General features: G+C 70.2%; 213 protein-coding genes, 4 tRNA genes and 2 pseudogenes (2 of these 219 running past the window's edge). 115 read left to right on the forward strand and 104 right to left on the reverse strand.

Annotation, left to right across the window (positions count from 1 at the left end; genetic code table 11):
* Positions 1–1,442, forward strand: partial view of an HtaA domain-containing protein gene (locus tag QE374_RS10145; RefSeq protein WP_309734532.1) — the 3' portion only. 1,120 nt of this gene lie to the left of the window's left edge; only the last 1,442 of its 2,562 coding nucleotides appear in the window; its start codon lies beyond the left edge, outside the window; the stop codon is at positions 1,440–1,442.
* Between the two features lie 255 nt (positions 1,443–1,697).
* On the forward strand, positions 1,698–2,048 hold the full coding sequence (locus QE374_RS10150) for a potassium transporter Trk (RefSeq protein ID WP_309734534.1): 351 nt from the start codon (positions 1,698–1,700) through the stop codon (positions 2,046–2,048).
* Between the two features lie 2 nt (positions 2,049–2,050).
* Here QE374_RS10150 and QE374_RS10155 read toward each other — a convergent pair whose 3' ends face one another.
* Positions 2,051–2,641 carry a zinc-binding alcohol dehydrogenase gene (locus QE374_RS10155; RefSeq protein ID WP_309734536.1) on the reverse strand — a complete coding sequence of 197 codons (591 nt, stop codon included), beginning with the start codon at positions 2,639–2,641 and terminating at the stop codon, positions 2,051–2,053.
* Positions 2,642–2,921: 280 nt separating this feature from the next.
* On the opposite strand from QE374_RS10155, the gene purM reads away from it, so the two are divergent.
* Positions 2,922–3,974 (forward strand): phosphoribosylformylglycinamidine cyclo-ligase, encoded by a 1,053-nt coding sequence (purM, locus tag QE374_RS10160; RefSeq protein ID WP_396653349.1) that lies wholly within the window; start codon positions 2,922–2,924, stop codon positions 3,972–3,974.
* A gap of 6 nt (positions 3,975–3,980) precedes the next feature.
* Positions 3,981–5,441 (forward strand): amidophosphoribosyltransferase, encoded by a 1,461-nt coding sequence (purF, locus tag QE374_RS10165; protein ID WP_309734540.1) that lies wholly within the window; start codon positions 3,981–3,983, stop codon positions 5,439–5,441.
* Between the two features lie 96 nt (positions 5,442–5,537).
* On the opposite strand, the gene QE374_RS10170 is transcribed toward purF, so the two are convergent.
* Complete coding sequence (locus QE374_RS10170; RefSeq protein ID WP_137418327.1) at positions 5,538–5,732, reverse strand: DUF3073 domain-containing protein; 195 nt, start codon at positions 5,730–5,732, stop codon at positions 5,538–5,540.
* A 145-nt stretch (positions 5,733–5,877) separates the two neighbouring features.
* Here QE374_RS10170 and QE374_RS10175 point away from each other — a divergent pair, with 145 nt between their 5' ends.
* The gene (locus tag QE374_RS10175) at positions 5,878–6,372 is read left to right on the forward strand and encodes a universal stress protein (RefSeq protein WP_309734545.1); all 495 of its coding nucleotides are present in this window, start codon (positions 5,878–5,880) and stop codon (positions 6,370–6,372) included.
* A 3-nt stretch (positions 6,373–6,375) separates the two neighbouring features.
* On the opposite strand, the gene QE374_RS10180 is transcribed toward QE374_RS10175, so the two are convergent.
* The 4 genes from QE374_RS10180 to QE374_RS10195 form a co-directional block, all read right to left on the reverse strand.
* Entirely contained in the window at positions 6,376–6,981 is a 606-nt protein-coding gene (locus QE374_RS10180) for a PadR family transcriptional regulator (RefSeq protein WP_309734547.1), read from the reverse strand.
* Positions 6,981–7,814, reverse strand: coding sequence for a DUF4097 family beta strand repeat-containing protein (locus tag QE374_RS10185; protein WP_309734549.1), 834 nt, complete (start codon positions 7,812–7,814; stop codon positions 6,981–6,983). Before QE374_RS10185 ends, QE374_RS10180 begins: the two co-directional genes overlap by 1 nt.
* A gap of 186 nt (positions 7,815–8,000) precedes the next feature.
* Positions 8,001–8,864 (reverse strand): class I SAM-dependent methyltransferase, encoded by an 864-nt coding sequence (locus QE374_RS10190; RefSeq protein WP_309734551.1) that lies wholly within the window; start codon positions 8,862–8,864, stop codon positions 8,001–8,003.
* 76 nt (positions 8,865–8,940) lie between these two features.
* The gene (locus tag QE374_RS10195; protein ID WP_309734553.1) at positions 8,941–9,105 is read right to left on the reverse strand and encodes a hypothetical protein; all 165 of its coding nucleotides are present in this window, start codon (positions 9,103–9,105) and stop codon (positions 8,941–8,943) included.
* Between the two features lie 229 nt (positions 9,106–9,334).
* Between QE374_RS10195 and QE374_RS10200 the strand changes: the two genes are divergently transcribed.
* From QE374_RS10200 to QE374_RS10220, 5 genes are all read left to right on the forward strand, one after another.
* Entirely contained in the window at positions 9,335–9,604 is a 270-nt protein-coding gene (locus QE374_RS10200) for a Rho termination factor N-terminal domain-containing protein (protein ID WP_309734555.1), read from the forward strand.
* Between the two features lies 1 nt (position 9,605).
* Positions 9,606–10,568 carry a DNA topoisomerase IB gene (locus tag QE374_RS10205; protein ID WP_309734557.1) on the forward strand — a complete coding sequence of 321 codons (963 nt, stop codon included), beginning with the start codon at positions 9,606–9,608 and terminating at the stop codon, positions 10,566–10,568.
* Between the two features lie 76 nt (positions 10,569–10,644).
* Positions 10,645–11,019, forward strand: coding sequence for a CrcB family protein (locus QE374_RS10210; protein ID WP_309734559.1), 375 nt, complete (start codon positions 10,645–10,647; stop codon positions 11,017–11,019).
* Positions 11,016–11,387: a CrcB family protein gene (locus QE374_RS10215; protein ID WP_309734561.1), complete on the forward strand. Its 372-nt coding sequence runs from the start codon at positions 11,016–11,018 to the stop codon at positions 11,385–11,387. Before QE374_RS10210 ends, QE374_RS10215 begins: the two co-directional genes overlap by 4 nt.
* 116 nt (positions 11,388–11,503) lie before the next feature.
* On the forward strand, positions 11,504–14,668 hold the full coding sequence (locus QE374_RS10220; RefSeq protein WP_309734563.1) for an efflux RND transporter permease subunit: 3,165 nt from the start codon (positions 11,504–11,506) through the stop codon (positions 14,666–14,668).
* Positions 14,669–14,876: 208 nt separating this feature from the next.
* On the opposite strand, the pseudogene QE374_RS10225 reads toward QE374_RS10220, so the two are convergent.
* Both QE374_RS10225 and QE374_RS10230 read right to left on the reverse strand, forming a co-directional pair.
* Positions 14,877–15,476: pseudogene (locus QE374_RS10225) on the reverse strand (DUF998 domain-containing protein); the annotation flags it as partial.
* Between the two features lie 287 nt (positions 15,477–15,763).
* A complete protein-coding gene (locus QE374_RS10230) occupies positions 15,764–16,672 on the reverse strand; it encodes an aldose 1-epimerase family protein (protein ID WP_309734565.1) in 909 nt (302 codons plus the stop codon).
* A gap of 234 nt (positions 16,673–16,906) precedes the next feature.
* Between QE374_RS10230 and QE374_RS10235 the strand changes: the two genes are divergently transcribed.
* Positions 16,907–19,075 (forward strand): DEAD/DEAH box helicase, encoded by a 2,169-nt coding sequence (locus tag QE374_RS10235; protein ID WP_309734566.1) that lies wholly within the window; start codon positions 16,907–16,909, stop codon positions 19,073–19,075.
* Positions 19,076–19,132: 57 nt separating this feature from the next.
* On the opposite strand, the gene QE374_RS10240 is transcribed toward QE374_RS10235, so the two are convergent.
* On the reverse strand, positions 19,133–20,200 hold the full coding sequence (locus tag QE374_RS10240) for an Rv2578c family radical SAM protein (protein WP_309734568.1): 1,068 nt from the start codon (positions 20,198–20,200) through the stop codon (positions 19,133–19,135).
* A 108-nt stretch (positions 20,201–20,308) separates the two neighbouring features.
* Between QE374_RS10240 and QE374_RS10245 the strand changes: the two genes are divergently transcribed.
* The 3 genes from QE374_RS10245 to QE374_RS10255 all read left to right on the forward strand — a co-directional run bounded on the left by QE374_RS10245 (position 20,309) and on the right by QE374_RS10255 (position 23,821).
* A complete protein-coding gene (locus QE374_RS10245; protein ID WP_309734570.1) occupies positions 20,309–21,274 on the forward strand; it encodes a M15 family metallopeptidase in 966 nt (321 codons plus the stop codon).
* Positions 21,275–21,323: 49 nt separating this feature from the next.
* Positions 21,324–22,496, forward strand: a complete 1,173-nt coding sequence (locus tag QE374_RS10250; protein ID WP_309734572.1) for a hypothetical protein — start codon at positions 21,324–21,326, stop codon at positions 22,494–22,496.
* 161 nt (positions 22,497–22,657) lie between these two features.
* The gene (locus QE374_RS10255; RefSeq protein ID WP_309734573.1) at positions 22,658–23,821 is read left to right on the forward strand and encodes an acyl-CoA dehydrogenase family protein; all 1,164 of its coding nucleotides are present in this window, start codon (positions 22,658–22,660) and stop codon (positions 23,819–23,821) included.
* A 168-nt stretch (positions 23,822–23,989) separates the two neighbouring features.
* On the opposite strand, the gene QE374_RS10260 is transcribed toward QE374_RS10255, so the two are convergent.
* The 8 genes from QE374_RS10260 to QE374_RS10295 form a co-directional block, all read right to left on the reverse strand.
* Positions 23,990–24,553 carry an ECF transporter S component gene (locus tag QE374_RS10260; RefSeq protein ID WP_309734575.1) on the reverse strand — a complete coding sequence of 188 codons (564 nt, stop codon included), beginning with the start codon at positions 24,551–24,553 and terminating at the stop codon, positions 23,990–23,992.
* Entirely contained in the window at positions 24,550–25,404 is an 855-nt protein-coding gene (locus QE374_RS10265; RefSeq protein ID WP_309734578.1) for a siderophore-interacting protein, read from the reverse strand. Before QE374_RS10265 ends, QE374_RS10260 begins: the two co-directional genes overlap by 4 nt.
* A gap of 23 nt (positions 25,405–25,427) precedes the next feature.
* Entirely contained in the window at positions 25,428–26,243 is an 816-nt protein-coding gene (locus QE374_RS10270) for an energy-coupling factor transporter transmembrane component T (protein ID WP_309734579.1), read from the reverse strand.
* Entirely contained in the window at positions 26,240–27,988 is a 1,749-nt protein-coding gene (locus QE374_RS10275; RefSeq protein ID WP_309734580.1) for an energy-coupling factor transporter ATPase, read from the reverse strand. Before QE374_RS10275 ends, QE374_RS10270 begins: the two co-directional genes overlap by 4 nt.
* 47 nt (positions 27,989–28,035) lie before the next feature.
* Positions 28,036–28,617, reverse strand: coding sequence for a TetR/AcrR family transcriptional regulator (locus QE374_RS10280; protein WP_309734581.1), 582 nt, complete (start codon positions 28,615–28,617; stop codon positions 28,036–28,038).
* 4 nt (positions 28,618–28,621) lie between these two features.
* Positions 28,622–29,170 carry an ECF transporter S component gene (locus QE374_RS10285; protein ID WP_309734582.1) on the reverse strand — a complete coding sequence of 183 codons (549 nt, stop codon included), beginning with the start codon at positions 29,168–29,170 and terminating at the stop codon, positions 28,622–28,624.
* Between the two features lie 62 nt (positions 29,171–29,232).
* The gene (locus QE374_RS10290) at positions 29,233–30,207 is read right to left on the reverse strand and encodes a pirin family protein (protein ID WP_309734583.1); all 975 of its coding nucleotides are present in this window, start codon (positions 30,205–30,207) and stop codon (positions 29,233–29,235) included.
* On the reverse strand, positions 30,204–30,497 hold the full coding sequence (locus QE374_RS10295; RefSeq protein ID WP_309734584.1) for a GNAT family N-acetyltransferase: 294 nt from the start codon (positions 30,495–30,497) through the stop codon (positions 30,204–30,206). The genes QE374_RS10290 and QE374_RS10295 overlap by 4 nt, the downstream gene beginning before the upstream one ends.
* 129 nt (positions 30,498–30,626) lie before the next feature.
* Between QE374_RS10295 and QE374_RS10300 the strand changes: the two genes are divergently transcribed.
* Genes QE374_RS10300 through recQ form a run of 4 tightly spaced genes read left to right on the forward strand, consistent with a single transcriptional unit; the run spans position 30,627 to position 37,068 of the window.
* Positions 30,627–33,242, forward strand: coding sequence for a DUF3516 domain-containing protein (locus QE374_RS10300; protein ID WP_309734585.1), 2,616 nt, complete (start codon positions 30,627–30,629; stop codon positions 33,240–33,242).
* Between the two features lie 48 nt (positions 33,243–33,290).
* Positions 33,291–34,454, forward strand: a complete 1,164-nt coding sequence (locus QE374_RS10305) for a glycoside hydrolase family 3 N-terminal domain-containing protein (protein WP_309734586.1) — start codon at positions 33,291–33,293, stop codon at positions 34,452–34,454.
* Between the two features lie 32 nt (positions 34,455–34,486).
* Positions 34,487–35,032 carry a DUF1697 domain-containing protein gene (locus QE374_RS10310; protein ID WP_309734588.1) on the forward strand — a complete coding sequence of 182 codons (546 nt, stop codon included), beginning with the start codon at positions 34,487–34,489 and terminating at the stop codon, positions 35,030–35,032.
* A gap of 14 nt (positions 35,033–35,046) precedes the next feature.
* Positions 35,047–37,068 carry a DNA helicase RecQ gene (recQ, locus tag QE374_RS10315; protein WP_309734590.1) on the forward strand — a complete coding sequence of 674 codons (2,022 nt, stop codon included), beginning with the start codon at positions 35,047–35,049 and terminating at the stop codon, positions 37,066–37,068.
* A gap of 142 nt (positions 37,069–37,210) precedes the next feature.
* On the opposite strand, the gene QE374_RS10320 is transcribed toward recQ, so the two are convergent.
* Both QE374_RS10320 and QE374_RS10325 read right to left on the reverse strand, forming a co-directional pair.
* Positions 37,211–38,467, reverse strand: a complete 1,257-nt coding sequence (locus tag QE374_RS10320; RefSeq protein WP_309734592.1) for a GNAT family N-acetyltransferase — start codon at positions 38,465–38,467, stop codon at positions 37,211–37,213.
* Positions 38,468–38,515: 48 nt separating this feature from the next.
* Complete coding sequence (locus tag QE374_RS10325) at positions 38,516–38,986, reverse strand: DUF664 domain-containing protein (RefSeq protein ID WP_309734593.1); 471 nt, start codon at positions 38,984–38,986, stop codon at positions 38,516–38,518.
* Between the two features lie 262 nt (positions 38,987–39,248).
* Here QE374_RS10325 and QE374_RS10330 point away from each other — a divergent pair, with 262 nt between their 5' ends.
* Positions 39,249–41,357, forward strand: a complete 2,109-nt coding sequence (locus QE374_RS10330; RefSeq protein WP_309734595.1) for an acyl-CoA dehydrogenase — start codon at positions 39,249–39,251, stop codon at positions 41,355–41,357.
* A 32-nt stretch (positions 41,358–41,389) separates the two neighbouring features.
* Complete coding sequence (locus QE374_RS10335) at positions 41,390–41,959, forward strand: DNA-3-methyladenine glycosylase I (RefSeq protein WP_309734597.1); 570 nt, start codon at positions 41,390–41,392, stop codon at positions 41,957–41,959.
* Between the two features lie 7 nt (positions 41,960–41,966).
* Here the strand turns inward: QE374_RS10335 and QE374_RS10340 are convergent, their stop codons facing one another.
* From QE374_RS10340 to QE374_RS10350, 3 genes are read right to left on the reverse strand one after another with little or no spacing between them, the layout of a single operon-like run.
* Positions 41,967–42,434 carry a recombinase family protein gene (locus tag QE374_RS10340; protein WP_309734599.1) on the reverse strand — a complete coding sequence of 156 codons (468 nt, stop codon included), beginning with the start codon at positions 42,432–42,434 and terminating at the stop codon, positions 41,967–41,969.
* 32 nt (positions 42,435–42,466) lie between these two features.
* Entirely contained in the window at positions 42,467–44,191 is a 1,725-nt protein-coding gene (locus QE374_RS10345) for a sodium:proton antiporter (protein WP_309734601.1), read from the reverse strand.
* 1 nt (position 44,192) lies between these two features.
* A complete protein-coding gene (locus tag QE374_RS10350) occupies positions 44,193–45,206 on the reverse strand; it encodes a malate dehydrogenase (RefSeq protein ID WP_309734603.1) in 1,014 nt (337 codons plus the stop codon).
* A gap of 95 nt (positions 45,207–45,301) precedes the next feature.
* Here QE374_RS10350 and pip point away from each other — a divergent pair, with 95 nt between their 5' ends.
* On the forward strand, positions 45,302–46,273 hold the full coding sequence (gene pip / locus QE374_RS10355) for a prolyl aminopeptidase (protein WP_309734605.1): 972 nt from the start codon (positions 45,302–45,304) through the stop codon (positions 46,271–46,273).
* A gap of 3 nt (positions 46,274–46,276) precedes the next feature.
* On the opposite strand, the gene QE374_RS10360 is transcribed toward pip, so the two are convergent.
* Positions 46,277–48,028, reverse strand: a complete 1,752-nt coding sequence (locus tag QE374_RS10360; RefSeq protein WP_309734607.1) for an aldehyde dehydrogenase family protein — start codon at positions 48,026–48,028, stop codon at positions 46,277–46,279.
* Between the two features lie 248 nt (positions 48,029–48,276).
* On the opposite strand from QE374_RS10360, the gene QE374_RS10365 reads away from it, so the two are divergent.
* Together QE374_RS10365 and QE374_RS10370 are read left to right on the forward strand one after the other, a co-directional pair.
* A complete protein-coding gene (locus QE374_RS10365; RefSeq protein WP_309734609.1) occupies positions 48,277–49,920 on the forward strand; it encodes a GAF domain-containing sensor histidine kinase in 1,644 nt (547 codons plus the stop codon).
* The gene (locus QE374_RS10370; RefSeq protein ID WP_137418290.1) at positions 49,917–50,540 is read left to right on the forward strand and encodes a response regulator transcription factor; all 624 of its coding nucleotides are present in this window, start codon (positions 49,917–49,919) and stop codon (positions 50,538–50,540) included. The genes QE374_RS10365 and QE374_RS10370 overlap by 4 nt, the downstream gene beginning before the upstream one ends.
* A 327-nt stretch (positions 50,541–50,867) precedes the next feature.
* Here the strand turns inward: QE374_RS10370 and QE374_RS10375 are convergent, their stop codons facing one another.
* The 3 genes from QE374_RS10375 to QE374_RS10385 form a co-directional block, all read right to left on the reverse strand.
* The gene (locus tag QE374_RS10375) at positions 50,868–51,443 is read right to left on the reverse strand and encodes a DoxX family protein (RefSeq protein WP_309734612.1); all 576 of its coding nucleotides are present in this window, start codon (positions 51,441–51,443) and stop codon (positions 50,868–50,870) included.
* Between the two features lie 138 nt (positions 51,444–51,581).
* Positions 51,582–53,966: an acyltransferase family protein gene (locus QE374_RS10380; RefSeq protein WP_309734614.1), complete on the reverse strand. Its 2,385-nt coding sequence runs from the start codon at positions 53,964–53,966 to the stop codon at positions 51,582–51,584.
* An 81-nt stretch (positions 53,967–54,047) separates the two neighbouring features.
* Positions 54,048–54,308: a glutaredoxin domain-containing protein gene (locus QE374_RS10385; RefSeq protein ID WP_137418288.1), complete on the reverse strand. Its 261-nt coding sequence runs from the start codon at positions 54,306–54,308 to the stop codon at positions 54,048–54,050.
* Positions 54,309–54,470: 162 nt separating this feature from the next.
* On the opposite strand from QE374_RS10385, the gene QE374_RS10390 reads away from it, so the two are divergent.
* A complete protein-coding gene (locus QE374_RS10390; RefSeq protein ID WP_309736671.1) occupies positions 54,471–55,625 on the forward strand; it encodes a glycosyltransferase family 2 protein in 1,155 nt (384 codons plus the stop codon).
* 9 nt (positions 55,626–55,634) lie between these two features.
* Here the strand turns inward: QE374_RS10390 and QE374_RS10395 are convergent, their stop codons facing one another.
* The gene (locus tag QE374_RS10395) at positions 55,635–56,786 is read right to left on the reverse strand and encodes a polysaccharide deacetylase family protein (protein WP_309734618.1); all 1,152 of its coding nucleotides are present in this window, start codon (positions 56,784–56,786) and stop codon (positions 55,635–55,637) included.
* Between the two features lie 177 nt (positions 56,787–56,963).
* Here QE374_RS10395 and QE374_RS10400 point away from each other — a divergent pair, with 177 nt between their 5' ends.
* The 4 genes from QE374_RS10400 to QE374_RS10415 all read left to right on the forward strand — a co-directional run bounded on the left by QE374_RS10400 (position 56,964) and on the right by QE374_RS10415 (position 62,225).
* Positions 56,964–58,664 (forward strand): AMP-binding protein, encoded by a 1,701-nt coding sequence (locus QE374_RS10400; RefSeq protein ID WP_309734619.1) that lies wholly within the window; start codon positions 56,964–56,966, stop codon positions 58,662–58,664.
* Positions 58,665–58,733: 69 nt separating this feature from the next.
* Complete coding sequence (locus tag QE374_RS10405; protein WP_309734621.1) at positions 58,734–59,564, forward strand: PhzF family phenazine biosynthesis protein; 831 nt, start codon at positions 58,734–58,736, stop codon at positions 59,562–59,564.
* A gap of 135 nt (positions 59,565–59,699) precedes the next feature.
* Complete coding sequence (locus tag QE374_RS10410; protein WP_309734625.1) at positions 59,700–60,356, forward strand: fasciclin domain-containing protein; 657 nt, start codon at positions 59,700–59,702, stop codon at positions 60,354–60,356.
* Positions 60,357–60,416: 60 nt separating this feature from the next.
* Positions 60,417–62,225 (forward strand): molybdopterin-dependent oxidoreductase, encoded by a 1,809-nt coding sequence (locus QE374_RS10415; protein ID WP_309734627.1) that lies wholly within the window; start codon positions 60,417–60,419, stop codon positions 62,223–62,225.
* On the opposite strand, the gene QE374_RS10420 is transcribed toward QE374_RS10415, so the two are convergent.
* Entirely contained in the window at positions 62,111–62,650 is a 540-nt protein-coding gene (locus tag QE374_RS10420; RefSeq protein ID WP_309734628.1) for a heavy-metal-associated domain-containing protein, read from the reverse strand. The two genes, QE374_RS10415 and QE374_RS10420, sit on opposite strands and share 115 nt — an antisense overlap.
* A gap of 120 nt (positions 62,651–62,770) precedes the next feature.
* Between QE374_RS10420 and QE374_RS10425 the strand changes: the two genes are divergently transcribed.
* Complete coding sequence (locus QE374_RS10425; protein ID WP_309734630.1) at positions 62,771–63,391, forward strand: hypothetical protein; 621 nt, start codon at positions 62,771–62,773, stop codon at positions 63,389–63,391.
* A gap of 45 nt (positions 63,392–63,436) precedes the next feature.
* The gene (locus QE374_RS10430) at positions 63,437–63,574 is read left to right on the forward strand and encodes a hypothetical protein (protein WP_192900640.1); all 138 of its coding nucleotides are present in this window, start codon (positions 63,437–63,439) and stop codon (positions 63,572–63,574) included.
* 131 nt (positions 63,575–63,705) lie between these two features.
* Here the strand turns inward: QE374_RS10430 and QE374_RS10435 are convergent, their stop codons facing one another.
* Positions 63,706–64,728 (reverse strand): aldo/keto reductase, encoded by a 1,023-nt coding sequence (locus QE374_RS10435; protein ID WP_309734634.1) that lies wholly within the window; start codon positions 64,726–64,728, stop codon positions 63,706–63,708.
* 94 nt (positions 64,729–64,822) lie between these two features.
* On the opposite strand from QE374_RS10435, the gene QE374_RS10440 reads away from it, so the two are divergent.
* From QE374_RS10440 to QE374_RS10450, 3 genes are all read left to right on the forward strand, one after another.
* Positions 64,823–65,395 carry a helix-turn-helix domain-containing protein gene (locus tag QE374_RS10440; protein ID WP_309734636.1) on the forward strand — a complete coding sequence of 191 codons (573 nt, stop codon included), beginning with the start codon at positions 64,823–64,825 and terminating at the stop codon, positions 65,393–65,395.
* 486 nt (positions 65,396–65,881) lie between these two features.
* Positions 65,882–66,553 carry a hypothetical protein gene (locus QE374_RS10445; protein WP_309734638.1) on the forward strand — a complete coding sequence of 224 codons (672 nt, stop codon included), beginning with the start codon at positions 65,882–65,884 and terminating at the stop codon, positions 66,551–66,553.
* Positions 66,554–66,564: 11 nt separating this feature from the next.
* Positions 66,565–66,939 (forward strand): hypothetical protein, encoded by a 375-nt coding sequence (locus QE374_RS10450; protein WP_309734640.1) that lies wholly within the window; start codon positions 66,565–66,567, stop codon positions 66,937–66,939.
* Between the two features lie 380 nt (positions 66,940–67,319).
* Here the strand turns inward: QE374_RS10450 and QE374_RS10455 are convergent, their stop codons facing one another.
* Together QE374_RS10455 and QE374_RS10460 are read right to left on the reverse strand one after the other, a co-directional pair.
* Positions 67,320–69,083: a hypothetical protein gene (locus QE374_RS10455; RefSeq protein ID WP_309734644.1), complete on the reverse strand. Its 1,764-nt coding sequence runs from the start codon at positions 69,081–69,083 to the stop codon at positions 67,320–67,322.
* Positions 69,080–70,513 carry a hypothetical protein gene (locus QE374_RS10460; RefSeq protein ID WP_309734646.1) on the reverse strand — a complete coding sequence of 478 codons (1,434 nt, stop codon included), beginning with the start codon at positions 70,511–70,513 and terminating at the stop codon, positions 69,080–69,082. The genes QE374_RS10455 and QE374_RS10460 overlap by 4 nt, the downstream gene beginning before the upstream one ends.
* A gap of 1,054 nt (positions 70,514–71,567) precedes the next feature.
* On the opposite strand from QE374_RS10460, the gene QE374_RS10465 reads away from it, so the two are divergent.
* On the forward strand, positions 71,568–71,981 hold the full coding sequence (locus QE374_RS10465; protein ID WP_309734647.1) for a hypothetical protein: 414 nt from the start codon (positions 71,568–71,570) through the stop codon (positions 71,979–71,981).
* 12 nt (positions 71,982–71,993) lie between these two features.
* Here the strand turns inward: QE374_RS10465 and QE374_RS10470 are convergent.
* The 3 genes from QE374_RS10470 to QE374_RS10480 form a co-directional block, all read right to left on the reverse strand.
* Positions 71,994–72,066: transfer RNA gene (locus QE374_RS10470), tRNA-Phe, on the reverse strand.
* A gap of 81 nt (positions 72,067–72,147) precedes the next feature.
* Positions 72,148–72,221: transfer RNA gene (locus QE374_RS10475), tRNA-Asp, on the reverse strand.
* A gap of 27 nt (positions 72,222–72,248) precedes the next feature.
* Positions 72,249–72,321, reverse strand: a tRNA-Glu gene (locus tag QE374_RS10480).
* Between the two features lie 224 nt (positions 72,322–72,545).
* Here QE374_RS10480 and QE374_RS10485 point away from each other — a divergent pair.
* Positions 72,546–73,919: a peptidoglycan DD-metalloendopeptidase family protein gene (locus QE374_RS10485; RefSeq protein ID WP_309734650.1), complete on the forward strand. Its 1,374-nt coding sequence runs from the start codon at positions 72,546–72,548 to the stop codon at positions 73,917–73,919.
* Positions 73,920–73,987: 68 nt separating this feature from the next.
* Here the strand turns inward: QE374_RS10485 and QE374_RS10490 are convergent, their stop codons facing one another.
* Entirely contained in the window at positions 73,988–74,521 is a 534-nt protein-coding gene (locus QE374_RS10490; RefSeq protein ID WP_137418254.1) for an inorganic diphosphatase, read from the reverse strand.
* Between the two features lie 180 nt (positions 74,522–74,701).
* Between QE374_RS10490 and tilS the strand changes: the two genes are divergently transcribed.
* The 13 genes from tilS (at position 74,702) to lysS (ending at position 86,634) form a co-directional block, all read left to right on the forward strand.
* Positions 74,702–75,694 carry a tRNA lysidine(34) synthetase TilS gene (tilS, locus tag QE374_RS10495; protein ID WP_309734654.1) on the forward strand — a complete coding sequence of 331 codons (993 nt, stop codon included), beginning with the start codon at positions 74,702–74,704 and terminating at the stop codon, positions 75,692–75,694.
* Positions 75,695–75,743: 49 nt separating this feature from the next.
* Entirely contained in the window at positions 75,744–76,295 is a 552-nt protein-coding gene (gene hpt, locus QE374_RS10500) for a hypoxanthine phosphoribosyltransferase (RefSeq protein ID WP_243230918.1), read from the forward strand.
* A 245-nt stretch (positions 76,296–76,540) separates the two neighbouring features.
* On the forward strand, positions 76,541–78,547 hold the full coding sequence (ftsH, locus tag QE374_RS10505) for an ATP-dependent zinc metalloprotease FtsH (RefSeq protein ID WP_309734658.1): 2,007 nt from the start codon (positions 76,541–76,543) through the stop codon (positions 78,545–78,547).
* A 7-nt stretch (positions 78,548–78,554) separates the two neighbouring features.
* The gene (gene folE, locus QE374_RS10510; protein WP_309734660.1) at positions 78,555–79,145 is read left to right on the forward strand and encodes a GTP cyclohydrolase I; all 591 of its coding nucleotides are present in this window, start codon (positions 78,555–78,557) and stop codon (positions 79,143–79,145) included.
* 11 nt (positions 79,146–79,156) lie between these two features.
* On the forward strand, positions 79,157–79,945 hold the full coding sequence (folP, locus tag QE374_RS10515) for a dihydropteroate synthase (RefSeq protein WP_309736673.1): 789 nt from the start codon (positions 79,157–79,159) through the stop codon (positions 79,943–79,945).
* Positions 79,942–80,313, forward strand: a complete 372-nt coding sequence (gene folB / locus QE374_RS10520) for a dihydroneopterin aldolase (protein ID WP_309734662.1) — start codon at positions 79,942–79,944, stop codon at positions 80,311–80,313. Before folP ends, folB begins: the two co-directional genes overlap by 4 nt.
* Positions 80,310–80,834, forward strand: coding sequence for a 2-amino-4-hydroxy-6-hydroxymethyldihydropteridine diphosphokinase (gene folK / locus QE374_RS10525; RefSeq protein WP_309734664.1), 525 nt, complete (start codon positions 80,310–80,312; stop codon positions 80,832–80,834). The genes folB and folK overlap by 4 nt, the downstream gene beginning before the upstream one ends.
* Complete coding sequence (locus tag QE374_RS10530) at positions 80,831–81,322, forward strand: DUF3180 domain-containing protein (protein WP_309734665.1); 492 nt, start codon at positions 80,831–80,833, stop codon at positions 81,320–81,322. Before folK ends, QE374_RS10530 begins: the two co-directional genes overlap by 4 nt.
* Positions 81,270–81,854, forward strand: coding sequence for a PH domain-containing protein (locus QE374_RS10535; RefSeq protein ID WP_309734668.1), 585 nt, complete (start codon positions 81,270–81,272; stop codon positions 81,852–81,854). The genes QE374_RS10530 and QE374_RS10535 overlap by 53 nt, the downstream gene beginning before the upstream one ends.
* Complete coding sequence (locus QE374_RS10540) at positions 81,851–83,449, forward strand: PH domain-containing protein (protein WP_309734670.1); 1,599 nt, start codon at positions 81,851–81,853, stop codon at positions 83,447–83,449. Before QE374_RS10535 ends, QE374_RS10540 begins: the two co-directional genes overlap by 4 nt.
* Positions 83,446–84,153, forward strand: a complete 708-nt coding sequence (locus tag QE374_RS10545) for a DUF2520 domain-containing protein (protein WP_309734672.1) — start codon at positions 83,446–83,448, stop codon at positions 84,151–84,153. The genes QE374_RS10540 and QE374_RS10545 overlap by 4 nt, the downstream gene beginning before the upstream one ends.
* Positions 84,150–84,998: a pantoate--beta-alanine ligase gene (panC, locus tag QE374_RS10550; protein ID WP_309734674.1), complete on the forward strand. Its 849-nt coding sequence runs from the start codon at positions 84,150–84,152 to the stop codon at positions 84,996–84,998. The genes QE374_RS10545 and panC overlap by 4 nt, the downstream gene beginning before the upstream one ends.
* Positions 84,999–85,071: 73 nt before the next feature.
* Positions 85,072–86,634, forward strand: a complete 1,563-nt coding sequence (lysS, locus tag QE374_RS10555; RefSeq protein WP_309734676.1) for a lysine--tRNA ligase — start codon at positions 85,072–85,074, stop codon at positions 86,632–86,634.
* A gap of 1 nt (position 86,635) precedes the next feature.
* Here the strand turns inward: lysS and QE374_RS10560 are convergent, their stop codons facing one another.
* Positions 86,636–87,751 (reverse strand): DUF4192 family protein, encoded by a 1,116-nt coding sequence (locus tag QE374_RS10560; RefSeq protein ID WP_309734678.1) that lies wholly within the window; start codon positions 87,749–87,751, stop codon positions 86,636–86,638.
* A 98-nt stretch (positions 87,752–87,849) separates the two neighbouring features.
* Here QE374_RS10560 and QE374_RS10565 point away from each other — a divergent pair, with 98 nt between their 5' ends.
* From QE374_RS10565 to QE374_RS10580, 4 genes are all read left to right on the forward strand, one after another.
* A complete protein-coding gene (locus tag QE374_RS10565) occupies positions 87,850–88,032 on the forward strand; it encodes a hypothetical protein (RefSeq protein ID WP_137418240.1) in 183 nt (60 codons plus the stop codon).
* Between the two features lie 67 nt (positions 88,033–88,099).
* On the forward strand, positions 88,100–89,569 hold the full coding sequence (gene cls / locus QE374_RS10570) for a cardiolipin synthase (RefSeq protein WP_309734682.1): 1,470 nt from the start codon (positions 88,100–88,102) through the stop codon (positions 89,567–89,569).
* Positions 89,570–89,685: 116 nt separating this feature from the next.
* Positions 89,686–90,384, forward strand: coding sequence for a hypothetical protein (locus tag QE374_RS10575; protein ID WP_309734684.1), 699 nt, complete (start codon positions 89,686–89,688; stop codon positions 90,382–90,384).
* 656 nt (positions 90,385–91,040) lie between these two features.
* Positions 91,041–91,631, forward strand: a complete 591-nt coding sequence (locus tag QE374_RS10580; protein ID WP_309734686.1) for a hypothetical protein — start codon at positions 91,041–91,043, stop codon at positions 91,629–91,631.
* A gap of 197 nt (positions 91,632–91,828) precedes the next feature.
* On the opposite strand, the gene QE374_RS10585 is transcribed toward QE374_RS10580, so the two are convergent.
* A complete protein-coding gene (locus QE374_RS10585; protein ID WP_309734688.1) occupies positions 91,829–92,059 on the reverse strand; it encodes a helix-turn-helix transcriptional regulator in 231 nt (76 codons plus the stop codon).
* Positions 92,056–92,676, reverse strand: coding sequence for a hypothetical protein (locus QE374_RS10590; RefSeq protein ID WP_309734689.1), 621 nt, complete (start codon positions 92,674–92,676; stop codon positions 92,056–92,058). The genes QE374_RS10585 and QE374_RS10590 overlap by 4 nt, the downstream gene beginning before the upstream one ends.
* A gap of 198 nt (positions 92,677–92,874) precedes the next feature.
* Between QE374_RS10590 and QE374_RS10595 the strand changes: the two genes are divergently transcribed.
* From QE374_RS10595 to QE374_RS10605, 3 genes are all read left to right on the forward strand, one after another.
* Positions 92,875–95,400 carry an ATP-dependent Clp protease ATP-binding subunit gene (locus QE374_RS10595; RefSeq protein ID WP_243230960.1) on the forward strand — a complete coding sequence of 842 codons (2,526 nt, stop codon included), beginning with the start codon at positions 92,875–92,877 and terminating at the stop codon, positions 95,398–95,400.
* 80 nt (positions 95,401–95,480) lie between these two features.
* A complete protein-coding gene (locus tag QE374_RS10600) occupies positions 95,481–95,984 on the forward strand; it encodes an amino-acid N-acetyltransferase (RefSeq protein WP_309734693.1) in 504 nt (167 codons plus the stop codon).
* A gap of 57 nt (positions 95,985–96,041) precedes the next feature.
* Positions 96,042–96,716, forward strand: a complete 675-nt coding sequence (locus QE374_RS10605; RefSeq protein WP_309734694.1) for a hypothetical protein — start codon at positions 96,042–96,044, stop codon at positions 96,714–96,716.
* Here the strand turns inward: QE374_RS10605 and QE374_RS10610 are convergent.
* The gene (locus tag QE374_RS10610; RefSeq protein WP_309734696.1) at positions 96,713–97,567 is read right to left on the reverse strand and encodes a hypothetical protein; all 855 of its coding nucleotides are present in this window, start codon (positions 97,565–97,567) and stop codon (positions 96,713–96,715) included. The genes QE374_RS10605 and QE374_RS10610 overlap by 4 nt on opposite strands.
* 87 nt (positions 97,568–97,654) lie before the next feature.
* Between QE374_RS10610 and QE374_RS10615 the strand changes: the two genes are divergently transcribed.
* Positions 97,655–98,002, forward strand: a complete 348-nt coding sequence (locus QE374_RS10615; RefSeq protein WP_309734698.1) for a MerR family transcriptional regulator — start codon at positions 97,655–97,657, stop codon at positions 98,000–98,002.
* A gap of 3 nt (positions 98,003–98,005) precedes the next feature.
* Here the strand turns inward: QE374_RS10615 and QE374_RS10620 are convergent, their stop codons facing one another.
* Positions 98,006–98,194 (reverse strand): hypothetical protein, encoded by a 189-nt coding sequence (locus QE374_RS10620; protein ID WP_309734699.1) that lies wholly within the window; start codon positions 98,192–98,194, stop codon positions 98,006–98,008.
* Positions 98,195–98,198: 4 nt separating this feature from the next.
* A complete protein-coding gene (locus QE374_RS10625) occupies positions 98,199–98,645 on the reverse strand; it encodes a GNAT family N-acetyltransferase (RefSeq protein ID WP_309734701.1) in 447 nt (148 codons plus the stop codon).
* A 39-nt stretch (positions 98,646–98,684) separates the two neighbouring features.
* Here QE374_RS10625 and QE374_RS10630 point away from each other — a divergent pair, with 39 nt between their 5' ends.
* Both QE374_RS10630 and QE374_RS10635 read left to right on the forward strand, forming a co-directional pair.
* Entirely contained in the window at positions 98,685–99,164 is a 480-nt protein-coding gene (locus tag QE374_RS10630; RefSeq protein ID WP_309734703.1) for a GNAT family N-acetyltransferase, read from the forward strand.
* Positions 99,165–99,188: 24 nt separating this feature from the next.
* Entirely contained in the window at positions 99,189–99,602 is a 414-nt protein-coding gene (locus QE374_RS10635; RefSeq protein WP_137418227.1) for a dehydrogenase, read from the forward strand.
* Positions 99,603–99,869: 267 nt separating this feature from the next.
* On the opposite strand, the pseudogene radA reads toward QE374_RS10635, so the two are convergent.
* The 9 genes and pseudogenes from radA to add all read right to left on the reverse strand — a co-directional run.
* Positions 99,870–101,186 (reverse strand): annotated as a pseudogene (gene radA / locus QE374_RS10640) (DNA repair protein RadA); the annotation flags it as partial.
* A gap of 46 nt (positions 101,187–101,232) precedes the next feature.
* Positions 101,233–102,105: a hypothetical protein gene (locus tag QE374_RS10645; protein ID WP_309734705.1), complete on the reverse strand. Its 873-nt coding sequence runs from the start codon at positions 102,103–102,105 to the stop codon at positions 101,233–101,235.
* Positions 102,106–102,289: 184 nt separating this feature from the next.
* On the reverse strand, positions 102,290–103,402 hold the full coding sequence (locus tag QE374_RS10650; RefSeq protein WP_309734707.1) for an acyl-CoA dehydrogenase: 1,113 nt from the start codon (positions 103,400–103,402) through the stop codon (positions 102,290–102,292).
* Between the two features lie 17 nt (positions 103,403–103,419).
* On the reverse strand, positions 103,420–105,504 hold the full coding sequence (locus QE374_RS10655; protein ID WP_309734709.1) for an ABC transporter permease subunit: 2,085 nt from the start codon (positions 105,502–105,504) through the stop codon (positions 103,420–103,422).
* Positions 105,501–107,309, reverse strand: coding sequence for an adenine deaminase C-terminal domain-containing protein (locus QE374_RS10660; RefSeq protein ID WP_309734711.1), 1,809 nt, complete (start codon positions 107,307–107,309; stop codon positions 105,501–105,503). Before QE374_RS10660 ends, QE374_RS10655 begins: the two co-directional genes overlap by 4 nt.
* The gene (locus QE374_RS10665; protein ID WP_309734712.1) at positions 107,306–108,835 is read right to left on the reverse strand and encodes an ATP-binding cassette domain-containing protein; all 1,530 of its coding nucleotides are present in this window, start codon (positions 108,833–108,835) and stop codon (positions 107,306–107,308) included. The genes QE374_RS10660 and QE374_RS10665 overlap by 4 nt, the downstream gene beginning before the upstream one ends.
* Positions 108,835–109,845: a BMP family ABC transporter substrate-binding protein gene (locus tag QE374_RS10670; protein ID WP_309734715.1), complete on the reverse strand. Its 1,011-nt coding sequence runs from the start codon at positions 109,843–109,845 to the stop codon at positions 108,835–108,837. Before QE374_RS10670 ends, QE374_RS10665 begins: the two co-directional genes overlap by 1 nt.
* Positions 109,846–109,890: 45 nt before the next feature.
* Positions 109,891–110,520: a hypothetical protein gene (locus QE374_RS10675; protein ID WP_309734717.1), complete on the reverse strand. Its 630-nt coding sequence runs from the start codon at positions 110,518–110,520 to the stop codon at positions 109,891–109,893.
* Positions 110,517–111,614, reverse strand: a complete 1,098-nt coding sequence (gene add, locus QE374_RS10680; RefSeq protein ID WP_309734718.1) for an adenosine deaminase — start codon at positions 111,612–111,614, stop codon at positions 110,517–110,519. The genes QE374_RS10675 and add overlap by 4 nt, the downstream gene beginning before the upstream one ends.
* A gap of 184 nt (positions 111,615–111,798) precedes the next feature.
* Here add and QE374_RS10685 point away from each other — a divergent pair, with 184 nt between their 5' ends.
* Positions 111,799–112,287: a nucleoside deaminase gene (locus QE374_RS10685; protein ID WP_309734720.1), complete on the forward strand. Its 489-nt coding sequence runs from the start codon at positions 111,799–111,801 to the stop codon at positions 112,285–112,287.
* A gap of 259 nt (positions 112,288–112,546) precedes the next feature.
* Here QE374_RS10685 and QE374_RS10690 read toward each other — a convergent pair whose 3' ends face one another.
* Together QE374_RS10690 and QE374_RS10695 are read right to left on the reverse strand one after the other, a co-directional pair.
* On the reverse strand, positions 112,547–113,299 hold the full coding sequence (locus tag QE374_RS10690; RefSeq protein ID WP_309734722.1) for a GntR family transcriptional regulator: 753 nt from the start codon (positions 113,297–113,299) through the stop codon (positions 112,547–112,549).
* Between the two features lie 37 nt (positions 113,300–113,336).
* Positions 113,337–113,807: a DNA-binding protein gene (locus QE374_RS10695; RefSeq protein WP_309734723.1), complete on the reverse strand. Its 471-nt coding sequence runs from the start codon at positions 113,805–113,807 to the stop codon at positions 113,337–113,339.
* Between the two features lie 233 nt (positions 113,808–114,040).
* Between QE374_RS10695 and QE374_RS10700 the strand changes: the two genes are divergently transcribed.
* From QE374_RS10700 to QE374_RS10720, 5 genes are read left to right on the forward strand one after another with little or no spacing between them, the layout of a single operon-like run.
* Positions 114,041–115,234: an amidohydrolase family protein gene (locus tag QE374_RS10700; protein WP_309734725.1), complete on the forward strand. Its 1,194-nt coding sequence runs from the start codon at positions 114,041–114,043 to the stop codon at positions 115,232–115,234.
* A 48-nt stretch (positions 115,235–115,282) separates the two neighbouring features.
* The gene (locus QE374_RS10705; protein WP_309734727.1) at positions 115,283–116,896 is read left to right on the forward strand and encodes an ABC transporter substrate-binding protein; all 1,614 of its coding nucleotides are present in this window, start codon (positions 115,283–115,285) and stop codon (positions 116,894–116,896) included.
* The gene (locus QE374_RS10710) at positions 116,896–117,912 is read left to right on the forward strand and encodes an ABC transporter permease (protein ID WP_309734731.1); all 1,017 of its coding nucleotides are present in this window, start codon (positions 116,896–116,898) and stop codon (positions 117,910–117,912) included. The genes QE374_RS10705 and QE374_RS10710 overlap by 1 nt, the downstream gene beginning before the upstream one ends.
* Positions 117,909–118,706, forward strand: coding sequence for an ABC transporter permease (locus QE374_RS10715; RefSeq protein WP_137418210.1), 798 nt, complete (start codon positions 117,909–117,911; stop codon positions 118,704–118,706). Before QE374_RS10710 ends, QE374_RS10715 begins: the two co-directional genes overlap by 4 nt.
* Entirely contained in the window at positions 118,703–120,313 is a 1,611-nt protein-coding gene (locus tag QE374_RS10720) for an ABC transporter ATP-binding protein (RefSeq protein WP_309734732.1), read from the forward strand. The genes QE374_RS10715 and QE374_RS10720 overlap by 4 nt, the downstream gene beginning before the upstream one ends.
* Positions 120,314–120,586: 273 nt before the next feature.
* Here QE374_RS10720 and QE374_RS10725 read toward each other — a convergent pair whose 3' ends face one another.
* Together QE374_RS10725 and QE374_RS10730 are read right to left on the reverse strand one after the other, a co-directional pair.
* Positions 120,587–121,330 (reverse strand): creatininase family protein, encoded by a 744-nt coding sequence (locus tag QE374_RS10725; protein ID WP_309734735.1) that lies wholly within the window; start codon positions 121,328–121,330, stop codon positions 120,587–120,589.
* A 4-nt stretch (positions 121,331–121,334) separates the two neighbouring features.
* On the reverse strand, positions 121,335–122,285 hold the full coding sequence (locus QE374_RS10730; RefSeq protein WP_137418207.1) for an L-lactate dehydrogenase: 951 nt from the start codon (positions 122,283–122,285) through the stop codon (positions 121,335–121,337).
* Between the two features lie 199 nt (positions 122,286–122,484).
* Between QE374_RS10730 and QE374_RS10735 the strand changes: the two genes are divergently transcribed.
* From QE374_RS10735 to QE374_RS10745, 3 genes are all read left to right on the forward strand, one after another.
* On the forward strand, positions 122,485–123,339 hold the full coding sequence (locus QE374_RS10735; protein WP_234074379.1) for an LLM class F420-dependent oxidoreductase: 855 nt from the start codon (positions 122,485–122,487) through the stop codon (positions 123,337–123,339).
* A gap of 46 nt (positions 123,340–123,385) precedes the next feature.
* Positions 123,386–123,476 (forward strand) — tRNA-Ser (locus tag QE374_RS10740).
* An 82-nt stretch (positions 123,477–123,558) separates the two neighbouring features.
* Positions 123,559–124,290, forward strand: a complete 732-nt coding sequence (locus QE374_RS10745) for a DUF1361 domain-containing protein (protein WP_309734738.1) — start codon at positions 123,559–123,561, stop codon at positions 124,288–124,290.
* 44 nt (positions 124,291–124,334) lie between these two features.
* Here QE374_RS10745 and QE374_RS10750 read toward each other — a convergent pair whose 3' ends face one another.
* Entirely contained in the window at positions 124,335–124,949 is a 615-nt protein-coding gene (locus QE374_RS10750; RefSeq protein WP_309734740.1) for a hypothetical protein, read from the reverse strand.
* Between the two features lie 152 nt (positions 124,950–125,101).
* Here QE374_RS10750 and QE374_RS10755 point away from each other — a divergent pair, with 152 nt between their 5' ends.
* From QE374_RS10755 to QE374_RS10775, 5 genes are all read left to right on the forward strand, one after another.
* On the forward strand, positions 125,102–126,049 hold the full coding sequence (locus QE374_RS10755) for an aldo/keto reductase (protein WP_309734741.1): 948 nt from the start codon (positions 125,102–125,104) through the stop codon (positions 126,047–126,049).
* Positions 126,046–126,423 carry a MerR family transcriptional regulator gene (locus QE374_RS10760; protein WP_309734743.1) on the forward strand — a complete coding sequence of 126 codons (378 nt, stop codon included), beginning with the start codon at positions 126,046–126,048 and terminating at the stop codon, positions 126,421–126,423. The genes QE374_RS10755 and QE374_RS10760 overlap by 4 nt, the downstream gene beginning before the upstream one ends.
* Positions 126,424–126,593: 170 nt before the next feature.
* A complete protein-coding gene (locus QE374_RS10765) occupies positions 126,594–127,106 on the forward strand; it encodes a hypothetical protein (protein ID WP_309734744.1) in 513 nt (170 codons plus the stop codon).
* A gap of 4 nt (positions 127,107–127,110) precedes the next feature.
* Positions 127,111–127,845, forward strand: a complete 735-nt coding sequence (locus QE374_RS10770) for a hypothetical protein (protein ID WP_309734746.1) — start codon at positions 127,111–127,113, stop codon at positions 127,843–127,845.
* Positions 127,846–127,878: 33 nt separating this feature from the next.
* On the forward strand, positions 127,879–128,277 hold the full coding sequence (locus QE374_RS10775) for a VOC family protein (protein ID WP_309734748.1): 399 nt from the start codon (positions 127,879–127,881) through the stop codon (positions 128,275–128,277).
* Between the two features lie 151 nt (positions 128,278–128,428).
* Here QE374_RS10775 and nhaA read toward each other — a convergent pair whose 3' ends face one another.
* Positions 128,429–129,772 carry a Na+/H+ antiporter NhaA gene (gene nhaA, locus QE374_RS10780; RefSeq protein ID WP_309734749.1) on the reverse strand — a complete coding sequence of 448 codons (1,344 nt, stop codon included), beginning with the start codon at positions 129,770–129,772 and terminating at the stop codon, positions 128,429–128,431.
* Between the two features lie 175 nt (positions 129,773–129,947).
* On the opposite strand from nhaA, the gene QE374_RS10785 reads away from it, so the two are divergent.
* The 3 genes from QE374_RS10785 to QE374_RS10795 all read left to right on the forward strand — a co-directional run bounded on the left by QE374_RS10785 (position 129,948) and on the right by QE374_RS10795 (position 131,597).
* Complete coding sequence (locus tag QE374_RS10785; RefSeq protein WP_309734751.1) at positions 129,948–130,841, forward strand: CPBP family intramembrane glutamic endopeptidase; 894 nt, start codon at positions 129,948–129,950, stop codon at positions 130,839–130,841.
* A 78-nt stretch (positions 130,842–130,919) separates the two neighbouring features.
* Positions 130,920–131,078: a hypothetical protein gene (locus QE374_RS10790; RefSeq protein ID WP_309734753.1), complete on the forward strand. Its 159-nt coding sequence runs from the start codon at positions 130,920–130,922 to the stop codon at positions 131,076–131,078.
* Positions 131,079–131,234: 156 nt separating this feature from the next.
* Positions 131,235–131,597 (forward strand): ATP-dependent DNA ligase, encoded by a 363-nt coding sequence (locus QE374_RS10795; RefSeq protein ID WP_309734755.1) that lies wholly within the window; start codon positions 131,235–131,237, stop codon positions 131,595–131,597.
* A gap of 57 nt (positions 131,598–131,654) precedes the next feature.
* Here the strand turns inward: QE374_RS10795 and QE374_RS10800 are convergent, their stop codons facing one another.
* Positions 131,655–132,140, reverse strand: coding sequence for a MaoC family dehydratase (locus tag QE374_RS10800; RefSeq protein ID WP_309734757.1), 486 nt, complete (start codon positions 132,138–132,140; stop codon positions 131,655–131,657).
* Between the two features lie 529 nt (positions 132,141–132,669).
* Between QE374_RS10800 and QE374_RS10805 the strand changes: the two genes are divergently transcribed.
* A complete protein-coding gene (locus tag QE374_RS10805) occupies positions 132,670–134,202 on the forward strand; it encodes an ATP-binding protein (protein WP_309734759.1) in 1,533 nt (510 codons plus the stop codon).
* Between the two features lie 78 nt (positions 134,203–134,280).
* Here QE374_RS10805 and QE374_RS10810 read toward each other — a convergent pair whose 3' ends face one another.
* Positions 134,281–134,766, reverse strand: coding sequence for a hypothetical protein (locus QE374_RS10810; RefSeq protein ID WP_309734761.1), 486 nt, complete (start codon positions 134,764–134,766; stop codon positions 134,281–134,283).
* A gap of 133 nt (positions 134,767–134,899) precedes the next feature.
* Here QE374_RS10810 and treS point away from each other — a divergent pair, with 133 nt between their 5' ends.
* Positions 134,900–137,200 (forward strand): maltose alpha-D-glucosyltransferase, encoded by a 2,301-nt coding sequence (treS, locus tag QE374_RS10815; RefSeq protein WP_309734764.1) that lies wholly within the window; start codon positions 134,900–134,902, stop codon positions 137,198–137,200.
* Position 137,201: 1 nt separating this feature from the next.
* Here treS and QE374_RS10820 read toward each other — a convergent pair whose 3' ends face one another.
* A complete protein-coding gene (locus QE374_RS10820) occupies positions 137,202–138,446 on the reverse strand; it encodes a maltokinase N-terminal cap-like domain-containing protein (protein WP_309734765.1) in 1,245 nt (414 codons plus the stop codon).
* A gap of 77 nt (positions 138,447–138,523) precedes the next feature.
* A complete protein-coding gene (locus QE374_RS10825; RefSeq protein WP_309734767.1) occupies positions 138,524–139,720 on the reverse strand; it encodes an ROK family protein in 1,197 nt (398 codons plus the stop codon).
* Positions 139,721–139,830: 110 nt separating this feature from the next.
* On the opposite strand from QE374_RS10825, the gene QE374_RS10830 reads away from it, so the two are divergent.
* The 5 genes from QE374_RS10830 to QE374_RS10850 all read left to right on the forward strand — a co-directional run bounded on the left by QE374_RS10830 (position 139,831) and on the right by QE374_RS10850 (position 146,353).
* Positions 139,831–140,838 (forward strand): sugar phosphate isomerase/epimerase family protein, encoded by a 1,008-nt coding sequence (locus QE374_RS10830; RefSeq protein ID WP_309734769.1) that lies wholly within the window; start codon positions 139,831–139,833, stop codon positions 140,836–140,838.
* Positions 140,839–141,141: 303 nt separating this feature from the next.
* Complete coding sequence (chvE, locus tag QE374_RS10835; RefSeq protein ID WP_309734771.1) at positions 141,142–142,257, forward strand: multiple monosaccharide ABC transporter substrate-binding protein; 1,116 nt, start codon at positions 141,142–141,144, stop codon at positions 142,255–142,257.
* A 75-nt stretch (positions 142,258–142,332) separates the two neighbouring features.
* Entirely contained in the window at positions 142,333–143,862 is a 1,530-nt protein-coding gene (gene mmsA, locus QE374_RS10840) for a multiple monosaccharide ABC transporter ATP-binding protein (protein WP_137418165.1), read from the forward strand.
* A 1-nt stretch (position 143,863) separates the two neighbouring features.
* A complete protein-coding gene (mmsB, locus tag QE374_RS10845; RefSeq protein WP_137418164.1) occupies positions 143,864–145,075 on the forward strand; it encodes a multiple monosaccharide ABC transporter permease in 1,212 nt (403 codons plus the stop codon).
* Between the two features lie 51 nt (positions 145,076–145,126).
* Positions 145,127–146,353 (forward strand): ROK family protein, encoded by a 1,227-nt coding sequence (locus QE374_RS10850; RefSeq protein ID WP_309734775.1) that lies wholly within the window; start codon positions 145,127–145,129, stop codon positions 146,351–146,353.
* On the opposite strand, the gene QE374_RS10855 is transcribed toward QE374_RS10850, so the two are convergent.
* Positions 146,286–149,087, reverse strand: coding sequence for a hypothetical protein (locus QE374_RS10855; protein ID WP_309734777.1), 2,802 nt, complete (start codon positions 149,085–149,087; stop codon positions 146,286–146,288). The two genes, QE374_RS10850 and QE374_RS10855, sit on opposite strands and share 68 nt — an antisense overlap.
* Positions 149,084–149,740 carry an ATP-binding cassette domain-containing protein gene (locus QE374_RS10860; RefSeq protein ID WP_309734779.1) on the reverse strand — a complete coding sequence of 219 codons (657 nt, stop codon included), beginning with the start codon at positions 149,738–149,740 and terminating at the stop codon, positions 149,084–149,086. The genes QE374_RS10855 and QE374_RS10860 overlap by 4 nt, the downstream gene beginning before the upstream one ends.
* Before the next feature lie 486 nt (positions 149,741–150,226).
* Between QE374_RS10860 and QE374_RS10865 the strand changes: the two genes are divergently transcribed.
* Together QE374_RS10865 and QE374_RS10870 are read left to right on the forward strand one after the other, a co-directional pair.
* Entirely contained in the window at positions 150,227–153,364 is a 3,138-nt protein-coding gene (locus QE374_RS10865) for a carbohydrate binding domain-containing protein (RefSeq protein ID WP_309734781.1), read from the forward strand.
* 78 nt (positions 153,365–153,442) lie between these two features.
* Positions 153,443–153,958, forward strand: a complete 516-nt coding sequence (locus QE374_RS10870; RefSeq protein ID WP_309734783.1) for an ASCH domain-containing protein — start codon at positions 153,443–153,445, stop codon at positions 153,956–153,958.
* A 16-nt stretch (positions 153,959–153,974) separates the two neighbouring features.
* Here QE374_RS10870 and QE374_RS10875 read toward each other — a convergent pair whose 3' ends face one another.
* The 11 genes from QE374_RS10875 to QE374_RS10925 all read right to left on the reverse strand — a co-directional run bounded on the left by QE374_RS10875 (position 153,975) and on the right by QE374_RS10925 (position 162,544).
* Positions 153,975–154,145: a hypothetical protein gene (locus QE374_RS10875; RefSeq protein WP_309734785.1), complete on the reverse strand. Its 171-nt coding sequence runs from the start codon at positions 154,143–154,145 to the stop codon at positions 153,975–153,977.
* An 87-nt stretch (positions 154,146–154,232) separates the two neighbouring features.
* Positions 154,233–155,819, reverse strand: coding sequence for a chitinase (locus QE374_RS10880; protein ID WP_309734787.1), 1,587 nt, complete (start codon positions 155,817–155,819; stop codon positions 154,233–154,235).
* Positions 155,816–158,155 carry a glycosyltransferase family 2 protein gene (locus QE374_RS10885; RefSeq protein WP_309734788.1) on the reverse strand — a complete coding sequence of 780 codons (2,340 nt, stop codon included), beginning with the start codon at positions 158,153–158,155 and terminating at the stop codon, positions 155,816–155,818. Before QE374_RS10885 ends, QE374_RS10880 begins: the two co-directional genes overlap by 4 nt.
* Positions 158,156–158,368: 213 nt before the next feature.
* On the reverse strand, positions 158,369–158,827 hold the full coding sequence (locus QE374_RS10890; RefSeq protein WP_309734790.1) for a hypothetical protein: 459 nt from the start codon (positions 158,825–158,827) through the stop codon (positions 158,369–158,371).
* Positions 158,828–158,857: 30 nt separating this feature from the next.
* The gene (locus QE374_RS10895) at positions 158,858–159,994 is read right to left on the reverse strand and encodes a glycerate kinase (RefSeq protein WP_309734792.1); all 1,137 of its coding nucleotides are present in this window, start codon (positions 159,992–159,994) and stop codon (positions 158,858–158,860) included.
* Positions 159,995–160,083: 89 nt separating this feature from the next.
* Complete coding sequence (locus QE374_RS10900) at positions 160,084–160,254, reverse strand: CsbD family protein (RefSeq protein WP_309734794.1); 171 nt, start codon at positions 160,252–160,254, stop codon at positions 160,084–160,086.
* A 47-nt stretch (positions 160,255–160,301) separates the two neighbouring features.
* On the reverse strand, positions 160,302–160,916 hold the full coding sequence (locus QE374_RS10905; protein WP_309734796.1) for a hypothetical protein: 615 nt from the start codon (positions 160,914–160,916) through the stop codon (positions 160,302–160,304).
* A complete protein-coding gene (locus tag QE374_RS10910) occupies positions 160,913–161,506 on the reverse strand; it encodes a DUF6286 domain-containing protein (protein ID WP_309734797.1) in 594 nt (197 codons plus the stop codon). The genes QE374_RS10905 and QE374_RS10910 overlap by 4 nt, the downstream gene beginning before the upstream one ends.
* Complete coding sequence (locus QE374_RS10915; protein WP_309734798.1) at positions 161,503–161,892, reverse strand: hypothetical protein; 390 nt, start codon at positions 161,890–161,892, stop codon at positions 161,503–161,505. Before QE374_RS10915 ends, QE374_RS10910 begins: the two co-directional genes overlap by 4 nt.
* A complete protein-coding gene (locus QE374_RS10920; protein WP_137418153.1) occupies positions 161,889–162,077 on the reverse strand; it encodes a DUF2273 domain-containing protein in 189 nt (62 codons plus the stop codon). The genes QE374_RS10915 and QE374_RS10920 overlap by 4 nt, the downstream gene beginning before the upstream one ends.
* Positions 162,074–162,544 (reverse strand): Asp23/Gls24 family envelope stress response protein, encoded by a 471-nt coding sequence (locus QE374_RS10925; protein WP_309734801.1) that lies wholly within the window; start codon positions 162,542–162,544, stop codon positions 162,074–162,076. Before QE374_RS10925 ends, QE374_RS10920 begins: the two co-directional genes overlap by 4 nt.
* Positions 162,545–162,687: 143 nt before the next feature.
* Here QE374_RS10925 and QE374_RS10930 point away from each other — a divergent pair, with 143 nt between their 5' ends.
* The 4 genes from QE374_RS10930 to QE374_RS10945 are packed head-to-tail and all read left to right on the forward strand — an operon-like array spanning position 162,688 to position 164,345.
* Complete coding sequence (locus QE374_RS10930) at positions 162,688–163,257, forward strand: sigma-70 family RNA polymerase sigma factor (protein WP_309734803.1); 570 nt, start codon at positions 162,688–162,690, stop codon at positions 163,255–163,257.
* Positions 163,254–163,850: an Asp23/Gls24 family envelope stress response protein gene (locus QE374_RS10935; RefSeq protein ID WP_309734804.1), complete on the forward strand. Its 597-nt coding sequence runs from the start codon at positions 163,254–163,256 to the stop codon at positions 163,848–163,850. The genes QE374_RS10930 and QE374_RS10935 overlap by 4 nt, the downstream gene beginning before the upstream one ends.
* Positions 163,847–164,131, forward strand: coding sequence for a hypothetical protein (locus QE374_RS10940; protein WP_309734807.1), 285 nt, complete (start codon positions 163,847–163,849; stop codon positions 164,129–164,131). The genes QE374_RS10935 and QE374_RS10940 overlap by 4 nt, the downstream gene beginning before the upstream one ends.
* A gap of 16 nt (positions 164,132–164,147) precedes the next feature.
* Positions 164,148–164,345 (forward strand): hypothetical protein, encoded by a 198-nt coding sequence (locus QE374_RS10945; RefSeq protein WP_309734809.1) that lies wholly within the window; start codon positions 164,148–164,150, stop codon positions 164,343–164,345.
* A 9-nt stretch (positions 164,346–164,354) separates the two neighbouring features.
* Here QE374_RS10945 and QE374_RS10950 read toward each other — a convergent pair whose 3' ends face one another.
* From QE374_RS10950 to QE374_RS10960, 3 genes are read right to left on the reverse strand one after another with little or no spacing between them, the layout of a single operon-like run.
* Positions 164,355–164,846, reverse strand: coding sequence for a YfcE family phosphodiesterase (locus QE374_RS10950; protein ID WP_309734812.1), 492 nt, complete (start codon positions 164,844–164,846; stop codon positions 164,355–164,357).
* Positions 164,843–165,514, reverse strand: a complete 672-nt coding sequence (locus tag QE374_RS10955) for an NUDIX domain-containing protein (protein WP_309734814.1) — start codon at positions 165,512–165,514, stop codon at positions 164,843–164,845. The genes QE374_RS10950 and QE374_RS10955 overlap by 4 nt, the downstream gene beginning before the upstream one ends.
* On the reverse strand, positions 165,511–165,912 hold the full coding sequence (locus QE374_RS10960; RefSeq protein ID WP_309734816.1) for a nitroreductase/quinone reductase family protein: 402 nt from the start codon (positions 165,910–165,912) through the stop codon (positions 165,511–165,513). Before QE374_RS10960 ends, QE374_RS10955 begins: the two co-directional genes overlap by 4 nt.
* Before the next feature lie 105 nt (positions 165,913–166,017).
* Here QE374_RS10960 and QE374_RS10965 point away from each other — a divergent pair, with 105 nt between their 5' ends.
* From QE374_RS10965 to QE374_RS10975, 3 genes are read left to right on the forward strand one after another with little or no spacing between them, the layout of a single operon-like run.
* Positions 166,018–166,521 carry a MarR family transcriptional regulator gene (locus tag QE374_RS10965; protein ID WP_309734818.1) on the forward strand — a complete coding sequence of 168 codons (504 nt, stop codon included), beginning with the start codon at positions 166,018–166,020 and terminating at the stop codon, positions 166,519–166,521.
* Positions 166,522–166,570: 49 nt separating this feature from the next.
* On the forward strand, positions 166,571–168,208 hold the full coding sequence (locus QE374_RS10970) for an FAD-dependent oxidoreductase (protein WP_309734820.1): 1,638 nt from the start codon (positions 166,571–166,573) through the stop codon (positions 168,206–168,208).
* Positions 168,209–168,245: 37 nt separating this feature from the next.
* A complete protein-coding gene (locus tag QE374_RS10975) occupies positions 168,246–169,208 on the forward strand; it encodes a Gfo/Idh/MocA family oxidoreductase (RefSeq protein ID WP_309734822.1) in 963 nt (320 codons plus the stop codon).
* Positions 169,209–169,250: 42 nt separating this feature from the next.
* Here the strand turns inward: QE374_RS10975 and QE374_RS10980 are convergent, their stop codons facing one another.
* From QE374_RS10980 to ald, 6 genes are all read right to left on the reverse strand, one after another.
* Entirely contained in the window at positions 169,251–170,402 is a 1,152-nt protein-coding gene (locus tag QE374_RS10980; RefSeq protein ID WP_309734824.1) for an MFS transporter, read from the reverse strand.
* Complete coding sequence (locus tag QE374_RS10985) at positions 170,399–171,655, reverse strand: aminotransferase class III-fold pyridoxal phosphate-dependent enzyme (protein ID WP_309734825.1); 1,257 nt, start codon at positions 171,653–171,655, stop codon at positions 170,399–170,401. The genes QE374_RS10980 and QE374_RS10985 overlap by 4 nt, the downstream gene beginning before the upstream one ends.
* 2 nt (positions 171,656–171,657) lie before the next feature.
* Entirely contained in the window at positions 171,658–172,425 is a 768-nt protein-coding gene (locus QE374_RS10990; protein ID WP_309734827.1) for a hypothetical protein, read from the reverse strand.
* The gene (locus QE374_RS10995; RefSeq protein WP_309734829.1) at positions 172,415–173,026 is read right to left on the reverse strand and encodes a TetR family transcriptional regulator; all 612 of its coding nucleotides are present in this window, start codon (positions 173,024–173,026) and stop codon (positions 172,415–172,417) included. Before QE374_RS10995 ends, QE374_RS10990 begins: the two co-directional genes overlap by 11 nt.
* Positions 173,026–173,823 carry an SDR family NAD(P)-dependent oxidoreductase gene (locus QE374_RS11000; RefSeq protein ID WP_309734831.1) on the reverse strand — a complete coding sequence of 266 codons (798 nt, stop codon included), beginning with the start codon at positions 173,821–173,823 and terminating at the stop codon, positions 173,026–173,028. The genes QE374_RS10995 and QE374_RS11000 overlap by 1 nt, the downstream gene beginning before the upstream one ends.
* A 240-nt stretch (positions 173,824–174,063) precedes the next feature.
* Complete coding sequence (gene ald, locus QE374_RS11005) at positions 174,064–175,155, reverse strand: alanine dehydrogenase (RefSeq protein WP_309734834.1); 1,092 nt, start codon at positions 175,153–175,155, stop codon at positions 174,064–174,066.
* A 149-nt stretch (positions 175,156–175,304) separates the two neighbouring features.
* On the opposite strand from ald, the gene QE374_RS11010 reads away from it, so the two are divergent.
* Positions 175,305–175,808 (forward strand): Lrp/AsnC family transcriptional regulator, encoded by a 504-nt coding sequence (locus QE374_RS11010; RefSeq protein WP_309734836.1) that lies wholly within the window; start codon positions 175,305–175,307, stop codon positions 175,806–175,808.
* Positions 175,809–175,975: 167 nt separating this feature from the next.
* On the opposite strand, the gene QE374_RS11015 is transcribed toward QE374_RS11010, so the two are convergent.
* Positions 175,976–176,608, reverse strand: a complete 633-nt coding sequence (locus QE374_RS11015) for a TetR/AcrR family transcriptional regulator (protein ID WP_309734838.1) — start codon at positions 176,606–176,608, stop codon at positions 175,976–175,978.
* 65 nt (positions 176,609–176,673) lie between these two features.
* Between QE374_RS11015 and QE374_RS11020 the strand changes: the two genes are divergently transcribed.
* Genes QE374_RS11020 through QE374_RS11030 form a run of 3 tightly spaced genes read left to right on the forward strand, consistent with a single transcriptional unit; the run spans position 176,674 to position 179,767 of the window.
* The gene (locus tag QE374_RS11020) at positions 176,674–177,348 is read left to right on the forward strand and encodes a class II aldolase/adducin family protein (RefSeq protein WP_309734840.1); all 675 of its coding nucleotides are present in this window, start codon (positions 176,674–176,676) and stop codon (positions 177,346–177,348) included.
* A gap of 5 nt (positions 177,349–177,353) precedes the next feature.
* Positions 177,354–178,163: an aminoglycoside phosphotransferase family protein gene (locus QE374_RS11025; protein WP_309734842.1), complete on the forward strand. Its 810-nt coding sequence runs from the start codon at positions 177,354–177,356 to the stop codon at positions 178,161–178,163.
* On the forward strand, positions 178,160–179,767 hold the full coding sequence (locus QE374_RS11030) for a glycerol-3-phosphate dehydrogenase/oxidase (protein ID WP_309734844.1): 1,608 nt from the start codon (positions 178,160–178,162) through the stop codon (positions 179,765–179,767). Before QE374_RS11025 ends, QE374_RS11030 begins: the two co-directional genes overlap by 4 nt.
* A gap of 155 nt (positions 179,768–179,922) precedes the next feature.
* Here QE374_RS11030 and QE374_RS11035 read toward each other — a convergent pair whose 3' ends face one another.
* Positions 179,923–180,906 (reverse strand): TIGR03557 family F420-dependent LLM class oxidoreductase, encoded by a 984-nt coding sequence (locus QE374_RS11035; protein ID WP_309734846.1) that lies wholly within the window; start codon positions 180,904–180,906, stop codon positions 179,923–179,925.
* Between the two features lie 117 nt (positions 180,907–181,023).
* The gene (gene coaBC, locus QE374_RS11040; RefSeq protein ID WP_309734847.1) at positions 181,024–182,220 is read right to left on the reverse strand and encodes a bifunctional phosphopantothenoylcysteine decarboxylase/phosphopantothenate--cysteine ligase CoaBC; all 1,197 of its coding nucleotides are present in this window, start codon (positions 182,218–182,220) and stop codon (positions 181,024–181,026) included.
* A 50-nt stretch (positions 182,221–182,270) separates the two neighbouring features.
* Here coaBC and QE374_RS11045 point away from each other — a divergent pair, with 50 nt between their 5' ends.
* Positions 182,271–182,996, forward strand: a complete 726-nt coding sequence (locus QE374_RS11045) for an NRDE family protein (RefSeq protein WP_309734850.1) — start codon at positions 182,271–182,273, stop codon at positions 182,994–182,996.
* A gap of 1 nt (position 182,997) precedes the next feature.
* Here the strand turns inward: QE374_RS11045 and QE374_RS11050 are convergent, their stop codons facing one another.
* Positions 182,998–183,324, reverse strand: a complete 327-nt coding sequence (locus QE374_RS11050; RefSeq protein ID WP_309734852.1) for a hypothetical protein — start codon at positions 183,322–183,324, stop codon at positions 182,998–183,000.
* A 73-nt stretch (positions 183,325–183,397) separates the two neighbouring features.
* Here QE374_RS11050 and QE374_RS11055 point away from each other — a divergent pair, with 73 nt between their 5' ends.
* Together QE374_RS11055 and QE374_RS11060 are read left to right on the forward strand one after the other, a co-directional pair.
* On the forward strand, positions 183,398–183,712 hold the full coding sequence (locus tag QE374_RS11055) for an ATP-dependent DNA ligase (RefSeq protein ID WP_309734854.1): 315 nt from the start codon (positions 183,398–183,400) through the stop codon (positions 183,710–183,712).
* Positions 183,713–183,803: 91 nt separating this feature from the next.
* Positions 183,804–183,944: a hypothetical protein gene (locus tag QE374_RS11060; protein WP_309734856.1), complete on the forward strand. Its 141-nt coding sequence runs from the start codon at positions 183,804–183,806 to the stop codon at positions 183,942–183,944.
* Here the strand turns inward: QE374_RS11060 and QE374_RS11065 are convergent.
* From QE374_RS11065 to QE374_RS11090, 6 genes are all read right to left on the reverse strand, one after another.
* The gene (locus tag QE374_RS11065; protein WP_309734858.1) at positions 183,922–185,139 is read right to left on the reverse strand and encodes a prolyl oligopeptidase family serine peptidase; all 1,218 of its coding nucleotides are present in this window, start codon (positions 185,137–185,139) and stop codon (positions 183,922–183,924) included. The genes QE374_RS11060 and QE374_RS11065 overlap by 23 nt on opposite strands.
* A gap of 35 nt (positions 185,140–185,174) precedes the next feature.
* Positions 185,175–186,575: an aspartate aminotransferase family protein gene (locus QE374_RS11070; protein ID WP_309734860.1), complete on the reverse strand. Its 1,401-nt coding sequence runs from the start codon at positions 186,573–186,575 to the stop codon at positions 185,175–185,177.
* Between the two features lie 393 nt (positions 186,576–186,968).
* On the reverse strand, positions 186,969–189,269 hold the full coding sequence (locus tag QE374_RS11075) for a glycoside hydrolase family 3 N-terminal domain-containing protein (RefSeq protein WP_309734862.1): 2,301 nt from the start codon (positions 189,267–189,269) through the stop codon (positions 186,969–186,971).
* Positions 189,269–190,162 (reverse strand): carbohydrate ABC transporter permease, encoded by an 894-nt coding sequence (locus QE374_RS11080; protein WP_309734864.1) that lies wholly within the window; start codon positions 190,160–190,162, stop codon positions 189,269–189,271. The genes QE374_RS11075 and QE374_RS11080 overlap by 1 nt, the downstream gene beginning before the upstream one ends.
* On the reverse strand, positions 190,159–191,172 hold the full coding sequence (locus tag QE374_RS11085; RefSeq protein WP_309734865.1) for a sugar ABC transporter permease: 1,014 nt from the start codon (positions 191,170–191,172) through the stop codon (positions 190,159–190,161). Before QE374_RS11085 ends, QE374_RS11080 begins: the two co-directional genes overlap by 4 nt.
* Positions 191,173–191,185: 13 nt before the next feature.
* Complete coding sequence (locus QE374_RS11090) at positions 191,186–192,472, reverse strand: extracellular solute-binding protein (protein ID WP_309734867.1); 1,287 nt, start codon at positions 192,470–192,472, stop codon at positions 191,186–191,188.
* A 192-nt stretch (positions 192,473–192,664) separates the two neighbouring features.
* Between QE374_RS11090 and QE374_RS11095 the strand changes: the two genes are divergently transcribed.
* Positions 192,665–193,669, forward strand: coding sequence for a LacI family DNA-binding transcriptional regulator (locus QE374_RS11095; protein WP_309734869.1), 1,005 nt, complete (start codon positions 192,665–192,667; stop codon positions 193,667–193,669).
* A 48-nt stretch (positions 193,670–193,717) separates the two neighbouring features.
* On the forward strand, positions 193,718–195,238 hold the full coding sequence (locus tag QE374_RS11100; protein ID WP_309734871.1) for a family 43 glycosylhydrolase: 1,521 nt from the start codon (positions 193,718–193,720) through the stop codon (positions 195,236–195,238).
* Here QE374_RS11100 and QE374_RS11105 read toward each other — a convergent pair.
* On the reverse strand, positions 195,225–196,382 hold the full coding sequence (locus QE374_RS11105) for an ROK family protein (RefSeq protein WP_309734874.1): 1,158 nt from the start codon (positions 196,380–196,382) through the stop codon (positions 195,225–195,227). The genes QE374_RS11100 and QE374_RS11105 overlap by 14 nt on opposite strands.
* A gap of 60 nt (positions 196,383–196,442) precedes the next feature.
* Between QE374_RS11105 and xylA the strand changes: the two genes are divergently transcribed.
* The 5 genes from xylA (at position 196,443) to QE374_RS11130 (ending at position 201,498) form a co-directional block, all read left to right on the forward strand.
* Positions 196,443–197,633, forward strand: coding sequence for a xylose isomerase (xylA, locus tag QE374_RS11110; protein WP_309734876.1), 1,191 nt, complete (start codon positions 196,443–196,445; stop codon positions 197,631–197,633).
* Positions 197,634–197,812: 179 nt separating this feature from the next.
* The gene (gene xylB / locus QE374_RS11115; RefSeq protein WP_309734878.1) at positions 197,813–199,114 is read left to right on the forward strand and encodes a xylulokinase; all 1,302 of its coding nucleotides are present in this window, start codon (positions 197,813–197,815) and stop codon (positions 199,112–199,114) included.
* Between the two features lie 80 nt (positions 199,115–199,194).
* A complete protein-coding gene (locus QE374_RS11120) occupies positions 199,195–199,890 on the forward strand; it encodes a GTP pyrophosphokinase family protein (RefSeq protein ID WP_309734879.1) in 696 nt (231 codons plus the stop codon).
* 26 nt (positions 199,891–199,916) lie between these two features.
* Complete coding sequence (locus QE374_RS11125) at positions 199,917–200,396, forward strand: glutaminase (RefSeq protein ID WP_309734881.1); 480 nt, start codon at positions 199,917–199,919, stop codon at positions 200,394–200,396.
* Positions 200,397–200,463: 67 nt separating this feature from the next.
* Positions 200,464–201,498: a DUF1266 domain-containing protein gene (locus QE374_RS11130; protein WP_309734883.1), complete on the forward strand. Its 1,035-nt coding sequence runs from the start codon at positions 200,464–200,466 to the stop codon at positions 201,496–201,498.
* Positions 201,499–201,505: 7 nt separating this feature from the next.
* On the opposite strand, the gene QE374_RS11135 is transcribed toward QE374_RS11130, so the two are convergent.
* Complete coding sequence (locus QE374_RS11135) at positions 201,506–201,817, reverse strand: NAD(P)H-dependent oxidoreductase (RefSeq protein ID WP_309734885.1); 312 nt, start codon at positions 201,815–201,817, stop codon at positions 201,506–201,508.
* Positions 201,818–202,016: 199 nt separating this feature from the next.
* On the opposite strand from QE374_RS11135, the gene glgX reads away from it, so the two are divergent.
* From glgX to treZ, 3 genes are read left to right on the forward strand one after another with little or no spacing between them, the layout of a single operon-like run.
* Positions 202,017–204,230 (forward strand): glycogen debranching protein GlgX, encoded by a 2,214-nt coding sequence (gene glgX / locus QE374_RS11140; RefSeq protein ID WP_309734886.1) that lies wholly within the window; start codon positions 202,017–202,019, stop codon positions 204,228–204,230.
* Positions 204,231–204,242: 12 nt separating this feature from the next.
* Positions 204,243–206,591 (forward strand): malto-oligosyltrehalose synthase, encoded by a 2,349-nt coding sequence (gene treY / locus QE374_RS11145; RefSeq protein WP_309734887.1) that lies wholly within the window; start codon positions 204,243–204,245, stop codon positions 206,589–206,591.
* 29 nt (positions 206,592–206,620) lie between these two features.
* Complete coding sequence (treZ, locus tag QE374_RS11150; protein WP_309734889.1) at positions 206,621–208,363, forward strand: malto-oligosyltrehalose trehalohydrolase; 1,743 nt, start codon at positions 206,621–206,623, stop codon at positions 208,361–208,363.
* 13 nt (positions 208,364–208,376) lie between these two features.
* Here the strand turns inward: treZ and QE374_RS11155 are convergent, their stop codons facing one another.
* Entirely contained in the window at positions 208,377–208,976 is a 600-nt protein-coding gene (locus tag QE374_RS11155) for a DUF1349 domain-containing protein (RefSeq protein WP_309734891.1), read from the reverse strand.
* A gap of 235 nt (positions 208,977–209,211) precedes the next feature.
* Here QE374_RS11155 and QE374_RS11160 point away from each other — a divergent pair, with 235 nt between their 5' ends.
* Positions 209,212–210,255, forward strand: a complete 1,044-nt coding sequence (locus QE374_RS11160) for a 2-oxoglutarate and iron-dependent oxygenase domain-containing protein (protein WP_309734892.1) — start codon at positions 209,212–209,214, stop codon at positions 210,253–210,255.
* Positions 210,256–210,314: 59 nt separating this feature from the next.
* Positions 210,315–211,106 carry a tryptophan-rich sensory protein gene (locus QE374_RS11165; protein WP_309734894.1) on the forward strand — a complete coding sequence of 264 codons (792 nt, stop codon included), beginning with the start codon at positions 210,315–210,317 and terminating at the stop codon, positions 211,104–211,106.
* A 12-nt stretch (positions 211,107–211,118) separates the two neighbouring features.
* Here the strand turns inward: QE374_RS11165 and QE374_RS11170 are convergent, their stop codons facing one another.
* From QE374_RS11170 to QE374_RS11180, 3 genes are all read right to left on the reverse strand, one after another.
* The gene (locus tag QE374_RS11170) at positions 211,119–211,841 is read right to left on the reverse strand and encodes a glutamine amidotransferase-related protein (protein ID WP_309734896.1); all 723 of its coding nucleotides are present in this window, start codon (positions 211,839–211,841) and stop codon (positions 211,119–211,121) included.
* 45 nt (positions 211,842–211,886) lie between these two features.
* On the reverse strand, positions 211,887–212,486 hold the full coding sequence (locus QE374_RS11175; RefSeq protein ID WP_309734898.1) for a LysR family substrate-binding domain-containing protein: 600 nt from the start codon (positions 212,484–212,486) through the stop codon (positions 211,887–211,889).
* Between the two features lie 462 nt (positions 212,487–212,948).
* Complete coding sequence (locus QE374_RS11180; protein WP_137418107.1) at positions 212,949–213,356, reverse strand: transferase; 408 nt, start codon at positions 213,354–213,356, stop codon at positions 212,949–212,951.
* Between the two features lie 240 nt (positions 213,357–213,596).
* On the opposite strand from QE374_RS11180, the gene QE374_RS11185 reads away from it, so the two are divergent.
* Positions 213,597–214,259 carry a YitT family protein gene (locus QE374_RS11185; protein WP_137419207.1) on the forward strand — a complete coding sequence of 221 codons (663 nt, stop codon included), beginning with the start codon at positions 213,597–213,599 and terminating at the stop codon, positions 214,257–214,259.
* 251 nt (positions 214,260–214,510) lie between these two features.
* Here QE374_RS11185 and QE374_RS11190 read toward each other — a convergent pair whose 3' ends face one another.
* A complete protein-coding gene (locus QE374_RS11190) occupies positions 214,511–215,293 on the reverse strand; it encodes a DNA-formamidopyrimidine glycosylase family protein (protein ID WP_309734902.1) in 783 nt (260 codons plus the stop codon).
* Positions 215,286–219,905: an ATP-dependent helicase gene (locus tag QE374_RS11195; protein WP_309734903.1), complete on the reverse strand. Its 4,620-nt coding sequence runs from the start codon at positions 219,903–219,905 to the stop codon at positions 215,286–215,288. Before QE374_RS11195 ends, QE374_RS11190 begins: the two co-directional genes overlap by 8 nt.
* Before the next feature lie 126 nt (positions 219,906–220,031).
* Here QE374_RS11195 and QE374_RS11200 point away from each other — a divergent pair, with 126 nt between their 5' ends.
* Together QE374_RS11200 and QE374_RS11205 are read left to right on the forward strand one after the other, a co-directional pair.
* Positions 220,032–220,358 carry a hypothetical protein gene (locus tag QE374_RS11200; RefSeq protein ID WP_309734905.1) on the forward strand — a complete coding sequence of 109 codons (327 nt, stop codon included), beginning with the start codon at positions 220,032–220,034 and terminating at the stop codon, positions 220,356–220,358.
* The gene (locus QE374_RS11205; RefSeq protein WP_309734907.1) at positions 220,355–220,681 is read left to right on the forward strand and encodes a hypothetical protein; all 327 of its coding nucleotides are present in this window, start codon (positions 220,355–220,357) and stop codon (positions 220,679–220,681) included. The genes QE374_RS11200 and QE374_RS11205 overlap by 4 nt, the downstream gene beginning before the upstream one ends.
* Here the strand turns inward: QE374_RS11205 and QE374_RS11210 are convergent, their stop codons facing one another.
* From QE374_RS11210 to QE374_RS11220, 3 genes are all read right to left on the reverse strand, one after another.
* Complete coding sequence (locus tag QE374_RS11210; protein WP_309734909.1) at positions 220,682–221,626, reverse strand: intradiol ring-cleavage dioxygenase; 945 nt, start codon at positions 221,624–221,626, stop codon at positions 220,682–220,684.
* Between the two features lie 76 nt (positions 221,627–221,702).
* Positions 221,703–223,370, reverse strand: coding sequence for an ATP-binding cassette domain-containing protein (locus QE374_RS11215; RefSeq protein WP_309734911.1), 1,668 nt, complete (start codon positions 223,368–223,370; stop codon positions 221,703–221,705).
* Positions 223,371–223,548: 178 nt separating this feature from the next.
* Positions 223,549–224,190: an alpha/beta hydrolase-fold protein gene (locus QE374_RS11220; protein WP_309734913.1), complete on the reverse strand. Its 642-nt coding sequence runs from the start codon at positions 224,188–224,190 to the stop codon at positions 223,549–223,551.
* A 67-nt stretch (positions 224,191–224,257) separates the two neighbouring features.
* Here QE374_RS11220 and QE374_RS11225 point away from each other — a divergent pair, with 67 nt between their 5' ends.
* Positions 224,258–224,869 carry an NUDIX hydrolase family protein gene (locus tag QE374_RS11225; protein ID WP_243231285.1) on the forward strand — a complete coding sequence of 204 codons (612 nt, stop codon included), beginning with the start codon at positions 224,258–224,260 and terminating at the stop codon, positions 224,867–224,869.
* A 1-nt stretch (position 224,870) separates the two neighbouring features.
* Positions 224,871–225,731 (forward strand): ATP-binding protein, encoded by an 861-nt coding sequence (locus tag QE374_RS11230; RefSeq protein ID WP_309734917.1) that lies wholly within the window; start codon positions 224,871–224,873, stop codon positions 225,729–225,731.
* A gap of 7 nt (positions 225,732–225,738) precedes the next feature.
* Here the strand turns inward: QE374_RS11230 and QE374_RS11235 are convergent, their stop codons facing one another.
* A protein-coding gene (locus QE374_RS11235) for a low specificity L-threonine aldolase (RefSeq protein ID WP_309734920.1) crosses the window boundary here: on the reverse strand, positions 225,739–226,472 show its 3' portion. The gene runs 394 nt beyond the window's last position; 734 of the gene's 1,128 nt are visible here — the last part of the coding sequence; the start codon falls outside the window, past its right edge; the stop codon is at positions 225,739–225,741.

Consider the following 226,472-nt stretch of genomic DNA (forward strand, 5'->3'; position numbering starts at 1 on the left):
TCGTCGCGAAGGACGCGGGTAGCGCGCTGTCGGGTGGACGCTGGGGTGTGTACACGTACGGCGCCGGTGGCGTGGTGAACGCGGCCCAGGAACTCGTCGTCCCGATCGATTACGTCGGTGACCGGGTGGCCCCCGAACCGCAGCCGGCAGGAGAGCCGGCCGTCACTGTGACCCCGAGCGCGCCGCTGGATGCATCGGTCGAGAACGTGCTGACGGTCGCGGGGACCGGCTTCACCGGTGCCGGCGCGGCGAACGGCGCCTATGTCCTGTTCGGTGAGAGCAGCGTCTGGAGCGGCGATGGGCCCCTTCCGTCCGCGGGGTGGATCGCCCAGGCGTGGGTGCCGTCGTCGGCCATCGTCGACGGCGCCTTCTCGGTGACGCTGACCGTGCCCGCCGGCGTCCTCGACGCGTCGAAGAGCTACCAGGTCGCCACATCCGCCGCGCACGGACTCTCGGTCACCGACCGATCGCTCGACACCTTCACACCGGTCGCGGTCGCCGTGCCCCTCGCACCCTTCGTCGGCTTCCCGGTCGGAGCGAGCGCGCAGCAGGGCGGCGTCCTCACGATCACCGGCGGCGGCTTCCAGCCCGGCGACGCCGTGACCGCCGTCGCCCACTCGGAGCCGGTGACGATCGGCACGGTGCCGGCGAGCGGCAGCGGTACCGTCACCTTCAGCTGGAACGTCCCCGCGGACTTCCCGACGGGCGCCCACAAGGTCGAGCTCAGCGTGAACGGCGAGGTGGTCGCATCCGCCCCCTTCTCCGTCACCGCCGCGGCCGTCGTCCCCGCCGTCGAGCAGGTCGCGGCGCCGGTCTGCGTCGCGCGCGCCGTGTCGGGCGCGAGCATCGACTGGGGGGTCAAGTCGTCGTTCCGCTCCTACGTGACCGGCTCGGTCGCGAACGGGTCGATCGACGGCGGCTGGGGATCAGGGTCGGGAGCGTTCAACACCGAGGCCGACCGCGGGCGGGTGAGCTTCGGCGGATCCGTCCACTACACCGGCCACGGCGGCGCGCTCGACATGACGCTGTCCAACCCCCGCATCCAGATCAACGGCGCGGGCTCCGCCTCGCTGATCCTGAACGTGCAGTCGAAGGGCTTCAACGGCTCGCCCGACACGAACGCATCGGGCATCGTCTTCGCGACGCTGTCCCTGCCTCAGGCTCAGGAGTCGGCGAACCGTGTCACCTTCTCCGGGGCGTCGGCCACGCTCACCTCGGCGGGTGCGCAGGCCTTCGCCGGCTTCTATGAGGCGGGCACCTCGCTGGACGCCGTCACCTTCTCGCTGCCGCTCGGCGCCGAGGTGCCGTGCGACAGCGCGACCGACGGCGCGCTCGCGTCGACGGGTAACGCGCCGCCGATGGATGCCCTGTGGCTGGGGATCGGCGTCATCGCCTTCGGCGGGATGCTGCTGATCGCCGTGCGCCGCCGCCAGCGAGCCTGACAGACCCGGCGCCCCGCGAACGGCTTCCGCGGGGCGTCGAAACCCGAAGCGCCGGTCCTGGGGGCCGGCGCTTCGGCGTGCTGCGGGGCACTGTCACTCGTGGAGGACGACCCGGTACAGGTTGTGGTCCTGCCGGCGGCCCGCGACCGGTGAGCCCTCCGTCAGATCGACAGCTACTCTCACCCGATCCGCTGGAGGAGCGATGCGCCCGAGGAGCGGCCCGGCCGTATGCGCCGCGGATGCGACAATGGACCCATGGCCCCCGAGCCGCAGGACCCCCAGGCCCCCCGCACGGTCACCGATCAACACGTCGAGACCCTGCGGGTGCGTCGCGCACCCAAGTACGGTGTCTTCCTCGTTCTGGGTGCGGCCGTGGGCGTGCTCGTCGCGATGATCCTGACGTTCGTGTTCCACGGCACGGATGAGCCGAGCGCTGCGGGCGTGCAGTACACGCAGATGCAGGTGTTCGGATTCCTCGCCCTCGTCTGCGCCGTCGTCGGCCTCGCGATCGGCGGCATCATCGCCCTCCTCTTCGACCGGGCGATGGCGCGGCGCGCCCGCGACGTCTCGGTCGAGGTGGCCCACGTGCGACGCGACGAGGACTGAGCTCAGGCCAGTTCCGCGATGATCGGGTGGATCGCCGCGTCGAAGGCCACCACATCGCCGCGCAGCCCGTCGGTCACGGCGATCGTGAGAGAGCCGATCCACCAGAGCCCGCGCTGGGCCAGCGGCAGCACCTGCACGTTCAGCTCGAACGAGTGCGCGCGCCGACCCACCTCGCGCTCGTGCACCGCGATCGCGCTCGCGTAGGCGCGGTAGGACGAGCCGCGTACGCGATCGGTGTGGACCGCGCTGGCGGATCGGGCGAACGCGAGCGCAGCACCCGCATGCGGGACGATCGCCGCACGCAGCTCGTCGGCACCGTCGGCGGGTAGCGCGAGCAGCGTGTCCATGCCCGCGATGAGCTCCAGCGGAACCTCGGACGGGTGCGCCAGCGGCTCGACGGTCATCGCCCACAGCGCCCGCCACTGCCTTTCCAGCACCGCATCCGCTTCGGGCGCGTTCGTCGGCACCCCGCGGAGCCCTGGCAGTTCCTCGGGGCTGCGGATGCCGAGGACCTGCCGCAGATAGAGCGCGGCGAGCACGCTCGGACCCGCGTCTTCGCGGACCACCCACTGCGGCCTCTCGGCGCTCGGCATGCCGACATTGTAGGGGTCGCCCGTCCCTCATCGGGGGCCCTGTGCGCCCGGACGCGCATCTCATCCGCATCCGTACGGCGACGTGTGCACGACCGGCCGCGTCCCGGCCGGCTCATGCGCCTCGTACGCACGCATGTGCCCCACCGATCGTGCAGATGTCGCACGGCCCTCGCGCGGCGGAGCGACGGTGCGCTCGGCCGGGTAGGCTGAGGGGGTGGCTCCCGATCCCTATGCCGCCGCGGGTGTAGACACCGCCGCGGGTGATCTGGCCGTCGAACTCATGAAGTCGGCCGTGCGTCGCACTCAGGGCCCCGAGGTCCTGGGCGGCGTCGGCGGATTCGCAGGGCTGTTCGACGCCTCCGCTCTTCTCGGCTACCGCCGGCCGCTGCTGGCCTCCAGCACCGACGGCGTGGGCACCAAGGTCGCCATCGCACAGGCGATCGACAAGCACGACACGATCGGTCAGGATCTGGTCGGCATGGTCGTCGACGACATCGTCGTGGTCGGTGCCAAGCCGCTGTTCATGACGGACTACATCGCGTGCGGCAAGGTCGTCCCCGAGCGCATCGCCGCCATCGTGCGCGGCATCGCCGAGGGCTGCGAAGCCACCGGGACGGCGCTCGTGGGCGGCGAGACGGCCGAGCACCCGGGACTCCTCGGTGCCGCGGACTATGACGTCGCGGGCGCCGCGACCGGCGTGGTCGAGGCCGACCGTGTGCTGGGCGCCGACCGCGTCCGCCCCGGCGACGCGGTGATCGCCCTGGCCTCGAGCGGACTCCATGCCAACGGCTACTCGCTCGTGCGTCACATCGTCGCGCGCGAGGGCGTGCAGTACGGCGACCACGCCGCAGACTTCGGCCGCACCTGGGGCGAGGCCCTCCTCGAGCCCACCCGTCTCTACACGACGCCGATCCTCGCGCTCATCGACGAGCTCGGCGGCGATGTTCACAGCCTCAGCCACGTGACCGGAGGTGGCATCGGAGCGAACCTCGCCCGCGTGCTCGCCCCCGGGAGCTGGGTCGAGGTCGACCGCTCCACGTGGTCGCCCGCGCCGGTGTTCCGGGTCCTCGCCGACCTCGGCGGCTTGGAGCTCGAAGCCACCGAGGGCACGTGGAACCTGGGTGTCGGATTCTTCGCGGTCATCTCCGCCGAGCGCGTGGATGCGGCCGCATCCGTCCTCGCCCGGTACGGCATCGCCGCGTGGCAGGTCGGCGTCGTGGGCGAGGGAGCCCGCGCCGACGGCGAATGGATCGAGGGCGCCAAGGGCGTCGACGGCGGTGCCGTGCGCCTGGTGGGCGCCTACGGCGACAGCACGCGAGACGGAGCGAAGTAACACCTCATGTGCGGCATCGTCGGAATGGTCGGTCAGGGTCCGATCAATCAGGACATCTACGACTCCCTGCTGCTGCTGCAGCACCGCGGACAGGACTCCACCGGGATCGCGACGGCCGAGGGTACGGGTGTCTTCCACATCGCCAAGGCGAAGGGACAGGTGCGCGAGGCGTTCCGCACCCGTGACATGCGTGCCCTCCTCGGTGAGATCGGGCTCGGTCACGTCCGCTATGCCACGAAGGGCACGGCGTCCAACGAGGAAGAGGCGCAGCCCTTCTACGTCAACGCGCCCTACGGCATCGTCCTGGTGCACAACGGCAACCTGACCAACACGCGAGAGCTGACCGAGGAGCTGTTCCGCAAGGACCGTCGCCACCTCAACACGAGCTCCGACACCGAACTGCTCGTGAACGTGCTCGCCGGCGAGCTGCAGGCCGAGATCCCGGGTCTCGAGCTGGACGCCGAGCAGGTCTTCCGCGCCGTCGCGCGGGTGCACGAGCGCGTCGAAGGCTCGTACGCCGCGATCGCCCTGATCGCCGGTCACGGTCTGCTGGCGTTCCGGGATCCGTTCGGCATCCGCCCGCTGATCCTCGGTCGCCGCTCGAACCCTGACGGTCACGACGAGTGGGTCGTGGCATCCGAGTCGCTCGTGCTCGACAACGCCGGCTTCGAGGTCGTCCGCGACGTCGCCCCCGGCGAGGCCGTGTTCGTCGCGCTCGACGGCACCCTCCACGCGCGTCAGTGCGCGAGCGACACGACGCTCGCGCCGTGCTCGTTCGAATACGTGTACCTCGCGCGTCCCGACTCGGTCATGAACGGCATCTCCGTGTACGAGACGCGGCTGCGCATGGGGGACCGCCTCGCCGACACGATCGCGAAGTACACACCGCGGGGCAAGATCGACGTGGTCATGCCGATCCCGGACTCGTCGCGTCCCGCGGCGATGCAGGTCGCCCGCAAGCTCGGCATCGAGTACCGCGAGGGCTTCTACAAGAACCGCTACGTGGGCCGGACGTTCATCATGCCCGGTCAGGCGGTGCGCAAGAAGAGCGTCCGCCAGAAGCTCAACGCCATGCCGAGCGAGTTCAAGGGCAAGAACGTGCTGCTGGTCGACGACTCGATCGTGCGCGGCACGACGAGCAAGGAGATCATCCAGATGGCGCGGGACGCCGGCGCCCTGTCGGTGACGTTCGCGTCGGCCGCGCCCCCCGTGCGGTTCCCGCACGTGTACGGCATCAACATGCCCTCACGGCACGAGCTGGTCGCGCACGGCCGGACGATCCCGGAGATCGCCGAGGAGCTCGGTGCGGACTACATGGTGTACCAGGAGATCGACGACCTCAAGGCGGCGATCCTCGAGGGCTCGGACATCACCGACCTCGACATGAGCTGCTTCGACGGCCGGTATGTGACCGGAACGGTCAGCGACGAGTATCTCGCCTGGGTCGAGGGCACGCAGACGTCCTGATCTCACAGAGCAGCCGCACGGGCACCGGAGCGGTGCGCCGTGCGGCCTGGCTGTGACGATGAGCGGGCGAGGTGCCGCTGCGGGGGCGCCGGTGTATTACCGGGCACCCTCGAGCGAGTCCTCGTCTTCGTCTTCGTCCTCGTACTGGTCGGCCCACTTGTCGACGTACTCGTTCTCGTCACTCGGGTGACCGAGTTCGCGCTCGAGCGCCGCGTAGTTCACCGACGGGCTGAATGACTTCAGCTCACGGGCGATCTTCGTGTGCTTCGCCTTCTGACGGCCACGCCCCATGCGAGACCCCCTCATATTCTGACGGCGAGGGCTGCAGCTGGCGCCCATCGCATCCGCGTAGTCCGGTTTCTGAACCGGGAAGAGTAGCATTAACAATAACACGGTGGTTCGCGGGGTCTCTCCCGCCGCCGCCCGCGGAGGAGTCATGGGCGAAGAAGCTGTCGGGCCGGTCGTGCTGGGAGCGACCGCGGACCTTCCCGATCGAGTGTGGAACGAGGCAGCCCGCTATGCGCGGCTCTTCGGGCGAGATCTCATCGTCGCGTATGTGGACGTGACCCGGTTCGTCACCTACGCCGATCCCGACGGAGTCGAGCACAGCGCGCCCATCGATATGAACCTCGCGGCGGGGCAGGCGCAGGCGGACGCCGTGCGTGATCGAGCCGAGAAGCTCCTCGCGCCGGATTCGTGGACGCTGCGCTCACTCGTCGGCGATCCCGCGATGGCGCTGAAGGATCTGGCCGATCAGGTGGACGCCGTCGTGATCGTGGTCGGCACGCGCCGGCGCGGATTCGGCGAGACGCTGCGCGAGTTCTTCACCGGCTCCGTCGCCGCACGCCTCGCGCACCGTCAGCACCGGCCGGTGCTCGTCGTTCCTCTCGAGGAGCCCCTGGCCGATGCGGACGATCCCTGGGTCGAGTAGCCCCTAGCCGCGCAATCCGCGGGTGAGCTCACGCGTCGCCGCATCCAATGCCTCGATGAAGGCGTCGACCGCGGATGCGGAGAGCTGGCCGCCGCGCGCGACGTGCGTGCGCATGTCGGCGCGCACCTGCGTGCGGAAGTCGGCGACCGCCGCCTCGGCGCGGCGCAGCTGCTCGCGTGCCGCGCTGCGCTCGTCGTCCTCGCGGGGGCGGGCGGGAGCATCCCGGTCGGCCTTGGACGCCGCGGCGAGATCGGCGCGCAGGCTCCGCATCGCCTCGCGCACACTGCCGCGCACCTCCTGGGCGATGAGGCGCACGGAGTCGGCGAGATCGGACTGGATGCCCTCGAGCTCGCCCCGACGGGATGCGACCTCGGCGCGCCCCGCATCCGTGAGCGCGTAGACCGTCTTGCGACCGTCGACGGTCTTGGTGACCAGGCCTTCCTCCTCCAGCTTCGCGAGGCGGGGATAGATCGTGCCGGCGCTCGGCGTGTAGGTGCCGCCCGTGCGGTCGGCGAGGGCCTGCATGAGGTCGTAGCCGTGGCGAGGCGACTCGTCGAGAAGGCTCAGCAGGTACAGGCGCAGGTCGCCGTGCGAGAAGACCGGGGCCATCACAGTTCGTCCTCCGCGGCGGGGCGGCGCAGCACCGTGATGTCGCCCGAGACCGAGTTCGCCCGCACGTCGACGAAGCTGCCGCTGAGCTCGCCGACCGAGCCCGAGTAGTTCGTGGTCGGTCCGCTGCCGCGGCCGGAGTGCGGCACCCCGTCGATCTGCACGCGTCCGCTGACGCTGCGCACCACGTAGTTGGCGGGCAGTCCCGCATCCAGCCGGATGGTGGTGCCGCCGGCGACGGTGTTCAGACCGATCTGGTGCACCGGGCCGATCGCGTCGATCATCATGTTGCCGGACACCGTGTCGACCGTCGCCTTCGTGATGCGGCCCGTCGCCGTCACGTCGCCCGAGACGCTGTTCGCGTTGAGCGCGCCGTCGAGCCCGCGGCTCTGGACGTCGCCCGAGACCGCGTTCACGGTGAGGTCGCCGCTCAGTCCGTCCACGATCACATCGCCCGAGACCGTGTTGACGCGCGCGTCCGCGGCGAGGCCGGAGACGAGAGCGCTGGCATTCACGACGCCGAGGGTGAGCGCGATGTCCGCGGGAACTGCGACGCTGATCTCGGCTTTGGGGCCTCCGGAGCCGAAGTTGCGGAACACCTCGAGGAAGTTGTCCCAGCGCAGCTGCGGGTGGTCGATCTCGATGCGGCCGTCCTCGGCCGAGATGCGCAGATCCTTGGTCGTGACGGCGTGCACCTCGATGCGCACGCCGGGTTCGTCGTGGGCGACGATGTCGATCTCACCGCCGACCAGGCCCACCTTCAGGTGCGTGATGTCGTCCAGGTCGATCACGCGCGTCTCGCCGGGGTGGATGAGCCACTTTTCCGGTGCCATGTCGGTTCTCCTCGTCTATCGAGATATATCGCGTTGCGAAGATAACACGATATATCTCGATTCGGAAGACCCGGACTCCTGCAGCGCGGCCGATCCGGCCTCTCGGCCGCGCTGCCGAGGGGAGTTTGCAGGAGTTCGGACCCGCGGTCGGAAGGGAGGGGGCCGCGGGGAGGGCGCCGCAGGGGATCAGGCGGGCTTGGTGGCGCGGATCGTGTAGGTGAGCGGCATGACGCCGGCGAAACGGCCGGCGAGCACCCATTCGCCGTCGGTGGCGCGGTGCGTCATGCGGCCGGGCAGAGCCTCCCACGGCACGCTGTCGTGCTCGACGAGCGCGTCGATGCGCAGGCCCGCGTCCAGCAGCGCGGTCACGATCTCGCCCAGGGCGTGGTTCCACTCATACGTCTTGGTCGCCGTCAGCGGACGCGTCGTCGGCACGTAGGTGGAGTCGTCGTCCCACTCGAGCGGCTCGGCGGGCTCGAAGTAGGAGAAGCGGAGGTGGATGTCGTCCTCGAGCGTCTCGTTGACCGACCACAGGATGGGGTGTCCCTCGCGGATGAACAACGATCCGCCGGGGGCGAGCAGCGCCGCCACGACGCGCGCCCACTCGTCGACCCGCGGCAGCCAGCACAGCGCTCCGATGCCGGTGTAGACGAGGTCGAAGGATGCGGGCTGCAGCACCGATGCCGCATCCCTCACATCGGAGCGGACGAAGTCGACGTCGTCGCCGGACTCGGCGACGAGCCGCCGGGCCTCGGCGATCGCGGTCTCGGAGAAGTCCAGCCCGGTGACGCGTGCGCCGAGGCGTGCGAGGGAGAGCGTGTCGGTGCCGATATGGCACTGCAGATGCACGGCGCGCCGGCCGCGGATGTCGCCGAGCAGAGGCAGATCGAAGCGGACGACGTCGGAGAGCGCCTCATGGTCGTCGACGAAGCGTTCGATCCCGTATCCCGACCCGTCGCGAGCGGCATGCAGTTCTGCGCGCTCGTCCCAGTTGGCGCGGTTCGCCTCGACGAACGGGGTGGGATCGATGTGCTCGCGCGCGGAGACCATGCGCTCACGCTACCCGCGCACGGCCGGACACGAAAAAGGGGCACCCGTCGGCGACGGATGCCCCTTTCTCGAGGTGTCAGACCTTGCTGCCGCCTCGAATGACTCGGAGCAGGAATGCGATCAGCGCGATGACGCCGACAATGATGGCCACCCACAGCAGCCAGTTCAGCGCTGTGTTGAGGCCTCCGACGATCGCCAGCACGATGGCGACGACGATGATGATGAGCAGTGCGATGTTCATCTGGATTCTCCTCGTTCTCGCCGGGACGCCGCGCGACCCGGATGCCTCGTGGGCACATGCCAACATTCCCACTGCGCACTCACAGCGTCAGAGGGGTTGACGCTCGAAAGCGCCCGGTGCTAGTCGCGTAGGCGCGCGTCCTCTCACATGTCAAGCCCGCTGATGGACGGATGCGGCGCGCTCTAGCGTCGGGGGAACGCTTCGCGGACGCGGGGCGGGAGAGGCCGACATGCCGGGTGGACGCGGGGCGAACAGCCTGAAGGATCCGAAGCTGTACGAGGAGTTGCGGGACGAGGGCGCCTCGAAGGAGAAGGCCGCGCGCATCTCCAACGCGGCGGCGCGCGACGGGCGCTCCGCCGTCGGCCGGCGCGGCGGACGCTCCGGCGACTACGAGGACTGGACGGTTGCCGAACTGCGGAAGCGGGCGAAGGAGCTCGGTCTCACCGGATACTCCGGCAAGCGCAAGGCGGAGCTGATCTCGGCTCTGCGCAACCACTGACGTGGCACGACTGGCCCGGGTCGATCCCGGATCGGATGCGGGGATCTCCCGCACACGCAGCGGCACGGGGTTCAGCTACACGCGACCCGACGGCACGAAGGTCACAGCGGCGGAGCGTGCCCGCATCGAGGCGCTCGTCATCCCGCCGGCGTGGCGGGAGGTCTGGATCTGCGCGAAGGACAACGGTCACATCCAAGCGGTCGGCACCGACGACGCCGGACGCCGGCAGTACCTCTACCACCCCGACTGGTCGGCGAAACGGGACAAGGGCAAGTACGCCCGCGCGCTCGCCTTGGCGGAGTCGCTGCCGCGCGCCCGGGGGCGGGTGACGGCGGCACTGCGGCGAGCCGACGACTCGCGCGAGGCCGTGCTCGCCGCCGCGTTCCGCATGCTGGATGCGGGCGCCATCCGGATCGGTTCCACGAAGTACCTGCGTCGCGGCGGAGGGCGGGGTCTGACGACCCTGCAGCGCCGCGATGTCCGCGTCGAGGCCGGGGTGATCGAACTCGACTTCCCCGCGAAGAGCGGGGTGCGCGCCCGCATCCGCATCGAGGACGAGGACCTGGCGGTGGTTCTCGAGCAGCTGACGGCGGGCCGTCCGCGCTCGCCGCTGCTGGCCTACCGGCGCGGCAGGCGGCGCGTGGCTCTGACGCCGGGCGAGGTGAACGCCTACATCCGTGTGCTCACCGGCGGCGACTTCACCGCGAAGGACTTCCGGACACTGCGGGGCACAGTCACCGCCGCGGAGAGCCTCGCGCTGCTCGGGCACGTGGAGACGAAGAAGGCACGCAAGCTGGCGGAGCGCGACGCCGTCAAGGCGACGTCCGCGGTGCTGTGCAACACGCCCTCCGTCGCGCGCAGCAGCTACATCGATCCGCGCGTCTGGCGGGCCTACGCCAAGGGGCGGCTGCTGGAGACGGGCGTCTCGCCGGAGACCGCGATCCGCCGCCTCGTCGAAGGCTGAGTGCCGACGGCGAGTGACGAACCACGCGCGGACGGATGTCGGAAGGAGACGTCCGCGGCGGGAGTAGCGTTGCCCCGTGGCAGCAGGCTTCTCGTGGCGGCATCTCGGGCTGATCGTCCTCGGCGGCGCGATCGGCACCGGCGCGCGGGCCGGGCTTCTGCTCATCGACGCCCCCGCGTGGCATCCGATCGCGGTCCCCGTCATCAACGTCACGGGGGCGTTCGCGCTGGGGCTGTTGACGGCGGTGCTCACCCGCCGCGCAGAGACCGCGCGCTCCCGAGACCTGCGTCAGCTGCTCGGAACCGGTGTGCTCGGCGGGTACACGACCTACAGCACGTTCGCGGTGCAGGCGGTCGACGGGACGGCCGTGGCGCTGACCCTCGCCACCGTGGCCGTGGGACTCGCCGCCGCCTTGGCGGGCCTCGCCCTCGGCCGGAGGGGGGCCGCGTGACGCCGCTCGTCTTCCTCGTCGTCGCCGTCGCCGGCGGCGTCGGCGCGGGTGCGCGCTACGTCGTCGACCTCGCCGTCAGCACACTCGTGGGCGCCCGCTTCCCCTGGGGGACGCTCGTCATCAACGTGACCGGATCGTTCGCGCTCGGTCTGCTGACCGGTGCGGTCTCGGATGCGGCGCTGCTCGCCGTGATCGGCACGGGGCTCTTGGGAGGCTTCACGACCTTCAGCTCGGTGGCTGCGGTCAGCGCCGTCATGGCGACCGACCGGCGCGGCTGGGCGGCCGCCACCAACACGGTCGGAACGCTCGTTCTGGCGATCGCCGCCGCGGCTGTCGGTCTCGCGGTCGGCGGTCTCGTCGCCGGGTAGCGGCACGGGCCCGGCGAAAGCCCGAGAACGCGTGAGATACTGAGCCCGATACAGCCCTGTATCGTGCCTCCTCGCCGCTGCACCCCTCTCGAGTCGGCCGTCCTGAAAGCGCTCCCGTGTCACATCTGGCAGTCCTCAGCCTGAAGAACCGCGCCCTCATCGCGCTCATCACGATCGTCGCGGCGATCTTCGGCTCGCTCGCGCTGACGAGCCTCAAGCAGGAGCTCATCCCCTCGGTGGAGTTCCCACAGCTGTCGATTCTGTCGACCTACCCCGGCGCCTCGCCCGAGGTCGTCTCCAACGATGTCTCGACGCCCATCGAGACCGCGATCCAGGGCGTGCCGGGCCTCGAATCCACGACGGCGACGAGCACGACCAATGCCTCGATCGTGCGGGCGTCGTTCACCTACGGCACCAACCTCGCCACCGCCGAGCAGAAGATCAGTCTCGCGATCGGGCGCATCAAGGACCAGCTGCCCACCGGTGTCGAGCCCAACGTCATCTCCGTGTCGATCGACGACCTGCCCGTCATCCAGCTGGCCGTCACCGGCTACGCCGACGCGCAGGCGATCCAGGACAAGCTCGAGTCCGCGGTCATCCCCGAGATCCAGGATCTCGTCGGCGTCAACGCGGCGCAGATCGTCGGCGGCATCGGCAAGCGCGTGGTCATCACCCCGGATGCGGCGCAGCTCGCCGCATCCGGCTTCACGCAGCAGGCGATCACCGATGCGCTCGACAAGAACGGCGTGCTCTTCCCGGGCGGTGCCATCACCGAGGGCGACCAGACCCTGACCGTGCAGACCGGCGCCAAGATCACCTCGGTCGACGAACTCGCGGCGCTCCCGCTCGTGCCCACGGATGCGGCGCAGTTCGGCGCGGGTACCGTGACGATAGGCCAGGTCGCGACGGTCGCCGAAGCGGCCGATCCCGTCACCTCGCTCTCCCGGGTCAACGGTGAGCCGGCTCTGACGATCGCCGTCACCAAGCTCCCGGCGGCGAACACGGTGGACGTCTCCCGCGCCGTCACCGACGCGCTGCCGCAGCTGAGCGATGCGCTCGGCGGCGATGCCCAGTTCTCCGTGGTCTTCGACCAGGCGCCCTACATCGAGCAGTCGATCGAGGCGTTGGCGCAGGAGGGGCTGCTCGGGCTCGTCTTCGCGGTTCTCGTCATCCTGGTCTTCCTGCTGTCGGTGCGCGCGACGATCGTCACGGCGATCTCGATCCCGACGAGCGTGCTGATCACCTTCATCGGCATCCAGGCGTTCGGCTACTCGCTCAACATCCTGACCCTCGGCGCGCTGACCATCGCGATCGGCCGCGTCGTGGACGACTCGATCGTCGTCATCGAGAACATCCGTCGGCACTACGTCGGCGACGCCGACAAACGCGCCTCCATCCTGCTCGCCGTGCGTGAAGTGGCGGCAGCGGTGACCGCATCCACGATCACGACCGTGGCGGTCTTCCTGCCGATCGCCTTCGTGGGAGACCTCACGGGCGAACTGTTCCGTCCCTTCGCGTTGACGGTCACCCTCGCGATGACCGCCTCGCTGTTCGTGTCGCTCACGATCGTGCCTGTTCTCGCGTACTGGTTCCTCAAGCCGGGCAAGCCGGTGGAGGGACCCGACGGCGAGAGCATCGACCCGGAGGACCCGTCCGCGCCGCCCTCGCGCCTGCAGAAGGCGTACCTGCCGGTGCTCTCGTGGACGCTCAAGCACTCGTGGGTCACGCTCGGCCTCGCGCTGCTCGTCCTGGTCGGAACCGGCGCGCTCGCGCCGCTGATGAAGACGAACTTCCTCGGCGACTCCGGTCAGAACACGCTGACCATCACGCAGACCCTGGGTCCGGCCGCCAGCCTCGACGCGGAGGACGCCGCGGCGTCCCGCGTGGAGGAGACCCTCAAGGGCGTGGACGGCATCGAGACCGTGCAGGTCTCGATCGGATCGAGCGGCTCCGCCGTGCGCGACGCGTTCTCCGGTGGCAGCGGCGGCATCACCTACTCGATCACGACGGATGCGGGAGCCGATCAGCTCGCCCTCCGCGACCGCGTGCAGTCCGCCCTCGCCGATCTCGATGACGTGGGCACCATCGCGATCGCCTCCTCCGGCGGCGGCTTCGGCTCGAGTGACATCGAGATCGATGTGACCGCGCCGGACCAGCAGACCCTGCAGCAGGCGACGGATGCGGTGCAGTCGGGCCTCGAGGGCAAGGACGGCATCTCGCAGGTCACGAGCAACCTCTCCGCGTCGCTGCCCTACATCGCCGTGACGGTGGATCGGGATGCGGCCGCGGCGCGCGGGTTGTCCGAGGTCGCCGTCGGCGGGCTCGTCTCCGGCACCATGCAGCCGCGTCAGGTCGGCTCCGTGGAGATCGACGGCACCTCGCTGACGGTCTACCTCGCCGCATCCCAGGTCCCGGTGACCATCGACGATCTGCGGGCGCTCACCATCCCGAGCGTGGGCGGTGTCGTGCGACTCGACCAGATCGCGACGGTCGAGCAGAGCCAGGGGCCCACTTCGATCACGACCGAGCGCGGCCAGCGCACCGCCACGGTCACCGTCACCCCGTCGGGCGACGACCTGACTTCGGCCAACGCGACCGTCAACAAGGCGCTCGCCGACGTATCGCTGCCCACGGGGGCCGACGCCTCGCTCGGCGGCGTCGTCACCCAGCAGACCGACGCGTTCACCCAGCTGGGTCTCGCGATGCTCGCGGCCATCCTGATCGTGTACATCGTCATGGTCGCGACCTTCAAGTCGCTGCGTCAGCCGCTGCTGCTGCTGGTGTCCGTGCCGTTCGCGGCGACCGGCGCCATCCTGTTGCAGATCGCGACGGGTGTGCCGCTGGGCGTGGCCTCGCTCATCGGTGTGCTGATGCTCATCGGCATCGTGGTGACGAACGCGATCGTGCTCGTCGATCTGGTCAATCAGTACCGCGAGAAGGGGCTGAACGCCCACGACGCCACGGTCGCGGGCGGCTCACGCAGACTCCGTCCCATCCTGATGACGGCGGCGGCGACGATCTTCGCGCTCACCCCGATGGCGTTGGGGATCACGGGCCACGGCGGCTTCATCTCTCAGCCGTTGGCCATCGTGGTCATCGGCGGACTGGTCTCGTCGACGGTGCTGACGCTGCTCGTGCTGCCGACGCTCTACAACCTCGTCGAGGGTGCGAGAGAGCGCCGGCGTGCGCGACGCGCCGGCGACGAACCGGCATCCGGCTCGCCCGAGACCGCCGGGGAACCCGATGCGCCGACGACGCGGCGGGCGCTGCGGGGGTCCTGACCTCGACGGCGCCCGTGCCGGTCGCGCCCTGCGGTTCGGCATCGGAAACCGGGGTGCGGGCGGCGACCACCGGCTCCGTCGACGCGGATGCGGACGCCACCGGTTCGGTCTGGGCGGCGGGCGCTGCGCACGCGGCCAGAGCGCTGAGGAAGACGCCCGACCACCCGAACATCGCGCTGAAGGCGATGACCTCGAACAGAGCGAGGTTGATCGTGCCCGTGACGAAGACCCAGGCCCCTGCGAACAGGCCGACGAACACGAATCCCGTGGTCAGCACCAGCCGCTTCGGGAAGCGGTGCATCATGAACGGGCTCGTCAGCAGGAGTCCGGCGAAGCCGAGGACCATGGCGGCGGCGACCCGATCGTGGACGAATCCGTTGGTCGTCAGCGGCACGCATCCCACCAGAGCCAGGTTCGCGCCGACGACCGAGAAGAGGATGCGGGCGGTCGTCGCCGTGCCGCGGCGCACGCGCGTGCCCTCCAGCGGGCGGAGCTGACGCGCGGCGGCGCGTGCGAACAGCAGCACGGTGGAGCCGCCGAGGATGAGCGTGCCGTTGAAGAACATCGCCGACGCGTCACCGTACGTGCCCAGCTCGCTGAAGTGCAGTCGCCACCACTGCGGATTCGTCGTCGTCGCGATCGAGATCCCGAGCCCGGTGAGCAGGATCGTCAGCGCCAGCACGGCGAGACGCAGGGCATCCGCCTGCAGGAGCCCTGTCACCGCGCGCTGCAGGCGCACGCGCGGCGGCGTGGGGTCTGCCCCGCTGAGGCTCGAAGCAGGAAACGACGCGAACACGGTACGCAACATGCGGGTACCCTCCACCCAGACGGACACCGATCCGGCCGGTGGAAACGTGGAGCCCCTTGCACGCACCGGCTGGCGAGCAGCTCAGCCGGTCGGCGTCGCCGCAGCGGCCGAAACCGCATGGGTCAACGATATCCGTCGGAGGTTACCGCCAACCCCGATGCGTGTTACCGACGGACGCGGAACAGCGGGACCGTCGGCACCGAGCGAGCATCCGATCACCGAGTGAGCATCACAGCGGATGCGTGCTCGCCGGACGAGTGCTCACTCGCGGGTCCGGGTCAGACGTCTCAGGCGCGTGTGAGCGAGAGGCCCCACGCGAGCTCCCATGTCTCGCCGGGCTCGAGCCAGCGCAGGTCGCGGCCCGAGTTCAGAGCGTCGGCGGGGGCGGTCATCGGCTCGATCGCGACCGCGACCTCCTGCCCCGGGTAGCGGTCGGTCGTGAAGACCTGCAGGTACTCGAACCCGGCACCGGCCCACAGCTCGAGGCGCCGGCCATCCGGTGCGTGGAGCACGCCGCGGACGCGACCGTCCGCTCCGCGGCGGAGCGTCGAGTAGGCGGTGTCGAGCGTGAGGTCTCCGACCCGGCGCGGTGTGCGCAGGTCGTGCGCCGCATCCACGGGCTCCTCCGAGATGGGCAGGTTGCGCTCGTCGAGGCGGAACCACGTCGCTGCATCCACTTCGAGCTGGAGCTCGGCGGTGGGTACGTCCGAGATGCAGAGGTACGGATGCGTGCCGAGCGCGACGGGCGCCGTATCCGAGCCGAGGTTCGTGATCTGGTGCAGGACCTCCAGACCGTCCTCGGTCAGGGCGTAGGTGACGCGGGTCGCGAGGTGGAAGGGGTAGCCGGTCTGGGGGAAGACCGCGGCCTCGAGCGTCACGGCGTCCGCCTCGGAACCCACCACCCGATAGGGGGTGAAGCGCAGCAGCCCGTGCGAGGCGTTGCCGAGCTTGGGCTCGGTGAGCGCGAGCTGGTAGTCGGTGCCGTGCTGCGACCAGCGTCCGTCGCGCACTCTGTTGGGCCAGGGCACCAGAACGACCCCGGAGGCGGCGGGCGTCGGCGCGGTGTCGGGATAGTGCGGGACGAGGTCGATGCCGTCGATCCGCAACGCGCGCAGGGAGGCGCCCACCTCGGTGATCTCGGCCGATCCGTTCGATGACGACAGGCGGTGACGGACTCCGGTCGGATCGGCGCTCATCCTCTCAGCGTACTCACGTGAGGCACTTTCCCAGCCGCGTGGGGTACTCTGGAATGTCGGCTCTGGACACCGCGTGGTGCGCGGATGGGTTTGTGAGTCCATGGGGCCGATGGTGAGCGCCGCTCGGCGCACATGACCATCATCGAAAATGGCCCCGGCCGACGGTAGTCCGGGTATGCCCGCGTTCTGAGCGGGTGCTGTTCTCGTGCGAAGAGAACCCAGGAAGAATCACCCATGCCCAAGAACAAGAAGCCCGCCGGCGGACGTCCGGCCAAGAACTTCGAGCCCCGCTACGGCACGAAGACCTCCTTCCAGGACCGCAAGCGTCGTCCGGGCGAGTCCTCGGCCGGCTCGACCGGATCCAAGAGCCCGGGCCACCGCGGATACCGCGAGGAAGCTGCGGAGTCGGCCCCCAAGCGCCGGTGGACCGCCGCCGAGCGCGCCGGCCGCGACGAGGCCCGCGGCATCCGCGAGGGCCGTCCCGCCCGATCGTTCGACGACCGTCCCGCCCGTCGTGACGGCGACCGCCCCGCGCGTTCGTTCGACGACCGTCCCCGTCGCTCGTACGACGACCGTCCGGCTCGCCGTGACGGTGACCGTCCGGCGCGTTCGTTCGATGACCGTCCGCGTCGTTCGTTCGATGACCGTCCGGCTCGCTCCTTCGACGACCGTCCGGCTCGTCGTGACGGTGACCGTCCGGCGCGTTCGTTCGATGACCGTCCGCGTCGTTCGTTCGATGACCGTCCGGCTCGCTCCTTCGACGACCGTCCGCGTCGTTCGTTCGACGACCGTCCCGCCCGTCGTGACGGCGACCGCCCCGCGCGTTCGTTCGACGACCGTCCCCGTCGGTCCTTCGACGACCGTCCGGCTCGCTCCTTCGATGACCGTCCGGCTCGTCGTGATGGTGACCGTCCGGCCCGTCGTGACGGAGATCGCCCCGCGCGTTCGTTCGACGACCGCCCCCGTCGCTCCTTCGAGGACCGCCCGGCGCGTTCGTTCGACGACCGTCCGCGCCGCTCCTTCGACGAGCGTCCCGCGCGTCGCGAGGGCGGAAACCGCTCGGATTGGGCCCACACGGCTGGAGGCTCCGCGCAGCGCGGGAGCGATGCGTGGAGGGGCCGTGGGGAGAACGCGACGACCAAGGCGCACGAGCAGCACGTCGACGTCGTGCACGAGCGTCTCGAGGCCGAGGCCGTCCAGGCCGAGACCATCGAGGGTCAGGGCTTCGGTGAGCTCGGTCTCGGTCAGAACATCGTGAAGGTGCTCGCCGAGCTCGGCGCCCCCAGCCCGTTCCCGATCCAGTCCGCCACGATCCCCCCGATCCTCGAGGGACGCGACGTGCTCGCCCGTGGCCGCACCGGCTCCGGCAAGACGATCGCCTTCGGCGCGCCGCTGGTCGAGCGCATCCTGCGCTCGCAGGCGGGCACCCGTCGCGAGTTCGGACGCCGCCCCAAGGCGCTCATCCTCGCCCCGACGCGTGAGCTCGCGCTCCAGATCGACCGCACCGTGCAGCCGATCGCGCGCAGCGTCGGCCTGTTCACCACGCAGATCTACGGCGGCGTGCCCCAGGCGCGTCAGGTCGGTGCGCTGAAGAAGGGCATCGACATCATCATCGGTACCCCGGGCCGCATCGAGGACCTCATCAACCAGGGCAAGCTCGATCTGTCCGAGGTGCAGGTCTCGGTGCTCGACGAGGCCGACCACATGGCCGAGCTCGGATTCGCCGAGCCCGTGCAGCGCATCCTGCGCCTGACGGGCGAGGGCAGCCAGAAGCTGCTGTTCTCCGCCACGCTCGACCGCGAGGTCGCAGCCCTCGTCGACGAGTTCCTCGTCGACCCGGCCGTCTACGAGGTCGCGGGCGAGACGCAGGAGACCGGAACCATCGATCACCGTGTCTTCGTCGTCGACCACCGCGACAAGGCCGAGCTGCTCGCGTCCCTCGTGGACCGCGACGGCAAGACGCTCGTCTTCTCGCGCACCCGCGCGTTCGCCGAGATGCTCGTCGAGAACTTCGAGGATGCCGGCATCTCCGCCGTCGCCCTGCACGGAGACCTCAACCAGGCCAAGCGCACGCGCAACCTGCAGCGCCTGACCGACGGCAAGGTCAACGTGCTGGTCGCCACCGACGTCGCGGCGCGCGGCATCCACGTCGATGACATCGACCTGGTCATCCAGGCCGATGCTCCCGACGAGTACAAGACGTACCTGCACCGCTCGGGCCGTACTGGTCGTGCCGGTCGCAGCGGTACCGTCGTCACCCTGGTGCCGCGTCAGCGCCGCCGTCGCATGACGGAGCTGCTCTCGCGCGCCGAGATCGACGCGCCGTTCGAAGAGGTCCGCCCCGGCGACGACGTCGTCGAGGAGGTCGCCGGGCGCCAGCTCGCCGACGTCGCCTCCGCCTGACGCCGAGTCACGCAACGCCCCCTCGCCCCGTGCGAGGGGGCGTTGCCGCATCTCGGGTCAGAACAGGCGCGCGGGCTGCGGTGCCGATCCGGTGACACGCACGGATGCGGCGGCCGCCGCCGCACGTGCTCCGGGTGCGACCGGCCGCGCACGCACCGGCTCCTCCTCGTCGCGGCCATCGAGTCCGTGCACCCGCAGCAGCGGTCGCACGCGCCGACCGAGCCACTGCCGGTACGCCTTCGGAGCGCTCACCGACGCTCCCGGATACAGCCCCAGGTAGCTCGAGACGAGCTCGGGATGCTCGCGGCGCAGCCACGCCATGAACCAGGGCTTCACGCCCGGGCGCAGATGCAGTGCGCCGTAGACGACGCGGACCGCCCCCGCCGCCTTGATCCGCCGCAACGCATCGTCGAGCGCCGCGATCGAGTCGGTCAAGTGGGGCATCACGGGCATGAGGAAGACCGTGACGCGGAAGCCCGCATCCGTCGCCGCCCGCACCGTGTCGAGGCGGGCTTGGGCCGTCGGCGTGCCCGGCTCGACAGAGCGTTGCAGGTCGTCGTCGAACAGGGCGATCGACATCGCTATCGACACGGGGACCCGCTCGTGCGCGCGCTGCAGCACCGGCAGATCGCGGCGTAGCAGTGTTCCCTTCGTGAGGAGGGAGAACGGGGTTCCGGACGCGGCCAGGGCGTCGATGATGCCGGGCATGAGTCGGTAGCGTCCCTCCGCGCGCTGGTACGGGTCGGTGTTGGTGCCGAGCGCGACGTGCTCACGACCCCACGAGCTGCGGGCGAGCTCGCGCTCGAGGACCTCAGCAATGTTCACCTTCACCACGACCTGGGTGTCGAAGTCGCGACCCGCGTCGAGGTCGAGGTACGTGTGCGTTCCGCGTGCGAAGCAGTACGTGCAGGCGTGGCTGCACCCCCGGTACGGGTTGATCGTCCAGTCGAAGGGCATCGCGGAAGAGCCGGGCACGTGATTCAACGCGGAGCGCGCCGCCACCTCGTGGAAGGTCATGCCCGCGAACTCCGGCGTCGTCACCGAGCGCACGAGCCCCTCGAGTCGCTCCATCCCGGGCAACGCCGACGCATCCTCCTCGCCCACCTTCTGACCGTTCCATCGCATGACGAAAGTGGAACAAAGATTCGATCCGATGTCAACCGAGAACGATCGCACATCGCACAGAGATCTGATACGACTCGTCGGGCGTGCGCACGGGAGGCACAATAGAGCGTGATCTCCACCGCGTCACCCGAGACGCTTCCCTCGCGCCGCGCTGCGCGCGTCGCGTCCGGGCGCCTCCGTCGCCGCCGCGTCGCGGTCGCGTGCGCCGCGATGGCCGCCATCGTGGTGGGGGTCCTGTGGGTGAGCGCTCTTCTGGGGGGAGTGCCGGTAGCCGCTCCCGGTGCACCGGCGGCTCCGCCTGCCGTACAGAGCATCCCCGCGCCGGTCTTCACCCGGGCGCCTGCGGCCGCATCCATCTGCGACGACCCGGCCGTCGCCGCGGCGGTCGCAGCCGGCGACGACGAGGCCGTGATCGTGGCCGCCGGCGGGGGGATGTCCTTCCGCGAGGCGGTCGTCTCCGGAACCGCCCCGTGCATCTCGCTGTCGGATCCGGCCCGCCGCTGGGTCGTCGTGAACAAGCAGCGGCCCTTGAACCCGATCGACTACGAACCACAGGGCATCGTGCAGGTGCAGGGCCTGCAGACCTTCAACGCCGGGGTGCTCCGCCAGGACGCCGCCGCTGCGCTGCAGCAGATGGCGGAGGCCGTCGAGACGGCCGGTGTCGGCACGCTCGGACAGCTCAGCGGCTACCGCTCCTACGACACCCAGGTCGCGACCTACCAGGAGAACGTGGCGCGCGGCGGGCAGGCCGAGGCGGAAGTCTCGAGCGCCCGGCCCGGCTTCAGCGAGCACCAGCTCGGGCTCGCGATGGACCTCATGCCCTGCGGGAGCGGATGCGGCACCCTCGACGACTTCGGGTCCTCGCCCGAGGGGCAGTGGGTGGCAGCGAACGCCTGGCAGTTCGGGTTCGTCGTCCGTTACGAGCAGGGGGCAACGCCCGTGACGGGGTACGAGGCGGAGCCCTGGCACCTCCGCTACATCGGGCCGGAGCTGGCGCGGGCGTATCACGAGGGCGGCTGGCACACGCTCGAGGAGTTCTTCGGACTCCCCGCGGCCCCCTCCTACGCAGGCTGACCCGGCCAGGGCGGCACCGGTGGCCGGGACGGCTCGTTAGCATGGAGACGTGATCCGCCTTCTGTTCTTCGTGGGGGCGGGGATGGCCATCGGCGCTCTCGTGGTCTCGGAGATCGGCCCGCCGGGCGCCGGCGAGATCACCTTCCCGGCTGGGATGGTCCTGGCGATCTTCAGCGGCATCCTGATACTGATCGCGAGGGCCACGCGAGGACTGCCCGCCGCATCGGCCTCGGACCTCGACGCGGCGCGGTCCGAGGGCAGGATGGCCCTCGCCCGCATCGACGCCGTGACCCAGACCGGCACGCTCATCAACGATCAGCCGGTGTGCGATCTCGATCTCAGCATCCAGCCGCTCGAGGGCCCCGCGTATCGCGCGCGCGTCCGCCAGCTCGTGCGGCTCGTCGACATCCCCGCGGTCCAGCCGGGGAGCCTGCGCGCGGTCGCGCTGCTGAGCGCGGACGGTGCCGACGTGGCGTTCGCCGACGATGACGTCACCCAGGCGCCGTACGCGGGAATCCGCATGCCTGCCCCGGCCGAACTCGGCGAGCCGCGCCTGCCCGAGCCGGGGGCGGTGACGATCAAGGGGCGCCGACGCGGGCCCCTGATCGGCATCGGCCCGAAGGGGAGGGGGCTGCGGTTCGTGCTGTTCGCCCTCGCGTTCCTCGTCGCCGGCACATCGGTGGCCCTGCCCTATCCGACCGCGGTCGCTCAGACCATCACCGCTCTCGGACAGGGGCGGCTCACAGCGGATCTGCGCCAGCCGGAGACGACCGCCGACGCGGTCGCTGCCCTCACCGCGACGATCGGGCACGATCGGGTGGTCACCATCTCGGTGAGCGAGGATGTCATCCTCGTCGATGCTCCCGTGACACCCGGCTCCACCGATACCGACCGCTGGGAGTACCGCCGCGGTGAGGTGATCCGCGACGGTCCGGCGCCGTCGCAGCCGGATTCGGCCGCAGAGCAGTTCTCGCTCGATGAGGTGTCCTGGCCCGGGCTGTGGACCGCCGTGCGGACGGCCGCCGACACGGAGGGCATCGGCAGCCTGAGCGGCGTCGCACTGCGGCTGGAGCGGGCGGTCGACAGCGACATCGACTCGCCGACGTTCGGGCAGTACGCGGGTCCGGTGCGCGCGCGTTTCTGGTTCGACGGCGACTACCGCTCGGTCTTCTACGGCGTCGCCCCGGACGGTACGGACCCGGTGCGTACCGAGGGGAAGTGATCCGCTGGAGGGCCTCCACAATCGCGACACTCGGTTTCGGTGTGCGTGGAATGCGATTCCACAGCGTGGTGTGCTCCGCGCCCGCCCGCCGGTCTAGGATCGCGTCAGGCGATGGCGCCGCAGCGTGTCGACGCAGGCGCCCCGAGATGGAGGAGACGTCCGTGGAACGCGACATCTACGACGAGGATCACGAGGCTTTCCGGGAGGTCGTGGTCGAGTTCATCAAGCGCTACGGCACGAACGCCCGGCGCGAAGCGTGGGATGCGGCCGGTCAGATCGACCGCGAGACCATGAGGGCGGCCGGCGACGCCGGGATCATCGGACTGTCGGTTCCCGAGGAGTTCGGCGGCGCGGGGATGCTGCAGGACTACCGCTTCCGCGCTGTGGTCAACGAGGAGGTCATCAAGGCCGGTCTCGGGTCGCTGGCGGGTGCCTTCGGCATCCAGGACGACCTCGCCGTGCCGTACCTCGCGCACTTCGGCACGCCGGAGCAGAAGCAGAAGTGGCTGCCGGGCATGGCCACGGGCGAGGTCATCGGCGCACTGGCCATGACCGAGCCCGGTGCGGGCAGCGACCTGCGCGGAATCTCGACCGTGGCGAAGAAGGTGGACGGAGGCTGGATCCTCAACGGTGCCAAGACCTTCATCTCGTCCGGTGCGACGGCGGACCTCGTCGTGACCTTCGTCAAGACGGGCGAGGGCAATCGTCCCGATGCCTTCAGCCTCGTGCTCGTCGAGAACGGCATGGAAGGCTTCGACCACGGCAAGAAGCTGCACAAGATGGGCTTCGCCGGGCACGACACGGCGGAGCTGTCGTTCACCGACGTGTTCATCCCCGACGAGAACCTCATCGGCGGCGAGCCCGGTCACGGCTTCGTCCAGCTCATGCGCAACCTGCCGCTCGAGCGACTGTCGATCGGCGTGGCCGCGGCCGCCGCGGCCGAGGCCGGTCTGCGCTGGACGCTCGATTACACGAGCAGCCGCGAGGCGTTCGGCCACGCGATCGCCGACTTCCAGAACACGCGCTTCCGCCTCGCCGACATGGCGACCACCGTCGACGTGCTGTGGGCCTACGTCGACCGTGCCATCGCGCTGTACGGCGAGGGCAAGCTCACGCCGGAAGAGGCCGCCAAGGTCAAGTTCTGGACGACGGAGCGCGAGTGGGAGGTGCTCGACGCCGCCGTCCAGCTGCACGGCGGGTACGGCTACATCCTCGAGTACCCGGTCGCCCGCGCGTTCGTCGACGCCCGCGTGCATCGCATCTACGGCGGGACGAACGAGATCATGCGCGAGATCGTCGCGCGTCAGGTGACCGGCCGGAAGTAGCCGCCGCGCCGTCCCGTTCGAGGGACCCGTGATGTCGCCGCGCGAGGGCACCGGCCGCATCGCGGGTCCCTCGAACATGTGTGGCGCCGCATCGACCGTGTTCAAGGGACCCGAAACGTCGCGGTTCGGGTCCGCGGGGCGCGTTTCGGGTCCCTCCAACCGGGTGGGTCAGCGGGGCTGGCGGCGGGCGAGGCGGGCGACGCCCGCGCGCCGGAGGGCGTCGGCGATCACGACGCCGATCGCGGTGCCCGCGAGGCAGCTCCCGATCGTCAGCGCGAAGAAGCCGATCATCGCGGGCAGCGGCATGGTCCACAGGTTGAAGTACTCGGCCGCGAACAACGGATAGACCACGCCGATGATGAGCGCGCCGGCGAAGTGCAGCCAGGTTCCCCAGTAGCGGTACAGCACGAGCAGGAACGGCAGCTCGGCGAAGAACGCCCACCACAGGTTGGTGCCGATGTAGGGCAGCACGACGATGCCGGAGATGAGGCCCACGAGAAGGCCCACGCCCGGGCGCTGCAGCAGTCGCAGCGCGATGGTCGCCGGCAGCAGCCACATCCCCGCCAGCGCCACCGACGCGAAGGGTGCGACCGCGAACAGCAGGGTGGACAGGGCGGTCACGCCCCACAGCACCACGCCCCCGGCGACGCCGATCGCCGCGCAGGTCAGCAGCACCAGGGTCGGGATGCGCCCGCGTGCCGTTCGCGGCTTCTGGACGGCGGGGGCGCTCACGCGTCGACCTCCGCGGTGGTGGGAGCGGGTCGCGCCGCGCCCATCCGCCAGTAGCCGATGAAGCTGATCGAGGCCTTGTCGAGGCCGCGGGCGACGAGAGCACGGCGAGCGGATGTGGGCAGCGACTGCTCGCCGACGATGAACGCGTGCACCCCTTGCGCGGGCAGTGGGACGTCCTCGAGGGCGGCCAGGGCGAGGCTGCCGGGGCGGGTCTGCGCATCGCGCACGAGCCACCGCACCTCGACGCCGGCGGGAGCGTCGAACGGCAGCGCGTCGGCCGCGGACGGCACCTCGATGAGCGCGACGCCCGTCGCGCTCGCCGGCAGCGAGGCGCACACCCCGGACACCGCGGGCAGGCCGGTCTCGTCCGCGGCCAGGATCACCCGATCGACGCCGCGGGCCGGATCGAACCCGAGCCCTTCGTCGATGATCACGACGCTGTCGCCGGGGCGTGCGGATGCCGCCCACCGGGACGCGGGGCCGGCATCGGGTCCTGTGCCGTGCAGCACGAAGTCGACGTCGATCTCTGCGCCGGCGTCCGCGGTGGCTGCCCGGAACGCGCGCACGGTGTAGTTGCGCATGACGGGGCGCACGCCGTCCGGGATGCGCAGGTACTTCAGGTACCCGATCAGCTTGTTCGCCTTCGCGGGGATCCGCTCCAAGCCCTCGTCGCCGCCGACGGGGAGGAAGAGGCGGAACCACTGGTCGAAGCCGAGCGGCACGAACCTGTCGATCTCTCCCTCGCCCAGGGTCACTCGCATCCAGTGCTCGCTGAGGCGTTCGGTGCCGAGCACCCGCAGATGCAGGAGGTCGGGTGAAGCGGGTTTCACGAGCCGGGAGAACCGAGCCATGCGAAGCCTTTCTGTCGGGTGGGTCAGGCGCCGGCCCACGGGTGCGCGACGAGCAGGACGGCCGCGGAGACGGCCCAGAACGCGAGGACGAAGACGACGTCGCGGATGCGGAAGGGCACCAGATGGCGCTCGGTGCGGTCGGGGTAGGCGCCGAACGCGCGTGCGTCCATGGCGAGGGCGACGCGCTCCGCGTGACGGATCGCGCCCGCGAGGAGGGGGACGATGTACCCGCCCCAGCGGGCGATCGCCGCGAAAGGCCCTCGTCCGCCGTGCGATCCGCGCACCCGGTGCGCCTGCCGGATCACCTCCAGCTCGTGCGCGAACCGCGGGACGAATCGGAAGGCGGCGAGAGCCGTGTAGCCGATGCGGTACGGCACGCGCAGCTGTTGCACGAGCGATCGGGCGAGGTCGGCGCCCGAGGTCGTGAACCCGGCCGCCAGGGCGAGTGCCAGGATCGCGATCAGGCGCAGTGCCGTGGCGAAGCCGATCGCGAGAGCGCCGGAGAACAGCCGCCAGTCGCCGATCTGCAGCACGAGCGGTGTGGTGTCGACCTGGCCCGCATCCGTCCACACGGCGAAGCCGCATCCGAGGACGAGGGTGGCGGCGGGCAGCGCGAGCAGCAGCGTGATCAGCACCTGCCGCGTTGCACGCGCGCCGACGAGCAGCAGCGCGTAGGCGAGGGCGAGGAACACGAGCGGGGTCGTCGCATCGCGGACGAAGACCAGCGCGAGACTCGGCGGGATGATGGCCGCGAACTTGGCGAGCGGATTGAGTGCGTAGAGGAAGCGTGCCCCGGATGCGGTCGCGGGAGCAGCGAACGGGTCGATCGTCGTCGTCACGGCAGATCCGCCAACCGCACGGCGCCGGAAAGGGTGGGATGCCCGCCCAGCTGCGCGAGCGCGCGCCGCAGCGGCGGAGGACGCAACCCGGCCCGCTCGATGAGTGCCGTGTCGGCGAACACGTCGGACGTGCGGCCGGATGCGGCGACGCGCCCCTCGTGCACGACGACCACGTGATCGGCGTACTCCGTCACGAGCTGCATGTCGTGCGTGACCACGAGCACCGTGGTGCCGGCGGCGTTGAGCTGGGCGAGCAGGGCGAGCAGCTCGTCCGCACGTGCGCGGTCCTGCCCGAAGGTCGGCTCGTCGAGTGCGAGCACCGGCGCGCCGGCCACGAGCGCCGTGCCCACGGAGAGGCGCCGCTTCTGGCCCCCCGAGAGCAGGAAGGGATGCGCCTGGGCGCGCTCTGCCAGACCGAACCGGACGAGCAGCTCGTCGGTGCGGCGGCGGACCTCGTCGTCGGCGAGCCGCTGTCGGCGCAGTCCGTGCGAGATCTCGTCGGCGACGGTATGCGCGATGAACTGGTGCTCCGGGTTCTGGAACACGAAGCCGATGCGGGCCGGAAGCGTCCGGGCGTCGGCGCGGCCGACGTCGGTGCCGGCGACCGTCACGGTGCCGCGCGGGGGGACGACGACCCCCGCGATCGCCTGCAGCAGGCTCGTCTTGCCGGCGCCGTTGGCTCCGACGATCGCGACGAAGGAGCCGGCGGCGACGCTGAGCGACACGTCGTGCAGCACCTGGGTGCGCCCCCGCCGCAGGGTCAGCGATCGCACCTGCACGATCGGCTCGCTGAGTCCGGGCGGCCGGGCGTCCGCCCGGACGGCGGGCGCGGCGGATGCGGGTGCCGGCTGCGCTTCGAGCGCTGCGTGCAGCTCGTCCGGGCTCAGGGGCAACGGTTCCATGCGGTATCCCGCTGCCCGCAGACGCAGCGCCGCGAGGGCGCAGGTCGGCAGCCACACGCCGAGCTCGTGCAACTCCTCCGCGCGCGTGCGCAGTACGTCGTCGGCAGGCCCGTCCGCGACGACCGCGCCGGCGGCATCCAGCACGACGACGCGATCGATCAGCGGCACGGCCGCATCCAGGTTGTGCTCGATCAGCAGGATGGCGCGATCGCCCGCCGCGACGAGTTCGGCGAGCGTCGCGTACACCTCTTCGATGCCCCGCGGATCGAGGTTCGCGGTGGGCTCGTCGAGCACCAGGAGCGGAGAGCCCATCGCGAGAGCGGCGGCGATCGCGAGACGCTGGCGTCCGCCGCCGGACAGGCGGTCCGGGTTCTCGTGCCGGCGGTCCCAGAGCCCGACCCGGCGCAGCGCGTCTTCGGCGCGGCGGAGCACCTCGTCGACGGGAAGGCGCAGGTTCTCGGGGCCGAAGGCGACCTCGTCGAGGAGCGTGCCGGTCACGAGCTGGGCATCGGGATCCTGGAACACCATCGCCACCCGCGAGCTCAGCCGAGCGACCGAGGCGTCACGGGTATCCAGGTCGCCAGCCCTCACGCGCCCGGTGACCTCGGCGGGGATGTCGTGCGGGATGAGCCCGTTCAGCGCCAGGGCCAGCGTCGACTTGCCGGAGCCGCTCGGGCCCAGCAGCAGCACGACCTCGCCGGGGTCGATCCGGAACGAGACGGAGGCGGGGGAGGGGCGCGTCGCGCCCTCGTGGGTGATCGAGAGATCCTCGACGTGTAGAAGAGGCGCGTCGACGCCGGATGCGGCGGGCGGGGCGTCGCGATCGGCGGAGGCAGCGGGCACGGGTGTTCCAGGGTTCGGACGGGCGGGTCCTCCCAACTTAGCCTAACCTAACTCGCCTTCTCCAGGAGTTCGTCGATACTGCGTTCGTAGGCCGCCGTCAGCTGCTCCGGTCCCATTCCGCACAGGAGCGCGAACTGCAGACCGCGCCACTCGGCGACGACGCGCGTCGCGGCGAGCTCGGCCGCATCCGGCATCCACCCGTCGGCCAGGAACACCGCGTGCACGCGGCCCACCCATCCCGTGCCGAGGTGCGAGAGGAACTCGTCCCAGCGTTCGGGATCGCCGAGGGCGACCGCGAAACGGTGGAAGAACATCACGAGGTACGGCCGGTTCTCGGGGGCGCCGATGTCCCGCCAGGCCCGCAGCAGGCGCTCCCGCAACGGCGCGTCGTCGGCGGCGAGGCGCTCGAACACGGCGGCGAGGTGTGGGAAGCGCTCGATCGCGATCTCGGATGCGGCCTCCAGCAGCCGCTCCTTAGAACCGAAGTAGTACAGCAGCATCCGGTTGTTGGAGCCCACCGCGCGTGCGATGCCCGACAGGCTCAGGTCGATGAGGCCGTTCTCGAGGATGAGATCGGCCGCGAGTTGCGCGAGCCGGCGGCGCTCGGGGCTGTCGGCACCGTCGTTCATCGACTCAGCGCCCGCCGCGCACGACGCCCGCGCGCCGCAATCCGATGCCGACCCACAGGCCCACGGCCGTCCACGCGACGGGGGCGAGTACCGAGATGGCGAGGTAGGCGATCTGCGCCCAGATCGGCAGCGTCTTCAGGTGCGCGGCGAAGAAGACCGCGGCGGCGATGATCACGCCGATCACGAGGGCCGACACGAAGAAGCGCCATGCGCGCCAGGAGCGGTACCGGGTCGCGGCGGCGACGACCTCCTGGATGCCGCCGAAGAGTACGGCGGTGCCCAGGAACTGCAGTGCGTACTGCGGTGCGGTGGCGCTGGAGACGAGTGCGGCCAGCAGGTGCGCCAGAAGGGCGACGCCGGGCCGGCGCAGCACCTCCTGCGCGATGATGCCGGGCAGCACGTGCACGCCCAGCAGAAGGCCGTACAGGGGCGGGACGAACCCGAGAAGCGGCACCGTGGCCCAGCCGGCGATGCCGCCGAGGATGCCCGTGGCCACACCGATCGCGGCGCAGACGAGCAGCACGCGCGTCGACAGAACGGAGGTGCGGGCCACCTCCCCAGACTATCGGCGCCAGGGCGCCCCGCGGCCCGGCAAGACCGGGAGAACTCCGTCGCTCAGAGCCGGCGCCGGCGACGCGTCAGACGTACGGCCGGGAGGGGAGGTGCGGGGACGCGTTCGTCGCCGTGGCCGACGACGTGCGCGAAGCGTGCCGAGCCCGCTTCCCACTCCTCGCGCGCCGCCACGATCTCGTCGTGATCGCGTCCGACGAAGTTCCACCACATCACGATCTCGTCCTCGAAGGGCTCACCGCCGAGGAGGAAGAGGGTGGCGTCCTCGGCGCTCGAGATCTCCGCCTCGCGGCGTCCGCGACCGAGGTACAGCAGCTGCAGTCCGACCAGCTCGGTGTGCTCGGCATCCGCCGTGTGCACACGCGGGGTCCCGGCGACGCCGACCAGCGCGTACTCCCAGTCCTCGCGCAGCGGCAGAGCGACGCGCGCTCCGGCGGGCACGCGGATCTCGGCGCCCACGATCGGCGTATAGGCGGATGCGGGCGAGCGCACCTCCGCCAGCTCGCCGATCACGACGGTGGCGCTGCCGCCGCCGGCCAGCGCCAGTTCGGGCAGGTCGGTGTGCTGCTCGAAGGCCGGCTCGCCGTGGCGGCGGGAGTCGGGCAGCGCGATCCACAGCTGCAGGGCATCGAGGGGGATCGCCTCGTCGGTGACCGAGTACTCGGAGTGCGCGATGCCGCGTCCGCTTGTCATCAGGTTCAGCTGGCCGCGGGAGATCAGCACGTCGCTGCCGATGCCGTCGCGGTGGCGCACCTCGCCCACCAGCGGCCAGGTGACCGTCTGCAGTCCGATGTGCGGGTGCGGCTCCACCCGCATCCGCACCTGCTGGGGACCGAAGCGATCGAGGAAGCACCATGCGCCGACCATGGGCAGCTCGCGCTGCGGGAGCGCGCGGTGCACCTGCATCGCGCGCACGCCGCCCAGCGGCACCTCGCGCGCCTCCAGCACGACGGCGCGGGGGCCGTCGCAGTCGACCGACTGCTCGAGGCTCTCCTCGGCGTGAGCGTCGAGTCGGGTCACGGCCAGGCGACCTCGAGGCCGGGAACCTCGTGCTCGTGCAGGTACTTCGCCACGAACGGGCAGAGCGGAACGACCGTCTCGCCGCGTCTCGCCTCGTCCTCGAGAGCACGTTCGACCAGGATGCTGGCCACGCCGTGGCCCTTGAACGCGGGGTCCACCTGGGTGTGGGGGAACACCGTGCGACCCTCCTCGTCCGTGTAGAAGGCGGTGAAGCCCGCCGGCACATCGTCGAGGAAGACCTCGTACCTGTCCTCGCCGCGTTCGACGCGCACGTTCAGCTCATCCGACATGGCTCTCCTCTGCTCGCGTGCTCCCACGCTAGCCGCGGGTAGGCAGTCTGGGGCTGCGTCATCCGCAGAGAAGGCGTGCATCGGTTGACGAGCACGACCGACGCCGCCGGCTTCGGGCAGACTCGGGGGATGACCGCCTCCCTCACCGAGCTCGCCCGCGCCGCCGGGGACGATGCGGATGCGCTGTACGACGCATTCGGAGACTGGGCGACCGCGCGGGGCATCGAGCTGTATCCCGCGCAGGACGAAGCGGTCATCGAGCTCGTCTCCGGCCAGAACGTGATCCTGTCCACGCCGACCGGCACGGGCAAGTCGCTCGTCGCCGTCGCCGCGCACGCCGTGAGCATCGCGCGGGGCGGGCGCAGCTACTACACCGCTCCCATCAAGGCCCTCGTGAGCGAGAAGTTCTTCGCGCTCGTCGACATCTTCGGCGCGGAGAACGTCGGGATGGTCACGGGCGACTCCTCGGTCAACCCGGACGCGCCGATCGTGTGCTGCACGGCCGAGATCCTGGCGAACCTGGCTCTGCGACACGGAGCGGATGCGGCGGTCGACCAGGTTGTGATGGACGAGTTCCACTTCTACGGCGAGCCCGACCGGGGGTGGGCATGGCAGGTTCCGCTCCTGCTCCTGCCACGGGCGCAGTTCCTGCTCATGTCGGCGACCCTCGGCGACGTGACCGGGATCGCCGCCGACCTCACCCGTCGCACCGAGCGCCCCACGGTCGAGGTGACGGGCGTGGAACGCCCCGTGCCGCTGCACTTCTCCTACGCCCGCATCCCGATCCAGGAGCAGGTCGAGAAGCTGCTGGAGGAGAACGAGGCGCCGGTGTACATCGTGCACTTCTCGCAGGCGCAGGCGATGGAGCGCGCGCAGGCGCTCGCGAGTGTCAAGGTGGCGACGCGTGCGCAGCGAGACGAGATCGCGGAGGCCATCGGCGGCTTCCGCTTCACGACGGCGTTCGGCAAGACCCTCTCGCGTCTGGTGCGGGCGGGCATCGGCGTGCACCATGCCGGCATGCTGCCGCGCTACCGCCGCCTCGTCGAGACGCTCGCGCAGCGGGGCCTCCTGCGCGTGATCTGCGGCACCGACACCCTCGGCGTGGGTATCAACGTGCCGATCCGCACCGTACTGCTGACGGCGCTCACCAAGTTCGACGGCACCCGCATGCGGCAGATCACCGCGCGCGAGTTCCATCAGATCGCGGGGCGGGCCGGTCGCGCGGGCTATGACACCGCCGGAACGGTCGTCGTCATGGCCCCCGAATGGGAGATCGAGAACGAGCAGGCGCTGCGCAAGGCCGCGGGCGATGCCGCCAAGCGCAAGAAGATCGTGCGCAAGAAGGCGCCGGCCGGGGCCGTGAACTGGGGCGAAGGGTCGTTCGAGCGGCTCGTGCAGGCGGTGCCAGAGCCCCTCGTGCCGCAGATGCAGCTGACGGCCGCCATGCTCATCAACGTCATCGCCCGCGGCGGCGACGTCTTCGCGCACGTGCGCTCCCTCGTCTTCGACAACCACGAGCCCCGCGCCCGCCGCTACGAGCTCGCGCGCCGTGCGCTCGCGATCTTCCGCACGCTCGTCGCCGCCGACGTCGTCGAGGTGGCGGACGGCCGCATCCGGCTGACGGTCGATCTGCAGCCGAACTTCGCGCTCAACCAGCCGCTCTCGCCCTTCGCGCTCGCAGCCATCGAGCTGCTCGATCCGGCACCGCCCGCATCCGCCCTGCCCGCCTCCGCCGCCGAGGCCGCTCCGGTCGGAGAAAGTGACGAGGGTCGGAGGATGGAGGGCGAAACCTCCGACATCGCGCCGGATCTCCGACCGGCGCGCACCGCAGGGTCCGGCCACTACGCGCTGGATGTGGTCAGCGTGATCGAGGCGACCCTCGATGACCCGCGTCCCGTGCTCGCGCAGCAGGAGTTCAAGGCGCGTGGCGAGGCGGTCGCGGCGATGAAGCGCGACGGGCTCGACTACGACGAGCGGATGGCGGCGCTCGAGGAGATCACCTATCCCAAGCCCCTCGCCACGCTGCTCGGCGAGGCGTTCGAGGTGTTCGCCTCCAGCCAGCCCTGGGTGCGCGATTTCGAGCTGCGCCCCAAGTCCGTCGTCCGCGACATGTTCGAGCAGGCGTTCTCCTTCGCGGAGTTCGTCTCCTGGTACCAGCTCGGTCGCAGCGAAGGACTCGTGCTGCGCTACCTGAGCGATGCGTACCGAGCGATCCGTCAGACCGTGCCGGCCGAAGCGCGTACCGAGGAGCTGCTGGACGTGATCGCCTGGCTCGGCGAACTCGTGCGGCAGGTGGACTCGAGCCTCGTCGACGAGTGGGAGCGGCTCGTGTACCCCGCGGATGAGGCGGGCGAGCCCGTCGTTCCTCCCGCACCTCCCTCGGTCGTGGCGAACCGCCGCGCCTTCATCGTGCTCGTGCGCAACGAGATGTTCCGTCGCGTGCAGCTCGCCGCACTCCAGCGCGACGACGACCTCGTCGCGCTGGACCCGGATGCGGGCTGGCCCGACGCCCTGGACACCTACTACGACGAGCACGACGTCGTCCTCACCGACGCCGGCGCGCGCTCGCCCGCGCTGTGCACGATCGACGAGTCGGATGCGGCAGGCGGGCTCTGGCGCGTCGAGCAGGTCATCCATGACCCGGAGGGCGACCACGACTGGCGCATCCGCGCGGTCGTCGACCTCGCCGCATCCGCGGAGGAGGGTGCGGCGCACGTCAGCGTCACTGAGGTCGTGCGCCTGTAGCCGGCACCACCCCGTGCTTGTCCAGCACCGGTGCGCCACACTGGGGTGATGCGCAAGACGATCACGGTTCGCGCGCTCGCCGTTCTCGCCGCGGTGGCGGTGCTCGCGGGATGCTCCGCCACGCAGGCGGCTCCGACGGCCGCCCCGTCGACGCCGAGTCCGACGCCCACACCGACTCCGACGCCCGACCCGATCGACGCGCTCACGCTGGAGCAGCGCGTCGGGCAGCTGTTCATGCTCGGCACGCCCGCCGACGTCCCCGACCCCACCGCTCTCGCCGCGATGGCCGACCCAGGTGTGGGCGGCCTCTTCCTGCGCGGGCGTTCGTCCGCGGGGGCGGCGGCCACAGCATCGCTGGTCGCGCAGTTCACGGCGGTCGAGCGGGTGACCGGCCCGCGCACCTGGGTCGCGACGGACCAGGAGGGCGGCGACGTGCAGGTGCTCTCGGGCGAAGGGTTCGAGCCCATGCCGACGGCGCTCACGAGTGCGCAACGCGACGACGCGACGCTCGGCGCGGATGCCGAGCGATGGGGTGCTCAGCTGCGCGCGGCGGGCATCGACATGAACCTCGCGCCGGTGGCCGACATCCTCACGAGCGCCGACACCGCACGGCTGAACCAGCCCATCGGCGTCTACAACCGCCACTACGGCTACGACGAGGCGACCGTCGCCGACAAGGCGGGCGTGTTCGCCCAGGGGATGCGGGAGGCGGGCGTCCTTCCGACGATCAAGCACTTCCCCGGGCTCGGCCGGGTGACCGGCAACACCGACTACGCGGCCGACGTCGTCGACACGGTCGTGGGTGCCGATTCCCCGGACGTGGACGTCTACCGCACCCTTCTCGCTGAGGGTCCGGCCGCGGTCATGATGGCCACCGCCGTGTATCAGCGCATCGATCCCTCGATGCCCGCGGCGTTCTCGGAACCCGTCGTGACGGGCCTGTTGCGCGACGAGCTCGGATTCGACGGCGTGGTGATGACCGACGACATCTCGGCCACGGCGCAGGTGGAGCGCTGGGCGCCCGCGGATCGGGCGGTGCTCGCCGTCGACGCCGGCGTCGATCTGCTGCTGCTCTCCGCCGATACATCGGTGTTCCCCCAGATGTACCAGGCCGTGCTGCAGCGGGCCAAGACCGACCCCGCGTTCGCCGAGAAGGTGGATGCGGCGGCCGCCCGCATCCTGGAACTCAAGGAGACGTTCCCCGGCGAGTGACGGGGGTGCGGGATCGGGCGCGGCGGGCCACAATGGGCCGGGTGCCGACGTATCTCGGGTTTCTCCGCGCCATCAACCTCGGAGCGAAGCGGGTCTTTCCCAAGGATGACATCTGCCGGGTCGTGTCCGAGCTCGGCTTCGAGGACGTGACCACGCACCTCAACACCGGCAACCTGCGATTCTCGACGCGGATGCGGTCGCGTGCCCGGATCGAGGAGGCGCTGGAGCGCGCCTTCCACGCCGACCGTGGCTTCGACGTGCCCACGATCGTCTTCACGACCGACGAGTTCGCGCGGATCGCCGACGACGCACGGGCCCTGAACGGAGCCCGGCCCCACCTCGCGCGGCACTACGTGTACCTGCTCAAAGAAGAACTCGCCCCCGAGCAGGCGGCCCTCGTCGAGGCGACCAGCGGCGCCAAGGGCGAGATGGTCGTGTCCGGCCGGGCCGCACACGCGTTGCTGGGTCCCGGCTACAGCGACGGCACGGTCGACCCGCTCTCGGCCGCGAAGCTGCTCGGCATCGCGACGAACCGCAACCTCAACGTCGTCGGAGCGCTCGCCGATCGCTGGTGCTGAGCGCGGCTCCTCGGATGCGGCGCGGCGAGTCTGTCGGCGGGGCTGGTTACCCTGGAAGAGTGAGCTCGCCGCATCCGTCCTCGTGGGACGTCCCACCGGATGACTGGGCGCCTCCGGAGGACGAACCGCCCTACGACCCGTACGGCGAGAGCGGGTGGGTGCCGCCCGACGACGGCTGGGTACCCCCGGAAGACGCTCCCGCGGCCGCGCCGCGCCGCGACTTCACCGGACAGGACCCGCGTGCCGTGCTGCACGAGGTCTACGGCTACGACGCCTTCCGCGGCGACCAGGCCGACATCGTCGATCACGTCGTCGGCGGGGGCGACGCGATCGTGCTCATGCCGACCGGCGGCGGGAAGAGCGTCACTTACCAGGTGCCGGCGCTCGTGCGGCCGGGAACGGGTCTCGTCGTCAGCCCTCTCATCGCCCTCATGCACGACCAGGTCGAGGCGCTGCTCGCCAATGGCGTACGCGCCGCCTACCTCAACTCCACGCAGCTGCCCGGTGAGCGGCAGAGCGTGGAACGCGCGTACGTGGCGGGCGAGATCGACCTGCTCTACGTGGCCCCCGAACGGCTGAACCTCGCCGCCACCACAGCGCTGCTGAAGCGTGGCCGGCTGAGCGTGATCGCGATCGACGAGGCCCACTGCGTGTCGCAGTGGGGCCACGACTTCCGCCCCGACTACCTCGCCCTCGGTGAGCTGGGCGCCCTCTTCCCCGGCGTTCCGCGCATGGCGCTGACCGCCACGGCGACGCGTGCCACCCATCGCGAGATCACGGAGCGGCTGGCGCTCGGTGACGCCCGCCACTTCGTCGCGAGCTTCGACCGACCCAACATCCAGTACCGCATCGAGCCGAAGGTCGATCCGCGCCGCCAGCTCGTCGCCTTCATCCGGTCGCAGCCCGAGGGTTCCGCCGGCATCGTGTACGCCCTGAGCCGCAAGAGCGTCGAGCAGACGGCCGAGTATCTGCGTGCGCAGGGGATCGATGCGCTGCCGTATCACGCGGGCCTCCCGGCCGAGACGCGCGCGGCCAACCAGTCGCGGTTCCTGCGCGACGACGGCGTCGTGATGGTGGCGACGATCGCCTTCGGCATGGGCATCGACAAGCCGGATGTGCGCTTCGTCGGGCACATCGATCTGCCGAAGTCTGTCGAGGGCTACTACCAGGAGACGGGGCGCGCGGGCCGCGACGGCGATCCCTCGATCGTCTGGATGGCGTACGGGCTCGGCGATGTCGTGCAGCAGCGGAGGCTCATCGACCAGAGTCCCGGCGACCGCGCGTTCAAGATCCGGATGGGTCAGCACCTCGACGCGATGCTCGCGCTCTGCGAGACCGTCGAGTGCCGTCGGCAGAACCTGCTCAACTACTTCGGCGAGCAGGCCGAGCCCTGCGGCAATTGCGACACCTGTCTGACTCCGCCTGAGATCTTCGACGGCCTCGTTCCGGCGCAGAAGCTCCTGTCGACGGTCGTGCGCCTGCAGCGCGAGCGCAACCAGTCCTTCGGGGCCGGCCAGATCATCGACATCCTGCGCGGCGCCGACACCGACCGCATCCGTCAGCAACGGCACAACGAGCTCGCGACGTACGGCATCGGCGCCGATCTCAGCGACCAGGACTGGCGCAGCATCATCCGGCAGCTCCTCGCGCGCGGCGTGCTCGTCGCGCGGGGAGAGTACGGCACCCTCGCGCTGGGCGAGGAGGCCGGCGGAGTGCTGCGCGGCGAGACCCCCGTACGCCTGCGGCGCGACGTGATCGGTCGCCCCGCCGCCGCACCCCGAGCGCGACGGGCCGCCGCATCCGATGCCGTGGCCGAGGGGGATCGCGCACTGTTCGAATCCCTGCGCGAATGGCGCGCGCAGACCGCACGCGAACAGGGCGTCCCCGCCTACATCGTCTTCGGAGACGCGACCTTGCGAGCGCTTGCCGAGCATCGTCCGGGCTCTCTCGCCGACCTCGACGGCATCACCGGCATCGGCGCCAAGAAGCGCGATGCGTATGGCGAGGCCGTGCTCGAGGTCATCGCCGCCGCCTGACCCGCCCCGTCGCCGGCGGGGCGCATCCCTTCCGCAGGAGAAATCCCCCCATCAGGACGTTTCACCGGGAATCTTCCTGCACCGCGGATATCTCCGGCACAACGCGCGCGTCGAGCGGGTGCCGTGCGCAGTCGGGTAGACCTCAGGTCGGCGGGAAGCTGCGCACCCGCTCCACCCGCATCCGGAAGGGGTAGGTCGACTCCTCGCGCGGCGCGAGCGGGAGGTCGTACAGGTCGAGCATGAGCTGTACGGGGTAGTCGATGGACTGGTTGACGGTCTTGACCCAGCGGCCGTCGATGAAGAATCGGATGCGGTGGGGCGACCACTCCACCGCGTAGTCGTGCGGCTGGGTGAGATCGCCCTCGACGCGGATCTTCTCGAAATCGTCGCGGAGCTCCGGGTCGTGCTGCGCCTTGATGCCGACTCCGACCCATCCGCCCTCGTCATCGAGCTCGCCTCCGAAGATCTCGCACACGCAGATCTCTCCCGAGTGCTCGGGGCTGTCTTCGACGCCGATCGGCCAGAACGCCACCATCGCCCGCGCGTCGCGCACCGCCGTCAGTCGCGCCTCGATCACGCCGTAGCGCACGAGCCACAGCGCAGCGTCGGGCTGCTCCTCGCGCACGACGAGCCCCTCGCGGAATCGATGCTGTCCGACCGGTGACCCTTCGGGCCCCGAGCGCTGCCCCGTCTGCAGGTGGGAGATGCGGACGTCGCCGTCGATCTCGGGGGCCCACGGCTCGGTGTCGTCGTCGATGCGCAGCTCCAGCCCGCCGGCACCGGTACGCCACCTGGCGCTCGTCGTCGCCCGCGACGCCCAGTGCGGCAGGTAGTACGGCCACCACCGCTCTCGGTCGAGGGCGCCGGAGAACCGTTCGTCGACATCCGGCAGCCGACCACCGGTCTCGAGCGGCGACATGTCGAGCGTCCACGTCGTCACCGTCAGCGATCCGCCCCGCCAGGGCTCGGTGACGGTGCTTCCGCGGGTGAAGCCGACCGCACGGCACACGCCCTGTGATGCCGCGTTGTCGGCACCCGGATAGGCGACGAGCACCGTGCGGTCGCCGCGCTGTCGCACGCGTGCGATGAGATGCCGCAAGGCCGTGGAGGCGATGCCCCGCCCCTGCCACGCGGGCTCGACGCTCCATCCGGTCTCGTATGCCGCGACGCCGTCGTGATCGACCTGCCAGAATCCGATCGCGCCGACCGGCTCGTCGTCGACGTCGATGCGGTACATCTCGGCCTCGCCGCTCTCGTTCAGGCGCAGGTACCGCTCGTGGCGCTCGACGACCTGCGCCTCGGTCTCGGGTCCGCCGATGAACCGCGTCATCTCCGGCGTGTTCGCGCGCTGGAGCACGGGAAGGTCCGCGATGGACCAGGGCGTCAGGGCGAGCGTCATGGGCGAACCTCCCGCATCCAGTGTGTCGGAGGCCTGCGACACCCTGGCTCAGGAGGTGTGGACCGCCCGGAGGATGTCGAGCTGCCCGGTGTTCCACGCGAGCTCGCTCAGCACGTGTGTGAACAGGCTCATGACGGTGCGGCGACCGCGCCCCGTGACGACGTCGTCGAGACCGAGTCCGGTCAGGTTGTCGCGGGAGTGCTGATGAATCCGGCGGCAGTCGGCCGAGACGGACTCGATCGTGTCGACCTTCCGGGTCTTCCACGAGTTCGCCGTGGAGACGGGAAGGCCGAGCTCCGATCGAGGGCGGCCCGTGACCGCTTCGCCGAACCACACGCCCTCGACGAAGGCGGTGTGGCGCACGACGCCGAGCAGGGTCGGCCTGCCGACGACGGTGCTCGCGCGGGCCTGTTCGTCGGTCAGTCCGAGGCTCTGCAGGATGAGCCGGCGATACTGCTCGATTCGCGCGTCGAGGTCGCCCCGCGTCGTCCACCCGGAATCCACGTCGTGGTGCGGCATGCGATCTCCCATACTCCGCCTTCTCGGTTCGGGCCCGGTCATCGATCGACGACCTCCTCCCGATCGTCGCGGGGAGGGTCGTCATCACGCGAACTTCCTGCCGAATCAGCAAGTGCCTCGCGCTCCCGATGTCGCCAGCACACAACCGGATGCGGCGAGGTGGCCGCCTCGGGTTGTAGAGGATCTGCAACCGAGTTGGGCTGCGGTTGTCGTGCTCCTACCGTCGAGATCGTCTTCCTCTGTCCCACCGAAGGGTGATGCCATGACCGACGCCGTCGTCCGTTCCGCCAAGCCTGCGACCAACCGTCGCACTCCTGCCGGAGGTGCGCCCACTGCGGCGCACTCCGCGGCCGAGGCGGCCGAACCCCGCATCGACCTGCCCGCCGTGACCGAGATGCTGCTCGGCACGTGGGGCAAGACGCGCCGGGAGGCGCGCGAGATGATCAAGGATCCGGCCTTCTGGCGCATCGACGGTCAGACGGTCGCCGAGCATCGTGACCGTGTCTTCGGCCAGCTGGGGCTCATCGTCGAACAGGGCGTGTCGGCGCGCGCCTACCCGGTCGAGTACGGCGGCCTCGGGGACAACGGGGCGAACATCGCGGGGTTCGAGGAGCTCGTGCTCGCCGACCCCAGCCTGCAGATCAAGGCCGGCGTGCAGTGGGGGCTCTTCGGCGCCGCCATCCAGCAGCTGGGCACGAAGAAGCACCATGACAAGTGGCTCGCGGACGTCGTCACGCTGAAGCTGCCCGGGGCCTTCGCGATGACCGAGACCGGCCACGGATCGGATGTGGCCGCGATCGGCACGACCGCGACGTACGACGTCGAGACGGAGGAGTTCGTCATCCACACGCCGTTCCGCGGCGCATGGAAGGACTATCTCGGCAACGCCGCGGTGCACGGACGCGCGGCGACGGTCTTCGCGCAGCTGATCACGGGCGGCGTCAACTACGGCGTCCACTGCTTCTTCGTTCCCATCCGCGACGAGGCGGGGGACTTCCTGCCGGGCGTCGGCGGCGAGGACGACGGCGTCAAGGGCGGTCTCAACGGCATCGACAACGGCCGCCTGCACTTCGACCAGGTCCGTGTCCCGCGCGAGAACCTCCTCAACCGCTACGGCGACGTCGCCGCCGACGGCACGTATTCGAGCGAGATCGCGAGCCCCGGCCGTCGCTTCTTCACGATGCTCGGCGCCCTCGTGCAGGGGCGCGTCTCGCTCGACGGCGCCGCCACCACGGCTGCCGCCCTGGGACTGAAGATCGCGGTCACCTACGCCAACCAGCGTCGTCAGTTCGACTCCGGGTCGGGGACGCCCGAGGTGACCCTGCTCGACTACGGCAAGCACCAGCGGCGCCTCCTGCCGCGCCTGGCCACGGTCTACGCGCAGGCGTTCGCGCACGACGAGTTCCTCAAGAAGTTCGACGGTGTGTTCTCCGGCCGCACCGACACCTCCGAGGAGCGCGAGGACCTCGAGACGCTGGCCGCGGCGCTGAAGCCGCTGTCGACGTGGAACGCACTCGACATCCTGCAGGAGTGCCGCGAGGCGAGCGGCGGCGCGGGCTTCCTCGCCGAGAATCGGCTCGTCGGGCTGCGCAGCGACCTCGACGTGTACGTCACGTTCGAGGGCGACAACAACGTGCTGCTCCAGCTCGTCGGCAAGCGTCTGCTGTCGGACTACGCCTCGCAGTTCAAGGGCAAGGATGCGGCCGCCCTCGCCCGCTTCGCCGTCGGGAGCACGGCGGGCAAGGTGTTCCACGGCGCGGGGCTTCGTCAGCTCGGACAGTCGCTCGCCGACCTCGGCTCGACCGCCCGCTCGGTGGAGCTCGGCCTGCGCGAGGACCAGCAGTTCGAGCTGCTGGCGGGACGCGTGCAGCAGATGGTCGCCGACGTCGCCGCGCGCCTGCGTCCGGCGGCGAAGCTGCCCGCCGCCGAGGCCGCCGCGCTGTTCAACGAGTGCCAGTACGACCTCATCGAGGCCGCCCGTGCGCACGGCGAGCTGCTGCAGTGGGAGGCCTTCACCGACGCCGTGCACCGCGTCGGCGACGACGGCACGCTGCGGGTGTTGACCTGGCTGCGCGATCTCTTCGGGATGAGCCTCATCGAGAAGCACCTGTCGTGGTACCTCATCAACGGGCGCCTCTCCGCCCAGCGCGCCGGTTCCGTGTCGCGCTACATCGGGCGCCTCTCGGCCCGGCTCCGCCCGCACGCGCAGGACCTCGTGGATGCGTGGGGCTTCGAGCCCGAGCACATCCGCGCGCACATCGCGTCGGGCGCGGAGCAGCAGCGACAGGATGAGGCGCACGCATACTACGCCCAGCTCGCCGCATCCGGTGAGGCGCCGGTGTCGGAGAAGTCGCTGCAGAAGAAGCGCTGAGCGGTGTCGGCGACCGCGGATAACGTGGGCGGATGACCGACATCCTCGTGGGAGAAGACGGCCGTGCGCGCTGCGCGTGGGCCGGCGCCGATCCCGAGTACCTGCGCTACCACGACGAGGAGTGGGGCAGCCCGCTTCACGGCGACCGGCCGCTGTTCGAGAAGATGAGCCTCGAGGGGTTCCAGGCCGGCCTCAGCTGGATCACCATCCTGCGCAAGCGCCCGCGCTTCCGTGAGGTGTTCGCCGGCTTCGAGCCGGATGCGGTCGCCGCTTTCGACGAGGCCGACATCGAGCGGTTGATGGGCGACACGGGCATCGTGCGCAACCGGGCGAAGATCGAGGCCGTCATCGGCAACGCGCGGCTGGTGCAGACCATGTCGACGGGCGAGCTCGATGCGCTGATCTGGTCGTTCGCGCCCGAGGGGCACGTGCCGCCGGTGTCCTTCGCCCAGGTGCCGGCCACGACGGCCGAGTCGACCGCGCTCAGCAAGGAGCTGCGCCGGCGGGGGTTCCGTTTCGTCGGGCCCACGACCATGTACGCCCTGATGCAGTCCGCAGGCCTCGTCGACGACCACGTCGCCGGCTGCTGGCGCGCGGCCTGAGCCGGCGTCAGCGGCCGGTGTCGAACAGGTGCCGGCCGGAGTGGCCCAGCACCTTCACCATCACGCCGCGTCGGCGAAGCTCGGCGACCGTGCGGGTCTCCTCGTCGATGTTGCGGCCCAGCGCATGCACGCTCGCCACCACGAGGACGTCTCCGCGGGTGAGGCGCCCGAACAGGCGACCCAGACGCTCCTCCCACGACTCCAGGATGTCGGGGGCAGGGTGCCGGAAGCCGTCGATGGGCACGCCGAAACGCGTCAGCTCGGCGCGCTGCTCGACGACCGACGGCATGTCGTCGCGATTCACGACGAGACCCACGAGGCGGGCGCCGGTCGGCCGGGCACGCCACCAGTTGCGGTCGGACTGCAGCTCGGTGAAGCACTTGGGGCAGTCGGCCGCCGTGTGGGGCAGATGCAGCGGCGCGGTCGCGGGGTCCGTTGCCGATCCGGCATCGGCGCCCGTCCCCTCGCTGATCATGCCTCCATTGTCCCCCGGATCGGGTGACGGCGTCACTCGGCGCCCGTTTCGTCCGACAGGCGCAGCTCGAGGCTGATCTGATCGGCATCGAGCTCCGCCAGAGCGTGGCGCAGCGCCGCGGTGCTGAACGACCCCGACGAGCCCGCCTCGAGGAGGCGCTCGCGCATGGCGTCGATCATCTCGAGACGCAGTTCCAGCACCTCGCGCGCAGCTGCCGTCATCTCGTCGTCGGGCGGGTCCACGAGCCGCGCGCCCACCCTGGTGAGGATGCGTTCGCTGAACTCCGTCCCGTCGCGCCGGCGCAGATCGTCGTCCTGCAGTCGTTCGGATGCGGCCTCGCGCAGCACGTCGTCCAGGCGCCGCTGTTCCTCCCGCGTCGGTCCCGCGGACTCCGGGGCGATCCGGAGCAGGCGCACCAGAGCCGGCAGGGTGAAGCCCTGCAGGAGCAGGCTGATGATCGCCACCATGAAGGCGACGAAGATGAGCAGCGGGCGGTGGTCGGTTCCGCGCGGGAGGGTCTGCGCCGCGGCGAGGGTCACGACGCCCCGCATCCCGGCCCAGACGATGATCGTGCCGTGCTTCCACCCGAGGGGGGAGGAGCGGTAGTAGTCCAGGTCGGCGCCGAGGCGCGCGACTCGCTTCCGGATCGACGGGATGCGGCGCATCGCCCGCTCCGGGTTCGACCGCTCGATCGGTACCGTGCCGTCTGCCATCCCCTGAAGTCTGTTGTCGACGCGCTCGATATCGAAGCCGGCGAACCGCCGCGCTCTGCGCCCCTGCTGCCAGATGAGGAAGGTGACGTATACGCCGCGAACGGCGACGATGATGCCCAGAGCAGACAGGGCGAGCCAGGTGCCGTGCCACAGACCGTCGTGCTCGGTCAGGTTCTTGTTGACGACATCGGTGAGCTCCAGCCCCATGACGAGGAAGACGCCGCCCTCGAGGACGAGCTCGATCGTGCGCCAGTTGGCCTCCTCCGATAGCCGTTGCTCGGGCGCGAAGCGTCTGGCCGCGCCCTGCCCTGTGACGATGCCCGCGACCACGGCGGCGACGAGCCCCGAGCCGTTGAGCTCCTCGGTGGGCAGGTAGGCGATGAAGGGGATCGCGAAGCTGATGGCGGTGTTGGCCGCCGAGTGGCCGACCCACGTGCGCACGCGGAGGTTGACCCAGCCGACGAGTCCGCCGATCACGAGGGCGATGAGCACCGCCCACAGGAACGACAGGATGGTCTCGCCGAACGAGAAGCCGGCGGCGATCGCGGCGGTCGAGGTGCGCAGCAGCACCAGGGCGGTCGCGTCGTTGAGCAGGCTCTCGCCCTCGAGCATCGTCGTGACGCGTGTGGAGATGCCCATCCGTTTCACGATCGAGGTGGCGACCGCATCCGTCGGCGAGAGGATCGCACCCAGGGCGATGCCGAGGGCGAGGTCGAGGCCCGGGATCACCCAGGTGAAGAAGAAACCGAGCAGCACGGCGCTTCCCACCACGAGCACGACCGAGAGCCCCGCGATCGGCGTGAAGTCGCGACGGAACTCGATCGCGGGAAGCTGCACCGCCGACGAGTACAGCAGGGGCGGGAGCACGCCCACGAGGATCCACTCGGGATCGACCTCGGGGATGTCGGGCACGAACGGGAGGGCGGCCAGCACGAGGCCGATGGCGACGAGGACGAGGGGACCGGCGATGTTGAGCCGCCGGCCCAGGGCCGTCACGATGGCGACGACGATGATGCCGCCGACGATGACGGCCAGATGCTCCACGTCAGATCACCCCCAGCGCTCGCACGGCCTCGCGCTCATCGGCGAGCTCGGCGACCGAGGCGTCCAGGCGGCGGCGGATGCGGGCGGAAACCTCCAGACCCTCGACGATGCGGTAGCCGCTGCCGTCCGAGCGCACCGGGAAGGAGCTGAAGAGCCCCTCCGGCACGCCGTACTCGCCGTGCGAGACGACCGCGGCGGAGGTCCACCCCTGCTGCGTCCCCGCGACATCGTCGCGGATGTGGGAGATCGTCGCGTTCGCCGCGGAGGCGACGGAGGAGGAGCCGCGCACCTCGATGATCTCCGCTCCGCGCTTCGCCACCCGTGGGATGAACTCGTCGTCGAGCCAGCGGGTCGCCGCATCCTCGTCACCGAAGCGCGCGGCGAGCACGTCGTGGGCGGGGGCGCCCCCGATCGTCGCATGGGTCACGTCGGGAACCTGGGTGGCGGAGTGGTTGCCCCAGATGGTCACGTCGCGCACGGCGGACACGCCGACCCCGACCGCCTCGGCGAGCTGGCCCACCGCGCGGTTGTGGTCGAGGCGGGTGAGCGCGGCGAAGCGTTCGGCCGGCACATCGGGGGCTGCGGCCGAAGCGATCAGCGCGTTCGTGTTCGCGGGGTTGCCGACCACGACGGCGCGGACATCGGATGCGGCGTGCGCCGCGATCGCGGTGCCCTGGGGGCCGAAGATTCCCGCGTTCGCGGCGAGCAGGTCGGCGCGCTCCATGCCGGGACCGCGCGGGCGCGCGCCGACGAGCAGGGCGATGTTGCAGCCGTCGAAGGCCACAGCCGGATCCTCCGTCACCTCGACGTCGCGCAGCAGCTCGAATGCACCGTCCTGCAGTTCGAGGGCGGCACCCTCTGCGGCGCGCAACCCCTGGCGGATCTCCAGCAGTCGCAGCCTGACCGGCCGGTCGGGGCCCAGCATGTCGCCTGCCGCGATCCGGAACAGCAGCGCGTAGCCGATCTGCCCCCCGGCGCCGGTGATGGTGATCGTGGTGGGCGCAGCTGTGCTCATGCGATGAGCATACGAGCAGGCCCGCGACGGGCACATCCCGGTGAGCCCCATAGCGCATCCGTGGACAGGATGGGGTGGCAAGGTACCGTGAGGATATGACGGTCTCCGAGCTCGACGACATCCTGTACCCGCCGATCGAGCCCTATGAGAGCGGAGAGCTGCTGGTCGGTGACGGGCAGCGGATCTACTGGGAGCAGTCCGGCAACCCGGAGGGCAAGCCGGTCGTCTTCCTGCACGGCGGGCCCGGCGGCGGCACCTCGCCCTGGCATCGACGCTTCTTCGATCCGGAGCGCTACCGGATCGTCCTGCTGGATCAGCGCGGATGCGGCAGGTCGACCCCGCACGCGAGCGACCCCGCAGCCGACCTGCGGTTCAACACGACCTGGCACCTGGTCGCCGACCTTGAGCTCCTGCGCCGCAACCTCGGGATCGAGCGCTGGCAGGTGTTCGGCGGTTCCTGGGGATCGACCCTCGCGCTCTCCTACGCCCAGGCGCACCCCGAGGTCGTCACCGAGCTGGTGCTGCGCGGCATCTTCACGCTCCGCCGGCACGAGCTGGAGTGGTTCTATGAAGGCGGTGCCTCGGCGATCTTCCCCGACCTGTGGGAGGGCTACGTCGCTGAGATCCCGGTGCTGGAGCGCAGCCGCATGATCGAGGCCTACCACCGGCGCCTGTTCGACGAGGACCCGGCCGTGCACCGACCCGCCGCGCTCGCGTGGACCCGGTGGGAGGCATCGACGCTCACGCTGCGTCCCGACCCGGAGCTCGTGGCGTCGATGACGGATCCCGATGCCGCCACGGCGTTCGCGCGCATCGAGAACCACTACTTCGTGAACCACGGATGGCTGCGCGAGGGGCAGCTGATCGACGAGGTGGACCGCATCCGCCACATCCCCGCGGTCATCGTGCAGGGCCGTTACGACGTCTGCACCCCGATCATGACGGCGTGGGACCTGCACCGTGCCTGGCCCGAGTCGGAGCTGGTCGTCGTGGACGACGCCTCGCACTCCGCATCCGAGCCCGGTATCGCGGCGGCCCTGCGGGCGGCCACCGATCGGTTCGCGTGAGACTCAGGCGCCCATCGCTCTGAGTAACGTCAGAGCGAGCCCGAGCGGATTGCGGTCGACCCGATAGCGGGTCAGCCCCTCGCTCACCGCCGCCGCCGTGCGTGCGGAGACGAACCACGGCGGGGTGGGCAGCACGGAGAAACGTCCGGGGCCCAGCGAACGCGGGAACGGGCGGAAGGGCCCTCGCAGCACGGAGCGCTCGACGTCGGCCAGCAGCGACGTGTTGTGCACCACGCCGATGCCCGATCCGACCTCTCGTACATCGGAGCCGGGGAAGGCGCCCCAGCTGAGCACGGGTGTCGCGAACAGGACGCCGGTCCACGCGTTGATCGCGATCCCGCCGTAGCGGAGGTCGGCGATCGCCCGCTCGAAGCCCGCCCCCATCGCATCCTCCGCGTCGGGATCGACGATGACGTTGGCGCCCAGCGTGCCCGCGAGCGATCCGTTCGCGTGCGCGACGGCGGCGTCGAGGAAGTCCTGACCCGTTCCGGGCAGCTCCACCACGCCCAGCACGGGCGCGAAGTACTCGGTCGTCTCCAGCTCGGCGGCATCCTCGCCCGGTGCCACCTGCACGAGCGCGCGGCTGTGCCCCGCCGACCACTCGGCGGCCGGATACGTCGCCGCGAGCGCGTGCAGCCGCTCGTCGGCGCGGGGGTACCAGACCGGCCGTGCCGGGGCGGCGCGGTAGGCCTCGTGCAGCGCCCGCAGGAACTGCTCCCGCTGCGGCCAGTCCGCGCTCAACAGCACGACCTGGCCCGCGATGCAGTTGTGACCGCTGTTGTGCAGACGCATCGTCGCGATGTGGGCCGCCTGGAAACGGAGGTCGGCGTCGGTCCACTCGCCCGGCACCACGATGATCGGAGACACGCCGCCGAGCTCAGCGGTGATGGGGGTGCCGAGACGCGGCTCGTCCCTCGCGCGGTCACGATCGCCCCAGACGATCGCATCGAAGGTCGCGGCGGAACCCGTGATGTGCACGTGCTCGATGCCCTCGTGCGCGGTGAGGTAGGCGCCGCCGCCGCGCACGATCCGCACGAGTCCCCGACCGATGAGCGGCGCGAGCGCGCGCTCGAAGACCGGCACGAGTTCGTCCTGGGTGGGATTCACCTTCAGCAGGCTCACGCGGTCGAACGCAAGCAGCTCGTAGAGCACGTCCAGGACGGGGATCGCGGAGATGTTGCCCGCGCCGAGCACGAGTCCCACACCCGCGGTACCGGGGGAGACCTGCGCGAGCCCCGCACGGCGGATCGCCGTGGATGCGTCGGTGCCGGGTCGCAGCCAGATCTCGCCCGTGAATCCGGACAGCAGCAGGTTGTCGATGGGCTCGCGGGGGAAGACGTGCGCGCGGATGCGGTCGCCCGGTGCCCGATCGAGGCGTACCCCGTCGAGCGGACTGCCGCCCGCGGCGATCCGGCGGAGCGTCGCGAGGTAGCCGTCGAGCGCGCCGAGCACGGCGTAGGGGCCTGAGAGCCACTCCTCGCCGCGCAGCGGGTGGTCGGGGGCGAGTCCCTTCGCGCGCGCGGCCACGCCGGCCCAGTCCGCGGCGGCGGTGCCGACCGCATCCCTCGTGGCCGAGAGTGCGCGGATGCGCTCCATGATGCTCGAGCGCGACCAGAGCGCGGCGCCCTGGCGCAGTGCCACGAGGTCATCGTCGATCGCGGCGCGGAGCCGTGAGTCGAGCTCGGGCGCGGATGCAGGTGCGGGCGTTGCAGACGACTCGGACGCGGGCACGGCGCTCTCCTTCGGGTGGGCCACCAGGTTAGTGTGCCGCGCCCGGCGTTTTGGATGCTATGAACCGGGCCTCGAGCACAACGCACCGGTCGTCGGAGTCGCCCGCTTTGTTCGCCTGTCACAGATCGAGCCGACCGGCTCGATCTGTGACAGGCGAACCGGTGGGCGGGTGGGTGGGACGGCCGGGTGGGCGGGCCAGTAGTCACGGCGGCGGGCAGAGGGCGCCGGGAGGGGCGCACCTAGACTTGGGCGCGACACCAGGGGAGGGGACCGTGGCCGACATCGAGGCGCGACTGCGCAGCCTGCTCTCGCTGAATGCGGCGATCGTCGGCCACATCCATCTGCACTCCGTGCTGCGCGAGATCGTCGAGTCGGCCGTCGACCTCGTCGGTGCGCGATACGGTGCGATCGGTGTGCTGGGCGCGGACGGCGCGATCGTCGACTTCGTGCACGTCGGCATCGATGAGAAGACGGCGGCACGGATGGGACATCCGCCGCGCGGGCGCGGCCTGCTGGGCGCGATCGTGTCCGAGAGCGTGCGGGTCGATCACGTCGCCGCCGATCCTCGATTCACCGGATTCCCCGCGCACCACCCCCACATGGAGAGTTTCGTCGGCGTCCCGATCCGCGTCCGTGAGGAGATGTTCGGCAACCTCTACCTGGCCGAGCACCCGGAGGGCCACTTCACCGAGCAGGACACCGAGCTCCTGCGCTCGCTCGCCGTGACGGCGGGCATCGCGATCGAGAAGGCGCGCCTGTACGAGGCGGCCAGGATGCGGGAGCGCTGGGCCGCGGCGACCGCCGAGGTGCGCGCGGTCTTCCTCGAGGTCGACGACGAGCGGCCCTACCGGCTGCTCGCCGAGCACCTGCCCGCGCTGACCGGCGCGGCGCTCGTGGCGATCATCACCTCCACCGAACGCGGCACCGTGCGGCTGCAGATCGTGCGCGGCGACGCGATGGCGCGCCAGCTGGAGAGCGTCGAGCTGCCCGGTCACGACCGGGTCGCCCGCGCCCTGCTGTCGACGGGCGCCACCGTCCTGCCGGAGGTGGCCCTTCCCACGTTCGAGGGGGAGACCGTGCGGTTCGGCGACGCCTTCGTGGTGAGCCTCGGTGGGCAGGACGGCGCGGATGTAGGGGTGCTGCTGGCCCGGCACCTGCGCGAACGGCCGTTCAGCGACGACGACATCCGGCGCACGACCGCCCTGGCCTCCGTCGCGGATCTTGCCGGGGAGCTCAGCCGGGCGCGTGCCGACCGTCACCGGCTCGCCCTGCTGGAGGATCGCGGGCGCATCGCCCGCGATCTGCACGACAACGTCATCCAGCGCCTGTTCGCCGCGGGGATGCAGCTGCAGGTCGTGTCCGCCGGCGTCGACGACCCGCGCCTGGGGGAGCGTCTCTCGGCGCAGATCGATGCCCTGGACGAAGCGATCGCCGAGATCCGCACCGCGATCTTCGCGCTGCAGCACGACGACGTGGGCGGCGTCACGCTGCGTGACCGCATCGTCGACGTCGTCGGAGAGTATCGAGCCCTCCTCGCGGATCCGCCGCGGCTCGTGTTCCGTGGTCCGGTCGATCACGATGTCCCCGCCGACCTCGCCCCGGAGGCCGCGGCCGTCGTGCGAGAGGCGCTCTCGAACGTCGTCCGCCACGCTCGCGCCTCGCACGCCGAGGTGAGGGTGGAGGTGCGCGGCGGTCGCATCGTCATCGAGGTCGGCGACGATGGGCGCGGGCTCGACCCTGCCCGCGAACGGCGCAGCGGCCTGAGCAACCTCCAGGCGCGCGCCGAGGCCCGCGGCGGCACCTTCACACTCACGCCCCGTCCCGGCGGCGGCACCCTCGCCGCGTGGAGCGTGCCGCTGGCTGCTCCGGCAGCCGCATCCGATGACGAGACCTCACGGCAGGAGGCCGACACATGATCCGCGTCTTCGTTCTCGATGACCACGAACTCGTGCGCCGCGGGGTCGTCGACCTCATCGACGCCGCCCCCGACATGGAGGTCGTCGGCGAGGCGTCGACCGCGGCGCAGACGTTGCCGCGCGTGGATGCGGTGCGCCCGGACGTCGCGGTGCTCGACATGCGCCTGCCCGACGGCGACGGCATCGATGTCTGCCGCGACGTGCGCTCCGCGCATCCGGAGATCGCGTGCCTCATCCTCACCGCGTTCGACGACGACCGTGCGAGCGAGGCGGCGGTGCTCGCGGGTGCTGCGGGCTACGTGCTCAAGGACATCCGCGCGAACGGGCTGCTCGACAGCATCCGCCAGGTCGCCGCGGGCAAGACCCTCACCGGCACCCGCGCCGCCGAGCTCGTCCGCTCGCGTGCGGATGCGCAGGCAGCCCCCCAGGTCGACCTCACGCTGCGCGAGCGGCAGATCCTCGACCTGATCGCCGATGGGCTGACCAATCGTCAGATCGGCGAGAAGCTCAACCTGGTCGAGAAGACCGTGAAGAACTACGTGTCGGGGCTGCTGCGCAAGCTCGGCATGGAGCGGCGCACCCAGGCCGCGGTCTATCGCGCCGAGCAGCGCCGCTCCTGACCCTTCGCTCTCGCCCTCGCCCTCGCGCCCGCTTCGCTCTCCGCGCGTGACGTTCCGGGTCCTTCCAACGTGACGTGTTCTTGCTCGAGGGACGCGTGTTGCGGTCCCGGGGCCGTGGGAGTGACCTTCCGGGTCCCTCCAACGTGGTGTGTTTCCGTTGGAGGGACGCGCGTTGTGGCCCGGGGCCCTCGAACATGCGAAGGCCCCGGGTCCGGGAGCGGACCGCGGGGCGGGAGGTAGACCGAGCGGGGCGGGCATGCGCGGACATGACGATGCGGCGCTCCCCGGGCGAGGAAGCGCCGCACCGTCACGCGGCCAGCAGGTCGGCTAGATGAGCCAGTGGTTCTTCTGCACGATGGGCAGCTTGCGCCACTGGGCGCCGAGGCCCCACGTTTCGCCGGCCGCAAGTGCGACGAAAACGATGAGCATGAGGGCGTAGATGATGTGGTAGTCGACGACAGGGTTGGTGGAACCGGCACCCCAGATCATCGGGAACTCTGCCATCCACATGAAGAGCATGATCGCGCTGCCGGCGACGGCGGCGACCCGCATCCCGATGCCGAGCATGACGGCCAGTCCCACGCCGAGCATGCCGGCCATGAACAGGACGTCGGTCAGCGGCGTCGCGATCGCCTGGAAGATCCCCTTGAACGGGCCGCTCACGGCCTCGCTGTTGAGGAAGCCCTGGGCGGGTGTGCCGCCGTTGATCCAGGCCCGCTCGACCGGAGTGGAGAAGCCCAGGCCGAAGGTCTTGTCGAGGAAGGCCCACAGGAAGATGAAGCCGGTCGCGAAACGTGCGATGGCGATGGTGCGTCGAGCCGCGAGGCTGGTGACGACGCTCGCCTCTGCCGTGATCGGCTTGGCAGCGACCTGCGTCCGGACATTTGCCGTGATGGTGGCCATGAGAGGTGTGCTCCTTTCGATCCCTCGGAGCGGCGGTGTGGGGCCGGAACCTGGGGGCTGTGTGTGTTTGTTGGTTCCACCCTCCTCCGCTTGCACGGGGGCGGATAGGGACCTAGGTCCCACCATCACGGCCGCCGCTCAGAGAAGGCCGGCGGCCGCCAGCTCTGCCCGCAGGATGGGGGCGATGTGCTCGGCGAACGGCACGCTGAGGTGCGTCTGGTCGTACTTGACCGGCAGTGACCCCGCGAACGCGGGGCACACGCCCTCCCAACAGCTGAACGGCAGGGAACTGATCGCGTGGTCACCGGATGCGGCGGCCGCCCGCTCGGCCAGCGCCTCCATCTGCTGCCAGGTGGGCGACACCGCGCTCGCGCAGTCGTAGGGCGAGGTGAGCGGCGAGTAGCAGCGAGCGAGGTCGGCGCCCTCCGGGGGAGGCGCGAGGTGGACGATCCGTCCCGGCGCACCGTAGCCGGCCGCCTCCGCCTGCTGCGAGGCGATGAGGGTCTCGGCGCTCAGGTCCTGCCCGTCCGGCGTGTGGCCGAGCGTGTAGGCGTCGCTCATCACGACGATGTTCGGGGCGTCGGCGAGCACCATGGCGCGCACGTCGGCTTTGCGCTGCTCGCAGGCCGCCATGACGCCGGCGCCGTCGTTCTGCACCGCCACCTCGGTGAACCGGCAGCCGTAGAGCCCGACCGTCGTGACGCGGATGGCGCCGCCGCTGTCCTCCGCCATCTTCTTGAAGGCGGGGGCGTAGGCCATGGCGGTCGAGTCGCCGACGAGATAGATGCGGGTGCCGGCCTGCTCCGAGCCCCAACTGCACCGACCGGCATCCGGGGCCACGTCGGGAGCGAAGCAGTCCCGTGCCGGGTTGTCGGCCGAGCCACGGGCGATCACCGTGTCCAGCGACGGTGAGAGGGACGGCCACTGCATGGCGGATGCGGCGGCCGCGAGCTCGCTCTGCACGGCGGCGACGGGATCGTCGCCGCCGCCCCCCTGGGCTTCGGAGGGCGGGGTGAGCGGCCCGATCACCGGCGCGCCGAAGATGCTCTGCGCCACCAGCACGGCTGTCAGGGCCGCGATGCCGAGCCCGGACGATGCAAGGGCGATCTGCGTGCCGAACCGGGCCCGCCACGCCTTCCATGCGGACCGGCCCACGTCCTCCTGCGTGCCGGGAGTCTCTTCCGGAGCGACGATCGGAACCACCACCGGTTCCGGATCCGGATCGGCGAGCACCGGCTCGATGACGCGGTCCGCCGCGGGTCGCGGCCGGGGTGAGCCCGGGTAGTACCTTGTGCCCGGCGTCCACCCCGCGGGACGCGTCGCCACGACACGCGGCTGAGCCATGACGCGGGGCTCAGGAGAGGTGGGGGCTGCCGCAACGGCGGCGGGGGGCCGGGGTGCGATCGGCTCCGACGGGTCGGTCTCGGCCGCATCCGCGGCGCGCGGCGGCAGCGGTGCGTACCGCAACGGCTGCTCGACGATGAGATAGGTCGCCAGCGACAGGACGGCGATCGCTCCCAGTGTGAGCCACAGCGCTCCCTCGCGTCCGGCGAGGACGACCGAGCCGAGCACGATGACGGGGAAGTGCCACAGATACAGCGAGTACGACATGTCGCCGACGAACACGCTCACGGGGTTCGTCAGGGGGAACAGGTGACGGTGGCGCGGATCGCCGCCGACCCCTCCCGCCAGAACGAGGGCGGTGGCAGCGACGGGGAGAGCGGCCCAGGGCGCGGGGAAGCCGCCTGCTGCCGGATCGATCACCGCGAACGCGGCGACGATGCCCGCGAGACCGAGCCACCCCATGACCCCGCCGACCAGCCGCGGGATGCGCGCGAGCAACGGTGCCGCGGCGGCCAGCAACGCCCCGGCGCCCAGCTCCCACGCGCGGGTGAGTGTGGAGAAGTAGGCGACGGTCGCCTCGGACGTCGTTTGGGAGGCGGCCCACAGGAGCGAAGCGAGCACGATCACGGCCGCGATCCCGGCCACGGTGAGACGTCCGCGGCGCCCGCGCCGCGCGGCGACGGGAAGCAGCAGCAGGCTCAGCATGACGACGCCCGGCCAGACGAGGTAGAACTGCTCCTCGACGGAGAGCGACCAGAAGTGCTGCAGCGCGGATGCCGCATCCGTCGCGTGGAAGTAGTCGGTGCCGGCCGCGGCGAAGTGCCAGTTCGCCGCGAAGAGGGCGGACCAGACCGCATCGTGAAGCGTGCGCTCTGCGACGACGGCGTTGAAGACGAGGAAGCCGGCGCCGACGGTGAGGGCGAGGACGACGACGGCCGCCGGCAGCAGGCGTCGCGCTCGTCGTCCGTAGAAGCGGGCGAGGCTCACCCGTCCCGTCGTCTCGACCTCGCGCAGGAGCAGCCCGGTGATCAGGAAGCCCGAGATGACGAAGAACACATCGACGCCCACGAACCCGCCGCGGGGCCATCCGGCGGCGTGGGCGCCGACGACGGCGAGCACAGCGAGGGCGCGCAGGCCCTGGATGTCTCGGCGGGACGCGGGGGAAGGAGTGCGGTTCACGTGCTGATTCCGGCAGAAGCCGGAATCAGTGTACGGGGAGCGGTCCCACGCATCGTCGCGCCCCCGGACCCGGGGCGCCGCTCAGATGATCGACAGCTCGCGCAGCTTCGCGTCGACGTCCGCGTTGGACGGCTCGACGTGATGGGTCGCGTCGGGGTACACCACGACGGGGATGTTGGTACGGCCCGAGATCTCGCGGGCGACCTCCGCCGCGGCGGGGTCGGCCTCGAGATCGACGTAGGTGTACTCCACGCCCAGCTCATCGAGCTGAGCCTTCGTGCGGCGGCAGTCGCGGCACCACTCGGCGCCGAACATCGTGATGCCGGATCCCGTTTCGCTCATGGATTCCAGGGTACGGGTAAACGGCCCGTGATCGGGTGGTTACGAGTTGGCTAGCGGATTCCTATGCGCACGCTCAACCCCAGGGAATTGACATGCGCAGCGTGCCAGGATGAGGAACGTCGCCCGCACTCGGGCGTTCACAGCTTCCATCAGGCGGTGCACATGCAGGTCACGGTCATCGTCCCCACGTTCAACGAGGCGCCCAATGTGGCAGAGCTCGTGCGTCGGGTCGCCGCAACCGCGAAAGGCTTCAGTGTCGACATCCTCTTCGTCGACGACAGTACGGACGAGACGCCCGACGTCATCCGGCGCGTGGCGGCCACCGCCGACGTCCCCGTTCGCCTCATCCACCGCGACGACCCCGCGGGCGGACTGAGCGGAGCCGTCGTGGCGGGTCTGGATGCCGCGCCCAGCGACGTCTGCATCGTCATGGACGGCGACCTGCAGCATCCGCCGGAGGACATCGCCCGTATGGTCGCGCGCTACCTGCACGGCGACGTCGATGTGGTCGTGGCCTCGCGCTACACCGCCGACGGCACCGCGGGCGGTCTCGCCGACCGTTCGCGAGTGATCGTCTCGCGCGGCTCGACCGCCGTCACGAAGGCGATGTTCCCGATCCGCCTGCGCGAGGTCACCGACCCGATGACCGGGTTCTTCCTGGTGGACCGTCGCGCCATCGATCTCGATCAGCTGCGCCCGCGCGGCTTCAAGATCCTGCTCGAGATCCTCGCCCGCCGTTCGCTGCGCGTCGCCGAGATCCCGTTCGCGTTCGCGGACAGGTTCGCGGGCGCCTCGAAGGCGTCGTTCTCGCAGGGCATCTCGTTCCTCGCGCAGCTCGCCATGCTCCGCTTCGGCAAGATGTCGGCGTTCGCGCTCATCGGCGCGCTGGGTGCGGTGGCCAACATCGCGATCGTGTGGCTGCTCTCGCACGCCGGCGTCACGGACCTCGCCGCCATGATCATCGCCGCCGAGACGACGATCATCGCGAACTTCCTGCTGCAGGAGCGGTTCGTCTTCCAGGACATGCGGGAGCAGGCATCCGGGATCGGCAGCAGGTTCGCGAAGTCGTTCTCGTTCAACAACGTCGAGTTGCTGATCCGCATCCCGATCACGACGCTGATGATCTCGACGTGGCACATCTCGGTGGTCATCGCCACCGCTGTCACTCTCGTGGCCGCGTTCGTCGTGCGCTTCCTGTTCCACTCGCTCGTGGTCTACGCACCCCGCCGTACCGCGTCGCCCCGCCCGGCGCCCTCGCGCGCCCGCTACTTCGTCGAGGAGATCGACCGTCAGGCGATCTCGCCCGGGGAGATCTGAGCCGGCCGATCAGCCGACTTCGGCGATGAACTCGCTCAGACTCATGCCGTAGTTGATACGGATGGTCGGCAGCGCGAGCTTGTCGGTGCCGGCGCGCACGTAACCGTGATCGATCGTGCGCGCCATCTCGAAGCCGGCGTCGCGCAGCCCCTGCTTGGCGGTGTCGTTGTAGTGCCCGAACGGGTAGGCCATGACCTGCTTCGCACCGAGGATCTGCGCTGACGTCTCCATGTCGGCGGCGATCTGCGCCGCGGACCAGTTGACCATCCGGCCCTTACCGTTCGCGCCCGCCTCGTGCATGTCGTGGGTGTGCGACCGCTGCAGCACGAACGGGGACGGCGAGGGCTCGCTGCGCCACTTCGTGATGACGAAGGAGGTCGTCAGCAGCCGATGTGCGTCCACGACGGGAACGGCCAGCTCCAGCCAGGTCGAGTCGGCGTCGTCGTCCGTGATGATCACCGATCGGGGCGGGAGCGCGAGGCGGCCGTCGATGAAGGCGCTGAGCTCGTCCCACGTCGGGAGGTAGAACCGCTGATCGGCGAGATAGCCGAGCTGCGCGTCGAAGTCGCCGATGTAGGTGTAGTTCAGTCTGAGCGAGTTGCTCTCGCCCTCCGGTCTGGTCGTGAACTGGTGGTACATGAGGATCGGGACCGCGACGTCTGCTGCGGCGACCGCCTCCGGTGTCGTCCACGCGCCGTAGAGCGTGATCTCGCGGTCTGTGCATGCGACGAGGTCGGCGCCGTTGACGCGGGCGTCGACGTTCGCGCTCTGCGCATCCGCCTCGCTCGCGTACCACCCGGCGAACACCGCGCCGTCTCGTCGCGGGATGGGCAGGGCGTCGTAGAGCGCCCCCTGATGTTGGAGCTGCGGCTGCTCCGAGACGTCGTCACCCGCGAAGGAGACCGCGCACGCGGCAGGATCGCTGCTCCCGGCGAGCAGCTGCTGTGCGGCCGTGAGCGGCGTGGAGGTGGGAGTCGGCGTCGCCGCGGTCGGCACCGGGCCGGCGGCGTCGGGAGCGGCTTCGACGGAGAGCGCACGGACGATCGCCACGACACCCACGATCACGGCGACCAGCGCGAGGGCGGCGAGGGATGCCGCCAGCGCTCGGCGCCGGCGCAGAACCGAGCGGCGTCCGCGTTGCTCTCGTCTGCTCGTCTCCATGGGTCTCCCGGTGCCGTGCGGTCGGCTTCCCCTGGCGGCGGCGACCGCACCGATGCTATCGGGCGTCGCCCGGGAACGGATGCCGCGGCCCGCACACACGCCGTCCTAGACTGACCGGACGGTGCCAGAGCCCGCTCGTGTGCGCCGCATCCTCTCCCCGTCGAGAACGAAGACACGATGCTCCACTCCGCCGCCGGCCGCGCGTTCCGCGAGGCCAGGGACTTCCTGCTCGCCCACTCCCACGACATGGAGGCGGCCCGCGCGGGGTTCGTCTGGCCCGACGTGGGGGACCACTTCAACTGGGCCGTCGACTGGTTCGACGAGATCGCCCTCGGCAACGACCGCCTCGCCCTGCGGGTGCTCGAAGAGGACGGCACCGAGGCGTCGCGCACGTACGAAGAGATGCGGGTGCGCTCCGACCGTGTCGCGAACTGGCTGCGCGATCAGGGCGTTCGCCGCGGTGACGCCGTGATGCTGATGCTCGACAACCGGGTCGAGCTCTGGGAGGCGATGCTCGCGATCATGAAGCTGGGCGCCGTCATCCTGCCGACCTCGGTCGTGCTCGGACCCGATGACCTGGCCGAGCGCATCGATCGCGCCGGTGTCCGAGTCGTGATCGCGGATGCGGCGGATGCGGAGAAGTTCGACGCCCTGGCGCCCGAGCTCGTGCGGGTCGTCGTGGGCGGAGACCGAGAGGGCTGGGCCTCGTTCACGGATGCGGATGCCGCATCCGACGAGCGCCCCGGGGTCGTCGTGGACTCCACCGACACGGCGATCGTCTACTTCACCTCCGGCACGACCTCGCGTCCGAAGATGGTCGAGCACACGCACGTCTCGTACCCGGTGGGCCACCTCAGCACCATGTACTGGATCGGGGTGCGTCCAGGAGACGTGCACATGACCATCAGTGCGCCCGGCTGGGGCAAGCACGCCTGGAGTCTGTTCTTCTCGCCCTGGATCGCCGAGGCGACCGTCTTCGTCTACAACTACCGCCGCTTCGACGCGGTGGCGCTCGTCGGCGAGCTCGACCGCGCGGGCGTCAACACGTTCTGCGCTCCGCCGACCGTGTGGCGCATGCTCATCCAGGCCGACCTCGAGCACAAGCCCCGGGCGCTTCGCGAGCTGCTGTCCGCCGGCGAGCCGCTCAACCCCGAGGTGATCGCCACGATCGAGCGCTGGTGGGGCATCCAGATCCGTGACGGCTACGGCCAGACCGAGCTGACGGCCGTCATCGGCAATACGCCGGGCGTCGCGCTCAAGCCCGGATCCATGGGGCGCGCGCTCCCCGGTGTCGAGATCGTGCTGCTGGATCCGGTCACTGGCGAGGTGGCCGACGAGGGGGAGATCTGCCTGCCCACGGTGCCCGTGAGGCCGCTGAACCTCACGCCCGGCTACATCGGCGAGCCCGAGCGAACGGCCAAGGTCGAGCACGACGGGTACTACCACACGAGCGATGTCGCGGTCCGCGACGCCGACGGGTTCCTGACGTTCGTGGGGCGCACGGACGACGTGTTCAAGGCCAGCGACTTCAAGGTGTCGCCGTTCGAGGTGGAGTCGATCCTGCTCGAACATGCGGCCGTCGCCGAGGCCGGCGTCGTCGGCGCTCCGGATGCGGTGCGGCTGAATGTCGTGAAGGCCTACGTCGCGCTCGCCGCGGGTGTTGAGCCGGATGCCGCGACCGCGCGCAGCATCCTCGCGCACGCGCGCGAGCACATGCCGCCGTACATGCGCGTGCGTCGCATCGAGTTCTTCGAGCTGCCCAAGACGATCTCCGGCAAGATCCGTCGCGTCGAGCTGCGCGAACGCGAGGAGGCGGCCGGCTCCGATCGCATCGACTCCGAGTTCCGCGAGAGCGACTTCCCCGACCTCAAGGGCTGACGTCCGACCGGTCCACGCAGGGCCGGGTGGACCGGAGCCGGTGCGCCCGGGCATGGGTAGCGTGGCACCGTGAGCGAGATCGAGCACTGGGCCGCCTTCTCCGACGACCCCGCAGGCGGTAACCCGGCCGGGGTCGTGCGCGCCGCCGAGGGGTGGAGCGACGAGCGGATGCAGCGCACCGCTGCCGACCTCGGGTACGCCGAGTCCGCGTTCGTGACCACGGGCGAGGACGGCACCCGCCGCATCCGCTATTTCTCTCCGATCGCCGAGGTGCCGTTCTGCGGTCATGCGACGGTTGCGACGGCCGCGGCGCTCGCCGAGCGCGAGGGCGACGGCCGATTCGTGTTCGAGACCGCGGTGGGCGGGATCGAGATCGTGACGCGTTCGGACGACGACGGTCGCCTCGTGTCGTTCACGAGCGTCGAGCCGGATGCGGCGGAGCTGACGTCGCAGACGCTGGACGAACTCCTCGCGCTGCTGGGGATCGATCGCGATGCCCTGCATCCCTCGTACCCGCCCGCTCTCGCGTACGGCGGGAACTGGCATCCCCTGCTCGTGCTCGCCGAGCGCCCGGTGTTCGACGCGTTCGTCTTCGACCCCGCCGCGGCGCGTCGCCTGCTCGATGCGAACGGATGGCCGGCCACGATCATCGTCCTCTGGCCCGAGAGCGATGCGCTCTGGCACGCGCGCAACATCTTCCCCGTCGGGTCCGTCACCGAAGACCCCGCCACGGGCGCCGCAGCCGCGGCGACGGGCGGCTACCTGCGCAGCCGCGGCCTCGCGCCGCGGCGCATCCGGATCGGCCAGGGAACGCACGTCGGGCGGCCGAGCGTGCTCGATGTGGACGTGACCTCCGCCGGCGGAATCGTGGTCTCCGGGAGGGCCGCGCGCATCCGCTAGAAATTCTTCCCATCCGTTTCACGGAGCACGCCGAACAGAGGATGTACGCCGCAAGAGTGCGGCTGCCTCGCTCCCGGCACCGGGGCGTGTTCTGAACGAGTCGGCACACAGCGACTCTCTGATTCGGAGGACATCATGCGCACCAACAAGAAGCACCTGTTCGGCGGCCTCACCCTTCTCGCCGTCGCCGGGTTCGCACTCGCCGGCTGTGCGGGCGGATCTGCCGGCACGTCCGAGAGCACCATGGCGCCCGAGACCTCGACGGCAGCTCCGATGCCCAGCAAGACGATGGACGCGGCATCCGACCTCGTCGGCGCCGGCTGCGCCGACTACGCCGCGATGGTCCCGAGCGGTGCGGGCTCGGTCGAGGGCATGTCGCTCGACCCGGTCGCCACGGCCGCATCCAACAACCCGCTGCTGACCACGCTCGTGTCGGCCGTCAGCGGCCAGCTGAACCCCGATGTGAACCTCGTCGACACCCTCAACGGCAGCGAGTTCACGGTCTTCGCTCCCGTCGATGAGGCCTTCGGCAAGATCGACGCCGCGACCATCGACTCGCTGAAGACCGACAGCGCGGCGCTGACCAAGATCCTCACCTACCACGTGGTCCCCGGCCAGATCGCGCCGAGCGCCATCGACGGCACGCACGCCACGGTCGAGGGCCAGGACGTGACGGTGACCGGTAGCGGTGACAACATCATGGTCAACGGCGCCAAGGTCATCTGCGGTGGCGTGAAGACCAAGAACGCGACCGTGTACCTCATCGACTCGGTGCTGATGCCCCCCATGTGATCCCCTGAACACTGACGACACTCCGGCGTGACCCGCCGGACCGGCGAGCGGAGACCGACCATGACACGACTGCGGATGCGCACGACGTGGGGTTGGGCTTCGCTCGCCGGTGTCGTTGCGGCGGCGGCTTTCCTCGCGGTCAGCGAGGCGGTCGCCGCCCTCGTCTCCCGAGGCACGAGCCCCCTGATCGCGGTCGGGTCGTTCGTCATCGACATCGTGCCGCGGCCGCTCAAGGAGTTCGCGATCTCGACGTTCGGCGCCGCCGACAAGCCGGTGCTGCTCGCCTCGCTCGCCGTGGCCGTCGTGATCGCCGCCGCCGTCATCGGCGTCGTCGAAACGGTCCGGCCGCTCTGGGGCGTCGTGCTCTTCGCGATCGCCGCCGCTCTCGCGACCGCCGCCGTCGTCACACGTGCGGATGCGGGGGCTCTCGCCGGAGTCGCCTGCATCGCGGGTACCGCCGTCGGCATCTGGATGCTCCTGCTGCTGACGCGCCGCCTGCGCCGGTGGAAGCTCGCCGTTGCCGCCTCGCCCGCCGCGCCCGCCTCGTCCCCCGCCGCCTCGTCCCCCGCCGCCTCGTCCCCCGCGGCCTCGTCCGCCGCCGCCTCGTCCCCCGCCGCTGTCCCTGTTGAAGGGACCCGTGATGCTGCCTCCGGGGCGATTTCGCCGCATCCCGTGTCCCTCGAAGCGGATGGTGCCGCCACAAGCTCTGTCGAAGGGACCCGTGGTGCTGCCTCCGGCGGCTCGGCGCCGCGTCTCGCGTCCCCCGAACGGCGCCCGAAGTCCGCGCCGTCCGAGGCGCAGATGGATCGCCGCGGGTTCTTCATCCTCACCGGCATCGTCGCGGCGTCCGCCGTCGTGGTCGGTCTCGGCGCCCGGGCGCTCAACGCGACGACCGCATCCATTCGGCAGATCCGCGACGCGCTCCGCCTCCCCTCCCCCCGGACGACGGTTCCCGTCCCGCAGGGCGCGGAGCTCGACATCGACGGGATCTCCCCCCTCTTCACCCCCAACGCGGACTTCTACCGCGTCGACACCGCGCTGAGCGTTCCCACGGTCGATCCGAACACGTGGCGCCTCGTCGTCGACGGCATGGTCGACAAGCGCGTCGAGCTGAGCTTCGACGATCTCATCGCCCTCGGGCTCGACGAGTACGTGATCACGCTCACGTGCGTCTCGAACGAGGTCGGCGGCGACCTCGTCGGCAACGCGCGGTGGCTGGGCGTTCCGGTGCGCACCGTGCTGGCCGCGGCCGGCGTGCAGTCCGGCGCCGACATGGTGCTCTCGCGCAGCGTCGACGGCTTCACCGCATCCACTCCGCTCGAATCGCTCACGGACCCGGGCGTCGACGCGATCTTCGCGGTCGCGATGAACGGTGAGCCGCTGCCGCTCGAGCACGGCTTCCCCGTGCGGATGGTGGTTCCCGGTCTCTACGGCTACGTGTCGGCGACGAAGTGGGTCGAGGAGCTGAAGGTCACGACCTTCGCCGCCGACACCGCGTACTGGACGCCCCGCGGCTACAGCGAACGCGCACCCATCAAGTTCTCGTCGCGCGTCGACACCCCGAAGATCGGCAAGCCGGTCGCGGCGGGGAAGGTCCCGATCGCCGGCATGGCGTGGGCGCAGGGAGTCGGCATCTCGGCCGTCGAAGTGAGCATCGACAACGGCGAGTGGCAGCGCGCCACCCTCTCCTCGCCCATCAACAAGGACACCTGGGTGCAGTGGATGCTCGAGTGGGACGCCACGCCCGGCTCGCACTACATCGCGGTACGCGCGATCAACGCCGCCGGCGAGCTGCAGATCGAGGAGTCCGCACCGATCGCCCCCGACGGTTCGTCCGGCTGGCAGCGCACGCTCGTGACGGTGAGCTGAGGCGCCTTCCCGCTTCGCGCGAGACTGCATTTCGAGCACGAGATCACGGGCATTACCCGTGATCTCGTGCGAAAGAAGCAGTCTCGCGGTGAGTGAGTGGGTGGTGCGGCGAGCGGCTCAGGCCAGCGAGTAGCGCCGGCCTCGTCGATCGCGGCGGCGATCACCTGCGCGTCGACGGGGGATGCGGAGCGGAAGGTGACGCGGGAGGCGCCGCCGGCCTGCAGGTTGACGGACACATCGCTCACGCCGTCGATCGCCGTCAGTTCCTGGGTGACGGCCTTCACGCAGTGCGCGCACGTCATGCCGGCGACGAGGATCTCCTGGGCGTCGGCGGCTGCCGGCTCGGATGCGTGGTGGTCGCCATGACCGCCGCAGGCGCACGCCGCCTTGGGCTCCGTCCGGCCGAACTCGATGCGCTGGATCATGTGTGCTCCGTTCCGAGACCAGCATACCCCCAGGGGGTATGACGTGGCGAGCGTCTTCGGACACCTTACGGCGATGTGGATAACCCTCGGGTCGCCCGGAGCCGTCTGTAAGCTCCCTCCGTGCCGACCTCCCGCCCGCTCACCCGACTCCTGGCCGCCCTCGCACTCGGATGCGGCGCCGCGCTGCTCGCATCGTGCGCCGCCGCCGCTCCGGCCCCCGCCGAGGGCGACCCCGATTCCAGTGCGGCGCCGGTGAGCGAAGAGCCCTCCTCGCCGCAGAGCACCGGGGGCGGAGGGTCGTTCACGGTCGACGGTGTGCTGTCGCGCTTCCCCTCGTGCGAGGCGATCGGCGCTGTCGTGTCGGCCCAGATCGCGGGCCTCGAGCTATCCGACGAGACCATCGAGGACGGCGCGATCGCCTGCAGCTGGATATCTCCCATCGGGGCGGAAGCGGTGACCTTCGGGGTCAACGTCGATCCGAACAACGGTGCCGACGATGTGCCGACGACCGACACGATCGAGCTGGCGGGACTGGAGTACGTGCCGGATGCGGGACTCGAAGCCGCGGGTGGGAGGGCGGATCTGGGACGCACTGTCGGTGACCTTCGTGGTTTGACGACCGCGACGACCGTGCCCGGTGTATACGTGACGTTCACGCAGATGAAGCTCGGCGTCGAACCCGACTTCGGCGGGCCCGCGGCCGTCGCCGCCGCGAAGCAGCTGCTCGGCATCGACGGCTGACGTCGCGACGACCCTGGCCGCCGGAGGCGGTTCTACGCTCGAGAGGTGACTTCTCGACAGCCCCCGTGGGTCTGCCCCACCTGTGGTGATGCGCTGCGTTTCGAGATCCTGGACGACGAGGCGTTCCTTGTCGCGTGGTCGTGCCTGAACTGCGGCCTCGTCCGCGTCACCGAGCCCGCCTGACCCGTCCCGCCCGGCCGCCGATCACGCGCTCCTCGCCCCCGGCCGTTGAGCGAGCGTCCCTCCCGTCCGGCCGTTGAGCGAGCGCAGCGAGACGAAGCGCGCCCCCGCGCATCAGAGACGCCGGGATCCGGTCAGCGCGCCATCCGCTCCGATACGGGTCGGCGGCGAAGCGCAACGTCGCCCACCTCCGGTCCGCGGTAGACCATGTCCATCGCGCCGATGCTCTCACCCGGAGGGACGATCGCGTCGATGCGGTCGAGCACCTCGTCGGACAGCGCGATCTCTGCTCCGGCGAGCGTGGATTCCAGCTGCTCCATCGTCCGCGGTCCGATGATCGCCGAGGTCACTCCGGGGTGGGCGAGCGTGAACGCCATCGCCAGGTGGGAGAGAGGGATGCCGACCTCATCCGCCAGCGCGACGAGTTCTTCGATCGTGGCGAGCCGGCGCTCGTCGCGGAAGTGCTGCATGCCGGTGCCGGCGCGGAAGTTGTCGTTGGTCTGGCCCGCCCGGTACTTGCCGGAGAGCGCGCCACCGGCGAGGGGGCTGTAGACGAGTGTGCCCATCCCGTAGCGCTGCGCGACGGGCAGGATCTCTCGCTCGATCTCCCTGTCGAGGATCGAGTAGTTCGGCTGCTCGGTGCGGAAGCGCTCGAAACCGCGCCGCTCGGAGACCCACTGCGCCTCGACGATCTCGGAGCCGCGCATCGACGAGGACCCGATGGTACGCACCTTGCCCTGGCGAACCAGGTCGGTCAGGGCGGAGAGCGTCTCCTCGATATCCGTGTCGGGGTCGGGGCGGTGGAGCTGATAGAGGTCGATGTAGTCGGTACCGAGGTTACGGAGCGAGCGCTCGACCGCATCCATGATCCAGCGGCGGGACGCGCCGCGGTGGTTGATGTCGTCGTCGACGGGCCCGTAGAACTTCGTGGCGAGGACGACCTGGTCGCGGCGACCGCGGAGGGCTTCGCCGACGACTTCCTCGGAGTCGCCGTAGCGATCCGCGGTGTCCACGAAGTTGATGCCGGCGTCCAAGGCGCGGTGGATGATCCGGACGCCCTCCTGCCGGTCCGGGTTGCCGTAGGAGCCGAGCATCATGGCGCCGAGGGCGTAGGGGGTCACCTTGATGCCGGTGCGGCCGAGGGTGCGGTACTGCATGGGATCCTCCGCTAGTCTGTGGGATGCGGAACAGTGTTCCGCTATCGCTCACAATACGGAACACTGTTCCGGTTCGCAAGGAGGCCTCGCCGACGTGTCCGTGGAACCCGCCGCCGAGCCCCGTCGTCCTCGCGCGGATGCGGCGCACAACGCCGCCGCGCTCCTCGCCGCAGCACGGGTCGTGTTCGCCCGCTCTGGGGTTGACGCCCCTGCCCGCGAGATCGCCGCGGAGGCCGGCGTGGGGGTCGGAACTCTCTACCGTCACTTTCCGAACCGCGCCGAGCTCGTCGCGGCCGTGTTCACGACCGAGATCGACGCGACGGCCGCGGCAGCCACGGAACTGCTCGACGAGCTCCCGCCGGGGGAAGCGCTTGATCGGTGGGTCGATCGGTTCACCCGGTTCGTGGCCACGAAGCAGGGGCTCTCAGCGGCGCTGCTCTCCGGGGATCCCGCGTTCGAGTCTCTGCCGGCCCACTTCATCGCGAAGCTGGGCCCGGCCATCCGGATGCTCCTGGATGCAGCGGTGGATGCGGGCGACGTGCGCTCCGGCGTCGACCCGATCCAGCTGTTGCAGGCCATCGGCGACCTCAGTCACCGCGCGCCGTCAACCGACGGTTCGCCGAACGCGATGGTCCGGCTCCTGCTCGACGGGCTGCGGCTGAGCTAGGCCGAGGAAGCTCGTCTCGTCTCGCTGCGTGAATGAGCAGTAGCCCGCGGGCGCGAAGCGAACACCTGCACATGGTCGCAGAGACCCCTGCAGACGCGCGAACCGCTCGTGGGCGCGATGACACGAGACTCCGGCGATCGGGGGCCAACGCCAATCGGGAGCCCGCGCAGCGGGAACTCGACGGCACCGTGGGCATATTGACGCTCACAGAGGGCCGGCGGGAGTAGGCGGCATGGCGGAGTGTCGACCTCGACCGGACGGGCTGCCGAACAAGCCTCGGAAGCGGCAACCAGCGGCTACAAGTCGACCGCTCCGCGAGGGCTCGATGCTGTGCGCAGCCCGGATGCCGCTGCGCCGGTCGCGAAAGACTCCGAAGCCACACGCATTCCCTCAGATACGGTCGCACAGCGACAGCGAACCGTGGCTCGCGGTCAGGGCCGTTGACGCCGCAGGGCGTGGGGACATCCGATCCTGCATAGTGAATAGGTGTGGATCGACCTGATCAACGTCCTTGTTGCTGTTGTGACCTTAGCCGTTACCGTGGTGATTTACCGGCTGGGTCGCCGCGTCGGGCTGCGGGGCACGATGCAGCAGCGAGCAGAGACGGCTCGGGAGCTGTCCAAGTTCAGCCGGCAGATCTACATGGAAGGTATGAACAGCAGTCTGCTGTTGATGAACGCCGAGCGGTACACACGCGGCGACTATACCGACTACCAAACTAACCAAGTCACGGGCCTGTCCTGGCGAGGCGACCTGTTCATCGGTGCTGAGTTCGTTGGTCTTCGTCACGACGGGTTCGAGGTGATCACCGGGGCGGGCGTTGCCGGGGAGCCGGAGGCGCTGCTCGTGCTCTTTGTTCCGTTTGACAGAGTGCAGTGGGTGAACCTGGATGGCGACGAGAACTTCAATCGGGTAATCGTGTACACCTCGTTTGTCGGACCCTACCCGTCGCCCCACTCGTACAGTTACGCGGCCGATCGTCAATCGTTCAAGATGAGTGAAGCGGGGCGGGACTACTACCGCCAACTCCCCGGATCGGAAGTGCAGCGGACCACGGGCCTACGCGCGTTGTGGGCCGCGGGACCCCAGTGGATCAAGGCTGTACGCGTCGGCCTCGCGGACCGGCGAACGATGCGGAGAATACGTCAACGACCGTAAACCGAGCACACATGGTGCCGAAGGGCTATTTCCGAGCTTTGGCTGAAAACAAGGATCGCGTCGATGTTCTCGATCGCCAGAAGGGTATCGGCATCGGGGCCAAGATCGCTCACGCGACGATCGTGGGCTATGCCTACAAGAACGGTCTGCTCGCGCGCGACCTGGAGCACGACTACTACGACATCGAGGACGCCGGTACTCGGGCTTTCCGCCATCTCTTACAGGAGGACGGCCCCGGCACCGTGTCAGATCAGAACGCGGTGATCGCGTTCCTAGACATGCATCTGCGCCGCGGTCGATGCGCGGATCAGGCGGAAATCTACGTCCCTGCGGTAGTCGTAAAGGCGGATGGCTTGTCCGAGTGCGTGAAGCTCAATTCCGAATAGGCGACACTGAGCCTGGCTGATCGCCTGGTCATATCGTCGGCCTTCTCCGGCGTCCTACGCCTTGCATCGCTCGGAATCGAGGGCTGGCGCTGGTATGTGCTTGAAGCTCGCAACCTCGCGACGGGTGACGGCGGGGCGCGCTCCTTTGGGAGACAAGAGACCGCGCCGGGGTGTCCACGGTCACGCTCCCACTATCGCCCTCACAGCTGGCCGTCATCGGTGAGGAACTACCGCTAGGTGTACCGCTCAACTTCAACATGTTCCTGGTCAGGAACTGCCGGCGGTGGATCGTGGGTGCCTCGCGGAGACTGAACTCGGAGCAGGCGGCCGTGTGCAACCGTAGGCGCGATAGCGCGATCGCCACTGCTGCCTCGAACGGCTCAGGCCTGGAGCGCATCAAGTGAGGGCTCAGTGGCTGCGGGGGACTTTACCTTGCTAGGTTGCGGTCGATTCCCGCGTACGACAAATATCACGATCGTGCGCGCGCTCCCCCCTACCTGACGGGTCTCGACATGTATTGAGTCCGCGACGGACGGGACGCCGCGCGAGTGGTCCGTCAGGTCGAGGACCAGCAATTGCCCAAGTGATAGTCCGTTGGATAGATACTCCGCTGCTTGCCCGAAGTATGAGTCGGCCAGGGCGTTGATCGAGGCGTCGGTGAGTTCTCGCTTCACCTCCGTCACAAACCGAGCTCCGCCTTCACCCACCGTAAGCACATCAACTCGTCCCGTGGCCAGGTTGGGTACTTCGGTGAAGGTACTGTCTCCTAATCCCGTAGATCCGAGATACCAGTAGAAGTGCTCTTGGAGCGCGGCCTCACGAGGAGCCTCGCCGTCTTTGAATGGCCGCGTGTACGCGGACTTGACTTCGGCTGCTTGACGTACGAACCGAACGGTGGTGCGCACGAGATCCAAGAACGCGGCGCCGGCAGGGGTATGGAAGGCGGGATTCTCTCGCAACCCCACCAGTATTGACTTTACGATTTCGGTTTCGGTGGCGGAGGCCGCGGCGTTGGGTGACACACCGAGGTGACCCGAGTGCGAGAGTTTCTGTGCGAACTGCGCGCCCCACTTCCTGACCTGAGCCTTGTCCTGGACTGTGACGTGGCCAAAGAACCTCAAGCGATCCTCAATACCTGAAAGCTCACGGTCGACAGCCCTCCACATCCCGTCGGTCATCCCGAGGCCTCCCAGCTCACAGCGTTTACGCACCGCTAGCAGCTCCCTCAAGCTCATCCACCCGAGAACATCACGAATATCCGTAGGTGATTCAGCCATGGGCACGATCTCCTTCGATGCGCGCCGTACGACTTCGCCGAGAAGCAGTTCGGGCAGCAGCTCTTCTGCCCACAGAGCCCCCCATCGAGCGCGGGCGGCGGCGCGTATCGTTCGACGGAGAACTGACGTGAGCGCGGCGAAGTCAGCCACCATCTCACCCAAATGGTCCACTCTATGGTGGCCGGCGTCGAGAACGTCAGTCAACTCACGCCGGAAGAATGAGGCGAGGTCCGTGACCCGCCATCCGCCTGTCCCATCCAGGAGGCCTGCGCCTTTGAGCGCCTCGAGTTCTGTGGCGTCCATGCCTTCGGTCCCAACTTGCGGGTCGCCCGACTCGAAGATGATCCGGTCCAAGCGAGCACAGATAGAAGGCCCCAGCTCCCAGAGGGTCTCGCGTAGCACGGAACGAGCGGGCCGTGCTGTGTCTAGTTCGGCTTCGAAGACACGTGCGTCGTCAGGATCGGTTGTCCAGGACTCGCGAGACGGGCCCGTTGCGAACACGGCATCGTTGATCAGCGCGCTGCCGAGTGATGCGTAGATGAGACGTGGGGCTCGAGAATGCAGCACGAACTGGCGACCCGTCGCAGCGTCATTGTGTACCTTGGCGCGCAGCCTGCCCAGGCGTGCGGCGCCACTGACCGTCGCCAGGACGTCCATGTTCGTCAGCACTAACCGATGAGCGTCTACTTCATCGCCGTCGAGGTAGGCGTCAACATCGACCAAGGTGAAACCTTCGCGCTCGAGCGTTTCGGCGTTCGCGAGGTAAGCGGATCCAAGTTGCAGGAAGACGATTCCGCTTACAGCCGCCTTCTTAGCGATACTCTCAGCCCACGTATCCCAGTGACAGGGATCGCCTGTGGTAGTCACAGCATTTCCAAGAGGACTGCCTGTCGGTAACCGCCGACGGCAGTGCCTTCCAGCAGGCCGAGGTCGACGAGGTGCCGCGTCGCTTGCACATCAGAGGCGGCGAACTCGGGGAAAAGCTCCGGATCTGAGCGGAGGGAGTCGAGCAGCACGGACTCTGCAGGATAGAACTTCTCAACATGGCGAATCATCTCAACGATGTGCGAGTGCACTTCCTCCCGCCAGCCAGTGAGGGCTAGCAGGACATCCCGCCTGCCCATGGTTCTGTTCGTCTGCTTTACCGGGAGAGTCTTCACGACCGTCGACGCGAGGTGGCGGTAGAGATAGGCGTGACCCCCAGAAGCTTCATATAGGGCTTCTAGAGCCCCTTCTGTGATGAAGATGCCCATCCGTCGGCCGAGGGACAGGGCGAGCTCCGCGGCCTCACCCTGTTCGAGGGGGCCGATGTAAACCTTGCGAGCCCAGGAGAAGAACGGGTTTGGGCGTCCGTGCAGTGTCCCGCTCTCGACGATGGAGCTCGTCAACCCGGCAAGGAGCAGAGACAAGTTGGTCGACTCTTGCGTAACACTCCGCAGAGCAGCGAGGAGCTGCGCCAGCCTGGGCAACTCGACAGGGGCGGAGGTTGCCTGGCCATTTGGTGTGACGTATTCGACTTCGTCCAGCATCAAGAGCATCCGGACGCCGTCGGAATCGAGATGGCGAAGCAACCTCTGCATCGCAATCTTGAATTGCATCGTGCTAGGAAAATCAGGTAACTCGGCGAGCTCCTTGACTCGCAGATTCTGGGCCTTAAGCGATTCAACTATTCGAAGTCGCAACAGCGCCAACAGATCGTCCGTCGGGTCGACCGGCGGTGATGGCAACGCCTCCAGATCCACCAGGACAGGTAGAACACGATCAGCTAGCAACTCTTCTGAGAGTTCGAGCAAGATGCTCGTTTTGCCAGCCTTCCGAAGACCGAAGATCCCTGTTGCCCGCTGGGCCATGACATCGTTGCGCAGGCCTTGCAGGACTGTCCGCCGGCCGAAGAACGAAGCCCCCGACACCGGCGTCGTCACTTCGAACAGATTGCGGATGTGGATGTGATCCTGGAGCAGGTCTATGAGACCGAACGAGTTGGCAGAGTCCAGCTGGAACGGAATCGAAACGGTGCGGAGGTTGCCCCACTCCGCGAGCTTGGGGCCTAGACGTTCATCTGGAGCCCAGATCAGGATGACGTCCGGGGTGACGCTCCCGCGGCTGATGTTGAGTTCCGCTACGGAAGCTTCATAGGACCGCATCTGGAAATCCTCGTAGGGCAGGTAGATCGCAAGTACCTCCCGTGTGAGGCCAAAGGCTGACTCGATGGCTTCACTGAATCGGATCCGAAGCTTTGCGCCCCCCGCGAGAGGCCCCTTTTTGACGAGCTCGGCACGGATGACCTGCGACCCCATCGTGGCTAGCTGGCGTCTGTGCTCGACGATCGCGGGGAACTTCCCCTGAACTGCGGCCAGACCTCGCTCCAGTGCATCACTTTTGGGTACTTTGACTGCGCCAGAGTGCCAGCCGTACTCGTTCGAGAAGCCAGCTCCCCTCGATTCGTTATCGCCCGCCGGACCGCGTTGTCGGGGAGGCGACTCCAGGCGCGACAGGGCGATGCCAAAGTGATCGGCGAGGCGTCGAACGACTGGTGGCTGGATGACGCTCGACGCAGACCGCGCGAACTCGTTCAGCTGCCGAAGGTGGACTCAACACTTCAGACGATGGCACTCCACTCATCGTCGCGAACTCGTGGACGCGCAAACGCGGGACGGTTTCGTCAGCCACGGTCCCTCCTGCCATTCTCGGGGAGGCCAGTGTCAGCATCCATCAGTGGATAACCTACCGACGACTGCTCGTCAACTGATCCAACACGCGACAGGTAAAGATCGGGGAGTGCAAAGCGGTTTTTCCGCAGGTCGTACTTGATGAGCTCCTCCGCCAGCAGCGTGGCGAGGTAGAGGAAAATCGCGGTGCGGTGACCAAGGTGATTGAGAGGATGCGCGGCAACCCGGTCGACGTCAGCGACATAGCACAGCAGCTGGACAGGGACTGCAACGGTCTGTCTAGCAGATCGGCAAGAGCTCGAAGCTCTGAAGGCCCACCCTGGGGTCGAGGTGGCGCCTATCTCGGTGGTACTTGACCTCGCGGCGCGTCTCGTCGCGCGAGACCTTGCCCGGAAGCGACCCTATTTGGAGGTCGGCTGCTAGTGAGGGTCGACGGGCTACCGTGACGCCGTCATTTGGGAGACAGTGCTCGACTGTCTGGGCTGGCTCGAGGACGACGAGAAGCTCATTTTGTGACGGCAGACGAGGCTTTCTCGCCGACGACAAAAGCCGTTGCGTCCGGATCTCTTCGACGGCCTCGATAGCCGCGCGGTTGCTCATGATGGTCGTTTCAGCACAAACAACTGCTCGAGTTCTGGCTGAGGTCCGCGCCATCGTCGAGCACGCTGCGAAGACGGGGGAGATGATCGAGGTCGCCACCAACGAGTTGTTCAGCCTCGACGGCAAGGAGGTCTCGATGCAGATGGTCTACGGAGGCGACTACGACTACCCGGGTTTCGTGGAGTTCGAGACGCCGTCGATCGAGTCCGCGATGATCGCGGCAATCGATCAGAACACAGCCTGGGTGCTCGACGAGCGGGTTGGCGCTCGGCACGTCCGAGGTCCTGGCAATGCAAGGCGCTGTCGAAAAGAGTCCGTTCAAGGTCCTTATCGAAAACGTGTTGTCTCGCCGCGCTCAACCAATGGGCGCGAGACGCGCTCGCTCAACGACGGGGCAGCTACAGGCCCGAGGGCGATGCGGAAACCACCCCCCACCAGCCCAAAGCAAAACCCCCGCCATGTAGAAGCTAGGCGAGGGTTTCTGGGACCGTTGTAACGACGGTCCGTGTGGCTCCGACGGGCGTCGATCCCGTGACCTCACGATTTTCAGTCGTGCGCTCTACCAACTGAGCTACAGAGCCCCGCGGCATCCGTATCGCGCGAGGCGACGCGATGCCGCGTCCTAAACGAAAGGCCCTTCGAGAAGGGCCCGTCGCTCAGAGCGACCCTGACGGGACTTGAACCCGCGACCTCCGCCGTGACAGGGCGGCACGCTAACCAACTGCGCTACAGGGCCATGCTTGTTTAATTGTATTCGGTTGTGTGACCCCAACGGGATTCGAACCCGTGCTACCGCCGTGAAAGGGCGGCGTCCTAGGCCGCTAAACGATGGGGCCGGATGAACCCTTCGGGCTCACGCTTACCGAAGAGCAAGCATAGGCGAGGTTCCAGCAAATGCGAAATCGGGTCCGAACGCCCGCGCGCGTCGCTGCCCGGCGGGTCGTCGATGAGGGGAGAGGATGGCGCGGGACCGCCCGCATCCTGCGCTCGAAGAACCCGTTGCGGATGTGACTGATGTTGTTAGTGTTGTCGGTGTTGCGCCGGTGAATGAGGGGCTGTTGTGTCTGCCGAAGATCTGTCGGGAACGGAAGAGGACTGCGGTTGCGGCCCCACCGCCCAGGAGAAGCGCGCCCTCTGGCCCACGGTGACCCGCCGCGTCGCGCTGGGGGCCGGCGCCCTCGGTGTCGTCGGACTCGCTGCGCTGGCCGGCCCGCTCCAGCCCCGTGCGCTCGCGATCGAGGGTTATCCCTCGTGGGATGACGTTCAGAACGCCAAGAACAACGAAGCGGCCAAGAACGCCGAGATCCAGCGCATCGAGACGCTCATCGCGCAGCTGCAGGCCGACGTCGCCGCGAAGCAGGCGATCGCCGACCAGAAGTCGCAGGAGTACTTCACCGCGCAGCAGGCGTACTTCGACGCCGCCGCGCGCGCCGACAACCTGCAGTCGCAGGCCGACACGCAGGCCGCCGCCGCGACGGAAGCGGCGAACAAGGCGGGGCGCGTCGCGAGCCAGCTGTACAAGGCAGGCGGCGACGACACGTCGCTCCAGCTCTTCTTCGCGGGATCCGCGGCGGGCGCCGACGACCTGCTGGCCCGTCTCGGCACGATGGACAAGCTCCTCGAGCGCAATCAGGACGTCTACGCGGCCGCCGTCTCGGCCAGAAACGCCGCCCAGTCGCTCACCGCGCAGGCCACGTCAGCCCGCGACGAGCGCGACAAGCTGCAGAAGGCCGCCGAGCAGGCCATGCAGGAGGCGCAGGCCGCAGCGGATGCCGCGCAGGCCGCCCTCGACGCGCAGAACCAGAATCTCGGCACGCTGCAGGCGCAGCTCGCCGCTCTGCGGGACACGACCGCGAAGACCGTCGCCGACTACCAGGCCGGTGTCGCCGAGCAGAAGCGCCGTGATGAGGCGGCCCGGCAGGCTGCCGCGGAGGCAGCGCGCCGTGCGGCGGAGGAGGCGGCCAAGAACAACCCCGGCGGTGGCGGCGGTGGGGGCGGCGGTGGCGGTGGCGGCGGTTCAGGCTGGGTGCGACCCGCCGGCGGCAGCATCACGTCCGAGTACGGCCAGCGCTACGCCCAGTGCGGTCCGAGCTACTGCGCGAGCAGCTTCCACTACGGCACCGACTTCGGCGCCGGATGCTGGGGCAACATCTACGCGGCGTCCTCCGGCACGGTGACCTTCGCGGGCGGCAACGGCGGGTACGGCAACTACATCCGCATCGATCACGGCGGCGGCTACGGCACCGGCTACGCCCACATCTCGAACGGCGGCATCTACGTCTCGCGCGGCCAGTGGGTCAACGCCGGCGACGTCATCGCCGGCGTCGGCAACACCGGCAACTCCTTCGGCTGCCACCTGCACTTCGAGGTGTACACCCCCAGCGGAACCGTCAACCCCCGGCCGTTCATGGCTGCGCGCGGCGTCGGCTTCTGATCACGCACACAGACAGAAAGAGAGCGGATGCGGCCGGAGCCGCATCCGCTCTCTTCGTCTGAGAGCTCTCAGAGGGAGTTCGGGGCCTGGCCCTCACCCTGCGTCTTGGTCTGACCCTCGTGCTCCTCGAAGCGTGCGAAGGCCTCCGACACGAGACGCTCGGCCTCGGCGGCGTTCGCCCACTCGTCGACCTTGACCCACTTGTTGGGCTCGAGGTCCTTGTAGTGCTCGAAGAAGTGACCGATCTCGCCCTTGGTCCACTCGTCGATGTCGTCGACGTCCTGGATGTGCGCCCAGCGCGGGTCCTTCGCCAGCACGGCGACGACCTTGTCGTCACCGCCGGCCTCGTCGCTCATCTTCAGCACGGCGACCGGACGCACTTTCGCGAGCACACCGGGGTAGATGTCGCGGTCGAGCAGCACGAGCACGTCGAGCGGGTCGCCGTCCTCGCCGAGGGTGTTCTCGAAGAAGCCGTAGTTGCTGGGGTAGCCCATGGGCGTGAACAGAACGCGGTCCAGGAAGACCCGGCCCGTGCCGTGGTCGACCTCGTACTTCACGCGGCTGCCGCGCGGGATCTCGATGACGGCGTCGTATGCGCCCATGCCTGTGCTCCTTCGGAAGTTCAGCGGATTCGCCAGACAGCCTAGTCGGCCCGCTCCCGGGGTTCCGCGGGCAGGACTCAGTCGGAACCGGACGGAAGGAGCGGCGGCGCGGCCGGCACGCGACTCGTGGCTGAGTCGTGCCGGCCGAGCGATCGCGGCCCGCGCCAGTAGCGTGGTGGCATGCGACCCGGCCTCGACCCCGCCACCGCCGAGGTGCGCCGCGCCGTCCGTGCGGTGCTCGAACCCCGACGCGGAGAGGCCGTCGTCGTCGGGCTCTCGGGCGGCGCCGACTCCCTCGCCCTCACGGCGGCCGTCGCCTTCGAAGCCGTCGCCCTCGACGTGCGGGCGATCGCGGTGACGGTCGATCACGGACTCCAGGACGGATCGGATGCGGTCGCGGCCCGCGCCGCCGACCTCGCCCGCGCGCTCGGGCTCGCCGCCGAGGTCGTGCGGGTCGAGGTGACGGCCGCGGGCGAGGGGCCGGAGGCCGCCGCCCGCAACGCCCGTCGCGCGGCGCTCACGGAGGCCGCGTCGCGACGGGGCGCCTCCGCCGTGCTGCTCGCCCACACGCTCGACGACCAGGCCGAGACCGTGCTGCTCGGGCTCGCCCGGGGCTCGGGTGCCACCAGCCTCGGCGGGATGGCGCCGGAGCGTCGGGACGACGCCGGCCTCACGTGGCTCCGGCCGTTGCTGGGCGTCTCGCGCGCCACGACCATCGCCGCCTGCGCCGCCGCCGGGCTGGAACCGTGGCACGATCCGCACAACGACGACGCCGCCTTCACCCGCGTACGGGTGCGTCAGCGGGTGCTGCCCGTGCTCGAGCGCGAGCTGGGTCCCGGCATCGCCGAAGCCCTCGCGCGCACCGCAGAGCAGCTGCGAGAGGATGCGGCTGCCTTCGCCGAGATGATCGACGAGACCATCGAGGACATCGTCGAACCCGCCGAGGCCGGGATCGCCGTGTCGGTCGCGGCCCTCGCCGCCAACCCGTCGGCGTTGCGCACCCGCATCCTGCGCCACGTCGTCGCCAGCGAGTTCCATGTCTCGCTCACGCACCGTCAGACGCAGGAGGTCGAGCGCCTGGTCACCGACTGGCGCGGCCAGGGCCCCATCGATCTCCCCGCCTGCCGCGCCGCCCGCCTGGGCGGGCGGATCGTGTTCAGCGCCTCGACCTGACCCGGCCGACGCACAGGGCGCCGCCGAGACCGGCACCTAGAATCGATCCATGCGCGCAGCGGACATCGCAGACGACCTCACGACCGTTCTCGCCACCGAGGAGCAGATCCTCGCCAAGCTCGAGGAGATCGCGGCCCAGGTGGCCGCGGACTACGAGGGCAAGGACCTCGTGCTCGTGGGCGTTCTCAAGGGCGCGATCATGGTCATGGCCGACTTCTCCCGCGCGCTGCCCAGTCTCGTCCCGATGGACTGGATGGCCGTCTCCTCCTACGGCACCGGCACCCGCTCGAGCGGTGTCGTGCAGATCCGCAAAGACCTCGACACCGACATCCACGACAAGCACGTGCTCATCGTCGAGGACATCATCGACTCGGGCCTCACGCTCAGCTGGCTGCTGGAGAACTTCGCGGCCCGCGGCGCCGCATCCGTCGAGGTCTTCGCGCTGTTCCGCAAGCCCGAGGCCGCCAAGGTGCAGGTCGACTGCCGCTACGTCGGCTTCGAGATCCCCAACGAGTTCGTCGTCGGCTACGGCCTCGACTACGCCGAGCGCTACCGCAACCTGCGCGATGTCGCGGTGCTCGCCCCGCACGTCTACAGCTGACGCGTGATGGATCACCGCGGCGCAGCCGCGCTGATGCGTCGCGGGTCAGGGCTGAGCGAGGAGCGCAGCGACGAGTCGAAGCCCGCCGGGGCTGCGTTTCGTCTCGCTGCGCTCGCTCAACGACCGGGGCGCTCGCCCTGTACGCCGTGGGCGAATGCACAGACCCGGCATAGAGAGCCCGCGCTACCCTGAAACGACCGTCGGGAGGCGGTACGTCGACGAAAGGGCCGGGGTCTCCCCGCGAAATGGACTTCAAGAAGATCACGCGCAACCCGCTCCTGTATGTCCTGGTGATCGGGCTGTTCCTCATCGTTGGTTTCTCGCTCATCTCGAGCCTGGGCGCGGCGAAGCAGATCACGACCCAGCAGGGTCTCGAACTGCTCAGCGGCTCCACGGTCACCGAGGTGACCAACACCGACGGTGACCAGCGCGTCGACCTGAAGCTCTCGCAGCCCTACGAGGGGGCGAACGACGTGCAGTTCTACTACGTCGGTGCGCGCGCCGACGAGGTGGTCCAGGCCATCGACGCCGCCAAGCCGTCCGACGGCTACAACGACGTCGTCCCCCGTGCGACCTGGTTCGACGGGCTCATCTCGCTCCTGCTGCCGATCCTGCTTCTCGGCATCATCTTCTGGTTCCTCATCTCCTCCGCGCAGGGCGGCGGCAGCAAGGTCATGCAGTTCGGCAAGTCCCGCGCCAAGCTCGTGACCAAGGAGTCCCCGACCGTCACGTTCCAGGATGTGGCCGGCTCCGACGAGGCCATCGAAGAGATGCAGGAGATCAAGGACTTCCTGAAGGACCCCACCAAGTTCCAGGCGCTGGGTGCCCGCATCCCCAAGGGCGTGCTGCTGTACGGCCCTCCCGGAACCGGCAAGACCCTGCTCGCACGCGCCGTCGCCGGCGAGGCGGGGGTACCGTTCTACTCGATCTCCGGCTCCGACTTCGTCGAGATGTTCGTGGGTGTCGGCGCCAGCCGCGTGCGCGACTTGTTCAACCAGGCCAAGGAGAGCGCTCCGGCGATCATCTTCATCGACGAGATCGACGCCGTCGGTCGTCACCGCGGTGCCGGTCTGGGCGGCGGTCACGACGAGCGCGAGCAGACCCTGAACCAGATGCTCGTCGAGATGGACGGCTTCGACCCGAAGGCGAACGTCATCGTCATCGCCGCGACGAACCGTCCCGACATCCTCGACCCGGCGCTGCTGCGCCCGGGCCGCTTCGACCGTCAGATCGGCGTCGACGCCCCCGACCTGAAGGGCCGCAAGCAGATCCTCGAGGTGCACGGCCGCGGCAAGCCGCTTGCGGACTCGGTCGACCTCGAGGTCGTCGCCCGCAAGACCCCCGGTTTCACCGGTGCCGACCTCGCCAACGTGCTCAACGAGGCCGCCCTGCTCACGGCGCGCTCCGACGCCCAGCTCATCGACAACCGCGCCCTCGACGAGGCGATCGACCGCGTCATCGCCGGCCCGCAGCGTCGCACGCGCGTGATGAAGGACAAGGAGAAGCTCATCACGGCGTACCACGAGGGCGGTCATGCGCTCGCGGCGGCGGCGATGAACCACACCGACCCGGTCACGAAGGTCACGATCCTGCCCCGTGGCAAGGCGCTCGGCTACACGATGGTGCTGCCGCTCGACGACAAGTACTCCGTCACCCGCAACGAGCTGCAGGACCAGCTGACCTACGCGATGGGCGGTCGCGTGGCCGAGGAGATCGTCTTCCACGACCCCACCACCGGCGCCTCGAACGACATCGAGAAAGCCACCAGCATCGCGCGCAAGATGGTCACCGAGTACGGCATGACCACGGATGTGGGTCCGGTCAAGCTCGGCGGGTCCTCGGGCGAGGTCTTCATGGGCCGCGACATGGGCCACGGCCGCGACTTCAGCGAGCGGGTGGCCGAGCGCGTCGACGTGCAGGTGCGGGCTCTCATCGAGCAGGCCCACAACGAGGCGTACCAGGTCATCAACGACAACCGCGACATCCTCGACAAGCTCGCCCTGGAGCTCCTCGAGAAGGAGACGCTGGATCACATCGAGCTCGCCGAGATCTTCTCGGACGTGAAGCGACTCCCTCCGCGTCCGCAGTGGCTGTCCAGCTCCGAGCGCCCCGTCTCGCCGCTGCCCCCCGTCGACGTGCCGGCGCGTGCGCCGCAGGTCGGTGTGGCCGCAGCGCAGGAGGCGGATGCGGCGGCCGCCCCCGCGACGCCGCGCCAGCGTCCGTCGGGTCAGGCTCGTCCCGCGACCGCGTAAGGCCGTCGTGGCCGTCGACCGTCCTCGTGTCGCGGACCTCGTCCGCCAGCTGCTCGAGGCGATCGGGGAGGATCCCGACCGCCCCGGGTTGAAGCAGACCCCGCATCGCGTCGCGGAGCTGTACGCCGACTTCTTCGCCGGCGTGGGCGAGGATGCCTCCGAGCCGCTCGCGCACACCATCTCGGTGGCGCGGGGGCCGGCGCCGGACACACTGCCCTCGGGGCCCGTCGTGCTGCGCGATGTGCGCTTCCGCTCCGTGTGCGAGCACCACCTCCTGCCGTTCGCGGGCAAGGCGCATCTCGCCTACCTGCCCGCGGAGCGCGTGGTCGGACTCGGGGCGCTGCCGCGCGTCGTCGACATCCTCGCCTCCCGTCCGCAGGTGCAGGAACGTCTCGGGGAGCAGATCGCGGACGCGATCGTCCAGGGCGTGGATGCGCGGGGGGTGCTGGTCGTGCTCGACGCCTCGCACGAGTGCGTCACGATGCGCGGCGGACGCCAGGTCGATGCGACCACGGTGACCATCGCCGCCCGCGGCGAGCTCGCCGAGCCCGCCGCACGCGCCGAGCTCATCGCGCTGATCGCAGGAGGAGCCTCGTGAGCTGTCTCATCATGGGCATCGTCAACGTGACGCCGGACTCGTTCAGCGACGGTGGCCGTTTCCTCGCGCACGAGGACGCGGTGCGACACGCGCTGCGCCTGGTCGGCGAGGGAGCCCAGATCGTAGACGTGGGCGGAGAGTCCACGAGGCCCGGCGCGGAGCGCGTGGGCGTCGAGGTGGAGCAGGAGCGCATCCTCCCTGTCGTGCACGCGCTCAGCGAGTCCGGCGTGACCGTGAGCGTCGACACCATGAACGCCGCGACCGCGGCCGCGGCGGTGGCCGCGGGTGCCCGGATCATCAACGACGTCTCGGGCGGCCTGTCGGACCCCTCGATCCTGGATGTGGCCGCCGACGCGAACGTCGACATCGTGCTCGGGCACTGGCGGGGCCACTCCGACGACATGTACGCCCCGGCGCAGTATCGCGACCTCGCCCGCGAGGTGACGGGAGAGCTCATCGCCCGGATGGAGGCCGCCGCATCCGCCGGCATCCCGCCCTCTCGTGTGGTGCTCGACCCCGGAGTCGGCTTCGCCAAGCGCGGCGCGCAGAACTGGGAGATGCTGCGGGCTCTGCCGCAGGTGGTCGGGATCGGTCCGCGCGTGCTCGTCGGCACCAGCCGCAAGCGGTTCCTCGGCGAGACGCTCGGCACCGACGACCTCGTGCGTCGTGACCGGGCCACGGCCGTCACCAGCGCTCTGGCCGCTCACGCCGGCGCGTGGGGAGTGCGCGTCCACGATGTGCAGGCCACCGCCGACGCCCTCGCGATCGCGGAGGCGTGGCGTTCGGGAGGAGCAGGATGAACCACGACACGATCACCCTCATGGGCCTGCGCGCCCTCGGCTTCCACGGTGTCTACGCCGATGAGAAGCGCGACGGGCAGGAGTTCGTCGTCGATGTCACGATGCGCCTCGATCTCGCCCCGGCAGCGGTGAGCGACGACGTCGCCGACACAGTGCACTACGGCGAGGTCGCCGAGGAGGTCGTGGCCGTCGTCACGGGCGAGCCGGTGGATCTCATCGAGACGCTCGCCGCCCGCATCGCCGCGGTCGTGCTCGCGCGCCCGCTCGTCGACGAGGTCACGGTCACCGTGCACAAGCCGCAGGCGCCCATCACGGTCCCGTTCACCGACGCGGCCGTGACGATCGTGCGCGCCCGGGGCGAGCGATGAACCGCCGGCTCGCGCAGGGGTTCCCCGGGTCTGCGGAGCCTGCGGAGGCCGCATCCGTCACGGCGGTGATCGCGCTCGGCTCCAACCTCGGCGATCGTGGCGCGCTGCTGGACGAGGCGGCGGCCGATCTGTCGCGCCTGCCCCTGACGACGAACGTGCGCGTCGCCCCCGTCATGGAGACCGTGGCGGTGCGTCCCGACGGGCCCGACCCCGACGCGCCCCGCTACCTGAACACCGTCGCACTGGTGGACACCCGCCTCGCGCCGTCCGTGCTGCTGGAGTTCCTCCACCGCATCGAGGCCGACCACGGCAGGCGCCGCCGTGAGCGGTGGGGTGATCGCACGCTCGATCTCGATCTCGTCGCCTACGGCGATGTGCGCTCAGCGACGGCGACGCTGGCACTGCCGCATCCGCGCGCCGCCGAGCGCGATTTCGTCCTGCGACCGTGGCTCGCCCTCGACGCCGATGCGGTGCTGCCCGGCGTCGGCCGTGTCGCCGACCTCGCTGAGGCCCTGTCGTGAAGCGCACCTCGCCCGCATCCCTCGCGATCGCCGTCGTGCTCGGCGCCGGTGTCGGCTTCCTCATCGACCAGGTGCTGACGGCGTCCGGTCAGGCGACGTTCACCCCTGTCCTGACGCTGCCGATCCTCCTGGCGCTGCTCGGCGCACTCGTCCTAGTGCTCGGTATCGGGGTGCGGCGCGCGACGCGCGGGCGCTCGGCGGGCCCGCTCGATCCGTTCCGCGCGGTGCGCATCGCGATGCTCGCCAAGGCCGCGAGCATCGTCGGCGCGGCGATGGGCGGCGTCGCGATCGGGCTGTCCGTCTTCCTGCTGACGCGACCCGTCATCCCCTCGGTAGGCTCGTTCAGCACCCTGATCGCGACGATCGTGGCCTGCGTCTTCCTCGTCGCGGCCGCTTTGGTGGCCGAGAGTCTGTGCACGATCCGGAAGGACGACGATGACGAACCCGACGCCGGGAGCCCCGGAGGCGACACCCTCTCCCACCTCTGACGAGGCGGTGCTGGATGCGGGCACCTTCGACGGGCTGCTCGAGTCCCGCCGAGAGGGACTCTTCGTGCGCGACGGCTCGTGGCACCAGCTCGCCCGCGCCTACCGGACCGTGCAGCTGATCTCGCTCACGGCGACGCTCGTGCTCGTGGCGGTGGCGGCGCCCGTCATCGCGGCGGTCACCGGCACCGGCTGGGTGTGGATCCCCGCCGGCGTGCTGCTGGTCGTGCTGGGCATCACCCTCATCCTGACCCCGCGTCAGATCCGCTCGTTCGGCTACCGGCTGCGCGAGAACGATCTCGTGCTGCGGCGCGGCATCCTCTTCCAGCGCGTCGTCGCCGTTCCCTACGGGCGGATGCAGCTCGTCGACATCACGCACGGCCCGCTCGATCGTGCCTTCGGCATCGCACAGCTCAAGCTCGTGACCGCGGCCGCCGCATCCGCCGTCGTGATCCCCGGGCTCACCCAGGACGCCGCCGAGAAGCTGCGCGACGTACTGATCGCGGTCGCGGAATCCCGGCGGACGGGACTGTGACCGAACCGGATGCGGGCCGCTCCGCGCTGAGCGACGGCGAGTGGCATCGGCTGCACCCGCTGACGCCCCTGCTTCGCGGCGGACTGTTCCTGGTGGTCGTCCTCGGCTTCGTCGTCGCCAACCTGCGTGACCGGTTGATCGAGATCTTCGCCCCCTGGCTGGCACCCGGGTTCGCGGGTCCGGTTCCGGGCGACCCGGTGGACTACGTGCTCGGCCACGACCTGGTGCTGCTCGCCCTGGGCATCGTGCTGCTGGTGGTCGTGGCCCTCATCCTCGTCTTCTGGATGTCGTGGCGGTTCCACACCTTCCGCATCACGGGCGACGACGTCGAGGTCCGCTCCGGTGTCGTCTTCCGCACGAACCGCCGGGCGCCGCTCGACCGCGTGCAGGGCGTCAACCTCACACGCCCTCTCGTGGCGCGCCTGCTCGGTCTCGCCAAGCTCGAGGTCGTCGGTGCCGGCCTCGACGCCAACGTGCGCCTCGAGTACCTCTCGACCTCCAACGCGGAACAGGTGCGCGCCGACATCCTGCGCCTCGCGTCGGGCCGCACGCTCGGTGAGAGCCGTCCGAGTGGCGGCGGTGACGCGACGTCGTGGCGCTCGGCGGCCGTGCGGACCGCCTCACAGGCGATGGACTCGCTCGTGGCGGGAACCGACGAGCCCGAGGTGGAACCCGCATCCGTCGTCCGCATCCCGCCCGGGCGGGTCATCGGCTCGATGCTCCTGCGCGACTCGACCGTGCTGGTGCTGGCGATCATGATCGCGCTCGTCGTCTGGGCGGCGACAGGCCCCGGATGGCTCGTCTTCGCCATCCTCCCCACGATGATCGGCTTCGCGACCTACGTGGGCCGAGGGACGGTGCGCGCCCTGCGCTACGCGATCTCGCCGACCGACCACGGCGTGCGCATCGTGTTCGGCATCCTCACGACCGTGACCGAGATCCTTCCGCCGGGGCGGGTGCACGCGGTGCGTGTGCACCAGCCGATCCTCTGGCGTCCCGCGGGATGGTGGACGATCACCGTCAACCGGCTGTCCGGTTCGCGCGCGGGCCAGGAGGCGGCGGAGGCGTTCACCCGTGTGCTGCCGGTCGGCACCCGCGAGGACGCCGAGCGGGTCGTCGCGTTGCTGCTGCCCTGGCTCGACGTCGCCGAACGCGCGCTCCTGTTCGACCGCGGTCTGCTCGGCGCCGACGACGACACCGCCTTCACGTCGACGCCGCGTCGCGCCCGCATCCTGCGCCCCGTGTCGTGGCGGCGCAACGGCTTCGCCGTGACGGATGCGGCGTTGTTCCTGCGGCGCGGGAGATTCTGGCGGTCGCTCGTCGTCGTGCCGCTCGCCCGCCTGCAGTCCATCGCGCTGCAGCAGGGGCCGGTAGACCGCGCGCTGCGCGTGGCTTCGGCTCGCGCGCACACCGTCGCCGGGGCGGTCGACACGAGCCTCGGCGCGATCGACGTCGAGGTGGCGCGGGGGATGTTCGAGGACGTGGCGCGCCGCGCGGTGACGGCGGCACGCAGTGACAGGTCGCACCGGTGGTTCGTCGAGGACGCGGCGGCCGTGCGGCCGAGCGATCGAAGGGATGAGGAGGAGAACGGATGAGGCGTGACGGCCGTCTGGGCGTCGGAGTGATCGGTGCGGGCCGGGTGGGACCCATCATGGCGGCCGCTCTCGGCGGTGCGGGGCACGCGCTCACCGGCATCACCGCCGGCAGCGACCAGGACCGCGTCGAGGCGATCCTGCCCGGAGTGCCGGTGCTGGATGCGGCAGAGGTGCTCCGGCGCAGCGAACTCGTCGTGCTCGCCGTTCCCCACGACGAACTGCCGTCGCTCGTGGAGGGCCTGTCCGAGCTCGGCGCCTGGCAGCCCGGCCAGCTCGTGCTGCACACGGACCCGGGCTACGGCACCGAGGTGCTCGCTCCCGCGCAGCGGCTCGGTGCGATCGGACTCGCCGTGCATCCCGCGATCACCTTCACCGGGACCACGATCGACCTCCGCCAGCTCGCCGCGTCCTACGCGGCCGTCACGGCGCCCGCCGCCGTCCTGCCGATCGCGCAGGCCCTCGCGGTGGAGATCGGCTGCGAGCCGGTCGTGATCGCCGAGGCCGACCGGCCCGCGTACGCGGAGGCGATCGCGACCGCCGCCGAGTTCTCCCGGGCGATCGTGCAGCAGGCGACGGGCCTGCTCGCCGGCATCGGCGTCGAGAATCCCGGGGGGTACCTCTCGGCGCTCGTGCGCTCGACGGTCGACGATGCCCTGACACGTGCGGATCCGCGCGGACCCGTGGGCGATACGATCGACGGATGATCCGCACCATCGCGGAGCTGCGCACCCGACTGGCAGGCGCCAGAGCCGCGGCTCCTGAGGGCACGCGTGTCGCACTCGTCTCGACGATCGGTGCGCTGCACGACGGCCACATCGACCTCATCCGCACCGCGCGCGAGAGCGCCGGGATCGTGGTGGTCTCCTCCTTCGTGAACCCGCTGCGCTTCGCCACGCACGCCGAGTACGAGGCATATCCGCGCACGCCCGACGCGGATGCCGCGCTGCTCGAGCGCCTCGGCGTGGACCTCGTGTTCGCTCCGGATGCGGCCGAGCTGCTGCCCGCGGGCAAGGCCACGACCAAGGTGAGCGCGGGCGATCTCGGCCTGCGCTACGAGGGGCGGGTGCGTCCCTTCTACTTCGACGGGCTGCTGACGGTCGAGGCGCAGCTGATGAACCTGGTGCGGCCCGACGTCGCCGTCTACGGCGAGCGCGACCGCCAGCGCGTATTCCTCGTGCGCCGGATGGTGCGCGAGCTCTTCTTCGACGTCGAGATCGTCGAAGCCGAGACGGTGCGCAGTGACGACGGCGTTCCGATCTCCACGCGGCTGGGCACGCTCGACGCCGCCGATCGCGCCGCGGCGGCGCTCCTGCCGCGGGCGCTCGAGGCCGCCGCATCCAACGCCGACCGCGACGTCGACGCGTGCATCGCGGCGGCGCAGAGCGCGCTCATGGGCGAGTCCCGCATCCGGCTCGAGTACCTGAACGTCGTCGATCCGGCGACGTTCCTGCCCGTCGACGAGGGTCATCAGGGCCCGGCGCTCGCCCTGATCGCCGCATCCGTCGGCGGGCACCGCTTCGTCGACAACGCCGAGATCTTCGTGCGCTGAGCCCCTCCGGCGGCAACCGGGCACCGCGGACACCCCGGATAGACTTGACGGCGACTTCCGAGGAGCCCCCACGATGACCTCTCAGCCCGAGAACACCGCGCCCGCCGAGACCCCCGAAGAGGACGTCTTCGAGCAGAAGGCGGTGCGCCTGGCCAAGCGCGAGCGACTCATCGCGGAGCGGACGGATGCGGCGGGCGGGGCCTACCCCGTCTCCGTCGCGGTGACCGACACCATCCCCGCGCTGCGGGAGCGCTTCGCGAGCCTGGAGGCGGGTGAGGAGACGGGCGTCATCGCCGGCGTCGCCGGCCGTGTCGTCTTCAGTCGCAACACCGGCAAGCTCTGCTTCGCGTCGTTGCAGTCGGGCGACGGCAGCCGCATCCAGGCCATGGTCTCGCTCGCTGCCGTCGGCGAGGAATCGCTGCAGCGCTGGAAGGAGCTCGTCGACCTCGGCGACCACGTGTTCGTGCGCGGCCAGGTCATCTCCAGCCGCCGCGGTGAGCTCTCGATCATGGTCGAGGACTGGCAGATCGCGTCGAAGGCCCTGCTGCCGTTGCCGAACCTGCACTCCGAGCTGAACGAGGAGACGCGCGTGCGCTCGCGCTTCCTCGATCTCATCGTGCGCGATCAGGCGCGGGCGACCGTGCGCACGCGCGCCGCCGTCAACGCGAGCCTGCGCGAGACCTTTGCAGGACACGACTTCATCGAGGTCGAGACGCCGATGCTGCAGGTGCAGCACGGTGGCGCATCGGCGCGTCCGTTCGTGACGCACTCGAACGCCTTCGACACGGAGCTCTACCTGCGCATCGCCCCGGAGCTGTTCCTCAAGCGCGCCGTCGTCGGCGGGCTCGACCGGGTGTTCGAGATCAACCGCAACTTCCGCAACGAGGGCGCCGACTCGACCCACAGCCCCGAGTTCGCGATGCTCGAGGCCTACGAGTCGTACAGCGACTACAACGGCATCGCCGATCTCACGCAGGAGCTCATCCAGAACGCGGCGGCGGCCACGAACCGTCTCGCGGGGCGACCGGAAGCCGGCCACGTCGTGACGTGGGCGGACGGCACCGAGTACGACCTCGGCGGCAACTGGGACCGCATCTCGATGTACGTCTCGCTCAACGAGGCGCTGGCCGCGTCCGAGATCGACGCCGAGTCCATCACGCCGCAGACGCCCGTCGCGGAGCTCGCCCGCATCGCCGAGGCCGCCGGAGTCGACGAGCCGCCGCACGCGACCCACGGCAAGTACGTCGAAGAGCTGTGGGAGCACTTCGTCAAGACGCACCTGGTGCGCCCGACGTTCGTCATGGATTTCCCGCTCGACACCAGCCCTCTCGTGCGTGAGCACCGCTCGATCCCGGGCGTCGTGGAGAAGTGGGACCTATACGTGCGCGGGTTCGAGCTCGCCACCGGGTACTCCGAGCTCATCGACCCCGTCATCCAGCGCGAGCGCTTCGTCGAGCAGGCGAAGCTGGCCGCGCGCGGCGACGACGAGGCCATGCGCATCGATGAGGAGTTCCTGCGGGCGATGGAGCACGGCATGCCTCCCATGGGCGGCATGGGCATGGGCATCGACCGACTACTCATGGCCGTGACCGGCCTCGGCATCCGCGAGACGATCCTCTTCCCGCTCGTCAAGTGAGTCAGCCGGGCTGAGCCCGGAACGCCCAGTCGGGCAGATGGCCCGCGTCGACCATCGACAGCACGATGAGAGACAGGCCATGCTCCGCGTCGATCGCGAGCGCTTGCTCGCAGTAGCGCGCGGCGTGGGTGGAGCGCCCGAGCGCCCACGAGAGCCAGGCACCCGCCGCGAGCGCGCCGGGCCGGTACGCGGCGGGAGCGGATGAGGCCGCGAGTCGGCATACCTCCAACGCGCCGGTCAGGCGATCGACGTCGGGGCGCGCCCCCTCGCCCATCATCCAGGCGCCCAGCTCGTCCGGATACGCGACCCCGGCCTCCCATTCCTGCTGCGCGACGAGGGCGGCATCCCCGCCGTCGACGCCGCGCACCCAGGTGGCCAGTGCGATGTCCCGGAGGGCCGGGCGCGCCAGACACCAGATCAGCAGGGCGAGCTCCTGCACATCGGCGCGTTCCGCGTCGGCCGCGTCGCGCGGCGGCGGCACCGCACCGTGGGGTGCGATCCAGGTCTCGAAGAACGCGGGCAGATCCTCCAGGACGAGCGACGCGACGAGGGCGCCGGGATGGATGCGGGCGTCCGCCGGGCGCGACCCGTTCAGCACCCACTCCAGCGCACGGGCGCACTCGGTCAACGCCCGCCCGACACGCTCGCTCCGCGCGAGGTCGACGTGCGGCAGGGACGCGCCTGCGCCCTGGTCGACGGCGGTGCGGTGCCTGTCCGCATCCGGATCGGCCGCGATCGTTCCGCCGAGGTCGGGATCGAGGTAGGAGCGCCACCGTCCGGAGGAGATGTGGAGCGCGTCGATGCGGCGCAGTCCGCACGCCTGCGCCCTGACCTCCAGTGCCGCCACCAGCTCCGCGTGGGTCAGGGCGTCGGCGTCGTCGTACACGAGCACGGCATAGGCGTCGGTGTGCTCGACACGGCAGGCGAACCCGATGAGGGTCGATGCCACCGCATCCGTGTCGGCGGCGGCCGGCGGCAGATCGACACGCAGTCCGCCGCCCGTGCGCCCCGCGCTGAAGGGGATCAGCACGACGCTGTGTCGCGGCTCGTAGCCGAGCAGTCGGGGAACCAGTGAGAGGAAGGCGGCCGCATCCCGGGCCTTGATGATCGTGGTCATGCGTCGAGGCTGCGCCGTCGCAGCCGGCCGGATCGGATCGCACAGGCCGCCGCGCCGGACTCGGCCGGTGTGGAGGAGCCGTCGCGTACGATGGAGCGGTGGAGAACATCTGGGTCGCGGCGCTGTGGTCGATTCTGCCGACCATCGTCGTGACGGCGACGTTCTTCTTCATCGTGCGTTCGATCCTGCGCATGGACCGCACCGAGCGTCGCGTCTATTCGGAGATCGAGGCCGAGGAACGCGCCAAGCGCGGCCTGCCTCCGATCGCCTCCGACCACTGAGTGCCCACCACGCGGCCGTGGTGCACCCGGCCGCTACGCTGAGCAGGATGCGGGCGGGGGAGACGACATGATCAACATCGACATCGATCTCGGATCGTGGTGGCTGGTCGCCGTCTTCGTCTTCGATATCGTGATCCGTATCGCGGCGATCATCATCGTCCCCCGCAACCGGCGCCCCACGGCGGCCATGGCCTGGCTGCTGGCGATCTACTTCATCCCCGTGATCGGTGTCGTGCTGTTCCTGGTGATCGGCACGCCGCGGCTGCCTCGCAAGCGCCGTCGCAAGCAGCGCGCGATCAACGAGTACATCCAGCAGGCGACGACCGGGCTCGATCACGGCACGCTGCGTCCCGGTGCGCCGGGCTGGTTCACCTCGCTCGTGCGGCTGAACACCAACCTCGGGGCCATGCCGCTCTCCGGCGACAACGAGGCGCACCTCATCGCCGACTACCAGGAGAGCCTGGATGCGATGGCCGACGCCATCCGCGGCGCCCGGCGCTACGTGCACGTCGAGTTCTACATCCTCCAGGCCGACGCCTCGACCGACAACTTCTTCCGCGCGCTCGAAGAGGTCAGCGAGCGGGGCGTCACCGTACGGGTGCTGCTGGATCACTGGGCCAACAGGGGGAAGCCGTTCTACCGGCGCACGCTGAAGCGCCTGGACGCGATGGGGGCGCAGTGGCACCTGATGCTCCCCGTGCAGCCGCTGCGCGGCAAGTATCAGCGCCCCGACCTGCGCAACCACCGCAAGCTCCTCGTCATCGACGGCGACATCGCCTTCATGGGCTCGCAGAACGTCACCGATTCGACGTACAACCTGCGCAAGAACATCCGTCGCGGGCTGCACTGGGTCGATCTCATGGTGCGTCTCGAGGGGCCCGTCGTCGGCAGCGTCAATGCCGTCTTCCTCTCCGACTGGTACAGCGAGACCGACGAGCTGCTGACGGAGGAGGTCGACGAGTTCGACCTGCGCCAGGCCACCGGTGATCTCGACTGCCAGATCGTGCCGAGCGGGCCCGGGTTCGAGTTCGAGAACAACCTGCGCCTGTTCCTCGGACTCATGTACGCGGCGAAGGAACGGATCATCCTGGTCAGCCCGTACTTCGTTCCGGACGAGTCGATCCTCAACGCCATCACGACCGCCTGTCACCGCGGTGTCGAAGTCGAGCTCTTCGTCTCCGAAGAGGGCGACCAGGCGATGGTCTACCACGCTCAGCGCAGCTACTACGAGGTGCTGCTGCGTGCGGGCGTGCGCATCTGGATGTACCGGAAGCCCTACATCCTGCACACCAAGGCCATGACCATCGACGACGAGGTCGCCGTCATCGGATCGAGCAACATGGACATGCGCTCGTTCGGTCTGAACATGGAGATCTCGATGCTCGTGCGCGGCGAGGAGTTCGTCGAGGAGATGCGGCAGGTCGAGGACCACTACCGCAATCTCAGCACCGAGCTGACCCTCGAGGAGTGGCTGCGCCAGCCCCTGCGCTCCACCGTGCTCGACAATCTCGCCCGTTTGACGTCGGCTCTGCAGTAGCGGCGATCGTGATCCGCCCGTTATCGGGCTTTCCGGTGATGCGCAGGCCGCTGCGACAGGATGAGAGACCGGAGGCCGCATCGCGGCCGCATCCGCACATCTCTGAGGGAGCCGTCATGCGCCGCACCACGACCCTGCTCACCATCACCGGCTCGTTGCTCATCGCCGCCGGGATGCTCACCGGATGCGCCGGCGAGTCCGCGCCCGGCGAGTCCGCCGTCGCCGACCTGCAGCTGGATGCGGGCTGGGTCGACAGTGGTCGGATGATCGCCGTCGTGACCGAGGGCAGCTCCACCTGCGTGCCGGTCGCCGAGACGCCCGCGTTCGCGGACGGAGTGATCACGGTGAGCTTGGACGATACGGCGGGCGACGCCGCGCGGCCGTGCACGAAGGACCTCGTGCCGCGCGTGACGCTCGTGGGCGTGCCGGAGGGCGTCGACCCCGCGCAGGCGACCCGCGTGGACGTGCGCTACGGCAACGCATCCGGCAGCGTCGAGCTGCCTGGGGTAGCGGGGCTCGCCGGTCCCGGCACGCAGACCGACTTCACGCCGAGCGCGGGCTGGCTGACCTCGGGCGACATCGCGCTCGTGACGTGGGGCTCCTCCTCCTGCGCCCCGGTCGCAGACGCGATCGAGAAGACGGCGGACGCCGAGATCACGGTCACCTTCCAGACTCCGCCCGCGGACCGCGCCTGCACGATGGACATGGCCCCGCGCGCGCTGCTCGGCTCTGCCGAGGGTGTGGCGCAGGGGCCCGGCGTCGAGCTCGTGCTCGTCGGCGACACGTTCGACAACACCCGCGTCCCCGTTCTCTGACCTCGCCGCCGCTCCGGGGCTCCGGGCGGCGGCTTCCGCTGCCGCCCTCCTCGGTGGTGCAGTCGGACGTCAGCTGCTTCGCCTGTCACAGATCGACGAGGTTGGCTCGATTTGTGACAGGTGAGTGGCTGGTCCGGATGCTCCCCTGTCACAGATAGATCACTTCGGTCCGATCTGGGACAGGCGAGTCTTGGGGGCTCGCGCATCGTGCGGCGCGGGGACGTTCCTCCACACGTGCTCGCTGCGGCGTGTCCGCGTGGGGATGGTCTGTCGTCGGCCCGGCGCGTATCCAGAGTGGAGCCGTGTCAGGAGGCCTCCCCCACGATCTCGGACCCGCATTTCGTGTGGGTGTCGCACGGAGACTCGGTGTTTCCGAGGCGACGCTACGTGCGCCCGATCTGCTGCGACCGTTCCACGGTGTTCGCGGGAAGGAGCGTGAGCTCCCCGCTCAGTGGCGCGGTGGCCTTCTCGGCGTCCGTGAGGCTCGTCACATCGGACGAGCCATGGACTTCGCGACTCAGATGGGCGCACACGAGTTCTTCACCCACGCGACGGCGGCGGTTCTCCTTGGGCTGCCGTTGCCGCCTCGCCTGGTTTGCGACGACGCGGTGCATGTGGGGGTGCTGGCTCCGCGGCGTCCTCCGCGGGGACGTGGTGTGGCCGGTCACCAGGCGGTCCCTGACCTCACCTCAGTAGTCCAGCATCGCGAGACCGGTCTGCATCTCACCGCACCGGCGACGACCTGGGCGATGCTGGCCGCATCCCTCCGCCATCCCTACGACGTGGTGGCCATCGGTGATGCCGTCTTGCGCGACTGGCGCCTCCAGCCCCTGGCGTCGTTTGCGGAGATGAGCCGAGCAGTGGATGCGGGACGGAGGGTCGGGGTGGCTCGTCTCCGGGAGGCGCTCCCACGTCTGCGTGCCAGATCGGGCTCGCGACCGGAGACGTGGCTCCGGCTCACGATCGTCGATGCGGGACTGCCCGAGCCTGATCTGAACTTCGACGTGTTCGTGGCAGGCGAGTACGTCGCGTGCGTCGACCTCGCGTATCCGCAGCGTCGCATCGCGTTCGAGTACGAGGGTGAGCACCACCTGCGTGACCCGCGTCAGTGGGCGTTGGACATCGAGCGTTATGAGCGTCTCGCCGCGGCCGGGTGGCTCGTTATCCGGGCAACGAAGCAGGACGTCTTCGAGCAGTCCGGTCGCTTTATCGCGCGCGCCCGTCGCGCGCTCGCGTCCCGATGGTGATGCCGCGCCGGGGAGGTCGTGCGCACCTGTCACAGATCGACGCCGAAGGTGCGATCTGTGACAGGTGAGCGGGTCAAAGCCTCGCTCCCCTGTCACAGATCTAGGCGTTCGCGTCGATCTGTGACAGGGGAAGGGGAGGGGTGACGGACCCCGGAGACGCCGGGCGGCGCGGGGGCGCGCGGGCGCCGGGGGCGGGATCAGTCCTGGCGGACGAGGAGGTCGCCGATCTCGCAGTCGAGGGCGCGGCAGATCGCCGACAGCGTCGAGTACCGGATGGCGCGGGCCCGGTCGTTCTTCAGCACCGAGAGGTTCACCACCGACACCCCCACCGTGCGCGACAGTTCCGCCAGGGTCATCCCACGCTCGATCAGCAGCTCATCGAGCCGGCAGTGGACGCCGCTCGGGCCGTCGTCCTCCGCGGGGCTCATACGAGGCCCTCGGTGTCGCGCTGCAGTCGGTCGCCGACCGTGAACACCGTGCTGGTCATCGCCACGATGAAGGCGGCGAGGATGACCGGCGGCAGATCGACGCTCATGACAGGGTTGTCGAAGGTGCCCTGTGAGATGTCGCGGAACGCGTCGTTCGCGACGATGTTGCCGAAGAACGGCACGCCGAACAGGCCCGCGAGACCGGACGCGCCCGCGGCGACGACGAGCACGGTGTTGCGCCCGTTGAACACGCGCCCCCGCATGACCGACAGCGTCACCAGCAGCAGGCACACGACGACCGCGGTGACGGATGCGGCGAGCACGAGTTGCTGGATGACGAGCGCGCCGGTGCCCGCGACCGAGAGCGCGCTCGGCGTGATCCACGCGCGCTCCAGCAGGATGTCGCGCATCGCCCCGTCGGGGCCGATGGGGGCGGCGACCGTCGTATCGGAGAACAGCGCCTCCACCGGGAGCGCCTTGCCGCTGAGCGCATCGACGATCCGCCCAATCGCGAAGAAGAGTGTGACGCCGACGACGGCGATCCCGGCGCCGACGAAGATCCACATCGCGGCGATGTCGCTGCCGCGCAGCACGCGGGACGGGATGGGGGTGGTCATGAGGTCCTCCCTGGCATATCGAATATCGTTGTTATCGAAAAACGATATGGCAAGACGGGTGGGACCGCAAGCGGCGGATGCGGTGCGCCCACGGCGAACACGGGCTTGCCGCATCCGTGCTCTGGTTAGCCTCGATGTACAGCGCGCCGGAGGGTGCGCCCGATGTTGGCGTCACCTGGCGCCGGAGGAGTAGCCGCGATGTTCGAGAGATTCACCGACCGAGCCCGTCGCGTGGTTGTGCTCGCCCAGGAAGAGGCGAAGATGCTCAACCACAACTACATCGGTACCGAGCACATCCTGCTCGGTCTCATCCATGAGGGCGAGGGCGTCGCCGCCAAGGCGCTTGAGAGCCTGGGTATCTCGCTCGACGCCGTGCGTGAGCAGGTCCAGGACATCATCGGCCAGGGGCAGCAGCAGCCGACCGGTCACATCCCCTTCACGCCGCGCGCGAAGAAGGTGCTGGAGCTGAGCCTTCGCGAGGCGCTGCAGCTGGGCCACAACTACATCGGTACCGAGCACATCCTGCTCGGCCTGATCCGCGAGGGCGAGGGTGTCGCAGCCCAGGTGCTCGTCAAGCTCGGCGCCGACCTCAACAAGGTGCGCCAGCAGGTCATCCAGCTGCTGAGCGGCTACCAGGGCAAGGAGCCCGCGGGCGTCGCCACCGGCGCCGGCGAGCAGGCCACGACCGGTGCGCAGGGCGGCTCGGCCGTGCTCGACCAGTTCGGCCGCAACCTCACCCAGGCCGCGCGCGACAACAAGCTCGACCCGGTCATCGGGCGCGAGAAGGAGATCGAGCGCGTGATGCAGATCCTCTCGCGCCGCTCCAAGAACAACCCGGTCCTCATCGGCGAGCCCGGCGTGGGCAAGACCGCCGTCGTCGAGGGCCTCGCTCAGGCGATCGTGAAGGGCGACGTGCCCGAGACGCTGAAGGACAAGCAGGTCTACTCGCTCGACCTCGGCTCGCTCATCGCCGGCTCCCGCTACCGCGGCGACTTCGAGGAGCGCCTGAAGAAGGTCACGAAGGAGATCCGCACGCGCGGCGACATCATCGTCTTCATCGACGAGATCCACACTCTCGTGGGTGCGGGAGCCGCCGAGGGTGCGATCGACGCCGCCTCCATCCTCAAGCCGCTGCTCGCGCGCGGTGAACTGCAGACGATCGGTGCGACGACCCTCGACGAGTACCGCAAGCACTTCGAGAAGGATGCGGCCCTCGAGCGCCGCTTCCAGCCGATCCAGGTCGCGGAGCCGAGCCTGCCCCACGCGATCAACATCCTGAAGGGCCTGCGCGACCGCTACGAGGCGCACCACAAGGTGCAGATCACGGACGGCGCGATCGTCGCCGCCGCGAACCTCGCCGACCGGTACATCTCGGACCGCTTCCTGCCCGACAAGGCGATCGACCTGATCGACGAGGCCGGCGCACGCCTGCGCCTGTCGATCCTCTCGAGCCCGCCGGAGCTGCGCGAGTTCGACGAGAAGATCGCCAAGGTGCGCGAGCAGAAGGAAGCCGCATCCGAGGAGCAGGACTTCGAGAAGGCCGCATCCCTGCGTGACGAGGAGAAGTCGCTGCTGGCTGAGCGTCTGCGCCTCGAGAAGCAGTGGAAGAACGGCGACGTCGCGACCACTGCTGTCGTCGACGAGGGTCTGATCGCCGAGGTGCTGGCCCAGGCCACGGGCATCCCGGTGTTCAAGCTGACCGAGGAGGAGACCAGCCGTCTCGTCTTCATGGAGAAGGCGCTGCACCAGCGCGTCATCGGCCAGGAAGAGGCGATCGCCGCCCTCAGCCGCACGATCCGTCGTCAGCGCGCCGGCCTCAAGGACCCGAAGCGCCCCAGCGGCTCGTTCATCTTCGCCGGCCCCACGGGGGTCGGAAAGACCGAGCTGGCCAAGGCGCTCGCGGAGTTCCTGTTCGACGACGAGGGTGCGCTGATCTCGCTCGACATGAGCGAGTTCGGTGAGAAGCACACCGTGTCGCGGCTGTTCGGTGCCCCTCCCGGGTTCGTCGGCTTCGAAGAGGGCGGTCAGCTCACCGAGAAGGTGCGCCGCAAGCCGTTCTCCGTGGTGCTGTTCGACGAGATCGAGAAGGCGCACCCCGACATCTTCAACTCGCTGCTGCAGATCCTCGAAGAGGGTCGCCTGACCGACGGTCAGGGCCGCGTCGTCGACTTCAAGAACACGGTGATCATCATGACCACCAACCTCGGTTCGCAGGCCATCGCCGGCGGTCCGGTCGGGTTCCAGGTCGAGGGCAACGCGCAGACCACGTACGAGCGGATGAAGGGCAAGGTCGACGAGGAGCTGAAGCGTCACTTCAAGCCCGAGTTCCTCAACCGCGTCGACGACGTCATCGTCTTCCCGCAGCTGAACAAGACGGAACTGCGCCAGATCGTGGGTCTGTTCACCAAGCGTCTCGCCGAGCGTCTGCTCGACCGCGACCTGACGGTGGAGCTGTCGGATGCGGCCAAGGACCGCCTCATCGAGATCGGGTTCGACCCGACGCTCGGTGCGCGCCCGCTGCGCCGTGCGATGCAGCGCGAGGTCGAGGACCAGCTCAGCGAGAAGATCCTCCACGGCGAGCTGAACGCGGGCGACCACGTGAAGGTCGACGCCGAAGGCGGCCGGTTCACGTTCGACATCGCCCCCCGCGGCGAGAAGGTCGCACTGGGCGCCAGTGTCGCCGGTGAGATCTCGGCCACGCCGGACATCGTCGCCGGAAGCTGACACCCCACGCACGAAGGGCCGGATGCACACCGCATCCGGCCCTTCGGCGTACCTGCCGCATCCCGGCGTAGGGTTGCACCGTGAGCGAGTTCACCGTGCGGCCGGCGCGGACGGCAGATGTGCGTGCGATCCACCGGATGCTGGAGCCGTACGTGCAGCGCCGCATCCTGCTCGGCAAGGACATCGTGGTGCTCTACGAGGCGGTTCAGCAGTTCCTGGTCGCGGAGGATGCGAACGGCGAGCTCATCGGATGCGGCGCCCTCCACGTGATGTGGGACGACCTGGGCGAGATCCGCACGCTGATCGTGGACGACGCGTGGCTGCACCGCGGCGTCGGGCGGGCGCTCGTGGAGGGCCTCGAGGAACAGGCGCGCACGCTCGGGCTCTCGCGACTGTTCTGCCTCACGTTCGAGGTCGACTTCTTCACGCGGCGCGGCTTCGCGCCGATCGGGGAGCACGTCGTCGACCCGGACGTCTACTCGCAGCTGGTGCGCAGCCCCGACGAGGGCATCGCCGAGTTCCTCGACCTCGCGCACGTGAAGCCCAACACCCTCGGCAACACGAGGATGCTCAAGGAGCTCTGAGGTTCGTGCGCGGAGAGCCGTCGAGGCGGCGCGTCGGGTGCGACGTAGCCTGGATGCGTGAGCTCTCCCACCCCGCGTCGTCGCCCGTCGAAGGCCGTGTACCGTCGTCGCCGCCTCGTCGCGCTGATCGGCCTGCTCGCGGTCATCGGCCTGGTGTGGCTGTTCATCGCTCAGCCGTGGAACTCCGCCGCCGCGCCCGCCCCGGCCGCATCCACCCCTGTCGCAACGCCGGACTCCTCGGCGCCGGCGGCGACCGACGCTCCCGCGACCGACGCTCCCGCCGACGAGGCGACGGCCAGCGGTGAGGCGACGGATGCGGGCATCCCCACCTGTACCAAGGACGACGTGCGTGTGGAGGCTCTGACCAACCAGTCGACCTACGCGGCGGACGAGAACCCCCAGCTGTCGATCCGGCTCACGAACACCTCGGCCGCGGACTGCACGATCAACGTCGGCACGACGAGCCAGACCTTCACAGTCACCTCCGGCGAGGACACGTGGTGGCGTTCGACGGACTGCCAGAGCGAGCCGAGCGACATGGTCGTGACCCTGACCGCGGGTCAGGAGGTCACGAGCGCGACGCCCATCACGTGGGACCGCACGCGCTCCGCCGTCGACACCTGCCAGAACACGAACCGGCCCAAGGCGCCGGGCGGCGGTGCGTCGTACCACCTGGCGGTGTCGATCGGCGGCATCCCGTCCGCACAGTCGGCGCAGTTCCTGTTGAACTAGCCGCCCAGGCCGAACGTCTCGGCCGCGAGGTTGGCGACCGAGATGCTCGTGGCCGTGCGGCCGATCAGGCGCGGGCCGGGCTTCGGCCCCGGGACCGTATGGCCGCCGCCGTGCACGGTGACGAACGTGACGCTCGGGTGGCCCGCCTCCTGCCAGTCGGCGCGCTCGACGCGCGTGCCGTCGGGGTGGGTTGCTGCATCCGCTCGCGAGGTCGGGGGCGACGTGATGCCGTTGCGGCGGGCGAAGTATGCGGCGGTGTCGGGCGCGGAGAGCGAGGATCCACCGACGCGGAACACGAGCTGCGCCCATCGCCGCATCCGCCCGCCGGCATACGGCACCACGGGATCCGCGGTGCCGTGCACGAGCAGAACCGGCACCGGATGCGGCGCGGGCATGTCCTGGGGCAGCAGGAAGCTGTCGGGCTCGGGGAGCGTCGCGGCGACGACAGCGCCGCCGGCGAGCGGCGAGGCTTCCTCGTGGAGCAGGCGCATGACCATCTGACCGCCGTTGGAGTACCCGATCGCGTACACGCGGTTCTCGTCGATGCCGTGCGTCTCGCCCAGCCGCGCGATCACGGCACGCGTGAAGGCGACATCGTCGATCCTGGCGAGCCGTGCGGGGAACCGGCTCTCGCGGCGGGCGTCGTTCCAGTTGCCGCGGTAGCCGTCGAGATACGCCACGAGCGCGCCCTCGTCGGTGAGCGCGTCGTACGCGCCTCCCGTGAACGCGCGATGGATCTCGCCCGACTGCCGCGACCCGTGGAAGACGAGGATCAGGGCCTGCCCCTGCCTCCGTGGGCCGACGACGGTGAAGGTCCGCATCCGGCCGTCGACCTCGATGTGCTCCGTCATGACCTCCGCCTCTCCGACCCGGTTCCGAGGGTCGTTCGCGACGATATGCTTTGACATCGTGTCAAGGTCAAATCGGGGGGCGGGAAGATGATCATCGGCGAGCTGAGCGATCGCAGCGGCGTCAGCGCGCGCTCGATCCGGCACTACGAGAAGCTCGGCCTCATCACGCCGGAGCGCGGCGACAACGGCTACCGGCACTACTCGGAGAGGGCGGTGCCGATGGTGGCGACGATCCACGCCATGTTCGAGCTCGGGTTCACGCGCGACGACGTTCGAGCCGTCCTGCCCTGTGCGACGGGCGAGAAGTCGCACGGCGACGCGGAACTGCTCCGCCGGGTGGCCGAGATGCGGGAGCGGGTGGCGGGCCGCATCCGCACGCTCAACGAGACGGAGCAGGCGCTTGCCGGCTTCCTCGCCGTCAACAGGGAGCGCTGAGACTCAGGGCCTCATGCCGCGCTTGCCGGCGGTGAAGGCCACCACCAGCCCCCATCCGCTGAGGGCGCCGGCGATCCAGGTGATGTAGTGAAGCCACGACGGGGCGCCGTTGAGGTCCCAGATCACGAAGAGGGTCGCCAGGATGAGGCCGATGGCAGCGGCGATGATGCCGATGATGCGATCGCGGTTCATGCGCTCACGGTAGCGGCGCCGCCGGCGCCCGTTGCAGGAATGCGTCGATCTCGTCTTCGTGGTAGAGCACGAAGCCGTGACGCTCATACAGCCGCCGCGCGGGCGACCCCTGCAGCACGTTGAGCCGGAACGCTGTGTCGCCGGTGTGCTCTTCGAGCACGAGCGCGAGCACCTGTGATCCGATCCCGCGGCCCTGGTAGGCCGTGGCGAGATAGAAATGCTCGACCCAGACCCCGTCGGATGCGGGCCGCACCGCGATGCTGCCCGCATCCTGGTCGTCCACGACGATCACGCGGGTGAAGGCGGGGTCGAACGCCCGCAGGAAGCGCTGGCGCACGTAGACCGGGTCGTACCGATCGAGCCGTTCGAGATCGGGCCGCATGACCTCCGCGCGGAGCTCCGCGATCCACGCCGCGTCGTCGGGGGTGCTCGCGCGCAGACTCCAGCTCATCCGTCCATTCTCCCGCGCCGGAGGGTGTGAGATGGAGGGATGAACCCTGCCGTGGTCCGCATCGCCGCTGCCGGCGATGCCGCGGCGGTGTCCGGACTCCTGCACGCGTACCACGAGCGCACCGAGGCGGAGAAGGTTGCGCACGGTCTGCAGGAGTTCGGACCGCTGGCTTCCGCCTACGCCGCCGAGATCGATGCCCCGGCCTTTCCGGGCTCGGATGTGCTGCTCGCCGAGGCCGACAACCGCGTCATCGGGATGGTGGTCCTGCGTGTGCACGGATCGGATGCGGAGATCAAGCGGCTCTGGGTCGACCCCGCCGCGCGCGGGGTCGGAGCGGGCAGCGCGCTCATCGCCGAGGCGGCACGACGCGCGACGGCGGCCGGGGCCGCATCCCTCCGCCTCTCGGTCTGGGACTGGCGGCACGATGCGCTCGGGCTGTACCGGAGCCGCGGCTTCGTCGAGGTTGCGTCATGGGAGATGCGGGAGCGTCTCGTGTGCCTGCGGATGCCGCTTCGCTGACGACGCGGCGGATACGCTGGGAGGATGGCCGGTAAGCAGAAGCGCGGGAAGAAGCAGCAGCCTCCGCTGGAGTTCCGCAACACCGCGCTGACCGATGCGCTGCAGACGCAGGACATGGCGGCGGTGGCGTTCGCGCTGCGGCACGGCCCTACGGTCGTCCCGCTCATGCGTACCGGCGAGAGCGACAACCCGCTGGACGCCGGTGAGGTGTGGACCTACCGGGACCCCAACACCGGGCAGGTGGCGCTGCTGCTGTTCAGCGATGCCGCGCACAAGCCCGAGACGTTGCCGCCCACGGTCGGGTTGCAGGGGCCGGACTGGCTCCGCAGCTTCCTCAGCGCTCACCGCGAGGAGATCACGACCGTGTTCTTCGACATCGCGGGCCCGCATCCGCTGCAGGCGACTCCCGCCGACCTGCTCGCCGCCCTCGAGGTCTGAGCCGGCGGGGCCTTCGCGCGTCCCCGGGCGCGGTGGGGTCCTGGCCACGCGAGCGCCGCACCGATTCGCGGCCCACGCGAGCGCCACACCGGCTCCTGGCCCCGATGAGCGCCACACTTCTGCGCAGATGCGCCAGTGAGCCTCTGTAGCGGATGCGGAGAAGTGTGGCAGTTGCGCAACTGCGACGCAGTTCGGGGGAAGGGAAGGGGGTGCCGGCGGAGGGGCGGGCGTGATCAGCGGGCGGAGGCGGCGGGGGGTGGGGATGTGCACCCGGCCGAGGGCGGAGAGCAGGTCCTTCGCGCCGGAGTCGATGACCGTCGTGTAGCCGAGACGGCCGGCCTCGGTGCGGCGCTGGGAGAGCTGCGCCACAGGACGCACCTCGCCGGTGAGGCTCAGCTCGCCGATCGCGGCGACCTGGTGCCCCACGGGGCGATCGGTCGCGGCGCTGGCGATGGCGAGGGCGATCGCCAGGTCGGTGGCGGGCTCGGTGATCTTCAACCCGCCGACCGTCGACACGTAGATGTCGCGCTCGCCGACCCGCAGCCCGGTGCGGCGCTCCAGCACGGCGAGGATCATCGCTACGCGTGACGATTCGACGCCGTTCACGACACGGCGCGGGTTGGGTCCGGATGCGGCCACGACGAGCGCCTGGATCTCGACCGGCAGTGCGCGGCGCCCCTCGAGCGCGACCGTGACGCACGTGCCGCTGACCGGAGCGCCCTTGCTGAGGAACAGGCCCGAGGGGTCCGGGACCTCGCTGATGCCGTCTCCGGTCATCTCGAAGCAGCCGACCTCGTCGGTGGGACCGAAGCGGTTCTTGAGCGCGCGGACGAAGCGCAGCGACGTCTGCCGGTCGCCCTCGAAGTGGCAGACCACGTCGACGAGGTGCTCGAGCAGGCGGGGGCCGGCGATCGAGCCGTCTTTGGTCACGTGCCCGACGATGAGCACCGGCAGCGCGCGCTCCTTCGCGACGCGGATGAGGGTCGCCGCGACCTCGCGCACCTGGCTGGGGTGTCCGGCGAGACCCTCGCTGAGCGAGGAGGACACCGTCTGCACGCTGTCGACGATGAGCAACGACGGCTGGACGTCGTCGATGTGGCCGATGAGGGTGGCCAGGTCGGTCTCGCTCGCGAGGTACAGCTCGTCGTGCAGCGCGCCGGTGCGCTCGGCGCGCAGGCGCACCTGCGCGGTCGATTCCTCCGCGCTCACGTAGAGCACGCGGTGGCCGTCGCGTGCCGCGCGGGCGGCGACTTCGAGCAGCAGGGTCGACTTGCCGACGCCGGGCTCTCCGGAGAGGAGGATCGCCGCGCCCGGGACGATGCCGCCGCCCAGCACCCGGTCGAACTCGGCCACGCCGCTCGCACGTCGCGGCGACTCCGCGGTCGTGAGCTCGGTGATCGGCCGGGCCGCGCGTGCGGCGGTGGGGCTCACCGGCGTGAGCGAGCGCATCACACCCGTCGGCTGCGCCGCCTCGACGACGGTTCCCCACTGCTGGCACTCGCCGCAGCGGCCCGCCCACTTCGCCGTCGTCCACCCGCATTCGGTGCAGCGGAAGGGCGCAGGGGCGGGGCGACGGGTGGCCATGGTCTCAGGCTACGCGGCGCCGGGGACATCCCCGGGCGGGGCCGGTTCAGTCGGCTGCGGAGACGGAGACGAAGTCGCCCGGCTTGGTGCCGCCGGTCGGCGAGAAGAGGATGCGCTGGATGTTGCCCGCATCCGCCGGGTCGAACAGCAGCGGTCTGCGCGAGCCGGTCGTCGGGAACTGCTTCGTCGGCACCGCGATCATGGACTTCACCCAGCGGCTCGTGCCCTCGGTGTCTTCGAAACGCAGTGTGACCTGCGCCATCATCCGCGACGAGCTCGGCTCGGGAAGAGGGGCGTCGGTGATCTCCGCCTCGACCTTCGCGCCGCTGCGGAGCAACTGCGTGGCGAGCTCGTTGTTGAGGCGACGGCGCTTCTGGGCGCCCAGGCGGCCGAGCAGCGTGAGCAGGGTCAGGACCGCGAAGACACCTGGCAGCCACCACTGGGCGGCGTACATGATCCACGCGCCCGCATCCCAGCTCTCGTTCTGCCCGAAGGTCGGGTCGACGGCGATGCCGACCGCGTCCGGGGCGGTCCACAGGGTGGTGGCGTACCAGGAGCCGAGGGTGAGACCGGCCAGCACGATGGGCAGAGGGCCCAGGAACGCGTAGCCGTCGGTGCGCCCGGAGTAGCGGTGATTCCAGGTGCTGTAGCCGCCGACCACGATGATCGTGGCGACGATGCCGATCGGCAGCGACCAGCTGCGCAGCCAGATCGGGATGGCGGTGTCCCACGTGCTGAAGACGCTGTTGAGGCTCATCACGCGGAACTGATCGACGAAGCCGCCGATGCCGAAGCCGATGACGGCCGTCGTCGCCAGCGACGCGACGCCGAACAGGAGCGTCGCGATCAGAGCGGTCGTGCTCCCCCGGTGCTTCTCATTGCGACGGGCTTCCTTCTCGCGGGGATCGATGAGGCTCATCATTCCAGCGTATCCACCGCCGCGCCCGCGACCGCACGACGGGACACGGAGCAAAAAGGATGCGTGGCGACGGCCACCGGAAACGTCGAGGAGGGGGGTCCTCGGCGTGCCTCGGGCGGGTCATCGCCGCCACGCACCCCGACCCGGGCACCGCTTCGCCGAGCGAAGGCGGCACCCGGGGGTCTCACCCGCTCAGCACCCAGCCTCCGACGAGCTCGGAGCTGAACGGAACGGAGTAGGCCATGAGCGCGCCCGCCTGCGCGTCGCGGAAGATGCGCTGGATGGGGGAGGAGACGAGGAACCCGCCGCCCCCGCCGATACGGACAGCGAGGGCCGCCGTCCGCTTGGCGACCTCGTTGGCCAGCATCTTCGTCTCGGTCGCCGCGGGCATCGCCTCGGGCGAGCGCTGGTCGGCGAGCCACGCCGTGCGCTCGGCCATGAGTGTGGCCGCGGTCAGCTCCGCCCACGCCATGCCCGTCTCCTGGCGGACCCAGGTCGCGTCGGCGAGACTCGTGCCGCCGCGCACCTTGCCGGCGGTCACAGCGATCGCGTCGATCGCGGATGCGGCGATGCCCAGCGAGAGGAACGCGAAGCCGACCGTGATGAGGTTCGCATACTCGGGGGCCGGCGGACCGGTCAGTCGCGAGCGCAGCAGGGGCGTGCCGTCGAAGACGATCGTGCGGCTGCGCGTCGCCCGCATCCCCATCGTCTCCTCGATCGCCGGGAACGAGACGGTGTCGTCGACGGTGACGCCGAAGAAGGCGGGCGCCCCGTCGATCCGGGCGTTGAGGAACAGATGATCGGCCGCCTCGGAGCCCGAGACGAACAGCTTGCGGCCGGTGAGCGACCAGTCCTGGCCCACCGCATCCGCGTCCTGCTGGGACGCCAGGAAGTGATTGCCCCCGGCAGGCTCGCTCAGGGCGTTCGCGAACCGCTTGCCGGCCTTCAGCTCTGCGGCGAAGAAGGCGGCCTGTTCGTCGGAGGAGAGAGTCACGAGGGCGTGCGCCGCTCCGAGGTGCATGAGCCACACGGTGGCCACGGCCGGGTGGGCCGCGGCGAGCGTCTGCACGACGGCGCCGAGCGTGGCGTACGACAGCGCCTCGCCGCCGTGCTCGCGCGGCAGGAACGCGACATCCAGCCCCGAGGCCGCAAGGGCGCGCAGGTGCTCGATCGGCAGACGCGCCTCGGCGTCGTCGGCGGCGACGGTCGCGGCGAAGCCGGCGGCGAGCTCGCGGGCGGTGTCGACCCAGTGCTGCTCGTCGGCGGGAGGGGTGACGGGGGACGGGCGGGTGAGCATGGACGGGTCCTTTCGGGTCAGGACAGGCGAAGGTGGGACAGCTGACGGCGCAGTTGGGCGCGGGAGGTGAGCACGAGCACGACGAGGGTGACAAGGTACGGCAGCGCCGTGTAGAGCTCGCTGGGAAGCTGGATGCTGGTCGACTGCGAGAGCAACGAGAAGCTCTGGAGGAAGCCGAACAGCAGGGCGCCCAGCGCGATGCCGATCGGGTTCATCCGGCCCATGATGACGATCGCGAGCACGATGTAGCCGCGTCCCGCCGTCATGTTGGGCGTGAACGAGCCGATCGCCCCGACGGCGATCACGGCGCCGGCGAGGCCGGCCGTCGCGCCGCCGATGAGCAGCGCCCGCGCCCCGACGCTGCGCGGGCGTACGCCGCGCAGCGCCGCGGATGCGGGGTCGGAGCCGGTGGCGCGCACCTGCAGACCGAAGCGGGTGAAGCGCATCACGAGCCAGGCCGCAGCCAGCAGCACGAGCGTCGCGTACACGAGGGGGCTCTGTCCGAACAATGCCGGTCCGATGAGCGGGATGTCGGTGAGCAGGCCCAGATCGATCGACGAGATCGTCGGAACGCTCACGTTCGTACGGCCGGCGGGGATCCAGAGCTGGAACAGGTAGGTCGACAGCCCGAGGCCCAGCATGGTGATCGCGAGGCCGACGACGATCTCGTTCGCCTTGAGCGTGTAGACCAGCACGTTCATGAGCAGCGCGAGGGCGATGCCGACGACCGCGCCGGCGACGAGGCCGAGCCAGGGGCCGAACGAGCTGCCGACGTAGATAGCGGTGAACGCGCCGAGGATCATCATGCCCTCGATGCCGAGGTTGAGTCGTCCCGCGCGTTCGACGAAGCCCTCGCCGATCCCCGCGATCACGAGGGGTGCGGCCAGGGCGATGGCGCCGGCGAGGATCGACGCCCAGAGTGCGATGGTCATCGGGTGCCCTCCTCGGCAGCGGGTCCCGGCCTCGACGACCGGTTCACCGGATGCGGCCGCCGCATCCGTGATCTCCTCGGCGGAGAACGCGCCGTCGTCGGGTGCCGGAGCCGGCCCCGGATGCGCGGGGGCGACGAGCCCGGGCCGCGACGCGGCGATCACCGCGACGCCCAGCAGCAGCACGCCCTTGATGACCTCCGCGATGGATGACGGGATCGTTCCGGTCGCCGACTGCATCCCGACCGCGCCGACAGTGAGGGCGGAGAAGAAGACCGCCGCGACGGCGATGCCGGCGGGAAGCAGGCCGCCGAGCAGGGCCACGGCGAGCCCGGAGAACCCGACGCCGCCCGAGACCGAGCCGAGCAGACGCTCGTTGACGCCCGCGATCTGCAGCCATCCGACGACGCCGGCACCGGCGCCGGAGACCAGCATGGTGCCGTAGAGGGTCCGCTGCCGTGTCGCGCCCAGGCGCAGCGCGAGTGCGGGGCGCTCGGCGAAGACGGCGACGCGGGTCGCCTGCCGCGAGCGACGCCACCACTCGAACAGCACCACGGCCACCACGACGAGCAGGATGCCGACGTGCGCGCGGGTGCCGGGGATGAGAGCGGGAAGGGCCGCCGCGTCGGGCAGACGCTCGCTCTGCGGTGTCGCCGTCGCCTCGCCGCTGGCGAGCCACGTGCGCAGCGTCCAGCCGAGGAAGCCGGTGGCGACGTAGTTCAGGAGGAGGGTGGAGAGGATGACGTTGACCCGCCAGCGCACGGCGAGCCAGGCCGGCACCAGCGCGAAGGCCGCTCCGCCGACGGCGCCCGCGACGAACCCGACCAGCGCGTAGACGGCGGCGGGCGCCGCATCCGACGTCGCGTCGCGCACCCAGAGGATGGCGGCGGTCGCGAAGATCGCGCCCATCGTGACCTGGCCCTCGGCGCCGACCGAGAACACGCCCGCCCGGAGCGCGGGGATCAGCGTCAGCGCGACGATCGCCACGGGAGCCGCCCCCACGAGCAACTCGCCCACGCGGTACGGCGAGCTCGAGACCCCCTCCACCAGCCCGCGCAGGCCCGTGAGCGGGTCGGCGCCGGCGAAGAGGATCAGTGCGACCGCCACCAGCACGACCGCGGCGACCACGCCGCCGGTGAGGGCGACGGACCGCATCCGGGAGGAACGGATCACGCGTGCTCCTCGGGGTCGTGGCCGCAGGCGTCGACGGGGCCCGGCAGGAGAACGTCGACGAACTGCTGCGTGGCCGCGTCGATCAGGCCGAGTTCGGTCAGCCCGAGGTCGGGGACCACATAGAGTCCCACGAAGGACAGGATGATGTACGGCGAAGGGATCGTGCAGCCCAGCTCGTGGGTCGCGGCGTGCCCGGCCGCGAGAGCCGCGGCGGTCTCCTCGAACGGGGCGTCGCTCATCATCCCGCCCACCGGCAGCGCGACGCGGGCGAGGACCTCGCCGTCGGCGACCGTCACGAACCCGCCGCCCATGCGGCCCAGTTCCGCCACGGCGAGACGCATGTCGTCGTCATCCGCGCCGACCACCGCGATGTTCATGTTCGGGCAGTTCATCGTGATCGCGATCGCGCCGCGGCCGAGGCCGAAGCCCTTCACGAACCCGTGACCGGCCAGCGCCTCGCCGTGGTGACGGTCGACGACCGCGATCTTGAGCACGTCCTCGGAGGGGTCGGACACGACTTGACCGTCCACGACCGGCAGGGATGCGGTGAACTCCCGCTTGAAGTAGCCGTTGTACATCTCCATCGCGCGCACGCGCACACGTGTGGCGCCCTCGGGGGCTGCGACGACCAGCAGATCGGCCGGCAGCTCCTCCGGCAGGTGAACGGTGCCGCGGGCCCAGTCCGGCAGCACGTCGGTGTTCTCGAAGAGGGCGACGCCGTCCCTGGCGACGAGGCTTCCGGCGACGACCACGGCCTCCGGCCGCACCTCGGCCAGGTCGCGGATGATCTGGAGGTCCGCGAGGCGGGAGGGGGCGAGCAGACCCAGCACCTGGTCGAGCCGGTAGTAGTGCGCGGGCTGGGTGGTGGCCATGCGGTAGGCGAGCTGCGGATCGACGCCGAAGCGGATGGCCTGGCGCACATGGTGGTCGATGTGACCCTGCGTGTGCAGGTCGAGTGCGTGCTTGTCGTCGGCGCAGAAGCTCAGATGGCGCAGCGCCGGCTCGATCGCGTCGAGATCGGCGAACAGGGGGACAGTATTGTCGGCCAGCGACGATCCCATCACGGTGATCATCGCGCCCAGACGCGTGCGCTCCAGCACCTCGTCGACGGTCGAGGCGTTGTGGTCGTCGCTGATGCCCGCCGCCAGGTAGCCCCAGAGCGACTCGTGGGTCTGCGCCGCCGTATGGCCGGTGAGGCGGCGACCCGCAACGAGCGCCTCGCGGAAACGACCGGTGGAGAGCTCGCCGTAGTCGAACGGGTTGGACTCGCCGAGGGTTGCCGTGTTGTCGTGGTGCAGGCGGGCGCGCACGACCTCCTCCTCGATGACCGCGCCGCCGCGCTCCAGCGCGAAGGAGGTGGGGGTGGTCGGCGAGACCTGCTGGAACACGTGCAGCGGCGTCGTCGTGGACAGCGCGAGGTCCATTCCCCGCGCGCCCCAGACGTTCGCCGCGCCGTTCGGGTCGGTGAGCACGGTCGTCGTGCCGCGGGCGACCGAGAGCCGCGCGAGCTCGCCCGGCGTCAGGTTCGTGTACTCCACGTGCAGGTGGGTGTCGATGAAGCCCGGCACCACGTGGCATCCGCGAGCGTCGATCTCCGCGCCCGCCGTCGGGACGTGATCCCATGGCGTCAGCGTCGCGATGTGCCGCCCCGCGATGAGCACGTCGCGCTCGAGCCACTCCTCGGTGCCGGGCGACTGCACGAGGCCGCCGCGCACGACCAGGTCGGGCGCCGCGTGCCCCGCTGCGACGGCGCGCAGGTGCACGAGTTCCTCGGTCGTCGGCAGCAGGTCGGTGAAGTCGGTCATGAGGTCTCCTCTGCGGGGTCGAGTCCTGCCATCGCCGCGCCGATGCGGGCCGTCGTCGCTCTCGCCGCGGGCAGGTCGGCGACGATGCGTCCGTCGAAGACGACGACGATGCGGTCGGCGAGACCGCGGATCTCGTCGAGGTCGTGCGAGGCGACGGCGACGGCCGCCCCCGCCTCCGCCGCCTGGACGAGGCGGTCGCGGATGGCCTGGGCCGCCCGCAGATCCAGTCCCTGGGTCGGCCCGTACGCGAGCACCACGCGCGGTGCGCCGCCGGGCCAGCTGCGACCGAGCTCGCGCGCCGCCAGCAGCTTCTGCTGGTTGCCGCCGGAGAGCCCCCCCGCGGCGAGGGTCGACACGGCGGGACGCACATCGAACGCGGTGAGGCGCTCGTCGGCCGAGGCACGCGCAGCGCCGCGGGCGCGGCGGTCGGAGCGCACGCCGCTGGCCGCCTCGTAGAGTCCCAGCGTGTCGCCGAGCGAGAGCGCAGGAACGAGCGCGTCGCTGCGCTCCTCGGGGATCCACGCGACGCCCCCGCGGAGCAGCTCGACGGCGGAGGGCGCCGTGCGGTGTTCGAAGACGAGGGACCCGGATGCGGGTGCCCGCAGCCCCGCCAGCACGTCGATGAGTGTGTTCTGGCCGCTTCCGGCGACGCCCGCGATGCCGACGATCTCTCCGGCGCGCAGCTCGAGCGACACGTCCGTCAGGGCCGCATCGGTGTCGGACGAGGCATGGACGTTGTGCACGGCGAGCACCGTCTCGCCCGGGACGCGGGGCGCCCGAACGGCGGGTTCTTCGAGGTCGCCGACCATGAGCCTGGCGACCTCGGCGGCGGAGAGACCGCGCGCAGGGCCGTGGTGCACGCGGCGTCCGTGCGACAGGACGGTCACGTCGTCGGCGACCGCACGCACTTCCTCGAGGCGGTGCGTGATGAGCACGATCGCCGTGCCCAGGCCGCAGAGCGTACGCAGGTGTTCGAACAGGCCCCCTACTTCGCGGGGGCCGAGACTGGCGGTGGGCTCGTCCAGGATGAGGGTCGTCGCCCCCTCGGCGAGAGCGACGACGATCTCGCCGAGCTGGCGGTGCGCCTGGCTCAGCCGTGCGGTGGGAACGTCGAGCTCGACGCTCACTCCGGCGCGCTCGAGGGTGTCCGCCAGGGCCGCGCGCGCGGCGCCGCGGCGGGCGATGCGCGCCGAGCCCACGAGCAGCAGGTTCTCCACGAGGCTCAGCTCGCCCACCAGGCTCAACTGCTGCGGGACCATGTTCACGCCGCTCCCCTTGCCGGCCGCGCGGTCGCGGGGCGCGTAGGAGGTTCCGTCGAGCGTCATCGTGCCCGCATCCGCCGACTCGATGCCGGCGAGGATCTTCGCCAGCGTCGACTTGCCCGCGCCGTTCTCCCCGACGAGGGCGTGCACGGTGCCGGCGCGCACGGCGAAATCGACGGCGTCCAGGGCGTGGACGGCGCCGAAGCTCTTGGAGACCGACCGGGCGACCAGCGCCCGGTCGGTCTCAGGGGTGGGGGTGGTCATCAGGAGATGGTGACACTTCCGTCTTTGAGGCCTGCGATGAGCTCTTCGACCTTCGATGCGACGTCGGACGGCACGGCACCGTCGACGCTGTTGATGTCCTGGTAGACCAGGCCGCCGTTCTCGAGCGTCGAGGTGACGCCCTTGCCGCCGAACTTCTTGTCCGCGACCTCTTCGACCCACGCCTTGACGATCGGGTACATGTCGAGATCGACCGTGGACACGTTGGTCTTGAGCGCCTCGGCGCCGGCGGCGGGGGAGACGCCCACGGAGAGGACGCCCGCCTTCGAGGCCGCAGCGCCGACACCGGCGGCGATGCCGTCACCGGTCGTGTAGACGAGCTTCGCGCCCTGACCGATGAGGCCGGTGGTCGCGGATGCCGCGGCCTCCGCGTCGTCGAAGCTTCCCGCGTAGACGACCGGGAGCAGCTCGGCCGACGGGTTGGCCGCGAGCGCGCCCTGCTGGAAGAACGAGTCCGTCGCCTTCACGAAGTCCAGCTCCAGGCTCTCGACGCGTCCGATCGGCGATGCCTGGGTGAGGCCCGCGATGTAGCCGGAGAGGTAGCCCACCTCGGGCGTGCTGTAGGTCCAGGTCTCGACGTTGTCGGTGTACTTGTCGAGGATGTCGGCGCCGCCCGATGCGGTGAAGTGGGTGTCCGGGAAGTCCTTGGCGACGGAGAAGATCGCGTCGCCGAGCTCGATGCCGTGTCCGATCACCAGGTCGAAGCCCTGGCTGGCGAAGTCGGCGACCACCGGCTCGCTGGTGGCGGGGTCGGCCATCTGCTCACGCAGCTCGTACGTGATGAGTCCCTCGTCCTGGAGCTTGGCGAGGGCGTCGGCCAGTGCCTGGTTGAAGGCGCCGTCGTTCGCGTTGCCGGGGGTGAGGGCGCCGACGCGGATCACGTGATCGGATGCGGCGGAGGACGACGTGGCGTCGGCGGTGCCGGAGCAGCCGGCGAGTGCGAGCGCGGCCGTCGCGGCGATGGCCGCGGCGAGGAGGGGGCGAAGACGCATTGCGGTGTCCTTTCGGGTGGGTGTGGCGGGTTCGGGTGGTGCGGGTCAGGAGGTCGAGACGGTGAAGCCGGGGGCGAGGGTGGCGCCCACGAAGGCTGCGCTGTCGGGGGACCAGTGCGCGAGCACGGCTCCGGTGGCGCGGTCGAAGCAGGGGTCGAGCCGCACCTCGGCGGCGGCCGCATCCGGGTGCAGCGCGGCATCCGCCACGCAGACCACCGGCGTGCCGTGCAGCGTGCGGGCCGTTCCGGTGGCAGGCAGTCGCCCCTGGTGCTCGAGGGAGATGAGGGCTGCTGTCGCAAGGAAGCCGCGCATTCGCGTGTCGTCGGAGCAGTCCGCCGGGTCCTTGGTGCAGCCCTCGGTCCAGGCGATGGTGCCGGCCGCATCCACCGAGACGGCGCTGCGCTGGGTGCCGAGAGCGGTGTCGCCCTGACCGATGACCTCGATGCGCAGCTGGAACGCGTCGCCGTCGCGTCGCACGTCGATGCGCTCGGTGTACAGCGGCTCCGACTTCGTGCCGGTGACCTGCCAGTGCGCATCCCAGCCGGCGACGAGAGGTGCGAGCTGGACGGAGGCGTCGGAGCGGACCAGGGCCGCGCCCGTCAGTGCCGTCGCCACGACGACCGCTCCTGCGCCGCACGCGGCGGCGAGGAGGGACAGGCGACGGCGACCGCTCATACCGGGGCGACCTCGCTCACGGCCGCGAGCTCGGCGTGCAGCCGGCTCTTCGTGTCGACGTCGGCGAACGACGCGTCGATGGAGCGCGCGGCGAAGCCGACCAGATCGGCGTAGTCGAAGCCGAACTGCTCGGCCGCCACCGCCCAGTCCGCCTCGAGCGTGGTGCCCAGCGGAGCCGGGTCGTCCGTGTTCAGAGTGACCGAGACGCCCGCGTCGAGCAGACGCCGAAGAGGGTGGGAGTCCCAGTCGGGGTAGATGCCGAGCGTGAGGTTCGAGCGCGGGCACACGCCGAGGCTGATGCCGTCGGTGATGAGCCGGTCGATGAGGGCCGGATCCTCGATGGAGCGCACGCCGTGGTCGATGCGCTCCGCCTGCAGCAGCTCGACCGCATCCCACACGCCCTCCGGCCCGCTCGACTCTCCGGCGTGCACGGTCCGGCGAAGGCCCGCGGATGCGGCGAGCCCGAACGCGCCGCGGAACTTCTCGCCGGTGCGGCCGGTGACCTTCTCGTCGCCGTCGACGGACAGGGCGATCACGCGACGCGGTCTGGCGGCGACGAGCTCGCCGACCAGACGCTCCGCCTCGGCGCCGGACTGGTTGCGCAGCAGGGAGTAGGCGACGCCCACCTGGCAGAGGCCGTCCTGCTCCGCCTCGTCGAAGCCGGCGCCGAACGCGTCGAGCAGATCGAGCTCGCGGCCGCGCCACGCGTTCCAGTGCGTGGGGTTGACGATGACGTCGCTGTAGCGGATGCCCGACGCGCTCTGACGCACGGCGAACGCGTACGCCACACGGGCGGCCTGCGACGGGGTGCGCACCAGCCCGCACTGCCAGTCCAGGAAACGGAGGAAACCGCTGAGCCCGGCCGAGCCCGCTCCGGCACCGCCGCCGGTGGTGACCTCGGGCGCGGCGAAGGCGGCGTGCGTGGAGATGTCGAAGAGCGTCGCGGCGGGCCCGGGCAGGGCGACGTCGTTCTCCTTCGCCAGCGTCAGCATGTCGAGCAGCGAGAACGTGCCCTCGAGGTGCACGTGCACCTCGGCCTTGGGCAGCGCGCGGATCGCCGTCTCGTCGATGCGTGCGACGTGGTTCTGCGACATGGGTCCCTTTCGGATGCGGGTGGGAGGTACAGCGGCACGCTATCCGCTTCGCGCAACTTGTCGACAAGTGGAGCGAATCTCGTTCGCGACTTGTAACACCCGCGTAATGCTCACCCCGGATTTTGGCGGATCTGGCCGCTACGGTGAAAGTCGGTTCGTAGTACTTGTTCACAAGGAGAGATTCGTGACGCACTCACTGACAGAGGCCGACCTCGCCCATCTGCGCCAGAGCATCCAGGTCGCCGAAGACGCGGTCGCTCACGGCACGCACCCGTTCGGCTCGATCGTCGTGAGCGCGGCGGGAGAGGTCGTCTCCTCGTGCGGCAACAACTCGCTGCCCCCTGAGGGCGACCCCACTCAGCACGCCGAGCTGCAGGCGGTCGCCGCCGCGTTCCGGGTGCTGGGGGCGGACGGCATGAAGGGCTCGACCCTGTTCACGAGCGCCGAGCCGTGCGCGATGTGCTCCGGTGCCGCGTACTGGTGCGGTATCGACCGCGTGGTCTACGCGCTCAGCGAGCACCGCCTGCTCGAGCTGACGGGGGACCACCCCGAGAACCCGACGTTCTCCCTGCCCTGTCGCGAGGTGTTCGCGCGTGGCCAGCGCGAGATTGAGGTCGTCGGCCCGCTGCTCGAGGACGAGGCCGCGAAGGCGCACGTCGGCTTCTGGGTCTGACTCCGCTCAGGCGCCGCCCCAGGGCCCGCTCGCCCTCCGCCCGCGTGGGTTCCCCCTCGCGTGGGTTCCCCCGCTGGCTGCTTCCCCTGTCACAGATCGAGCCCCGAAGCGCCGCCTGTGACAGGGGAGCACGGAGTCTCCTCGCTCGCCTGTCACAGATCGACGCGGAAGGCGCGATCTGTGACAGGCGAACGGGCTCAGGGAGCGCCCATACGGTGACCGCGACCGGAGCGAGCAGCCGTGGATGCGGATGCGGGGCTCAGGCGCCGCCCCAGGGCGGGCGGACCGTGCGCACGAGCGAATACGACACGATGTCGGGCGCGTGGTACTCGAAGCTGTGCATGAGGCGGCGCCCGCTGGCCCCGATCCCCACGATCTCGGAGGTCATGACAGGGGAACCCTCCGCACGCTCGAACAGCGCCGCCAGTTCGCCGTGCAGGGTCGTGACGCCCGGCGTCGACACCTCCCAGATGACGGGTTCGCCCCAGACCTTGGCGGCTGCGGTGAAGACGGACTCGTTGGGATCGAAGCTGCGTTCTGCGCTGTCGAGCGGAAGGACGTCGTCGGCGATCATCGCCACGACGCCGTCGGCGCGCCAGAGCTTGCGCACGGCGAGCGCGGGCATCTCGGCCGCGAGCTCCATGAGCGCACCCACATCCGGGCCGAGGGTCGTCGTGCCGCTGGAGAGCGTCTCGACCTCCGATTGGTAGCCGAGGCGGTCGAGCAGGTCGGTGTGCTCGAACTGCTCCTCCAGGCGCACGCTCAACCGCAGGGCTATCGGGTCCACCGTGGTCACCGAACCCTGTCGCCGGCGCACGATGCCCTGCGCCTCGAGGGTCGCCATCGCGTTGCGCAGCTGCTGCCGCGTGCATTCGAGGCGCGCGGTCAACTCCAACTCCCCCGGCAGGGGGGTGCGGCTGGCCGCGGCCTCGCGTACGAAGCGCAGCAGGCCGTGGAGTACGCGAAGGTGGGCGCGATCGCCGAGCGGGCGAGGCAGCGGCAGATACGTCACAGCGGGACCTTCCGGGTCGCGAGTACGGCTGAGAACATCATGGCGTAGTCGCGGCCGGGATCTGCAGGATCGGAAGTCCCGCGGATCCCGGATGCGGACGCCGCTCCAGCACGGGGGAGAGGATCTCGTCCAGCACCACCTCGACGACGTAGTGCGTCTCGCCCGAGAGGAGATGCCCCGCGTAGGCGCGCGCAGCGTCGTCCTTCACCCCGACCGCCACGTGCACGTGGACGACGAGCGCGCCGTCGGATGCGGTCGTGATCGTTCCCGAGCCGAGGCCCTCCGTATAGGGGACGTCGACGGCGGTCGGCATGGGTGCCTCGGGATCCACGGCCGGCGTCTCGGCGGCGATGAGGCGCACGGTGCGAAACGCTCCGCTGAACGTCGAGATCGCGGCCTGGGCGATGCCGTGGCGGCGGCACGCGTCGGCGAGGGAGGTGAGGATCTCGTCCCCGGGCTCGAGCACCACGACGACGCGGCGCCCGGTCTGGATCTCGGCGGTCTGCATGGAAGCTCCTGTCGGGCTGCTTGTCGATAAGTGAGCGTTCCCACGGCGCGAGATCGATCGTTCAGATCATCTCCAATGGCGATTTCCTGCGTGTTGCCCGTGTTTCGCTTCGGTAAATATTCCGCCGAATGTCAACACTTGTCGATTTGTAGGCCATGTTCCTCGGTATCGTGACGATCGGTCAGCGTTGCCCACCCCGTCCCCTTTGCCCTCCTCGCCCCCGGGAGATCGCCGTGTCCACGCCTGTCACCACCCCCGTCCTCCACGTCTGGGACGGCGAACGAGAGGTGGGCTGTGCCCGTCTGTCCTGGCAGGACGGGCGCATCACCGCCGTCGAGAGCGCCGAGGGTGCGCCCGAGTACAGCGTCATCCCCGGGCTGATCGACACCCACGTGCACCTCGACGCATCCGCGACCCCCGGCGCCGACTGGCTCACGTGGCCGCTCATCACTCCGGCGGCCGAGCGTTCCCTGCACGTCGTCGCGCACGCCCGACGTGCGGCTGCGGCGGGCGTGACGACCCTGCGGGACCTGTCGGGCAGCGAGGTGCAGTACGCCGTGGCCCGCGCGCTGGAGGCGGGACTCGTCCCCGGCCCCCGCCTGCTCGTGAACGGTCCCGTCGGCATGACCGCCGGCCACGGCGACCTGTTCACACCGCCCCACTACCCGCACCGTCCGCCGGTGGCCGACTCTCCCGACGAGTGCCGCAAGCTCGTGCGCCAGTGGGCGCGCGCCGGTGCGGACGGCATCAAGATCTACACGAGCGGCGGCGTGCTCTCCATGGGCGACAAGGTCGGCTGGCGCAACCAGACGGATGCGGAGATCGCCGCGACCGTCGACGAGGCGCACGCTCTCGGCATGCTCGTGGCCGCGCACACGCACAGTGCGGAGGGCGTCGACATCGCCCTGCGGTTCGAGGTCGACTCGCTCGAGCACGGCACCGGAATCGAGGAGCGCCACTGGGAGACGCTGATCGAGCGCAATGTGCCGGTCGCTCCCACCCTGCTCATCAACGACGCGATCGCCGATCGCCGCATCCCGGTCAGCGACGAGGCGGCCGAGAAGGCGCGCGCCGTGGTGATCGAGCGGGACGCGAACTTCACGGGCGCCGCCGCGGCCGGTGTGCGCTTCGTGCTCGGCACGGACGCGAACGGCGTCATGGTGCGTTTCGGCGACCAGCTCGAGGAGCTCCGCCTCATGAAGACGGCCTTCTCGTGGAGTTCCGAGCGCGCGCTCATCGCGGGCACCTCCGATGCCGCGGACGCGGTGCGTCTGACCGGCACCACGGGGCGCCTGAAGGCCGGTCTCGGTGCCGACTTCCTCGTGGTCCGCGGCAAGCCGTGGCAGGACATCGAGACCCTGCGCCCCGAGAACCTCGTGGCCGTCGTCGCACGCGGCGAGCTCGTCGCCGGCGCTCTTCCCCTCTGACCTCCCCCCATGCACCACCCGACCCCTTCCCCGCATCAAGGAGATCCCGTGACCCTCATCCGATCCGGCGGCGCCCGACGCGTCGCCCTCCCGCTTCTCGCGGGACTCGCCGTCGCGACCCTCGCCGGCTGTGCCGCCTCGGCACCCGCCGCCGACTCCGCGACTCCCGCCGCCGATCTGCCGCAGGACATCGTCTTCGCGCTCAAGGAGGACCCGACCTGCCTCGACCCGCAGCAGACGTCGGTGACCACCTCGCTCATCGTCGGACGTCAGCTGACCGACTCGCTGCTCGACCAGAACCCCGACACCGGCGAGATCGTGCCGTGGCTGGCGAGCGACTGGACCGTCGCGGACGACCTCACGTCCTACAGCTTCACCCTGCGTGACGGCGTCACCTTCAGCGACGGCACCCCGCTGACCTCCGAGGCGGTCGCCGCGAACTTCGACGCGATCAAGGCGCTCGGCGCATCCGCATCCCTCGCCAACGGCTACCTCGCCGGCTACGCGGGAACCGACATCAAGAGTGACACCGAGTTCACGGTGAACTTCTCCGCTCCCAACGTGCAGTTCCAGCAGGGCGCCACCACGATGTCGCTCGGCATCCTCTCGCCCGCCTCGGTCGCGGAGACGGCCGAGGTGCGCTGCCAGGCCGTCGTCGGCACCGGCCCCTTCGTGCTCGACTCGTACGTGCCCAACGACGCCGTGAAGATCGTCAAGCGCGACGGCTACGACTGGGCGTCGGCGCTGCGCGGTCACGAGGGCGAGGCCTACCTCGACTCGGTCACCTTCCCGATCATCACCGAGCCCTCGGTGCGCACCGGCGGTCTCGAGTCCGGTGAGTACGACGTCATCCAGGACGTGCCCTACGTCGACGAGGCGCGCTTCACCGGTGACAAGTACCACCTGTACGCGAAGGCGAACCCCGGCGTCCCCAACTCGCTCGTCGTCAACACCTCGCGCGGCGTGCTCGCCGACGAGGCGGTGCGTCAGGCGGTCACCAAGGGCCTCGATCGCGACAAGATCAACGTGCTCGCCGGCTCCATGAGCGGCAAGGCGCCCACGAGCGTGCTGACCTCCTCGACTCCCGGCTACACCGATCTCGGCGACACCCTCGCCTTCGACGCGGATGCCGCCAAGAAGCTTCTCGAGGACGACGGATGGACGCTCGGATCCGACGGCATCTACGCGAAGGGCGGCCAGCCGCTCAGCTTCACGGTCACCGCGTTCTACGCGCAGGACGTGCTCGAGGCGGCGCAGATCCAGCTCAAGGAGATCGGCATCGACATGCAGCTGAAGATGGTCTCCTCGGGTGACTTCTTCGGCGCCATCGCCTCCGGTGACTACGACGCGCTCGGCGCGGGTCTGACCCGCACCGACCCCGATGCGCTGCGTACCCTGCTGTCGACGGCATCCCCCTCGCGCTGGGGCATCGTCGACGACGCAGAGCTCGAGGGCCTGCTGCAGAAGCAGTCCCAGACGGCCGACGTCGCCGCCCGTCAGAAGATCGTCGACGAGATCCAGCAGATCGTCGCCGAGCGTGCCTACGTGATCCCGACGCTGGAGACCGTGCAGCTGCACGGCTCGCGCGCCGGCGTCGAAGGAATCACCTTCGACTCGGCTTCGCGTCTGCACCTCTACGACGCCGCGGTGGTCTCGAACTGATGACCATCCCCGAGCAGCGCGTGGCCTCAGCGGGAGGGCGGGCACAGGCGATCGCCCGCTTCCTGATCCCGAAGATCGTGCAGTGCCTCTTCGTGATCTGGGCGACCTACACCGTCGCCTTCCTGCTGATCCATGCGCTGCCCGGGGACCCCGTCCTCGCCGCGCTCTCCCTGCGCGGCGGCGACGCCACCACGACCGACCCCGTCCAGCTCGCAGCGCTCCGCGAGCGCTACGGGCTGGACGGACCGGTCTGGCAGCAGTACATCGTCAACTTCCTCGCCCTCTTCCGCGGCGACCTCGGCATCTCGATCGCGACGGGGCAGCCCGTCGTGGAGATGATCGGCCGTGCCTTCCCGAACACCGCCGCGGTGGCCGTGTTCGCGCTCGTGGTCGGCTTCGTCGCGGCGCTGGCGTTCACCGTCTGGGCCTACATCGCCCGGCCGGCGTGGATGCGGGCGTTCGTCACCCAGATCCCGCCCCTCGGCATCGCGATCCCGGCGTTCCTGTCGGGTCTCGTCCTCATCAGCGTGTTCTCGTTCGGACTCGGGTGGTTCCCCGCATCCGGCACGAACGGCTTCGTGAGCGTCGTTCTGCCGGGTATCACCCTGGCGCTGCCGACCGGCGCCATCTTCTTCCAGGTCTTCTCGGCCGCGGTCTTCGACGCCGGTGCCAGCCCCTTCGTCTTCACCGCCAACGCGAAGGGCCTCACGCAGCGCACCGTGGTGGTGCGGCATGTGCTGCGCAACGCCCTGCTGCCCTCGATCACGATCATCGGCCTGCAGATCGGCTACCTCGCCGGCGGTACGGCCGTGGTCGAGACGGTGTTCTCCCGAGACGGGATCGGCCGCCTCACCGTCGACGCCGTGCTCGCCCGCGACGTGAACGTCGTCCTGGGCGTGGTCGTGGTCGTGGCCACCGTGTACGCCATCGTCACCCTCATCGTCGACGGGCTCTACGGCGTGATCGACCCGCGTACCCGAACGCGGCTCGTCGGACGAAAGGCGGGTGCGCGATGAGCATCCTTCGCAGACCCGGCCTCCTGCTCTCCCTCCTCCTGCTGCTGTTGACCCTCGTCGCGGTCGTCGCCCCGCAGCTGCTCGCTCCGTACGATCCGTACGACTCGGTGGGCACCGCGCGGCTCGAGCCGCCGAGCGCGGAGCACCTCTTCGGCACCGATCACCTCGCACGCGACGTCTTCTCGCGCGTGATCTACGGCGCCCAGCTCTCGTTGTCCTCTGCCGTGCTCGCCGTCGTCGCGGGTGTGCTGATCGGGTCCATCGTCGGTCTCGTGTGCGGCTACGTCGGCGGACCGCTCGACTTCGTGGTCATGCGCTTCGTCGACGTGCTCATCGCGATCCCCGGCATCCTCCTCGCGCTCATCGTCGTCGCCTCGCTCGGGTTCGGTCCGCTCTCGATCGCCCTCGGTGTCGGACTCGGCACGGCCGGGTCGTTCGCCCGCGTCATGCGCTCACAGGTGCTGCGCGTGCGCAGCGAGGAGTATGTCGAGGCGGCGCGGACGCTCGGCGCCCGCGGCCCCGCGATCCTCGTGCGTCACGTCATGCCGAACGCGGCGCGGCCCATCATCGCGATGGCCTCGCTCGAGCTCGCCCTCGCCATCCTGTCGGTGTCGGCGCTGAGCTTCCTCGGTTTCGGCGCTCAGCCGCCGGCGCCCGAATGGGGAGCGCTCGTGTCGGCAGGGCGCGACTTCGTCGCCATCGCGCCCTGGCTGAGCCTGCTGCCCGGCGCCGTCATCCTCGCGGTCGTCCTCTCGGTCAACCGCGTCGCCCGCTTCATCGGAGGTGACCGATGACCGCTCCTCTTCTGCGTGTCACGGATCTGCGCGTCGACTACGGCACCGGACGCCGTGCCCACCGCGCGCTGCGCGGCATCGACCTCGAGGTGAACCCCGGCGAGATCGTCGCCGTCGTCGGCGAGTCGGGATCCGGCAAGAGCACGATCGCCCACGCGCTCGTGAAGCTCCTGCCCGCCGAGGCGCACGTGCGCGGCGGATCGATCGTCTTCGACGGCACCGAGATCACCACCGCGTCGGCGTCGGCGCTGCGCCGCATCCGGGGCGGACGGATCGGCTTCGTGCCGCAGGATCCCTCCCACAGCTTGAATCCGCTGATGCGCGTGGGTGAGCAGATCGCCGAGACGCTGCGCCGCCACCGCGGCCTGTCGCGGGCGGATGCGGCCCGCCGCGCCGTGGAGATCATCACCGAGGTGGGCGTGCCCGAAGCCACGCTGCGGGCGGGCCAGTATCCGCACGAGCTCTCGGGCGGCCTCCGCCAGCGCATCCTCATCGGCATCGCGTGGGCGTGCGAGCCCGCGCTCGTGATCGCAGATGAGCCGACCAGTGCACTGGACGCGACCGTGCAGCGCCACGTGCTCGATCGGATGCAGGCGCTCGCCGAGGCGCACGGCACCGCCGTGCTGCTGGTGACGCACGACCTGGCCGTCGCCGCCGACCGCGCCGATCGCATCATCGTGGTCGAGAAGGGCGAGATCGTCGAGAGCGGTCCGGCCGAACTCGTGCTGTCGGATCCGACGCATCCGTACACGCAGCGCCTGGTCGCCGCAGCGCCCGGCCTCAATGCGCGACGGCTCACCCCGTCGGCCAGCGTCGTCGACCGCGTCGTCCCCGACAGCGGTGCGCCGCTGCTGGAGGTCTCGGGCCTGGGCAAGACGTACGGCGGCAGTCGCGGCATCCGCGCCGTAGAGGCCGTGGACTTCTCGGTCGCGCGCGGGACGACCTTCTCCCTCGTCGGCGAATCCGGTTCGGGCAAGAGCACGACGGCGCGCATGGTCGCCAGGATCATCCCGAGCGACGAGGGTGAGATCCGGTTCGACGGCGAGGACATCACCGACCTCCGAGGCTCGGCGCTGCGCGAGCTGCGCCGCCGCATCCAGGTCGTGTACCAGAACCCCTTCGGCTCGCTGGACCCGAGGATGAGCGTGGCGAAGCTTATCGCGGAGCCGTTGCAGGCGTTCGGCGTGCCTCGCGCGGAGCGCACCTCGATCGTGCGCGACCTGCTCGGGCAGGTGCGCCTGTCGACCGACCTGCTCACCCGGCGCCCTGCTCAGCTCTCGGGCGGACAGCGTCAGCGCGTCGCGATCGCGCGCGCGATCGCCCTGCGTCCTGAGCTCATCGTGCTCGACGAGCCGGTGTCCGCGCTCGACGTCTCAGTGCAGGAGCAGGTGCTGCAGCTGCTCGTCGACCTGCAGGCCGAGCACGGCCTCACCTACCTGTTCATCTCGCACGACCTCGGGGTGATCCGCCAGATCTCCGACCGCGTCGCCGTGATGCGCGGCGGCCGCATCCTGGAGCAGGCGACGGCCGACCGCATCTTCGACGCCCCGGCCGACCCGTACACGCGGGAGCTGATCGGCGCGATCCCCGGCGCCGCCGCCGACTGACCGCCCGCGCGGCGCGGAGCCCGGTGTGGGTGCGCGGTGGTGGGGCGTGCGGGGCGGGTGCGGCCTGCGGGCTGGTGCGGGCCCGAGGGTGTGTTCGGGTGCGCGTCTCAAACGTGCACGCCCAGCGGCCGCGTTTCGTGCACAAGTGAGACACGGATGCGGTGGGTCGGGGCATGTGCGGATGCGTGTCTCAGCCGTTCACGTGCGGCGACCGCGTTTCGTGCATATGCGAGACTCGGATACCCGCGCCGGGCACGGATACGCGCGGGACGCTCAGGCGGAGTCGAGGCCGGCGAGCACCTGACGCACGATGCGCTCGCTCTGCGCGGCGACGTGCGCGAGGATCCGCTCGCCCTTCTCCGCGGTCGAGGGGCGCGGGTCGCCGAAGACTCCGGACGGCGACAGCGGCGCGAGCGGCATCTGCCGCAGGCCGAAGTCCGCAGGCAGCGTGGGGTAGGACGCCTCGTACCGATCCGGGTGGACGAGTGCGGGCGCCACCGCCAGCACCATCGACGTTTCGAGCTCGTCGGCGTGGCAGAGGCCCGGCGCCGCCCACGGCGACTCCTTCACCGCATCCCCGATCTCCGTCAGCCCGGGGTAGTCGAGCACCACGACCGGCATCCGCTGACCGATCCGGGCGGCGTGCTCCGCCGCCCGGTGCAGGGGCAGGCGGTTGCCGTAGTCGCCGTTGACGACCACGAGCAGCGCGTAGCCGGCGCGATCGAGGGATGCGGCGATGTCCGTGCACAGGGCGGTGACCGTGTCGGCGCCGATCGAGACCGTGCCCGGCAGCGCGTCATTGCTCCAGGTGTTGCCGTAGGCGACGGAGGGGAGCAGCGCCGCATCCAGGCTCCCGGCGAGGCGGCGGGCGACCGCATCCGCCTGCAGCGTGTCGGTCGACAGCGGCAGATGCGGACCGTGCTGCTCGAGCGCGCCGAAGGGGAGCACCGCGACGCGCGTTCCGGATGCGAGGAAGTCGCGGACCTCGGTCCAGGTGGCGTTCGCCAGCTCGATCATGCGATCAGCGCAGGGATGCGGCGACGTCCCGCAACGCGTCGGCCGAGCGTCGGAGCAGTCCCAGCTCGTTCGGGCTGAACGCGGTCTCGGGGATCGGCACCGCGCCCGAGGCGCTCACGATCGAGGGCACGGAGAGCGCGACGCCGTCGATGCCGTGGTAACCGTGCAGCACGGTCGACACCGGCATCACCGCGTGCTCGTCCTGCAGGATCGCTTCCACGATGCGGGCGCTCGACAGGCCGATCGCGTAGTTCGTGGCGCCCTTGCCCTGGATCACCTTGTAGGCGGCGTCGCGCACGTCGACGGCGATCTCGTCGAGCTCGTCCACCGTGACGCGGTCGTGCGTCGGCGTCTGCCAGTCGAGAATCGGCACGGTGCCGATGGATGCGCTGGACCACAGCGGGAACTCGGTGTCGCCGTGCTCGCCGATGATGTAGGCGTGCACGCTCGAGGGTGAGACGCCGGCGCGCTGCGCGAGCTTCCAGCGCAGACGCGAGGTGTCGAGCACGGTGCCGGAGGCGAAGATGCGCTCGACGGGCAGGCCCGTGGCCTCCTGGGCGAGCACGGTGAGCACGTCGCAGGGGTTCGTCACGATGACGTAGATCGCGTTGGGGGCGACCTCGAGCAGCTGCGGCATCATCGATTTGATGATGTTCGCGTTGGTGCCCGCGAGCTCGATGCGCGTCTGACCGGGCCGTTGCTTGGCGCCGGCGGTGATCACGACGACGTGCGAGCCCTCGACGACCGACAGATCGCTGCCGCCGATGATGTCGCTCGTGCCGGTGAACTGCGTGCCGTGCGCGAGATCGAGCACCTCCGCCTCGGCCTTCTCCGTCGCGATGTCGTAGAGGGCGACGTGGCGGGCGGAGCCGCGGATGAGGGCGGCGTAGGCGACGCTGGAGCCGACGCTGCCAGCGCCGACGACGGTGAGCTTCGAGTTCTCGATCGCAGACATGACCCCAGTCTGGCAGGCCCAACGGCCGACGCGCGCGGGCGTGTTCGCCGGGAGAAAACCCGGCGCGTCGCGGTGGCGGCCGCATCCGGTTCTCATCGTGTTCCGATGAGTTCACCCGCATCCGCCCACGGGATGCCGCGGTGGTCGTACCCTGATCGGCGGAGGGCGGATGCGGCATCCGTCCGGACGGGACGGGCCCATGGAATTCGGCATCCACATCGCGGACTTCACCTGGAAGAGCGGTCCCGCCCAGCTGGGCCCCGCGCTCGCCGCCCACGTGCGCAACGCCGAGGCAGCCGGCATCCAGCGCATCACCGTGATGGACCACTTCTGGCAGTTGCCGGGCATCGGTCCGGTCGAGCACGAGATGCTCGAGGCGTACGCCACCCTCGGCTTCATCGCCGCGCACACCGAGAAGGCGCTGCTGCACACCCTCGTCACGGGCGTCATCTACCGGCATCCGTCCCTGCTCGCCAAGCAGATCAGTACGCTCAACGTGCTCTCCGGCGGCCGGGTCGGGCTCGGCATCGGCGCCGCGTGGAACGAAGAGGAGTGCAAGGGCCTCGGTTTCCCGTTCCCGCCCGTCGCGCAGCGCTTCCGCGAGCTCGAGGAGACGCTCCAGATCTGCCTGCAGATGTGGTCGGACTCCGAGGAGCCGTACGAGGGTGCGATCTGGCAGCTCGAGCGCACGCTCAACTCGCCGCAGAACGTGACCAAGCCCTACCTCATGATCGGCGGCGGGGGAGAGAAGAAGACCCTCAAGCTCGTCGCGCAGTACGCCGACGCGTGCAACCTGTCGGCGATGGCGGAGGTGCCGACCCACAAGCTCGACGTGCTGCGCGCGCACTGCGACGACGTCGGCCGCGACTACGACGAGATCGAGAAGACCGCGATGATCGCGATCAACCCGACCTCGACGCCGGAGGAGGTCGCCACGCGCGTCGACGCGCTCTCGGATGCGGGCTTCGCGGCGACCTATGTCTTCGCCGCCGGGATCGACGAGCCCGCCCGTGCCGTCGAGCTCATCGCCGGCGTTGCCGCCCTCGCCCGCTGAACCGGCGGATTGGCGGCTCGGCCCGGCGTGACGTAAGCTGGTCGGCGGTGACGTGTCCGAGCGGCCGAAGGTGCAACTCTCGAAAAGTTGTGTAGGGTAACCCCCTACCGTGGGTTCAAATCCCACCGTCACCGCCATGAAAACCCCCGAGGAATCGGGGGTTTTCGCGTGTGGGGGCGGCGTGATCGTCGTCACGGACAGCGAGAGGGGCCAAGAGCGATGAACGCGATCCTCACCGCACTGGTGTGCGTGGTGCTGCTCAATGCCTACGCGGCGCTGCTGATCGTGCTCCGCGCGAAGGTGTACGGGGTGCCGCTGTACCGGCCGATGCTCGTCAACATCGGTCTGTCGCTCGCACCCGTGGCGCTGGCGTTCATCGGGCTCATCGGATTCCTCCTCGTGACCCCTGTCGCCCTCGGCCTGGGAGCCGTATCGGCAGCTCTGCCGGTCACCGCCGTCTGGATCTACCTCGGCATCGCGACACTTGCGTGGCTGGTGTTCTTCCCGAACTCGATCTACCTGATCACCGAGCTCAACTTCAGTCACCGCCGTGAGCACACCCCCGTCCCGCTCTGGTACGACATCGTGCACACCCTCACGCTCACCGGGTCGGGGCTCGCCAACGCGGTGCTCAGCCTCGCGCTGATCCACTTCGGCCTCATCGTCGTCATCGCTGATCCCGCGGCCGGTTCAGGGCCGCCCGCGTGGAGTTGGGCGTTCGCCGCAGTCGCGATCCTGCTCGGCGCCCTCGGCGTCTACCTCGGGCGCTACCTGCGATTGAACAGCTGGGACGTCCGCCACCCCGCGACCCTCATCAGCAAGCTCCGTGACCACTTCGCCGCCCGCGGCAGGGGGTTGGAGGGAGTGGCGTTCGTCGCGACCCACACCGTTCTCGTCGCGCTTCTCTACGTGCCGATCTTCGGCCTGGCCTACAACGCGATCCTGAGCTAGCCGCAGGTTCGGGCCCTACCGTCACCGATCCGCGTCGAGGCGTGTCAGCCGCCCGGTCCGGACGGCTGGATGGGGGCGCCGTCGCCGTTGTCGGGCAGATCGCCGCGCTCCACCGGGGTCGGTGGCGTTCTCGGGGTGTCGGAGAACAACTCGTCGAGCTCCGTCGACGAGGGCACGTGCACCGCCTTGGCGGCCGCGTCGATCTCGTCCGCCGTGGCCCCGGCCGACCCGATGACGCGCACAGACGCGCCGTCGCGCACGACGATGTCCTCGTGAGCGCCGTCGTGCTCTCGATGCCAGATCCCGTCCTGCTCGGTGCACGTGACGGGAGTCGCGGGATCGTCCCACATCGGCAGCGCCGCGCACGTCTCGGCGGTCATCCCGCCTCGCTGCGTGCGCAGCGAGATCATCGCCCCCGACCCGTCGCGGATCCAGGTCGCCGACATGCCATCCTCGTCCGAGACGCCGACCGACTGCGGAGCGAGGGTGTAACCCGGCACCGCGGTCGTGAAGACGAGATCGGTCGAGATGCCGGCCGCGGCGACCCGCTCGGCGATCTCGTCGGCGCTCGCCGGACTGCCCGCCGATGCGGCGCACCCGGCGGCGGTCACCGTCACGAGGGTGAGCAGGACGCCGAGGAGGGGGCGGGAGGCGCGCATGACGGCATCATGACGCAGATCGCGCCGAGCGGCAAAGACCGTGACGCACGGGACGGCCGCCCGGATCCGGCGCGAAGCCGGGAGCCGTCGAGTCTCGCGTCGGGCGATCCGATTTGACCTGGAGCGCGCTCCAGGTGGTTCGCTGCGTATCCATGGACACTCTCAGCAACGGATTCGCCCTCGGAGCGATGTGGTTCGGCACTCGGCTCTCGGAGGAGACGTCGTTCGCGCTGCTCGATCGCTTCGTCTCGCGCGGCGGGCGCTGGCTCGACACTTCCGACAACTACGCCTTCTGGGCCTCGCCGTCCGGCCGAGGAGGGGCGAGCGAGACGGTGCTGGGCGAATGGCTCCGCCGTCATCCGGGCGTGCGGGACGACGTGTCGATCTCGACGAAGGTCGGCGCGAACCCGACCCAGCCCGGCGCCGGCGCGGCATCCCTGGAGGGGCTCGCCCCCGGCGCCATCGCCGAGGCGATCGCGGGATCGATGGAGCGGCTCGGCGTCGAGACGATCGACCTGCTGTGGGCGCACGTCGAAGACCGCACGGTTCCGCTCGAGGATCAGGTCGAGGCGTTCGGGTCGCTCGTCGCAGACGGGCGGGTCAGGCGGCTGGGTGCGTCCAACCACGCGATGTGGCGCGTCGAGAGAGCGCGCGCGGCGGCGCGGGCGCGCAGCATCGAGCCCTTCCGCTTCGTGCAGCTGCGGCACAGCTACCTCCAGCCGATTCCGTTCGCACCGCTTCCGGACTGGGGGCACGTCATCGCATCCCCCGAAGCGCTCGACTACGTCGCATCCGAGGAGCTCGGGATGTGGGCCTACACGACCTTGCTCGGCGGGGCGTTCGCGCGAGGGGAGCGACTGCAGGAGGCGTACCGGCATCCCGATACGGAGCGTCGCCTCGCCGCACTGGACCGGGTCGCCCGGCGGTGGGATGCGACGCGGAACCAGGTCGTGCTGTCATGGTTGCTCGAGGGCTCACCCGCGGTGACCCCGATCATCGGAGTGTCGGACCTCGCTCAGCTGGATGAGGCGATGGATGCGCTCCAGCTTCACGTGGACGCCGAAGACCGCGCCGAACTCGACGGAAAGCAGGACGCATGACCCCGATGTTCACGATGGGCGAGACCACCGCAGCGACGGGCCTCACTGCGGACACGCTCCGCTACTACGAGGACGAGAGCATCATCGGGCCGTTCGCCCGGGATCACCGCAACCACCGGGTGTTCAGCGAGAAGGACATCGCCTGGATCCACGTCGTGACGTGCATGAAGGATGCGGGGCTCGGCATCGACGAACTGCGCACCTTCGCCGATCTGCTGCACGGCACGCACACCGCCCCCGACCCCGTCGGCTTCCTGCGCGAGCGTCGAGCGGCTCTGGCGGAGCGCCGGCAGGTGCTCACCCTCGCGATCGCGGTGATGGACGAGAAGATCGCGCACTTCGCGAGCACCGGCACCGAGGAGGGCGAACCGTGATCGAGGCCCTGACCCTGCCCGCATCCCTCGTCGTCCGCGGCGCCGGGGTGCTGCCGGAATCGCCCTGACGACAGGCGCCGCGTCGGGCCTGTGTATGACGCCCGCGGCTGAATCCGTGTTCTCCCTATGCTGTGGCTCGCCGATATCCCGCGCCCGAACGGAGAACACCCATGCCCGATCACGCTGTCCTCGCCGCATCCCTGACGACGCCGGAGGCGTTTCTCGCGCTCACCGATGAGGGTGGTGTCTTCGGCGTGAAGAAGTCGGCGAAGGCCGCGCTCGACATCTGGAACCAGGCCGACGCGCGCTACGTCGGCGTCTACCGGGGCTTCCACGCGCCCGGCGGCAAGGGGACCGGGTTCGTCATCCGCACCTACTGGGATCCTGCGCGCGTGAGCCCCGACCTCGATGCCGTCGAGGTGGCGATCCAGACGGCGCTGCCGGTTGCCCTCACGCAGGCCGACGAGAAGGTCACGTGGAAGGCGCGCAACAACAAGCAGGCCAGCTTCTTCGCCTGGCGCATCTCGCAGCAGCAGGCGCTGTCGCTGTGGTTCCAGGAGCGGTTCGGCATCAGCGCGTGTGCCACGCAGCTGTTCGACCGCGCCGACGTTCACCAGGATGTCGCGGTGGTCGCGACCTCCGGTGGTGTCGACAACCTCTGGTCGTTCACCTCGAAGGGCTGATCGCGTGCCGGAGACTCCGGCACGAGGGCGACCTGTCCGACGAGCGCTGAGTTCCGCCCTCGGTGCCGCGGCGACGCTCATCGGCATCGTCGCGATCATGTTCCTCGCCACCGACGTGTCGGCGGGCGGTGCCGTGCGCGCTGCGGTCGCCGTCTTCGCGATCCTGTGCGTCTTCGTCCCGGCGGCCGTCGGAGTGGCCTCGCTCCGGCTGCGCGCCCGCAATCGGCGGCAGGAGGCGGATGCAGGCGCCGCTCCTCTCTCGGATCGGGCGGTGCGGGCGCAGGAGCTCCTCGGCAGAGCCGCCGTCCGCCTGGCCCCCGACGGGCACGCGGATGTCCACGCCCGCGCCGGGCTCGGCGACGAGTTCCGGATCGCGGAGTCCACCGTCCGAGGTCTTCCGCCCGACGAGCTGCTCGGCTTCCTGTGGCTGGCGCGGCCGTCGCAGCCCGACGGCTTCCCCGCATCCGCCGAGTTCGCCGGATTGCCCGAGCGTGTGCAGGACATGATCGTGCTGCTCGACCTCCGCCGCGAGACGCAACTACGCGGCGCCGACGCTGCGTTGCGCGCGACATCCGGTGTCTACCACCACGACCGCGCTCGCACCCTGGCCGCCGTGAGGCGCACCGGCAACGCGTCGTTGCTCGCGCAGGTCGAGACGCCCCACCCCCGCGCCGACGAGCTGCTGGCCGCCCTCGATGACCCCGCGACGTGGGAGCGCCTGCTGCGCGCCGACTCTTGACGCGATCGTTCGCCCTTTGCGAGTGTGTGCGCCATGAGCCTCTTCCTCACCTGCCCGGTCGAAGACGTCGAGCGTGCCACCGCGTTCTACTCCGCTCTCGGATGGAGCCTGAACGCGGAGATGTCGAACGACGCCGTGTCGTGCTTCGCGATCGCGCCCGACCAGTACGTCATGCTCGGCAGCCGCGAGATGTACGCGAGCGTCGGGGGGACCGAGGACCTCATCGGTGGGCCGGAGACGCCCTCGAAGATCACGGTGTCGTTCGAGCTCGACAGTCGCGAGGCGGTCGATGAACTCGTCGAGCGGGCTGGTGCCGCGGGCGGGCGGATCGGCGACACCGACGACTACCCGTTCATGTACCAGCGCCAGTTCGACGACCCCGACGGCTATCACTACTCGCCGTTCTGGATGAAGACGGAAGCGCCGGCCTGAGCGTTCGCGCGGTGATCAGAGGTAGTGCTCGCGGGCAGCTTGGGCGATGTCCTGGGTGCTGATGTCCTCCCAGCGCAGGAAGCCGACGCCGTGTCGAGGTCACTGACGCGCTCGAGCTCCGCGTGGGTACAGGTCGACGAGGCGATCCGGTCTACCCGTCCCCACCGCGCTTGGTGCGCACCGGCTGCTCGTAGACATCCGGCACGTCGTTCGCGTCCACATCGATCTGCTCCTGCCGGGCGAGCTGGGCGTAGCGGCGGTTCCGAGCGATCAGAACGGATGCGGCGAGCACCGACGCGAGCACGGAGGCCACCATGATGGCGATCTTCGCGTCGGCGTTGTGAGGGGAGCCATCGGCGAAGCTGAGCTCCGCGATGAGCAGCGAGACGGTGAATCCGATGCCGGCCAGGAGTCCGACACCCATCAGATCGATCCAGCGGAGAGCGGGGTTCAGGCGCACGCGGGTGACGAGGGTCAGCAGGCGCACGCCCAGGAGGATCCCCAACGGCTTACCGAGGACCAGCCCCGCGGCGACTCCGATGGTCACAGGGTCGGTGGCGGCGCGCACGAGGCCCTCCCAGCCGCCCACGGCGACCCCGGCGGCGAAGAAGGCGAAGACGGGCACCGCGAAGCCGGCGGACAGCGGCCGGAAGCGATGCTCGAAGCTCTCGGCAAGATCGCTCGCATCGCCCTCGCCGCGCCGAGATGCGCGAACCGGAATCGTGAACGCCAGCGCCACGCCGGCGATCGTGGCGTGCACCCCCGACGCATGCAGGAACGCCCAGGCGACGAATCCGATCGGCAGCAGGATGAGCCACGCCGCGGACGGGTGCCGAGCGAAGAAGGCGCGGCCGCGCTGCGCGATGATGCCGTAGACCACGACCAACGCCACGAAGATGACCAGGGGGACCACCTGGATGTCGCTGGTGTAGAACACGGCGATGATCCCGATCGCGATGAGGTCGTCCACCACGGCGAGGGTCAGAAGGAAGATCCGAAGGGGCCCCGGCAGATGAGAGCCCACGAGCGCGAGGATCGCCACTGCGAAGGCGATATCGGTGGCGGTCGGAATCGCCCAACCCTCCAGGAGCGACGGCTGCGTCCAGACGATGCCCACGTAGATGAGCGCCGGGACGACCACGCCGCCCACGGCAGCGGTGATCGGCACGATCGCCGTGCTGAATCGCCTCAGGTCGCCGACGACGATCTCCCGTTTGAGCTCCAGTCCCACCATGAAGAAGAAGATCGCCAGCAGGCCGTCGGCGGCCCATGCGCCGACACTGAGTTCCAGATGCCACGGCTCGTACCCGAACCGGAAGTCGCGCAAGGCGAAGTAGGCCTCGGATGCGGGGGAGTTCGCCCAGATGATGGCGGCCGCTGCCGCGATCACCAGCAGTGCGCCTCCCACCGCCTCTTTTCGCAGCAGGCGGGTGACGCGCTGAACCTCGGCTGATCCCGGCCAGCGCGGCGCGCGAATCGACGGGTCTTGCGACATGAGGCTCCTCGGGGGTCGTTCGACAGATGTGTCGACCAGACTTCCCGACGCGCCGTCCATCATTCTACGCGACGTGCGCCGGCGACCCTTCGCCGCTCGTGTTTCGGGTTTTCCGCGCCCGGCGTTGCGGCTTCCCCGGTGTCCGGCGGCGCTGCAGCTCTCCTAGCGTCGACGCGTGACCCCTCGACGCCCGGCATGCGCCGGTTCCCGACGCCCCCGCATCCTGCCCTTCGTCGCCGCATTCGCCGTCATCGTGATGGGCGCGGTCGCGGTCGCCACGCTGCCCGTGTTCGCCGGCGCCGACCCGGCGTATCTGACCTGGTCGACGCCCTTGCTGCAGTGGGTACCGTTCGCCGCCGTCCTGCTCCTGCACGGCATCTACCGCAGACGTCACCGCTCGGCGGTCGTTCCCGACGGACATTCCTGGACCATGGCATCCGCGACGGCCGTGAGACTGCGCGGCAGAGGACCCGCCGTCATCCGCACGTTGCTGCTCGCGCTCGCCGCGCTCGTGGCGGTCTGCGTCGTGCCGGTCCTGGTAGCCGGCGCCGCGGGGTTCATCGAGCTGCGCTGGGCGGACGGCGCCGCTCTCGCCGTCCTGTTGACGCTGCCCGTCTCGCTGATCTTCATGATTCCCGTTGCGGGTGAGGAACTGGCCTGGCGCGGATACCTCACCACGCTTCTCGCCCCGAAGGGGTTCGCGTTCACCACAGGCCTGATCGCGGCGCTGTGGGCGCTGTGGCATCTTCCCCTCACGCTCGCGTACGCCTATGCCGGCGAACTCGCGGGGCGTGACGTCGTGTCGAAGACCGTCGATCTGCTCCTCGCCGCCGTTCTGGTCAGTGCGCTGCGCTATCTCTCGGGCAGCGTCTGGCCGGCGGTGTTCGCACACGCGCTGTTCAACAACCTCTTCCAGATGGTGCAGTACAACTTCATGGCGCCGCTCTCAGAGGCGAGCACGGCGGACTACTGGTCGTACATGGCGCTCTGCTGGACAGCGTGGATCGTGGTCGATGCGCTCCTGGTCACCCTGGTGATGCGCAGGACGCGTGGAGCCCTTGCGGAATGACGACATCGCCCATAGGAGATGATGCCGTCATCGTCAAGGCACTGAGCGGATCACGGCGCGTTCGCCTAGAAACGGGGGATGCAGTTCGTCGTTCCTGTGCAACTGATCGAGCCGATCGCGGGCGAGCGCTACGGTCACGGCGTCGAGGTCGACGCAGACAACTGGGCGGACGCGATGGCCGACGTCCTGATCGCCGTGGGCCCTGACTGGGAGGTCGCGGAGCCGTTTCGCTCCTGACGTAACCCCGTATCGGCATGAGGGGTTGCGCGCCGGAGCCAAGGGGAGGATCGTGGCACGTCAACCGCCCGCTCGGAGCGTGTCGATTTCTCAGGTCTGAACCATCGTCAAACGGCTGATCGTCGCTCACTTCGCGTGGGCAGGCCGGAGCCCATCATGGGAAAGCTGATCTACGACCAGTACACGAAGGCGGAGTTCGAAGACCGCACCCTCGCTCATCTCCAGCAGGTGATCTTCACCAAGCTGCGCCGCAACGAATCGTTCGCGCTCACGTGGAAAGACGACGTGAGCCTCGGCAGCGGGCGCACCTCCGTCTGGCTGCACCCGAACGCCAACGTGCAGTTCAAGTTCTTCGGCACGCGCGAGCCCGCTCTGAACCGGGCGTGGCTGGAAGCCTTGGCGTACACGGCGAACGGACCGACGGGACTCTACGTCGTTCCGGAACCGGCCCCGAACGAGTCGCCGGTGACGACGCTCCACGGATCATCGCAGCGTTTCGATCTCGTACCGGCGGACTGAACCTTCGGGTGCAGCTGAGGCGCGCACGGTGCGCGCCTCAGCTGCACCGCGGTGCTCTCACGAGTCGGCGAGGGTCAGCAGGTAGGTGTGCGCTCCGTCGAGCACGAGCTCGCCACGCTGGTTGTGGACGGTGGCGCGCGTCGTGACCTGCCCCGCGCCGTCGACCTCGGACAGATCAGTGATCTCCAGCTGCGGGTAGAGCGTGTCGCCCGCGTGCACCTCGCCCAGGAAGCGCGCGCTCACACTCGTGAACGCGATGAAGATGTCGCCGATGTAGTGCGGGAAGAGCGTCGCGCCGGGTGCGGTGAAGGCCAGGACCTGCAGGCCGTGAACCACCGGTGCGCTGTGTCCGTGCGCTCGGGCGTACTCCTCGTCGTAGTGGATCGGGTGGTTGTCGGCCGACACCGCCTGAAACGCCGACGCGTGGGCATCGGTGAGCGTGCGGCTGGGGGCGCGGAAGATGTCGCCGACCTCGAGCTGCTCGAAGGTCTTGGCGGGAACGATCAGGAAATCGGACGGGTCGAAGGCGGGCGTGCTGCTCATGGCTGTCTCCGTTTCGCGCGGTGTCCGCCGGCGGTGACGGCGGCCTCGCGGCGAGTCAAGCCGAGTTCCCGCATCCGGCCGCCGGACACCTGACGAGACTGCGCTCGACACGTCTGGGCGGTTCGCGTGATCGTCGGCGACGTCAGCCCGCCCCGCGCTCGGTCTCGCGAGCCCTCCCGCATCCGCCACAGTTCTGCGCAGGTGCACCAGGCGATGTCTGTGGCGGATGCGGCGAAGTGGCGCGGGTGCGCAGATGCAACGCAAGTCGGGCACGGGGGTGGGCGGGACTCATACACCCTCACCGAACGTGCGAGAAGGGCGACGCGCCGATAACCCCTCGCGCGCTACTGTCAATCGTTCCGTCGTGGGGACGGAAGCGTTCCGTTGTGGGGATGGAGAGATCGGAGGAGGGGTGGCTTCCGATAGCACTTCGGCATGGCGTGCGAGGCTGTTTCTCTTCGCGCAGACCCAATCGGCGATTCTGGCGACGTTCGTTCTCCTCGCCGTCGTCACGGCGATTCTGGGGGTCATGCCCGAGCAGCCGCTGCTGACGATCATCGGCTACCTGCTGGTCGCCGCCGCGACCGTCATCTCGCTTGCGCTGCCGTTCGAGCGGTGGCCCTTCTCCCGGCAGTCGGCGATCGCCGGAGCGGATCTCGTGGCCGCCATCCTGCTGGCGCTGTCCATGTACAACGACGTCCGCGCGATCGCCGCGCTCGCCGCCTTCCCCGCCGTGTGGCTCGCGACCATCGGCGGCAGGCGGGGAGCTGCTGCGGCGCTCGTGGGCGTCTACGTCGCGATCCTCGCGCCGCCGCTGCTCACGCGGGTGCCTCTCACCCCGGCCAACTGGGCGAGTGTGCTCCTCTTCGCCATCGTCATGCCGGTCTTCGTCGTCGTCGCCCGCATGCTCGTGGAGACGAATCGGAACTTTCAGGCGCTCCTGAGCGACGCGCGCGAACGCGAGAGCGTGAGCGGGAAGCAGATCGAGCGCCTCGGTGCGGTTCTGCGCAGCTATGCCGAGACGGCAGACATCGGCGTCGTCGTGCTGGACGAGAACAAGCGCGCCCTGATCACGAACCGCCGGTCGCGCGCGTTCGCCGAGCTCGCGGAGCTGAATCCGTCGACGGGTGTCTGCGCGCACATGTACGCCGCCGATCGTGTGACCCCCGTTCCCGCCGCCGAGCAGGCGCTTCAGCGGGCGATCCGCGGGGAGGCCGTCGAAGGGGAGCTGTTGTGGATCGGCCCACCCGGCAACCAGGTCGCCCTGATCTCCACGGCTCTGCGCCTGAAGGCCACGGACGGGTCGAGCCTGGGGACGATGATCGTCGCCCAGGACATCACCGACCAACTGCGCCGCGGGCGCGAGAGGGAAGACGCCCTGGCCACCCTGTCGCACGAACTCCGCGCTCCTCTGAATGCGATCATCGGATACGCGGATCTCCTCCTGTCCGAACCGCTGCCGATGCAGTCGCGGGCGCACGTCGATGTCATCGCCCGTAATGCCGACCGGCTGCTCGCGCTGTCGAACCGTTTTCTCGACGGCCTCCATTCGTCGGCGCGCCTGGAGATGATGGATATCCCGCTGCGCTCGGTCGTGGATGAGGTCGTCGACCCGTGTGCGCTGCCCGAGCTCGCGTCGCGCACGGTCACGGTGGAGGTGGAGACGGATGCGGCCGTGCGGTCGGATCGCGCGGCGTTGGTAGCCATCCTCGGCAATCTCGTCTCGAATGCGGTCAAGTACTCGCACGAGGGCGACGAGGTGCGCGTCGTCGCCTCCGAAGACCAGGAGGGTGTCTGGTTCACCGTCGCGAACACCGGGTCGCATATCGACAGGAGGGATCTGGAGCGCATCTTCGACCGCTTCTACCGCACCTCCGCCGCACGCGAGAGCGCCGTGCCGGGAACGGGGATCGGGCTCGCGGTGAGTCGGACCCTCGCCGCCGCGCTCGGCGGCTCGCTCACGGCCGACGAGGTGGCGGAGGGGGCGTCCTTCACCCTTCGCCTGCCGGTCGGGGTGGCCGAGACCCAGCGGCCTCCGGAGGCGATGGAGGCGTCGGCGTAGCGTCATCGGAACGCTCGGCCGTTGCCGCCATGAGCGCGCAGCGCCGGGAATGCACGATGGTCGCGAACAGCATCCGCTTCACCGCTCCCGGTCGGCACGCACGTCGCCGACGCTGAAACAGTCGGCGCACGGTACGGCGAGCACATCGCCCGGGTGAAGGTCGCCGGGGAGGCGGACGCGCGTGCTCTCGCCGTCTACGCCGTGCAGATCCAGCGGGATCTCTCGCGCGTGGGAGACGCGGCCCAGCAGACGTGATTCGCTCCACATCGGCCGATGCAGATCGAAGCACGCGTCGAGACAGGCCCCGGTGGCGTCGACGCCCGTCACTGTCGAGACGACTACCGTCATCGTCTCGAGGGGTGACGCTGTCCCACCCGAGAACGGGATGACGGCGGCACCGGAGTAGACGCACGGCGTGGTGCAGATCTCGGCCAGTCGCAGCATCGACACCCCCGAGATGACGACATCGCGGGGGGATGCGTGGGTGCCGGCGGGCCAGGCGGTCTCCTCGAGCGGGGCGGGGAGACTCTGGCGGAGGGTGGGCAAGAGCGACGTGAGTGTCATGTCCCCGGTCTACTCCGGGCGGGGGTGCCGATCGTCCGCGCAGACGGAATCCATGCGAGCGCGCATCCATAGTTGTTCTGCGCGATACGCGCCAGTGCTCGTGGCGAGCGGACGGAATCTCTACCGTGGAGGAATGGCGCGCGACGACCACCGGCCCGAAGATCTCTACACCGGCCCCATCGACCTGCCCAAGATGGCCGCGGAAGCGGGCGAGGGCGAGCTCGAGGCGCCCGAGATCAGCTACGACGAACAGCGGTATCCGGCGCGACCGCGGCGGCTCCGCCCGCGCGACCAGTTCCGAGGCGGGAGCGTGCGCCGCATCCGCACCGACCCGCGCACCGCCAACGGCACGAATCCGTCCTACGTCGAGTGGCTCGTGCGGCAGTCGATGCTCAAGGACGCCGATGTCCTCGCGCGGCAGCTGTCCGGCCAGCCCGCGATGTGGCGCAACCCGTACGCCCGCCCCGACGCGCGCCGGGCGATCGCCACGAGCGACGTATGGTTCACGGCCTATCCGATCTCCCTCATCACCCGCCCAGGGCAGTCCTTCCTCGCCGCCCTCGGTGACGAGGAGCTGTGGGCGGTCTTCGAGCGCATCGGGATCACGGCCATCCACACCGGGCCCGTCAAGCGCGCCGGCGGCATCGCGGGATGGGGAGAGACCCCGAGCGTCGACGGTCACTTCGACCGCATCAGCACGGCGATCGACCCCGCCTTCGGAACCGAGGACGAGTTCCGCACGCTCTGCGACGTCGCCGACGCGTACGGCGGCAGCGTCATCGACGACATCGTTCCCGGTCACACCGGCAAGGGGGCCGATTTCCGCCTGGCGGAGATGGGCTTCAAGGACTACCCGGGCATCTATCACATGGTCGAGATCCCGCGCGAGGACTGGTCGCTGCTGCCGGATGTGCCCGACGGCGTCGACAGCGTGAACCTCGATCCCGCGACCGAGCATGAGCTCGCCGAGCGTGGATACATCATCGGAGCCCTTCAGCGCGTGATCTTCTACACGCCGGGGGTGAAGGAGACGAACTGGAGCGCCACAGCACCTGTCATCGGCCCCGACGGCGCCACTCGACGCTGGGTCTATCTGCACTACTTCAAGCAGGGCCAGCCCTCGATCAACTGGCTGGATCCGACGTTCGCCGGGATGCGGCTGGTGATCGGCGACGCCCTGCACTCGCTCGGAGAGCTCGGCACGAGCGCGCTGCGCCTCGACGCCAACGGGTTCCTCGGCGTGGAGAAGAGCGCGGAGGGGCTGCCCGCATGGTCCGAGGGGCACCCGCTCTCGCACGCCGCGAACCACATCATCGCGGGCATGGTGCGAAAGGTCGGCGGCTTCACCTTCCAGGAGCTGAACCTGACGATCGAGGACATCCGCGACACCGGAGCCGTCGGTGCGGACCTCTCGTACGACTTCATCGGGCGGCCCGGCTACCACCACGCGCTCGCCACGGGTCAGACCGAGTTCCTGCGGCTCGCTCTGACCTCGTCGCTCGAGCTGGGGGTCGCGCCGGTGCAACTGGTGCACGGGCTCCAGAATCACGACGAGCTCACCTACGAACTGGTGCACTGGGCGACCCGTCACGCCGATGATCTCTACCGATTCCGCGGACACGAGGTCTCGGGCGGTGAGCTCGCGGAACTCGTGCGCGCCGAACTCACCGAACACCTGACGGGCGGCGCGGACTACAACCGCGTCTTCACGCAGAACGGGATCGCCTGCACGACGGCGTCGCTGATCGCGGCGACGCAGGGCATCGAGCGTCTCGACGACGTCCGCGACGAGCACGTGCCGGTCATCCGCGACGCCCACCTGCTCCTGTGCGCGTACAACGCCTGGCAACCCGGCGTCTTCGCCCTCTCCGGCTGGGATCTGGTCGGGATGCTGACGGTCCCCGCCGACGAGGTCGCCGACCTCATCTCCGCCGGTGACACGCGCTGGATCGAACGGGGTGCGCACGACCTGCTCGACGCGGATCCCGCCGCCACGCGGTCGGCGGCGGGGATGCCGCGCGGCCGCGCGCTCTACGGCCCGTTGCCCGCCCAGCTCGACGACCCCGATTCGTTCGCGAGCCGCCTCGCCGGCATCCTCGATCTCCGCCGGGAGTCGGGCATCGCGACGGCGACCCAGGTGGACGTGCCGGAGGTGGCGCACGCGGCCATGCTCGTCCTCGTGCACCGTCTCGACAACGGGGATGCGGCCGCCGGCGCGCCGATGCAGGTGACCGTGCTGAACTTCTCCGGAGAGCCGATCGTCGGGACCGTGCGCTCCGAGCACCTCCTGCCGCAGAGCGACGTGACCGACGCCGCCACGGGGGAGGATGCGGGGCGCGTCGATGACCTGCAGAGCTTCTCGGTGTCGCTGCCGGCTTACGGCGCGCGGTTCCTGATGCTGCGCGCACCGGAGCCGGAGCCGGAGGCCGACTGAATCAGCCGGCCAGCGCCTGGTCGATACCGGCGAGCGGAACGGGCAGCCAATCCGGGCGGTTGCGCGCCTCGTAGATCGATTCGTAGACCGCTTTGTCGAGCACGAGGGCACGCAGCAGGACAGGATCCAGCGCCACCGCACCCGGAGCGTTCGCATACGCATCGAGGAACGCGCCGCGGCACGCCGCGGACCACGCCGCAGCGTCGGGTGCCTCGCCGACGGCTCCTGCGTAGTCGAAGGAGCGCAACATGCCCGCGACGTCGCGCGGCGGGAGATCGGGGATCGCCCGCTCCGTCATCGGACGCAGCGGCTCTCCCTCGAAGTCGACGAGTCGCCAGCCGCCGTGCGGGACGGCGAGCACCTGGCCGAGATGCAGGTCCCCGTGGATGCGCTGCAGGAGAGGCCATGGCCGCTCGAGAGCGGAGCGGTAGACCTCCTCGATCGCCGCGAGACGATCGGCGACGGCCGGGACCTCCGCCGCCGCGATCCGGAGTCGACGCCGCCAGGCGATGCCCATGGCCGCGACCGCAGCCGGGTCGGGAGCGGATGCGCCGAGGGTCGCACCGAGAGCGCCGTGCACCCCGGCGACCGCCGTCCCCAGGTCGCGAGCGGCCTCGGTGAAGTCTCGTCCCTCACGCGCCGCCTCCAGAGCCACCGACCAGCCGTCGCGCACGCCGCGGAGGAACTCCTGCGCGAAGGCGAGCGTGCCACGAGCCACTCCGGATTCGCGCCCCACGTCCGGCCACTCGGCATCCAGGCTGCCGTAGAACCGGGGGACGTACGGCGACCCGGCGGCGCTCAGCACCCGCTGCACGGTGACGTCGGGGTTCTCCCCGTGGTGGAGGGTGCGGAAGAGCTTCATGATGATGGACGGTCGGCCGTCCTCTTCGAAGATGATCGACGTGTTGGACTGCTCGACGGCCAGCACCCGCGACCCTGTGACGCGACTCACGTCGACGCCCATGGCTTCGAGGGTGCCGATCGCGAACGCACTCTGGCGCGCCGCATCCACGAGGAGCCCGTCGACCGTCCGGCCGATCACATCGTCGCCCTCGGTCGCGTGCGAGACGACGCCGACGGGTACGTGGTACAGCGCCGGGAGCGTGCCGGCGTCGTCCATCAGCAGGTAGCGGGTGGCGGCCGGGGCGGGTTGGGCATCGAGCACGCGGAAGCGCGGCTCATGGCTCTTTCCGGCATACCACCGCTGCTGCGCCACCCAGGTGCCGACTTCATCCGTGATGTCCACGTTGTCCACCCTGGTGGCTGGCCGCCCCTCGAGAAAAGGGCTGGACGCGCGCGGCCCTCAGGGCTTACGCGAGCCGTTCACTCCGCGGCCTGCGCCACCCGGATGTTGACGTTCTCGGCAGAGAGGACCTCGCGGACGACGAGCATGGCGGCGCCGAGGACCGCTGCGCGCTCGGCGGTGGGCGACTGAACGATCGCGAGGTGCTGGGTCGCAAGCGGTATGGAGCGCCGGTAGACCACCTCGCGCACGCCGGCCAGGAGGTGCTCCCCGGCGCGGGCGATGCTTCCGCCGAGCACGATGACGGAGGGGTTCAGCAGGTTGACGACCGTCGAGAGAACCTCGCCGACGTCGCGTCCGGCCTGACGCAGGGCATCGATGGCGGCCGCGTTGCCGGAGCGGACGAGCTCGATCACGTCCTGGCTCGTGTCGGCCGCGACCCCCTGGGAGCGCAGCGTGGCGGCGATCGCGCTGCCACTGGCGAGATCCTCGAGGTCGAGCTCCTCGGAGCGGCGGCCGCGGGATGTCGTCGTGTGGGGCACGCGCACGTGGCCCATGTCGCCGGCGGATCCCTGGGCGCCGCGCTGGAGGCGTCCCCCCGCGATGATCCCGGCGCCGATGCCCGTGGCGACCTTCACGAAGATGAGGTCGGTCGTCTCCGGGAAGCTCGCCGCCTGCTCGCCGAGAGCCAGGAGGTTGACGTCGTTGTCGACGAAGACGGGCACATCGAACGTGCGTCGCATGTACGAGGGGATGTCGAACCGGTCCCAGCCGGGCATGATCGGCGGGTTGTACGGGCGACCGCTCGAGTGCTCGACCGGACCCGGGACGCCGATCCCGACGCCAGCCAGAGGGATGGCGGCGAGAGTCGCATCCTGCAACAGTGCTGTGCCTTGCTCGGCGACGTGGTCGAGAACGGTGACGGGTCCACTGGCGATGTCCATGGGATGCGTGACCGAAGCGAGGATCCGACCGCTCAGATCGGAGACGGCGATCGTGGCGTGGGAGGCTCCCAGATCGACCGCGAGCACGAGACCCGCGCGCGGGTTGAACGCGACGCGAGAGGGGGGTCGCCCGCCCGTCGACGCCGCCTCTCCGGCGGGAGAGACCAGGCCCGAGGCCAGCAGGGCGTCCACGCGCGACGACACGGTCGAGCGGGCGAGGCCCGTGAGATGGACCAGGTCTGCTTTGGTGCGCGCGTGACCGTCCAGAAGAAGCTGGAAGATGTCGCCGGCACCGGCGGGAGCGCTCCCCAGGGCTCTGCCCGCGTCCGTCATAGGGGTAGTAAACCACACGTGTTCTGCTCCACCTTCTCCGTGATTGGTCGGGTGGATGGGCGACTTGTGACAGGATGCCGACAGAAGCCGGACACCGGAGGAGAGAGCCGATGAGCACGCATCCCGTCACTTTGTTCACGGGTCAGTGGGCGGATCTCCCGCTCGAGGAGGTCGCGCGCCTCGCCGCTTCCTGGGGGTATGACGGGTTGGAGATCGCGGCGTCGGGTGATCATCTGGATCTGCGTCGTGCGGATGAGGATGATGCGTATGTCGCGTCGCGGCGGGAGGTGCTTGATCGTTACGGGTTGCAGGTGTTCGCGATCTCGAATCACCTCGCGGGTCAGGCGGTGTGCGATGCGCCGATCGATTTCCGGCATGAGGCGATCTTGCGCGAGTACGTGTGGGGTGATGGTGATGCGGAGGGGGTGCGTCGGCGGGCGGCGGAGGATATGACGCGGGCGGCGCGGGTGGCGCGCAAGCTCGGTGTGGACACGGTGGTGGGTTTCACGGGGTCGTCGATCTGGCCGTATGTGGCGATGTTCCCTCCGGTTCCCGCGTCCGTGATCGAGGCGGGTTTCGAGGATTTCGCGGCGCGGTGGAATCCGATCCTGGACGTGTTCGACGCGGAGGGGGTCCGTTTCGCGCACGAGGTGCATCCGGGGGAGATCGCGTACGACTATTGGAGTTCCGTGCGGGCGCTGGAGGCGATCGATCACCGGGGGGCGTTCGGGTTCAACTGGGATCCGTCGCACATGATGTGGCAGAACATCGATCCGGTCGGGTTCATCTGGGACTTCCAGGACCGGATCTATCACGTGGACTGCAAGGACACCAGGATGCGGCCGCGTAACGGGCGTGCGGGGGTGTTGGGTTCGCACCTGCCGTGGGGGGATCCTCGCCGGGGGTGGGACTTCGTGTCCACCGGTCACGGTGACGTTCCCTGGGAGGACTCCTTCCGCGCGCTCGAGGCCATCGGCTACACCGGGCCGATCTCGATCGAATGGGAAGACGCCGGCATGGACCGCCTCCACGGCGCCGCCCAGGCCGTCGGCTTCGTTCGGAGCCTGCTCTGGCCCACACCCACCGCCTCCTTCGACGACGCCTTCCGCAACCAGTAGCCGGTAGCTGCGACGCGCCCATTGCCGAGCGAGCACCCGTTCGTCGAGTGAGCACAACATCGGATGCTCGCTCGATGAAGGGGCGCTCACTCGCGCGTGCGTGCTCTTCACCCGCGGTGGAAGGGATCGCTCCCAACGGATTATGTTGCACCTCTGGACAAAATTGGCCGAGATGGTTAATTTTACGGAGCCGTCATAATTCCGACGGTCACCAGCCGGGACGACGAAGCCCCGAGCCCGCCGCAGCGACAGTGCGGGCGCGCCGCTATCGGCCTTGCGATTCAGAGAGGAAACGCACATCACATGAAGAAGAAGCTCCTTGCGGCCGTGGCGGTCGGTGCCCTCGCCATCAGCCTCGCCGCGTGTTCGTCGACGCGGGGCGGCGACGACCCGTCCGGCGCTGCTGCCTCGACCGACTGCAACGTCGGCATCGCGATGCCCACGCGCAGTCTCGAGCGCTGGATCAATGACGGCGAGCAGCTGCAGGCCAAGCTGAAGGACGCCGGTTGCACCGTCGATCTGCAGTACGCCGACAACAAGACCGACCAGCAGATCAGCCAGATCCAGAACCAGCTCGCGGGCGGCGCGAAGATCCTCGTGATCGCCGCCATCGACGGTTCCACTCTCGGCCCGGTGCTGGAGGAGGCGAAGGCGCAGAACGCGACCGTCATCGCCTACGACCGCCTCATCAACGGCAGCGAGAACGTCGACTACTACGCCACGTTCGACAACTACAAGGTCGGCACCCTCCAGGGTCAGTACATCGAGACGCAGCTGGGCCTGAAGGACGGCAAGGGCCCGTTCAACCTTGAGCCCTTCGCCGGCAGCCCCGACGACAACAACGCGAAGTTCTTCTTCGCCGGCGCGTGGGACGTGCTGAAGCCGTACGTCGACAAGGGCCAGCTGGTCGTTCCCAGCGGCAAGGCTCCTGCGAACGACGACGCGTGGGCGTCGATCGGCATCCAGGGCTGGGCCTCCGACAAGGCGCAGGCCGAGATGGACAACCGCCTGTCGTCGTTCTACGGCGATGGCAAGAAGGTCAACGTGGTGCTCTCGCCCAACGACAGCCTCGCGATCGGTATCGAGGCGTCGCTGAAGTCCGCGGGCTACACCGCGGGCGCGGACTACCCGATCATCACCGGTCAGGATGCGGACAAGGCGAACGTGAAGGCCATCCTCGACGGCCTGCAGTCCATGACGGTCTGGAAGGACACGCGTGCGCTCGGTGACCGCGTGTTCACGATGATCCAGGAGATCACGCAGGGCAAGGAGGTCGAGGTCAACGACACCAAGACCTACGACAACGGCAAGAAGGTCGTGCCGTCGTTCCTGCTGACGCCCGAGGTGGTCACGAAGGACGACGTGCAGTCGAAGCTCATCGACTCCGGCTTCCTCAAGGCCTCCGACGTCGGTCTCTGATCCATCCACGCGGCGGGGCGGGTCTCACCCGCCCCGCCGCTCGAGCGTCGCCCGCGGGCGGCGAAGGGACACACCATGACCGAACCGATCCTGCGCATGGCGGGGATCTCCAAGTCCTTCAACGGCGTGCCGGCGCTGTCGGACGTCTCCATCGACGTCTATCCCGGCGAGGTGCACGCGATCTGCGGCGAGAACGGCGCGGGCAAGTCCACGCTCATGAAGGTGCTGAGCGGCGTCTACCCGGCGGGCAGCTTCCAGGGCACGATCACGCTCTCGGGCCAGCAGGTCGCGTTCCGCTCGATCAACGACAGTGAAGCGGCCGGCATCGTGATCATCCACCAGGAGCTCGCGCTGAGCCCGTACCTCTCGATCGCCGAGAACATCTTCCTCGGCAACGAGAAGTCGCGGCGCGGCGTCATCGACTGGAATGCCACGAACCGGGAGGCGGCGGCTCTGCTCGCGCGGGTGGGCCTCAAGGAGAACCCCGCGACGAAGATCTTCGAGCTCGGTGTCGGCAAGCAGCAGCTGGTCGAGATCGCGAAGGCGTTGGCCAAGGAGGTGAAGCTGCTCATCCTCGACGAGCCCACCGCGGCGCTCAACGACGACGATTCGGCCCATCTGCTCGATCTGATCGACCAGCTGCGCGCTCAGGGCATCACCTGCATCATCATCAGCCACAAGCTGAAGGAGGTGCTGCGCATCGCCGATCGCATCACCATCATCCGCGACGGCCGAACGATCGAGACGATGCGCCGGGACGATCCGGAGACGGACGAGGGGCGCATCATCCGAGCCATGGTCGGCCGCGACCTCAACAGCCTGTTCCCCCCGCGCGAGCCCGACATCGGCGAGGAGCTGTTCCGCGTCGAGCACTGGACCGTGCACCACCCGGTCGACACCGAGCGCGTCGTGATCGATGACGCATCCTTCATGGTGCGCGCGGGAGAGATCGTCGGCTTCGCCGGTCTCATGGGCGCGGGGCGCACCGAGCTCGCGATGAGCGTGTTCGGTCGCATGTACGGCACCGGCATCTCGGGCGAGGTGTACAAGAACGGTGAGCGGATCGACGTGCGCACGGTGGATGCGGCGATCCGCCACGGCATCGCCTACGCCACCGAGGATCGCAAGAAGTACGGTCTGAACCTGATCGGGGACATCCAGGTGAACGTCTCCGCATCCGCGCTCGCACGACTGGCGCGGCTCGGGGTCGTCGACCGGTACCGCGAGTACAAGGTCGCCGATTCGTACCGCTACAAGATGAACATCAAGGCGCCCAGCGTCGCTGCGATCACGGGCCGGTTGTCCGGAGGCAACCAGCAGAAGGTCGTGCTCTCGAAGTGGATGTTCACCGGACCCGACGTGCTCATCCTGGACGAACCCACGCGCGGAATCGACGTGGGGGCCAAGTACGAGATCTACGGCATCATCAACGAACTCGCGGCGCAGGGGAAGGCGGTCATCGTCATCTCCTCGGAGCTTCCCGAGGTCATCGGGCTCTCCGACCGCATCTACACCATCTCCGAAGGGCGCATCACGGCAGAGGTCGACCGTGCCGATGCGACCCAGGAAACGCTCATGCGGCACATGACCGCCGGAAGGAACTGACATGGCTACTGCGTCGACGCAGACGGTGGACACCCCGCCGAAGAAGAGGCGGGGTCTGCTCGCCCGGATCAACTTCCGTCAGTACGGCATCCTGGCCGCCCTGGTCATCATCATCGTCCTGTTCCAGGTGATGACCGGTGGTCGCCTCTTGATGCCCGGCAATGTCAACAACCTGATCCAGCAGAACGCCTACGTCCTGATCCTCGCGATCGGGATGGTGATGGTCATCATCGCCGGTCACATCGATCTGTCGGTCGGGTCGGTCGTGGCCATGGTTGGCGCGATCGCGGCGATCTCCATGAACAACTGGGGGCTGCCGTGGTGGGCGGCTGTCATCCTCTCTCTCGTCGTCGGCGCGGTCGTCGGCGCATGGCAGGGGTTCTGGGTGGCGTTCGTGGGGATACCGGCCTTCATCGTGACCCTGGCGGGCATGCTCCTGTTCCGCGGTCTCACCCTCGTTCTGCTCACCGGGGGCACGATCAGCGGACTCCCCGACGGCTTCACGGCGATCGGCGCCGGATGGCTCCCGCCCGTCTTCGGCTACGTCGCGGACCGCGACGCGCTCACCCTCGTGCTCGGCCTGCTCGCCTCCGTCGCACTCGTGGCTCAGCAGTTGCGCACGCGCGCCACACTGCGCCGTATGGAACTGCCGCGCGAGGTCGCGTGGTCGTTCTGGCTGAAGAACGCGGTCGCGGTCGTGGCGATCATGGCGACGGCGTGGACGCTGGCCACGTACAACGGAACGCCGATCGTGCTCATCATCCTCGCGGTGCTCGTGCTCGCCTACACGTTCGTGCTCAACCGCACGGTGTTCGGCCGGCACATCTACGCGATGGGCGGCAACCTGTTCGCCGCCGTCATGAGCGGTGTCAAGACGAGGTGGGTCAACTTCTTCATCTTCGTCAACATGGGAGTGCTCGCGGGTCTCGCGGCCGTGGTGAGCACGGCCCGTGCCGGCAGCGCGGTCGCCTCGGCAGGTCAGAACTACGAGCTGGATGCGATCGCCGCCGTCTTCATCGGCGGGGCCGCGGTGCAGGGCGGTATCGGAACGGTCGTCGGCGCCGTGATCGGTGGCCTCGTGATGGGCGTGCTCAACATGGGCCTGTCGATCCTCAGCGTCGATGCGGCGTGGCAGATGGCGATCAAGGGCATCGTGCTGCTGCTGGCGGTGGCCTTCGACATCTTCAACAAGCGGCGCAGCGGCGGCGCGTGAGCGCCGCGCCCCGCGCCGGGCGACCGCCGGACGTCGTGTCAGAATTGCCGGGTGACTGCGGTGACCGTGGCGACGGGGCCTGATCTTCCACCCCCCGCGGGCTCCGCGGGGGGTGGAACCACGAACGACGCGGTCCGCCGGCAGAACCTCGTGGCGGTGCTGTCGGAGCTTCGGCTGAACGGCACCCTCTCGCGTGCGCAGCTCAGCGCCCAGACGGGGCTGAACCGCTCAACGATCACGGGCCTCGTCGCGGAGCTGATGGATGCGGCTCTGGTTCGGGAGCTGCCCGCGGTGCCCTCGACGGGCAAGGCGGGCCGGCCCATCTCGGAGCTGCAGGTCGACGACGCGGTCTCGGCCATCAGCGTGGGCGTGGATGCGGACAGTGTGACGGTCGCACTGATCGGCCTCGGCGGCACGGTGCACGCGCGCCTGCACCACGACACCGCCCGCCCCGTGAGCCCGCGCCGTTTCGTGCAGCTCGCCGTCGATCTCATCAACGTGATGCGTGCCGACATCGACCGGCACTATCGCGTGGTGGGTGTGGGGCTCGCCGTGCCGGGACTGGTCGACGCCCGTGGATCGGTGCTGGTGGCGCCGACGCTGCAATGGCGGAACGAGCCGATCGCCGCGCGGATGTCCGACAAGCTCGGCATGCACGTCACTGCCGGCAACGACGCCAGCATCGGCGCCCTGGTGGAGACGCGATTCGGCGTCGCCCGCGGGGCACGCAACCTGCTCTACCTCGGCGGCTCGCTGCGCGGCATCGGCGGCGGCGTGATCATGGACGGCACCCTGCTGCGGGGCACCTCCGGCTACGCGGGCGAGCTCGGTCACACCGTCGTCAACCCCGGCGGCATCAAGTGCGTGTGCGGGCGGCGGGGATGTCTGGAGGCGGAGGTCGATCTCAGCCTGATCGAACCGTTGCTCGGACGCCGACGACTCGACGAGGACGAACTGGACGTCGAGCTGGGGGTCGCACGCGACCCGAAGGTCATGGCGGAGGTCGCGCGGCAGGTCGACGTGCTCTCGATCGCGCTGACCAACTTCGTCAACGCCTTCAGCCCCGAGCTCGTGGTGCTCTCGGGCTATCTGGGCTCGCTTCTCTCCGTCAGCCGGGAGCGGCTGTCGGCGGCGGTGCGGCTGCATCCGCTGGGAGCCGAGGGGCGCGTCGTGCGCCTGGAGCGTTCCCGGCTGCGCTCCCGACTCATGCTCATCGGGCCCGCCGAGCTCGCCTTCGCGCCGATTCTCGCCGACCCGACGACCGCGCCCCGTCGCTGACGAGGATCAGCCCCGCCGCGGTGGCGGCGATCGTGCCGACGACGACGGCCGCGACGGTCGCGGAGGGGGCGAAGGCCAGGGCGCCGGCCGTCGCCAGTGCCGCCCCGGTCACCACGCCGGGCACCGCCGCGGTGAAGATCTCGGCCGCGGCTGCGTGCCGCAGGTGCGTACGCTGCCATCCCATCGCGCGCAGCGCCTGCTCGGCACTCGTGCGTCGCTCGAGCCCGAGACGTCGGATGACGACCAGGAGGATGCCGGCGGCTCCGAGCGTCACGGCGATCAGCGTGCCCTGCGGCACGAGCGCCTGCGACGCGGCGAACGATCCGAGACGCGAGTCTCCCGCGGCGGCACGGCCCGCGATCAGTACCGCGACCGCGGTCGAGGCGGCCAGGGAGACGAGCGCCAGCGCCGCGGCCAGCGCCACCGTCGTCGCGCCGCTCGTGCGGGCGTTGCGCAGGCCCAGCAGGGCCGGTGTCGTGACCGCGCCCGATCCGGAGCGCGGGCGGCGGGCCGCGGACGCGCGCACGAGCGCGCTGCGCCCCACCAGCACGGCGGAGCCCACGACACTCGCCGCCACCGCGATCCCCACGAGATACGAGGTCGTCTCGATCATGGCCGAGGTCAGCAGCGTGAGTGCCCCGATTCCGGCCAGCAGGAGTGTCGCGACGGCCTCCTCGGAAAGGAACCAGGCGCGGATGCGCCGGCGGGTCCACCCGACCTGGCGCAGCACCGCCGCATCCGCCCGCCGCGAAGCGATCGAGCTCAACTGTGTGAACAGCAGCAGTGCCGTCGCTGCGAGCATCGACATCATCAGGAGGGCCAGGTTCGTTCCCGAGACACCGTCGGAGGCCATCGCCGCCGCGCCGAGTCGCGAGTAGTCCTGGCTCACGACGAGGGGCGGCGCATCGCCGGACGTACCCGCCGGCGGCTCGAGCGCCACCGGCACCGTCTCGAACGACGACCCGGCCACGATGGTCGCTGTCAGGCCCAGTTCCCGGATACGGGACGCCACGTCGAGGATCTTGGCCTGGGCATCGGCGGTGTACCCGTCGATGCCCGCGACGCGGACCCGGACCGACGAGACCGGATCGGCCATGTGCAGGTACTGCGCGTTCTGCAGGTCCGCGATCGCGAAGGCTCCGGAGGTGTTCAACCCGAGCCCGGAGAAGGATGCGGGGAGAGCGGTGCCATCGGCGGCGGCGTCTGCGCCGTCGACGATGATCGGTGCGGACTCGTCGTATCCGAGCCCCACCTGCCCGAGCTCCGTGCCCTCCTCCTGCAGCTGAGCGGGAGTGAAGGTGCCGACCGGCCAGGTGTTCGTCTCATACGGGCCGGTGGTGCCCGCATCCGTGCCGGGGAAGGGCGTCGTGGCGGAGAAGAGCAGCTCGCCGTCGGACTCCCCGGTCGCGCGGAGCCGGAGCAGCGGTGCGGAGGCGTCACTCTGGTCGGCGGACGCGTCGGCGGGTACGGCGTGAGCGATCGTGGTCGCCTGCGGATCCACGGCCGAGAGGATGGGTGAGCCGGCGAGCCGGAACATCGGATACTGCGCATAAGGGGCGGCCGGCGGCGGCGTCCATCCGGGCCACGGCACATCGACGCTGTCGAAGGTCAGGGGAGACAGGGCGTCGCCGGGCTCACCGGAGTACAGCGTGGTGGTCGGAGCCGTGCCCGCGGCGTCGAGATCGGGGAAGACGTCATCGCCGGCGGTCGCCCGCACCAGGCTCGTCGCCAGTTCGTCGCTCGGCGCGTCCAGCGGAGTCAGGTCCACCTCCAGATGCGCGGCCGGCGTGTCGACGGCCCGCGTCAGGATCGGGGTGGGCTGCGTTGCGACGCCCTTCTCGAACAGCGTGTTCAGATCGTCGTCCGGCGACGGAGGATCGGCGGGGTCGAAGAAGTTGTCGCCCAGACGGCCGATCAGCGCACTCGTATCGATGAGCGGATCCATCACGGCGCCGGCATCGCCGAGCAGCTTCTTCTCGGCGACCGGGTCGACGAGCACCACATGGGCGGTGCGGACGGCTTGGACCGGCAGCGTGAGGGCGACCACCCCCTCGCCGGGGGGCGGCTGTTCCGCTGATTCCCATCCGCCGAACGTCCACGCGACGTTGCGGTCGACATCCGTCTCCGCGCCGTAGGCGATCTCGCCGGCCGAGGTCACGGCGCGCACCGGCCGGTTCTCACCGTCTCGCAGCTGGCGGTACCCCTCCCACGCCGTCTGATCGACGACGATGTCCACGCTCGCATCGATCGTGCGCGCCGGCGTCACGCCGTCGTCGATGACCAGCGTGGTGGACACCCGGTAGGCGCGCGGTCCCGCGGCGGAGCCGTCCAGCGGCACGATCAGCGTCGCCTTCGCGACGTCGGTCGTGGGCGTCGTGAACGCACCGATCGGGGCGGCGACCTCGACGCCCTCCAGGCCCTGGACCCGTGCCACATCCGCGTTCGCGATGTGACCGAGGCTCGCATCGGTCAGGGCGCCGGGGCCGAGCAGGCCGCCGCTCGCGCCGCTGAGCGGCGACGAGCCACCCGCTGTCACGAGGATGTCGTAGTCGCCGCGCCAGTTGGCGTCGAGGGTCTCGCGCAGTGCGTCCGCCGACCCGCTCTGCAGCCCCGACGCCGCCACCAGCACGATCCCGATGAGCGCCAGCGAGGCGAGGCGCAGGCGTCGCCGGAGGAAGCGGGTCAGAGCGCGGGGCACGCGCGCCCGCTCGCGGCGGGGCACGCGCGCTCTCATGTCATCACGGTCCTGGTGTCGGCGGCGTCGATGAGTTGGGGGTCGTGCGCCGACACGAGCACGGCAGTGCCCGCATCCGCGATCGAGCGCAGCAGCGCGATCACGCCGTCGGCGTTCTGGCGATCGAGGCTCGCCGTCGGTTCGTCCACCACCAGCAGACGAGGCTCGAGCAGAAGCGCCCGCGCGAGGGCCACCCGCTGGCGCTCGCCGCCGGAGAGCTCCGACGGGTGGGACCGGGACCGTGCGCCGACGCCGAGGCGGCCGAGGAGATCTCTTCCCCTGCGGCCGAGGTCGCGGCTGCGCCGGTCGGGGACGGCGGGCAGCAGCACGTTCTCGAGAGAGGTCAGGCCGTCGATCAGCACGCCGCCCTGATCGAGGTAGCCGACGTGGGTGCGCCGCAGTGCCGTCGTCGCATCGTCGCTCTGCGCCGAGACCACGACTCCCGACCATGCCACGCTGCCGGAGGTCGGCCGCACGAGACCCGCGGCCGTCTTGAGCACGCTCGTCTTGCCGGAGCCGCTGCGGCCGGCGAGGCAGTGCATGCGTCCCGCGGGCACATCGACGGAGAGGTTCTCGATGATCACCAGATCGGGCGCTCCGGCGCGCGGATAGCGGATCGACACGTCTCGCAACGCCAGCGGGGCAGAGATCACGAGGCGACGATAGCGCCGCCTCCGGCCGTGCGGCAGTCTGCGGGCGGCCGTGGCTCGACCGCGCCGAGATGTTCCTTCGCAGGTCCGGTCAGTTTCCTCGCCCTGTCGAACACCGACCCGCCGCGGATGCCGCGAAGGCGGCGCCCGATCATCGAAAATCGGTCGAAACTGAGAGTTTGTTATGCGAAGCCATTGTGTTAGCGCTAATGGTACCGGTAACATCACGAACGGTTCCCCACCCTCGCGTTCTCGCCGACGACCAGACGCCGACGACGCAGGGTGAGTCGGCCCCTCACAGCGGCGACCAGCCTGCGCGTGAGGGTGACGGCGTCCCGCGGCCTCCCGTGCGCGGACAGGGTGCAGCGAGCAAGGTGGCTCACTGCGTTGGAACCGGGTTCGTGGCCGGTGAGGCCGGCGACAGATCGACGGGAGCGGCGCTTTCGCAGACGAGGCGCTGGTGGCACTCGAACTCAAAGGAGACAAGACGTGAGACCACCCCTACGCACCCCACGCCGTGCACGCGCACGCGGGCCACGGACAGTCGGCGCGCTGCTGGGCATCGGCGCACTCGCGCTGTCCTCGGCGGTCGCGATTCCTGCGGCCCACGCGGCGTCGACCCCGTTGATCGCGAACGGCACGTTCGAAACCGGAATCAGCGGCTGGACCGCGCCCCTGGGCGGAACGCTCTCCGAGAGCAACGACGCGAAGTCCGGGAGCAAGTCGCTCGCCATCAGCGGTCGCACCACCTTCCAGTCCGGACCGACGGCGACCGTGACCGGTCTCCTGGACCCGGCGAACAGCTATGACCTGTCCCTCGCGGTGAAGTTCGACACGGGCGCGGCCACACAGAACTTCAACGTCGTGCTGTGCACGAGCTCGCGCAGCCAGTGCGATGTCGTGACCAGCGCCACGGTCACCGCCGGCCAGTGGAAGGTCCTCGAGAAGACCTTCACCCCGGCGATCGCGAACTACGACATCATGTTCGTCGAGACGCCGTGGAACACGAACGTGCAGAGCTTCGTCATCGACGACGTCTCCCTGACGACAGCAGGCGGCACCGATCCGGGCACGCCCGTCGTGACCGAGCCGCCCGCCGTCGCCGGCAACCTCCTTCCCGACGGCCGGTTCGTCGACGGGTTCACCGGATGGACCGCGCCGCGCTCCGGCACCCTCGCCCTGAGCGACGACGCAGCCAGCGGCGCGCACTCCCTCAAGGTCACGGGCCGCACCAACACCCAGTCGGGTCCCTTCGCCTCGGTGACGGGCAAGCTCGAAGCCGGTGCCACGTACCGTCTCGGGGGCAAGCTGAAGTACACCGAGGGTGAGCCGACCCAGCAGTTCAACTTCACGTTCTGCCCGAGCAACTTCAACGGTTGCGTCGACAACGGTCAGACCTACACGCGCGGTGAGTGGGGCACCTTCTCCAAGGAGTTCACCGCCACGGCGAGCCACGCATCCGCGGACTGGCTCTTCGTGGAGACGCCGTGGGGATCGAGCGCTCTGCAGGACTTCCAGGTCGACGACATGTCGCTCATCAAGATCGCTGACGCTCCGGCGACGCCGACCTACGGCAGCCTGGAAGAGGTGCAGACCAAGCCCATCGGCGACCACAATCCGCTCGTCGGTCACAAGTTCGGCGCCGACCCGCACCACCTCATCTACAACGGCCGCCTCTACATCTACTCGACGGATGACACCCAGCAGTACGAGGCGAACACCAAGGACGCCAACGGCCTGCCCACGCAGTCCAACGGTTACGGTGCCATCACCCGTCTGAACGTCATGTCGACCTCCGACATGGTCAACTGGGTCGACCACGGCGCGGTCCCGATCGCGCGTGAGGGCGGTGCAGCTCCGTGGGCGCGCAACTCGTGGGCTCCGGCGGCGATCGAGAAGGACGGCAAGGTCTACCTGTACTTCTGCGACAGCGGCACCGGCACCGCCGTCGTCGTGGGCGGATCGCCCCTCGGCCCCTGGACCGACCCGGTCGGCAAGAAGATCATCCCCGACACCGTCTCACCCGAGTACATCGCCGGCGGAGGATTCCCGGCGGGGATGTGGTTGTTCGACCCCGAGGTGTTCATCGACGACGACGGACAGGCGTACCTGTACTTCGGCGGCAACTCGCAGATCGGCTCGGGCAGCAACGTCCAGGGGCCGCAGAACCCCAAGTCGACGCGTGTCGTGAAGCTGAAGGACGACATGGTGACGCTCGACGGCGACCCCGTGGAGATCGACGGCCCCGGCATGTTCGAGGCTTCGAGCATGTTCAAGCGCGGCGACACGTACTACTACTCGTACTCGTCGAACTTCCAGGTGCGTCCGCAGGAGGGGGTCTACCCGCCCACCGGCGCGATCGCCTACATGATGACCGACGACCCGATGAACCTGCCGGCGTCCAAGTACGCGGGTGTCGCCTTCCAGAACCAGTCGAACTTCTTCGGAGCCGGCAACGGGGGCAACAACCACTCCGACATGTTCACGTTCAAGGGTGAGACGTACTTCACGTACCACGCCCAGACGCGTGGCGCGGCGTGGGCAGCGGCGCTCGGAACCCCGGGATCGACCCAGGGCTACCGCTCGGTGCACATCGACAAGCTCGAGTTCAACGAGGACGGCACCATCAAGCCCGTTCAGGGAACCCGCGCAGGTGTCGAGCAGGTCGAGGCGTTCGACCCGTACCGCACCTTCGAGGCCGAGACGCTGGCATGGCAGCTCGGGCTGAAGACCGTCGCGACGGATGCGGCGTCTGTCGAGTTCCCCGAGCACAACGGCAGTGGCAACATGGCGCTGAGCTCCATCGACGACGGCGACTTCGCCGGGATCTCGGGAGTCGACTTCGGTGACGGGGCCGCCTCGGTCTCGGCGCGCGTGAAGCCGCTCGTCGAGGGCGCCTCGATCCAGGTTCGCCTCGACCAGGTCGACGGCCCCGTCGTCGGTGAGATCGCCGTCGAGGGAACCGTGGGCGAGTGGACCACCGTCAAGGCCGACGTCACCGGCGCGACCGGGGAGCACGACGTGTTCTTCGTCTTCGCAGAGCCCGAGGGCGGCGCGGACTCGAAGCTCATGGAGGTCGACAACTGGACCTTCACCGCTGAAGGGGGAACCGAGCCCGGTAACCCTGGTGAGCCCGGTAACCCCGGTGAGCCCGGTAACCCCGGTGAGCCCGGTAACCCCGGTGAGCCCGGTAACCCTGGTGAGCCCGGTAACCCCGGTGAGCCCGGCGACCCGGCGGTGACCGCCGTCCTGTCGCGCACGGATGTGCGTGCGGGTGAGTCGGTGACGGTGACCGCGCAGGGACTCGATGTCGCGAAGGTGGAGATCGGCATCGCGAGCACGTACCGCGCGCTCGCCACGGTCGATGTGACCGACGGTGCGCTGCGTGCGACCGTGACGATCCCCGCGGACATCGCGCCCGGCCAGCACCACATCCAACTGCGCGACGGCGACCGGATCCTCGCTGAGCTGCCCGTCACCGTACGCGCGGCCGCGGGTGCGCTGGCGGCGACGGGACAGGACACGGCGCCGCTGATGTCGGCGTCGCTGTTCGGAGCCGCGATGCTCGGCCTCGGCATCCTGGCGATGCTCCGGCTGCGCGCGCGGGCGCGTCGGTCCGAGCTCTAGCGGATGACGCACAGGTGCCCGGGACGGCGAACGCCGTCCCGGGCACCTGTGTCTGCGCGCAGGGGCGAGAATGGGCGGATGCCTGAGTCGTCCTCTTCCTCCGTCGCCCTCACGCGCGACATCGCCGCCGCCGAACGGATGTGGGAGGAGTACCGCGCCGCCCACCCCGAGGCTGTGAGCGCCTCACCCGAGTACACCGTCGAGCACTTCGGCGATTCCGCGCGACTGGCCGACGAGCTCCTCGACATCGTCCTGTCCGGACGCAAGCGCGCAACCGCCGAACTCGTCGCCGACTTCGTGGCGCGTGGCGATGCCGTACCGCGCATCGGCTCCCATTGGATCGCCTGCGACAGCACGGGCACACCGCGCATCGTGATCCGCAGCACCGAGCTTCGTCTCGGCCCCTTCGCAAGCGCCGACGCATCCTTCGCCCGAGACGAGGGAGAGGATGACGGCTCGCTCGAGAGCTGGCAGCGCGAGCACCGACGCTACTGGGAGCGTGTCAGTGCCGCGCGCGGTGCCGTCTGGTCGGAGGACGAGGAGATCGTGTTCGAGCGGTTCTGCGTGGTGTGGCCGCCCGAACACGCTGACTGACGCTTCCGGCTCGGTCTCAGCTCGCGTCGCCCTCCTGGGAGGCGATGCGGTCGGCGTCGGCGCTGTCGATCCGGTCGGCGTCGAGGTCCGGGTCTAGCACGTCTTCGCCGTCCACCTCCCGCGTCGGCTGCTCGCGCTCTCCGTCGCCGGGAAGCGGCACCGGGGGCGGGAAAGTGTTGTTCGACATCGTCGTCTCCTCTCGATCGGATCCAGCGGATGCCGGCACGCTACGCCGCGGTGGGTCCTCCCTCGCGGGGGTTGACGCGGCGCCGTGTCAGGGGCCGTTCTGGAGGATCTGCTCGAGCTGAGCGATCGTCAGCGGCTGCCAGGGCGAACCGTCCGCATCCGTGGCGTGGGCTGCGGGGCTGTCGCCGCGCGTCCAGTACTTCGCCTCGTAGGGGACCTGCTGGAACATCACCCGCTGACCCTCGGTGTACGTCGCCGCCGGGTCCCAGTCGGGGTAGGTGCCCGCCGGCAGCGTGGGCTGAGGGTAGGGAGTCTCACCCGGCAGCACGGGTCCGATCAGTCGCCACGGCCACGAGTCCGCGTCCGCCAGCGGGTTGTCCGGATCGTCGCCGCGCGTCCACCACTTCGCCTCGTAGACGTTCTGGCGCCAGACGACCTTCGCGCCTGCGAGGTACGTGTTGGTCTCGGTCCAGATCGGATACGGGCTCGCCGCGGGATCGTCGGTCACCGTGGGAACAGGCTCCGGCGTGGTGCGGCGCCCCGCGGACTCGTCGGGGGAGGCCTCGAATCCGGGCTGGAGGGTTTCTGCGAACGTCGCGTCCTGCTGGTCGACGCCGCTGCAGTCGTTGGAGACGACCGAGGTGTCGGCGTAGTTCGTGCCGCACGTCCGGTCCCGGTTCAATGACCACATCGACAGCCGAGACATCCGCTGCTGCTGCGCGAAGGCGTTCAGCGCCGTCGCGTCGTCGAGCGTGAACACCTCGCCGGGCACATCGTTCTGACCGATCATGGGGGTGGCGGCCAGCTTGCCCCAGAGAGTGGGCGCGGTGAGCGTCGTCCCCGCATCCTCGTAGAGCGCGCCGAGCTGCGCATGCGTCGCCCGGAGCGCCTCGATGGCGGTCTCAGCCATGGTCTGCGTGCCGCGGTCGACGCCGTAGTCCATCGTCATCACGTTGACCCCGGTCAGATCCACGCCGGACTCCAGCATCTGCGCGATGGCGGTGCGTGCGGCGGCGGTCAGCCCGTCCGGGGCGACCGGCAACGTGAGCCAGACGGCCAGATCCTCGCCCGCCGCCCGCTGCTCGCGCTGCAGGTCGGCGATCGCCACCGCCCGGCGCAGACCCGATACGGGGTCTTCGAGGTTCTCCCCCTCGATGTCGAGGTCGATCGTCGACACGTCGTAGCGGTCGATGACGCTCCGGTAGGCCTGCCCGAGCCCCTCTTCGTCCGCGCAGGCGTTGGCGAGCTCGGTGCCCGCTGCGCCGCCGAAGGACAGGACGACATCGCCGCCGCTCTGGCGCAGCCGTGTGATGCGCCGGTCCAGATCGACATCGCGTGCCGCCTCGTCGAGGTCGTAGTACCCGCCCCAGGAGGGCGTGCACGAATCCGCCGCGGCGGCCACCACGAACGAGAGGACGACGTCCCGGTCGGCATCGTTCTCGGGCTTCTCGAACGCAAAGAACGGTGTCGTCGTGACGTCGACGTACGGCGCGAACCACGCGGCTCCCGTGACCGCGCGCACCTGGTCCACGACGAGCAGGCGGTAGCCGAGGAGCGAGCCGGCGACGATGGCCACGACGATGAACACGCCGAGCGAGACCCGCCACGGCGACAGGCGTTTGCCGTCGTACGGGCCGGGAGCGGGCGGTGCGGTGTAGGCGACGCGCGGATTCATACGCTCCGGCCCGACGCGCTTCTCGCCTCGACTGCGAGGAACGGTGCCGGCTCGACCGCGGCGGATGCGGCGGGCCGGGCCGCGCGACGGACCGGATCGCCCGCGGCGGGGTAGCCGTGGAAGAGCGCATCCTGCCAGTCGAACCCGGGCTCGCCGGGGGCGGCGCGACCCACGGCCTCGGTGGGCACGGGAACCCACATCCAGTTGGTCAGTCCCATCCACACATCGACGAGCGAGTTGCGGATGCCGATGTTCTCGACACAGGCCCAGAGGGCGCAGACCGCGTTGAGCGTGCCGAAGAAGAACGTGCCCCAGTTCTGGGCGTTGAAGCTCCACCACGCGGTGAAGATCGAGAACGCGACGATCGCCCAGGGTGCGATGACATAGAGCAGGGTCGTCGCCGTGCGCTCACGCACCTTCGGCGTGCGGGCGAACGGGATCTTGCGGCCGGTCAGGCCCTGCTCGATCGACTTGAGCACGCCGGCGAGATTGACCGGCAGCAGGATGAGGTTGAAACCGTAGATGCGCAGGATGTCGAGGTAGCGGTAGCCGGAGTACTTCAGGTCGCTCGCCTGGCACAGGAAGTACGGCGCTGCCGCCACCAGGACGAGCGGGCTCAGCAGGTCGCTGTCGAACGGGAACGTGAGCAGGAAGAGCAGCGCGAAGCTGGCCCACGCGAGCGAGGCCATGTAGTTCACGCGGATCATCCACTCGCCCAGGCGTACGGGGCGCGACGTGCGTCTGCGGGCGCGCACCTGGCGCAGGAACTTCGGCAGGATGAGCAGGCCGCCGTTCGCCCAGCGCCGCCGCTGCACCACGAGCGAGCCGAAATCGGGCGGCGTGGCCGAGTAGCTGAGTCGCTCGGGGTAGTTCACGAGCGTCCAGTTGTGATCGGCGAGATCCACCGAGGACTCGGTGTCCTCGATCACGGTGCGGTCCTGCACGTAGCGACGCACCTCGAAGCCCTCGGCATCATCGATCTGCATGATGTCGTCCATCGCCTCCATGCGGATGACGGCATTGGCACCGACCCAGAAGGTCGCGTCGTAGCCCGACATGCCCTGGTGGAGGATGTGCTGGATGTCGGTCGTCGCGCCCGCCAGTCGCTCGATGCGTGTCGGAGCGCCGCGGAACGAGGAGTACGGCGTCTGCGTGACGGCGACGCGTTCGTTGCCGGGCTGCTCGAGGAAGTAGACCAGCCGCAGGCAGTAGTCGCGGAGCAGGAGAGAGTCGGCGTCGAGGGTGAGCAGGTAGTCCGAGTTGGGGATGACGAGGTCCGCTTCCTGTCCCGCGCCGGCGACCAGGCGCAGCACCGTCTTGCGACCGGGGCCTTCCACGAACCGGTAGCGACCGCCCATCAGGCCGATGTACGCGTTGAGGTTCATCGCCTTGTTCGCTTCGCTGGACAGCGAGGCGTAGCGCTTGCGCTCGAACGTTCCCACATCCACCGAGAAGATCCACACCAGGCGCCGATGCAGCTCGTGCAGGCGCTGGTGCGAGAGCTCTGTCTGGGACTCGGCCGCGGATTCGAGCGCGGACGCCGTGAGGTCCAGGTCGTCGGCCAGCCCGCGGACGACCTGGTCGATGAAGAAGGTGTCGACGTGGTCCTCGTGCGGTTCGGAGTCCGCCATGTCGTTGAGCCAGGCGACCGCGTAGCGGTACTCGTCTCGCAAGGAGAGGATCTCCGCCTCGCCGACGCCGCCCGTTGCGGCGCGCTGCTCGAAGTCGAACATCGCCTCGGTGAAGCGGTACGCGGGTTCGGCGAGGTCCTCGGCGATTCCGAGGGCGATCTGGCGGGTCGCCTCCAGGCGTGCGATCGTGTGCGGATCCGTGGGGAACGGGGGGTCGTCCAGGAGCAGCACGACCCGCAGCGACGGATACTCCTGCAGCGCCGCCGACCACATGGTCTTGCGGATGACCGAGGGCTCCTCGGCGTAGGAGGGGATGAGGACCGTCATCCCCTCGCCGTGCTCATCGTCGAAGTGACGGTCCAGCTCCGCGCGCGGCACCCGATCGTGATCGCGGAACCGTCGGAGAGCGGCTTCCCGCTGCACGAGGAACATCAGCGCAGAGAAGCTCAGTGCCGTGATGACGAGGGCGTAGATGCACGCCTCGATCGTGGGCCAGATGTGCTCGCCGTCGTACGCGAAGATCTGGCGCAGTGCCGTGGTGAGCATGTAGGCGGCCCAGCCGGCGACCGTGATCGCGATGGCGACGCGTGCCCAGACGATCTTCGCGGCCGAGGGACGCGGGTGGAGCGTGGGCAGTGGCTCGCGGCGTCGTTCGGATCCCCACTGCCGCTTTCGTGCGCTCGGAAGCGCAGGAGTCTTCGCCATGTCGTCCCCTGCCGAAGGAGCGGTGAGCGCCCACGTCTTCGGGTGACGGGGCGCTCACCGAGAGCAGCGGAGTGCTGCTGGAGCTACGGTACGAGAGCGGTTCCAGCTGCGGACGGCGTACGGGGGAATTCGGACGGAACCACCCGAATCTTGCGGTGGGATTGCGGATCTTGCGCATTTCTTGCGCATTCCTTGCGGTTCGAGCGGCGTCGCTCAGACGCGACCGAGTCGCAGGATGTCGATTCCCAGCCACCCCAGGGCGCGCAGCCGGCGGCGGTCGGCCCGGTCGCGTGTGGTCGCCAGCGAGGGCGCGGTGCTGACCACGATCTGGTGGACGACCTCGGCGCTCAGCAGACGCGCGAGAGTGCGCGGTGCCACCGAGTTCGCGCCGCCCACGATGAGACAGATCCGCGGTGCGTCGTCGACGAGCTGCGCATCGATGCGGGAGAAGAACTCCTGCGCGCGGTGCAGGGTGGAACCGTGCGCCTTGCGGTCGATGATGACGACGCCGAGATCGGCCGGCCGCTCGCCGACACCGGGTAGGACGAGCTGATCGGGGCCGATGACGCGCCGGATGCCGGTGATGAGAGCCTCCGCGTCGCCGTCGATGAGCACCCGGGCGCTGCGCAGGTCTTCTTCGACCCGCCGACGCAGTCGCGCCTGGAGACTCATCGTGCGCTCCTCGCCTCGCCGGTATCGTCCCTACACGCTATCGCGCCGCGTGTGTGCGCGCGCGAGTCGGGCGCCCGCTTCGCGGAGCCATCGCCGCGGATCCGACACTGCCGCAGAGGCGGAACCCGCGAGCTCTGCCAGCGACAGGTCATCCGTCCCGGCGCTTACGCCGAAGCGCCCCGCGACGACGCTCACGGGCACGCCCCGAGCCTCGGCGTACGCGCGGACGACGCCCGGCGCCTTGCCCAGCAGCGACTGGGAGTCGTAGGACCCTTCGCCCGTGATCACCCGTTGCGCACCCGCGAGGGCGGCGTCGAGTCCGATCGTCTCGGCGACCGCGTCCGCCCCCGAAGCGAGCCGGGCACCCCAGACCAGGAGGCCGAAACCGCATCCGCCGGCCGCTCCCGCCCCCGCCGCGTCCGGGGCGGCACCGGCGACCCGGGCCCACTGCGTCAGCGCGGTCTCGATCCGGTCGACCTGATCGGGGTCCGCCCCCTTCTGGGGGCCGAACATCCGCGCGGCGCCGTCGGGGCCCAGGAGCGGGGCGCGCACGTCGGAGAGCACGAGGCTCCCGTCGACCGGCGGCGGCAGGAGCCCTCTGGCATCGAGGGATGCCGCGCGCGAGAGGCCGGCCGCTCCGGAGGGGACCTGGCGGCCGTCGGTATCCCGGACGATCGCGCCGAGCGCGGTCAACACTCCTGAGCCGCCGTCGCTGGACACGCTGCCGCCGATCCCGAGCAGAAGGCGGGTGGCACCCGCCGCGAGGGCGGCGCGGATGGCTTCGCCGAATCCGAGCGTGTGCGTCGTCAGCGGGTCGACGGCCTCGCCTGCTTCCACGAGCTCGATGCCGGACGTGCACGCCAGCTCGACCACGGCGGTGCGGGGGTGCTCGCCGGGCAGCATCAGCCAGTGGGAGTCGATCCGACGCCCCGTGGGTCCCGTCACGGCGACGGGAACGCGTCGAGAGCCCGGGATCGCTGCAGCGAACGCATCCAGGGTGCCTTCGCCGCCGTCGGCCATCGGCCTCAGCAGCAGCTCGTCGTCGGGGCGGACGCTCCGCCACCCCTCGGCCAGGGCGCCTGCCGCGCTCGTCGCGTCGAGCGAGCCCTTGAAGCTGTCGGGGGCGACGACGATCCGCGAGTGGGCGGGAGAGGTGGGGTCGGACACCCGTCGATCGTCGCAGCCGGGGCCCGGCATGGGTATCCCTGGAAGCGACGTGCCCCGCGACCGAGGCCGCGGGGCACGTCCGTCCCGGCTTACTTGAAGGCGTCCTTCACGTTCTCGCCGGCCTGCTTGAGATCGGACTTGGCCTGTTCGGCCTTGCCCTCGGCCTCGAGCTTCTCGTTGCCCGTGACCTTGCCGGCGGCTTCCTTGGCCTTGCCGACGAGGTCCTCCGCAGCGTTCTTGATCTTGTCGTCGAGTCCCATGAGGGTCTCCTTTCTCTTCTTTCGGATGACCCGCGCGCGGTGCGCGGTCACGTGAGGGTGCGCCGGTCCGAGGCGAGACGTGCCCGGAGTCCTGCGTGAAGTGAGATGTAGGTGCGCGTGGGGCGGTCCAGGAGGGTGTCGAGACGGGCGCCGACGGTGGCGACGTGGTCGGCGATCTCGCGCGGCGACGCCTGGGGGTGCGGGGTCACGGCAACGTGGAGCACGGGAGCGTTCCGGACGTCGTCGGCCACGACGCGCGTCGACAGGATGTCGGCCCGCCGCGCCAGCGACGCAGTGACCGCGTCGGAGGCGAACCCCTCCCGGACGACGACGCGGCCGGGTGCCGCATCCGCCTCAGCGCTGCGCAGTACGGTGCGCGAGCGGCGGTGCGCCAGCAGTGCGACCGGGGTGAGCAGAAGCACGATGAGGATCACCGCGCCGGCCACCGCGCCCATGCCCGCCCAGGAGACGGGACCCGCGCCGACGAGGGTCGCTGCATGTGCGGCATCCACGGCCTCTGCGCCCATGGTCAGAGTCTGCTCCCACAACCGATGCGCGTCGGCGGACAGGGACGCCCATACGACCATCGCTCCCGAGGCGAGGGCGATGAGGCCGACGAGGAGGACGAGGGCCCGGTTGAGACCGCGGCGGGTGGTGTTCATCGCTCCTCCTTCTTGTCGAGACGGCGGTGCACGCTCAGCACGACCGACGGGCTCAGTCGGTATGTGGCCAGCTCCGCGTCGGCCGCGGCACGCACCTCATCGAGGTCGATGCTCAGACCCGTCTCGGGCCGGACGGTGACATCGACGCGGCGGTGGCCCACTCCGACGGTGAGCCGGCGCCGATCGATGCCGAGGGTGTCGCTCAGATGCTGAGCGATGGCGGCGGCGACCACGCCGTTGTCCACGACGACGATCGTGCCGTCGCCGGCGGCCATCGTGTGCTTCGCGAGTCGGCCGGGGGTGACGGCGATCACCACGAGGACCGCCCCCAGAAGCGCCACGGCCGCACCGATCGCGGTCATGACCGTGCCGGATGCCGCGGCGAGGCCGCGCAGCAGATCGGCCGGGGCCGCGATGAGCGACGGTGCGTCCGCCATGACCAGCACGATCTCGGTCGCAAGGTAGGCGACCAGCGCGATCAGCAGGACCACGGCGACGACCATGGCCGTCGACCGGGGCGAGTGCGTCTCACGTCGCCGCACGCGCGCGAGGGCGCGGTCCGACGACGCGGTGGTGCCGGTGGCGGTCATCTCACCCTCCTCTTCTTCTCGATGCGGGCGCCCGTGATCGTGAGGTCGATGCGGCGCACCTCGCGGCCCGTGAGCGCCGCGACGTCGGTGCGGATCTGCTCGCGGATGCGGTGCCCGCGGGCAGTGACGGTCTCGGACTGCGCGGACGGGAGCGCTTCCGACAGGTCCGGGACGGGAAGCGGTGCCTCCACCCGGACCGCCAGTGCGCCGGCGGTGGCGCCGAGCCGGACGCTGACCTCGCGCCGCGGCAGTCCCATGGCCCGGGCCGCCACCTGCTCGCAGACGGCGACCAGGGCGCGCTCGGCCACGAGCGTCCGGCCCGGCAGGACCGTCTCGGCGGCGGGCGTCATCCCGCCGCCGAGCGCGGACCAGGTCGCGGTGCTCATGAGGTGCGGCGGCCGGAGAACACGTTGGCGAGCGCGCGAAGGTCGAGCGAACCCGACACGACGCGACCGACCAGCGCGCCGATGCCCATGAACAGGGCGACCAGGAGGAATCCCCAGAAGCCGAACAGCAGGGCGGACACGGCGAGCACCGCACCCACGAGCGCTCCGCTCACCGTGGCGCTCATGCGACGCGCGCTTCGGTGTCGTCGTCGGTGTCGTCACCGGGAAGGTGCACGTCGTTGACCTCCACGTTGACCTCGACGACCTCGAGGCCCACCAGCCGCGAGATCGCGCCGGCCACCGCGGCCCGGACGCCCGCGGCGACCTCCTGGATGGGGGCGGGGTACTCCACGACGATCGTGAGGTCGGCCGCGGCCTGCGTCTCGCCGACCTCGACCTTCACACCCTGTGTGAGGTCGGTCGCGTTGATCGCGTCGCGGATCATTCCGAGCGCGCGGGCGCCGCCGCCGCCGAGCGCGTACACGCCGGGGACCTCGCGTGCCGCGATGCCGGCGACCTTGGCGACCACGCCATCGGCGATGACGGTCCGACCTGCGGCCGCGACCGTCGGGGCGGTTCCGGTCGTGCCGACGGCGCCGCGGTCGACGCGTGCGGGGGTCACGGCGGGGGTGGTCTTCTGCTCAGTGGCCATGATGTGCTCCTTTATCTCGTTGCCAGGGCGGTGACAAGAGCGCGAGACGGTTCTCGTCGTCGGCGCTAACTTCGCCCTACTGACATGAGGCACCTACCCGCCGGATCGTCACAAAAAAGTTCCGGTGGATTTCGGAGGGGCCGATGGCGGAGCCTGAATCGGCTGCGAAGGGCCTCGCAGCGCTGTCCGACCGCATCCTGGTGCAGCGCGCGGTCGACGACGACGTCGCAGCCTTCGCGGAGATCGTGCGTCGGCACAGTCCGCTCATGCGCGCGTACATCGCGCGCATGCTCCGCTCGCAAGCAGATGCCGACGACGTGGTGCAGGACGCCTTCGTCGTCGCGTGGCGACAGCTGCCGACCCTGCGCGACGGTTCGTCGGTCAAGGCGTGGCTGCTGCGCATCGCGTCGCGCGAAGCACTGCGGGTGCTGCGCCGCTCCGCGAAGGAGGAACCGTTCGAGGACTGGGAGCCGTCCACACCCGAGAGCACCAGGCCCGAGCACGTCGCCGAACGCAACGCTAGACTCGCGGCACTCTCGGCCGCGTTGGAGAGACTGCCGGAGGCGCAACGACGGACCTGGATCCTCAGGGAAGCCGCGGGACTCGGCTACTCCGAGATCGCGGAGGAGCTGGACGTGCCGGTGAGTACGGTACGGGGAAACCTCGCCCGCGCCAGAGCGAGCATCATGATCGGGATGGAGGGATGGCGATGACCGCCTCGAACGCCTCACCCGACGTCCTCGACTGCGGGCGCACGATCCAGGAGCTGAGCGAGTACCTGGAAGCGGGACGTTCGCCGCGCGACGCCGAGATCGAGCAGTGCCCGGAGTGCCTGAACGCCCTCGAGTCCCTCTCCCGCGTCGGAGACCTCTCCCGCGATCTGTTCGCCGCCGATGCGGCCTCGCTTCCCGAGCCGTCGGCGGGGTGGTTCGGCGGCATCCTCGACCAGGTCGCGGCAGAGCTGCGGTCCGGCCGCGATCTGCCGGTGCGCCATCCCGACCCGAGAGTGCGGATCACCGTCGCCGAAGGCGCGGTGCGTACCCTCCTGCGCTCGGCCGCCGACGAGCTGGACGGGGTGTTCATCGGGCGCACGCGCATCATCGGAGATGTCGAGGAGCTCGGCGCCCCGGTGACGATCGACATCACCGCATCCATCGCCTGGGATCTCGACGCGCACGCCGTGGCGGACGACGTCCGCCGCCGGGTCGCCGAGGTCGTCGAGCGGCACACCGATCTCGAGGTCGCAGCGATCGACGTCACGATCGAGGACATCCACGCCCCCCAGCGGCGAAAGGACGCGTCATGACCCTGCCCTCTGCGCCGCGGGACGCGGTGACCGAACTCGTCCTCGGCTCGCCCGGCGTCGCGGCGGTGTTCCCGCCGCGCGTCGCGGATGCGGTGGCCGGCGCGCTCGGCTCGGTCGCGCCGTTCGTGGCGGGTGGTGCGGCCTCGGAGGCGGTCCAGGTGCGGATCGCCGCGGACGCGTCGGCGGGAGCGGCCGACGCGGGCCGCGAGGTCGCGGATCTGCTCCTCGCGCGTTTCCCGGATGCGGGGCTCATCCGCGTGCAGGTCGACCGCATCCAGTGAGCCGGGCGGTGCAGAGGTGAAGGAGTACCGCGTCCAGTTCAAGAACTCCTGGTCCGAGAAGAACGGCGATGAGGTGACCGAGAGAGTGATGACGCTCGAGGATGCGCAGCGCTTCATCGCGGAGCATCCCGAGACCGAGTACGTCGTCCTGGAGCGCAGCGCAGGTGACCCGCCCTCGATCTGGTCGCTGCTGGCGCCGGAGGACGCGGGATGATCGAGCGGGTCAGAGCGCGACGAGCGTCGCGTCGATCCGGTCGCCGTCGATCGTGACCCTCATGCAGGTGTGGGCGGGCTGACGGCGGCGGTCGGTCGGCGAGCCGGGATTCAGCAGGCGCATCCCCGCGGGCGTGACGGTGTCCCACGGGATGTGGCTGTGTCCGAACACGAGAAGATCCGTCTCGGGGTACGCCGCATCCATCCGACGTTCCCTCGAGCGCGCGTCGCCCGTCTCGTGCACGACGCTCATGCGCACGTCCTCGATCCGACGGTGCGCGACCAGCGGGAGCCGGGCGCGGAGGTCGGCGCCGTCGTTGTTGCCGTAGACGCCGACGAGCTCGCCGTGCCGAGCGAGGTCGTCCAGCACCCCCGCGACGACCCAGTCGCCGGCGTGCACGATGAGATCGGCGTCGTCCGCGAGCCGACGCACCGCATCCGGGAGGGTGCGTCGACGCGCCGGGATGTGGGTGTCGGAGATCAGCAGCAGCCGCGTCGTCACGCGCGGGCCGCCGAGAAGGGTCCGCGCAGCGCCGCCCACTGCAGCAGCATGATCGTCTTGGCGTCGACGATGTCGATGCCGATGCGCGCGAGCGCGTCGTCGACGTCGAGCTCGAGCACCTCGATGTCTTCGCCCTCGTCGGCGAGTCCCGCTCGCGCCCCCGATACGACGTCGCCGCGGCGGTAGGGCGCGGCGAAGAAGTGCAGCCGTTCGGTCACCGAGCCGGGGCTCATGTACACGTCGAAGACGTGCTCCACGTCGCCGACCGGGCGCCCGGTCTCCTCCTCTGCCTCGCGCCGGATGGCGGCTTCGGGAGCATCGTCGTCGAGAAGTCCCGCGGCTGCCTCGATCAGCATGCCGTCGGGATGCCGGTTGACGTAGACCGGGTAGCGGAACTGACGGGTCAGCAGCACGGTGCGCGCCTCGGCGTCGTAGAGCAGGATGCACGCTCCGTCGCCGCGGTCGTACGTCTCGCGGTGCTCGGTGGTCCAGGTGCCGTCCGAGTGCTGGAAGTCGAAGGTCGTGGTACGCGTCACGAACCAGTTCGAGGTGAGCACGCGGACCTCGCGCACCCTCACCCGGGGGTTGCCGTCCAGATCGCGCCCTACGCGATCGAGGCCCGTGCGTCCACGCGCATCGGGGACGTCGACTCCGGGCTGACCCGTCATCGGCGTTCCAGACGGACCACGGGGATGGTGCGCGTCGTGCGTCGCTCGTAGTCGCCGAAACCGGGGCTGGCGGCGAGGAAGCGCTGCCACGCCGCATCCCGTTCGGACGGACCCAGCACCCGAGCCGTGACCTGGACCTCGCCCGCCGGCGTCTCGATCGTCACGTCGGGATGGGCGCGGAGGTTGTGGAACCAGGCGGGGTTGTCCTCCGCCCCCGCCTTCGAGGCGGCGATCAGCCAGGCATCGGCTCCGTCCGGGAGGGCCATGAGCGGGGCGATGCGCTCGAGGCCGCTGCGGGCGCCGATGTGGTGCAGCAGGATCAGCGCGTCGCCGAAGTTCTCCACCCGGCCGCCGTTTCGCCGGAACTCCGCGATCACGTGATCGTTGTACGAGGTCATGCCTGTGCTCCGTCCGTCGGTGGGTCCGCCGTCTCGATCCTCGCACCCCGCGCGGGAGATCGGAGATGCCGCCTGCGAGCCGTCTGCGCACGCTACCGTCGTCGTGTGAGCGATGACCGTCGAGACGACGAGGTCGATCTGCTGATCGACGCGTGGGGCAGACGCCTGCCCGAGGTCGACCTCACTCCGCTCGATGTGATGTCGCGGCTGCGTCGTGCGGCCATCCGGCTGGACCGGCTGCGTGCGGCCGCGTTCGCGACGGCGGGTCTGGCCTCGTGGGAGTTCGACGTGCTCGCGGCGCTGCGCCGGGCCGATCCTCCGCACCGGCTGAGCCCCGCGCAGCTGATCGAACGGACGATGATCACGAGCGCGACGATGTCGCACCGGCTGGCGAACCTCTCGACGCGAGGGCTCGTGGTGCGAAAGCGCAACCCCTCCGACGGGCGCAGCGTCTACATCCTGCTGACCGAGGAGGGCATCAGAGTGGTGGATGCGGCCATGACGGAGCTGGTGCGGCGGGAGGCGGAGGTGCTGGCGGGGTCGGATCGCGCCGACATCGCGGCGCTGACGCGGGCCCTGCGCCCGCTCATGGGCCCCGAACGCGGGTGACGCGCCCGTCGAGTTGTGGCGGAGCCGGCCGACGAGGACAATCCCGCGTATGAGTCACGAGACCGTCGCCGTGCCGACTCGTCCCTCCGAGCTGACCGATGCGCAGTGGGAGCGGTTGTGCGCGTACGGCACCGCCGAGGAGGTGGACGCCGGGGACTACGTGTTCCGCTCCGGCGATCACGACTACGACATGATCCTCGTCGACACCGCCGAGATCGAGATCGTCCGCGACGGTCTGGGCTGGGTCGACGAGGTGGTGCTCACACGCATGGGTGCGCGCACGTTCGCGGGTGAGTTGAGTCTGCTGAACGGGCAAGGGGCGTTCCTCTCCGCCCGCGTGGCCGAGCCCGGCCGCATCCTGCGGGTGCCGCGGGGGCAGCTGCGTCGGCTGATGGCGGAGGACGACGAGCTCTGCGACCTGATCCTGCACGCCCTGTGGGAGAGGCGGGAGTCGTTGCGAACCGGCCCCGCCGCCCTCACTCTCAAGTTCGTCGGGCTGCGCGGATCGCGCGAGTTCCTCGCTCTGGACCGCTTCGCCGAGCGGCTCGACCTCGTGCACACCGCCGTCGAGGTGGATCCCGACGACATGGGCGTGCATGCCGATCACGGCGTGCGCATCGAGGACCTGCCGATCGCCTATCTGCAGGGCGAGCCGGTCGCGCGCGCGACGCCCGGCATCGTCGCGGACCGGCTGGGGCTGAGCTACCAGGCCGAGACGGATGCAGCCGTCGACCTCGTCGTGATCGGCGGCGGACCTGCCGGTCTCGCCGCCGCCATCTACGGCGCATCCGAGGGCCTGAACACGGTGCTCCTGGATGCGGTCGCGCCCGGTGGTCAGGCCGCCGCGACATCTCGCATCGAGAACTTCCTGGGCTTCCCGTTCGGCGTGAGCGGCGGTCAGCTCATCGGGCAGGCGACGCTCCAGGCGCTCAAGTTCGGGGTGCGCGTCTACGCCCCATGCGAAGCCGTCGCGATCGCCGAGGTTCCGGAGGGGCTCGAGGTCACCCTCGCCGACGGGCGCCTCATCCGCACCCGCACCGCCATCGTCACCTCGGGGGCCGCCTACCGCCGTCTCAACATCGAGGGCTGGTCGCGGTTCGAAGGCTCGAGCATCTACTACGCGGCGACGCCCCTCGAACTGCACCAGGTCGCCGGAGCACCTTCTGTCGTCGTCGGCGGTGCGAACTCCGCGGGGCAAGCCGCGCTGTACCTCTCCGGCAACGGCTGTCCCGTGCACCTCGTGGTGCGCGGGACCGATCTGCGCCAGCGCATGTCGAGTTACCTCGTGGACCGGCTGCTGGAGAGCCCGGGAGTCCGCATCCACACGGCCGCCAACGTCACGGCGCTGGGCGGCGACGGCGTCCTCGAGAGCGTGCGCATCGACACGGTCGGCGACGTCGACGCCCGTGGACTGTTCTGCTTCATCGGTGCCGAGCCCGCCACATCCTGGCTCGGATCGCTCGACCGCGACGACCACGGTTTCCTGCGCACCGGCACGGACGTCACCGTGCAGTCGATCTCCCGCTGGCAGCAGCTGGGCCGCGAGCCGCTGCCGTTCGAGACCTCGCTGCCGCGGCTGTTCGCCGCAGGGGACGTGCGACGCGGATCCATGAAGCGGGTGGCGGCGGCGGTCGGGGAGGGATCCAGCGCCGTCGCATCCGTCCATCGGGCGCTCGCGCTCGCGTGAGCGCCGTCGCACTCATGGCCACGCCTACGCTGGTGCGATGATCAACGTCGCCACGATCGGCTCGAGCATCATCACCGAGGCCTTCGCGCGTGCCGTCGCCCAGGTCGACGGCATCGCGCTGCATACGGCGACCTCGCGCGACGCGGACCGCGCGGCCGAGATCGCCCGGCGCATCGGCGCGCCGCACGCGGCATCCGATCTGGATGCCGTGCTGGCCGACCCGGCGATCGATGCGGTGTACGTGGGCTCTCCCAACTCGGTGCACGCCGAGCAGATCCGCGCGGCGCTCGCCGCAGGCAGGCACGTCATCGTCGAGAAGCCGGCCGTCTCGTCCGAGCGGGAGTGGGTCGAGCTCACCCGGGAGGCGGCGCGGCGCGGCCTCATCCTCATGGAGGGGATGCGGATGGCCTACGACCCGGGGATCGGCGTCGTGCGCGACCTGCTGCCGACGCTCGGTGTCCTGCGGCGGGCGTCGCTGCACTACGGCAAACGGTCCTCGCGCTACGACGACGTGCTGGCTGGGCGACGCGTCAACATCTTCGACCCGGCGATGGGCGGCGGCGCGCTCGCGGATCTCGGCGTCTACAGCGTTCACGCGGCCGTGCTGCTCTTCGGCCGCCCCGACACGGTGCAGGCGCTGGACGTGCCGATCGCGAGCGGCGCCGACGGCGCCGGCGTTGCGCTGCTCGGCTACCCGGGCCTCGTCGTGGACGTGTCGTACTCGAAGATCACGAACGCCGGGCGTCCGAGCGAGATCGAGGGGGAGCGGGCGACCCTGTCGATCGACGACCTCGTCAGCCCGCGCCGCGTGGTGCGTCACGCCGTCGGCGGCGATCGTGAGGCCGTCGAGGTGCCCGACGAGCGTCACTCGCTGCGCGGTGAGGTGGAGCGTTTCGTGGCCCTCGTCGAGGCGGGCGGGACCGCCGTCGCCGAGGACCAGGAGCGCACGCGCCTCACGCTGGAGACGATGGACCGCATCCGGGCCGCCCTCGCCCGCTGACACCGACTGCGTTGGCCCGGTGGGAGACGGAACCGGCGGGGGTCAGTGGCGGCGGAGGGTGCGCAGCAGGGGTGAGAGCGCGGCCAGGATGACAGCGGGGACGAGGAACGCGGGCCCGAGTGACGGACCCGCGGCGATGAGTCCGAGCGCGACGGCTCCGGCGACGGCGCCCGCGTAGTTGAAGAGGTTCACGCGCGCGATCACCTCGTCGCTGCGTTCGGGAAGAAGCTCGCCGGCGCGGCTGAACGCGATCGGCACGAGCGCTCCCGATGCGACGCCCATCGCTGCGAAGCCGATGATGGCCGTCGGCACGAACGGAGCCGCCGCCACCAGGACGGCGCCGGCCACGGCCACCACGACCGCTGCGACGCCCAGCCGCATGCGTCCGATCCGTCGCACGAGCGGGTCCGTGCCCAGCCGCGCCGCCAGCATGGCGACGAGGTATGCCCCGTAGCCGAGGGGAGTGATCCCCGGGTCGGCCCGCAGCCCGTCGGTCAGGTAGATCGTGCTCCAGCTGGCGACTGCGGAGTCCACCACGAACGCCGCGAACACGATCGCACCCACCGCCCAGATCGCGCGGCGCGGCAGGGGCGGGCGGGACGCGGCGGAGTCGTCGACCTCGTGCGCCGCGCGCGTGGGATCGAAGGCTGCGAGTCCCCATCCGGCGATCGCGATCTGCGCCGCCGCGGCGATGACCAGGGTCAGGCCCGCGGGGGCGCCGGTGGCCAGCACCGCCGCGGTGACGCCGGTGGCGACGATGGCAGCACCCGTGTATCCGGCGTACAGCCGGCCGAACACCGGCCGCTCGTGGTGACGCTGCAGCAGCGAGCCCTGCATGTTCGACGAGGCGTCGACGGCGCCGAGTCCCACGCCGTAGAGCACGATCGCGACGATCAGCACGGGAAGGGATGCGGTGAAGCTGACGAAGAGGAGTCCCACCGCCTGGGCGGCGAGCCCCGACGCGAGGGCGAGCCGGCTGCCCGCGCGCACGGCGATGACGTCGGCGAGCACGGAGCCGAGCGCCGCGGCGAGACAGGTCGCGAGCAGAAGCATCGACACCGCGTCGTCGCCGATGTCGACGCGGTCCTTGATCGTCGGCAGAGCGGTGACGATCGTGGCGTAGCCGAGGCCCTGCGCAGCGTAGGCGCCACCGACGGCGGCACCGCGCGTGCGCAGTGCCGGCAGCGACGTCATGCCTCGATCGCGCGGAACGCCTCGTCGGCGATCTCGAGCGTCCGGGTGATGTCGGCGCTCGTGAGCGCCGCGTTGATGAAGTGGTTGTGGTGGGAGCTGAAGAAGGCTCCGCGCTGCACGCACTCGGCGATCCACCGCTGATGGAGCATGAGCGACTCGTCGTCGGCGAGTCGCAGGTAGAACAGGGCCGGCTCGCCGGAGGAGACGAGCGTCCGGCCGTGCGACGCGGCGACCTCGGTGAGTCCCGTCGTCAGTGTCGTGCCGAGCTCGCGGAACAGGGCGGGGGCATCGATCGCCTTGAGCTTCTCGATCGTCGCGATGCCGGCGGCGAAGGGCACCGCGCTCATCCAGTAGCTGCCGGTGTAGGTGATGCTCGACACCGCTTCGCGCAGGCTGTCCTTCCCGCACAGCGCCGACATGTTGTAGCCGTTCGCGATGGCCTTGCAGAAGCAGATGAGGTCCGCCTCGAAGCCGTAGAAGTGGTCGCTGCCGGCGAGGTCCAGTCGCCAGCCTGCGCGCACGTCGTCGACGACGAGCACGACGCCGTGCTCGTCGCAGAGCCGCCTCACCGCCTGCCAGTAGCCCCTGGCGGGCAGGGCGTTGTCGAAGAAGTTGCCGTGCTTGTACGGCTGGGCGATGAGCGCGGCGATCTCGCCCCGGTGCTCGGTGAACACCCGCCGCATGGCCTCGATGTCGTTCCACGGGACCTCGATGTTGCCCTGCACGTCGGTGTCGAGCACGCCGGGGTAGTCGAGCTTCTGGGTCCACGGCGCGACGCCGTGGTAGTACCCCTCGATGAAGACGATGCGTCGGCGGCCCGTCGCGGCGCGGGCGGTCATGATGGCCAGCGTCGTCGTGTCGCCGCCGTTCTTCGCGAAGAACGCCCAATCGGCGCTCGCGACGGTGTCCACCAGCAGCTCCGCCAGGTCGATCATCGTCGTCGAGGGGAGCGAGACCACGTCCTCCTTGCGCGCCTGCGCCTGGGCGGCGGCGGCCACATCCGCGTCGCCGTAGCCGAGCACGTTGGGACCGTAGCCGCACATGTAGTCGATGTACTCGTTGCCGTCGACGTCCCAGAACCGGGTGCCTTCAGCACGCTCGGAGAACAACGGGTATGCCGATCGGGGAATGAAGCAGCCCTCGGAGGGGCCGAGGTGGCCGGGGACGCCGCCGGGGATGACCTTCACGGCCCGGGCGAACGCCTCGTTGCTCTTCGTGTAGCTGTAGACGGGGGTCAGGGTGGGGGTACTCATGATCACGCTCCGAGGTAGGCGCCGACACGGTCGAGGATGCGGCTGGTGTTGTCGACGAGGGGGATGAAACCGCGCATGGCGAGCCTGCCGTCGCAGACGCAGGCCAGCGCACTGTCGCGGCCGCTGATCACACCACCGGCGACGTCGAGGTCGGCGAAGCGGAGGGCGGCGCGCGGCGGGTCGGACAGTTCGTCGTCGAGGCGGATGCGGTGGTTCTTCACCTCGAGGCGGTAGCGCAGCTCGTCGCCGATCTCGAGGTCGAGATCGCCGTCGGGCATGTGCGCGGCGGAGAAGCGCCCGCTGGTGTCCTCGTTTCCGACGACCGCGATCGCTCGTGCGGCGACCTCGAGGGTGAGTAGGGTGCTGCGGCGGCGGAACTCCGCATCCTCGAGGCGTTCGTCATCGGGCTTCAGGTAGACCCCGAGCAGATCCGTGAGCGGTGTGAACACACGCGTCAGGAACCGGATGCCGGCGGGGCCGGCGATCGGGATGGGCTGCGCGGTTCCGGCGATGACGGCGTTGAGATGTTCGACCGAACGGAACATCAGCGTCGGTCCGCGACCCTCGGACACCGGCGCGATGCCGTCCGGGGAGAATCGGTATCGCGTCACGGGGATCCCCGGTGCGACGAGCGACAGCGTCGTCGGCGCGGGCAGGGTTCCAAGGATGCGTCCGGCCTCGGGCACCAGCTCGACCAGGCGGGGAAGCGCCCCCAGCACGGCTCGCGCGTTGGTGAGCGCGAGCACGCGGGCATCGGTCTCAGTCAGCATCGGTGGTCTCCTTCACGGGGGTGGCGTAGGCGGCGAAGGCATCGGCGAGCAGGCGGATGTGGCGGCGTGCCGCATCCGAATCGCGCGTGCTGAGCCACGAGAGGGTGAGTCCGTCCAGGCAGCTCGCCAGCGACCACGCGAGATCGTCGAGCGGACGTGTCCAGGCGATGCCGGCGAGTTCGGCGGCGTACGAGAGGCTGGCGCGCGCCGCGACGCGGTAGGTGGCCCACTGGCGCCCCACCGCCTCCGGATCGTGCCGCATGGCGTGCGTGGCGACGTCGAGCAGGGTCATCTCGCGCTGGGGCTCCGACTCGAGCAGCCGCAGGTAGGCGTCCAGCCCGCGCGCCAGCACCTCGGCGCAGGTCGCGTCGGTGTCGGCGTCCATCCACGCCGCGAGGCGCTCCTGCTCGGTGATGTGCTCGACGATGGCGGCGATCAGGTCGTCGCGCGAGGCGAACACGTAGTGGAATGCCCCCAGCGGCATATCGGCCTCGGCGACGATCGCGCGCGTCGTGGCCGCCGCCAGTCCCTCGCGCCCGATGACCCGCACGGCCGCGTCGAGTAGCTCGCTGCGGCGCTCCTCGAAGGAGAGCCGGCGCATCAGGCGCCCCTTCCCGCGCGCTCGGTCGCGGCGCGGCCGACCCTGAGCGTGAGCCGGCGCGGAGCGAGCTTGGCACCGATCGACTGGATCCGGTTGCCCCAGCCGACCGTGACGACGGGTCCGCGGCGGGCGTCGAGGGCTGCGAACGTCGCGTCGAGCACCTCGTCGATCGTGCCGACGCGGCCGACCTTGAACTGCTCGGAGCCGGAGGCCTCGAAGAACTCGGTCGCCGTCGGGCCCGGGCACACGGCGAGCACCCGCATCCGGGACCCGCGATTCTCCTCCCAGATCGACGCCGTGAGCGAGGTGAGGAACGCCTTGCACGCGCCGTACACGGCGAGGTTCGGGGTGGGCTGGTGACCGGCGATGCTGGAGACCATGAGCAGGATGCCGCCGTCGGCGGCGAGGAGGTCGGGCAGCAGCAGCCGCGTGAGCACGGTGGGTGCGATCACGTCGACCGCGATCTCCTGGGCGATCCGCGCGGGGTCCTCGCCGGCGAAGGCCCCGGCGGTGCCGAATCCGGCGCAGTTCACCAGCACCTCGGCCGTGAGGGAGCGCTCCGCGAGCGCCGCCGCGATCCGCGCGGGAGCGGCGGGATCGGTGAGGTCGGCGGGGATCACATCGACGTCACGGCCGTGCTGCGCGCGCAGCGCGGCGGCGAGCTCCTCGAGCCGGTCCGCTCGGCGGGCGATGAGCACGAGGTCGTGGCCGCGGGCGGCGAAGCGCTGCGCGTATCCGCGCCCGAGCCCCGAGCTCGCCCCCGTCACGACCGCCACGGGTCGTCGCGTCTCCTGCATGTGAGCCTCCTCCGCAACTGCGCCTTCGCAGTTGGACGTTTGACCAAGTTGGTTCATGAAAGCGCACGCACCCCGCGCAGGGCAAGCATTCGCCGCGATTCGCAGGTGGGGGAAACGCCGCCGTAATCTGCGGGCGTGTGGGAGGTACGCCAACCGCCCCGCAGAACGAACGGGAGAGATCGTCCTGCGGGGCGGAGTCGTGCGACGGCGGATGCGAGGCGTCCTCGCATCCGGCCGACGTCAGGCGCGGGGCTTGTCGGGGAAGGCGGCGGCGACCCCCGCGTTCGCGATCCGGCCGTGGAGCGTGTTGAGCCCGAGCGCGAGGGCCGCGTCGTCGGCGAGCGCACGCTCCCAGCCCTTGTCGGCGAGGGCGAGGGCGTAGGGCAGCGTCGCATTGGTCAGGGCGGGGGTCGACGTGCCCGCCGCGGCGCCCGGCATGTTGGCGACGCACGAGAAGATCGTCGGGCCGACACGGAACGTCGGGTCGTCATGGGTCGTCGGGTGAGAGTCTTCGAAGCAGCCGCCCTGGTCGATGGCGATGTCCACGAGGACGCTGCCCGTCTTCATCCGTTCGACGATCTCGTGCGAGACGAGGTGCGGGGCCTTCGCCCCGGGGATGAGGACGGCGCCGATGACGAGGTCCGCATCCAGCACCGTCCGCTCGATCTCGTACGCGCTGGATGCCACCGTGCGCACCGCGCCTCGATACAGGTCGTCGAGCTGACGCAGCCGCGGGATCGAGATGTCGAGCACGGTGACGTCCGCACCCAGCCCGACGGCCTGCGCGACCGCGTTGCTGCCGGCGATGCCGCCGCCGATGACCGCGACCTTCGCGGGGCGCACGCCGGGCACCCCGGCCAGCAGCACACCGCGGCCGCCCTGCGAGCCCAGGAGGTGGTAGCCGCCGCTCAGCACGGACAGACGCCCGGCCACCTCGCTCATGGGGGCGAGCAGCGGGAGGGAGCGGTCGGGTAGCTGAACGGTCTCGTACGCGATCGCCGTCGTGCCCGCCGCGAGCAGCGCGTCGACGAGGTGCTCATCGGCCGCCAGGTGCAGGTAGGTGAAGAGGGTGAGATCGTCACGCAGGTAGCCGTACTCGGAGGCCACCGGCTCCTTGACCTTGAGCACGAGCTCGGCCGACCAGGCCTCGGCGACGTCGACGAGGCGAGCGCCCGCGGCGGCGAACTCCTCGTCGGTGATCGAGCTGCCGGTCCCGGCGCCGCTCTGCACGGCGACCTCGTGGCCGTGCCGCACCAGCTCGCGCACGCCGGCGGGCGTGGCGGCGACGCGATACTCGTGGTTCTTGACCTCGGCGGGGATTCCGATGCGCATGGGCGCCGTCCTTCGTGTCGATGTACCAGGATGTTCGTCTGGAGCGGGCCGAATCTAGAAGAAATGCGTGTCAGAATCACTACCTGACGAAGAGAATTCTCTGTGGTGAGATAATTCCGGATAATCTCCGGCCGGATGCGGGGTGGGGCATGACGCAGGCGCAGAACCGACGGGCGGATCCGGTCGACGAGCGCATCCTCTGGGAGCTTCGTCGCGATGCATCCCAGACCAACGCGGCGCTCGCCGCACGGGTCGGGCTCTCGCCCTCGGCGACGCACGCGCGCGTGCGGGCCCTGCGGGAATCCGGAGCCCTCGGCTCGGCGCACGCCGACGTGGACTTCGCCGCGCTGGGTCTGCCGCTCCAGGCCATCGTCGCGGTGAAGCTCCGCGCGCAGGCGCGACCGGCGATCAAGACCTATGCCGAGAAGGTCTCGCGCCTCCCGAACGTCCTGAACCTCTTCTTCCTCGGTGGTCAGACAGACTTCCTCATCCACGTCGTCACGACCTCGCCCGAGCAGCTGCGCGACTTCGTCGCCACGCGCCTCAGCATGGATCCCGCGGTCGCCTCGACCGAGACCCAGATCGTGTTCGACTGGGTGCGTACCTCGGCTCGTGCGGCCGGCTTCGACGACATGCGCGGCCCCATCGGCTGACCCCGCCGCATCCCGTCCTCTTCGTGCCCTTCACCCGCGAGACTGCATTTCCCGCACGAGATCACGGGGTTTACCCGTGATCTCGTGACGAAGATGCAGTCTCGCGGGAAATGGATGGGGGCGGGGGCCGCGCCGCGGGAGCCGCGCCGGGCGCGTGGGGGCGGGGGTCAGGGCTGGAGGTAGCGGCGCAGCAGCAGGCGCAGCTCCTGCAGGGTCTGCTCCTGCGCGGCGGGCGGGACGGCGAAAGCGTCGTGCAGCACGGCGTCCGCGGCGAGGAACGCCACCCGCGCGCGGGCCGTCGCATCCGTCTCGTCGCGGGTCAGCCCGCTGGCATGGAGGAGGCGCGCGGCGGCCTCGGCCATCCGCTGTTTGTGGGCCGCCCGGTCCGCGTCGATCAGCCCGCCGGTCGAAGCGGTGCCGAGGGTGCGCACCACGTCGCGATCGCGGTAGATCTCGGCGACGGCGTCGATCACGTGGCCGACGGGGTCGGCGGGTGGCGTGCTCTCGCGTGTCAGGACGACCGCGTCCTCGAGCAGGGCCTCGAGCCGTGCGTGGTACTCGGCGACCAGCGCGCGCACGATCGCGTCGCGATCGGGGAGGTACTGATACAGCGCGCCCACGCTGACTCCCGCGGCCTCAGCGACGCGGGGGAGAGTCAGTGCAGCGACGCCCTCTCGTGCCACGAGCGCGGATGCGGCCGCCAGTGCACGCGCCACCTTCTCGCGCGAGCGCTGCTGGCGCGGCGCACGGTGCAGCGGGATGCGGTCCCAGTCGGGCTCCGTCGCTGCGAGAGGTGTCACGGCCGCCATCCTTCCGCCAGAAACCAAACTTGACTTTGGTTTGTCCTCGCGGTCATGCTAGCGCCATGACAACGACGTCAGACATCTCCGCCGCGCGCGTCGCGGTCGCCGACGCCTCCCGATCCCTCGCCGAAGCAGGCCTTCTCGTCGGCACGGCCGGCAACGTCAGCATGCGCGTGGGAGAGCTCGCCGCCGTGACGGCGACCGGCGCTGTGCTCGGCGAGCTCACCCCGGAACAGGTGACGATCGTCACCCTCGACGGCGAGGTCGTCGAGGGTGACTGGGCACCCACATCCGAGACGGCTCTGCATCTGGGCGTGCTGCGGCACGCGCCCGCGGATCAGGTCGGCGCGGTGGTCCACACCCACGCGCCGATGGCGACGAGCCTCTCGCTCGTGCTCGACGAGGTGCCGGTCGTGCACTACCAGCAGCTGCTTCTGGGCGGAGCGCTGCGGGTGGCGCCCTTCCATCCGTTCGGCAGCGTCGAGCTCGCGCACGCCGTGGGGGCAGCGCTCGACGGTCGGCTCGCCGCGCTCATGGCGAACCACGGTGCCGTCGCCCTCGGGCGCGACCTCGTGCACGCGGTCGAGAACGCGCTGCTGACGGAGTGGATCTGCGACCTGTACTGGCACGCGCGAGCGATCGGGCAGCCCCGGGCACTCGACGCCGCTGCGCAGCACGCGGTCGTCGAGGCCGCCACGCGTCGCGGATACGGCCAGCCGCAGCGGGCCGGACGATGAGCGCCGTGGGCTCCCGACCGATCGCGCGCGGCCGGTCCGCCGAGGTCTTCGCCGACGGTGAGGACCGCGTCGTCAAGCTCGCCTTCCCCGGTGTCGACGCCGCCGAGGTCGCACAGGAGGTGGCCGCCTCCCGCCTCGCGCACGAGCTCGGCATCACCCCGGTGCGCTGCCACGGGGGTGTCGAGGTGGACGGACGCCACGGCATCGTGTTCGATCGCATCGACGGCATCCCGCTCACGGCCGTCGCCGAGCGCAACATCCTGCGCCTGCCCCAGGTGGGCAGCACGCTCGCGACCGAGCACCTGTTCGTCCACCGCGCGCACACCGACCGGTTGCCCGATGTGCGCGAGATCGCCGTCGCTCAGCTCGACACCCCCGCGCTCTCGGCCCTCACACCGGTCGAACGGGATGCGGTCGCCCGCCGCATCCGCGCGCTCCCCGCCGGCGATGCGGTGCTGCACCTGGACTTCCACCCGCAGAACGTGTTCGTGCTGGCCGAGCGGAACGTCGTGATCGACTGGCAGACGGCGGTCGCAGGCCAGCCCGCGGCGGACGTCGCCCTCACCCGGCTGCTGTTTCGCGAGGCGGAGCTCTTCCCGGGAACATCCGCGCCGATGCGCGTGGTCTACGGGGCGGTGCGCCGCATCCTGCTGCGCTTCTACCTGCGCTCGTACCTGCGTGCCGGCACCGTCAGCGTGGCCGACCTCGATCGGTGGGAGATCGCCGCGCGCGTGCTGCGGCTGGGGCTTCTCGACATCCCGTCCGAGCGCGCGCGCATGATCGCCGGCATCCGCGCAGACCTGGCGGCGGTATGAGTCTGCGACGCGCTCTGCCGAACGGTGCGGTCGACGTGCTGGTCGTCGGCGGCGGGATCACCGGGGTCGCGACGGCCTACGAGGCCGCCAGCAGGGGACTGTCGGTCGCGCTCGTCGAGGCGGGCGACCTCGGCGGCGCCACGAGCGCGGCCACCGGCAAACTCATCCACGGCGGGCTGCGCTACCTCAAGAACCTTGAGGTGCGCCTCGTGCGCGAGTCCCTCGCCGAGCGACGCACCCTGCTCTCCATCGCGCCGCACCTCGTGCGCCCGATCGGCATGGTGCTGCCCGAACCGGGACTCATCGAGCATCTCGGCCTGACCGCGTACGACGCGCTGTCCTTCGACCGCAACCGGATCGGGGATGCGGCAGCGCACATCCCCCGGCACCGTTCGCTGTCCGCATCCGAACTCGTCGATCGGGGCCTGGGATGGATGCGGCACGGCATCCTCTACTACGACGCGATGATGCTCTCGCCCGAGCGTCTCACGCTCGCGTTCGCGGAGGCGGCCGCCTCCCATCGCGCGACCGTCTCGACCTACACACGGGCGACGCAGCTGCTCGTGCGCGCGGGCCGCGTCGTCGGCGCCGAGGTGCACGATCTCGTGTCGGACGAGACGGCGGAGATCGCGGCCACGGTCACGATCGACGCGACCGGCTCGTTCTCCCACGACTTCCTCGCCCGGACGCCCGCGCTGCGCGAGGTCATCGGGCCCGCGCCCGCGGTGCGCTCCGAGGGCATCTACCTGGTCACCCGCCGCCTCGGCGAGACGATGGTGCTCACGGTGTCGTCCGGCGGGCACTTCAGCGTCGCCCCCTGGCGGGACCGGAGCCTGATCGGACCCACCGAGACGCCCTACACCGGCCCGGTCGACGAGTGGCGGCTCACTCTGGGGGCGATCGAGCGGTTCATCGCCGAGATCAATGCGGGCGCGAAGCTCCCGGAGCCGCTGACGCTCGACGATGTCACGGCCGCGTACGGGGGTCTGCGTCCGCTGGCCGAGTCGGCGGGCGCCGACACCTACCGGGCCTCCCGCGCATCCGATCTCGTCGATCACGCGCGTCACGGGGTGGAGGGTCTGCTGTCGGCGCTCGGCGGGAAGTACACGACCTCCCGCGCGTTCGCCCAGCAGATCGTCGACCGGCTGGGCGGGCACGGCCTGCGTCCCGCGCCCTCGAGGACGGCGACGACGCCGCTTCCCGGTGGGGATGTCGAGGACGTCACCGCCGCGCGGGCCGTGCTGCGCCGGGACGCGGCGGGGTTCGGACTCGCCGCGGATACGGCCGAGGTGCTCTTCGCCCACTACGGCAGCAGGGCCCGCTCCGTGCTGGCGCTGGCCGCATCCGACACGCGTCTCGCCGAGCGTGCCACCTCCGACGGCGAGCCGCTCGCCGCCGTCGCGTGGGCCGTGCGCGATGAGGCGCCCGAGCACCTCACGGACGTGCTGCTGCGGCGCACCGGAATCGGACGCCTCCAGGATCCCGGCGAGCGCATCCTCGGTCTCGCTGCCGACATCATGGCCGAGGCCCGGGGCTGGGGCCCTCAGCGCATCGCCGCGGAGCTCGACGCGGCGCGCACCGCCGTCCGCCTGCCGGTGGACTGACCGCCCGAGGCCCGGTCACTGCGACATCTGCACGGTCGTCGGGGCAAGAGTGACCGGGCGGGGCGGATGAGGCACCGCATCGGTAATCGGCCGTGCACACGTCGCGCCACCGCGGGGGCGGATGGGCAGCCGAGCAGCGCCCGCACCCCGGCAGGTCAGAGCGCGCGGAGCCTCTCCAGCAGGGGAGCGGCGACCTCGGTCACGAATCGCTCCTGCTGCGCGTCGCCGATCTGCACGATGGCGACGTCGGTGAAGCCCGCATCCAGGAACGGTCGCACGCTCTCGGCGAGCTCGTCGAGGTCCGGCCCGCACGCGATCGAGTCCGCGACGTCCTCCGGACGCACGAACTGGGATGCGGCCGCGAACCCGGCGGGAGTCGGGAGGTCGGCGTTGACGCCCCAGCCGCCGCCGAACCAGCGGAACTCGTCGTGCGCGCGGGCGATCGCCGCCTCGCGGTCCGGATCCCAGCTGATCGGGATCTGGCCGATCTTGCGGCTCTCGCCCGACTCCGATCCGCCCGCCGGGTGCTTGTCGTCCCATGCCTGCACGAGTTCCGCATCCGGCTCGACGGCGATGAGGTGCTCGGCGAGGTCGACGAACTTCTCGATCGAGCTGTCGCCCGACACCGCGACGCCGATGGGCACGCCGCCGTCGGCGTTGTCCCAGATGCGGGCGGAGTCGACGCGGAAGTACTGGCCGTCGTAGGTGACGAGCTCGCCCGTGTGCAGGGCCCGGATGATCTCGATCGCCTCGACGAGCATGTCCTGGCGCATCTGCACGGCCGGCCAGCCCTCTCCGACGACGTGCTCGTTCAGGTTCTCGCCGGAGCCGAGACCGAGCGTGAAGCGCCCCTCGGACAGAAGCTGCAGCGTGGCGGCCTTCTGGGCGACGATCGTGGGGTGGTAGCGCATCGTCGGGCAGGTGACGTAGGTCATCAGCTCGACGCGGCTCGTCGCCTGCGCGACCGCTCCCAGCACGGTCCACGCGTGGGGCGCATGGCCTTGACTCGTCAGCCACGGCGAGAAGTGGTCGCTGGAGACGAGGAAGTCGAATCCCGCCTCCTCCGCGCCGGCGGCGTAGCCGACGAGCTCGCGCGGCCCGCTCTGCTCGGTCATGAGGGTGTAGCCGAAACGTGTCATCGCTTGGTCCTTACGTGAGGGGTGTCAGCGACGCTAAGCCCCGCGACTCCTCCCGCCGTGGGCCTTGCGCCCGGCCCGCGGATGCGGCAGGCGACGAACGAGAGGGCCGTGGCCTGATCAGCGCAGGCCGAGCACCGCGTCCCAGACCGCCTCGGCCACCTCGCGCTTCGAGCCGGAGGCCTCCGTCTCGGCGTCCTCGGTCAGCAGCAGTGCGGTGTTCTCGTCGGACTCGAATCCCTCGCTCCAGCCGACGCGGTTGACGACGAGGAGATCGGCGCCCTTGCGCCGGCGCTTGCGGCGCCCGCGCTCACGCAGCTCGTCGCCGGATGCGGTCTCGGCGGCGAACCCGACGATGGTCTGACCGGGGTGGCGTGTGCGTGCGAGACCCGCCAGCACATCGGGGTTCTCGACGAGGTGCAGCGTCAGCGTGCCGTCGCCACCCTCCTTCGTGAGCTTCGTGTCGGCGACCTCGCTCACGCGGTAGTCCGACACGGCGGCGGCCATCACGACGACGTCCGCGACGGATGCGGCGGCCACGACCGCATCCTGCAGCTCGGCGGTCGTGCCCACGTGCGAGATGTGGATGCGGGGGTGGGCCGCGGCCGAGACGAGCACAGCGGCCTCCACGTGCGCGGCGACGAGATCGACGTCGGCTCCGCGGTCGGCGGCGGCCAGGGCGAGGGCGATGCCCTGCCGTCCGCTCGAGCGGTTGCCGATGAAGCGCACCGGGTCGAGCGGCTCGCGCGTGCCGCCCGCGCTGACGAGCACCCGCAGGCCCTGGAGGTCGGGCGCGGACACCGCGCCGAGTGCTGTGCGCAGGATGTCTGCCGGCTCGCTCATCCGGCCCGGCCCGCTGTCGCCGCCGGTCAGGGGCCCGTCGTCGGGGCCCGCCACGATCACACCGCGGCTGCGCAGAGTCGCCATGTTCGCGCTCGTTGCAGGGTGACGCCACATCTCGGTATGCATCGCCGGGGCGATGACCACCGGCGCGGTCGTTGCGAGCAGCGTCGTGCCGAGCAGGTCGTCGGCGATGCCGGCGGCCATCTTGGCGATGGTGTTCGCGGTGGCGGGTGCGACGATGACGAGGTCCGCCTGTTGCCCGAGGGAGACGTGGCGTACGCGCGCGACGTCGTCGTGCACCGAGGTGGTGACCGGGTTGCGACTGAGGGCCTCCCAGGTCGGCAGGCCGACGAAGCGGAGGGCATCGGCGGTGGGGACGACGTGAACCTCGTGGCCGGCGCGAACGAGGTCGCGCACCAGATGTACCGTCTTGTATGCGGCGATGCCGCCCGTGACTGCGACGACGACGAACATGTCTCGATTGTCGCATCCGGCCCCGCCTCCCGAAGGAGACCGTTCCCCCGATGTGCACCGTGATCGTCCGCGTGCCCGAGGACGCGAGTGAACCCACGCGCCTCGTCGCGATCCGCGACGAGGACCCGAACCGGCCCTGGAACCGGCTGGGCCCCTGGTGGCCGGACGCCTACCCCGGGGTCATCGGGGTGCACGACGTGAGAGCCGGCGGCGCATGGCTCGCGGCCGACCCCGCGGCATCCCGGCTGGCGGTCCTGCTGAATCGCGCCGACACCTCACCTCTCGCGGACGACGCGGTCACCTCTCGCGGCGTGCTGCCTCTGGAGGCGGTGGCGGGCCGCGTGCCCGAGGAGGCGCCCCCGACACGAGGCTTCAACCTGCTCGACGTCTCGCGCGGCGGCGCCCGGGTGATCTCCTGGGACGGCGAGGCGGTGCGCGAGAGCCTGCTGAGCCCCGGCACCCACATGATCGCCCACGATGACCTCGACGATCCGCGCACCGCGCGCATCACCCACTGGTTGCCGCAGTTCGCCGCGCTGGCCGATGACGAGTCCGGCGACGACTGGTGGCGCACCTGGCTGGAGGTCATCGAGCGCAGCGCGGAACTCGAGGCGACGGACGACCGAGCGCTCATCCGGGATCACCGCCATCTCGGCATACCGACGCTGTCGCTGCTCGTGTGCGTGGCGAGTGTCGGGGGAGCCGGCGGCGTGGACGTGCGCTACGCGGACCTTCCCGCACCGGGGCACTGGGGCCCGGTCACCCCGACCGCGTGAGTCAGGAGGCCGTGGGGGCGGAGTGGGTGTCGAAGTGCTCGGCGACGAGCATGATGCCGCCCGACGAGTTGGCCGAGTTGGCCAGCTCCTCGACCCACTCACGGCTGAGCATGGCCGGCTCCGGGTCGTCGAAGACGAAGCGCAGCGGGATCGACGGGTGCAGCCAGAGCGTGCTGCGGCCCCGTGGCTGGTCGTCGGGGTGCCGCCACGACAGCGTGAAACTCTCACCGCGGCGCAGCTTGGTCGCGATGACGACCTTGAGATGCGCGAGAGCACGATCCTCGATGTGGATCGGCGTGCTGCCGCCGCCGTAGTAGATGGTTCCCATGCGCACACCCTAATCCCGACCCACCGGGAACGGGAGGTCATGGCATCCGGGCCGCGCTGGTTATGCTCGTACCGTGGGCCGATTCATTTACGACACCGCCTCGAACGCCGTCGAGATCGAGGACAGGACTCTCGCGCATCTGCGCATCGTCGTGATGAACAAGCTTCGCCGTGGCGAGCCCTTCATGTTCGACGTCGAGGTGGGCGACGGCAGCGGCCGTCGCAGCTTCTGGGTGCACCCTTCCGTGCCGATGCAGTTCCACTTCTACGGTTCGCGTCAGCCGAAGATCAACCGCGCCTGGGTCGAAGACCTCATGCTCGCCGCATCCGGCCCGCACGGGCTCTCGATCGTGCCGGAGCCGGCCGACGAGCCCGTCGAGCACGGCTGAGACGCTCTACGGCGCCCGACGCGGACTGTCAAGGGATCTCGGGCTCCTCTCGCGGATGCGGCAGGCTTGTCTTCCGCAGGAGGTGAGGCCGATGCGCCCCCGCGACGAGAACGCTCAACCCGATCCGCCCGAGGCGGGCGGGCTGTTCGACAGCGTGCCCGGCATCGACGTGGTGGACGGCGAGCTGCTGCCGAGAACGAATGGTCCGGTCAGTCCCGGATCGTCGCGCTGAGCCAGTCGAGCACGCGCTCGTGCACGAGCGTCCTCGCGAGCGGCTCGCAATGCCCGTCGGCTCCCTCGGCGGCGGTGAAGCGCAGGACGTGCGAGACCTCCGGCGTCATGGCTGCCAGCCTCTCCGACTGACCGGGCCAGAACTGCTCGCCCTCGGGGGAGGTGATCAACAGCGGCGTGTCGATGCGCGCCGCCTCGGCATCCGTGAGCGCGAACTCCCGGATGCGGCGGATCACCGCGGCGTACCCGCCGCGTCCGACGGGGCGGGCGCGGAACGCCCACGTCGACGCGAGGTCGCCGGAGAACCGCATCCCGAGAGCCATGTCGCGGTCGAACTGCGCGTCCTTGCCCTCGTCGAGGAGCCTGCCGAGCGATGCCGGCAGATGGTCCGTCCACGACGTCGACACGTCGACGACCCCGGGATCGACGACAGCGGCGGCGAAGCGGTGCTCGCCGGAGAGCGCCCGCGGCACCCAGTAGCCGGCTTGGCTGATGCCCCACACGATCAGGTGGTGCTCGTCGACGTAGCGGTGGCTCGCGAGCTCGTCGACGACGGGCGCCAGCACGTTCTCCCAGTCCGGGCGGAACGGCACTCCGTGCTCGAACAGCAGGGATTGCTGGCCGGGTCCGTCGAAGACGTAGGCGTGGAAACCCCGCGCCAGGGCGGCGGCGACGCCGGTGCCCCACAGTGAGCTGATCGAGCCGTCGCTGCCGTTGACGAAGATGATCGTCGGGCGCGGGCCCGCCGCATCCGCGTGGAAGAGATAGCCGGGCATCGTGGTGCCGTCGAGCGGAACGTCGATCCGGCTCATGCGCACGCCGGCGTCCGCCGCGAACGCGTCCCACGCGGCGCGATGGGCGGCGAAGAGAGACGCGGCGCGTTCCGCGTCGTCAGCGGCGGATGCGGCGTCCACCGCGACGGCGAGGTAGTTCGCCGCGCGCAGCGACGCCCAGCGCGCCGTGTCGGCGCGACCGGTGGCGGCCGCATCCTGCGCGTCCCGCGCGACGCGTTCCCCGAGTGCCTGCCACGCCGACAGCCACGTCGCCGCATCCTTCGCCTTCACGTCGCCGACCGCCGCGAGGACCTCGCCGATGTCGGCGCCGCCGGAGGGCGCGAGGCCGAGCACGCAGCGCACCGCGAAGTCGCGATCGGCCGAACGCGCGAAAGGAGCGGCGAACACACTGGTGTGCGACATGATCCCCCCGAATCGTCTCTGTGTCCGACAGTGTGTCAGAGGCGCTGCCAGGCCTCGGTGAGCACACCGCGCAGGATCTGCTCGATCTCGTCGAACTCCGTCGGTCCGATCGTGAGCGGCGGCGCGAGCTGGATGACGGGATCCCCGCGGTCGTCCGCGCGGCAGTAGAGTCCCGCGTCGTACAGCGCCTTGGAGAGGAACCCCCGGAGCAGCCGTTCCGACTCCGCTTCGTCGAACGTCTGCTTGGTCGCCTTGTCCTTGACGAGCTCGATGCCGAAGAAGTACCCGGCGCCGCGGACGTCTCCGACGATCGGCAGGTCGGTCAGCCGTTCGAGGGCGGCGCGGAAGAGGGGAGAGTTGGCGCGGACGTGCGCGTTGAGCTGCTCCTCCTCGAAGATGTCCAGGTTCTCGAGCGCGACCGCGGCCGAGACGGGATGCCCCGCGAAGGTGTATCCGTGCGCGAAGCTGGTCGTTCCCGTGGCGAACGGCTCGTAGATGCGGTCGCTGACGATCGTGCCGCCGAGGGGGGAGTAGCCGCTGGTGACCGCCTTGGCGAAGGTGATCATGTCGGGCTGATAGCCGAAGGCGTCGGCGGCGAAGTACTCGCCGACGCGGCCGAACGCGCAGATGACCTCGTCGCTGACGAGCAGCACGTCGTACGCGTCGCAGATCTCCCGCACGCGCGTGAAGTAGCCGGGCGGAGGAGGGAAGCATCCGCCGGAGTTCTGCACCGGCTCGAGGAAGACGGCGGCGACGGTGTCGGGGCCTTCGAACAGGATCATCTCCTCGATGCGATCCGCCGCCCACCGGCCGAACTCCTCTTCCGAGGAGCCGGAGAAGCCCATCTCGGCGGCACGGTAGAAGTTGGTGTTGGGGACGCGGAAGCCGCCCGGGGCCACCGGCTCGAACATCTGCTTCATGCCGGGAAGGCCCGTGATCGCGAGCGCCCCCTGCGGGGTGCCGTGGTAGGCGATGGCGCGGGAGATCACCTTGTGCTTGCCGGGCTTGCCGACGAGCTTCCAGTAGTTCTTGGCCAGCTTGAACGCGGTCTCGACCGCCTCGCCGCCTCCCGTGGAGAAGAAGACGTGGTTCAGATCGCCCGGGGCGAGATCGGCCAGTCGGTCGGCGAGCTCGATCGCGGCCGGATGGGCGTACGACCAGATCGGGAAGAAGGCGAGCTGTTCGGCCTGACGGGCGGCCGCCTGGGCGAGGCGTCGCCGACCGTGGCCCGCGTTGACGACGAACAGGCCGGCGAGCCCGTCGATGTAGCGGCGCCCCGCCGCATCCCAGATGTGATGCCCCTCGCCGCGGACGATGATCGGGACGCCGTCGGGCGAGTCCATCGTGGACTGCCGAGCGAAGTGCATCCAGAGGTGGTCGCGCGCCTTGCTCTGCAGGTCGGCGATATCGAAGGACGGGGAGGGCTCATCAGTCATGTCGGCGCCTTTCGTTGCGCCCGACGATACTCCCGCCTCCGTACCCGCCGGACGGTCCCCTTCTCCTCCCCCCGAGTTGCGTCGCAGGTGCGCAGATGCGCCACTTCTGCGCACCTGCGGCAGAGGTCAACTGTGGCGGTTGCGCAGAAGTGTGGCGGATGCGGGATGCGGGATGCGGGATGCGGGATGCGGGATGCGGGATGCGGATGCGGGATGTGGGCGGGCGGCGTTTCGTCTCGCTGCGCTCGCTCAACGACCGGGGCGGGCTGCGCTCGCTCAACGACCGGGGCGGGCTGCGCTCGCTCAACGACCGGGGCGGCGCTGCGGGAGGGCACGAAGAGGCCGGCGCGCGATCTGTCCCCCCAGCGCGCGCCGGCCCGTCTCGTGCAGCGCCTATGACGCGATGCTCACCACCGTGAGCCGCTCGTCGCGCGCCGTGATCTCGTGCACCCCTCCCACCAGAGTGATGTCGGCGGACGTCTCGCGCTCGTCGCAGGACGGTCCGACCCAGACCTCGAGGGCGCCGGGCTCCACGACCCGCCGATAGCCGCGGTCGGAGAAGGCGAGTCGCGCGGCGGGGACGGCGAACTCGACCGTGGCACGCTCGCCGGCGGCCAGCGCGACGCGGGCGTAGCCGACGAGCTGCGCGACCGGGCGGACCACGGAGGCGACGGGGTCGTGCGCGTACAGCTGCACCACGTCGACGCCGGATCGGTCGCCGACGTTCTCGACCACGACGCGTGCCGTGAAGCCGCCCGCGGTGCTCGCATCGGCATCCACCTCGAGGTCGCGGTGTGCGAAGCGCGTGTAGGAGAGACCGAAGCCGAACGGACGAACCGGGGTGCTGTCCGCGTTCGTGATCTCGTTCGCCGCGCCCAGCGGCGGGTGCAGGTAGCTGTACGGCTGCGCGCCCGCCGACCGCGGCAGGGAGACGGGCAACCGACCCGACGGTACCGAATCCCCGGCGAGAAGGGACGCCAAGGCAGTGGCGCCCTCCTCGCCGGGGAAGAATGACTGCAGCACGGCGGCGGGCGCCCTCTCGCCCTCGAGGGCCCAGTCGATCGCGTAGGGGCGGCCCGACAGGACCACGAGGACGACGGGCGTTCCCGTGGCGACGATGCGCTCCACCAGCTCCCGCTGCACGCCGGGCAGCTCCAGCGACTCCACGTCATTGCCCTCGCCGACCGTCCCCCGGCCGAAGAGCCCGGCGCGGTCGCCCACCGCGACGATCGCCACCTGCGCGCCGAGGGCGGCATCGATCGCCGCGGTGAAACCGGAGCGGTCCTCTCCCTCCACGGCGCATCCCTCGGCGACGTCGAACGGCGTCCCGGGATAGCGCGCCACCAGCGCCTCACGCAGCGACGGGATCTCGAACCCCATCGGCACACCCGGATGGTGCGCCAGCACGTGGTTGGCGAAGGAGTAGCAGCCCATCAGCGCCGAGGCCGCATCCGCGTTCGGTCCGATCAGGGCGATGCGCGACGGCTCGGCGAGCGGCAGGACGCCGTCGTTGGAGAGCAGCACGATCGACTCGTCGGCCAGCCGGCGTGCGAGCGCGCGGTGACGAGGGGTGTCGAGATCGACGGATGCGGGTGCCGGCTCCTCGAAGGTGGCATCGAGCAGGCCGAGCTCCTCCTTCTGGATGAGCACGCGCAGCACCGCGCGATCGACGTCTTCGACCGGGACCCGGCCGTCGCGGACGCGCTGGGCGAGGGGCTCCGCGTACGCGTCGCCGGTGGGCAGCTCCACGTCGATCCCGGCCGCGAGCGCGAGCGCCGCCGCCTCGCCGCGGTCGGCGGCGATCTTGTGCATCGTCTCGAGGAACGCGACGGAGAAGTAGTCCGAGACCACGACGCCGTCGAAGCCCCACTCCTCGCGCAGCAGCCCCGTCAGCAGTTCGCCGGATGCGGCCACCGGGACGCCGTCGATGTCGGCGTAGGAGTTCATGACGCTGCGAGCCCCGCCGTCGCGGACGGCCATCTCGAACGGCGGCAGGAAGACGTCCTGCAGCTCGCGCCGACCGGCATGCACGGGGGCGTGATTGCGGCCCGCCTGTGAGGCCGAGTAGGCGGCGAAGTGCTTGAGGGTCGCATGCACGCCCGCATCCTGCAGCCCCCGCACGTACGCGGTTCCGACGGTGCCGACGAGGTAGGGATCCTCGCCGATGCACTCGTCGACGCGCCCCCAGCGCGGGTCGCGGATGACGTCCAGCACAGGCGCGAGGCCCTGGTGGATGCCCAGCTCGCGCATCGACTCGCCGATGACCTCGCCGACCTCGGCCACGAGCTCCGGATCGAACGCCGCGCCCCAGGCGAGCGGGGTCGGGAACGTCGCCGCCTTCCACGCGGCGAGGCCCGTGAGGCACTCCTCGTGCACGATCGCGGGGATGCCCAGACGCGTCTGCTCCCGCAGTCGGCGCTGCTCGGACCACAGCCACTCTGCTCGCTCGACCGGGTCGACCGGACGCGTGCCGTAGACCCGGGTGAGGTGGCCGATGCCGTGCACCGACGCATCCGCGTACCGCGTGGAGCCGGCCATCTCGCCCGCCATCGGCGCCACGACCTCGTCGCCCTGGTCGATCCAGAACCCGACGAGCTGCGCGAGCTTCTCGTCGAGGGTCATCCGTCCGAGCAGATCGACGACGCGAGAGCTGGGGGCGGCGGCGGAGACGGCCGCATCCTGTTCGAGCGACATCAGCCCTTCACCGCCCCGGTCAGACCGCCGACGATGCGACGCTCGAAGAGGCTGAAGAACACGAGGGCGGGAATCATCGACAGCGAGGTGAACGCGAGCACCTTGGCCGTGTCGACCGAGTACTGCGACGCGAACGCCTGCGTGCCCAGCGGCAGCGTGAAGGACGCCTCGTTGTTGAGGATGAACAGCGGGAGCATGTACGAGTTCCAACTCTGGACGAAGACGAGGATGCCGACGGTGATGATGCCGGGCACCGCGAGGGGGACGACCATGCGCCAGAAGAAGCCGAGGCGCGAGCATCCGTCGATGGATGCGGCCTCCTGGAGCTCATGGGGGATCGCCGCGAGGAAGGGCACGAGGATGATGATCGTCATCGGCAGGCCGAAGGCGATCTGGGGCACGATGACGCCGGCGAGCGAGTTCATGAGTCCGAGGTCGCGCACCAGGATGTACAGGGGCGTGATCGCGACCGTCATCGGGAACATGAGTCCGGCGGTGAACAACGCGTAGAACGCACCGCGTCCGCGGAAGTTGTACCGCGCCAGCGCGAAGGCGGCCATGAGCCCCAGGGCGACCACGAACAGCGTCGTGGCGACGGCGGCGATGAGCGAGTTGCCCACCTGGCGCCAGAAGACGCCACTGACCAGGACGTTGACGTAGTTCTCCCAGTTCCACGTCGTCGGAAGACCCGACGGATCGAGGGTGATCTCGGAGTTCGTGCGGAACCCGCCGAAGATGACGTACGCGACGGGCGCCAGCATCAGGGCGACGAGAACGAGGGCGACGAAGTAGACGGCGAGGTTGGACGACTTCCGCTGGCCGGGAAGGCCGCTCGAGTGTCGGCGGGTCGGAGTGCGCCGGCCCGGGGTGACGACGGCAGCGGTGGCGGTCATCGGGCACCTCCCGTGATGGCGCCGGCGGTGTCGCGGCGCAGGACGAAGCGCTGGTAGAGCAGTGCGACCGCCAGCGAGATGAGGAACATGACGACCGCGACCGCGCTGCCGTAGCCGTAGCTGCCGGCGTTGCGCCCGTTGGCGACCATGTAGGTGGCCATGGTGGAGGTGCCCGCCGTCGATGCGACGTACTGACCCCACACGATCCACACGAGATCGAACAGCTGGAGCGATCCGATCACCGAGAGGAACGCCCAGATCCGGATCGTCGGTCCCATGAGCGGCAGGACGATGTGGCGCTGGATCTGCCAGTAGGACGCGCCGTCGATCGCGGCCGCCTCCGACAACTCCTCCGGGATGCCCTGAAGACCTGCGAGGAAGAGGATGACGGCGAAACCGACGTACTTCCACGTGATGATGACCATGAGGGTCCAGATCGCGAGCGAGGGGTTCGAGATCCAGTCGTTCGCGAGAGCGCCGAGCCCGATCTTCTCGAGCAGCCCGTTGAGTGCGCCGTTCGACTGCAGCAGCAGCCCCCAGCCGAGGCCGACGACGACCTCGGAGATGACGTACGGCACGAAGATGAGCACGCGGATGAGGGACTGGAACCGCATCTTGCGGTTCAGCAGCAGTGCGAGCCCCAGAGCGAGCGGCCCCTGCATCACGAGCGACATGACGACGATGAAGCCGTTGTGGCCCAGGGCCTCGTGGAAGGCCGGGTCCGTGAGGATCGTGACGTAGTTGCGGATGCCGACGAAGTCGGTGGGGGCGCCGTAGCCCGACCAGCTGAAGAAGCCGTAGAACGCCGCCATCACGACCGGGAAGATCACGAACGAGACGAAGACGATCAGGGCGGGGCCGAGGAGCAGAAGCAGCTCGGCGCGCAGGCGCCACCTGCCCCCGCGTGGGCGGGGCCGGGTGGACGATGCCGCGGATGCGGCACCGCCCACCGGCGGAAGGCTGTCCGCCGCGTCAGCGACGGTACTCGCGTGTTCGCGAACGGAAGCCATCGTCATCGACCTCTCAGGACTTCGCGGCGGCGGCGTTGACGGCGTCGACGATGCCCTGCGGCGTGCCCTTGCCCGCGAACAGGTCGACGACGGCGACGTTGAGCGCGTTGCCCACGTTCTGGCCGTACAGGGTGTCCAGCCACACGACCACGTAGGGGGCGTTGTTGTAGCTCTTGAGGATGTCGACCAGAGCGGGGTCGGTCACCACGCTCTGTGCCTCGGTGGATGCCGGAAGGGTCTGGAACGCCTTCGCGTAGCCCTCCTGGTTCTCCTTCTCGGCGATGAAGTTCAGGAAGTCGACGCACTGCTTGGGAGCGTTGACCCAGCAGCTGAAGCCGTCGACGCCGCCCATCATGGCGCCCGCCTCGCCCTTACCGCCCGAGACCTCGGGGAAGGGGAACCACTTGAGGTCGGCGAGCGGCTCCTCGTTCGGCGTCAGCGAGGCGATCACGCCCGGGTCCCAGGCGCCCATGAGCTCCATCGCGGCCTGGTGGTTGGCGAGCAGACCGGCCGACGAGCCGGCGCCCTGCTGTGCGGTCGTGGTGAGGAAGCCGTCGTTGAAGGGGTTCGTCTTGATGAAGGCCTCGAGGTTCTTGCCCGCCTCCAGCCAGCACGGGTCGTCGAAGGACCGGTCGGAGGCCGCCTTGTCGAGGGCATCCTTCGAGCAGGCGCGCAGGGCGAAGTTGTAGTACCAGTGCGCGGCGGGCCATGCGTCCTTCGCGCCGACGGCGATCGGGTCGATGCCCGCCGCACGGAGCTTCTCGTTGGCCGCCTCGAGCTCGTCGATCGTGGTGGGGGTCTCGGTGACGCCGGCCTGGGTGAACAGATCGGACGCGTAGTAGATGCCGGAGGGCAGGACGGCGGTCGGAACGCCGTAGTTCTTGCCGTCGATCGCGAAGGCCGAGAGCGAGCCGCCCATCGCGTCCTTCGTCGCCTGCGAGAGGCCGTCGGTGAGGTCCATGGCTTGCCCTGCCTTCACGACGTCGGCGAGCTTGCCGCCGCCGCGGGCCATGAAGATGTCGGGCGCGTCGCCGGAGTTGAGAGCGGTCTGGAGCTTGCCGTCCATCTCCTCGTTCTGGATCGACTGGATCTCGATCTTGACGCCGGGGTTGGCCTTCTCGAAGGCGGCGGCCGTGTCGACCCAGTACTGCTTGCCGTCGCCCGTGGTCGAGTTGTGCCAGAAGGTCAGGGTGACATCGCCGCCGCTGTCTCCGCCGTCGCCTCCGCCGCTACAGCCGGCGAGCGCGAGCGCGCTCATGGCCAGCGCAGCAGCACCGACCAGCAACTTCTTGGTTCTCATGTGATCCACCTTTTCTCTTCATCGAGTCGCACCTCGAGGTGCTGCTGTGGGCACGAGCATCCGTGGCGTCGCTGCCTCGACGTGGCGTCGTGCGGGGGCCCGAAGGGTTCCGAGCGGTGTCAGTGTGGCAAGCACCCGAAAAGGTGTCAAACGTTTTCGAAAACCTTTTCCGGTGGTCTACGCTGAGGCGTCATGGTCCGAAGGGTCACGATCCACGACGTCGCCGCCGCCGCCGGCGTGTCCGTCGCGACCGTCTCGAAAGCCGTCAACGGCCGGTACGGCGTGGCGGAGGAGACGGTGGCGCGCGTGCTGTCGGCGGTCGACGAACTGGGGTACGAGTCGAGCCTCGTCGCCTCGAGCATGCGCTCGCGACGCACGGGCGTGATCGGCGTCCTCGTCGCCGATTTCGAGCCCTTCTCCGCGGAGGTGCTCAAGGGCGTGGGCAGTGCGCTGGCCGACTCCGGTCACGATGTGCTCGCCTACAGCGGATCGCACCAGGAGGGGACGGGGTGGGAGCGGCGCTCGCTGAGCCGCCTCAGCGGAACGCTCATCGACGGCGCGATCATGGTGACGCCCACGATCGTGAACGTGACCTCGGATGTGCCGATCGTCGCGGTCGATCCGCACACCGGGCGTGCCGATCTCCCGACCGTCGAATCCGACAGCTTCACCGGCGCGCAGCAGGCGGTTCGCCATCTCGTCGAGCTCGGGCACCGTCGCATCGGCTTCATCGCCGGACGACCGGATCTGCGCTCCTCCGCCGCGCGAGACGCGGGCTACCGGGTGGCGCTGTCCGAGGCCGGCATCCCGTTCGACCCGCACCTCGTCGGCGTCGGCCGCTATCACGGCGACATCGCTCGTGAGGCCGCCGTCCAGATGCTCTCCTCGCCCCACCGCCCCACCGCGATCTTCGCCGCCAACGACCTCTCCGCGCTCTCGATCATCGACGTCGCGCATGAACTGGGGCTCTCGGTGCCGGAGGATCTGTCGGTGATCGGGTTCGACGACGTGCCCGAGGCCGCACGCGCGGCGCTGCCGCTGTCGACCGTGCGCCAGCCGATGCAGCGCCTCGGCGCCGCGGCCGCGACCATGGTCCTCGCCCTCATGAACGGCGAGGAACTGGATGCGACACACGTCCGCCTCGCCACGCGACTCGTCCCGCGTGCCACCACCGCCCCGCCGCGCGCGGGGCACTGAGACCACCGCCCGCGCGGCGGCACCCGACCATCACGCGAAGGAGCATCCATGGGTCGTTACCGCAATCCCATCCTGCCGGGCTGTCACCCGGATCCCAGCATCTGCCGGTTCGGCGATCGTTACGTCCTGGTGACCTCGAGCTTCGAGTACCTGCCGGGTCTTCCCGTGCACGTCTCGGACGACCTCGTGAACTGGACGCTCGCCGGGCACGCGCTGCATCGCCCGGGGCAGATCGACCTGTCCGGGCTGACCTCGTCCTCCGGCACGTACGCGCCGACGGTGCGCGAGGTGAACGGCCGGCTCGTCGTGGTGTGCACGGTCGTCGGACCCGAGGAGGGCGAGTGGGCGGGGCGCACCGGCCACTTCCTGGTCACGGCCGACGCCCCTGAGGGCCCCTGGTCCGACCCGGTGTGGATCGACGGTGTCGGCGGATTCGACCCCTCGATCACGGTCCACGGCGATCGCGTCTGGCTCTGCGGCACGCGGGAGGCCGTCGAGGGCTACTGGCCCGGCCGTACCGAGGTCTGGGTGGCCGAGCTCGATGTCGCCACGGGCGCGCTGCGCAGCGAGCCCGTCGTGATCTGGACGGGGGCCGCCGTCGGGGCGGTCTGGGCCGAGGGCCCGCACCTGCTGCCGCATCCGGATGGTGGATGGATGCTGCTCGTCGCCGAGGGCGGCACCGACCTCGAGCACGCGGTCTGCGTCGCCTACGCCGATCGCATCGATGGTCCGTACGCGGGGGATGCGGGAAACCCGCGCCTCTCGCACCGCGATCTCGGACCCGTGGCTCCCATCGTCGCCGTGGGGCACGCCGACCTGGTGGACGACGTCGAGGGGCGCAGCTGGGCGACGGTGCTGGCGCTGCACCCCGTCGACGGGCGACGGGGGATCCTCGGGCGCCGGACGTCCCTCGTGCCGGTCGGGTGGGCGGACGGCCGTCCGCTGTTCGCGCCCGGCGTCGGGCGGGTCGAGCAGGTCGTGACGGCGGACGGCGTCCCGGATCAGCGGCCGTGGCCGACCCACGTCGAGGAGCACTTCACGGCCGAGCGCCTCGACCTCGAGTGGAACGGTGCCGGCCGCTTGCCCGAGGAGATCGCGACCTGGGGCTCCGACGGCCTGCTGCTGCCCGGGGGCGCCGAGCCGTCGAAGACGGCGGGGGTCTCGTTCCTCGGCCGACGACTGCCGGACGAGAACAGCGAGGCGTCGCTGCGCCTGCGGATCACTCCCGCAGGCGACGGGTTCCGTGCGGGCGTGCTGCTGCGGGTCTCCGACGCTCAGCAGCTGGAGCTGTCGGTGACCGGCGCGGGAGAGGCGATCGCGGTGCTCGCCGGCGCTGAGATCGGACGCTTGCCGCTCGGACGCGACGCCGTCGGCGACGAGCTCGAGCTCACGGTCCGCGTCCGCGACCTCACGGCGCGGCTCTTCGTGGGCGAGGAGGAGGTGGCCTTCTGCGAGCTCGACGTTCTGGCCCCGCAGCCGCCGCGGGGATTCATCGGCGCCTGGGTGGGGCCGGTGGCGGTCGGAGCGGGTGAGGCGCGCATCACCCGCTTCACCCTCAGCGCGGGCTGAACTCCGAGGGGTCGGCGAGGAGGTCGGCGAAGGCGAGCTCGCCGGCCCCGATCAGCAGACGGTCCTCGGCGAGCGAGGCGAGGCGCAGCTCGAGGGTCTCCGCGCATGCGGGCATCGCCTGGGCGCGCACCGCTTCGCCGAGCGCGCCCAGGTCGCTCGCGCACAGCGCCGCGAGGAACCCGCCGAGCACGACGACGCTCGGGTTGAGGACGTTCACCGCGTTCGCCAGTGCCGTCGCGAGGATCCGTTGCTGCCGTTCGATCTCGGCGCGGGCGTCTCCGGATGCGGCGGCGACCGCATCCGTGAGCTGCGCGTCGTCGGCATCGCTCAGACCGAGCGCGGCGAGCAGGAGCGAGCGGTTCACCTCGTCCTCCAGGACGCCGCCGGGCACCCGGCGGTCCGCCGCGTCCTCGATCCCGGGGCGGTTCTGCCCGAACTCGCCGGCGTATCCGCCGGTGCCGCCCAGCGGGTTCCCGGCGACGATCACGCCGCCGCCGATGCCGCTCGCGCCGCCGTTGAGGTACACGACGTCGGCCGTGCCGCGGGCGGCGCCGAACAGGTGCTCGGCGAGCACGCCGAGACTCGCGTCGTTCCCGATGGCGGTGGCCAGCCCCGTGGCATCGCGGATGAGGTCGGCGAGGGGGACGTCCCGCCACCCGAGGTGAGGAGCGTCGCGCACGAGACCGTCACCGGCGCGGACGAGGCCGGGGACGGCGAGTCCGACGCCGACGATGCGGTGATCGGCGAGCTCCGCCCGTCGCCAGCGGTCGATGTGCTCGGCCACGAGCGCCGCGGTCTCGGTGGGCGTGGGCGCCTGGGCCATGGTGACGCGCGCGCGGGCGGGGATCGAGAGATCGAGCCCGACCGCGGCGAGGGTGACCGCGTCGACCTCCGGGTTGACCGCGATCGCCACCGTGCGCGACTGCGCCGCGACGATCGGGGAGGGGCGTCCTGCGCGCCTCGCGGGGTCGGGCGCCTTCTCGGCGACGAGCTGCTGCGCCGCGAGCTCGGCGACGAGGGCTGCGACCGTCGAGCGGTTCAGCCCCGTCGCCTCGGTGAGGGCGGCGCGCGAGAGGGCGCCCTCGCGGTGCACGAGTCGAAGGATGCGGGAGAGGTTGCGCTGCCGCATGCCGATGGCGTCCATGGCTCCAGTGTAGTAAGTTGCGAATAACAACATATCCGCCTCGCATCGCGAAGGAGCGTCATGCCCGCCCCCACTCCCGCCGACAAGTTCTCGTTCGGTCTCTGGACCATCGGCTACAACGGCACCGACCCGTTCGGCGGACCGACCCGTCCCGCCCTCGACGTCGTCCACGCCGTCGAGAAGCTCGCAGAGCTCGGCGCCTACGGCCTCACCTTCCACGACGACGACCTGTTCGCCTTCGGCTCCACGGAGGCCGAGCGGCAGAAGCAGATCGACCGCCTCAAGGGCGCGCTCGCCGACACCGGCCTGATCATTCCCATGGTCACCACCAACCTCTTCTCGGCCCCCGTCTTCAAGGACGGCGGCTTCACCGCCAACGACCGCGACGTGCGCCGCTATGCGCTGCGCAAGGTGTTCCGCCAGCTCGACCTTGGCGCCGAGCTCGGCGCCAAGACCTTCGTCATGTGGGGCGGCCGCGAGGGCGCCGAGTACGACAGCGCGAAGGACATCCGCGCCGCCCTCGAGCGTTACCGCGAGGCCGTCAACCTTCTGGGCGACTACGTCACCGACAAGGGTTACGACATCAAGTTCGCCATCGAGCCGAAGCCGAACGAGCCCCGCGGTGACATCCTGCTGCCGACGCTCGGCCACGCGATCGCCTTCATCGACTCGCTCGAGCGTCCCGAGCTCGTGGGACTGAACCCCGAGGTCGGGCACGAGCAGATGGCGGGCCTCAACTTCGCCGCCGGCATCGCCCAGGCCCTGTACCACGGCAAGCTCTTCCACATCGACCTCAACGGACAGCGCGGCATCAAGTACGACCAGGACCTCGTGTTCGGGCACGGCGACCTGCACAACGCGTTCGCGCTCGTGGACCTCCTCGAGAACGGCGGCCCCGGCGGCGTTCCGGCGTACGACGGCCCGCGCCACTTCGACTACAAGCCCAGCCGCACCGAGGACGAGAAGGGCGTGTGGGAGTCGGCCGCGGCCAACATGCGCACCTACCTGCTCCTGAAGGAGCGTGCGGCGGCCTTCCGCGCCGATCCCGAGGTGCAGGAGGCGCTCGCCGCCGCCAAGGTCCCCGAGCTGTCGGTTCCCACCCTGGGCGAGGGCGAGACCTACGAGCAGTTCCTCGCCGACCGTTCGGCGTACGAGGACTTCGACACCGACGCCTACATGGGCGGCAAGGGCGGCGGCTTCGTGCGCCTGCAGCAGCTCGCGACCGAGCACCTGCTGGGCGCCCGCGGCTGACGCGCCGCATCCGGCCCGCCGCCGGGACCCCTGTCCCGCTTGCCGCACTCCGTGTCCCACTTTCTGCAGGATTCGCCCCCGAGAACTGCAGAAAGTGGGACATGGGTGCGTTGCGGATGCGGAAGGGGCCCTCTGAAGGCCCTCTGAAGAAGTAGACGTCCTAGGAAGAAGGAGCAGCGATGGCGCTGGTGTTGGGGGTCGACTCGTCGACCCAGTCGTGCAAGGTCGTCGTGGTCGACGCGCAGTCGGGCGCCGTCGTGCGCACGGGGCGCGCGAGCCATCCCGACGGCACCGAGGTCGACCCCGCGGCCTGGTGGGGCGCTTTGCAGTCGGCCATCGCGGATGCGGGCGGTCTCGACGACATCGCCGCGTGGTCCATCGGCGGGCAGCAGCACGGGATGGTCGCGCTCGACGCCGACGGTCGGGTCATCCGCCCTGCGCTGCTGTGGAACGACACCCGCTCCGGCGGCGCTGCAGCGCAGCTGACCGCCGAGTTCGGCGCGGAAGCGCTCGCCGATCGCACGGGCCTCGTTCCGGTGGCCTCCTTCACCATCACGAAGCTGCGGTGGCTCCGTGACAACGAGCCCGACAATGCGGCGCGCGTGGCCGCCGTCGCGCTGCCGCACGACTGGCTCACCTGGCGGCTGCGGGGCTACGGCCCGGCCGGCGAGAGCGCGCTCGGCCCCGTGCTCGACGAGCTCGTCACCGACCGCTCGGACGCCTCCGGAACCGGCTACTGGTCGCCCGAGACGGGCGGTTACGACCGCGAGCTGCTCGTCGCCGCTCTCGGACACGACGCGCTCCTGCCGCGCGTGCTCGGCCCCGACCAGTGGGTGACGGATGCGGCGGGCCGCCGCGTCGGTCCCGGTGCCGGCGACAACGCAGGTGCCGCCCTCGGCGTCGGTGCGGTCCCGGGCGATGCCATCGTCTCCATCGGCACCTCGGGCACGGTGTTCGCCGTCAGCGCCGAACGCACGATCGATGCGACCGGCACGGTCGCAGGCTTCGCCGACGCCTCCGGCAACTTCCTGCCCATCGTCGTGACCCTCAACGCCGCGCGGGTGCTCGACGCGATCGCCCGGCTGCTCGGGGTCGACCACGCCGAGCTCAGCGCGCTCGCGCTGACGGCGCAGCCGGGCGCCGGCGGACTGCGCCTCATCCCCTACTTCGAGGGGGAGCGCACCCCCAATCTTCCGGACGCGACCGCATCCCTGGAAGGCATGACGCTCGCATCGACGACGCGGGAGAACCTCGCCCGCGCGGCGGTGGAGGGCATGCTGTCCGGCCTCGGCGCGGGCCTCGACGCCCTGCGCGGGCTCGGCGTGCCACTCGAGCGCGTGCTTCTGATCGGCGGCGCGGCCCAGTCCGAGGCGGTGCGCCGCGTGGCGCCTGCGGTCTTCGGGCTGCCGGTCGAGGTTCCCGAGCCGGGGGAGTACGTCGCATTGGGTGCCGCGCGCCAGGCCGCCGGCACGTTGGGCTGAGAGCGAGGAACGACCGTCACATGACCGATCCGGTCGTTGCTCACAGCGCCCACCGAGCGGGCGCCCGTACGGTCGGAGACATGAAGGTGCCGCTCGAGCAGCAACAGGTCATGATGTCCCCCGCGCAGTTGCGTGAGGTGCGCGACGAGCTGCAGCGGTTCCTGCTCGAGTACCGCTTCGGCATGCAGGAGATCGAGACCAAGATCTCGATCCTGCGGGACGAGTTCCTGCACATGCACGAGTACAACCCCATCGAGCACGTCACCAGCCGCTTGAAGTCGCCCGACAGCCTCGTCGACAAGGTGACGCGCAAGGGCATCCCGTCGGACTTCGCCTCGATCCGCGAGCACATCACCGACATCGCCGGCGTGCGCGTCACCTGCAGTTTCACGACCGACGCGTACCGGCTCTTCGATCTGCTGACCCAGCAGGACGACATCACGGTGCGCACCGTGAAGGACTACATCGCCACGCCCAAGGAGAACGGCTACAAGAGCCTCCACGCGATCGTCGAGGTGCCCGTCTTCCTCTCCACCGGCCCCGTGCGGGTGCCCGTCGAGGTGCAGTTCCGCACCATCGCGATGGACTTCTGGGCGAGTCTCGAGCACAAGATCTACTACAAGTACGACCGGCAGGTTCCGATGGGGCTCACCGAGAGCCTGCGCGAGGCGGCCGAGACCGCCGCCGCCCTGGACGAGCGCATGGAGCGGCTGCACCGCGAGGTGCACGGCGAGCAGGGGCAGGCCGCGACTGCGCCGAACGTCATCCGCGTCTGAGGCCGGGGCGCCGTTAGGCTCGCCGCGTGGACGCCGTCGCCGAGATGCTGGATGCGGCCCGGCGAGAGCTGGGCCCGGTTCCGCGCGAGGCGCTGGGCGTGTGGCGCAGCCGCCGCATCCTCGGCATCCCCGCGGCGCCCCGCATCGTCCCGGCGGGCTCCGCGTGGCACCTGGGCGTGCTGCTGCTGACGGAGGACGCCGTCCTCGCGACGGGCGAGATCGTCCGTGCCCGCGAAGAGGTGCGGCGCGGATTCGCGGCCGAGTCGCAGCGGGAGCGGGCAGCGATCGCCGCGGCAGCCTTCCGCGGCGGATTCGCCGAGGGGCAGAGTGTGCACGTCGGCTGGGAGCCGATCGATCCAGGCGCGGTGGACGCCGCATCCTCACCGTTGCGCCTCGGCGTCGACGGGCCGCTCGTGCGCTGGAGCGCGGCCGGTGGATTCATGCCGCTGGGCGCCTATCTCGCTGAGCGGGTCGCCCTCGCCCGCACCCCGCCCTCCGGAGCGTGATCCCGGCATCCGGCGCTCTGTTCACAGGGTGCCCGACGCCGCCGTTGCCGGCTGTCAAGATGATCCGGTGAGTGCACCCGAGACCGTCCTGCAGAACCACCCGGGCGAGGTCGAGTTCCCCGTGCGGATGCGGTGGCGGCACGCCCGGACGATGGAGCGCCGCCGCCGTGCCGATCCGCGCCAGATGCGCCGACGCGCGCTTCCCGTCACCGCGATCGCGGCTCCGTTCGGCATCGCCGCGGTCGTCGCGTCGCTGGGCTGGTGGGGCACGGGCGCGCCGACCACGCTGTTCGTCTTCTTCGCCCTGGGCACGATGGTGGGGCTGCTGATCGCCTCGACCGTGATGTCTTTCGTCGATGCCGCAGCGCCGCTGCGCGCGCAGCGGCGCTATCTCGCGCTCGCCTCCCGGACTCCGCTCACCGAGCGGCAGCAGCAGATCCTCGCGCTCGACGCCGCCAGCGACTTCGCGATCCGGGGCTGGAACTCCTCGCTGGCGTTCACGCCGACCTTCGCGGAACTCCCGCAGCAGGTGCGCGCGAAGCACCTGGACGGGCAGCGCGGCGCTCCGTGGCTCGCCCTTCCGCTGCCCCCGATCGCACAGCTGCGGGCTTCGCTCGACGAGCAGTACAAGATCGTCTCCGGATCGGATGCCGAGCTGATGGTGGCCGACACCCTGTCGCGGGGCCTGCTGTCTGCCCGATTCGCGGAGATCGCGGGCGGCGACGATGCCGAGCGCATGATGTCGCGGGTCGCCGCGCTCACCGGCCTGCCCGTCTTCGACATCCATGATCTCGCGCGGGGGAGCGAGCATCACCCGCCCCGCCTTCTGCTGGCGGCCGACATCGAGCGGTCGATCGGCGGTGTGCGCTACGCCTACGTCGCCGACTACCTGGATGCGGAGGACGCGTGGCGGCTGCTGGAACAGCTCGCCGCCAAGGCCTTCGCGGTGTACCGCAGCCCGGACGACTACTGGCGCGAGGTCGTCATCGCGACGGCGTTCCGCTCCGACTCGCTCGAAGCCGTGCAGCGCCAGCGCACCGCGCTCGCCGAGCTGCGCGGCTCATCCTGGCCCGCCGCATCCGCCGCCTGGCCGGCCGCCTGACGCGTCGTCACCGGTCGGCGTCGGCGCCCCGCGCGCGTCGGACAGCGGCGACGCTTCGCTCGACGGCATAAACCGGGAAGACCAGGATCAGGTTGTCCACGGCGTCCAGGCGCCGCTGGTAGGTGCGTACGTCGGCGGGTGGCTCCTGCTCGCCCCGATACGCGGCGCGGTCGACAGCGGAGAAGCGCGGATCGAACCTTTCGGCGTCGAGGTCGATCAGCTCGACCTCGTCCGGTTCGAGATTCTCCGCGAGCCGGGCGGCGAGGGCTGCGGTCAGCGAGGTGTCGTCCGGGTGGGCGGTCACGATCAGCGTCTTCATACTTCGGGCAAGTCGCGAGGGTTGCAGCGTGTTCCCGCCCGCCGGATGAACCGTCGGATGCGGAGTCCTCGCGGTGGGCCGCGTCAAGCCCCGCGCCGGCCTCACCTTGATGAGCCATGCTCCGGTGGTGACCGACGAAACCGCGCCCTCCGCGTCCACTAGGGTGAAAGCCCCTGCATCCGATGCCCCGGGAGGCGACGTGCACACCTGGCCCGGATCGGCATATCCCCTGGGGGCGACGTACGACGGGAACGGTACGAACTTCGCCCTCTTCAGCGAAGGCGCCGAGCGGGTCGAGCTGTGCCTCTTCGACGACGACGGCGTCGAGACGCGTCTGGACATCATCGAGGTCGATGCGTTCGTCTGGCACGCCTACCTGCCCAACGTCGGCCCGGGGCAGCGCTACGGCTACCGCGTGCACGGCCCGTACGATCCCGCATCCGGCCAGCGGTTCAACCCGAACAAGCTGCTGCTCGACCCGTACGCGAAGGCCGTCGACGGCCAGATCGACTGGGACCAGTCGCTCTTCGGCTACAACTTCGGCGACCCGGATTCGCGCAACGACGACGACTCCGCCACGCACATGATGAAGGCCGTCGTCATCAACCCCTTCTTCGACTGGGGCGGCGACCGCCAGCCGAAGACGCCGTACTCGGAGACCTTCATCTACGAGGCGCACGTGAAAGGTCTCACCCAGCTCCACCCGGGTATCCCCGAGGAGATCCGCGGCACGTACAGCGCGATCGCGCATCCGGTCATCATCGAGCACCTCAAGAAGCTCGGCGTGACGGCCATCGAGCTCATGCCCGTGCACCAGTTCGTCGACGACGACACCCTGCAGCAGAAGGGGCTGTCGAACTACTGGGGCTACAACACCATCGCCTTCCTCGCGCCGCAGAACACGTACTCGTCGACGGGCGGGAGCGGTCAGCAGGTGCAGGAGTTCAAGGGCATGGTGCGGGCGCTGCACGCCGCCGGCATCGAGGTCATCCTCGACGTGGTCTACAACCACACGGCCGAAGGCAACCACCTCGGGCCGACCCTGTCGATGAAGGGCATCGACAACGAGGCGTACTACCGCCTCGAAGCCGATGACAAGCGGTACTACACGGACTACACCGGCACGGGCAACAGCCTCAACGTCGGCAACCCGCATGCGCTGCAGCTGATCATGGACTCCCTGCGCTACTGGGTGCTCGAGATGCACGTCGACGGCTTCCGGTTCGACCTGGCCGCCACCCTCGCCCGCGAGTTCTACGAGGTCGACCGCCTCGCCGCCTTCTTCGAGCTCGTGCAGCAGGACCCGATCGTCAGCCAGGTCAAGCTCATCGCCGAGCCGTGGGATGTGGGACCGGGCGGCTACCAGGTGGGCAACTTCCCGCCTCAGTGGACCGAGTGGAACGGCAAGTACCGCGACACGGTGCGCGACTTCTGGCGCGGCGAGCCCGCCACCCTCGGCGAGTTCGCCTCACGACTGACCGGTTCCGCGGATCTCTACGAGAACTCCGGCCGCAGGCCCGTGGCGTCGGTGAACTTCGTGACCGCGCACGACGGCTTCACCCTGCGCGACCTCGTCTCGTACAACGAGAAGCACAACGACGCGAACGGCGAGGACGGCAACGACGGCGAGTCCCACAACCGCTCGTACAACTTCGGCGTCGAGGGTCCGACCGACGACGTCGAGGTGCTGACGCTGCGCGCCCGCGCCCAGCGCAACTTCATCGCGACGCTGCTGCTGAGCCAGGGCATCCCGATGCTGCTGCACGGCGACGAGCTCGGCCGCACGCAGGGCGGCAACAACAACGGCTACGCGCAGGACAACGAGATCACCTGGGTCGATTGGGAGAACATCGACCTGCCGCTGATCGAGTTCACCGCGGCGCTGTCCCGGCTCCGCCGCGATCACCCCACGTTCCGCCGCAGCCGCTTCTTCGACGGTCGTCCGGTGCTCCAGGAAGAGGACGCGCCCGTCCCCGACATCGTGTGGCTGCGTCCCGACGGCACGCCCATGCGTCCCGAGGACTGGGACTCGGGCTTCGGCCGTGCCGTCGGCGTCTTCCTCAACGGCAACGGCATCCGCGAACGCGATCGCCGCGGCGAGCAGATCATCGACAGCCACTTCATCGTGCTCTTCAATGCGGGCGATGAGCCGGTCGAGTTCACGCTGCCGAACGTCGACTTCTCGCCCGAGTGGGACGTGCTCGTCGACACGGCAGGCAACCGAGCCGACTCGGAACCCGTGCGCCCGGGCGACGTGCTGCCGGTGGAGACGAAGTCGCTCATCGTGCTGCGCGAGCACCACGAGAGCGAAGCCGAACCCGATCACTCGGTCGCCGCATCCTTGACGCAGAACCTCACGGTTCCTGTCGACGAGGTGCCCGGCGCGGCTCCCAAGTCCGAGCTCCCGCACTGACCCGGAGGACGCATGCTGCCCGCCTCGACCTACCGCCTGCAGATCCGTCCGAGCTTCGATCTGGATGCGGCCGCCGCCGTCGTGCCCTACCTCGCCGACCTCGGCGTGGGATGGGTCTACCTGTCGCCCCTGCTGAAGGCGACCACAGGCTCCGATCACGGCTACGACGTCGTGGATCCTTCGCTCGTCGACCCCGCCCGCGGCGGGGGCGAGGCGCTCGACCGGTTCGTGGCCGCTGCCCATGACGCGGGGCTCGGCGTGCTCGTGGACATCGTTCCCAACCACATGGGTGTCGCGATCCCGCGTGAGAACCCGTGGTGGTGGGACTACCTGCGCCTCGGTGAGGCGTCCGGGCGCGCGGCCGCCTTCGACGTGGATCGTGCGCTCGACGACGGCCGGGTGCGCCTGCCCATCCTCGGCGCTGCGCTCACAGAGGTGATCGACGAGATCACCATCGACCCGGTGCCCGCTCCGGACGCCCCGGACGGGCTCGTGCGCTATTACGACCACGAGCTGCCGCTCGCGCCGGGCTCGCTCGACGGCCTCGAGCCCGACGACATCGCCGCGGTGCTGGAGCGACAGCACTACGAGCTGCGCTTCTGGCGCGACGAGGCCGCGCTGCTGAACTACCGCCGCTTCTTCGCCGTGACGACGCTGGCCGCCGTCCGTGTGGAGGAGCCGCACGTCTTCGACGACGCGCACGTCGAGATCCTGCGGTGGGTGCGCGAGGGTCTCGTGGACGGCCTGCGCGTCGACCACCCCGACGGGCTGCGGGACCCGGGCGGATACCTCGCACGCCTGGCCGAGGCCACGAACGCACTGCCCGTGTGGGTCGAGAAGATCCTCGAGCACGGCGAAGAGCTGCCCTCCTGGTGGCACACGGTCGGCACGACCGGCTACGACGCCCTCGGCGAGGTGGAGCGTGTGCTCGTCGACCCCGCGGGGCGGGCGGGTCTCGATGCCCTCGATGCGCAGCTGCGCATCGAGACCGGACTGCCGTCGGCCCCGTCGTGGGGCGAGCTCATCCACGGCACGAAGCGCCAGATCGCCGACACGATCCAGGCGTCCGAGGTCGCGCGGCTGGTGCGCCTGCTGCCGGTGCCGGTCCCCGGAGCGCGGGACGCGCTGGCAGAGCTTCTCGCCCTGTTCCCGACCTACCGCAGCTACCTGCCGGCGGGCCGCGCGTGGCTCGACGAGGCGGCGGAGGCCGCATCCGCTGCCCGTCCGGATCTCGCCGAGGCGATCGCCGCTCTCGTGCCGCTGCTCGCCGACGGATCGAGCGAGCTCGCACAGCGCTTTCAGCAGACGACCGGGCCCGTCATGGCGAAGGGGGTGGAGGACACCGCGTTCTATCGCTTCACGCGCCTCGGGTCGCTGACCGAGGTCGGGGGAGATCCGTCCGAGTTCGCGCTCGACGTCGCGGGGTTCCACGACGCCTTCGCCCGCAGGCAGGCCTCGTGGCCGCACTCGCTCACCACGCTGTCGACGCACGACACGAAACGCGGCGAGGACGTGCGGGCACGCCTCGACGTCCTCGCGGAGATGCCCGAGCGGTGGGCCGAGACGCTGGACGCACTGCGCGAGATCGCGACGACCGGTCACGGCCCCTTCGACGCGTTGCTCTGGCAGGCCGTCGTCGGCGCCTGGCCCGCGAGCGCCGAACGTCTCCACGCCTACGCCGAGAAGGCCGCACGCGAGGCCGGCGACGCGACCAGCTGGCTCGACGTGAACGAGGACTTCGAGCGGCGGATGCATGCCGTGGTCGACGCCGCGTTCGGTGAGGCGCGCCCGCTCGTGGAGTCGTTCGTCGCCGAGATCGCCCCGGCGGGGTACTCGAACGGACTGTCCGCCAAGATCCTCCAGCTCGCCGGACCCGGCGTCCCGGATGTGTACCAGGGCTCCGAGCTGTGGGAACAGTCGCTCGTCGACCCGGACAACCGTCGCCACGTCGACTTCGCGGCCCGCGCCGCCACGCTCGCGCAGCTGGATGAAGGACTCGTGCCGCCCGTGGATGAGGGCGCCGCTGCAAAGCTCCTGGTGGTCTCCCGCGCGCTGCGCCTGCGTCGCGACCGCCCGCACCTGTTCACCCGCTACACGCCGGTGACCGTGACCGGCGCTGCCGCCGAGCACGCGGTGGCCTTCGACCGCGGCGGGGCGATCGCGGTCGCGACCCGGCTGCCGGTGGGCCTCGCGGCCCGCGGCGGATGGGGTGACGCCGCGCTGCTGCATCCCGCCGGCGCCGTGCAGGACGAGCTGACCGGGCGGGTCTTCGAGACCGAGCGGATCCCGCTCGCCGAGCTGCTGGCGACCTACCCCGTCGCCCTCCTCGCGCCGGTCGCGCTCGCGGCGCCGCGCGGATGACGACCGAGCCACGAGACGAGGACGAGACGATGATCGAACTCTGGGCGCCCAAGGCGCGGCGCGTGCGGATGCGGTCGGGTGACGGACTCGGCCGCGAGACCGAGCTGGCCGCCGCGGCGGGCGGATGGTGGCGGACGCCGGCCGAACTCGCTGACGGCGAGCGGTACGGGTTCGTGCTCGATGACGGCGAGGTGCGCCCCGACCCGCGCTCGCGCCGGCAGCCCGACGGCGTGCACACGGCATCCGCGTGGGTCGACACCGCCGCGTTCGCGTGGACCGACGCGGCGTGGACCGGCCGGCAGCTGGCGGGCGGCCTGATCTACGAGCTGCACCTCGGCACGTTCACGCCGGAGGGGACCCTGGATGCGGCGATCGAGCGGCTGCCGCACCTGGTCGAACTCGGTGTGAGCCACATCGAGCTGCTGCCGGTGAACGGGTTCAACGGTGTCTGGAACTGGGGCTACGACGGCGTCGCCTGGTACACCGTGCACGAGGCCTACGGCGGCCCTGCGGGCTACGCGCGCTTCGTGGACGCGGCCCACGCCGCGGGCCTCGCCGTCGTGCAGGACGTCGTGCACAACCACCTCGGCCCCTCCGGGAACTACCTTCCGGAGTTCGGTCCGTACCTGCGCGAGGGAACGCGCAACACATGGGGCGACTCCGTCAACCTCGACGAGCCCGCCGTCCGCTCCTACATCGTCGAGAACGCCCTCATGTGGCTCCGGGACTACCACGTCGACGCGCTGCGACTGGATGCGGTGCACGCGCTGCACGACGAGCGGCCCGTCCACATCCTGCGCGAGATGGCGGAGGCCGTCGACGCCCTCTCGGCGCATGTCGGACGTCCGCTCACCCTCATCGCCGAGAGCGACATGAACGACCCGACGCTGATCCTGCCGCGCGAGGCCGGCGGCTACGGACTGGCCGCGCAGTGGAGCGACGACTGGCATCATGCCCTCCATGTCGCCCTCACCGGCGAGGTCAGCGGCTATTACGCGGACTTCGCCGCATCCGACGCGCTGGAGAAGGTCTGGACGCGCGGGTTCTTCCACGACGGCACGTACTCGTCGTTCCGTGAGCGCCACCACGGGCATCCGATCCCGGCGGAGGTGCCGACCTGGCGTCTCGTGACCTTCGCCCAGGACCACGACCAGATCGGCAACCGCGCCGCGGGTGACCGGCTGAGCGCGACGCTGTCGCCCGATCGCCTGGCGGTCGCGGCCGTGCTGACCCTGACCGCGCCCGGCACGCCCATGCTCTTCATGGGTGAGGAGTGGGGCGCATCGACGCCGTGGCCGTTCTTCACCTCGCATCCGGAGGAGTGGCTCGGCGAGGCGGTGCGGAAGGGACGGGCGGAGGAGTTCGCGAAGACCGACTGGGACGAGGCGGCGGTGCCCGACCCGCAGGATCCGGCGACGTTCCAGAGCGCCAAGCTCGCGTGGGAGGAGGCCGAGACCGGCGAGCACGCCCGCATCCTCGCGCTCTACCGCGACCTCGCGCGGCTGCGGCGTGAGCGGCCCGAGCTCACCGACCCCGCGTCGGCGCACCTGTCCGCCGCGATCGAGCGACCGGATGCGGCGCCGTCCGCCCGGCGCTTCGTGCTGGGGCGGGGGCCGCTGCGGGTCGTGGTGAACCTCGCGGCCGAGCCCTGGGACGTGCCGCTCGACGCGGGGGAAGACGTGCTGCTGGCCACCCTCCCGGTGTCGCCGGGTGCGGCAGGCATCGCCGTCCCCGCCGACGCCGCCGTGGTGCTCGGCCCGCCGCGCAGCTGAGCGCCGGCGGCGCTCAGCTGCCGTCGCGCACGTCGGCGAGCTGTTCGCGAACGAGGGAGATCTGCGAGAACCGCGAGGTCGCGGCGGGGCCCATGGGAGCCTGCGACATGAAACCGACCCGCGGGCTCGTCGACGTGCTGAGTCGGAACTGACGCACGAAGTGCCAGGTGGTCCCGTTCACGGAGTAGTGGAACGCGTACGCGCCCGCCGGAAGGCTCGACACCCGGAGCCAGACCGATCCCTCCAGGACGACGGGGCCGTTCGCGTCATCGGAGAAGCGATCCGTCACGACGCTCACGACCATCTCCTCGCCGTGCGGCGAGTACTCGAAGCACAGCTTCGCCCAGCAGTCCTCGTCCACCCACAGGGTGAGCGCGGCGGCGTCGAAGGTCGTGCGGGGAGAGTCCACCGACACCAGAGCGGAGAGCTGGAAGGGCTCGTCGATCTCGAAGGAGAGACTCGTCGAGGTGTGCGACGCAGGTGCGCCGGTCGCGTCGTTCGACCAGTCGACCTCCGCGTCGGAGGTGAGTACCAGCGCGTCACCTTCCCCGTGGTGCCGGCCCTCGCCGTGGGTCCACGTCAGGGGCGGAAGCCCCGGCAACTCAATCGTCATGGTGGTGATCCCCCTTCATCGCGAACCCTCCGAATCTACAAGCGCCTCGCGTCCCTTCTCGACCGGGCGGCCGTGCGAGATGTAATGCGGGAGAAACGCGAGCCGTCTAGCCTGACGGCAGCGTTCATGTAAACACGCGCCGCGGCCCTCGAAAGCCGCGGTGGGAAACCGTGAAGTGGCTACCTCGATACCCATCGGTCGCCCTTCCGAGGGTGATCCCCACCCAGGAGTCGCCATGACCTTCCACGTCCCCCTCGTCGACATCACCGCATACGTCACCGACGGTAGCCCCGAGGCGAAAGCCGAGGTCGCGCGCGCGATCGACGACGCCTGCCGCACGGTCGGCTTCATCCAGATCACCGGACACGGGATTCCGGATGCGGTCACCGCGGGCCTCACCGACGCGATGGACCGCTTCTTCGCCCTCGACCTGGAGCAGAAGAAGACCTATCGCACACCCCCGCAGATCAACCGCGGCTACAGTCCGCCCAAGTCCGAGTCCCTCAGCCTCTCTCTCGGCGTCGAGTCGGCGAATCGGATGAACGACTTCTTCGAGGCGTTCAACGTCGGTGCCGCGCAGGCCGACTATCCCGCATCCCCGGATCTTCCGCAGCCGGAGTACGCCGACAACCTGTGGCCCGACGTCGACGGCTTCGAGGTGCAGGTGCAGGCGTACTTCGCCGAGGCGGCGCGTGTGGCTCGCACGATGACCCGCATCTTCGCCGATGCGCTGGGGCTGGAGCCCGACTTCTTCGACCGGCGCACCGGTCACTCCCTCGACGTCATGCGGATGAACAACTACGCACTGCCGCCCGGCACCGACGTGACGCTCGACGGCGACCTCGTCGGCATGGGCGAGCACACCGACTACGGCATCGTGACGATCCTGTGGGCCGACCAGGTGAAGGGACTGCAGGTGCTCGGCGCGGACGGGTCGTGGAACGACGTCGCGCCCGCCGATGACGCGCTCCTCATCAACCTCGGCGACGTGACGGCGCGCTGGACGAACGAGCGGTGGATGTCGACCCTGCACCGCGTGAAGCCGCCCGTGATCGACGGGACGATCGAGCGGCGCCGATCCGCGGCCTTCTTCCACGACGGCGACGTCGATGCGCTCATCGAGACCCTGCCGTCCTGCGTCGACGTGGAGCACCCGGATCTGTACGAACCGATCACCGTGGGCGACCACATCCGTGCGAAGCTCGCGGGCTCGCGCGAAGGGAAGGCGAACGAGAAGGCGGAGCGGGAGTCTCAGCGGGTGCTCTCGAGCTACCGCTGAGCGAGCGGCGAGGCTGTCAACCCCTGGCGCGAGATAGCTAGATTATCTAGCGTTAGGGCATGAACGTCGCCACCTCGCGCTCATCCGACCTCACGCGCCAGATCGCCGTCTTGGCCGCGACCGGTTTCATGCTGGTCGCGGCCATGGTCGGCACCGGGCTGTTCGGCGGCACCGCCGTGCAGGACCTGCAGGACGGTGCCCTCGACGCCGACGCGAGCTATCTCGCTCCCGCCAGGCAAGCCTTCTCGATCTGGTCGGCCGTCTACCTGGGGCTCATCGCCTACGCGATCTGGCAGGCGCTGCCCGGCCAGCGGGCGAGTGAGCGCCAGCGGCGCCTCGGGTGGCTGATCGCTGCGACCGAGGTGCTCAACGGTCTCTGGCTGGTCTCGGCGCAGTTCACCACGCTGCCGCTGACCGTGCTCGTCATCGTGCTGCTTCTCGTCGCCCTCGCGATCACCTGGCGCCGCGCCATCATGCAGCCGCGCGAGGGCGCCGTGTCCGCCGTACTGATCGACGGCGTGACCGGACTCCACCTCGGGTGGGTGACACTCGCGACGGTCGCGAACACCGCCGCGTGGCTCACCCGCATCCTGCCCGCCGGCGCCGAGGATGCAGCGGATGTCTGGGGCATCATCGTTCTGGTCGCGGTGGCGGCGATCGGATGCGGCATCGCCTGGTTCGGCCGCGTCGCGCCCTCTCTCGCCCTGTGCTGGGGGCTCTCGTGGCTCGCCGTGGGCCGCCTGACCGATCAGCCGCACAGCGCGGCGATCGGCACGGCAGCCGTCTGCGCCGCGGCGGTCATCGCCCTGGTCACCGTCGTACGGGTCGCGCAGCGGCTGCGCCGGCTCTGACCGAGTCCTCTCTCAGAGGCGCGCGAAGGCGTGCAGGATGCGGGCGGGCTCGGTGACGGGGGAGGCGAGCACGCGCGCCGCCACCGCATCGAACTCGCTCGGATCGAAGTACCCGCCATCGCGGTAGATCCGCATGCGCGCCGTGAAGTCCTGGGGCGTGAGCTCGGGGTGGAACTGGGTCGTATACAGGCTCTCGCCCACCCGGTAGGCCTGCACGGGGCACTCGTCGTTGGTGGCGAGCAGCACGGCCTCGGACGGCAGGATGTCGGTGCCCTCCTTGTGTGCCGTGAACGCGTCGAATCGCTCGGGCAGACCGCCGAACACCGGGTCGCGGCGCCCCGCATCCGTCAGGGCGACGGTCGTCGCCCCCGTGCCCTCGGGATACGTGTCGGCGACGGTTCCCCCGAAGACGCGGGTCACGACGCCGATGCCGTAACAGGTGAACATCGCCCGTGTCGCGCCGGATGCGGCGGCCTCGGCCACGCGGGCGAGGTCGTCCTCGAGCCGGCTCTGCACCGCGCCCTTGTCGGGGGTCGTCACGTTGAAGGGACTGCCGCCGACGACGAAGCCCGCGTAGCGATCGATCGCATCACGCGGCAGTTCGTGCGAGACCAGATCCCACGCGTGCAGTCCGTCGGCACCGCGCCCCATCGCGACGCGGAACGACGCCCACTCCGCCTCGGCCGCATCCCGCTGCGGGCGCGCGCAGAGGTACAGCAGCGGGCGGGGATCCATCCTGCGATTCTATGGCGCGGCTGTGGCGGTCTCCGCGGCGCTCGCTCAGTCGCGCGACGACTGCGCGGTGCGGCCTCTGACGATGCCGATGAAGGTGTCGACGAGCGGCGAGGCATCCTCGCGGGGCCAGGCGAATCCGACGGGCGAAGGTGCCGCGCCCGAGAGGGGTCGGTACTCGACGTCCTTGCGATGGTGCAGTCGGGCGAGAGACATCGGGACGATCACGATGCCCACGCCGGACGCGACGATCTCGATGGCGTCCGCGGTCGTCGGCGGTGCCGCGAAGGAGGGGGCGACGGTGCCGGCGACGTGCGGGTCCAGCACGTCGTCCGCCGGGACGACGAGCACCTCGCCCACGAGGTCTTGCGGGGTGAGCTCGTCGCCTGCGGCGAGGTGCGAGTCGGCCGAGAAGGCGACGACGACCGTCTCCTCGTAGAGGCGGATGAGATGCCAGAGGTCGGGATCCACGGGTGGGCGGACCAGTGCCGCATCCACCTGGCCGCTGCGCAGCGCCGCTTCTTGCGCGGCGACCTCGAGCGGCACGAGCTCGAGTGCCGTGCGCGGCATCCGTTCCTGCCAGATGTCGATCCATTTGCCGGGCGTGGCTCCGGGGATCGCGCCGAGGCGGAACGGGCCTGCGGGCACCTGCGGTGCTGGAGTCGCCGCCGCGGGCTTCTTCGCGGGCGTCCGGGGTGAGCCGTTTTTGGCCTGCCGATGTGCGGGGGTGCCGCGGGTCGACGCGGAGCGTGCGGGTTTCCTCCCGCCCTTCGGTGACCCTCGACCAGCCATGCCCCCAGGCTATCCGCCACGGGCCCGCGGCTCGCGAGGTGCGCGTGCTCGTGCGGCGCGTCACTCGCCGTGCGCGCGGTGCTTCTCCGCATGGTTGCGGAGGTGCGCCACTCGCGGTGCCGCGTTTCGAGGCGCGACACTTCTCCGCATCCGCCACAGTTCATCGCTGTCGCATCTGCGCAAAGGTGTGGCATCTGCGCAGATGCGACGCAACTCGGGCATTGACGGGGGCCGAGAAACGACAGTTCGCCTGTCACATCTCGCGCGGATGGGCGCGATCTGGGACAGGCGAACGAAGCGGAGACGGATGCGGTGCGCTCACGCGGCGGAGCGAAGCCCCCGCCGGTCGGTGGCGACACGCTCGCCCTGGGCGATGGTCTGGTCGTCGCCGATCAGCGAACCACCGGCCACACTCGCTCCGGGGCCGATCTGCGTGCGCACGCCGATCTGCGCGCCGGCACCCACGTGTGCGCGGGACCCGATGTGCGCGTGCGGCGCGATCTTGACCTTCGGACCGATGACGACGTCGCTTTCGATCCACGCTCCGCGGCCGACATAGACGTCGGCCGCGATCTGCGCGCCGGGCTCCACATAGGCGCCCGCTTCGACGACGGCCGTCGGGTGGACCTTCGCCCCATTCGCGATGAGCCCGCGTCCATTCACGTGCTTGCGGTAGCGCAGCATCTCACCGCGCTCGTTCTCGATATCGATGTAGTTCTTGCCCACGATCGCCTCCTCCGGACCTCGAGGTGCCAACACTGATCGAAACGATCCGGTTCGGGGTTTCATTCCCGACCCGGCGCTCTCCCGGCCTTGAACCCTATTCGGAGCCGACGCGAGATCGGATGCGGGTTGCGTCGTACGCCTCGACGACCTAGCCGCGGCGCGGCGCGGCCCGATCCAGGTGGCACGATGGACGACGTGAACGAGCCGCATCCGGAGCCCGCCGACCCCGCCGCCGACGCGATGGAACCGGAGCTCGGAGCGCGACCCAGCGCCCCGGAGACCGCCTCGACGCTGGTCTTCGACGTCAAGCAGACGGCGCACAGCGTGCCCGAGGACATCCTCGGCATCCTGACCGGCACCTTCGCGGCGTCACTCGGTCTCTACCTGCTGCAGTCCGCGGGCTCGGTGACCGGCGGCACGGCGGGTGTCGCCCTGCTGTTCGACTACGCGACCTCGTGGCCGTTCTGGCTGATCTTCGCCGTCGTGAACCTTCCCTTCGCTGTGCTCGCGATCTGGAAGAAGGGGTGGGATTTCACCCTGCGCACGGCGGTCTCGATCGCGCTCGTGTCGGGGTGGTCGGTCGTGCACCACGCCCTCCTGCACATCGAGAGCCTGGATCCGATCTACGGCACGCTCGGCGGCAACCTGCTGGCAGGCGTCGGTCTGCTGATCCTGTTCCGCCACAAGGCGAGTCTGGGCGGGATCAACATCGTCGCTCTGCTGATCCAGGAACGCACCGGTTTCCGCGCCGGCTGGACACAGCTGATCCTCGACCTCGTGATCATCCTGATCTCGCTTCTGGTCATCCCGGCGCCTGCGGTGCTGCTGAGCGCGATCGGCGCGGTGCTGCTGAACCTGGTCCTCGCCATGAACCACCGGCCCGGCCGCTACATCGGTCACTGACATTCCGGGGCCGTCAGCCACCGGCATCCGTCCCGCATCCGCCGTCCGCGACGAGCTCCCCGCGACATGTCCCACTTGCTGCACTTCCAGGGGCCGAATCCCGCGACATGTCCCACGTGCTGCACTTTTGGAGCCTGATCTCTGCGGAAAATGGGACATGCTTTGCGGCAAGTGGGACATACGGGGGCTGTGCCCGCTGAGCTGTCGCGGCTTGGCGAGTGGCGAGAGGCTCAGTGGCCGGCGGCGAGGTGTCAGGCGGGTGCGGGCTGGCAGCGCGGGCACCAGAACACATTGCGCTCGGCCGTCGGCGAGGCGCCCAGCGCCGTCTCGCGGATGAGGGTGCCGCACCGTCGGCACGGCCTGCCGGCGCGCCCGTACACCCAGGTGCGTTGCCCTGCGCGATCCTGACCGGTGAAGGTGCGTGCCGCACGATCCCGGTTGGCGCGGATCATCCGGCCGCCGGTCTCGATGAGACCGGCGGCATCGATCTCGGTCGCGGGCGTCTCGGGATGGATGCCGCGCACGAACAGCAGCTCGTTCGCGTAGACGTTGCCGAAGCCCGCGACATTGCGCTGATCGAGCACCGCGACGTGCGCAGCGCGCGTATCGGCGCCGAGCCTGCGGACCGCCTCGGCGGCATCCCAGTCCGCGCCGAGCGGATCGGGGCCGAGGTAGCCCACGAGCTCGTCCTCCCGCGCCGTCGGAACGACGTCGATCATGGCCAGGTCGAAGCCGACCGCATCCGCGGTGGCGACGCCGACGATCGCGCGGGCCTTGAAGGCGGGCTTGCGCCATCGGGCGCCGGGAGCGTACACGTGCCACTCGCCCTCCATCTTCAGATGGGAGTGCAGCGTCTGATCGCCGATCCGCGCCAGCAGGTGCTTGCCGCGCGGCACGACAGCGTGCACGGTCTGACCCCGGAGGTCGAGCGTCGCGAGCTGCGGAACACGCAGATCGAACCGCTCGACGACGCGCCCCGCCAGGGCGGCGTGCAGGCGGACCGCCGCACGGTAGACGGTGTCGCCCTCAGGCACGCGTCGACCGCTCCGCTCGCGCGGCGTCGCCGGCGGTGAGTCGCCGCAGCGTGAGGCCTCGTGTGGATTCGACGAAGCCGGCATCGCGCAGCAGCCGGCCCAGCACCGTACCGAAGACGAAGGCGCCGTCGACCTGCTCGATCGTGAGGGTCTCGAGCCTGCCGGCGCGCGCCGTCTGGGCCAGCGACGCCGCCGCGGCGGTCAGCGCGTCCTCGTCGTCGGTGAAGCTCAGTGCCGTCTTGCCACCGCGCTCCAGATACAGCACGAGGTCGCCGTCGACGAGGACGACCAGCGCTCCCGCCTTGCGCCCGGGGCGATGCTTGACGCCCTCGCGCGCCGGCCAGCCGAGCGCCGCCCCGTACGGGTTGGCGGGATCGGTCGCCGCGAGAGTCACGCCGTGGCGGGGCGGTGGGTCGCCGACCGCGGCCAACTCACGGAGCCGGTCGATCGTCGCCGACGCGGCGAACTGCGCCGCGCCGAGCTTCTCGATGAGGTAGCCGCGTCGACAGTGCCCCGCCTGCTCGAACTGGGCGAGCACCCGGTACGCCTGGGCGAATCCGCCGGGCAGGCCCTCGTTCTGCACGGATCCCCGGGTCACGACGCCGTAGCGGTCCAGCAGCAGCGATGCCGCGGCGGTGTGGCGCAGTGTCGGGTCGATCTCCGGTGCCGGAAGCAGCGACCACCGCCCGCCGATGGATGCGGGCCGCGCGGGAGCCGTCGGACGCGGCATGCTCGTACCGCGGAACATCCGCGCGCGCGGCGCTCGCCGGGCCACCCGATGCGCCTGCGATCCACCGGACAGCAGTCCACGCACCGGGGCGAAGGTGTCGTTGGTCACCCGCCCCGCCCAGGCCAGGCGCCAGAGCGCCTCGACGACGGACTGCTCGTTCTCCGCCTGCGCGAGCTCGCGCACCTGCGCGGCGAAGTACGCGCCGCCGGCGGCGAGCACGTCGAGGATGCGGGCGTCGAGCGAATCGGCCGCGACCTCGTCGTCGGGGACGGCGAGCGTGAGGGAGGCGGAGTCGGCGGGATGCAACGACACCCATCCGTCACGGCCGGGCAGCGCACCGTGTCCGGCCCACACGACCTCGCCCGTCGCCGTCAGCTCGTCGAGCATCGAGGGGGAGTAGTCCCTGACCCGCGAGGGCAGCACGAGGGACTCCCAGGCGCTCGCGGGGATCGGCACGCCGGCGAGCTGTTCGATGACGGCGAGCGTGCCGTCGATCCCCTCCAGGGGTCGGGTCACGTGCTGCCAGACCGGGAGGAAACGGGCGAAGGCGTCGGGGGAGACGGGCTCGACGCTGCCTCGGATGGCGGCCAGCGACCGCATCCGCAACCGCCGGAGCACTTCGCTGTCGCACCATTCCGTGTCGTCGGTGCGGCGCGCGGCGGACTCGGGCAGGAAGAAGCCGCTCGTGACCCGCCCCGACGACTCCAGGCGCTGCAGCGTGTGCCGTGCGACAGCCACCCCGACGCCGAACCGCTCGGCGACCTGATCGGCGGTGAACGGACCGTGCGTGCGGGCATGCCTGGCGACGAGGTCGCCGAGCGGATCCGCCACCGGCTCGAGGAACGCCACGGGCAGCCCCACCGGGAGCGCGGCGCCGAGAGCGTCGCGCAGCCGCCCCGCATCCTCGATCGCGGCGATGCGTTCCGCTCCGGCGATGCCCACCCGGATCGCGCGGCGGCCGTCGACCAGCTCCGCCGCATACCGCGCCGCCTGTTCGCCGTCTGTCAGGCGCAGCGCGAGCTCGTCGACGCCGAGAGGCCCGAGCAGGCGCAGGAGGTCGGCGACGCCCTCGAGGCCGTGGGCCTTGCGCTCGTCGTCGAGTCGCTGGGCCTCCCGTTCGAACTGCGCGATGACGTCGGGATCGAGCAGCTCGCGCATCTCGATCTTGCCGAGCAGCTCGCCCAGCAGCGCCGGGTCGACCGAGAGCGCCGCGGCACGGCGCTCGGCCAGCGGCGAATCGCCCTCGTACATGAAGGCGCCGACGTAGCCGAACAGGAGGTCGCGCGCGAACGGAGAGGGCTGTGAGGTCGTCGTCTCGACCAGACGGATGCGGCGGTCCGCGATCTTGCGAGCGATCCCGGTCAGCGCCGGGAGGTCGTAGACGTCCTGCAGCACCTCGCGCAGGGTCTCGAGGATGATCGGGAAGGTGGGGTGGCGGCGCGCGACCTCCAGCAGTTGCGCCGAACGCTGTCGTTGCTGCCAGAGGGGGCTGCGACGGTTGGGGTTCGTCCGCGGCATCAGCAGCGCGCGGGCCGCGCACTCGCGGAATCGCGATGCGAAGAGCGCGGAGCCCCCGACCTCGTCGGTGACGATCTGCTCGAGCTCGTCGGGGTCGAACACGAACAGTTCGGCGCCCGGCGGTTCCGCCTCGGCATCGGGAACGCGCGCGATGATCCCGTCGTCGCTTGCCACGGCGGAGCCCTCGACCCCCAGTCGCTCCCGGATGCGGGCGTTCACCGCCAGCGCCCACGGGGCGTGGACCTGCATGCCGTACGGGGAATGGAGGATGACGCGCCAGTCGCCGACCTCGTCACGCCCGCGCTCCACGGTGAGCGAGCGATCGGTCGGAACCGACCCGGTCGCCTCACGCTGCTCCGCGAGGTAGGCGAGCAGGTTGTCCTGCGCGAAGGCATCCAGCCCGGCCTCGGACAGTCGCTCCCGGGCACGGGCGGGCTCGGCCGCCGACACCTCGCGGGAGAAAGCGCCGAGTGCTTCGCCGAGCTCCGCGGGCCGGCCCAGCCCGTCGCCGTGCCAGAACGGGACTTTGCCGGGCTGGCCGAATGCGGGCACCACGTTGACCCGGTCGTGGGTGATCTCGACGATGCGCCAGCTGGTCGTACCGAGTGTGAACACGTCGTTCACCCGCGACTCGTAGACCATCTCCTCGTCGAGCTCGCCGACGCGGGCGTTCTGGCTCTCGCCCGCGACGAACACGCCGAACAGGCCCCGGTCGGGGATCGTGCCGCCGCTGGTCACCGCGATCCGTTGCGCGCCCGGACGGCCGGTGAGCGTGCCGTGATCGCGGTCCCACACGAGCCGTGGCCGGAGTTCCGCGAACTCGTCGGACGGGTAACGGCCCGCCAGAAGATCGAGCGTCGCCTCGTACGCGGAGCGGGGGAGCGTGCGGAAGGGCGCGCTGCGCCGCACGGTGTCGAACCAGTCCTCGACCTCGATCGCGCCCCGTGCGGCGGCCGCGACGGTCTGCTGGGCGAGGATGTCGAGCGGGTTCTGCGGCACGCGGATCGACTCGATCCGACCCGCCAGCATCCGCTCGGTGACGATCGCGGTGTGCAGCACGTCGCCGCGGTGCTTCGGGAACAGCGCCGCGCGGCTGACCTCGCCGACCTGGTGACCGGCGCGTCCGATGCGCTGCAGCCCCGATGCGGCCGACGGCGGTGCCTCGACCTGGATCACCAGATCGACCGCTCCCATGTCGATGCCGAGCTCCAGACTGCTGGTGGCCACGACGCAGCGGAGCACCCCCGACTTCAGTTCGTCCTCGACGATGGCGCGCTGCTCCTTGGAGACCGAGCCGTGATGCGCCTTGGCGAGCACCGGTTCGGCGCCGGCCGTGGCCCCCGCCTGCGCCATCATCGCCGCAGGCAACGCGGGGTCGGGCAGGTCGAGTCCCAGTCGTTCGCTGTAGATCTCGTTCAGGCGCCCGGTGAGGCGCTCGGCGAGCCGGCGGGAGTTCGAGAAGACGATCGTCGAGCGGTGCTGGAGGATGCGGTCGACGATCGCTTCTTCGACGTGAGGCCACAGGGATCCCGTGATCTCGGTGCTCTCGTCCCCGCCCGACGCGAACCAGTCCTCACCCTCGCCCTCGGCCTGCTGTCCCGGAGGAGGCGGCGGATGCAGCATGTCGTCGACCGGCACGACGACCGTCATGTCGAAGGCCTTGGTGGCGCGCGGCGCGACGATGTCGACCGGCGCCGCGCCGCCGAGGAAGCGTGCGACCTCGTCGATCGGGCGGACGGTCGCCGACAGGCCGATGCGCTGCGCCGGAGTCTCGAGCAGCGCATCGAGGCGTTCGAGGCTGACGGCCAGGTGCGCGCCGCGCTTGGTGGCGGCCACCGCGTGCACCTCGTCGATGATGACGGTGTGCACGCCGCGCAGGGTCTCGGACGCCTGGCTCGTGAGCATCAGATACAGCGACTCGGGGGTCGTGATGAGGATGTCGGGCGGATCGCTCACGAGCTTGCGCCGGTCCGAGGACGTGGTGTCCCCCGAGCGCACGCCGACGCGTACATCGGGCGCGGGCAGGCCCAGGCGTCGGGCGGACTGCCCGATTCCCACGAGGGGGGAGCGGAGGTTGCGCTCCACGTCGACGCCGAGCGCCTTCAACGGGGAGATGTAGAGGATGCGGGTGCGCGGCGCATCCTTCGCGGGGGTAGGGGACGCCGTCCGCTCGCGGAACACGCTGTCGATCGCCCAGAGGAAGGCCGACAGGGTCTTTCCGGAGCCGGTGGGAGCGACCACGAGCGCGTGGCGTCCCTGCGAGATCGCGTGCCAGGCGCCGGCCTGCGCGGCTGTCGGCGCGGCGAAGGCGCCCCGGAACCAGTCCTGCGTGGCAGGCGAAAACTGGCCGAGCACATCACTCACCCGATTATTGTGGCCGCAGCCGCCGACACCCGGGCGGGGATTGCGCTCAGAGCGCAGGCATAGACGCCGGTGGCGCCGAGGTCAACGGGGGTGCGAGCTCACACCCCCGCGCCTAGCGTGGCCAACATGGACACGAATCACGAGAAAGATCGCCCGGTGCGCTCCTCGGTGTGGCGCGTCGTGGCCTTCGCCGCCATCATGCTGGTCCTGGCGGGTGTCATCGGTGGCTTCACCGCCGCCATCACCCAGAGTCTCGTCGCCGCGATCATCGCCGGCGCCGTCGTCGTCGTGCTCGGCGCGCTATGGGTGCCCCGCGTCCTGCGCGATACCCCGCCGCCGGAGCACCGCCCCGGCGAGCGTCCGGGTTATGAACAGTTCGGGCCGCTGGGCCAGCCGAACACGGTGGGCCTGGGTAACGTGGGCGGTTCCTCATCGACGGGAGCCAACGGATGACGAACGACACATCGCCCTATGACGAGCAGCAGCCGCTCCGGCGTCCATCGATCGGCGCGATCCTGGGGGTGGTCCTCGGGATGCTGGCACTCGCCGCCGTGCTCGCCGTCGTCCTCGGCATCGTGACGCAGAGCCTCGCGGTGATCCTGGCCGTCGTGGTGGTGATCGGGGCGCTCACCGCGGTCTGGGTGTGGCGCATGATGCGCGGTGTCGGATCGTCGGTGCGTCCGATCCAGGACCACCGTGCGACGGGCGACCACGGTCCTTACGGCCAGCCGGGCGCGCCCGGCATCGGCGGAGCCGGGCGCGACGGCGGTCGCTGATCAACGTCGTCCGCCGGGCGCCTGGCCCGCGGACGGCGTCGTCGTATCGACGCGGACGGCGAGCGCGGCGGTGTGGCCGCTCGTCGCGTCCCCGGTGACGGTGGCGACCTGGAGCGCGCCCGCGTCCTCGCCGAAGACGTTGTCACTGGACAGCGACACCTGGGAGAGGTTGCGGGCCGAGCCGTCGTAGGCGGCGAGCGCGTAGACGTCCGCCAGGGGCGCCTCGGGGTACGCCAGCTGCGAGGTGGCGATGGCGTTCGTCGCGTCCGTGATGTCATCGATGCTCGGGTAGACCTCGAAGTGGATGTGGGGCCACCGGCCGGTGTAGCAGCCGGGGACGATCGAGGTGAACGTCACCTGCCCGTTCGCGTCGGCCACCTGAACGCCTCGCAGCCAGGTCTCGTCCTCGACCCCGTCGGAGTACATCGAGTAACGACCCTGTGCGTCGCAGTGCCAGGCGTAGACAGCGACGCCGGCGAAGGGCGCGTCGCCGTTCGCCATGTCGGTCACTCGGAGGGTGAAGGTCAGGGGGACTCCGTCGACCGCGGTCGAGGAGCCGATGCTCGTCCGCAGGTCGCTGCGCACGATCCCGCTCTGTTCGAGCACGTCAGGACCGTTGGAGCCGTCGCCGGGGTAGGGGCCGGCCGTCTCGTCGGGGATCTCGCCCGCGGGGAGCGTTCCCGATACCGATCCGGGCGTGACGGAGCCCGAGGGCGTCGGTGTCGCGGTCGACGTCGTGCTCGCGGAGCTCACGGGGGCGCAGGCGGCGAGAGCCGCGGTTCCCAGCCCCACTCCCACGAGTCCGAGGATGCCGCGACGGGTGATGAGGGTGCGGACATCGAACGGGGCGCCCTGGTCGACGACCTCCTCGTCCGGCCGGTCCAGCAGTCGGCCTTCGTAGGCGGGCCCTCGCGGGGTCTGCTCGGCATCCGGGATGCGTGCCACGGTCTTCTCCTGACATGTCGGCGAGTGTTCGTCGTCCGATCGTGTCCGACGGTCTCAGGCGGACACGGTGATGCTCCTATACGTCGTCTATGAAGGCGTCCGTCTCCCGCATCCCGTCCGCGTCGATCTCGATGGTCGTGTCGATGCCCAGGCGGGACAGGAAGTCGTCGTCGTGGCTGACCACGATCAGTGCACCGCGGTAGGCGGAGAGCGCATCGACGAGCTGGTCGACGGTCTCGAGGTCGAGGTTGTTGGTCGGCTCGTCGAGCAGGAGCAGCTGCGGCGGCGGATCGGCGAGCAGCAGGCGTGCGAGGCAGAGTCGGAAACGCTCGCCGCCGGAGAGGGTGGCCACGGCTCGGTCGACGGTCGCGCCCCGCAGCAGGAACCGCGCCAGGCGGTTGCGCAGCTCCGAGGTGGGCACGGCGGGAGCCGCCGCGGTGACGATCGAGAGCACCGTAGCGTCATCGTCCAGCCCGTCCAGGCGCTGCGGAAGATAGCCCACCCGATCGGTGAGCAGCACCGCTCGAGCAGAACGCAGCCAGGCAGGTCCGACCTGCCGGTCGGCTTTCCGGTCCGGGCTCGTTTCGGCTGAGCCGTGCGCGGTTCTCCCCGCCAGTCGCTCGAGGAGAGTCGACTTGCCGGCGCCGTTCGCTCCGACGATCGCGATCCGCTCGGGGCCCTGCACGATCCAGGTGCGGGCGCCGTCGCCGATCTCGGCGAGGCGCCTGCCCGCCGCGACCTGCGGGTCGGGCAGATCCAGATGCACGCTCTCGTCGTCTCGCACGCGCCGCTCCGCCGTATCGAGAGCGTCGCGCGCGGCGGATTCACGATCGGCGACCATGCCGCGGAGCTTGCCCGCCGACACCTGCGCCGCGTGCTTACGGCCACCGGCGATGATCTTGGGCACGCGCTTCTCGACCTGCGCCTTGTGTGCCGTCCTGGCGCGTCGTGCGAGCGTCGTCTCCGCCTCGATCCGCTGGCGCTTCTCGCGTCGCACGGCGGATGCGGCGGCGCGCTCGGCGGCGCGTGCCGCATCCTGCTCGTTCTCCAGATGCTCGCGCCACGCGCGGTAGCCGCCGCCGAAACGCGTCAGACGGTTTCCGTACAGCTCCGCCGTCTCCGACATCCCGTCCAGCAGCGCCACGTCGTGGCTCACGACGAGCAGGGCTCCCGGCCAGCCCGCGAGCAGATCGCGCAGCCGCGCCCGTGCCGCGCGGTCGAGATTGTTGGTCGGTTCGTCGAGAAGGGTCACCGCGGCCCGTCGGGCGCGCAACCCCGCCGTCGCGACGAGCACGGCCTCGCCTCCGGAGAGCTGCCCGATGCGCCGGTCGAGGGCATCGCCCGGGAGCCCGGCGGCGTCGAGCGCGGCGACCGCACGGGCCTCGGCGTCCCAGTCGTCGCCGATCGTGTCGAAGTGGCGCGCGTCGACGTCGCCCGCCTCGACCGCGCGCAGCGCGGCCAGGACCTCGCCCAGGCCCAGCAGGTCGGCGACGGGCCGGTCGGCGTCGAGGGTGAGCCGCTGCGGCAGCACCGCCACGTCGCCGTCGACGCTGAGGTGACCGGATGCGGGTTGCAGCTCGCCCGCGATCAGGCGCAGCAGAGTGGTCTTGCCGGAGCCGTTGCGTCCGACGAGGCCCGTCGTTCCGGTGCCGAACGTGCCGGAGACCTCGGTCAGAGCGGCTGTGCCGTCCGGCCAGGAGAAGGAGAGGCGGTCGAGGACGACCGCAGCGGAGAGAGCCGGCATGGTGCCTCCCGGGATGTCGGTGGAAGCACTGACACCCGGGTGCCCGCGGGCACGGTGATCGACGGGGTCAGCGCGTGGACGCGAAGCCGTCGAGGAAGTACACCGGTTCGACCTTTCGGAAGGGGCAGGACTCCAAGACCCTACCGATCGCGGTGGGTGATGTCCAGACCGAGCGGGGTCAGCCGAGCTGCCGCTGGAGGAACGCCCGGATGTCGACGAGTTCCTCCGCGCTGACGGAGTGGCCGAGGCCGGGGTACAGGCGCCCGGTGAGATCGACGTGATCGGGCAGCCACTGCGCGGTGTGGGTGATCAGGGGAGCGGGGATCACGTCGTCGACGGAACCGCGTCCCCAGAACACCGGCGGGCGCCGCGCGGCGAGCGCCGCATCGGTGTCGAGGTCTCCCGGTGTGGCATAGCCGCTGAGGTTCACCGCGAACGCGAAGCGGTCCGGCTGCCGGCGCAGGGCCTGCAGCGAGACCGCGCCGCCCTGCGAGAACCCCAGGAGTCCGACGGTCTCGGCTGCGCTCGTGCGATCCAGCCAGGCGGTGAACGCGTCCGCGCCGGCGGTGATCGCTCGCGCGTCGCGGCCGTTCAAGCCCTCGATCGGATACCACGAGTAGCCCGGCGACGGCCACGGCGGCGCGAGCGGCGCGCGCACGGCGGCCATGCGGTACTCGGGCGGCAGGTGCGCCGCCAGCGAGAAGAGGTCGCGTTCGTCGCTCGCGTAGCCGTGCAGCAGCACGAGCAGGGGGCGATCTGCTGCGTTGTCGTCGTCGGAGAACAGCACGGCGTCGTCGTCGAGCATCGGGGTGGCATCCATCGCTCCATCCTGGTACCCACCACCCGCATCCGCTATCTGAGGCGGGGGTGTGGGGTATACAGGAGACATGCCGGTCCGCACGCCCGATCCTGACCCCCACGAGCCCGGCGACGACTCGTCGCGCGATCCCCTGGGCCTGGGGGGTCTGCCGGGGAGTGCCGGCAACCCGGCGTGGCTGAGCGATGTCGAGCTCGCCGAGGCGCGACGCCGACTGCCGATGCTCTACGTCGAGGCCATCCCGGTGCGCACCGACGGCATGGGTGTGGTGACCCAGGTGGGCATCCTCCTGCGGGCGACCCCGCTGGGGGAGATGACCCGCACGATCGTGTCGGGACGCGTCCGTTACGGCGAGACCGTGCGTGACGCACTCTTCCGTCACCTCGAGAACGATCTGGGCCCGATGGCCTTCCCGCTGCTGCCGCCGAGCCCGACGCCGTTCACGGTCGCCGAGTACTTCCCCCTTCCCGGCGTGAGCGCGTTCCACGACGACCGCCAGCACGCGGTCTCGCTCGCATTCGTGGTGCCGGTCACGGGCACCTGCGAGCCGCGCCAGGACGCCCTCGAGGTGACCTGGATGGAGCCGGCGGAGGCCGCATCCGACGCCCTCGCGGCCGAGATGGAAGGCGGTCGGGGAACCCTCATCCGCCTGGGCCTCGCCAGTGTCGGCGCCCTGCGCTGACATGCCGCTCGCCGCATCCGCATTCCCTGCGAGTCCCTCGCTCGTCGACTTCGCCGTCGCGCTGCCGGTCGTCCTGCTCGTCGCCTACGGCATCGCGATGCTGCTGCGCCGACTGTTCGGCGAACGGCTCTCGCTCGGCACGGCGACGATGACCCTCATCGGCGTGCTCGGCGTCAGCGCCGGCGCCCTGATCTCGGGTCTGTTCATTCCGGGGCAGCGGCTGTGGATGCCCAGCACGCTGCTGCTGGCGACCGGCGCGAGTCTCGGGCTGTCCTTCCTGGTCGCGGGGGCGGTGGCCGCGGTGCGCGGGACGAGCACGATGCCGGATGCGGCGGCGGTGCTCGCCGCGGGCGAGTCAGAGCGCCGGGAGTTCAAGGAGACCGCCCGCTGGAACGTGCGCGAGTCGCGCAAGGACCCGCGCATGGAGCTGGCGGTCGCGAAGACCGTCGCGGCGTTCCTCAACTCGCGCGGCGGTGTCCTCGTGATCGGAGCGAACGACGCAGGCGAAGCGGTGGGCCTCGAGCGCGATCTGCAGACCTTGCGCACGCCCGACCATGACAGGTTCGAGCTGTGGCTGCGCGACATGCTCTCCACCTCGCTCGGTCGCAACGCCGCAGCGCTTCCCCGCATCCGGTTCGGGACGGCGGGCGACGGTGTCGTCGTGTGTCTCGTGCAGTGCCGGCCGGCGGGAAAACCGGTGTTCGTCACGCAGCCCAAGGACGGCGGCTCGACCCGTGAACTGTGGGTGCGGGTCGGCAACTCGTCGCGCGCGCTCGGGGTGGACGAGGCCGTCGACTACGTGGCTCGCCACTGGCGCCCGTCGGTGGCGTCGTTCGTGCTCGGACGCCCCTCCGGCGCCTGAGCGCGCGTCAGCGGGTGGTCTCGCGCGCGATCGCGGTGACGAACGCGTCGATGTCGTCCTCGGTCGTGTCGAACGAGCACATCCAGCGCACCTCGCGGCGGCTTTCATCCTCCCCACCGCCACTCGCATCATCGCTCTCGCGCTGATCCGAGCCTCCGTCGGCGGGGCCCCAGTCGTAGAACCGGAAGCTCTCGCGCAGGCGCTCCGCCACACCCTCGGGCAGGATCGCGAACAGGCCGTTGGCCTGGGTGGGATGCGTGAACGAGACGCCGCGGATCGAGCCGTCGGCGAGGCCCGCATCCACACCGCGGCGCAGGCGCTGGGCCATCGCGTTGGCGTGCGAGGCGTTGCGCAGCCAGAGATCGCCCTCGTAGAGCGCCACGAGCTGCGCCGAGACGAAACGCATCTTCGAGGCCAGCTGCATGTTGAGCTTGCGGAGGTAGGTGAGACCGGTGGATGCGGCGGGGTCGAGCACGACGATCGCCTCCGCGCCCAGCGCGCCGTTCTTCGTGCCGCCCAGGCTCACGACGTCGACGCCCGCGTCGGTCGTGAAGGCGGCGAGCGGCACGCCGAGGGCCGCCGCCGCGTTGGAGATGCGGGCCCCGTCGAGGTGCAGCCGCATCCCGCGCTCGTGGGCGTGATCGGCGAGGGCGCGGATCTCATCCGGGGTGTAGAGCGTGCCGAGCTCGCTCGTCTGCGTGATGGAGACCACGAGGGGCTGTGCGCGGTGCTCGTCGCCCC

The sequence above is a fragment of the Microbacterium sp. SORGH_AS_0428 genome (genome assembly GCF_031453615.1).
In the GTDB taxonomy this organism is placed as follows: domain Bacteria; phylum Actinomycetota; class Actinomycetes; order Actinomycetales; family Microbacteriaceae; genus Microbacterium.

What these genes read in the sequence shown, in the direction of transcription:
- QE374_RS10150 (WP_309734534.1), top strand. Translation starts at nt 1,698, where the DNA reads ATGGCCCCCGAGCCGCAGGACCCCCAGGCCCCCCGCACGGTCACCGAT.
- QE374_RS10155 (WP_309734536.1), bottom strand. Translation starts at nt 2,641, where the DNA reads ATGCCGAGCGCCGAGAGGCCGCAGTGGGTGGTCCGCGAAGACGCGGGT.
- purM (WP_396653349.1), top strand. Translation starts at nt 2,922, where the DNA reads ATGAAGTCGGCCGTGCGTCGCACTCAGGGCCCCGAGGTCCTGGGCGGC.
- purF (WP_309734540.1), top strand. Translation starts at nt 3,981, where the DNA reads ATGTGCGGCATCGTCGGAATGGTCGGTCAGGGTCCGATCAATCAGGAC.
- QE374_RS10170 (WP_137418327.1), bottom strand. Translation starts at nt 5,732, where the DNA reads ATGGGGCGTGGCCGTCAGAAGGCGAAGCACACGAAGATCGCCCGTGAG.
- QE374_RS10175 (WP_309734545.1), top strand. Translation starts at nt 5,878, where the DNA reads ATGGGCGAAGAAGCTGTCGGGCCGGTCGTGCTGGGAGCGACCGCGGAC.
- QE374_RS10180 (WP_309734547.1), bottom strand. Translation starts at nt 6,981, where the DNA reads ATGGCCCCGGTCTTCTCGCACGGCGACCTGCGCCTGTACCTGCTGAGC.
- QE374_RS10185 (WP_309734549.1), bottom strand. Translation starts at nt 7,814, where the DNA reads ATGGCACCGGAAAAGTGGCTCATCCACCCCGGCGAGACGCGCGTGATC.
- QE374_RS10190 (WP_309734551.1), bottom strand. Translation starts at nt 8,864, where the DNA reads ATGGTCTCCGCGCGCGAGCACATCGATCCCACCCCGTTCGTCGAGGCG.
- QE374_RS10195 (WP_309734553.1), bottom strand. Translation starts at nt 9,105, where the DNA reads ATGAACATCGCACTGCTCATCATCATCGTCGTCGCCATCGTGCTGGCG.
- QE374_RS10200 (WP_309734555.1), top strand. Translation starts at nt 9,335, where the DNA reads ATGCCGGGTGGACGCGGGGCGAACAGCCTGAAGGATCCGAAGCTGTAC.
- QE374_RS10230 (WP_309734565.1), bottom strand. Translation starts at nt 16,672, where the DNA reads ATGAGCGCCGATCCGACCGGAGTCCGTCACCGCCTGTCGTCATCGAAC.
- QE374_RS10235 (WP_309734566.1), top strand. Translation starts at nt 16,907, where the DNA reads ATGCCCAAGAACAAGAAGCCCGCCGGCGGACGTCCGGCCAAGAACTTC.
- QE374_RS10240 (WP_309734568.1), bottom strand. Translation starts at nt 20,200, where the DNA reads ATGCGATGGAACGGTCAGAAGGTGGGCGAGGAGGATGCGTCGGCGTTG.
- QE374_RS10265 (WP_309734578.1), bottom strand. Translation starts at nt 25,404, where the DNA reads ATGGCTCGGTTCTCCCGGCTCGTGAAACCCGCTTCACCCGACCTCCTG.
- QE374_RS10280 (WP_309734581.1), bottom strand. Translation starts at nt 28,617, where the DNA reads ATGAACGACGGTGCCGACAGCCCCGAGCGCCGCCGGCTCGCGCAACTC.
- QE374_RS10295 (WP_309734584.1), bottom strand. Translation starts at nt 30,497, where the DNA reads ATGTCGGATGAGCTGAACGTGCGCGTCGAACGCGGCGAGGACAGGTAC.
- QE374_RS10300 (WP_309734585.1), top strand. Translation starts at nt 30,627, where the DNA reads ATGACCGCCTCCCTCACCGAGCTCGCCCGCGCCGCCGGGGACGATGCG.
- QE374_RS10305 (WP_309734586.1), top strand. Translation starts at nt 33,291, where the DNA reads ATGCGCAAGACGATCACGGTTCGCGCGCTCGCCGTTCTCGCCGCGGTG.
- QE374_RS10310 (WP_309734588.1), top strand. Translation starts at nt 34,487, where the DNA reads ATGGGCCGGGTGCCGACGTATCTCGGGTTTCTCCGCGCCATCAACCTC.
- recQ (WP_309734590.1), top strand. Translation starts at nt 35,047, where the DNA reads ATGCGGCGCGGCGAGTCTGTCGGCGGGGCTGGTTACCCTGGAAGAGTG.
- QE374_RS10320 (WP_309734592.1), bottom strand. Translation starts at nt 38,467, where the DNA reads ATGACGCTCGCCCTGACGCCCTGGTCCATCGCGGACCTTCCCGTGCTC.
- QE374_RS10325 (WP_309734593.1), bottom strand. Translation starts at nt 38,986, where the DNA reads ATGCCGCACCACGACGTGGATTCCGGGTGGACGACGCGGGGCGACCTC.
- QE374_RS10330 (WP_309734595.1), top strand. Translation starts at nt 39,249, where the DNA reads ATGACCGACGCCGTCGTCCGTTCCGCCAAGCCTGCGACCAACCGTCGC.
- QE374_RS10335 (WP_309734597.1), top strand. Translation starts at nt 41,390, where the DNA reads ATGACCGACATCCTCGTGGGAGAAGACGGCCGTGCGCGCTGCGCGTGG.
- QE374_RS10340 (WP_309734599.1), bottom strand. Translation starts at nt 42,434, where the DNA reads ATGATCAGCGAGGGGACGGGCGCCGATGCCGGATCGGCAACGGACCCC.
- QE374_RS10350 (WP_309734603.1), bottom strand. Translation starts at nt 45,206, where the DNA reads ATGAGCACAGCTGCGCCCACCACGATCACCATCACCGGCGCCGGGGGG.
- pip (WP_309734605.1), top strand. Translation starts at nt 45,302, where the DNA reads ATGACGGTCTCCGAGCTCGACGACATCCTGTACCCGCCGATCGAGCCC.
- QE374_RS10370 (WP_137418290.1), top strand. Translation starts at nt 49,917, where the DNA reads ATGATCCGCGTCTTCGTTCTCGATGACCACGAACTCGTGCGCCGCGGG.
- QE374_RS10375 (WP_309734612.1), bottom strand. Translation starts at nt 51,443, where the DNA reads ATGGCCACCATCACGGCAAATGTCCGGACGCAGGTCGCTGCCAAGCCG.
- QE374_RS10385 (WP_137418288.1), bottom strand. Translation starts at nt 54,308, where the DNA reads ATGAGCGAAACGGGATCCGGCATCACGATGTTCGGCGCCGAGTGGTGC.
- QE374_RS10390 (WP_309736671.1), top strand. Translation starts at nt 54,471, where the DNA reads ATGCAGGTCACGGTCATCGTCCCCACGTTCAACGAGGCGCCCAATGTG.
- QE374_RS10395 (WP_309734618.1), bottom strand. Translation starts at nt 56,786, where the DNA reads ATGGAGACGAGCAGACGAGAGCAACGCGGACGCCGCTCGGTTCTGCGC.
- QE374_RS10400 (WP_309734619.1), top strand. Translation starts at nt 56,964, where the DNA reads ATGCTCCACTCCGCCGCCGGCCGCGCGTTCCGCGAGGCCAGGGACTTC.
- QE374_RS10410 (WP_309734625.1), top strand. Translation starts at nt 59,700, where the DNA reads ATGCGCACCAACAAGAAGCACCTGTTCGGCGGCCTCACCCTTCTCGCC.
- QE374_RS10415 (WP_309734627.1), top strand. Translation starts at nt 60,417, where the DNA reads ATGACACGACTGCGGATGCGCACGACGTGGGGTTGGGCTTCGCTCGCC.
- QE374_RS10420 (WP_309734628.1), bottom strand. Translation starts at nt 62,650, where the DNA reads ATGATCCAGCGCATCGAGTTCGGCCGGACGGAGCCCAAGGCGGCGTGC.
- QE374_RS10435 (WP_309734634.1), bottom strand. Translation starts at nt 64,728, where the DNA reads ATGCAGTACCGCACCCTCGGCCGCACCGGCATCAAGGTGACCCCCTAC.
- QE374_RS10450 (WP_309734640.1), top strand. Translation starts at nt 66,565, where the DNA reads ATGGTGCCGAAGGGCTATTTCCGAGCTTTGGCTGAAAACAAGGATCGC.
- QE374_RS10460 (WP_309734646.1), bottom strand. Translation starts at nt 70,513, where the DNA reads ATGGGGTCGCAGGTCATCCGTGCCGAGCTCGTCAAAAAGGGGCCTCTC.
- QE374_RS10465 (WP_309734647.1), top strand. Translation starts at nt 71,568, where the DNA reads ATGATCGAGGTCGCCACCAACGAGTTGTTCAGCCTCGACGGCAAGGAG.
- QE374_RS10490 (WP_137418254.1), bottom strand. Translation starts at nt 74,521, where the DNA reads ATGGGCGCATACGACGCCGTCATCGAGATCCCGCGCGGCAGCCGCGTG.
- tilS (WP_309734654.1), top strand. Translation starts at nt 74,702, where the DNA reads ATGCGACCCGGCCTCGACCCCGCCACCGCCGAGGTGCGCCGCGCCGTC.
- hpt (WP_243230918.1), top strand. Translation starts at nt 75,744, where the DNA reads ATGCGCGCAGCGGACATCGCAGACGACCTCACGACCGTTCTCGCCACC.
- ftsH (WP_309734658.1), top strand. Translation starts at nt 76,541, where the DNA reads ATGGACTTCAAGAAGATCACGCGCAACCCGCTCCTGTATGTCCTGGTG.
- folP (WP_309736673.1), top strand. Translation starts at nt 79,157, where the DNA reads ATGGGCATCGTCAACGTGACGCCGGACTCGTTCAGCGACGGTGGCCGT.
- folB (WP_309734662.1), top strand. Translation starts at nt 79,942, where the DNA reads ATGAACCACGACACGATCACCCTCATGGGCCTGCGCGCCCTCGGCTTC.
- folK (WP_309734664.1), top strand. Translation starts at nt 80,310, where the DNA reads ATGAACCGCCGGCTCGCGCAGGGGTTCCCCGGGTCTGCGGAGCCTGCG.
- QE374_RS10535 (WP_309734668.1), top strand. Translation starts at nt 81,270, where the DNA reads ATGACGAACCCGACGCCGGGAGCCCCGGAGGCGACACCCTCTCCCACC.
- QE374_RS10545 (WP_309734672.1), top strand. Translation starts at nt 83,446, where the DNA reads ATGAGGCGTGACGGCCGTCTGGGCGTCGGAGTGATCGGTGCGGGCCGG.
- panC (WP_309734674.1), top strand. Translation starts at nt 84,150, where the DNA reads ATGATCCGCACCATCGCGGAGCTGCGCACCCGACTGGCAGGCGCCAGA.
- lysS (WP_309734676.1), top strand. Translation starts at nt 85,072, where the DNA reads ATGACCTCTCAGCCCGAGAACACCGCGCCCGCCGAGACCCCCGAAGAG.
- QE374_RS10560 (WP_309734678.1), bottom strand. Translation starts at nt 87,751, where the DNA reads ATGACCACGATCATCAAGGCCCGGGATGCGGCCGCCTTCCTCTCACTG.
- cls (WP_309734682.1), top strand. Translation starts at nt 88,100, where the DNA reads ATGATCAACATCGACATCGATCTCGGATCGTGGTGGCTGGTCGCCGTC.
- QE374_RS10575 (WP_309734684.1), top strand. Translation starts at nt 89,686, where the DNA reads ATGCGCCGCACCACGACCCTGCTCACCATCACCGGCTCGTTGCTCATC.
- QE374_RS10585 (WP_309734688.1), bottom strand. Translation starts at nt 92,059, where the DNA reads ATGAGCCCCGCGGAGGACGACGGCCCGAGCGGCGTCCACTGCCGGCTC.
- QE374_RS10590 (WP_309734689.1), bottom strand. Translation starts at nt 92,676, where the DNA reads ATGACCACCCCCATCCCGTCCCGCGTGCTGCGCGGCAGCGACATCGCC.
- QE374_RS10595 (WP_243230960.1), top strand. Translation starts at nt 92,875, where the DNA reads ATGTTCGAGAGATTCACCGACCGAGCCCGTCGCGTGGTTGTGCTCGCC.
- QE374_RS10610 (WP_309734696.1), bottom strand. Translation starts at nt 97,567, where the DNA reads ATGACGGAGCACATCGAGGTCGACGGCCGGATGCGGACCTTCACCGTC.
- QE374_RS10615 (WP_309734698.1), top strand. Translation starts at nt 97,655, where the DNA reads ATGATCATCGGCGAGCTGAGCGATCGCAGCGGCGTCAGCGCGCGCTCG.
- QE374_RS10620 (WP_309734699.1), bottom strand. Translation starts at nt 98,194, where the DNA reads ATGAACCGCGATCGCATCATCGGCATCATCGCCGCTGCCATCGGCCTC.
- QE374_RS10625 (WP_309734701.1), bottom strand. Translation starts at nt 98,645, where the DNA reads ATGAGCTGGAGTCTGCGCGCGAGCACCCCCGACGACGCGGCGTGGATC.
- QE374_RS10630 (WP_309734703.1), top strand. Translation starts at nt 98,685, where the DNA reads ATGAACCCTGCCGTGGTCCGCATCGCCGCTGCCGGCGATGCCGCGGCG.
- QE374_RS10635 (WP_137418227.1), top strand. Translation starts at nt 99,189, where the DNA reads ATGGCCGGTAAGCAGAAGCGCGGGAAGAAGCAGCAGCCTCCGCTGGAG.
- QE374_RS10645 (WP_309734705.1), bottom strand. Translation starts at nt 102,105, where the DNA reads ATGAGCCTCATCGATCCCCGCGAGAAGGAAGCCCGTCGCAATGAGAAG.
- QE374_RS10650 (WP_309734707.1), bottom strand. Translation starts at nt 103,402, where the DNA reads ATGCTCACCCGCCCGTCCCCCGTCACCCCTCCCGCCGACGAGCAGCAC.
- QE374_RS10660 (WP_309734711.1), bottom strand. Translation starts at nt 107,309, where the DNA reads ATGACCGACTTCACCGACCTGCTGCCGACGACCGAGGAACTCGTGCAC.
- QE374_RS10665 (WP_309734712.1), bottom strand. Translation starts at nt 108,835, where the DNA reads ATGACCACCCCCACCCCTGAGACCGACCGGGCGCTGGTCGCCCGGTCG.
- QE374_RS10670 (WP_309734715.1), bottom strand. Translation starts at nt 109,845, where the DNA reads ATGCGTCTTCGCCCCCTCCTCGCCGCGGCCATCGCCGCGACGGCCGCG.
- QE374_RS10675 (WP_309734717.1), bottom strand. Translation starts at nt 110,520, where the DNA reads ATGAGCGGTCGCCGTCGCCTGTCCCTCCTCGCCGCCGCGTGCGGCGCA.
- add (WP_309734718.1), bottom strand. Translation starts at nt 111,614, where the DNA reads ATGTCGCAGAACCACGTCGCACGCATCGACGAGACGGCGATCCGCGCG.
- QE374_RS10695 (WP_309734723.1), bottom strand. Translation starts at nt 113,807, where the DNA reads ATGCAGACCGCCGAGATCCAGACCGGGCGCCGCGTCGTCGTGGTGCTC.
- QE374_RS10710 (WP_309734731.1), top strand. Translation starts at nt 116,896, where the DNA reads ATGACCATCCCCGAGCAGCGCGTGGCCTCAGCGGGAGGGCGGGCACAG.
- QE374_RS10715 (WP_137418210.1), top strand. Translation starts at nt 117,909, where the DNA reads ATGAGCATCCTTCGCAGACCCGGCCTCCTGCTCTCCCTCCTCCTGCTG.
- QE374_RS10720 (WP_309734732.1), top strand. Translation starts at nt 118,703, where the DNA reads ATGACCGCTCCTCTTCTGCGTGTCACGGATCTGCGCGTCGACTACGGC.
- QE374_RS10725 (WP_309734735.1), bottom strand. Translation starts at nt 121,330, where the DNA reads ATGATCGAGCTGGCGAACGCCACCTGGACCGAGGTCCGCGACTTCCTC.
- QE374_RS10730 (WP_137418207.1), bottom strand. Translation starts at nt 122,285, where the DNA reads ATGTCTGCGATCGAGAACTCGAAGCTCACCGTCGTCGGCGCTGGCAGC.
- QE374_RS10735 (WP_234074379.1), top strand. Translation starts at nt 122,485, where the DNA reads ATGGAATTCGGCATCCACATCGCGGACTTCACCTGGAAGAGCGGTCCC.
- QE374_RS10745 (WP_309734738.1), top strand. Translation starts at nt 123,559, where the DNA reads ATGAACGCGATCCTCACCGCACTGGTGTGCGTGGTGCTGCTCAATGCC.
- QE374_RS10750 (WP_309734740.1), bottom strand. Translation starts at nt 124,949, where the DNA reads ATGCGCGCCTCCCGCCCCCTCCTCGGCGTCCTGCTCACCCTCGTGACG.
- QE374_RS10755 (WP_309734741.1), top strand. Translation starts at nt 125,102, where the DNA reads ATGGACACTCTCAGCAACGGATTCGCCCTCGGAGCGATGTGGTTCGGC.
- QE374_RS10760 (WP_309734743.1), top strand. Translation starts at nt 126,046, where the DNA reads ATGACCCCGATGTTCACGATGGGCGAGACCACCGCAGCGACGGGCCTC.
- QE374_RS10765 (WP_309734744.1), top strand. Translation starts at nt 126,594, where the DNA reads ATGCCCGATCACGCTGTCCTCGCCGCATCCCTGACGACGCCGGAGGCG.
- QE374_RS10775 (WP_309734748.1), top strand. Translation starts at nt 127,879, where the DNA reads ATGAGCCTCTTCCTCACCTGCCCGGTCGAAGACGTCGAGCGTGCCACC.
- nhaA (WP_309734749.1), bottom strand. Translation starts at nt 129,772, where the DNA reads ATGTCGCAAGACCCGTCGATTCGCGCGCCGCGCTGGCCGGGATCAGCC.
- QE374_RS10790 (WP_309734753.1), top strand. Translation starts at nt 130,920, where the DNA reads ATGCAGTTCGTCGTTCCTGTGCAACTGATCGAGCCGATCGCGGGCGAG.
- QE374_RS10795 (WP_309734755.1), top strand. Translation starts at nt 131,235, where the DNA reads ATGGGAAAGCTGATCTACGACCAGTACACGAAGGCGGAGTTCGAAGAC.
- QE374_RS10800 (WP_309734757.1), bottom strand. Translation starts at nt 132,140, where the DNA reads ATGAGCAGCACGCCCGCCTTCGACCCGTCCGATTTCCTGATCGTTCCC.
- QE374_RS10805 (WP_309734759.1), top strand. Translation starts at nt 132,670, where the DNA reads ATGCCCGAGCAGCCGCTGCTGACGATCATCGGCTACCTGCTGGTCGCC.
- QE374_RS10810 (WP_309734761.1), bottom strand. Translation starts at nt 134,766, where the DNA reads ATGACACTCACGTCGCTCTTGCCCACCCTCCGCCAGAGTCTCCCCGCC.
- treS (WP_309734764.1), top strand. Translation starts at nt 134,900, where the DNA reads ATGGCGCGCGACGACCACCGGCCCGAAGATCTCTACACCGGCCCCATC.
- QE374_RS10825 (WP_309734767.1), bottom strand. Translation starts at nt 139,720, where the DNA reads ATGACGGACGCGGGCAGAGCCCTGGGGAGCGCTCCCGCCGGTGCCGGC.
- QE374_RS10830 (WP_309734769.1), top strand. Translation starts at nt 139,831, where the DNA reads ATGAGCACGCATCCCGTCACTTTGTTCACGGGTCAGTGGGCGGATCTC.
- chvE (WP_309734771.1), top strand. Translation starts at nt 141,142, where the DNA reads ATGAAGAAGAAGCTCCTTGCGGCCGTGGCGGTCGGTGCCCTCGCCATC.
- mmsA (WP_137418165.1), top strand. Translation starts at nt 142,333, where the DNA reads ATGACCGAACCGATCCTGCGCATGGCGGGGATCTCCAAGTCCTTCAAC.
- mmsB (WP_137418164.1), top strand. Translation starts at nt 143,864, where the DNA reads ATGGCTACTGCGTCGACGCAGACGGTGGACACCCCGCCGAAGAAGAGG.
- QE374_RS10855 (WP_309734777.1), bottom strand. Translation starts at nt 149,087, where the DNA reads ATGAGAGCGCGCGTGCCCCGCCGCGAGCGGGCGCGCGTGCCCCGCGCT.
- QE374_RS10870 (WP_309734783.1), top strand. Translation starts at nt 153,443, where the DNA reads ATGCCTGAGTCGTCCTCTTCCTCCGTCGCCCTCACGCGCGACATCGCC.
- QE374_RS10875 (WP_309734785.1), bottom strand. Translation starts at nt 154,145, where the DNA reads ATGTCGAACAACACTTTCCCGCCCCCGGTGCCGCTTCCCGGCGACGGA.
- QE374_RS10880 (WP_309734787.1), bottom strand. Translation starts at nt 155,819, where the DNA reads ATGAATCCGCGCGTCGCCTACACCGCACCGCCCGCTCCCGGCCCGTAC.
- QE374_RS10885 (WP_309734788.1), bottom strand. Translation starts at nt 158,155, where the DNA reads ATGGCGAAGACTCCTGCGCTTCCGAGCGCACGAAAGCGGCAGTGGGGA.
- QE374_RS10890 (WP_309734790.1), bottom strand. Translation starts at nt 158,827, where the DNA reads ATGAGTCTCCAGGCGCGACTGCGTCGGCGGGTCGAAGAAGACCTGCGC.
- QE374_RS10900 (WP_309734794.1), bottom strand. Translation starts at nt 160,254, where the DNA reads ATGGGACTCGACGACAAGATCAAGAACGCTGCGGAGGACCTCGTCGGC.
- QE374_RS10905 (WP_309734796.1), bottom strand. Translation starts at nt 160,916, where the DNA reads ATGAACACCACCCGCCGCGGTCTCAACCGGGCCCTCGTCCTCCTCGTC.
- QE374_RS10910 (WP_309734797.1), bottom strand. Translation starts at nt 161,506, where the DNA reads ATGACCGCCACCGGCACCACCGCGTCGTCGGACCGCGCCCTCGCGCGC.
- QE374_RS10915 (WP_309734798.1), bottom strand. Translation starts at nt 161,892, where the DNA reads ATGAGCACCGCGACCTGGTCCGCGCTCGGCGGCGGGATGACGCCCGCC.
- QE374_RS10920 (WP_137418153.1), bottom strand. Translation starts at nt 162,077, where the DNA reads ATGAGCGCCACGGTGAGCGGAGCGCTCGTGGGTGCGGTGCTCGCCGTG.
- QE374_RS10925 (WP_309734801.1), bottom strand. Translation starts at nt 162,544, where the DNA reads ATGGCCACTGAGCAGAAGACCACCCCCGCCGTGACCCCCGCACGCGTC.
- QE374_RS10930 (WP_309734803.1), top strand. Translation starts at nt 162,688, where the DNA reads ATGGCGGAGCCTGAATCGGCTGCGAAGGGCCTCGCAGCGCTGTCCGAC.
- QE374_RS10935 (WP_309734804.1), top strand. Translation starts at nt 163,254, where the DNA reads ATGACCGCCTCGAACGCCTCACCCGACGTCCTCGACTGCGGGCGCACG.
- QE374_RS10940 (WP_309734807.1), top strand. Translation starts at nt 163,847, where the DNA reads ATGACCCTGCCCTCTGCGCCGCGGGACGCGGTGACCGAACTCGTCCTC.
- QE374_RS10955 (WP_309734814.1), bottom strand. Translation starts at nt 165,514, where the DNA reads ATGACGGGTCAGCCCGGAGTCGACGTCCCCGATGCGCGTGGACGCACG.
- QE374_RS10960 (WP_309734816.1), bottom strand. Translation starts at nt 165,912, where the DNA reads ATGACCTCGTACAACGATCACGTGATCGCGGAGTTCCGGCGAAACGGC.
- QE374_RS10970 (WP_309734820.1), top strand. Translation starts at nt 166,571, where the DNA reads ATGAGTCACGAGACCGTCGCCGTGCCGACTCGTCCCTCCGAGCTGACC.
- QE374_RS10975 (WP_309734822.1), top strand. Translation starts at nt 168,246, where the DNA reads ATGATCAACGTCGCCACGATCGGCTCGAGCATCATCACCGAGGCCTTC.
- QE374_RS10980 (WP_309734824.1), bottom strand. Translation starts at nt 170,402, where the DNA reads ATGACGTCGCTGCCGGCACTGCGCACGCGCGGTGCCGCCGTCGGTGGC.
- QE374_RS10985 (WP_309734825.1), bottom strand. Translation starts at nt 171,655, where the DNA reads ATGAGTACCCCCACCCTGACCCCCGTCTACAGCTACACGAAGAGCAAC.
- QE374_RS10990 (WP_309734827.1), bottom strand. Translation starts at nt 172,425, where the DNA reads ATGCTGACTGAGACCGATGCCCGCGTGCTCGCGCTCACCAACGCGCGA.
- QE374_RS10995 (WP_309734829.1), bottom strand. Translation starts at nt 173,026, where the DNA reads ATGCGCCGGCTCTCCTTCGAGGAGCGCCGCAGCGAGCTACTCGACGCG.
- QE374_RS11000 (WP_309734831.1), bottom strand. Translation starts at nt 173,823, where the DNA reads ATGCAGGAGACGCGACGACCCGTGGCGGTCGTGACGGGGGCGAGCTCG.
- ald (WP_309734834.1), bottom strand. Translation starts at nt 175,155, where the DNA reads ATGCGCATCGGAATCCCCGCCGAGGTCAAGAACCACGAGTATCGCGTC.
- QE374_RS11010 (WP_309734836.1), top strand. Translation starts at nt 175,305, where the DNA reads ATGACGCAGGCGCAGAACCGACGGGCGGATCCGGTCGACGAGCGCATC.
- QE374_RS11020 (WP_309734840.1), top strand. Translation starts at nt 176,674, where the DNA reads ATGACAACGACGTCAGACATCTCCGCCGCGCGCGTCGCGGTCGCCGAC.
- QE374_RS11030 (WP_309734844.1), top strand. Translation starts at nt 178,160, where the DNA reads ATGAGTCTGCGACGCGCTCTGCCGAACGGTGCGGTCGACGTGCTGGTC.
- QE374_RS11035 (WP_309734846.1), bottom strand. Translation starts at nt 180,906, where the DNA reads ATGACACGTTTCGGCTACACCCTCATGACCGAGCAGAGCGGGCCGCGC.
- coaBC (WP_309734847.1), bottom strand. Translation starts at nt 182,220, where the DNA reads ATGTTCGTCGTCGTCGCAGTCACGGGCGGCATCGCCGCATACAAGACG.
- QE374_RS11045 (WP_309734850.1), top strand. Translation starts at nt 182,271, where the DNA reads ATGTGCACCGTGATCGTCCGCGTGCCCGAGGACGCGAGTGAACCCACG.
- QE374_RS11050 (WP_309734852.1), bottom strand. Translation starts at nt 183,324, where the DNA reads ATGGGAACCATCTACTACGGCGGCGGCAGCACGCCGATCCACATCGAG.
- QE374_RS11060 (WP_309734856.1), top strand. Translation starts at nt 183,804, where the DNA reads ATGCGCCCCCGCGACGAGAACGCTCAACCCGATCCGCCCGAGGCGGGC.
- QE374_RS11065 (WP_309734858.1), bottom strand. Translation starts at nt 185,139, where the DNA reads ATGTCGCACACCAGTGTGTTCGCCGCTCCTTTCGCGCGTTCGGCCGAT.
- QE374_RS11070 (WP_309734860.1), bottom strand. Translation starts at nt 186,575, where the DNA reads ATGACTGATGAGCCCTCCCCGTCCTTCGATATCGCCGACCTGCAGAGC.
- QE374_RS11075 (WP_309734862.1), bottom strand. Translation starts at nt 189,269, where the DNA reads ATGTCGCTCGAACAGGATGCGGCCGTCTCCGCCGCCGCCCCCAGCTCT.
- QE374_RS11080 (WP_309734864.1), bottom strand. Translation starts at nt 190,162, where the DNA reads ATGACCGCCACCGCTGCCGTCGTCACCCCGGGCCGGCGCACTCCGACC.
- QE374_RS11085 (WP_309734865.1), bottom strand. Translation starts at nt 191,172, where the DNA reads ATGGCTTCCGTTCGCGAACACGCGAGTACCGTCGCTGACGCGGCGGAC.
- QE374_RS11090 (WP_309734867.1), bottom strand. Translation starts at nt 192,472, where the DNA reads ATGAGAACCAAGAAGTTGCTGGTCGGTGCTGCTGCGCTGGCCATGAGC.
- QE374_RS11095 (WP_309734869.1), top strand. Translation starts at nt 192,665, where the DNA reads ATGGTCCGAAGGGTCACGATCCACGACGTCGCCGCCGCCGCCGGCGTG.
- QE374_RS11100 (WP_309734871.1), top strand. Translation starts at nt 193,718, where the DNA reads ATGGGTCGTTACCGCAATCCCATCCTGCCGGGCTGTCACCCGGATCCC.
- QE374_RS11105 (WP_309734874.1), bottom strand. Translation starts at nt 196,382, where the DNA reads ATGGACGCCATCGGCATGCGGCAGCGCAACCTCTCCCGCATCCTTCGA.
- xylA (WP_309734876.1), top strand. Translation starts at nt 196,443, where the DNA reads ATGCCCGCCCCCACTCCCGCCGACAAGTTCTCGTTCGGTCTCTGGACC.
- xylB (WP_309734878.1), top strand. Translation starts at nt 197,813, where the DNA reads ATGGCGCTGGTGTTGGGGGTCGACTCGTCGACCCAGTCGTGCAAGGTC.
- QE374_RS11120 (WP_309734879.1), top strand. Translation starts at nt 199,195, where the DNA reads ATGAAGGTGCCGCTCGAGCAGCAACAGGTCATGATGTCCCCCGCGCAG.
- QE374_RS11135 (WP_309734885.1), bottom strand. Translation starts at nt 201,817, where the DNA reads ATGAAGACGCTGATCGTGACCGCCCACCCGGACGACACCTCGCTGACC.
- treY (WP_309734887.1), top strand. Translation starts at nt 204,243, where the DNA reads ATGCTGCCCGCCTCGACCTACCGCCTGCAGATCCGTCCGAGCTTCGAT.
- treZ (WP_309734889.1), top strand. Translation starts at nt 206,621, where the DNA reads ATGATCGAACTCTGGGCGCCCAAGGCGCGGCGCGTGCGGATGCGGTCG.
- QE374_RS11155 (WP_309734891.1), bottom strand. Translation starts at nt 208,976, where the DNA reads ATGACGATTGAGTTGCCGGGGCTTCCGCCCCTGACGTGGACCCACGGC.
- QE374_RS11160 (WP_309734892.1), top strand. Translation starts at nt 209,212, where the DNA reads ATGACCTTCCACGTCCCCCTCGTCGACATCACCGCATACGTCACCGAC.
- QE374_RS11165 (WP_309734894.1), top strand. Translation starts at nt 210,315, where the DNA reads ATGAACGTCGCCACCTCGCGCTCATCCGACCTCACGCGCCAGATCGCC.
- QE374_RS11170 (WP_309734896.1), bottom strand. Translation starts at nt 211,841, where the DNA reads ATGGATCCCCGCCCGCTGCTGTACCTCTGCGCGCGCCCGCAGCGGGAT.
- QE374_RS11185 (WP_137419207.1), top strand. Translation starts at nt 213,597, where the DNA reads ATGGAACCGGAGCTCGGAGCGCGACCCAGCGCCCCGGAGACCGCCTCG.
- QE374_RS11200 (WP_309734905.1), top strand. Translation starts at nt 220,032, where the DNA reads ATGGACACGAATCACGAGAAAGATCGCCCGGTGCGCTCCTCGGTGTGG.
- QE374_RS11205 (WP_309734907.1), top strand. Translation starts at nt 220,355, where the DNA reads ATGACGAACGACACATCGCCCTATGACGAGCAGCAGCCGCTCCGGCGT.
- QE374_RS11215 (WP_309734911.1), bottom strand. Translation starts at nt 223,370, where the DNA reads ATGCCGGCTCTCTCCGCTGCGGTCGTCCTCGACCGCCTCTCCTTCTCC.
- QE374_RS11220 (WP_309734913.1), bottom strand. Translation starts at nt 224,190, where the DNA reads ATGGATGCCACCCCGATGCTCGACGACGACGCCGTGCTGTTCTCCGAC.
- QE374_RS11225 (WP_243231285.1), top strand. Translation starts at nt 224,258, where the DNA reads ATGCCGGTCCGCACGCCCGATCCTGACCCCCACGAGCCCGGCGACGAC.
- QE374_RS11230 (WP_309734917.1), top strand. Translation starts at nt 224,871, where the DNA reads ATGCCGCTCGCCGCATCCGCATTCCCTGCGAGTCCCTCGCTCGTCGAC.